204 protein-coding genes, 1 tRNA gene and 2 pseudogenes (1 of these 207 cut by a window edge) are annotated in these 230,686 nt (G+C 60.5%); 119 read left to right on the top strand and 88 right to left on the bottom strand.

Going from position 1 to position 230,686, the window contains the following annotated elements:
• Positions 1 to 461: 461 nt before the first annotated feature.
• Positions 462 to 3,014 carry a PepSY domain-containing protein gene (locus SLW75_RS09955; protein ID WP_410934678.1) on the top strand — a complete coding sequence of 851 codons (2,553 nt, stop codon included), beginning with the start codon at positions 462 to 464 and terminating at the stop codon, positions 3,012 to 3,014.
• Between the two features lie 114 nt (positions 3,015 to 3,128).
• On the opposite strand, the gene SLW75_RS09960 is transcribed toward SLW75_RS09955, so the two are convergent.
• The 11 genes from SLW75_RS09960 to SLW75_RS10010 form a co-directional block, all read right to left on the bottom strand.
• Complete coding sequence (locus SLW75_RS09960) at positions 3,129 to 4,103, bottom strand: peptide ABC transporter ATP-binding protein (protein WP_296314329.1); 975 nt, start codon at positions 4,101 to 4,103, stop codon at positions 3,129 to 3,131.
• Entirely contained in the window at positions 4,103 to 5,071 is a 969-nt protein-coding gene (locus SLW75_RS09965) for an ABC transporter ATP-binding protein (protein ID WP_065990186.1), read from the bottom strand. Before SLW75_RS09965 ends, SLW75_RS09960 begins: the two co-directional genes overlap by 1 nt.
• A 10-nt stretch (positions 5,072 to 5,081) precedes the next feature.
• Complete coding sequence (locus SLW75_RS09970; protein ID WP_065990185.1) at positions 5,082 to 5,993, bottom strand: ABC transporter permease subunit; 912 nt, start codon at positions 5,991 to 5,993, stop codon at positions 5,082 to 5,084.
• An 11-nt stretch (positions 5,994 to 6,004) separates the two neighbouring features.
• The gene (locus tag SLW75_RS09975) at positions 6,005 to 7,015 is read right to left on the bottom strand and encodes an ABC transporter permease subunit (RefSeq protein ID WP_065990182.1); all 1,011 of its coding nucleotides are present in this window, start codon (positions 7,013 to 7,015) and stop codon (positions 6,005 to 6,007) included.
• A 64-nt stretch (positions 7,016 to 7,079) separates the two neighbouring features.
• Complete coding sequence (locus SLW75_RS09980) at positions 7,080 to 8,687, bottom strand: ABC transporter substrate-binding protein (protein WP_065990181.1); 1,608 nt, start codon at positions 8,685 to 8,687, stop codon at positions 7,080 to 7,082.
• A gap of 95 nt (positions 8,688 to 8,782) precedes the next feature.
• A complete protein-coding gene (locus tag SLW75_RS09985; RefSeq protein WP_065990179.1) occupies positions 8,783 to 10,162 on the bottom strand; it encodes an OprD family porin in 1,380 nt (459 codons plus the stop codon).
• 158 nt (positions 10,163 to 10,320) lie between these two features.
• Complete coding sequence (locus SLW75_RS09990; protein ID WP_192132418.1) at positions 10,321 to 11,922, bottom strand: ABC transporter substrate-binding protein; 1,602 nt, start codon at positions 11,920 to 11,922, stop codon at positions 10,321 to 10,323.
• Positions 11,923 to 12,273: 351 nt separating this feature from the next.
• Positions 12,274 to 13,902, bottom strand: a complete 1,629-nt coding sequence (locus SLW75_RS09995; RefSeq protein WP_065990175.1) for an ABC transporter substrate-binding protein — start codon at positions 13,900 to 13,902, stop codon at positions 12,274 to 12,276.
• Positions 13,903 to 14,185: 283 nt separating this feature from the next.
• Positions 14,186 to 15,784: an ABC transporter substrate-binding protein gene (locus SLW75_RS10000; protein WP_192132416.1), complete on the bottom strand. Its 1,599-nt coding sequence runs from the start codon at positions 15,782 to 15,784 to the stop codon at positions 14,186 to 14,188.
• A gap of 112 nt (positions 15,785 to 15,896) precedes the next feature.
• Entirely contained in the window at positions 15,897 to 18,065 is a 2,169-nt protein-coding gene (locus SLW75_RS10005; RefSeq protein WP_410934391.1) for an HET-C-related protein, read from the bottom strand.
• A 250-nt stretch (positions 18,066 to 18,315) separates the two neighbouring features.
• Positions 18,316 to 19,032: an SIMPL domain-containing protein gene (locus SLW75_RS10010; RefSeq protein WP_192132412.1), complete on the bottom strand. Its 717-nt coding sequence runs from the start codon at positions 19,030 to 19,032 to the stop codon at positions 18,316 to 18,318.
• Between the two features lie 207 nt (positions 19,033 to 19,239).
• Between SLW75_RS10010 and SLW75_RS10015 the strand changes: the two genes are divergently transcribed.
• The 4 genes from SLW75_RS10015 (at position 19,240) to SLW75_RS10030 (ending at position 23,760) form a co-directional block, all read left to right on the top strand.
• Entirely contained in the window at positions 19,240 to 20,496 is a 1,257-nt protein-coding gene (locus SLW75_RS10015) for an ATP-binding protein (protein ID WP_065990166.1), read from the top strand.
• Complete coding sequence (locus SLW75_RS10020; RefSeq protein ID WP_065990162.1) at positions 20,493 to 21,053, top strand: response regulator transcription factor; 561 nt, start codon at positions 20,493 to 20,495, stop codon at positions 21,051 to 21,053. The genes SLW75_RS10015 and SLW75_RS10020 overlap by 4 nt, the downstream gene beginning before the upstream one ends.
• Before the next feature lie 100 nt (positions 21,054 to 21,153).
• Positions 21,154 to 22,890 carry an ABC transporter ATP-binding protein/permease gene (locus SLW75_RS10025; RefSeq protein WP_410934392.1) on the top strand — a complete coding sequence of 579 codons (1,737 nt, stop codon included), beginning with the start codon at positions 21,154 to 21,156 and terminating at the stop codon, positions 22,888 to 22,890.
• A 120-nt stretch (positions 22,891 to 23,010) separates the two neighbouring features.
• Positions 23,011 to 23,760, top strand: coding sequence for a FadR/GntR family transcriptional regulator (locus SLW75_RS10030; RefSeq protein ID WP_065990157.1), 750 nt, complete (start codon positions 23,011 to 23,013; stop codon positions 23,758 to 23,760).
• Between the two features lie 65 nt (positions 23,761 to 23,825).
• Here SLW75_RS10030 and SLW75_RS10035 read toward each other — a convergent pair whose 3' ends face one another.
• The 3 genes from SLW75_RS10035 to SLW75_RS10045 all read right to left on the bottom strand — a co-directional run bounded on the left by SLW75_RS10035 (position 23,826) and on the right by SLW75_RS10045 (position 25,633).
• A complete protein-coding gene (locus tag SLW75_RS10035) occupies positions 23,826 to 24,050 on the bottom strand; it encodes a hypothetical protein (RefSeq protein ID WP_410934393.1) in 225 nt (74 codons plus the stop codon).
• Positions 24,051 to 24,569: 519 nt separating this feature from the next.
• Positions 24,570 to 25,106 (bottom strand): DUF2778 domain-containing protein, encoded by a 537-nt coding sequence (locus SLW75_RS10040; RefSeq protein WP_410934394.1) that lies wholly within the window; start codon positions 25,104 to 25,106, stop codon positions 24,570 to 24,572.
• A 26-nt stretch (positions 25,107 to 25,132) separates the two neighbouring features.
• Positions 25,133 to 25,633, bottom strand: coding sequence for an Hcp family type VI secretion system effector (locus tag SLW75_RS10045; RefSeq protein WP_065990148.1), 501 nt, complete (start codon positions 25,631 to 25,633; stop codon positions 25,133 to 25,135).
• A 533-nt stretch (positions 25,634 to 26,166) separates the two neighbouring features.
• Here SLW75_RS10045 and kdgD point away from each other — a divergent pair.
• The 3 genes from kdgD to garD all read left to right on the top strand — a co-directional run bounded on the left by kdgD (position 26,167) and on the right by garD (position 30,189).
• Positions 26,167 to 27,078 carry a 5-dehydro-4-deoxyglucarate dehydratase gene (kdgD, locus tag SLW75_RS10050; RefSeq protein WP_065990147.1) on the top strand — a complete coding sequence of 304 codons (912 nt, stop codon included), beginning with the start codon at positions 26,167 to 26,169 and terminating at the stop codon, positions 27,076 to 27,078.
• Between the two features lie 174 nt (positions 27,079 to 27,252).
• The gene (locus SLW75_RS10055) at positions 27,253 to 28,623 is read left to right on the top strand and encodes an MFS transporter (RefSeq protein WP_065990145.1); all 1,371 of its coding nucleotides are present in this window, start codon (positions 27,253 to 27,255) and stop codon (positions 28,621 to 28,623) included.
• A 12-nt stretch (positions 28,624 to 28,635) separates the two neighbouring features.
• Positions 28,636 to 30,189 carry a galactarate dehydratase gene (garD, locus tag SLW75_RS10060; protein WP_410934395.1) on the top strand — a complete coding sequence of 518 codons (1,554 nt, stop codon included), beginning with the start codon at positions 28,636 to 28,638 and terminating at the stop codon, positions 30,187 to 30,189.
• A gap of 73 nt (positions 30,190 to 30,262) precedes the next feature.
• Here the strand turns inward: garD and SLW75_RS10065 are convergent, their stop codons facing one another.
• The 3 genes from SLW75_RS10065 to cra form a co-directional block, all read right to left on the bottom strand.
• The gene (locus tag SLW75_RS10065; RefSeq protein ID WP_065990139.1) at positions 30,263 to 30,712 is read right to left on the bottom strand and encodes a low affinity iron permease family protein; all 450 of its coding nucleotides are present in this window, start codon (positions 30,710 to 30,712) and stop codon (positions 30,263 to 30,265) included.
• Between the two features lie 93 nt (positions 30,713 to 30,805).
• A complete protein-coding gene (locus tag SLW75_RS10070) occupies positions 30,806 to 31,585 on the bottom strand; it encodes a TatD family hydrolase (RefSeq protein ID WP_410934396.1) in 780 nt (259 codons plus the stop codon).
• Between the two features lie 5 nt (positions 31,586 to 31,590).
• Positions 31,591 to 32,586 carry a catabolite repressor/activator gene (gene cra, locus SLW75_RS10075; RefSeq protein WP_065990136.1) on the bottom strand — a complete coding sequence of 332 codons (996 nt, stop codon included), beginning with the start codon at positions 32,584 to 32,586 and terminating at the stop codon, positions 31,591 to 31,593.
• Positions 32,587 to 32,938: 352 nt separating this feature from the next.
• Here cra and ptsP point away from each other — a divergent pair, with 352 nt between their 5' ends.
• The 5 genes from ptsP (at position 32,939) to SLW75_RS10100 (ending at position 41,632) form a co-directional block, all read left to right on the top strand.
• Positions 32,939 to 35,800 carry a phosphoenolpyruvate--protein phosphotransferase gene (gene ptsP / locus SLW75_RS10080; RefSeq protein ID WP_410934397.1) on the top strand — a complete coding sequence of 954 codons (2,862 nt, stop codon included), beginning with the start codon at positions 32,939 to 32,941 and terminating at the stop codon, positions 35,798 to 35,800.
• Positions 35,800 to 36,738 carry a 1-phosphofructokinase gene (pfkB, locus tag SLW75_RS10085; protein WP_410927823.1) on the top strand — a complete coding sequence of 313 codons (939 nt, stop codon included), beginning with the start codon at positions 35,800 to 35,802 and terminating at the stop codon, positions 36,736 to 36,738. Before ptsP ends, pfkB begins: the two co-directional genes overlap by 1 nt.
• A gap of 16 nt (positions 36,739 to 36,754) precedes the next feature.
• Positions 36,755 to 38,485 carry a PTS fructose-like transporter subunit IIB gene (locus SLW75_RS10090; protein ID WP_410934398.1) on the top strand — a complete coding sequence of 577 codons (1,731 nt, stop codon included), beginning with the start codon at positions 36,755 to 36,757 and terminating at the stop codon, positions 38,483 to 38,485.
• A gap of 517 nt (positions 38,486 to 39,002) precedes the next feature.
• Entirely contained in the window at positions 39,003 to 40,565 is a 1,563-nt protein-coding gene (locus SLW75_RS10095; protein ID WP_410934399.1) for an alkaline phosphatase D family protein, read from the top strand.
• 125 nt (positions 40,566 to 40,690) lie between these two features.
• On the top strand, positions 40,691 to 41,632 hold the full coding sequence (locus tag SLW75_RS10100) for an AEC family transporter (protein ID WP_065990124.1): 942 nt from the start codon (positions 40,691 to 40,693) through the stop codon (positions 41,630 to 41,632).
• Between the two features lie 21 nt (positions 41,633 to 41,653).
• Here SLW75_RS10100 and SLW75_RS10105 read toward each other — a convergent pair whose 3' ends face one another.
• From SLW75_RS10105 to gatC, 5 genes are all read right to left on the bottom strand, one after another.
• Positions 41,654 to 42,706, bottom strand: a complete 1,053-nt coding sequence (locus SLW75_RS10105; RefSeq protein WP_192132508.1) for a calcium/sodium antiporter — start codon at positions 42,704 to 42,706, stop codon at positions 41,654 to 41,656.
• A gap of 45 nt (positions 42,707 to 42,751) precedes the next feature.
• The gene (locus SLW75_RS10110; protein ID WP_065990120.1) at positions 42,752 to 43,126 is read right to left on the bottom strand and encodes a septal ring lytic transglycosylase RlpA family protein; all 375 of its coding nucleotides are present in this window, start codon (positions 43,124 to 43,126) and stop codon (positions 42,752 to 42,754) included.
• A 73-nt stretch (positions 43,127 to 43,199) separates the two neighbouring features.
• Complete coding sequence (gene gatB / locus SLW75_RS10115; protein ID WP_065990118.1) at positions 43,200 to 44,645, bottom strand: Asp-tRNA(Asn)/Glu-tRNA(Gln) amidotransferase subunit GatB; 1,446 nt, start codon at positions 44,643 to 44,645, stop codon at positions 43,200 to 43,202.
• A gap of 11 nt (positions 44,646 to 44,656) precedes the next feature.
• Positions 44,657 to 46,108 (bottom strand): Asp-tRNA(Asn)/Glu-tRNA(Gln) amidotransferase subunit GatA, encoded by a 1,452-nt coding sequence (gene gatA / locus SLW75_RS10120; protein ID WP_410934400.1) that lies wholly within the window; start codon positions 46,106 to 46,108, stop codon positions 44,657 to 44,659.
• 15 nt (positions 46,109 to 46,123) lie between these two features.
• Complete coding sequence (gene gatC, locus SLW75_RS10125) at positions 46,124 to 46,411, bottom strand: Asp-tRNA(Asn)/Glu-tRNA(Gln) amidotransferase subunit GatC (RefSeq protein WP_065990114.1); 288 nt, start codon at positions 46,409 to 46,411, stop codon at positions 46,124 to 46,126.
• 207 nt (positions 46,412 to 46,618) lie between these two features.
• Between gatC and mreB the strand changes: the two genes are divergently transcribed.
• From mreB to tldD, 8 genes are all read left to right on the top strand, one after another.
• Positions 46,619 to 47,656 carry a rod shape-determining protein MreB gene (gene mreB, locus SLW75_RS10130; protein ID WP_020292894.1) on the top strand — a complete coding sequence of 346 codons (1,038 nt, stop codon included), beginning with the start codon at positions 46,619 to 46,621 and terminating at the stop codon, positions 47,654 to 47,656.
• A 234-nt stretch (positions 47,657 to 47,890) separates the two neighbouring features.
• Complete coding sequence (mreC, locus tag SLW75_RS10135; protein ID WP_197985961.1) at positions 47,891 to 49,033, top strand: rod shape-determining protein MreC; 1,143 nt, start codon at positions 47,891 to 47,893, stop codon at positions 49,031 to 49,033.
• The gene (gene mreD / locus SLW75_RS10140; RefSeq protein WP_065990112.1) at positions 49,033 to 49,524 is read left to right on the top strand and encodes a rod shape-determining protein MreD; all 492 of its coding nucleotides are present in this window, start codon (positions 49,033 to 49,035) and stop codon (positions 49,522 to 49,524) included. Before mreC ends, mreD begins: the two co-directional genes overlap by 1 nt.
• 326 nt (positions 49,525 to 49,850) lie before the next feature.
• Positions 49,851 to 50,462 carry a Maf family protein gene (locus SLW75_RS10145; RefSeq protein WP_192132384.1) on the top strand — a complete coding sequence of 204 codons (612 nt, stop codon included), beginning with the start codon at positions 49,851 to 49,853 and terminating at the stop codon, positions 50,460 to 50,462.
• Positions 50,459 to 51,916, top strand: coding sequence for a ribonuclease G (gene rng / locus SLW75_RS10150; RefSeq protein WP_037012596.1), 1,458 nt, complete (start codon positions 50,459 to 50,461; stop codon positions 51,914 to 51,916). The genes SLW75_RS10145 and rng overlap by 4 nt, the downstream gene beginning before the upstream one ends.
• A gap of 190 nt (positions 51,917 to 52,106) precedes the next feature.
• The gene (locus tag SLW75_RS10155) at positions 52,107 to 55,922 is read left to right on the top strand and encodes a YhdP family protein (RefSeq protein ID WP_410934401.1); all 3,816 of its coding nucleotides are present in this window, start codon (positions 52,107 to 52,109) and stop codon (positions 55,920 to 55,922) included.
• A 299-nt stretch (positions 55,923 to 56,221) separates the two neighbouring features.
• Entirely contained in the window at positions 56,222 to 57,073 is an 852-nt protein-coding gene (locus SLW75_RS10160) for a carbon-nitrogen hydrolase family protein (protein WP_192132380.1), read from the top strand.
• A gap of 2 nt (positions 57,074 to 57,075) precedes the next feature.
• Positions 57,076 to 58,518 (top strand): metalloprotease TldD, encoded by a 1,443-nt coding sequence (gene tldD, locus SLW75_RS10165; RefSeq protein ID WP_410934402.1) that lies wholly within the window; start codon positions 57,076 to 57,078, stop codon positions 58,516 to 58,518.
• 48 nt (positions 58,519 to 58,566) lie between these two features.
• Here the strand turns inward: tldD and yjgA are convergent, their stop codons facing one another.
• The gene (gene yjgA, locus SLW75_RS10170; protein WP_065990105.1) at positions 58,567 to 59,088 is read right to left on the bottom strand and encodes a ribosome biogenesis factor YjgA; all 522 of its coding nucleotides are present in this window, start codon (positions 59,086 to 59,088) and stop codon (positions 58,567 to 58,569) included.
• A gap of 93 nt (positions 59,089 to 59,181) precedes the next feature.
• On the opposite strand from yjgA, the gene pmbA reads away from it, so the two are divergent.
• The 5 genes from pmbA to SLW75_RS10195 all read left to right on the top strand — a co-directional run bounded on the left by pmbA (position 59,182) and on the right by SLW75_RS10195 (position 63,128).
• Positions 59,182 to 60,528: a metalloprotease PmbA gene (gene pmbA / locus SLW75_RS10175; RefSeq protein WP_192132376.1), complete on the top strand. Its 1,347-nt coding sequence runs from the start codon at positions 59,182 to 59,184 to the stop codon at positions 60,526 to 60,528.
• Between the two features lie 166 nt (positions 60,529 to 60,694).
• The gene (locus tag SLW75_RS10180; protein ID WP_244160381.1) at positions 60,695 to 61,126 is read left to right on the top strand and encodes a FagA protein; all 432 of its coding nucleotides are present in this window, start codon (positions 60,695 to 60,697) and stop codon (positions 61,124 to 61,126) included.
• A gap of 11 nt (positions 61,127 to 61,137) precedes the next feature.
• Positions 61,138 to 61,599 (top strand): hypothetical protein, encoded by a 462-nt coding sequence (locus SLW75_RS10185; RefSeq protein WP_410934403.1) that lies wholly within the window; start codon positions 61,138 to 61,140, stop codon positions 61,597 to 61,599.
• Position 61,600: 1 nt separating this feature from the next.
• Positions 61,601 to 62,212, top strand: coding sequence for a superoxide dismutase (locus SLW75_RS10190; RefSeq protein WP_369318846.1), 612 nt, complete (start codon positions 61,601 to 61,603; stop codon positions 62,210 to 62,212).
• A gap of 28 nt (positions 62,213 to 62,240) precedes the next feature.
• Complete coding sequence (locus SLW75_RS10195; protein ID WP_410927832.1) at positions 62,241 to 63,128, top strand: ZIP family metal transporter; 888 nt, start codon at positions 62,241 to 62,243, stop codon at positions 63,126 to 63,128.
• 12 nt (positions 63,129 to 63,140) lie between these two features.
• Here SLW75_RS10195 and SLW75_RS10200 read toward each other — a convergent pair whose 3' ends face one another.
• A complete protein-coding gene (locus SLW75_RS10200; protein WP_065990098.1) occupies positions 63,141 to 63,575 on the bottom strand; it encodes a DUF1810 domain-containing protein in 435 nt (144 codons plus the stop codon).
• Positions 63,576 to 63,727: 152 nt separating this feature from the next.
• Here SLW75_RS10200 and SLW75_RS10205 point away from each other — a divergent pair, with 152 nt between their 5' ends.
• Positions 63,728 to 64,069, top strand: a complete 342-nt coding sequence (locus tag SLW75_RS10205) for a zinc ribbon domain-containing protein YjdM (protein ID WP_065990097.1) — start codon at positions 63,728 to 63,730, stop codon at positions 64,067 to 64,069.
• Positions 64,070 to 64,707: 638 nt separating this feature from the next.
• Here the strand turns inward: SLW75_RS10205 and SLW75_RS10210 are convergent.
• Genes SLW75_RS10210 through SLW75_RS10225 form a run of 4 tightly spaced genes read right to left on the bottom strand, consistent with a single transcriptional unit; the run spans position 64,708 to position 71,094 of the window.
• Positions 64,708 to 66,072 (bottom strand): heavy metal sensor histidine kinase, encoded by a 1,365-nt coding sequence (locus SLW75_RS10210; protein WP_410934404.1) that lies wholly within the window; start codon positions 66,070 to 66,072, stop codon positions 64,708 to 64,710.
• A complete protein-coding gene (locus SLW75_RS10215; RefSeq protein WP_065990091.1) occupies positions 66,062 to 66,739 on the bottom strand; it encodes a heavy metal response regulator transcription factor in 678 nt (225 codons plus the stop codon). The genes SLW75_RS10210 and SLW75_RS10215 overlap by 11 nt, the downstream gene beginning before the upstream one ends.
• Positions 66,740 to 66,793: 54 nt before the next feature.
• Positions 66,794 to 69,937: a multidrug efflux RND transporter permease subunit gene (locus tag SLW75_RS10220; RefSeq protein ID WP_410934405.1), complete on the bottom strand. Its 3,144-nt coding sequence runs from the start codon at positions 69,935 to 69,937 to the stop codon at positions 66,794 to 66,796.
• Positions 69,934 to 71,094, bottom strand: coding sequence for an efflux RND transporter periplasmic adaptor subunit (locus SLW75_RS10225; protein ID WP_296306268.1), 1,161 nt, complete (start codon positions 71,092 to 71,094; stop codon positions 69,934 to 69,936). Before SLW75_RS10225 ends, SLW75_RS10220 begins: the two co-directional genes overlap by 4 nt.
• A 301-nt stretch (positions 71,095 to 71,395) precedes the next feature.
• On the opposite strand from SLW75_RS10225, the gene SLW75_RS10230 reads away from it, so the two are divergent.
• The 7 genes from SLW75_RS10230 (at position 71,396) to SLW75_RS10260 (ending at position 78,294) form a co-directional block, all read left to right on the top strand.
• The gene (locus SLW75_RS10230) at positions 71,396 to 71,725 is read left to right on the top strand and encodes a hypothetical protein (protein WP_410934406.1); all 330 of its coding nucleotides are present in this window, start codon (positions 71,396 to 71,398) and stop codon (positions 71,723 to 71,725) included.
• A 338-nt stretch (positions 71,726 to 72,063) separates the two neighbouring features.
• On the top strand, positions 72,064 to 72,648 hold the full coding sequence (locus SLW75_RS10235) for a fimbrial protein (protein ID WP_065990085.1): 585 nt from the start codon (positions 72,064 to 72,066) through the stop codon (positions 72,646 to 72,648).
• 72 nt (positions 72,649 to 72,720) lie between these two features.
• Positions 72,721 to 73,464, top strand: a complete 744-nt coding sequence (locus SLW75_RS10240) for a molecular chaperone (RefSeq protein ID WP_410934407.1) — start codon at positions 72,721 to 72,723, stop codon at positions 73,462 to 73,464.
• Between the two features lie 260 nt (positions 73,465 to 73,724).
• Positions 73,725 to 76,178 (top strand): fimbria/pilus outer membrane usher protein, encoded by a 2,454-nt coding sequence (locus tag SLW75_RS10245; RefSeq protein WP_410934408.1) that lies wholly within the window; start codon positions 73,725 to 73,727, stop codon positions 76,176 to 76,178.
• A complete protein-coding gene (locus SLW75_RS10250; RefSeq protein WP_410934409.1) occupies positions 76,169 to 76,948 on the top strand; it encodes a molecular chaperone in 780 nt (259 codons plus the stop codon). The genes SLW75_RS10245 and SLW75_RS10250 overlap by 10 nt, the downstream gene beginning before the upstream one ends.
• 1 nt (position 76,949) lies before the next feature.
• Positions 76,950 to 77,942 carry a fimbrial protein gene (locus tag SLW75_RS10255; RefSeq protein WP_410934410.1) on the top strand — a complete coding sequence of 331 codons (993 nt, stop codon included), beginning with the start codon at positions 76,950 to 76,952 and terminating at the stop codon, positions 77,940 to 77,942.
• A gap of 109 nt (positions 77,943 to 78,051) precedes the next feature.
• Complete coding sequence (locus SLW75_RS10260; RefSeq protein ID WP_065990075.1) at positions 78,052 to 78,294, top strand: hypothetical protein; 243 nt, start codon at positions 78,052 to 78,054, stop codon at positions 78,292 to 78,294.
• 86 nt (positions 78,295 to 78,380) lie between these two features.
• Here SLW75_RS10260 and SLW75_RS10265 read toward each other — a convergent pair whose 3' ends face one another.
• The 3 genes from SLW75_RS10265 to SLW75_RS10275 are packed head-to-tail and all read right to left on the bottom strand — an operon-like array spanning position 78,381 to position 80,155.
• The gene (locus SLW75_RS10265; protein ID WP_296306282.1) at positions 78,381 to 78,707 is read right to left on the bottom strand and encodes a hypothetical protein; all 327 of its coding nucleotides are present in this window, start codon (positions 78,705 to 78,707) and stop codon (positions 78,381 to 78,383) included.
• Positions 78,708 to 78,755: 48 nt separating this feature from the next.
• Positions 78,756 to 79,217 (bottom strand): GNAT family N-acetyltransferase, encoded by a 462-nt coding sequence (locus SLW75_RS10270; RefSeq protein ID WP_410934411.1) that lies wholly within the window; start codon positions 79,215 to 79,217, stop codon positions 78,756 to 78,758.
• Between the two features lie 41 nt (positions 79,218 to 79,258).
• Positions 79,259 to 80,155 (bottom strand): chemotaxis protein, encoded by an 897-nt coding sequence (locus SLW75_RS10275; protein ID WP_065990071.1) that lies wholly within the window; start codon positions 80,153 to 80,155, stop codon positions 79,259 to 79,261.
• 287 nt (positions 80,156 to 80,442) lie between these two features.
• Here SLW75_RS10275 and hmpA point away from each other — a divergent pair, with 287 nt between their 5' ends.
• From hmpA to cyoE, 7 genes are all read left to right on the top strand, one after another.
• Positions 80,443 to 81,624, top strand: coding sequence for an NO-inducible flavohemoprotein (hmpA, locus tag SLW75_RS10280; RefSeq protein WP_410934412.1), 1,182 nt, complete (start codon positions 80,443 to 80,445; stop codon positions 81,622 to 81,624).
• A gap of 333 nt (positions 81,625 to 81,957) precedes the next feature.
• Complete coding sequence (locus SLW75_RS10285) at positions 81,958 to 82,467, top strand: disulfide bond formation protein B (protein ID WP_065990066.1); 510 nt, start codon at positions 81,958 to 81,960, stop codon at positions 82,465 to 82,467.
• Positions 82,468 to 82,937: 470 nt separating this feature from the next.
• Positions 82,938 to 83,873, top strand: a complete 936-nt coding sequence (gene cyoA / locus SLW75_RS10290) for a ubiquinol oxidase subunit II (protein WP_074886395.1) — start codon at positions 82,938 to 82,940, stop codon at positions 83,871 to 83,873.
• A gap of 3 nt (positions 83,874 to 83,876) precedes the next feature.
• A complete protein-coding gene (gene cyoB / locus SLW75_RS10295; protein ID WP_065990059.1) occupies positions 83,877 to 85,895 on the top strand; it encodes a cytochrome o ubiquinol oxidase subunit I in 2,019 nt (672 codons plus the stop codon).
• Between the two features lie 3 nt (positions 85,896 to 85,898).
• Positions 85,899 to 86,531, top strand: a complete 633-nt coding sequence (locus tag SLW75_RS10300; RefSeq protein WP_410934413.1) for a cytochrome o ubiquinol oxidase subunit III — start codon at positions 85,899 to 85,901, stop codon at positions 86,529 to 86,531.
• Positions 86,532 to 86,879, top strand: a complete 348-nt coding sequence (cyoD, locus tag SLW75_RS10305) for a cytochrome o ubiquinol oxidase subunit IV (protein WP_065990055.1) — start codon at positions 86,532 to 86,534, stop codon at positions 86,877 to 86,879.
• 10 nt (positions 86,880 to 86,889) lie between these two features.
• Positions 86,890 to 87,780 (top strand): heme o synthase, encoded by an 891-nt coding sequence (gene cyoE / locus SLW75_RS10310; RefSeq protein ID WP_192132344.1) that lies wholly within the window; start codon positions 86,890 to 86,892, stop codon positions 87,778 to 87,780.
• 77 nt (positions 87,781 to 87,857) lie between these two features.
• Here the strand turns inward: cyoE and SLW75_RS10315 are convergent, their stop codons facing one another.
• The 8 genes from SLW75_RS10315 to SLW75_RS10350 form a co-directional block, all read right to left on the bottom strand.
• Positions 87,858 to 88,844 (bottom strand): ATPase, encoded by a 987-nt coding sequence (locus SLW75_RS10315; protein ID WP_410934414.1) that lies wholly within the window; start codon positions 88,842 to 88,844, stop codon positions 87,858 to 87,860.
• 46 nt (positions 88,845 to 88,890) lie between these two features.
• Positions 88,891 to 89,676, bottom strand: a complete 786-nt coding sequence (locus SLW75_RS10320) for a transporter substrate-binding domain-containing protein (RefSeq protein ID WP_410934415.1) — start codon at positions 89,674 to 89,676, stop codon at positions 88,891 to 88,893.
• 67 nt (positions 89,677 to 89,743) lie between these two features.
• Positions 89,744 to 90,367 (bottom strand): DedA family protein, encoded by a 624-nt coding sequence (locus SLW75_RS10325; RefSeq protein WP_065990051.1) that lies wholly within the window; start codon positions 90,365 to 90,367, stop codon positions 89,744 to 89,746.
• Positions 90,368 to 90,621: 254 nt separating this feature from the next.
• Positions 90,622 to 91,050: a type VI secretion system amidase immunity protein Tai4 gene (locus SLW75_RS10330; RefSeq protein ID WP_410934416.1), complete on the bottom strand. Its 429-nt coding sequence runs from the start codon at positions 91,048 to 91,050 to the stop codon at positions 90,622 to 90,624.
• A 51-nt stretch (positions 91,051 to 91,101) separates the two neighbouring features.
• Positions 91,102 to 91,401, bottom strand: a complete 300-nt coding sequence (locus SLW75_RS10335; protein WP_410934417.1) for a chorismate mutase — start codon at positions 91,399 to 91,401, stop codon at positions 91,102 to 91,104.
• Positions 91,402 to 91,427: 26 nt separating this feature from the next.
• Positions 91,428 to 92,264 (bottom strand): hypothetical protein, encoded by an 837-nt coding sequence (locus SLW75_RS10340; protein WP_410934418.1) that lies wholly within the window; start codon positions 92,262 to 92,264, stop codon positions 91,428 to 91,430.
• Position 92,265: 1 nt separating this feature from the next.
• Positions 92,266 to 93,888 (bottom strand): hypothetical protein, encoded by a 1,623-nt coding sequence (locus tag SLW75_RS10345; RefSeq protein WP_296308323.1) that lies wholly within the window; start codon positions 93,886 to 93,888, stop codon positions 92,266 to 92,268.
• 24 nt (positions 93,889 to 93,912) lie between these two features.
• Positions 93,913 to 95,361, bottom strand: coding sequence for an OmpA family protein (locus tag SLW75_RS10350; RefSeq protein ID WP_410927845.1), 1,449 nt, complete (start codon positions 95,359 to 95,361; stop codon positions 93,913 to 93,915).
• A 601-nt stretch (positions 95,362 to 95,962) separates the two neighbouring features.
• Here SLW75_RS10350 and SLW75_RS10355 point away from each other — a divergent pair.
• Positions 95,963 to 98,248, top strand: coding sequence for an AAA family ATPase (locus SLW75_RS10355; RefSeq protein WP_410934419.1), 2,286 nt, complete (start codon positions 95,963 to 95,965; stop codon positions 98,246 to 98,248).
• A 216-nt stretch (positions 98,249 to 98,464) separates the two neighbouring features.
• On the opposite strand, the gene SLW75_RS10360 is transcribed toward SLW75_RS10355, so the two are convergent.
• From SLW75_RS10360 to SLW75_RS10445, 18 genes are all read right to left on the bottom strand, one after another.
• A complete protein-coding gene (locus tag SLW75_RS10360) occupies positions 98,465 to 99,064 on the bottom strand; it encodes a tail assembly protein (protein WP_410934420.1) in 600 nt (199 codons plus the stop codon).
• A gap of 2 nt (positions 99,065 to 99,066) precedes the next feature.
• A complete protein-coding gene (locus SLW75_RS10365) occupies positions 99,067 to 99,417 on the bottom strand; it encodes a hypothetical protein (RefSeq protein WP_410934421.1) in 351 nt (116 codons plus the stop codon).
• A 306-nt stretch (positions 99,418 to 99,723) separates the two neighbouring features.
• Complete coding sequence (locus tag SLW75_RS10370; RefSeq protein ID WP_410934422.1) at positions 99,724 to 99,936, bottom strand: hypothetical protein; 213 nt, start codon at positions 99,934 to 99,936, stop codon at positions 99,724 to 99,726.
• A 52-nt stretch (positions 99,937 to 99,988) separates the two neighbouring features.
• On the bottom strand, positions 99,989 to 101,227 hold the full coding sequence (locus SLW75_RS10375; protein ID WP_410934423.1) for a phage major capsid protein: 1,239 nt from the start codon (positions 101,225 to 101,227) through the stop codon (positions 99,989 to 99,991).
• Between the two features lie 140 nt (positions 101,228 to 101,367).
• Positions 101,368 to 101,604 carry a helix-turn-helix domain-containing protein gene (locus tag SLW75_RS10380; RefSeq protein WP_410934424.1) on the bottom strand — a complete coding sequence of 79 codons (237 nt, stop codon included), beginning with the start codon at positions 101,602 to 101,604 and terminating at the stop codon, positions 101,368 to 101,370.
• 96 nt (positions 101,605 to 101,700) lie between these two features.
• Entirely contained in the window at positions 101,701 to 102,096 is a 396-nt protein-coding gene (locus SLW75_RS10385) for an HNH endonuclease (RefSeq protein WP_410934425.1), read from the bottom strand.
• Positions 102,096 to 102,296 (bottom strand): hypothetical protein, encoded by a 201-nt coding sequence (locus SLW75_RS10390; RefSeq protein WP_410934426.1) that lies wholly within the window; start codon positions 102,294 to 102,296, stop codon positions 102,096 to 102,098. Before SLW75_RS10390 ends, SLW75_RS10385 begins: the two co-directional genes overlap by 1 nt.
• Before the next feature lie 91 nt (positions 102,297 to 102,387).
• Positions 102,388 to 103,587 carry a tyrosine-type recombinase/integrase gene (locus tag SLW75_RS10395; RefSeq protein WP_410934427.1) on the bottom strand — a complete coding sequence of 400 codons (1,200 nt, stop codon included), beginning with the start codon at positions 103,585 to 103,587 and terminating at the stop codon, positions 102,388 to 102,390.
• Positions 103,588 to 103,939: 352 nt separating this feature from the next.
• Positions 103,940 to 104,179, bottom strand: coding sequence for a hypothetical protein (locus tag SLW75_RS10400; RefSeq protein WP_336620228.1), 240 nt, complete (start codon positions 104,177 to 104,179; stop codon positions 103,940 to 103,942).
• A gap of 53 nt (positions 104,180 to 104,232) precedes the next feature.
• The gene (locus SLW75_RS10405) at positions 104,233 to 105,534 is read right to left on the bottom strand and encodes an AAA family ATPase (protein ID WP_410934428.1); all 1,302 of its coding nucleotides are present in this window, start codon (positions 105,532 to 105,534) and stop codon (positions 104,233 to 104,235) included.
• Positions 105,531 to 105,938, bottom strand: coding sequence for a virulence-associated protein E (locus tag SLW75_RS10410; RefSeq protein ID WP_282370354.1), 408 nt, complete (start codon positions 105,936 to 105,938; stop codon positions 105,531 to 105,533). The genes SLW75_RS10405 and SLW75_RS10410 overlap by 4 nt, the downstream gene beginning before the upstream one ends.
• 2 nt (positions 105,939 to 105,940) lie before the next feature.
• Complete coding sequence (locus SLW75_RS10415; RefSeq protein ID WP_410934429.1) at positions 105,941 to 106,240, bottom strand: hypothetical protein; 300 nt, start codon at positions 106,238 to 106,240, stop codon at positions 105,941 to 105,943.
• Entirely contained in the window at positions 106,237 to 106,524 is a 288-nt protein-coding gene (locus tag SLW75_RS10420) for a hypothetical protein (RefSeq protein ID WP_410934430.1), read from the bottom strand. The genes SLW75_RS10415 and SLW75_RS10420 overlap by 4 nt, the downstream gene beginning before the upstream one ends.
• Positions 106,521 to 106,679 carry a hypothetical protein gene (locus SLW75_RS10425; RefSeq protein ID WP_282370347.1) on the bottom strand — a complete coding sequence of 53 codons (159 nt, stop codon included), beginning with the start codon at positions 106,677 to 106,679 and terminating at the stop codon, positions 106,521 to 106,523. The genes SLW75_RS10420 and SLW75_RS10425 overlap by 4 nt, the downstream gene beginning before the upstream one ends.
• 515 nt (positions 106,680 to 107,194) lie before the next feature.
• Positions 107,195 to 107,419: a helix-turn-helix transcriptional regulator gene (locus SLW75_RS10430; RefSeq protein ID WP_410934431.1), complete on the bottom strand. Its 225-nt coding sequence runs from the start codon at positions 107,417 to 107,419 to the stop codon at positions 107,195 to 107,197.
• Positions 107,420 to 107,543: 124 nt separating this feature from the next.
• Positions 107,544 to 108,230 carry a hypothetical protein gene (locus SLW75_RS10435; protein WP_410934432.1) on the bottom strand — a complete coding sequence of 229 codons (687 nt, stop codon included), beginning with the start codon at positions 108,228 to 108,230 and terminating at the stop codon, positions 107,544 to 107,546.
• Positions 108,227 to 109,435 (bottom strand): tyrosine-type recombinase/integrase, encoded by a 1,209-nt coding sequence (locus SLW75_RS10440; RefSeq protein WP_410934433.1) that lies wholly within the window; start codon positions 109,433 to 109,435, stop codon positions 108,227 to 108,229. Before SLW75_RS10440 ends, SLW75_RS10435 begins: the two co-directional genes overlap by 4 nt.
• Positions 109,436 to 109,623: 188 nt before the next feature.
• Positions 109,624 to 109,708: transfer RNA gene (locus tag SLW75_RS10445), tRNA-Leu, on the bottom strand.
• A 108-nt stretch (positions 109,709 to 109,816) separates the two neighbouring features.
• Here SLW75_RS10445 and queA point away from each other — a divergent pair.
• The 6 genes from queA to SLW75_RS10475 all read left to right on the top strand — a co-directional run bounded on the left by queA (position 109,817) and on the right by SLW75_RS10475 (position 115,934).
• Positions 109,817 to 110,896, top strand: a complete 1,080-nt coding sequence (queA, locus tag SLW75_RS10450) for a tRNA preQ1(34) S-adenosylmethionine ribosyltransferase-isomerase QueA (RefSeq protein ID WP_410934434.1) — start codon at positions 109,817 to 109,819, stop codon at positions 110,894 to 110,896.
• 14 nt (positions 110,897 to 110,910) lie between these two features.
• Entirely contained in the window at positions 110,911 to 112,026 is a 1,116-nt protein-coding gene (gene tgt, locus SLW75_RS10455; RefSeq protein ID WP_167355804.1) for a tRNA guanosine(34) transglycosylase Tgt, read from the top strand.
• A gap of 53 nt (positions 112,027 to 112,079) precedes the next feature.
• Positions 112,080 to 112,418, top strand: a complete 339-nt coding sequence (yajC, locus tag SLW75_RS10460) for a preprotein translocase subunit YajC (RefSeq protein ID WP_037012510.1) — start codon at positions 112,080 to 112,082, stop codon at positions 112,416 to 112,418.
• A 62-nt stretch (positions 112,419 to 112,480) separates the two neighbouring features.
• Positions 112,481 to 114,349: a protein translocase subunit SecD gene (gene secD / locus SLW75_RS10465; RefSeq protein WP_065990037.1), complete on the top strand. Its 1,869-nt coding sequence runs from the start codon at positions 112,481 to 112,483 to the stop codon at positions 114,347 to 114,349.
• Between the two features lie 9 nt (positions 114,350 to 114,358).
• Positions 114,359 to 115,270, top strand: coding sequence for a protein translocase subunit SecF (gene secF, locus SLW75_RS10470; RefSeq protein WP_296308330.1), 912 nt, complete (start codon positions 114,359 to 114,361; stop codon positions 115,268 to 115,270).
• A 118-nt stretch (positions 115,271 to 115,388) separates the two neighbouring features.
• On the top strand, positions 115,389 to 115,934 hold the full coding sequence (locus SLW75_RS10475; RefSeq protein ID WP_065990034.1) for a glycine zipper 2TM domain-containing protein: 546 nt from the start codon (positions 115,389 to 115,391) through the stop codon (positions 115,932 to 115,934).
• A 118-nt stretch (positions 115,935 to 116,052) separates the two neighbouring features.
• On the opposite strand, the gene suhB is transcribed toward SLW75_RS10475, so the two are convergent.
• On the bottom strand, positions 116,053 to 116,868 hold the full coding sequence (gene suhB / locus SLW75_RS10480) for an inositol-phosphate phosphatase (RefSeq protein ID WP_065990032.1): 816 nt from the start codon (positions 116,866 to 116,868) through the stop codon (positions 116,053 to 116,055).
• Positions 116,869 to 117,103: 235 nt separating this feature from the next.
• On the opposite strand from suhB, the gene trmJ reads away from it, so the two are divergent.
• The 23 genes from trmJ (at position 117,104) to SLW75_RS10595 (ending at position 136,884) form a co-directional block, all read left to right on the top strand.
• Positions 117,104 to 117,877, top strand: a complete 774-nt coding sequence (trmJ, locus tag SLW75_RS10485) for a tRNA (cytosine(32)/uridine(32)-2'-O)-methyltransferase TrmJ (protein ID WP_065990030.1) — start codon at positions 117,104 to 117,106, stop codon at positions 117,875 to 117,877.
• Positions 117,877 to 118,659: a serine O-acetyltransferase gene (gene cysE, locus SLW75_RS10490; RefSeq protein WP_192132323.1), complete on the top strand. Its 783-nt coding sequence runs from the start codon at positions 117,877 to 117,879 to the stop codon at positions 118,657 to 118,659. Before trmJ ends, cysE begins: the two co-directional genes overlap by 1 nt.
• A gap of 166 nt (positions 118,660 to 118,825) precedes the next feature.
• A complete protein-coding gene (gene iscR, locus SLW75_RS10495; RefSeq protein WP_065990026.1) occupies positions 118,826 to 119,317 on the top strand; it encodes a Fe-S cluster assembly transcriptional regulator IscR in 492 nt (163 codons plus the stop codon).
• Between the two features lie 44 nt (positions 119,318 to 119,361).
• On the top strand, positions 119,362 to 120,576 hold the full coding sequence (locus SLW75_RS10500; RefSeq protein WP_065990024.1) for an IscS subfamily cysteine desulfurase: 1,215 nt from the start codon (positions 119,362 to 119,364) through the stop codon (positions 120,574 to 120,576).
• Positions 120,577 to 120,662: 86 nt separating this feature from the next.
• A complete protein-coding gene (gene iscU, locus SLW75_RS10505) occupies positions 120,663 to 121,049 on the top strand; it encodes a Fe-S cluster assembly scaffold IscU (protein ID WP_062383507.1) in 387 nt (128 codons plus the stop codon).
• Positions 121,050 to 121,100: 51 nt separating this feature from the next.
• Positions 121,101 to 121,424, top strand: a complete 324-nt coding sequence (gene iscA, locus SLW75_RS10510; protein ID WP_065990022.1) for an iron-sulfur cluster assembly protein IscA — start codon at positions 121,101 to 121,103, stop codon at positions 121,422 to 121,424.
• A gap of 8 nt (positions 121,425 to 121,432) precedes the next feature.
• Entirely contained in the window at positions 121,433 to 121,951 is a 519-nt protein-coding gene (hscB, locus tag SLW75_RS10515) for a co-chaperone HscB (RefSeq protein ID WP_065990020.1), read from the top strand.
• Positions 121,952 to 121,999: 48 nt separating this feature from the next.
• Positions 122,000 to 123,862 (top strand): Fe-S protein assembly chaperone HscA, encoded by a 1,863-nt coding sequence (hscA, locus tag SLW75_RS10520; protein ID WP_410934435.1) that lies wholly within the window; start codon positions 122,000 to 122,002, stop codon positions 123,860 to 123,862.
• 3 nt (positions 123,863 to 123,865) lie between these two features.
• A complete protein-coding gene (gene fdx / locus SLW75_RS10525) occupies positions 123,866 to 124,207 on the top strand; it encodes an ISC system 2Fe-2S type ferredoxin (RefSeq protein ID WP_065990018.1) in 342 nt (113 codons plus the stop codon).
• A gap of 13 nt (positions 124,208 to 124,220) precedes the next feature.
• Complete coding sequence (gene iscX, locus SLW75_RS10530) at positions 124,221 to 124,421, top strand: Fe-S cluster assembly protein IscX (RefSeq protein WP_192132319.1); 201 nt, start codon at positions 124,221 to 124,223, stop codon at positions 124,419 to 124,421.
• A 90-nt stretch (positions 124,422 to 124,511) separates the two neighbouring features.
• Positions 124,512 to 124,937 carry a nucleoside-diphosphate kinase gene (gene ndk / locus SLW75_RS10535; RefSeq protein WP_007916882.1) on the top strand — a complete coding sequence of 142 codons (426 nt, stop codon included), beginning with the start codon at positions 124,512 to 124,514 and terminating at the stop codon, positions 124,935 to 124,937.
• A 27-nt stretch (positions 124,938 to 124,964) separates the two neighbouring features.
• Positions 124,965 to 126,113 (top strand): 23S rRNA (adenine(2503)-C(2))-methyltransferase RlmN, encoded by a 1,149-nt coding sequence (gene rlmN, locus SLW75_RS10540; RefSeq protein ID WP_410927848.1) that lies wholly within the window; start codon positions 124,965 to 124,967, stop codon positions 126,111 to 126,113.
• Positions 126,114 to 126,139: 26 nt separating this feature from the next.
• The gene (gene pilW / locus SLW75_RS10545) at positions 126,140 to 126,898 is read left to right on the top strand and encodes a type IV pilus biogenesis/stability protein PilW (protein WP_074886331.1); all 759 of its coding nucleotides are present in this window, start codon (positions 126,140 to 126,142) and stop codon (positions 126,896 to 126,898) included.
• On the top strand, positions 126,898 to 127,935 hold the full coding sequence (locus tag SLW75_RS10550) for a RodZ domain-containing protein (protein WP_410934436.1): 1,038 nt from the start codon (positions 126,898 to 126,900) through the stop codon (positions 127,933 to 127,935). The genes pilW and SLW75_RS10550 overlap by 1 nt, the downstream gene beginning before the upstream one ends.
• Positions 127,936 to 127,938: 3 nt before the next feature.
• Entirely contained in the window at positions 127,939 to 129,048 is a 1,110-nt protein-coding gene (ispG, locus tag SLW75_RS10555; RefSeq protein ID WP_065990008.1) for a flavodoxin-dependent (E)-4-hydroxy-3-methylbut-2-enyl-diphosphate synthase, read from the top strand.
• 21 nt (positions 129,049 to 129,069) lie between these two features.
• Positions 129,070 to 130,359, top strand: a complete 1,290-nt coding sequence (hisS, locus tag SLW75_RS10560; protein WP_410934437.1) for a histidine--tRNA ligase — start codon at positions 129,070 to 129,072, stop codon at positions 130,357 to 130,359.
• A gap of 38 nt (positions 130,360 to 130,397) precedes the next feature.
• Complete coding sequence (locus tag SLW75_RS10565; protein ID WP_065990005.1) at positions 130,398 to 131,039, top strand: tetratricopeptide repeat protein; 642 nt, start codon at positions 130,398 to 130,400, stop codon at positions 131,037 to 131,039.
• Complete coding sequence (bamB, locus tag SLW75_RS10570) at positions 131,032 to 132,183, top strand: outer membrane protein assembly factor BamB (RefSeq protein ID WP_065990004.1); 1,152 nt, start codon at positions 131,032 to 131,034, stop codon at positions 132,181 to 132,183. Before SLW75_RS10565 ends, bamB begins: the two co-directional genes overlap by 8 nt.
• Positions 132,184 to 132,332: 149 nt before the next feature.
• Entirely contained in the window at positions 132,333 to 133,805 is a 1,473-nt protein-coding gene (gene der, locus SLW75_RS10575; protein WP_065990003.1) for a ribosome biogenesis GTPase Der, read from the top strand.
• A gap of 119 nt (positions 133,806 to 133,924) precedes the next feature.
• On the top strand, positions 133,925 to 135,073 hold the full coding sequence (locus SLW75_RS10580; protein ID WP_410934438.1) for a pyridoxal phosphate-dependent aminotransferase: 1,149 nt from the start codon (positions 133,925 to 133,927) through the stop codon (positions 135,071 to 135,073).
• Entirely contained in the window at positions 135,061 to 135,852 is a 792-nt protein-coding gene (locus SLW75_RS10585; RefSeq protein WP_410934439.1) for an amidohydrolase, read from the top strand. Before SLW75_RS10580 ends, SLW75_RS10585 begins: the two co-directional genes overlap by 13 nt.
• 58 nt (positions 135,853 to 135,910) lie before the next feature.
• Positions 135,911 to 136,351 (top strand): hypothetical protein, encoded by a 441-nt coding sequence (locus tag SLW75_RS10590; protein WP_296315429.1) that lies wholly within the window; start codon positions 135,911 to 135,913, stop codon positions 136,349 to 136,351.
• Between the two features lie 125 nt (positions 136,352 to 136,476).
• The gene (locus SLW75_RS10595; RefSeq protein ID WP_065989998.1) at positions 136,477 to 136,884 is read left to right on the top strand and encodes a hypothetical protein; all 408 of its coding nucleotides are present in this window, start codon (positions 136,477 to 136,479) and stop codon (positions 136,882 to 136,884) included.
• A 76-nt stretch (positions 136,885 to 136,960) separates the two neighbouring features.
• Here the strand turns inward: SLW75_RS10595 and leuA are convergent, their stop codons facing one another.
• The 3 genes from leuA to xseA form a co-directional block, all read right to left on the bottom strand.
• Complete coding sequence (gene leuA / locus SLW75_RS10600) at positions 136,961 to 138,643, bottom strand: 2-isopropylmalate synthase (RefSeq protein ID WP_192132305.1); 1,683 nt, start codon at positions 138,641 to 138,643, stop codon at positions 136,961 to 136,963.
• Positions 138,644 to 139,105: 462 nt separating this feature from the next.
• The gene (locus tag SLW75_RS10605; RefSeq protein WP_410934440.1) at positions 139,106 to 139,948 is read right to left on the bottom strand and encodes a peptidoglycan DD-metalloendopeptidase family protein; all 843 of its coding nucleotides are present in this window, start codon (positions 139,946 to 139,948) and stop codon (positions 139,106 to 139,108) included.
• Between the two features lie 3 nt (positions 139,949 to 139,951).
• Positions 139,952 to 141,331: an exodeoxyribonuclease VII large subunit gene (gene xseA / locus SLW75_RS10610; protein ID WP_065989994.1), complete on the bottom strand. Its 1,380-nt coding sequence runs from the start codon at positions 141,329 to 141,331 to the stop codon at positions 139,952 to 139,954.
• A gap of 135 nt (positions 141,332 to 141,466) precedes the next feature.
• Between xseA and SLW75_RS10615 the strand changes: the two genes are divergently transcribed.
• The 4 genes from SLW75_RS10615 (at position 141,467) to SLW75_RS10630 (ending at position 146,664) form a co-directional block, all read left to right on the top strand.
• A complete protein-coding gene (locus SLW75_RS10615; protein WP_410934441.1) occupies positions 141,467 to 142,015 on the top strand; it encodes a sugar ABC transporter ATPase in 549 nt (182 codons plus the stop codon).
• A gap of 126 nt (positions 142,016 to 142,141) precedes the next feature.
• Entirely contained in the window at positions 142,142 to 143,611 is a 1,470-nt protein-coding gene (guaB, locus tag SLW75_RS10620; protein WP_065989989.1) for an IMP dehydrogenase, read from the top strand.
• 98 nt (positions 143,612 to 143,709) lie between these two features.
• On the top strand, positions 143,710 to 145,287 hold the full coding sequence (gene guaA / locus SLW75_RS10625) for a glutamine-hydrolyzing GMP synthase (RefSeq protein WP_065989987.1): 1,578 nt from the start codon (positions 143,710 to 143,712) through the stop codon (positions 145,285 to 145,287).
• A gap of 240 nt (positions 145,288 to 145,527) precedes the next feature.
• On the top strand, positions 145,528 to 146,664 hold the full coding sequence (locus SLW75_RS10630) for an alpha/beta hydrolase family protein (protein ID WP_410934442.1): 1,137 nt from the start codon (positions 145,528 to 145,530) through the stop codon (positions 146,662 to 146,664).
• A 115-nt stretch (positions 146,665 to 146,779) separates the two neighbouring features.
• Here the strand turns inward: SLW75_RS10630 and SLW75_RS10635 are convergent, their stop codons facing one another.
• Positions 146,780 to 149,713, bottom strand: coding sequence for a dermonecrotic toxin domain-containing protein (locus tag SLW75_RS10635; protein ID WP_410934443.1), 2,934 nt, complete (start codon positions 149,711 to 149,713; stop codon positions 146,780 to 146,782).
• Between the two features lie 171 nt (positions 149,714 to 149,884).
• On the opposite strand from SLW75_RS10635, the gene SLW75_RS10640 reads away from it, so the two are divergent.
• The gene (locus SLW75_RS10640; protein ID WP_410927858.1) at positions 149,885 to 151,258 is read left to right on the top strand and encodes a multicopper oxidase family protein; all 1,374 of its coding nucleotides are present in this window, start codon (positions 149,885 to 149,887) and stop codon (positions 151,256 to 151,258) included.
• Positions 151,258 to 151,740 carry a tRNA adenosine(34) deaminase TadA gene (gene tadA / locus SLW75_RS10645; RefSeq protein ID WP_410934444.1) on the top strand — a complete coding sequence of 161 codons (483 nt, stop codon included), beginning with the start codon at positions 151,258 to 151,260 and terminating at the stop codon, positions 151,738 to 151,740. Before SLW75_RS10640 ends, tadA begins: the two co-directional genes overlap by 1 nt.
• Before the next feature lie 33 nt (positions 151,741 to 151,773).
• Here the strand turns inward: tadA and mltF are convergent, their stop codons facing one another.
• Positions 151,774 to 153,234, bottom strand: coding sequence for a membrane-bound lytic murein transglycosylase MltF (mltF, locus tag SLW75_RS10650; RefSeq protein WP_065989976.1), 1,461 nt, complete (start codon positions 153,232 to 153,234; stop codon positions 151,774 to 151,776).
• 213 nt (positions 153,235 to 153,447) lie between these two features.
• Here mltF and purL point away from each other — a divergent pair, with 213 nt between their 5' ends.
• A complete protein-coding gene (gene purL / locus SLW75_RS10655) occupies positions 153,448 to 157,347 on the top strand; it encodes a phosphoribosylformylglycinamidine synthase (RefSeq protein ID WP_410934445.1) in 3,900 nt (1,299 codons plus the stop codon).
• 6 nt (positions 157,348 to 157,353) lie between these two features.
• On the top strand, positions 157,354 to 157,665 hold the full coding sequence (locus SLW75_RS10660; RefSeq protein WP_296306139.1) for a YqfO family protein: 312 nt from the start codon (positions 157,354 to 157,356) through the stop codon (positions 157,663 to 157,665).
• Between the two features lie 53 nt (positions 157,666 to 157,718).
• On the opposite strand, the gene SLW75_RS10665 is transcribed toward SLW75_RS10660, so the two are convergent.
• Positions 157,719 to 158,282, bottom strand: coding sequence for a murein L,D-transpeptidase family protein (locus SLW75_RS10665; protein ID WP_192132287.1), 564 nt, complete (start codon positions 158,280 to 158,282; stop codon positions 157,719 to 157,721).
• A gap of 50 nt (positions 158,283 to 158,332) precedes the next feature.
• On the bottom strand, positions 158,333 to 158,884 hold the full coding sequence (locus SLW75_RS10670) for an NUDIX hydrolase (RefSeq protein ID WP_065989972.1): 552 nt from the start codon (positions 158,882 to 158,884) through the stop codon (positions 158,333 to 158,335).
• A gap of 153 nt (positions 158,885 to 159,037) precedes the next feature.
• On the opposite strand from SLW75_RS10670, the gene SLW75_RS10675 reads away from it, so the two are divergent.
• From SLW75_RS10675 to purT, 4 genes are all read left to right on the top strand, one after another.
• Positions 159,038 to 159,649: a CoA pyrophosphatase gene (locus tag SLW75_RS10675; RefSeq protein WP_410934446.1), complete on the top strand. Its 612-nt coding sequence runs from the start codon at positions 159,038 to 159,040 to the stop codon at positions 159,647 to 159,649.
• Positions 159,650 to 159,726: 77 nt separating this feature from the next.
• Positions 159,727 to 160,251, top strand: coding sequence for a gamma carbonic anhydrase family protein (locus SLW75_RS10680; RefSeq protein ID WP_065989968.1), 525 nt, complete (start codon positions 159,727 to 159,729; stop codon positions 160,249 to 160,251).
• A complete protein-coding gene (locus tag SLW75_RS10685) occupies positions 160,251 to 160,514 on the top strand; it encodes a DUF1289 domain-containing protein (protein WP_065989966.1) in 264 nt (87 codons plus the stop codon). The genes SLW75_RS10680 and SLW75_RS10685 overlap by 1 nt, the downstream gene beginning before the upstream one ends.
• Before the next feature lie 117 nt (positions 160,515 to 160,631).
• Complete coding sequence (purT, locus tag SLW75_RS10690) at positions 160,632 to 161,813, top strand: formate-dependent phosphoribosylglycinamide formyltransferase (RefSeq protein WP_296306137.1); 1,182 nt, start codon at positions 160,632 to 160,634, stop codon at positions 161,811 to 161,813.
• 80 nt (positions 161,814 to 161,893) lie between these two features.
• On the opposite strand, the pseudogene SLW75_RS10695 reads toward purT, so the two are convergent.
• The 3 genes and pseudogenes from SLW75_RS10695 to SLW75_RS10705 form a co-directional block, all read right to left on the bottom strand.
• Positions 161,894 to 163,215 (bottom strand): annotated as a pseudogene (locus SLW75_RS10695) (MFS transporter).
• Positions 163,216 to 163,517: 302 nt separating this feature from the next.
• Entirely contained in the window at positions 163,518 to 164,756 is a 1,239-nt protein-coding gene (locus SLW75_RS10700; protein ID WP_192132277.1) for a CNNM domain-containing protein, read from the bottom strand.
• 12 nt (positions 164,757 to 164,768) lie between these two features.
• Positions 164,769 to 165,581, bottom strand: coding sequence for an inner membrane protein YpjD (locus tag SLW75_RS10705; protein ID WP_065989961.1), 813 nt, complete (start codon positions 165,579 to 165,581; stop codon positions 164,769 to 164,771).
• Positions 165,582 to 165,872: 291 nt separating this feature from the next.
• Here SLW75_RS10705 and ffh point away from each other — a divergent pair, with 291 nt between their 5' ends.
• From ffh to SLW75_RS10760, 11 genes and pseudogenes are all read left to right on the top strand, one after another.
• A complete protein-coding gene (gene ffh, locus SLW75_RS10710; protein WP_065989960.1) occupies positions 165,873 to 167,249 on the top strand; it encodes a signal recognition particle protein in 1,377 nt (458 codons plus the stop codon).
• Between the two features lie 246 nt (positions 167,250 to 167,495).
• On the top strand, positions 167,496 to 167,747 hold the full coding sequence (gene rpsP, locus SLW75_RS10715; protein ID WP_037012442.1) for a 30S ribosomal protein S16: 252 nt from the start codon (positions 167,496 to 167,498) through the stop codon (positions 167,745 to 167,747).
• Between the two features lie 5 nt (positions 167,748 to 167,752).
• Complete coding sequence (gene rimM, locus SLW75_RS10720; RefSeq protein WP_037012440.1) at positions 167,753 to 168,289, top strand: ribosome maturation factor RimM; 537 nt, start codon at positions 167,753 to 167,755, stop codon at positions 168,287 to 168,289.
• Positions 168,290 to 168,292: 3 nt separating this feature from the next.
• Complete coding sequence (trmD, locus tag SLW75_RS10725) at positions 168,293 to 169,045, top strand: tRNA (guanosine(37)-N1)-methyltransferase TrmD (protein WP_065989956.1); 753 nt, start codon at positions 168,293 to 168,295, stop codon at positions 169,043 to 169,045.
• A gap of 43 nt (positions 169,046 to 169,088) precedes the next feature.
• Positions 169,089 to 169,439: a 50S ribosomal protein L19 gene (rplS, locus tag SLW75_RS10730; RefSeq protein WP_037012438.1), complete on the top strand. Its 351-nt coding sequence runs from the start codon at positions 169,089 to 169,091 to the stop codon at positions 169,437 to 169,439.
• 128 nt (positions 169,440 to 169,567) lie between these two features.
• Entirely contained in the window at positions 169,568 to 170,464 is an 897-nt protein-coding gene (gene xerD / locus SLW75_RS10735; protein WP_065989954.1) for a site-specific tyrosine recombinase XerD, read from the top strand.
• Positions 170,465 to 170,631: 167 nt separating this feature from the next.
• Entirely contained in the window at positions 170,632 to 171,372 is a 741-nt protein-coding gene (dsbC, locus tag SLW75_RS10740) for a bifunctional protein-disulfide isomerase/oxidoreductase DsbC (RefSeq protein ID WP_065989952.1), read from the top strand.
• Positions 171,373 to 171,504: 132 nt separating this feature from the next.
• Positions 171,505 to 172,809, top strand: coding sequence for a homoserine dehydrogenase (locus SLW75_RS10745; RefSeq protein ID WP_122623446.1), 1,305 nt, complete (start codon positions 171,505 to 171,507; stop codon positions 172,807 to 172,809).
• A 149-nt stretch (positions 172,810 to 172,958) separates the two neighbouring features.
• Positions 172,959 to 174,368 carry a threonine synthase gene (gene thrC / locus SLW75_RS10750; RefSeq protein WP_065989950.1) on the top strand — a complete coding sequence of 470 codons (1,410 nt, stop codon included), beginning with the start codon at positions 172,959 to 172,961 and terminating at the stop codon, positions 174,366 to 174,368.
• Between the two features lie 199 nt (positions 174,369 to 174,567).
• A pseudogene (locus tag SLW75_RS10755) lies at positions 174,568 to 176,616 on the top strand (transporter substrate-binding domain-containing protein); the annotation flags it as partial.
• A 213-nt stretch (positions 176,617 to 176,829) separates the two neighbouring features.
• The gene (locus SLW75_RS10760) at positions 176,830 to 177,126 is read left to right on the top strand and encodes a DUF3509 domain-containing protein (protein ID WP_410927863.1); all 297 of its coding nucleotides are present in this window, start codon (positions 176,830 to 176,832) and stop codon (positions 177,124 to 177,126) included.
• A gap of 194 nt (positions 177,127 to 177,320) precedes the next feature.
• Here SLW75_RS10760 and SLW75_RS10765 read toward each other — a convergent pair whose 3' ends face one another.
• A complete protein-coding gene (locus SLW75_RS10765; RefSeq protein ID WP_410928093.1) occupies positions 177,321 to 178,166 on the bottom strand; it encodes a TIGR02285 family protein in 846 nt (281 codons plus the stop codon).
• A gap of 250 nt (positions 178,167 to 178,416) precedes the next feature.
• Here SLW75_RS10765 and SLW75_RS10770 point away from each other — a divergent pair, with 250 nt between their 5' ends.
• From SLW75_RS10770 to SLW75_RS10780, 3 genes are all read left to right on the top strand, one after another.
• Positions 178,417 to 178,959, top strand: a complete 543-nt coding sequence (locus SLW75_RS10770; RefSeq protein ID WP_065989944.1) for a YaeQ family protein — start codon at positions 178,417 to 178,419, stop codon at positions 178,957 to 178,959.
• A gap of 101 nt (positions 178,960 to 179,060) precedes the next feature.
• A complete protein-coding gene (gene recJ, locus SLW75_RS10775) occupies positions 179,061 to 180,770 on the top strand; it encodes a single-stranded-DNA-specific exonuclease RecJ (RefSeq protein ID WP_410934447.1) in 1,710 nt (569 codons plus the stop codon).
• A gap of 265 nt (positions 180,771 to 181,035) precedes the next feature.
• Positions 181,036 to 182,142 carry an NADH:flavin oxidoreductase/NADH oxidase gene (locus SLW75_RS10780; RefSeq protein ID WP_410927865.1) on the top strand — a complete coding sequence of 369 codons (1,107 nt, stop codon included), beginning with the start codon at positions 181,036 to 181,038 and terminating at the stop codon, positions 182,140 to 182,142.
• A gap of 248 nt (positions 182,143 to 182,390) precedes the next feature.
• On the opposite strand, the gene SLW75_RS10785 is transcribed toward SLW75_RS10780, so the two are convergent.
• From SLW75_RS10785 to ydcS, 4 genes are all read right to left on the bottom strand, one after another.
• Positions 182,391 to 183,200 (bottom strand): ABC transporter permease, encoded by an 810-nt coding sequence (locus tag SLW75_RS10785; protein ID WP_410934448.1) that lies wholly within the window; start codon positions 183,198 to 183,200, stop codon positions 182,391 to 182,393.
• Complete coding sequence (locus SLW75_RS10790; RefSeq protein WP_410934449.1) at positions 183,190 to 184,146, bottom strand: ABC transporter permease; 957 nt, start codon at positions 184,144 to 184,146, stop codon at positions 183,190 to 183,192. The genes SLW75_RS10785 and SLW75_RS10790 overlap by 11 nt, the downstream gene beginning before the upstream one ends.
• A gap of 1 nt (position 184,147) precedes the next feature.
• Positions 184,148 to 185,185 carry an ABC transporter ATP-binding protein gene (locus tag SLW75_RS10795; RefSeq protein ID WP_410934450.1) on the bottom strand — a complete coding sequence of 346 codons (1,038 nt, stop codon included), beginning with the start codon at positions 185,183 to 185,185 and terminating at the stop codon, positions 184,148 to 184,150.
• 99 nt (positions 185,186 to 185,284) lie between these two features.
• Positions 185,285 to 186,436 carry a putative ABC transporter substrate-binding protein YdcS gene (gene ydcS / locus SLW75_RS10800; protein WP_410927868.1) on the bottom strand — a complete coding sequence of 384 codons (1,152 nt, stop codon included), beginning with the start codon at positions 186,434 to 186,436 and terminating at the stop codon, positions 185,285 to 185,287.
• Positions 186,437 to 186,692: 256 nt separating this feature from the next.
• Here ydcS and SLW75_RS10805 point away from each other — a divergent pair, with 256 nt between their 5' ends.
• From SLW75_RS10805 to SLW75_RS10870, 14 genes are all read left to right on the top strand, one after another.
• On the top strand, positions 186,693 to 187,451 hold the full coding sequence (locus SLW75_RS10805; protein WP_410934451.1) for a tellurite resistance TerB family protein: 759 nt from the start codon (positions 186,693 to 186,695) through the stop codon (positions 187,449 to 187,451).
• 405 nt (positions 187,452 to 187,856) lie between these two features.
• Positions 187,857 to 189,419, top strand: coding sequence for a methyl-accepting chemotaxis protein (locus tag SLW75_RS10810; RefSeq protein ID WP_244656966.1), 1,563 nt, complete (start codon positions 187,857 to 187,859; stop codon positions 189,417 to 189,419).
• 9 nt (positions 189,420 to 189,428) lie between these two features.
• Positions 189,429 to 189,965, top strand: a complete 537-nt coding sequence (locus SLW75_RS10815) for a chemotaxis protein CheW (RefSeq protein WP_410934452.1) — start codon at positions 189,429 to 189,431, stop codon at positions 189,963 to 189,965.
• Positions 189,962 to 191,317 (top strand): CheR family methyltransferase, encoded by a 1,356-nt coding sequence (locus tag SLW75_RS10820; protein WP_410934453.1) that lies wholly within the window; start codon positions 189,962 to 189,964, stop codon positions 191,315 to 191,317. The genes SLW75_RS10815 and SLW75_RS10820 overlap by 4 nt, the downstream gene beginning before the upstream one ends.
• Positions 191,314 to 191,997, top strand: a complete 684-nt coding sequence (locus tag SLW75_RS10825) for a chemotaxis protein CheW (protein ID WP_065989925.1) — start codon at positions 191,314 to 191,316, stop codon at positions 191,995 to 191,997. The genes SLW75_RS10820 and SLW75_RS10825 overlap by 4 nt, the downstream gene beginning before the upstream one ends.
• Positions 191,994 to 194,330: a hybrid sensor histidine kinase/response regulator gene (locus tag SLW75_RS10830; RefSeq protein WP_065989924.1), complete on the top strand. Its 2,337-nt coding sequence runs from the start codon at positions 191,994 to 191,996 to the stop codon at positions 194,328 to 194,330. The genes SLW75_RS10825 and SLW75_RS10830 overlap by 4 nt, the downstream gene beginning before the upstream one ends.
• Positions 194,327 to 195,337: a chemotaxis response regulator protein-glutamate methylesterase gene (locus SLW75_RS10835; RefSeq protein ID WP_410934454.1), complete on the top strand. Its 1,011-nt coding sequence runs from the start codon at positions 194,327 to 194,329 to the stop codon at positions 195,335 to 195,337. The genes SLW75_RS10830 and SLW75_RS10835 overlap by 4 nt, the downstream gene beginning before the upstream one ends.
• Before the next feature lie 45 nt (positions 195,338 to 195,382).
• Positions 195,383 to 196,387 carry a PleD family two-component system response regulator gene (locus SLW75_RS10840; protein WP_065989920.1) on the top strand — a complete coding sequence of 335 codons (1,005 nt, stop codon included), beginning with the start codon at positions 195,383 to 195,385 and terminating at the stop codon, positions 196,385 to 196,387.
• 159 nt (positions 196,388 to 196,546) lie between these two features.
• Positions 196,547 to 197,642, top strand: a protein-coding gene (gene prfB / locus SLW75_RS10845) for a peptide chain release factor 2 (RefSeq protein ID WP_108120905.1) whose coding sequence is annotated in 2 segments (ribosomal slippage) — positions 196,547 to 196,618 and positions 196,620 to 197,642 — 1,095 coding nt in all. Because the reading frame shifts where the segments join, the coding sequence is not laid out codon by codon here.
• Between the two features lie 114 nt (positions 197,643 to 197,756).
• The gene (gene lysS, locus SLW75_RS10850; protein WP_410934455.1) at positions 197,757 to 199,259 is read left to right on the top strand and encodes a lysine--tRNA ligase; all 1,503 of its coding nucleotides are present in this window, start codon (positions 197,757 to 197,759) and stop codon (positions 199,257 to 199,259) included.
• A gap of 110 nt (positions 199,260 to 199,369) precedes the next feature.
• Positions 199,370 to 200,101 carry a TetR/AcrR family transcriptional regulator gene (locus SLW75_RS10855; RefSeq protein WP_410934456.1) on the top strand — a complete coding sequence of 244 codons (732 nt, stop codon included), beginning with the start codon at positions 199,370 to 199,372 and terminating at the stop codon, positions 200,099 to 200,101.
• An 18-nt stretch (positions 200,102 to 200,119) separates the two neighbouring features.
• Positions 200,120 to 200,677, top strand: coding sequence for a hypothetical protein (locus SLW75_RS10860; RefSeq protein ID WP_410934457.1), 558 nt, complete (start codon positions 200,120 to 200,122; stop codon positions 200,675 to 200,677).
• Positions 200,678 to 200,704: 27 nt separating this feature from the next.
• On the top strand, positions 200,705 to 201,982 hold the full coding sequence (locus tag SLW75_RS10865) for a flavohemoglobin expression-modulating QEGLA motif protein (RefSeq protein ID WP_065989910.1): 1,278 nt from the start codon (positions 200,705 to 200,707) through the stop codon (positions 201,980 to 201,982).
• A 75-nt stretch (positions 201,983 to 202,057) separates the two neighbouring features.
• Positions 202,058 to 202,969 carry an alpha/beta hydrolase gene (locus tag SLW75_RS10870; RefSeq protein WP_410934458.1) on the top strand — a complete coding sequence of 304 codons (912 nt, stop codon included), beginning with the start codon at positions 202,058 to 202,060 and terminating at the stop codon, positions 202,967 to 202,969.
• A 528-nt stretch (positions 202,970 to 203,497) separates the two neighbouring features.
• Here the strand turns inward: SLW75_RS10870 and SLW75_RS10875 are convergent.
• The 6 genes from SLW75_RS10875 to SLW75_RS10900 all read right to left on the bottom strand — a co-directional run bounded on the left by SLW75_RS10875 (position 203,498) and on the right by SLW75_RS10900 (position 211,628).
• The gene (locus tag SLW75_RS10875; RefSeq protein WP_410934459.1) at positions 203,498 to 203,797 is read right to left on the bottom strand and encodes a hypothetical protein; all 300 of its coding nucleotides are present in this window, start codon (positions 203,795 to 203,797) and stop codon (positions 203,498 to 203,500) included.
• A 425-nt stretch (positions 203,798 to 204,222) separates the two neighbouring features.
• A complete protein-coding gene (locus SLW75_RS10880; protein ID WP_065989906.1) occupies positions 204,223 to 204,648 on the bottom strand; it encodes a hypothetical protein in 426 nt (141 codons plus the stop codon).
• The gene (locus SLW75_RS10885; protein WP_410934460.1) at positions 204,645 to 209,321 is read right to left on the bottom strand and encodes an RHS repeat-associated core domain-containing protein; all 4,677 of its coding nucleotides are present in this window, start codon (positions 209,319 to 209,321) and stop codon (positions 204,645 to 204,647) included. Before SLW75_RS10885 ends, SLW75_RS10880 begins: the two co-directional genes overlap by 4 nt.
• 427 nt (positions 209,322 to 209,748) lie before the next feature.
• Positions 209,749 to 210,531, bottom strand: a complete 783-nt coding sequence (locus tag SLW75_RS10890; RefSeq protein ID WP_192132222.1) for an OmpA family protein — start codon at positions 210,529 to 210,531, stop codon at positions 209,749 to 209,751.
• A gap of 48 nt (positions 210,532 to 210,579) precedes the next feature.
• Complete coding sequence (locus SLW75_RS10895; protein ID WP_192132220.1) at positions 210,580 to 211,005, bottom strand: DUF4398 domain-containing protein; 426 nt, start codon at positions 211,003 to 211,005, stop codon at positions 210,580 to 210,582.
• Between the two features lie 287 nt (positions 211,006 to 211,292).
• The gene (locus SLW75_RS10900) at positions 211,293 to 211,628 is read right to left on the bottom strand and encodes a pilin assembly protein (protein ID WP_065989900.1); all 336 of its coding nucleotides are present in this window, start codon (positions 211,626 to 211,628) and stop codon (positions 211,293 to 211,295) included.
• A 240-nt stretch (positions 211,629 to 211,868) separates the two neighbouring features.
• On the opposite strand from SLW75_RS10900, the gene ppc reads away from it, so the two are divergent.
• From ppc to SLW75_RS10930, 6 genes are all read left to right on the top strand, one after another.
• Positions 211,869 to 214,505, top strand: coding sequence for a phosphoenolpyruvate carboxylase (gene ppc / locus SLW75_RS10905; RefSeq protein ID WP_410934461.1), 2,637 nt, complete (start codon positions 211,869 to 211,871; stop codon positions 214,503 to 214,505).
• 283 nt (positions 214,506 to 214,788) lie between these two features.
• The gene (adk, locus tag SLW75_RS10910; protein ID WP_065989893.1) at positions 214,789 to 215,436 is read left to right on the top strand and encodes an adenylate kinase; all 648 of its coding nucleotides are present in this window, start codon (positions 214,789 to 214,791) and stop codon (positions 215,434 to 215,436) included.
• Positions 215,437 to 215,525: 89 nt separating this feature from the next.
• Positions 215,526 to 216,200: a tRNA (adenosine(37)-N6)-threonylcarbamoyltransferase complex dimerization subunit type 1 TsaB gene (tsaB, locus tag SLW75_RS10915; protein WP_065989891.1), complete on the top strand. Its 675-nt coding sequence runs from the start codon at positions 215,526 to 215,528 to the stop codon at positions 216,198 to 216,200.
• 217 nt (positions 216,201 to 216,417) lie between these two features.
• Complete coding sequence (locus SLW75_RS10920) at positions 216,418 to 216,708, top strand: hypothetical protein (RefSeq protein WP_065990261.1); 291 nt, start codon at positions 216,418 to 216,420, stop codon at positions 216,706 to 216,708.
• Positions 216,705 to 217,577, top strand: a complete 873-nt coding sequence (locus SLW75_RS10925; RefSeq protein ID WP_410934462.1) for a DUF72 domain-containing protein — start codon at positions 216,705 to 216,707, stop codon at positions 217,575 to 217,577. Before SLW75_RS10920 ends, SLW75_RS10925 begins: the two co-directional genes overlap by 4 nt.
• A gap of 49 nt (positions 217,578 to 217,626) precedes the next feature.
• On the top strand, positions 217,627 to 218,325 hold the full coding sequence (locus SLW75_RS10930; RefSeq protein WP_410934463.1) for an extensin family protein: 699 nt from the start codon (positions 217,627 to 217,629) through the stop codon (positions 218,323 to 218,325).
• 45 nt (positions 218,326 to 218,370) lie between these two features.
• Here SLW75_RS10930 and SLW75_RS10935 read toward each other — a convergent pair whose 3' ends face one another.
• Positions 218,371 to 219,000: an energy transducer TonB gene (locus SLW75_RS10935; RefSeq protein WP_192132208.1), complete on the bottom strand. Its 630-nt coding sequence runs from the start codon at positions 218,998 to 219,000 to the stop codon at positions 218,371 to 218,373.
• Positions 219,001 to 219,098: 98 nt separating this feature from the next.
• Here SLW75_RS10935 and SLW75_RS10940 point away from each other — a divergent pair, with 98 nt between their 5' ends.
• A complete protein-coding gene (locus SLW75_RS10940; protein ID WP_410934464.1) occupies positions 219,099 to 219,890 on the top strand; it encodes a class I SAM-dependent methyltransferase in 792 nt (263 codons plus the stop codon).
• Between the two features lie 130 nt (positions 219,891 to 220,020).
• Positions 220,021 to 221,109, top strand: a complete 1,089-nt coding sequence (locus tag SLW75_RS10945) for a catalase family protein (RefSeq protein WP_065989880.1) — start codon at positions 220,021 to 220,023, stop codon at positions 221,107 to 221,109.
• Between the two features lie 231 nt (positions 221,110 to 221,340).
• Here the strand turns inward: SLW75_RS10945 and SLW75_RS10950 are convergent, their stop codons facing one another.
• The 8 genes from SLW75_RS10950 to SLW75_RS10985 form a co-directional block, all read right to left on the bottom strand.
• Positions 221,341 to 221,970 (bottom strand): TetR/AcrR family transcriptional regulator, encoded by a 630-nt coding sequence (locus SLW75_RS10950; protein ID WP_410934465.1) that lies wholly within the window; start codon positions 221,968 to 221,970, stop codon positions 221,341 to 221,343.
• Positions 221,967 to 222,656, bottom strand: a complete 690-nt coding sequence (locus SLW75_RS10955; RefSeq protein WP_065989878.1) for a DUF4197 domain-containing protein — start codon at positions 222,654 to 222,656, stop codon at positions 221,967 to 221,969. Before SLW75_RS10955 ends, SLW75_RS10950 begins: the two co-directional genes overlap by 4 nt.
• Before the next feature lie 39 nt (positions 222,657 to 222,695).
• Positions 222,696 to 223,094, bottom strand: a complete 399-nt coding sequence (locus SLW75_RS10960; RefSeq protein WP_192132199.1) for a YbaY family lipoprotein — start codon at positions 223,092 to 223,094, stop codon at positions 222,696 to 222,698.
• 48 nt (positions 223,095 to 223,142) lie between these two features.
• Positions 223,143 to 225,635, bottom strand: coding sequence for a glycerol-3-phosphate 1-O-acyltransferase PlsB (gene plsB, locus SLW75_RS10965; protein WP_410934466.1), 2,493 nt, complete (start codon positions 225,633 to 225,635; stop codon positions 223,143 to 223,145).
• Positions 225,636 to 225,732: 97 nt separating this feature from the next.
• On the bottom strand, positions 225,733 to 226,110 hold the full coding sequence (locus tag SLW75_RS10970) for a hypothetical protein (RefSeq protein ID WP_065989871.1): 378 nt from the start codon (positions 226,108 to 226,110) through the stop codon (positions 225,733 to 225,735).
• 65 nt (positions 226,111 to 226,175) lie between these two features.
• Positions 226,176 to 226,985: a putative RNA methyltransferase gene (locus tag SLW75_RS10975; protein WP_410934467.1), complete on the bottom strand. Its 810-nt coding sequence runs from the start codon at positions 226,983 to 226,985 to the stop codon at positions 226,176 to 226,178.
• Positions 226,985 to 228,136 carry a succinyl-diaminopimelate desuccinylase gene (gene dapE, locus SLW75_RS10980; protein ID WP_410927882.1) on the bottom strand — a complete coding sequence of 384 codons (1,152 nt, stop codon included), beginning with the start codon at positions 228,134 to 228,136 and terminating at the stop codon, positions 226,985 to 226,987. The genes SLW75_RS10975 and dapE overlap by 1 nt, the downstream gene beginning before the upstream one ends.
• Before the next feature lie 103 nt (positions 228,137 to 228,239).
• Positions 228,240 to 230,686, bottom strand: the 3' portion of a protein-coding gene (locus tag SLW75_RS10985; protein WP_192132191.1) for a glycosyltransferase family 2 protein. It continues 142 nt past the right edge of the window; 2,447 of the gene's 2,589 nt are visible here — the last part of the coding sequence; its start codon lies off the right edge, out of view; it ends in the stop codon at positions 228,240 to 228,242.

Consider the following 230,686-nt stretch of genomic DNA (forward strand, 5'->3'; position numbering starts at 1 on the left):
GTGGCTGAATGTACCGGCCTCTTCGTGAGCAAGCTCACTCCCACAGGTCCGGTGAACCACCCGAAATATCGAGTCAGCCCACTATCCCGTGGGAGCGAGCTTGCTCGCGAAGACCTACTTTCAGTCCCCAGAGAAAGTGGCTGAATGTACCGGCCTCTTCGTGAGCAAGCTCACTCCCACAGGTCCGGTGAACCACCCGAAATATCGAGTCAGCCCACTATCCCGTGGGAGCGAGCTTGCTCGCGAATGCTTACTTTCAGTCTTCAGAGAAAGTGGCTGAATGTACCGGCCTCTTCGTGAGCAAGCTCACTCCCACAAGTTTTGCGTTGGCCAGGCGAGCGCGGGGTGTCAGGGCAAGACCGCTCCCACTGGTTCTGCATCAAGAATCAGCCACAGATGAGAATGTATGCCGTTTGTGCGCATAATGCGCGCCGTAGCGGGTGAGTGAGGGGTCGAGGGTGTTGAAGAAAGTCCTGTTTCAAGTGCACTGGTTCTTCGGGATCACGGCCGGTCTTGTGCTTGCCCTGATGGGGATCACGGGCGCGCTGTACTCCTTCGAGGACGAAATCGTCGACGCGCTCAACCCTGACGTGTTGTTCGTGCAGCCCCAGGGTCGCCAACTGTCACTGGCGGAAATGGTCAGCAAGGTTGAAGCCCAGGGCAAAGACAAGGTAGCGATGTTCCGCATCGATGTCGGCGGCGACAGGATCGCCCAGGTCTGGTTCACACCGCCGCCCGGCCAGCGCCGCGGCGAGATGCACAACTTCAACCCCTACACCGGCGCGTTCACCGAGGATGCCGTCGGTCAGGACTTCTTCGGGTTCATCCTCAACCTGCACCGATTCCTGGCTGCAGGGGAATACGGCAAGCAAGTCACCGCAGCCTGCACGTTGATCCTCATTTTCTTCTGCCTCTCCGGGCTCTATCTACGCTGGCCGCGCAAGCCGCTGAACTGGCGCGTCTGGCTGACCATGGACTGGGCGAAGAAGGGACGCAGTTTCAATTGGGACCTGCATTCGGTGTTCGGCACCTGGTGCCTGATCATCTATCTGCTGCTGGCGATCACCGGTCTGATGTGGTCCTACGACTGGTTCAGCAACGGCATGACCAAGCTGATTGGCGATCCTCCCGTGGCGGGCGAGCAGCGCCGTGGCGCAGGGCCGCGTCCAGTCCCTGCTGCGAAAGAGGCGCCCAAGGAAATCGCGGCCTCGGCGCCGGACTATGACGCCATCTGGCAGACCATCCAGAGCGCTGCCGGCCCGGATCTCAAGGCCTACAACCTGCGCATGCCCCAGGCACCGGGCCAGATGGCCACGGTGTTTTACCTCCTTAAAACCGCGCCGCATGCCCGTGCCTTGAACCAGATCAGCCTCGATCCGGCCGATGGCACGCTTAAGGCGGTGTCGCGCTATTCCGAGAAAGGCCTCGGTTCTCAGTTGTTGATCAGCAACTATGCGCTGCACACCGGCAGCTACTTCGGCCTGATCGGGCGCATCGTCGTCACCGTTGCCGCGCTATTGATGCCGCTGTTCTTCGTCACCGGCTGGTTGCTCTACCTGGACCGCCGACGCAAGAAGCGCGACATTCGCAACGCCCGCGGTGAAGTGTCGACGACGACGGGCGAGCAGGGCGCGGCCTGGTTGATCGGCTTTGCCAGCCAGAGCGGGTTCGCCGAGCAACTCGCCTGGCAGACGGCCGGCCAGCTGCAAACCGCAGGTGTGCCGGTCAAGGTGCAGCGTCTGGGCGACATCACCGAGCAGGACCTGCATCAGAGCCGCAACGCGCTGTTCGTCGTGAGCACCTTCGGCGACGGCGAGGCGCCCGACAGCGCCCGCGGATTTGAGCGCAAGGTGCTGGGCCGGCCGCTGGCGCTGGACAATCTCAACTACGCGGTGCTTGGGCTGGGCGATCGTCAGTATCAGCAGTTCTGCGGGTTCGCTCAGCGGCTGCATGGCTGGCTGGCGGAGCGCGGCGGACGCACGCTGTTCGCACCGGTGGAAGTGGACAGCGGCGACGGTGCGGCGCTGCAACACTGGCAACAGCAACTGGGCCAGTTGACCGGCTCGACGCCGACGACCGTCTGGCAAGCGCCGGAGTATCACAACTGGACGCTGGTGGCCCGGGAATGGCTGAACCCCGGAAGCGTGGGTTCGAAAGTGTTCTTGCTCGGCCTGACAGCCGATTCGACAACCCTCTGGGAGGCCGGCGATCTGGTGGAGGTGTTGCCACGCAACCCGGCCTCTGCGGTCGAGCAGTCCCTGTCCGGGTTGGGCATCGCTGCTGAAACGCAGGTCACTGTCGATGGCTTGAGCGAGACCCTCGGCCAAGCCCTATGCTCGCGGCAATTACCGGTGAATCGCAGCCATCTGGTGGGCTTGCACGCGCAGGCGTTGATCGACGCGCTGGTGCCGCTGGCGATGCGCGAGTATTCGATCGCCTCGATTCCCGAGGACGGTGTGTTGCAGCTGATCGTGCGTCAGGAACTGCACCCCGATGGCCGCCTCGGGCTGTGTTCGGGCTGGCTGACCGAGCATGCTGCGGTGGGCGGCGCGATCAGTCTGCGGGTGCGCCGCAACAGTGGTTTCCACCTGCCGGCCGAATCGGCACCCATGATCTTGATCGGTAACGGCACCGGACTGGCGGGCCTGCGCAGCTTGCTCAAGGCGCGCGTCGCGTCGGGTGAGCAGCGCAACTGGCTGCTGTTTGGCGAGCGCCACGCTGCCCACGATTTCCACTGCGCGGAGGAACTCAACGGCTGGCTGGCGAGTGGGGAAATGGCGCGTCTGGACCTGGCGTTTTCCCGGGATCAGGCTGAGAAGATCTACGTGCAGGATCGATTGCGGGAGGCCGCTGATGAGCTGCGTCGCTGGCTGGCCGAGGGCGCTGTGATCTACATCTGTGGCAGCCTCGAAGGTATGGCGGCGGGTGTCGATGCGGCGTTGAACGCGCTGCTGGGGGAAGACGCCGTTCGGGATTTGATCGAGCAGGGTCGGTATCGGCGTGATGTGTATTGATAGCGTTCTGGTTGCCAAAGACTGTCGAGTCATTCCCGGCTAAAGCCAGTCCTACGCCAGCCACAAAAAAAGGCCGTTGCGCTCACACGCAACGGCCTTTTTCTTACTCAACCATCACGCCACAAACTGTTCCGCGTAATGGCAGGCAACCTGACGGTTGTCGACCCAGCGCAGCTCCGGCACTTCGGCGGCGCAGCGCTCTGTCGCGTACGGGCAGCGCTTGTGAAACGCGCAGCCGGACGGCGGGTTCAGCGGGTTAGGCAATTCGCCGACGATTTTGATCTTCGGCTTCGACGGGTCCGGGTGGATCGTCGGGGTCGCCGACAGCAGCGCCTGGGTGTACGGGTGCAGAGGGCGGTTGTAGATCTCATCCTTGGGACCCATCTCGGCCGGGCGACCGAGGTACATCACCAGCACGGTGTCGGCGACGTGACGCACCACCGCCAGGTTGTGGGAGATGAACACGTAGCCGGTGTTGAACTCTTGTTGCAGGTCCATGAACAGGTTCAGCACCTGAGCCTGAATCGACACGTCGAGCGCGGAAGTCGGTTCGTCCGCCACCAGCACTTTAGGCTGCAGCATCATCGCCCGCGCCAGTGCGATACGTTGACGCTGACCGCCGGAGAACATGTGCGGGTAGCGCTGATAGTGCTCGGGACGCAGACCGACCTGAGCCATCATCGCCTGCACTTTCTCGCGACGTTCGGCGGCGGAAAGGCGGGTGTTGATCAGCAGGGGCTCGCCCAGTTGATCGCCGACCTTCTGCCGCGGATTGAGCGACGCATACGGGCTCTGAAACACCATCTGTACGTCTTTGCGCAGCTGTTTGCGTTGTGCCTTGGTCGCGCCGGTGACTTCCTGACCGGCGATTTTCAGCGATCCCGAAGAAGGCTCTTCGATCAGCGTCAGCGCGCGGGCCAGCGTCGACTTGCCGCAGCCGGACTCACCGACCACCGCCAGGGTCTTGCCAGCTTCGAGTTCGAACGACACGCCATTGAGCGCGCGCACGGTTGCATGGGGCTTGAACAGCCCACGGGACACATCGTAGTGACGAGTAAGGTCACGAGCGGTCAGTACGATTTCGCTCATCACGCCACCTCCTGATTCAGCGGAAAGAAGCAACGCGCCAGGCTATGGGCTTTCGGGTCGAGGCCCGGGCGTTGCTGGCGGCATTTGTCCTGGACGTAAGGGCAGCGCGGCGACAGCAGGCAACCACTTGGGCGGTCGTAGCGACCCGGAACGATGCCCGGCAGCGTCGACAGGCGCGCGGCGCCCATGCTGTGCTCGGGAATCGCCGCCAGCAGTGCTTCGCTGTACGGGTGCGCCGGGACGTCAAACAGCCCCGGCACCTGACCCACTTCCACGGCTTGGCCGGCATACATCACGCAGACCCGCTGAGCGGTTTCAGCCACCACGGCAAGGTCGTGGGTGATGAGCACCAGCGCCATGTCCTGCTCTTTTTGCAGGGCCAGCAGCAGGTCCATGATCTGCGCCTGGATGGTCACGTCCAATGCGGTGGTCGGCTCGTCGGCGATCAGCAGCTTCGGCTCGCCGGCGATGGCCATGGCGATCGCAACACGCTGGCTCATGCCGCCCGAGAGTTGATGCGGGTAGGCGTCCAGACGCTGTGCGGCGCCCGGAATCTCTACTTTCTGCAACAGCTCAAGCGCGCGCTGGTGGGCCGCGCGTCCGGACAGACCCAAGTGCTGCTTGAGCACTTCCTTGATCTGGAAGCCCACGGTGTAGCTCGGGTTCAGCGCGGTCATCGGGTCCTGAAAGACCATCGACATGTCTTTGCCGACGATCTTGCGACGCTGGCGCGCATTGAGCGTGAGCATGTCCTTGCCGTCGAAGACCAGGGCGTCGGCGGTGACGATGCCGGGGTGCTCGATCAGGCCCATGAGCGCCATCATGGTCACGGATTTACCCGAACCCGATTCGCCCACGATCGCCAGCACTTCGCCCTTGTCGACGGCCAGATCCAGGCCGTCGACGACCGGGGTGGCCGTGGCGTCGCCGAAGCGCACGTTGAGGTTCTTGATGTTTAAAAGAGACATTCGGACGTCCTCAGGCGGCGTTCTTGAGTTTCGGGTCCAGCGCATCGCGCAGACCGTCGCCCATCAGGTTGATTGCCAGCACGCTGAGCAAAATGGTCAGACCCGGGAGGCTCACCACCCACCAGGCGCGTTCGATGTAGTCGCGGGCCGAAGCGAGCATGGTGCCCCACTCAGGCGTCGGCGGTTGTACACCCAGACCCAGGAAGCCCAGCGCCGCAGCGTCGAGGATCGCCGAGGAGAAACTCAAGGTGGCCTGAACGATCAGCGGCGCCATGCAGTTGGGCAGCACGGTGATGAACATCAGGCGCGGCAGCGTTGCGCCGGCCAGACGCGCGGCGGTCACGTAGTCACGGTTCAGTTCGCCCATAACGGCTGCACGGGTCAGACGCACGTAGGACGGCAGGGAAACGATGGCGATGGCGATGACGGTGTTGATCAGGCCAGGGCCGAGGATCGCGACGATGGCCACCGCCAGCAGCAGCGACGGCAGCGCCAGCATGATATCCATCAGACGCATGATGGTCGGGCCGAGGATTTTCGGGAAGAAACCGGCCAGCAGGCCCATGAGGATGCCCGGAATCAGCGACATCACCACCGACGACAAACCGATCAGCAGCGACAGGCGCGAACCCTGAATCAGACGCGACAGCAGGTCGCGGCCCAGTTCATCGGTGCCCAGCAGAAACTGCCATTGGCCGCCTTCAAGCCAGACCGGCGGGGTCAGCAGGAAATCGCGGTATTGCTCGCTCGGGTCATGGGGGGCAACCCACGGCGCGAACAGGGCGCAGAACACGATCACCAGCATGAACGCCAGGCCCGCGACGGCGCCTTTGTTCTTGGAGAAGTGCTGCCAGAACTCTTTGTAGACGGACGGGTAGAGCAGGCTTTGATCGACTGCTGCTACGGGAGTAGGTGTGCTCATAAAAAGGGATCTCAGCGCTGATGACGAATGCGTGGGTTGGCAAAGCCGTAGAGGATGTCCACCACGAAGTTGACCAGAATCACCAGGCAGGCGATTAGCAGGATGCCGTTTTGCACGACAGGGTAGTCACGGGCGCCGATGGCTTCGATCAGCCACTTGCCGATACCCGGCCAGGAGAAGATCGTTTCGGTCAGAACCGCACCGGCCAGCAGCGTGCCCACCTGCAGACCAAACACCGTCAGCACCGGGATCAGCGCGTTGCGCAGGCCGTGAACGAACACCACGCGAGCCGGCGACAGGCCCTTGGCGCGGGCGGTGCGCACGTAGTCTTCACGCAGGACTTCGAGCATCGAGGAGCGCGTCATCCGGGCGATGACCGCCAACGGGATGGTACCCAGCACGATGGCCGGCAGAATCAGGTGACGCAGGGCGTCCATGAACGAACCTTCTTCATCGCTGAGCAGAGTGTCGATCAGCATGAAGCCGGTTTTGGGGGGAATGTCGTACAGCAGGTCGATACGTCCCGATACCGGGGTCCAGCCCAGGGATACCGAGAAGAACATGATCAGGATCAGGCCCCACCAGAAGATCGGCATCGAGTACCCCGCCAGGGAGATGCCCATGACCCCATGGTCGAACAGGGACCCTCGCTTCAATGCCGCAATCACACCGGCCAGCAGCCCGAGAATGCCTGCGAAGATCAGCGCCGCAATCGACAGTTCCAGGGTTGCCGGGAACAGCGAAGTGAATTCGGACCACACGCTTGTGCGCGTACGCAGCGATTCGCCCAGGTCGCCATGGGCGAGCTTGCCGACGTAATCGATGTATTGCGCATAAAGGGGTTTGTTCAGGCCAAGACGTTCCATGGCTTGGGCGTGCATTTCCGGATCGACCCGGCGTTCACCCATCATGACTTCGACAGGGTCGCCCGGAATCAGGCGAATCAGGGCGAAGGTCAGCAAGGTGATGCCGAAGAAGGTGGGTATGAGCAACCCCACTCGGCGAGCGATAAAACTAAACATCTTCTCGTGTACCTCATCAGGTACCGGCAGGTCTCTGGGTAGCAGAGCCCGCCGGATTCTTCTTCTACTTCACTTGGGTGGTAGCGAAGTTATTAGTGGTGAGAGGGCTGATGTGGTAACCCTCCACGTTGTTGCGCATTGCAGTGAACACCTTGGTGTGGGCCATGCTGATCCACGGCAGGTCCTGATTGAAGATCACTTGAGCCTGCTCGTAGAGCGAAGCGCGTTCGGCCGGGTCGGTCTTTTCCCGAGCCTGATCGATCAACGTCTGGAACTTCTGATTACACCAGCGCGCGTAGTTTTCGCCGTTTTTGGCGGCCTCGCAACTGAGCAGTGGGGTCAGGAAGTTATCAGGGTCGCCATTGTCACCTGACCAGCCGGCCGACACCATGTCGTGTTCGCCGTTTTTGGCACGTTTGAGCATTTCGCCCCATTCCATGACGCGTATATCTAACTTAATGCCGACTTTGGCCAGGTCGGACTGCATCATTTGTGCGCCCATGGCCGGATTAGGGTTGGTCGGACCGCCGCCGTTACGGGTGAACAGGGTCAGCACGGTGCCTTCCGGAACGCCGGCTTCCTTGAGCAGGGCGCGCGCCTTGTCCAGATCGTGGGCAGGGTTTTTCAGGTCTTTGTTGTAACCCAGCAGCGTGTCCGGATACGGGTTCACGGCGACGGTGGCATTGTCCTTGCCGAACAGCGCTTTGACGTAGGCTTCCTTATCAAACGCAATCTCGATTGCTTTACGCACGCGCACATCGCTCATGTATTTGTGCGTGGTGTTCATGGCGATGTACGCGGTGGTCATCGAGTTCAGCTCATCGACCTTGAGGTTCGGGTCTTTCTTGATGTTCGGAATGTCGTCCGGCTTCGGGTACAACGCAACCTGACACTCGTTGGCCCTGAGCTTCTGCAGGCGCACGTTGTTGTCGGTAGCGATGGCGAAGATCAGGGTGTCAGCCGGCGGCTTGCCACGGAAATATTCCGGGTTGGCCTTGAAGCGGACCTGAGCGTCCTTGGCATAGCGCTGGAAAATAAACGGACCGGTGCCGATGGGCTGGCTGTTGAGGTTGCCGGTCTTGTTCGCTTTGAGCAGTTGATCGGCGTATTCCGCCGAGTACACCGAGGCAAAGGCCATGGCGACGTCAGCCAGGAACGGCGCTTCGCGGCGTGTCAGGGTGAACTTGACGGTGCTGTCGTCCACTTTCTCGACGCTCTTCAGCAGCTCTTTGAAACCCATGCTCTCGAAGTACGGGTAACCGACCTCCGACTGTTTGTGCCAAGGGTGGTTGGGGTCCAGTTGACGCTGGAAGCTCCAGACCACGTCATCGGCGTTCATGTCGCGGGTCGGTTTGAAGTATTCGGTGGTGTGAAACTTGACGCCTTTGCGCAGATGGAACGTGTAGGTCAGGCCGTCATCGCTGATCTCCCACGTTTCCGCCAGTGCGGGAACGATCTCTGTGGTGCCCGGCTTGAAATCCACCAGACGGTTGTAAATGGTTTCCGCCGACGCATCGGCGGTCACGGCGGTGGTGTAGAGCGCCGTGTCGAAACCTTCCGGGCTGGCTTCGGTGCAGACCACCAGAGGCTTGGCCGATACGCCGACCGCGACGCTGAATACCGCCAGTGCGATCGCGCTGCGCAATGTTGCGAGTTTGAATGTCGATTTCAAGTAACGCACTCCGCAAGTGATGAAGCCATAAGTGAGTCGGTATCGGGCCACGAAGTTCGGTAAACCGCACCTTGAGGCCCGATCGATCGTGCTGATTACATAATGTTGAATGGAATGGTGGTCACCAGACGGAACTCGTTGATGTTGCCGTCGGCCTGGTTGGCGCTCGCGCGGTGCGTGGTGTAGGTCGCACGCATCGTGGAGGCCTTCAGCGGGCCGGACTGCAGGGTGTACGACGAGCCGACACCGTATTCGTAGTGATTTTCGCCGTCCATGCCGCGGACATCGTAAGCGGTGCCTTTGTAATGGGTGCCGTCGATGTCGAAACCGCGCGCTTGATAGATGTTGAATTTCAGACCCGGCACGCCGTAGTCAGCCATGTTCAGCAGGTAGCTCAGCTGCACCGACTTCTCGTTCGGGCCGTTGAAGTCCGACAGCAGGGAGTTGGCCAGGAAGATGGCGTTGGTGTCGTGGACGTAGTCGAAGTAGGTGTCGCCTTCGACTTCCTGGTACGCGACGCTGAAACTGTGCGCCTTGTGAGTGGCGGTCAACGACAGGCTGTACGTGTCGTTGTCGATCTCGCCCATCTTCTTCTGACCGGAATCCTTGGTCTTGTAGTAGTTCAGGTTGGTGCTCAGGCCCAGTACATCGGGGTCACCCAGTTCGTGGGTGAAAGCGAAGTAGTACTGATGCCAGAAGTCTTCGACGTTGGACGCGTAGAAGCTGGTGGTCAGGCTTTTGAAGGGTTTGTAATCAACGCCCGCCATGTCAACTCGATCGGCGGTGGCGGTGTTGTTGGTGTACTCGGAACGGAACTTGGTCAGGCTCTGTTCGGTACGTGGCGATACGCGGTCGAAGCTGCCGGCCTGGATCGAGATGTTGTTGAACTCTTCACTCAGCACGCTCACCCCTTCGAAGCTCGAAGGCAGCGCACGGTTGCCGATGTAAGCCAGCACCGGGGTGTTCATCGACTGACGGCCGGCGGTCAGGGTCGTGTTGGAGACGCGCGCCTTGATGTTGCCCAGGCCCAACTTGCTCCACTGTCCAACAGGGTCACCATTGTTTTCGGTCAGCGTACGGTTGGCGCCGCCCATCAGGTCGTCTTTGTCACGGTCCAGCGCGACGGCGTTGTAGACCGCCATTTGCGTGGCGAAGCCGACAGTGCCCTGGGTGAAGCCCGAGCTGTAATCAACGATGGTGCCCTGAACCCAGTTGATCCGGCGCGGGTCACTGTCGACCACAACGCCGTTCTCGCTGCGGCGGAACTCGCCGCCACGGCGCAGCAGTTCGTTGGCGTACCAGTTCTTGGTCGAACCGGTCAGTTTCGAGTCTTCCAGAAAGCCCTTTGCTTCGCCCTGGAGGTTGGTGGTGGCCAGTGTGGTCGGAACGAATTCCTGACTGGTCGGCTCTGCCTGGGCCGCGACGCTGATGGCGAGGACGGATAAGGCGAATACAGCGGTGCTGGCTTTTTTCACGTTCTGAAGCTCCCGATTGCTGCTTTTTTAGAGGCGGGCTTTTTATGGTGTAGCCCGCTCGGTGGTGCGGCCCCATGGGCCATTTTCTTGCCTATCCGGCGAAACGCGGATAAAGCAATGCCAAAGGGCGTGGTTGCGCCCCCAGGCATGTTTTTGAATCAGTCGGCGATGCTGACGCCCGAGAAGTTGTTGCGGTTGAACGGGCTCACCAGGAAACCTTGCACTTCCTTGCGCATCGGCTGAATCACCGTCGAGTGGGCAATCGGCGTAATGGGCACCTGTTCTTTCAGGTAATGCTGAGCTTGTTTGTACAGCGCGATCCGCTGGTCTTTGTTGGTGTTCGAGACGGCCGCCTTGACCAGGGCGTCGTATTTCTCGTCGCACCACATCGAGTAATTATTGCCGCCGATGGACGCGCAGCTGTACAGCGTGCCCATCCAGTTGTCCGGATCGCCGTTGTCGCCGGTCCAGCCGATCAGCGAAATGTCATGCTCGCCGTTCTTGCTGCGCTTGAGGTATTCGCCCCATTCGTAACTGACGATGGTCGCCTTGATGCCCACCTTGGCCCAGTCGGCCTGGAGCATCTGTGCCATCAGCTTGGCGTTGGGGTTGTAAGGGCGCTGGACCGGCATCGCCCAGAGGGTCAGTTCGGTGCCTTCCTTGACGCCGGCGGCGCGCAGCAACTCGCGGGCTTTTTCCGGGTTGTAGGGCGCGTCCTTGACCGTGTCGTCGTAGGACCACTGCGTCGGTGGCATGGCGTTCTGGGCCAGTTGCCCGGCGCCCTGGTAAACCGCCTCGATGATCGCCTTCTTATCCACCGCCATGTCCAGCGCCTGGCGAACCTGCAAGTTGTCCAGCGGGGCGTGGCGGACGTTGTAGGTAATGTATCCGAGGTTGAACCCAGGCTTTTCGATGACCCTCAGGTTCTTGTCCTCTTTGATCGATTCAACGTCCGCCGGGCGTGGATTCAAAGTGACCTGACACTCGTTCTTTTTGAGTTTTTGAACCCGCACCGACGCATCTGTATTGATCGCAAAGATCAACTGATCAATCTTGACCCGACTCGGGTCCCAGAACTGTTTGTTTTTCACGTAGCGAATTTGCGAATCTTTTTGATAGCGCTGAAACACAAACGGGCCGGTGCCAATGGGCGCCTGGTTAATGTCGCGTACATCACCCGAGGCCATCAGTTTGTCAGCGTATTCAGCAGACAGAATGGACGCAAAGTTCATCGAAACATTCTGGATAAATGCCGCATCAACGTTGTTGAGCGTGAACACCACGGTCATCGGGTCGGTCTTTTCCACTGACTTGATGTTTTTGTCCAGGCCCATGCTGGTGAAGAACGGGAACTCCGTCGGATACGCCACGCGGAATGGATGGTCCTTGTGCAGCATGCGATTGAAGGTGAACAGCACGTCGTCGGCATTGAAATCGCGCGTGGGCGTGAAGAGCTTGTTGCTGTGGAACTTGACCCCTTCGCGCAGATGGAACGTGTAGGTCAGGTTGTCAGGGGAGATGTCCCAGCTCGTTGCGAGAGCAGGCACGACGCTGGTCTCGCCGCGTGCGAACTCGGCGAGACGGTTGTAGATCGGTTCGGCGGCATCGTTGTCAGTACCGGAGGTGTACTGGCCAATATCAAACCCGGCCGGGCTGCCTTCCGAACAGAAGACCAGGCTTTTGCTGGCGGCCTGAACAACGGGCGTCATAGCCAGGAGGCCAGCGGCAATAAGTGACGGCATAACGATAGTTGGACGCATGATATTCCTTATCGTGAGAGGCGCATTAAAGGGCAATGCCTGCGCAATCCATGGCAATCGTTTGCGCAAATGGAGAGTCAACACCTGATACATCTCACTGTTCAAGATAGACAACGGACTGTATTTGCGGCTTGTCAGAAGGTATGTCTCTGGCGCCCCACAGTCCATAGTTACGCGTGCTTCAAAGTTTGTAGGAAAAGTGCTTATCGTAAGTAGGCAGGGGCTGTCGGACAGGCGCTAACCGCCAATCGCTACGCATCTAACGATAGTCAATTTCATTTAACGATCGAGCACATAACAACGCGATCGCGTCGCCCTGGGGCAACGCGACCGAGTGGTCATCTGGACGTATTACTTGCCGCTGACGCTGACGCCGTAGAACGAGTTCAGACCGAACGGGCTGATCTTGAAGTCCTGAACTTCCTTGCGCATTGGCTGATAAACAGTCGAGTGAGCAATGGGGGTCATAGGCACGGCATCTTTGAGCAGATGTTGAGCCTGCTTGTAAAGCTCGGTGCGTTTGGCCTGATCGGTGGTTTCCTTGGCCTGATGGATCAAGGTATCGAACGGCTTGTCACACCATTTGGCGAAGTTGTTGCCGTTGAGGGCGTCACAGCCAAACAGAGTACCCAGCCAGTTGTCCGGGTCACCGTTGTCGCCGCTCCAGCCAATCAGCATGGCGCCGTTTTCGCCCGCCTTGGCGCGCTTGATGTACTCGCCCCACTCGTAGGACACGATCTTGGCGTTGATGCCGATCTTCTTCCAGTCGTTCTGGAGCATCTCGGCCATCAGCTTGGCGTTCGGGTTGTAAGGACGCTGAACCGGCATCGCCCACAGGGTGATTTCGGTACCTTCTTTCACGCCCGCCTGCTTGAGCAGGTCCTTGGCTTTGGCGACATCAAACGGTGCATCTTTGATCGTGGTGTCGTAGGACCATTGGGTCGGCGGCATGGCGTTGGTGGCCAGTTGGCCTGCGCCCTGATACACCGCGTCAATGATCGCTTTCTTGTCGACGGCCATGTCCAGCGCCTGACGTACTTTCAGGTCAGCCAGCGGGTTCGGCTTGTCTTCGCCCTTGATCTTCGGCATCACGTTGTAGGCGATGTAGCCCAGGTTGAAGCCGGCCTGATCAGGCATCTTCAGCGCGGGGTCAGCCTTCAGCGGAGCGAGGTCAGCCGGACGTGGGTAGGCGGTGATCTGGCATTCGCCTTTCTTCAACTTCTGCGCACGAACCGAGGCGTCAGTGGTGATGGCGAAAATCAGGTTGTCGACTTTGACGTCTTCAGGCTTCCAGTAGTCCTTGTTCCCGGTGAAGCGGATGTTGGAGTCTTTCTGGTAGCTCTTGAACACGAACGGGCCAGTGCCGATCGGCTTTTGGTTGATGTCTTCCGGTTTGCCTTGTTTGAGCAACTGCGCTGCGTATTCAGCGGACTGAATGGAGGCGAAGCTCATCGCCAGGTTCTGGATGAACGCAGCATCGACGGTGCCGAGGGTCATTTTGACGGTGTGATCGTCGACCTTCTCGATCTTGGTGATGTTGGTGTCCATCGCCATGTCGGTGAAGTACGGGAATTCGGTGGGGTACGCCTTACGGAACGGGTCGTCCTTGTTGATCATGCGGTTGAACGTGAACAGCACGTCATCGGCATTGAAGGTACGCGTCGGTTTGAAGTAGGGCGTGGTGTGGAATTTCACACCTTCACGCAGGTGGAAGGTGTAGGTCAGGCCATCCGGGGCAACGTCCCAGCTGGTGGCGAGGCCTGGAATGACAGCGGTGCCGCCACGTTCGAACTGGCTCAAACGGTTGAAAACGGTCTCGGCCGAAGCATCGAAGTCGGTACCGGTGGTGTATTGACCTGGATCGAAACCAGCAGGGCTGCCTTCGGAGCAGAACACCAGACTCGATGCTGCATGGGCGAAGGGAGCGCTGGCGATCAAACCTGCGCCGAGAAGAAACGGAATGACCGCTTTTTTGAGCATGGTGGCCTCAGTTGTTGTCATTTTTTGATTGAGGGTACGGCCTTTTGAGCCTGTCCCACGGATACTTATGCAGGCGCCATACCCAAAGCAAGATGTTGGCGCCAGCGAGGTGACAAACAGTGGCACGAACGTACACGAATGTCGCATAAGTGTAATTTCTGACGCTGTTGAACGTTTGCGTGTCGCATATCGATATCTTTGCAGCACCAAAAGGGTGCATCGCAACGTGGCGATTGCACCCGCTTCGGTCATCAAGTGTTACTTCGCTGTTGGTTTGTCCTGATTATTTGGTCAGGCTGACGCCGTAGAAGGGGGTCAGGCCAAACGGGCTGAGTTTGAAATCCTGAACCTCTTTGCGCATCGGCTGAAACACTTTGGAATTGGCGATCGGGGTGATCGGCACGTCCTTTTTCAGGATGTTCTGCGCCTGTTGGTACAGCTTGATGCGCTCATCACGGTTGCTGGTCAGCTTGGCCTGGGTCACCAGTTTGTCGTAGCTGGGGTTGCACCATTTGGCGTAGTTGCTGCCCTTGACCGCGCCACAGCTGTACAGCACGCCGAGCCAGTTATCGGGATCGCCATTGTCACCGGTCCAGCCGTAGATCATCACGTCATGCTCGCCCGCCTTGGCGCGCTTGATGTACTCGCCCCATTCGTAGCTGACGATGTTGGCTTTGATGCCGATCTTCGCCCAGTCCGACTGAATCATCTGCGCCGACATGCGTGCGTTCGGGTTGGACGCGCGCTGCACGGTCATCGCCCACAGGTTGATCTGCGTGCCCGGTGCAACGCCCGCCTCCTTGAGCAGTTGCTTCGCTTTTGCCGGATCGTGGGGCGCGTCCTTGATGTTCGGATCAAAGCTCCACTGCGCCGGTGGCAGAGCGTTCTGTGCCAACTGCCCGGCACCCTGGTACACCGCCTTGATGATGGCCGGCTTGTCGATGGCCATGTCCAGCGCCTGACGCACCTTCAGTTGATCGAGCGGGGGATGAGTCACGTTGTACGCCAGAAAGCCCAGGTTGAAACCGGCCTGGCTCAGCACCTTGAGGTTCGGGTCCTTCTGCGCTTCTTCGATGTCCTGCGGGCGCGGATACCCGCTGATCTGGCATTCGCCGGTCTTGAGTTTCTGCAGGCGGGTGGCGGCGTCGGTATTGATCGAGAAGATCAGGTTGTCGAGCTTCACGTCCTCCGGCTTCCAGTATTCCGTGTTGCCGACGTAACGGATCTGCGCGTCTTTCTGATAGCGCTTGAACACGAACGGCCCTGTACCGATCGGCTTCAGGTTGATGTCGCCAGCCTTGCCCTGCTTGATCAGTTGCGCCGCGTATTCAGCCGATTGAATCGAGGCGAAGCTCATTGCCAGATTCTGGATGAACGCGGCATCGATGTTGTTCAGCTTGAAGCGGACGGTCTGATCGTCGACCTTTTCGACCTGCTTGATGGTGGTGTTCATGCCCATGTCAGTGAAGTACGGCGACTCGGACGGGTACGCCTTGCGGAACGGGTCATCCGGGTTCAGCAGGCGGTTGAAGGTGAACAGCACGTCATCGGCGTTGAAGTCGCGGGTCGGTTTGAAATAGTCCGTGGTGTGGAATTTCACGCCAGGCCGCAAGTGAAAGGTGTAGGTCAAGCCGTCGTCGGACACGTCCCATTGGGTTGCCAGGCCAGGTTCGACGTCAGTGCCGCCGCGCTTGAACTGGGTCAGGCGATTGAAAACGGTTTCTGCTGACGCATCGAACTCGGTGCCGCTGGTGTACTGGCTGGGATCGAAACCGGCAGGGCTGGCTTCCGAGCAATACACGAGGGTGCTGGCCGCCTGGACCGAAGGAACGCAAAGTGCCATAGCCGCTGCCAAGAGCAGGGGTTTGAAGGATGTGTCCATGTGAACCTCATTAAGTGCGGCACTCATGCCTGAATTCATCGACAGGATGATAGACAGCCAAGAATGCCGCACGGCTCACTCGGGCAACAAGCCTCGGAAATTCATAAGCTTATTACTTGATGATTTGCTGCAGGTCTTTCCACCACGTGGTTTCGGACGCCAGCTTCATGAACCCTTCCTCCAGATACCGCTGAAGGCGTGACGGCGCTGGCAGCTTGGTGTTTAGCACCTCATTCAGGTAGTTCTGACTGTCCTTGATGAGCGTGTTCTGAATGGCGCGGAGCTCGTCGATCGCCAACTGCTGGGTTCTGTCCAGCTCACTCTTTGATTCACTGCGCGCCACTTCCGCCGGATTGCTGGCGGCCCATGCGTTGACGATCGGGTATTGCCACTCGCTGTCGGCCGGGTGGCAAAAGAAGGCCGATGCCACAGCGACCGGGTCTGCGCCAGGTTTGCCCTCCCAGTAATCGACCATTGACCGGGCGACCCTGCGCACGGCTTCGGTGGCAAGCAGCGCCGCCAGATCGTGAAGCGGGTGTTCAGCGTGATCCTTGGAGAGTTGTGAGTGGGTGGGCTCGATGTCTGGATCTTCGTTTGGATCGCTGCCCAGCAGCGTTTGTGCATCGTCGACGCTGTTGCCGATCCAGGTCAGAACGCCTTGCGCCGCGCTGTTGTAAGCATTGATCAAAATGGCTGCCGGGGTGTTGAGCAGCCAGCGGTAGAGCCTGAGCGTATCCACACCGACCGCCTGAGCGAGCGTCACCATGCCGTCCCTGGCCGTGAGCAGCGCGTTGAATGCAGTTAAGTAAGCCTGTTCGGGATGCTCGCTCAGCAGTATCAGCATCACTTTGTCCCGGTCCGAGCGATAACCCGGCTGGGAGATTTCAAACTGCAGCTCTTCGGTGGAGAAGAGGATTTTGCCCAGGGGGCCTGCCAGACTGGCGACCACGTCGGTGGCCCCGAACGTGCCTGTGACCAGGGGCAGATTCCATTTGACGTGAACAGGCGTTGTCCACGGCAGAACCCTGACATGCCCGGCCTTGATCAGGCTCAGCTCCACGAAGTTCGAATGAGCGAACAAGTCTTCGACCACATGCAGTGCGGCGCCGAAGCTGCGCAGGCCGTCGAGGGAACGGCCGTGTTTCATGGCCAGCCGCAGCTCCTGTTCCATGTAGCCGACCGCATTACCGATGTAGCGCTTCATCGACGTGGCGAGCTCCGCACCCAGGGATGGGTCGCCGGGCAGCACCCAGGCTTCAAAGTCCGGATCACGCACTTTCGGGTCCGGGAACGGCGGATCGATGACCAACGGATTGTCGATGTGCTCCGTCGGCCTATAGACACCCAGCTTCTCCGGCGTGACCTTCATTTCGTTCGGGTAGCGCATCCGCAGGTCGATGAATTTTTTCGCCGCCAGCACGTCGACCAGACGGGTCCAGGCGTCGCGCGACAGCGTCGCCGGGAATTCGCCCGGCATGTCCGCCGCGCGGGTGATCTTGGGATCAACGACCTGAGAGTAATCCCGTAACCAGTTGCCGAAGTAAACGGCGTCGATTTCCATTCGGCTGAGCTTGAAGTCCTGCAGCACCCATTCGATCGTCTGGTGAGTGCTGCCTTTGGTGTCAGTGCCCGCTTCGAACGCCTCACGATCAGAATGGGCGTGCGATGGCTCGAAGCGCAGATCGGTCGAGGCCAGATAGTCGCGAATGGCTTCGCAGGCTTGCTTCCAGGAAATCGCGTATTGACGCTCGGTGGAGGCCTCTTCGGCATACGTGGCGAAGGTCATGTCGTCTCGCGACGGGGAGGCTGTTTCGGTCAACCACAAGGTAAACAGATGGCCCTCTTCGAACGGCGCATCGGTTGCCACTGGCGCGTGCTCATCGGTCAGTTCCCGGCGCAGGACGTTGTCGATGTGGTGACCGAATTCGTGGAGCAGTGCCGTCAACAACCACCAGTAGTGCTGCGGGTTGGCGGTCGTGCGAGCGAAGAAAGCCCAATCGACGCGGATGACCCGCTCGCGGTTGTCGTAGTCCGCTTCGAAGCCCAGATCCCGGGAGAGGAGGACCTCAGGGTGGTGTATTTCACCCGCCAGCAGCTTGTCCTGCAGATTCGTGTAGCGGTGAGGCGGGATGTCGTTGCCGAACACGTTGCTCATCTCCAGGGCGAAAGAATCTGGCGCGAGTTTTTCGGCCACTTGGGTCAGCAGGTCCAGCGCGAACGTGCTGCGTAACGTGCAGGTGGTCATGTCGACCGGAATGACGGGTTGAGCTTGAAAAGGCATGATCGGATTCTTCCTTGAATCATTAGCTGTGCACGGCCGTGCCCTGTGGATCAGGCGGCCTTAGGTGCGTGTTGAGGGTGAGTGTTGCCGGGGACAATTCTATGTATTCCGGCCAGCGTGGAAATCGGTCGAATCGCCCTGAGGCGTAGGAGACAGGGGGCGCGCTGATGGGGAAGGGGCCACGGGATGGCCGGAAAAAGTGGGAGCGTGCGAGGGAAAGAGCGGCAGCCACCGGCTGCCGCCGCGTGCATCAAGGGATAGCGACTTCGATGACACCGTCTGCTGCGACGCTGACCTGGCTGGTGCCGGCTTCGACATCCGGCGTTGGCGCGGCGTCGGCACGCGCGGCCTTCATCATCATGACCGGCGCGCGCAGGTACGGCTGCGGGAAACCGGAGGTGTTGAGGTTCAGGTTGACCAGCTTGTAGCCGGTGCCGCCCAGTGCGTCGGTCACCAGTTTTGCGCGGGCGCGGAAGGCGGTGACGGCGTCCTTGAGCAGCGCGTCCTCGCTGGTCTTGCGCGCGGGATTGGAGATCGAGAAGTCCATGCCGCCCATCTTCATGTCGCCGCCCAGCAAGTCGCCGGTCAACTTCGACAGGGCGGCAAAGTCGGCGCTTTCCAGGCGAATTTCCGCATGCTCACGCCAGCCGGTGATCTTCTGGCCTTTGTCGTCGTAGACCGGGTAGCTGTTGCGGCTGCCCTGACGAATGTTGATGTCCTTGACCTGACGCGCTTCGCCCAGGGCCTTGTTCAGGGTTTCAGTAACGCCGGCCGCCAGTTTGGCGGGATCGGTGTTCTGCGCTTCGGTGTACAGCGTGACGGTCATCAGGTCGCGCTGCACTTCCTGGCTGACCTCGGCACGGACCGAAACCTGGTTGTAGTGAACGTCGTCGGCGAGGGCAGGGGTGCTGGCCAGCGCGAGTGCGCCGAGGGTGAACAATGTGGCAGTGGGGCGAAGGCTGAACATAAAAACTCCTTGTTTGGCGAACCGTCCCGAGGCGTGTGGCAAGCCATTGGCGGACGGATGCCCATGAGACTGTGAACCCGTAGGCTTGTTCCTGCGCCGTCTGATAGGCGTCAAATGAATGTGGCGCTTTGACGCACTTTGACGGCAACTGTTGTCGCATTGGTTATACTCGCTCCGATTCGCCTGGAGCGCTCATCAGGAGAGCTCATGCTCGCCCCCTTGCAACTGCTTTCCGCTACCCGTCAGAACCTCTGGCGCCTGACCTTCATCCGTATTCTGGTGCTGGGTGCGCAGGCCGGCTCGGTGGGGTTCGCCTACCTGTTCGATCTGCTGCCGCTGCCCTGGCTGCAGCTGGACATCACCTTGGGTTTTTCGGCGATCGTCTGCCTGCTGACGGCCATCCGCCTGCGCACCTCGTGGCCGGTGACCGAGCTCGAATACGCCGTGCAACTGGCATTCGACCTGTTTATCCACAGCGCGCTGCTGTACTTCTCCGGCGGCTCGACCAACCCCTTCGTTTCTTACTATCTGGTGCCGCTGACCATCGCCGCGGTGACGTTGCCGTGGCGTTACTCGCTGATCCTGTCGGGTATCGCACTCGCGCTGTACACCCTGATGCTGGCCAAGTTTTTCCCGCTGGATGCCTTCGTGGCCCGCGAGAACATGCAGATCTACGGCATGTGGCTGAGCTTTGCGCTGGCGGCCGGGGTGATCACCTTCTTCGCCGCGCGCATGGCCGAAGAGCTGCGCCGTCAGGAACACATGCGTGCCTTGCGCCGGGAAGAAGGCGCGCGCGACCAGCAATTGCTGGCGGTGGCGACCGAAGCTGCCGGGGCTGCCCATGAACTCGGCACGCCGCTGGCGACCATGAGCGTGCTGCTCAAGGAAATGCAGCATCACCACAAGGACCCTGCGTTGCAGGAAGATCTTTCGGTGCTGCAGGACCAGGTCAAGCTGTGCAAAGAGACGCTGCAGCAGCTGGTGCGCGCTGCTGAGGCGAATCGCCGGCTGTCGGTTCAGGAGCAGACCGTCACGCACTGGCTCGATCAGGCGCTCAACCGCTGGCACCTGATGCGCCCGGAAGCCACCTACCGCTTCCAGCGCCTGGGGCAGGGCGATGTGCCGATGCTGGCGCCGCCGCCCGATCTGACCCAGGCGCTGCTGAACCTGCTTAACAATGCCGCCGATGCCTGCGCCGAAGGGCTCGAGGTGAATCTGGACTGGACCGCCACCGAGATTCGCATCAGCATCCGCGATCATGGCGCCGGCGTTCCTTTGGCCATCGCCGAGCAGATCGGCAAACCCTTTTTTACCACCAAGGGCAAAGGCTTCGGCCTTGGCCTGTTCTTGAGTAAGGCCAGCGTGACCCGCGCGGGCGGCTCGGTGAAACTCTATCCTCACGAGGAAGGCGGCACGCTGACCGAGCTGCGCCTGCCCCGTGACGCACGAGGAGATGAAGCATGACTGACGAAATCCAGGTTGAAGGCGAAGAACTGCCGCACCTGCTGCTGGTGGACGACGATGCCACCTTCACCCGCGTGATGGCGCGGGCCATGGCGCGCCGTGGCTTTCGCGTGAGCACCGCCGGTTCCGCCGACGAGGGCCTGGCCCTCGCGCAGCAGGACATTCCGGACTACGCCGCTGTCGATCTGAAAATGGAAGGTGACTCGGGACTGGTGCTGTTGCCCAAGCTGCTGGAACTGGACCCGGAAATGCGCGTGCTGATCCTGACCGGTTATTCGAGCATCGCCACGGCCGTTGAAGCGATCAAGCGCGGGGCCTGCAACTACCTGTGCAAACCCGCCGATGCCGATGACGTGCTGGCAGCGCTGCTCTCCGAACACGCCGATCTGGACACCCTGGTGCCGGAAAATCCGATGTCGGTGGACCGCTTGCAGTGGGAGCACATTCAGCGCGTGTTGACCGAGCACGAAGGCAATATCTCCGCCACCGCCCGTGCGCTGGGCATGCACCGACGCACCTTGCAGCGCAAGTTGCAGAAGCGCCCGGTCCGTCGTTAAGCACGGACAGCTTCTTAAACATTTATTCATGGAAGATCGTCTGTGGCGTCTGGCACATTGGCGCCAACGCCTATAACTGAACGCTGCCGAGCTTTTTGCCATGAATTTTGATGTAGACGAATCCAGGGTCAATGACGCTGTAAACGGGAGTTTCTTTTCCCGGGTCTGGAAGCTAGTCACGCCTTACTGGCGCAGTGAAGAAAAAGGCATGGCCTGGGTGCTGCTGATCGCAGTGATCGTGCTGTCGCTGTTCAGTGTCTTCATTTCGGTGCTGGTCAACAGCTGGTACCGCGACTTCTACAACGCGCTGCAGAACAAGGACCTGGGGGCCTTCACGCACCTGATTCTGTATTTCTGCGGCATTGCGGCCATCGCCATCCTCGGTGCCGTGTATCGCTTGTATTTGACCCAGATGCTGACCATCCGCTGGCGTCGCTGGCTGACCGAACAGCATTTCGCCAAGTGGCTCGCGCACAAGAATTACTACCGGCTGGAGCAGGGCGGTTACACCGATAACCCTGACCAGCGTCTGTCCGAAGACCTCAACAACTTTACGTCCGACACCCTCAGCCTGAGCCTGGGCCTGCTGCGCACCGTCGTCAGTCTGGTGTCGTTCTCGGTGATTCTGTGGGGCGTGTCCGGCAGCATCGAGCTGTTCGGCATCACCATTCCCGGCTACATGTTCTGGGCCGCACTTATTTATGCAGCGGTGGGCAGCTTGTTGACTCACCTGATCGGCAAACGCCTGATCGTGCTGAGCAACCAGCAACAGCGATACGAAGCCGACATGCGTTTCTCGCTGGTGCGCGTTCGCGAGAACGCCGAAAGCATCGCCCTGTCCGATGGCGAGGCCAACGAGAACCAGCGCCTGAGCGCGCGTTTCGGCATGGTCTGGAGCAACTTCTGGACGATTATGAAGGTGCAGAAGCGCCTGACGTTCTTCACCGCCGGTTACTCGCAGATCGCCATCGTTTTCGCCTTTGTCGTAGCCGCGCCGCGTTACTTTGCCGGCAAGATCGAACTGGGCGAGCTGATGCAGATCAACTCGGCGTTCGGCAATGTGCAGGAGAACTTCAGCTGGTTCATCGACGCGTACACCCAGCTCGCGTCGTGGCGCGCCACCTGCGATCGTCTGCTCAGCTTCCGTCAGGCCATGGACGAAAACGAAGCGCGCGTGCCGGCCATCAAGGTCAGTCACGAGAGCGATGCCTTGCAGCTCAAAGGCCTCGCGCTGTCCCTCGCCGGCGGTCACCGGTTGCTGAACAACGCAAACATCAGCATTGCCGCAGGCGAGAAGGTCATGCTCAGCGGCCGCTCCGGGAGCGGTAAAAGCACACTGCTGCGGGCGATGGGCGGGTTGTGGAAAGAAGGCCACGGTGCCGTGAAGTTACCGGCAAAACGTGCGTTCTTCCTGCCGCAAAAACCGTATCTGCCGATCGGCACGCTGCGGGAGGCGTTGAGTTATCCCCAGGCGCCCGAAGTCTATCCTGCCGAGCGCTTTGCTGAAGTGCTGGAAACCTGCCGCCTCGGTCATCTGATCTCTCGACTGGACGAGACCGAGCACTGGCAGCGCATGCTGTCGCCGGGCGAGCAACAACGTGTCGCGTTTGCCCGCGCCCTGTTGTTCGCGCCGGACTGGTTGTACCTGGACGAAGCCACCTCAGCGATGGACGAGGAGGATGAAGCTGCGTTGTATCAGGCGTTGCTGGACGAGTTGCCGGGCGTGACCTTGCTCAGTATCGGCCACCGCAGCAGCCTCAAGCGCTTCCATCGTCGGCACGTGCGCATCGACGGCGGTCAGTTGCATGAGCAGCCGCTCACCGAAACGGCATTTTGAGCGTAGAGTGCTGAAGCGATAAAGTGTCGTAAACAAGGCGCCTCACCGGGGTTGTTGTGTGATCACACAACCTGGTGAGCTATCATCAGCGTTCAGCGTATTTAGAGATGCATGTTGGATATGGAAAATCAGAGCGCTCCGCCTCGCGCCCGCCGAAAGCACCGCAGTCTCGCGCAGGAGTTGGTTACCGAACTCTCCGAGCGCATCCGTAGTGGCGGACTCAAGCGCGGCGATAAGTTGCCCACCGAGTCCGCCATCATGGAAGAGCAGGGGGTCAGCCGTACCGTCGTACGCGAAGCCATCTCGCGGCTGCAGGCGTCCGGGCTGGTGGAAACCCGGCACGGCATCGGCACGTTCGTCCTCGACACGCCAAGCCCGAGTGGTTTTCGTATCGATCCGGCGACCATCGTGACCTTGCGTGATGTCCTGGCGATTCTTGAGCTGCGCATCAGCCTTGAAGTCGAGTCGGCCGGCCTTGCCGCTCAACGCCGCTCCGCCGAACAACTGGCCGACATGCGCGCCGCCCTCGACGCACTCACCGAAAGCGCGGCCCATGCCAGCGATGCGGTCGGCGCCGATTTCCAGTTCCACATGGCAATCGCCCTGTCGACCGGCAACCGCTACTTCACCGACATCATGAATCACCTGGGCACGAGCATCATCCCCCGCACCCGCCTGAACTCCGCGCGCCTCGCCCACGACGACAACCAGCACTACATGAGCCGCCTGAGCCGCGAGCACGAGGAAATCTACGACGCCATTGCGCGCCAAGACTCCGACGCCGCCCGCGCCGCCATGCGACTGCACCTGACCAACAGCCGCGAACGCCTGCGCCATGCTCATGAAGAGGCTGAGTCGCAGCGGGCTTGATCTGGATTGATTGATAGGGGATCGCGTTGCTGCGGTGCCCTTGATCGAACAAGGTTATGGCTGGGTTATTCGACGTTTTGATTGATCGGTGCGCGTCTCCATTTTCGCAAGGCTTTGGTGAGGGCTAAGCATGTCAGCGTTGAAACCATGAGCGTCAAGCTGAGCGTCAAGAGAATGAGCATGTCTTCCCCGTCTTCGCAGCCGTTCAGGTTAAAAAGTCTTTGCAGCCATAGATAAGCGCCCATGCCCCAGTCGGTATGAAGGATCCGGGGAATCGGCCATAGGGTCATTGCCCACCTTGTAAGCAAGGTAGTCAGACCTAGAATGAATACGGCCTTAATTAAGTATGTTAAGGCCTTGCACGCCAAGCTGTGTCGCCTTTCATCGCACATTGTCTAACCTTTCATCGTTGTGTCTGGTGTACGTATGGATCGGCAAGGTGCGGCCCCGTGAGGTATGGGCACACACTTCTATTAGCCCTCGCTCACTCATGCCGATGGAGTTTTCTGCTAGCTATTGCCTTGTGCTCCGGCTCGTTAACGCATGTTTAATTTTTCGTAGCCCCTTAGTTAGCAGCGCGCAGACTACTGTCGAAGTGGCGAGGCCCATGCACAGGGATATGGCGATCAGCATTTCCTCGCCCTCTTCGATGCCCTCTAGGTCAAGCAAAGTGAGCAACCATGCGTAAGCGAGCAAGCCTTGATCAGTACGCAATATCACTGGAATGGGCCAGGTATTCATCGCGCACTTTGTCATTAGGATGGTAAGGGCGAGGGTAATAATGACTTTTATGAAAGTAGTCAGCACCGTCATTGGTTGTTCTTGCTTGGAGGCTTATCGAATACCTCCAATACGCCGTAATATTTTATATTCCTGTCGTCCAGTATCTCGCCTGGCCTGTTGCGTAAAATTGTTCTTAATTCGTCGAATGCCAGTTGTGATGTCAGAGTGACGCAGCCTTGGCTAATGCCCCTTGGCCCGACTGGGTGGATCCTGAATGCGCTTCTCTGAATGTGATTGATAGTCGTCATGTCATCAACAACCTCGTCATCACGATAAAGACTTAGCCACTCGCTTCTGTCAGTCTCCGCAAAATAATCATTCACGGGTTGTCTCAGCCACCCCAGCATGCCTCCTGACTCCCTGTCCAAGATGTAATACCTGCCAAGCGGCAAAGGACCCAGCTTCACCACGTCTTGGTAGCGTGAATTGTTCACATAACTTGATACGTCCCCTGAGAAAGCTTCATAAGTCATTCCCTCACACGTCAACTCGCTCAGCGGCTCGCCGTTAAGTACATAGGTGCAGTAAGCAATATTCGGGTTCCGCTCATTTTTACCAGCCATGCCAGTCATCCTCCTGCGAGTTTGCCTTACGCGTATACCTTGTTCGCAACACCATCCCAGCCCCCGACTATCTGGCCGCCGCCTGATCCATCGGAGCGCTTCTGCTGTATGTAGGTCATCTTGATCCGTGCGTAATTCAGGCGGACTGTTTCGGTGGGGAAACCGGTTTCTTTGCTGCCGTTGCCATTCAGCGAAACTGAAGAAACAATCACTTCCTCAAGCTTTATTTCCAGGTACTTGATCTTGTCGTTGCCCGCCCGATTTAACGCGATCGTCACTTCTTTGAAGTGCCTGCCACTGCAGCAGGCTTCGTGCAGCTTAGGTGTTGCTTTATCGACAGCTTTTCGGAAGTACAAATCACTCATTTTCGCGCGGCCACTGCTGGCCCCACCCGAGCTTGTCGTGGTTGCGGAGGCTGACTGGCTGGCGCCGACATCAAAGTCTTCCATCTCAATCCAGTCTTTGAACTGGGCATCCAGTGACTCACCCGGGATGTCAGCCATTTTTAAAAATGCATCAATTGCCATTTCGTTTCGTTCCTTGCGGTTCGCGGTGATTAAGAATTTGAATTTGAACCGCAATGACTTTAGCGACGTGCCGCGCCCCGCAGAAGGTTTTCCAGGCAGGTGCGCGAGCAGTTTCAGAGAAGGACTACAACGTTTGGATCACTGGACTACGGAATAATCCGAGAGGGCGGTGAAAGCGCTTGATTCTGGCCGGAGGCCGTAGGAGTGAGCTTGTGCGCAGCAGTCGTAAAGCTGAAGCTGCAGTTCGTTCCGACATGCCGCCTTCACAAGGATGCTGCCGCTTCGCGCCAGATCGCGAGCAAGCTCACTCCTACAAATAGCGCCATTTAGCGCAGCCCTTGGGGCGGCTGCGGCTTCTGATAATCAGGCACCGTTACCACTTGCGAGAGTAGCCAGGCACCACTCATCCTCACCCGGCATAAATATTTCAAAACGCTATTGAGTGATCACCCTCCCAGTTGTACGATGACTTACGACATCAGCGCAGGACTGGTGCTTCATCCACAAAAATAGCTCCCCAGGGTGTTCGAATAATGAATCCACAAGAACTGAAGTCCATCCTCTCTCACGGTCTGCTTTCCTTCCCGGTTACCGATTTCAATGCCCAAGGCGACTTCCACCGCGCTGGCTACATCAAGCGTCTGGAATGGCTCGCTCCTTACGGCGCCTCCGCGCTTTTCGCAGCGGGCGGCACAGGTGAGTTCTTCTCCCTGACCGGCGACGAATATTCCGAAATCATCAAGACTGCCGTCGACACCTGCGAAACCACAGTGCCGATTCTGGCTGGCGTCGGTGGTCCGACCCGCCAGGCGATTCAGATGGCTCAAGAAGCCGAACGTCTGGGTGCCAAAGGCCTGCTGCTTTTGCCTCACTACCTGACCGAAGCCAGCCAGGACGGCGTTGCCCTCCACGTTGAAGCGGTCTGCAAATCGGTCAAGATCGGCGTGGTCGTCTACAACCGTAACGTCTGCCGCCTGACGCCTGCCCTGCTGGAACAGCTGGCCGAGCGCTGCCCTAACCTGATCGGCTACAAAGACGGCCTGGGTGATATCGAGCTGATGGTTTCGATCCGCCGCCGTCTGGGCGACCGCTTCTCGTACCTGGGTGGCCTCCCCACTGCGGAAGTCTATGCCGCCGCCTACAAGGCGCTGGGCGTGCCGGTTTACTCGTCGGCGGTGTTCAACTTCCTGCCGAAAATGGCCATGGACTTCTACCGCGCCATCGCCAAAGACGATCACGAGACCGTCGGCAAGCTGATCGACGATTTCTTCCTGCCTTACCTCGACATCCGCAACCGCAAGCACGGCTATGCCGTAAGCATCGTCAAGGCGGGCGCCAAGCTTGCCGGTTACGACGCAGGCCCGGTCCGCGCGCCGCTGACTGACCTGACTTCCGAGGAAGTGGACTTGCTGGCTGCTCTGATGGACAAGCAGGGCAAGCAGTAACCGCCCGGATGCCGGAAAACCGCTGAGCGATCAGCGGTTTTTTGCCCTCGGGGCTTCGCTAACAAATACCTGGCACTACCGCTTCACATCGCATCTGTTTTAGGGGCAGGGGCGAGCAGCACACACATAAGATCGTTTACCCGCACAAAAAAATAATTAGTGGGAGTTTCGAACATGCTGAAAACCAAGCCGACGCACGTCCGCTATTTGATCTTGCTCATGCTGTTTCTGGTGACCACGATCAACTATGCCGACCGTGCAACCATCGCCATCGCGGGCTCCAGCCTGCAAAAAAGCCTCGGCATCGACGCCGTCACCCTCGGTTTCATCTTCTCCGCATTTGGTTGGGCCTACGTCGCCGGCCAGATCCCGGGCGGCTGGCTTCTGGACCGTTACGGCTCCAAGAAAGTCTACGCAATGAGCATCTTCACCTGGTCGCTGTTCACCGTGCTGCAAGGCTACGTGGGTGAATTCGGTCTCTCGACCGCCATCTTCCTGCTGTTCGCCCTGCGCTTCATGGTGGGCCTCGCCGAAGCACCTTCGTTCCCCGGCAACGCCCGTATCGTGGCGGCCTGGTTCCCGACGTCTGAACGCGGCACGGCCTCGGCCATCTTCAACTCGGCGCAATACTTCGCCACCGTGCTGTTCGCCCCGATCATGGGCTGGATCGTCTACACCTTCGGCTGGCAGCATGTGTTCATCGTGATGGGCAGCATCGGAATCCTGTTCTCGCTGATTTGGCTGAAAGTTATCCACAGTCCGCGCAACCACCCGAAAATCAACAAGGAAGAGTTCGATCACATCGCCAACAACGGCGGCATGGTCGACATGGATCAGGACAAGGGTAAAGGCTCCGCCAGCGGTCCCAAATGGGACTACGTGCGTCAGTTGCTGACCAACCGCATGATGCTGGGGATTTACCTGGCTCAATACTGCATCAACGGCATCACCTACTTCTTCCTGACCTGGTTCCCTGTGTACCTGGTTCAAGAACGGGGCATGACCATCCTCAAGGCGGGCTTCATTGCATCGCTGCCGGCCATCTGCGGGTTCATCGGCGGCGTACTGGGCGGGATCATCTCCGACTACCTACTACGCAAAGGCCATTCGCTGACCTTCGCACGCAAGGCGCCGATCATCGGTGGCCTGCTGCTGTCGACCTCGATCGTGACCTGCAACTACGTCGATGTCGAATGGGTCGTCGTGGGCTTCATGGCACTGGCCTTCTTCGGCAAGGGCGTGGGCGCACTGGGCTGGGCGGTCATGTCCGACGCGTCGCCGAAACAAATCGCCGGTTTGAGCGGCGGTCTGTTCAACATGTTCGGTAACATCGCCTCCATCACCACCCCGATCGTCATCGGCTACATCATCAGCACCACCGGTTCGTTCAAATGGGCCTTGGTGTTCGTCGGCGCCAACGCGCTGGTGGCAGTGATCAGCTACATCTTCATCGTCGGTGAAATCAAACGTGTAGAACTCAAGGAAACCCCAAAGAAGGGTGCCTTGCCGGCCAGTGAAGCCGAGCTTTCTCAAGCGAAACTCTGAGGAAAAACCGTGATGAACTTGATCCAACATGCCGACTCGCCGCGTTACATTCGCCTGCATGCGCTTGATAACGTCGTCGTCGTGGTCAATGACCAGGGCGTCCCGGCGGGGACTGAATTCGATAACGGTCTGGTGACCGTCGACAATGTGCCGCAGAGCCACAAGGTGAACACCGTGGACATCGCCGAAGGGGAGCCGATCATTCGTTACGGCCACACCATCGGCTATGCGCTGCAGCCGATCCCGAAGGGCAGTTGGGTCAGGGAAGATCAGCTGCGCATGCCGTCGGCGCCAGCGCTGGACAGCCTGCCGATGTCCGATGCCGTGCCGGTCCGCGGTGAGCCGCTGGAAGGCTTCACCTTCGACGGCTATCGCAACGCCGACGGCACCGTCGGCACGCGCAATATCCTGGGCATTACCACTACGGTGCAGTGCGTCACCGGCGTTCTGGATTTCGCCGTCAAGCGCATCCGCGAAGAACTGCTGCCCAAATACCCGAACGTCGATGACGTGGTGGCGCTGACCCACAGCTACGGCTGCGGCGTCGCCATCACCGCCAAGGACGCGTACATCCCGATCCGCACCGTGCGCAACCTGGCGCGTAACCCGAACCTGGGTGGCGAGGCGCTGGTGATCAGCCTGGGCTGCGAGAAGTTGCAGGCCGATCAGGTCATGCACAGCGACGACGCCTCGGTCGATCTGAGCGAGCCGTGGCTGTATCGCTTGCAAGACTCCAAGCACGGCTTCAACGAAATGATCGAGCAGATCATGGAATTGGCCGAGACCCGCTTGAAGAAGCTCGACCAGCGTCGTCGCGAAACCGTGCCGGCGTCGGAATTGATTCTGGGCATGCAGTGCGGCGGCAGCGACGCGTTCTCTGGCATCACCGCCAACCCCGCATTGGGTTATGCCTCGGACTTGCTGCTGCGCGCAGGCGCGACCGTAATGTTCTCGGAAGTGACCGAGGTGCGTGACGCGATCTACCTGCTGACCTCCCGTGCGGAAAACATGGAAGTCGCTGAAGGCCTGGTTCGCGAGATGGACTGGTACGACCGTTATCTGGCCAAGGGCGAAGCGGACCGCAGCGCCAATACCACGCCGGGTAACAAGAAGGGCGGGTTGTCGAACATCGTCGAGAAGTCGCTGGGGTCGATCGTCAAATCCGGCAGCAGCGCGATCAACGGGGTGCTTGGCCCTGGCGAACGGGTGACGCGCAAAGGCCTGATCTTCTGCGCAACGCCGGCGAGCGATTTTGTTTGCGGGACGTTGCAACTGGCGGCCGGGATGAACCTGCACGTGTTCACCACCGGGCGCGGCACGCCTTACGGTCTGGCGATGTCACCGGTGGTGAAAGTGTCGACCCGTACCGAGCTGGCCCAGCGCTGGCCGGACCTGATCGACATCGATGCCGGGCGCATTGCGACCGGGCGTGCAAGCATCGAGGATCTGGGTTGGGAGCTGTTTCACTTCTATCTGGACGTGGCCAGTGGCAAGAAGACGACCTGGACCGAGAAGTATCGTCTGCACAACGACATCACCCTGTTCAACCCGGCGCCGATTACCTGAGCCGGCATTCAGCCCTTTACCAGCCGGGCATCTGAGCCCGGCTGGATCACGGTTCATGTGGCAGTGAGCGTGCTCACGAAGAAGTCACTGCAGCCGCTGAAGATTTAGCGGATGTACCGGCCTCCTCACCCGCCTCAGGCTCCGGCTCCGGAAACGCCTCGGCGTGATCAAACTCAATGCCTTTGCCCATCGCCTTGTACTTCTTGCGCAGCGCGTGCAGTTCCTTCTGGTTGAGATTATCCAGGCTCAGCACGGCGTTCTGTGCATCTTTGGTCACGCGCAGCAGTTCGTCGATTTTGATATGCAACTCATCGGTATCGCGGTTCTGGGTGTTCTGGATCAGGAAAACCATCAGGAAGGTGATGATCGTCGTGGACGTGTTGATGATCAGTTGCCAGGTGTCGTTGTAGTGGAAGAGCGGCCCGGTCGCGGCCCACACGCAAATCAGCGCGATTGCCACCAGGAAGGTTCGTGGGCTGCCGGACCATCGCGACAAGGCCTGCGCGAACTTCGAGAATTTCATTAACGGGTTTCCTTTGTGAGCCTAGAGAGGTACCCAAGGGACCACGCTGCGTCTTTGAAATTTCTTCTTACAACATGAAATCGGCGACAGACTTCAGACCCAGCCGAACACTTCGCACGCGTTGGCGGTGCTCGCTGCGGCCAGCGTGTCGGCAGGGATTTTCATCAGCTCGGCGATGGCGGCGCAAATGTCGGGGAGATGCTCGGGGCTGTTGCGCATGCCCGGAAACATCGCCGGCGCCATGTCCGGCGAGTCGGTTTCCAGCACGACGCTGTCCAGCGGTAACTCGGCGATCACCCGATGCATGCGCAAGGCCTGCGGCCACGTCGCCGCACCGCCCAGCCCCAGTTTGTAACCCAGCTTGATGTATTCCCGCGCCTCTTCGCGGCTGCCGGCGAAGGCGTGAACGATACCGCAGCGCTTGAGCCTGAAACGCTTGAGCGCGGCGAGGGTGTCGGCATGGCTGCGGCGCACGTGGAGCAGGGCGGGGAGGTTGAAGTCCGCTGCCATCTGCAACTGCTGGTCGAACAAAGTCTGCTGGCGCGGGCGGTCTAGGGATTCGATGTAGTAATCCAGACCGATCTCGCCCACGGCGCACAGTTTGGGATGCCCGGCCAGACGCGTCAGCCAGTCGCGCAGTTGCTGCACATGCTCGGGCTGATGCTCTTTCAGGAACACCGGGTGCAAGCCCAGCGCGGCGTACACCGACGGCTCACTGAGCGCCAGATCCCACACTCGCTGCAGATTGCGCTGATACACGCCCAACACCACGAGGCGCTCCACACCCAGCTGCCGGCTGTTGGCGAGTACGTCGTTGCGGTCGGCATCGAAATCGTCGAAATCCAGGTGTGTATGGGTGTCGATCAGTCGCACGTTGCTTACGCCTCGTGAATCCGCTGCTTGAACGTCCGCACAATGGCATGCACGCCCGGTTCGTACTGGTCCTGCTCAATGGCCGACAGGGCCAGGGCCAGGGCTTTTTCGGCGATCAAGTGGTGCTGTTGGGCCATGGCATTGACCGGCAGCGGCAGGAAATCCAGCAGTTGCGTGTCACCGAACGTGCCCAGGTGAAGTTGGTCCGGGTTCAGGCGCCGCTGGTGCAGCAGGTCGAACACCCCTTGCAGCAGGACGTAGGACGTCGTGATCAGCGCGTCCGGGAAATAACCCAGCCGATCGAACATATCGCTGGCCAGTTGCAGGCCGCAGTCACGGCTGAACGCGTCGCCGTGCTCGCTGATCACCGAGCCTTCGAAACCCTCCAGCGCGTCTTCGAAGCCCTTGGCCCGCGCCTTACTGACGCTCAGCTCGGGCTGCGCGCCAAGCAAGGCGATGTGTCGGGGTTTTATCTCCAGCAGGCTGCGGGTCAGTTGCTGGCTGGCGTCGTGGTCGTCGCTGACCACCGAGCAGAAGTGTGCCGGGTCCATCTCCCGGTCGATGGCGATGACTGGCGTTCCTTGCTGCTGCAGCGCGCGATAGCTGTCATCGCTGGCCGGCAGGCAACTGGCGACGAACAGCGCATCGCAGCGTCTCGCACGAAACAGCTGCAACAACTGCAACTCGCTGATGGGATCGTCGTCTGAACTGGCGATCAGCAATTGGTAGCCGCGCGCGCGAGCGCCCTGTTCCAGTTGCTTGGCGATGCGTGCGTAGCTGGGGTTTTCCAGGTCCGGCAGGATGAAGCCCAGTGTGCGGGTATGCCGGCTGCGCAGCCCGGCCGCCTGCGGGTTGGGCCTGAAGCCATGGGCGTCGACCACCGCGCGCACGCGCTCGACCGTTGCACTGCTGATGCGTTGCTGTTCGGCCTTTCCGTTGATCACGTAGCTGGCCGTGGTCACAGAAACACCGGCCAGACGCGCAATATCACTGAGTTTCAAGCCGGGCATCCTTTCGTGATGAGAAGCAAAAGTGGGAGCTGAACTACCGTGGCAGGGATTTTCACCGATTAACAGCCATCATGACAGCAGACCGTCGCCTCGTAGGACGCTTGCGACCCGCACGGGATGTTTCCTACACGATTCGACCGGATGAGCTTCAAACCGCCGGAATTATCAAGTAACGTGCGCGGCACTTCAGATTAAACGATTCAGCAGGCCTGTTTATGGCACTTTTTGCCCAATCGGACCTCTGAATGCCGCATTCAATATTCGCAAACCGTCAGTCATCGGTGTGTACGACCGGTCCTACAACAAGAATCTGGCGCGACCCCGCGCAGCACAGGAGAACGCAATGCTCGAGCTGACCATAGAGCAAATTTCCATGGACCAGTCGGCGGTGGACAAGCCCGCCGCGTTGCAACTGCTGGCTGACTTGCTCGTTGCCGACGGCTTGGTGGCTGCCGGCTACCTTGCAGGCTTGCAGGCGCGTGAGCAACAGGGTTCGACCTTTTTGGGGCAGGGCATTGCCATTCCCCACGGCACGCCAGAGACCCGCGACCAAGTGTTCGCCACCGGCGTGCGCCTGATGCAATTCCCCGAAGGGGTGGACTGGGGCGACGGGCAAATGGTCTACCTGGCCATCGGCATCGCCGCCAAGTCCGACGAGCATCTGCGCTTGCTCCAGTTGCTGACCCGCGCACTCGGTGAAAACGACCTGGGCGAAGCGTTGCGTCAGGCGAAGGACCCCGAGTCGCTGCTCAAACTGCTGCAGGGTGCGCCACAAGAACTGGCCCTCGATGCGCAGATGATCAGCCTGGGCGTCATGGTCGATGATTTCGAAGAACTGGTCTGGCGCGGCGCGCGTTTGCTGCGCAAGGCCGAATGTGTCAACAACGGTTTCGCGGCGGTGCTGCAGCAGGTCGAGCCACTGCCGTTGGGCGAAGGCCTCTGGTGGCTGCACAGCGAACAGATGGTCAACAAGCCCGGCCTGGCGTTCGTCACCCCGGACAAACCCATGCGTCATCTGGGCCAGTCGCTGACCGGCCTGTTCTGCCTCGCGAGCTTGGGTGAGTCCCACCAGGCGTTGCTCGAACGTCTATGCGCGTTGCTGATCGAAGGTCGCGGCCACGTACTGGGCGAGGCGACCAGCAGCCGCGCCGTGCTTCAGGCATTGGGCGGCGAAGTGCCGCCGGACTGGCCGAGCGAGCGCGTGACCCTGGCCAATGCCCACGGTCTGCACGCGCGTCCGGCGAAAATCCTTGCGCAGTTGGCCAAGGGTTTTGAGGGCGACATCCGCGTGCGCATCGTCGATGGCACCGAGAATCCGGTGTCGGCCAAGAGCTTGAGCAAGCTGCTGAGCCTCGGCGTGCAGCGCGGTCAGTCCCTTGAGTTCATTGCCGAGCCGACCATTGCCGCCGATGCCTTGCCTGCGTTGATCGCCGCAGTGCTCGAAGGTCTGGGCGAAGAAATCGAACCGTTGCCGGCCCACAGTGAGCCCGCACCCGCCCCGACGATTGTTGAGAAAACCCTCAGCGCGCCGGCTGCGGGCACTCACATCCAGGCCGTTCCTGCGGCGCCCGGCATCGCCGTCGGCCCGGCCCACGTGCATGTTCTGCCAGTGTTCGATTACCCGGCCCAGGGCGAATCGCAAAGCGTTGAGCACGAACGTCTGCACAGCGCGCTGGCGCAGGTGCGCATCGACATCGAGCAATTGATTCAACGCAGCACGGCGAAGGCCATTCGCGAGATTTTCGTCACTCACCAGGAAATGCTCGCCGACCCCGAACTGGTCGACGAAGTGGCGCAGCGCTTGAAACAAGGTGAAAGCGCCGCGGCGGCATGGATGAATGTGATCGAGGCCGCCGCGCGTCAGCAGGAACAGCTGAAAGATGCGCTGCTGGCGGAACGTGCCGCTGACCTGCGGGATGTCGGTCGCCGCGTATTGGCGCAGATCCTTGGCGTCGAGGACTTGGTTGAGCCGGAAGAACCGTACATTTTGGTGATGGATGAAGTCGGCCCGTCCGACGTCGCCCGTCTTGACCCTGCCCGTGTCGCCGGCATTCTCACCGCGCGCGGCGGCGCTACGGCCCACAGCGCCATCGTTGCCCGGGCGTTGGGCATCCCCGCGCTGGTCGGTGCGGGCGATGCGGTATTGCTGATCAAGTCCGGCACGCAACTGTTGATCGACGGCCAGCGCGGGCGTCTCGACGTCGCGCCGGACGACGCGACCCTGAAGCGCGCCTTGCAGGACCGTGACACCCGCGAGCAACGGCTCAAGGCTGCCGCTGCCCTGCGCATGGAGCCTGCGATCACCCAGGACGGCCACGCCGTTGAGGTCTTCGCGAACATCGGTGACAGCGCCGGTACGCCGGCAGCGGTGGAGCAGGGCGCCGAAGGGATTGGCCTGCTGCGCACCGAGTTGCTGTTCATGGCCCACAGCTCCGCGCCGGATGAAGCGACCCAGGAAGCGGAATACCGTCGCGTGCTCAAAGACCTCGACGGTCGCCCGCTGGTGGTTCGCACCCTGGACGTCGGCGGCGACAAACCGCTGCCTTACTGGCCCATCGATAAAGAAGAAAACCCGTTTCTCGGCGTGCGCGGCATTCGCCTGACCTTGCAGCGCCCGGATATCATGGAAATCCAGCTGCGCGCATTGCTGCGTGCGGCAGACAATCGCCCGCTGCGCATCATGTTTCCGATGGTGGGCACCGTCGAAGAGTGGCGTCAGGCCCGCGACATGACCGAGCGTCTGCGTCTGGAGATCCCGGTGGCCGACCTGCAACTGGGCATCATGATTGAAGTGCCATCGGCGGCGTTGCTGGCGCCGGTGCTGGCGAAGGAAGTGGACTTCTTCAGCGTCGGCACCAACGACCTGACCCAGTACACAATGGCCATCGACCGCGGTCACCCGACCCTGTCTGCCCAGGCCGATGGCCTGCACCCGGCGGTGTTGCAACTGATCGACATCACCGTGCGCGCGGCCCATGCCAATGGCAAATGGGTGGGGGTCTGCGGCGAATTGGCCGCCGACCCGCTGGCCGTGCCGGTGCTGGTCGGTCTGGGTGTGGATGAATTGAGCGTCTCGGCGCGGAGCATCGGCGAAGTCAAAGCCTGCGTCCGTGAATTGAATCTGATCGAAGCCCGGAAACTTGCGCAGGCGGCCCTGGCCGTTGGCAGCGCGGCGGACGTGCGTGCCCTCGTGGAGGGGCTGTAATGGCGAAAATACTGACATTGACCATGAACCCGGCGCTGGACCTGACCGTGCAGTTGGGCCCCTTGCAGATCGGCCAGGTCAACCGCAGCGACGCCATGCTCAGCCACGCGGCGGGCAAGGGCATCAACGTCGCCCAGGTGCTGGCTGATCTGGGCCACGAGCTGACCGTTGCCGGTTTCCTCGGCGTGGACAACCAGCAACCGTTCGAAACCCTGTTCGCCAAGCGCGGCTTCGTCGACGAATTCGTGCGGGTGCCGGGCGAGACGCGCAGCAACATCAAGCTGGCGGAAAGCAGCGGGCGCATTACTGACCTCAACGGCCCGGGCCCGGAAGTCAGCCCGCAGGCGCAACAAGCGCTGGCCGCTCGGGTCGAGCAGATCGCGTCGGGTTTTGATGCGGTGGTCGTGGCCGGCAGTCTGCCCCGTGGCGTCAGCCCCCAGTGGTTGAAAACGTTGTTGCTGCGCCTCAACGAGATGGGCCTGAAAGTGGCGCTGGACACCAGCGGCGAAGCGTTGCGCGCTGGACTGGAAGCGTCGCCGTGGATGATCAAACCCAACACCGAAGAGCTGGCCGACGCCCTTGATGCGCCGATCATTTCCATCGCCGCGCAAGCAGAGGCCGCAGCCGACCTGCGCCAGCGCGGCATCGAGCACGTGGTGATTTCCCAGGGCTCGGAAGGCGTTCATTGGTTCAGTTCCAACGTGGCCTTGCAGGCATTGCCGCCCAAAGTCACCGTCGCCAGCACCGTCGGCGCGGGTGATTCGCTGCTGGCCGGGATGGTTCACGGCTTGCTGTCTGGGCACAAACCCGAGCAAACCTTGCGGACTGCCACGGCCATTGCGGCCATGGCCGTCACTCAGATCGGCTTCGGCATCAATGATCCGGCGCAATTGAAACGTCTGGAAAGCGGCGTCAACGTCCGCGTCCTGACGGCATAACAAGAGAGGAAGTGTGATGAAGTTAGCCATCGTTACGGCCTGTCCGAACGGCAAAATCAGCAGCGTCCTCAGTGCCCGTCTGCTGGATGCGGCGGCCCAACGCCAGGGTTGGAGCACCAGCGTCGAGATCCACGATCCGCGTCATCCGGAAAAGCAACTGTCGCCGGGCGACATCGAAGCGGCGGACTGGGTGTTGGTGGTCAACACCGGCGCGCTGGACTTGACGCGTTTTTCCGGCAAGCGCCTGTATCAGGCCACGCCCGCACAGGCGTTGCAGGATGCCGACGGCTTTCTGCGTTCAGCGTCGGCGCTGGCGACCGAGCACACCGCGACTTCCGCCCCGTCTGCTACGTCCAGCGCGCAGCCGCGTCTGGTGGCGGTGACGGCGTGCCCGACCGGCGTTGCCCACACTTTCATGGCCGCCGAGGCGATTCAGCAGGCGGCGAAAAAGCTCGGCTACGACCTGCAGGTGGAAACTCAGGGCTCGGTCGGTGCACGCAATCCGCTCAGCGCCCAGGCCATTGCCGACGCCGACGTGGTGCTGCTGGCGTGTGATATCGAAGTCGCTACCGAGCGTTTCGCCGGCAAGCGCATCTATCGCTGCGGCACCGGTATTGCGCTCAAGCAGGCCGACGCGACGCTGAAAAAAGCGCTGGCGGAGGCGGAGGTTGAGTCCACGGCTTCAACGTCCAAGGCGTCCTCCAAAAAAGAGAAGACCGGTGTCTACAAACACCTGCTCACCGGCGTGTCTTTCATGCTGCCGATGGTGGTGGCCGGCGGTTTGCTGATTGCTCTTTCGTTCGTGTTCGGCATTCACGCGGCCGAGGAACCGGGGACATTGGCGGCTGCGCTGAAACAGATCGGCGCGGGCGCGGCGTTCCAGTTGATGGTGCCGTTGCTGGCCGGGTACATCGCGTATTCCATTGCCGACCGTCCGGGCCTTGCGCCAGGGATGATCGGCGGGCTGCTGGCGAGCACCCTGGGCGCCGGCTTCATTGGCGGGATCATCGCGGGCTTCCTCGCGGGCTATAGCGCCTGGGCGGTGAATCGCTACGCGAAGCTGCCGGCCAGTGTCGAAGCCTTGAAGCCGATTCTGATCATTCCGCTGCTGGCGAGCCTGTTCACCGGGCTGGTAATGATTTACGTGGTGGGCAAGCCGGTCGCCGGCATGCTCGAAGGGTTGACCCACTTCCTCGACACCATGGGCACGGCCAACGCGGTGCTGCTCGGCGTGCTGCTGGGCGCGATGATGTGCGTGGATCTGGGTGGGCCGATCAACAAGGCGTCCTATGCGTTTTCGGTGGGCTTGCTGGCCTCGAGCAGCGGCGCGCCGATGGCGGCCACGATGGCGGCCGGCATGGTGCCGCCAATTGGTATGGGCATCGCGGCCTTGATCGCCCGGCGCAAGTTTGCCCAGAGCGAGCGTGAAGCGGGGAAAGCGGCCTTCGTGCTGGGGCTGTGCTTCATCTCCGAAGGCGCGATTCCGTTTGCCGCGAAAGACCCGCTTCGGGTGATTCCGGCGAGCATCGCGGGCGGCGCGCTGACCGGTGCGCTGTCGATGTTCTTCGGCTGCAAACTGATGGCGCCCCACGGTGGGTTGTTCGTGCTGCTCATTCCGAACGCAATCAACCATGCACTGCTGTACCTGCTGGCGATCGTGGCGGGCAGCGTCGTGACCGGCGTGCTGTACGCGCTGCTGAAACGACCTGAACCGGCAGAACTGGACGCGGTGCCCGCCGGCGCGTAACCGCTGGCGCTTCCCGGCTATAACCGGTTCCACGGGATGCGCGCGATGCTTTTAGTGGGACCGGCTTCAGCCGGGAAGAGGCCGGTGTGCCCGCCATCAGAACTTTGGTGTGACTACCGACGCCTTCCCGGCTAAAGCCAGTCCTACAAGTGTGCGGTCCGGCTTCCGGAGATGTGTCGGATGTTCGGGCCTCTTCGCGAGCAAGCTCGCTCCTACAGAAGGCTGAGTGCGCCCCGGATTTCCGCGGCGGAACACGATCAATTGTAGGAGTGAGCTTGCTCGCGAAAGCGATATCCCAGGCGCTGAATGTGTGTCGGATGTTCGGGCCTCTTCGCGAGCAAGCTCACTCCCACAGGGACCGGGCTTGGCACTGGATCTTGTGCCAGAACAGACAACACTCGGCACTGGATCTTGTGCCAGACACAGACAACACTCGGCCTGTTCACTGCCCTGTCATCTCCCGCAAACAATCCGCTGCTAGCTTCCTCCTTTTGGCATTCCCTTGAGGAGGATAAACATGTCCCGGTTCGACCTGACTCGCCGCCGTATCATCCAGGCCGCTGGCGCCGGATTGTTGTTGCCGGGGCTCGCGCCTGCGGTCATTGCGTCGGTCAAGGATCGCCCGAAAATGACCGACGGCGTGCAGTCCGGCGATGTGCTCGGCGACCGTGCCATGGTCTGGAGCCGCAGCGACCGGCCTGCGCGGATGGTGGTCGAATGGGACACCCGCAGCATGTTCAGCAACCCCCGCCGCACGGTCTCGCTGCTCGCCGACCCACGCACCGACTTCACCGCGCGCGTCGAACTGACCGGCCTGCCGGCGGATCAAGCCATCTTCTACCGCGTGTTCTTCGAGGACGCGCAAACCGGCGTCGCCAGCGAACCCTGGTTCGGCCACCTGCGCAGCGTGCCGGTCAATCGCCGCAACATCCGCTTCGTCTGGAGCGGCGACACCGTCGGCCAGGGCTTCGGCATCAACCCCGAGATCGGTGGCATGCGCATCTACGAAGCCATGCGTCTGCGCTTGCCGGACTTCTTCATCCACAGCGGCGACACCATTTACGCCGACGGCCCGGTGCCTGCCGAGGTGGTCACCGAGGGTGGGCGTGTCTGGCGCAACATCACCACGGAAGAGAAGAGCAAGGTCGCCGAAACCCTCGACGAATACCGCGGTGCCTACCGCTACAACCTGATGGACGAAAACCTGCGGCGCTTCAACGCCGAGGTCCCGCAGATCTGGCAGTGGGACGACCACGAAGTGACCAACAACTGGTCGCCGAGCAAGCAGCTCGACGACCGCTACAAGGTCAAGGACATCCAGCTGTTGGCGGCGCGCGGGCGACAGGCGTTCCTCGAATATGCGCCGATGCGCCTGCAGAGCGCCGACAACGGCGGGCGGGTCTATCGCAAGATTGCTTACGGCCCGATGCTGGACGTGTTCGTGCTCGACATGCGCAGCTATCGCGACGGCAACGACGCCAATCTGGCCGACAAGCTGGGGCCGACCACTGCCTTTCTGGGCCGCGAGCAACTGGATTGGCTCAAGCGCGAACTTCAAGCCTCTGGGGCTCAGTGGAAAGTCATTGCCGCTGACATGCCCATCGGCCTGGGCGTGCCCGACGGCGAGATCAGCCCCGGCGTGATGCGTTGGGAGGCCATCGCCAACGGCGACGACGGCGCGCCGAAAGGCCGCGAACAAGAAGTTGCCGAACTGCTGGGCTTCCTGCGCCAGCAGAAGGTCCGCGACACCGTCTGGTTGACGGCTGATGTGCATTACTGCGCGGCGCACCACTACCACCCCGATCAGGCGGTGTTTCAGGATTTCGACCCGTTCTGGGAGTTTGTCGCCGGGCCGCTCAATGCGGGCAGTTACGGGCCTAATACCCTGGACAAGACCTTCGGGCCCGAGTTGGTATTCCAGAAGGCTCCGCCAGCGCAGAACACTTCACCCTTCGCCGGCTTCCAGTTTTTTGGTGAGGTGAACATTGACGGCCAAAGCGGGGAAATGACCGTGACACTGCGGGATCTGGACGGGGTTTCGGTGTTTGAGAAGAGGCTGCAACCTGCCAGCCAGGCCTGACGCCCCGACAGGCAACGCGGTCCGGCTTATTGATCAGTCGTACGATAACCAGGTAATTGCCGGTAACACTTCCCGCGCCGCTGGCCTATCATTAGGCACCTAACGACGGCTCAGGGTTGGCGTGCATGCTGGCAATCTTTCTGGAAACCCTGAACATCACCGCGCCGGTCTTCGCGATGCTGTTTCTCGGCGTGTTGCTCAAGCGCGTGGGCTGGATCAACGACAGCTTTATCCACACCGCATCGTCGCTGGTGTTCAACTGCACCATGCCGGCGCTGCTGTTTCTGGGGATCATTCACGCTGACCTCCACGCGGCGTTTCAGCCGGGCGTGCTGATCTACTTCATCGTCGCCACGCTGGCGGGTTTCGCGTTGTCGTGGGGGTGGGCCATTTACCGCGTGCCGTTCGCCGAGCGTGGGACTTACACCCAAGGGGCGTTTCGCGGCAACAACGGCGTGATCGGCCTCGCCCTGGCCGCGAGCATGTATGGCGACTACGGCATTTCCCTCGGTGCGATCCTCGCGGCGCTGGTCATTCTTTTCTACAACACCCTGTCCACCGTCGTGCTGGCGGTCTACAGCCCGGTGATCAAGTCCGACCCGTGGAGCATCACAAAAAGCGTCATGGCCAATCCGCTGATCATCAGCATTGTCGTCGCGGCGCCGTTCGCCTACTTCCAGATCCCGCTCCCCAAATGGCTCGATACCTCCGGCAGCTACCTGGCGCAGATGACCCTGCCGCTGGCGCTGATGTGCATCGGTGGCACGCTGTCATTGAAGTCGTTGCGAGAGAGCGGCACCTTGGCGATCAGCGCGAGCCTGATGAAGATGGTCTGGCTGCCGCTGATCTGCACGCTGGGCGCGTGGCTGCTGGGTTTCCGTGACGCGGAGCTTGGGATTCTGTTTCTGTACTTCGGCGCCCCGACGGCATCGGCCAGTTTCGTCATGGTCCGCGCGGCCAATGGCAACCACGAGCTGGCCGCGTCGATCATCGTCATGACCACCCTGGCAGCAGCGGTCACGACCAACGTCGGGATATTCATTCTGCAGTGGGGCGGGTGGATTTAGTCTTAGTAGGCTTGTCGCCCATCAATGCTGACGCCGCCACGCCCGCACCGTTCCCACGACGATACACAGCGCAATCACCGGCAGCGCGTAGTGAATCATCAAACGCTCCAGCCGCTCGGCCAGGGGCATGCCCGTGGTAAACGACACGATGTGCAGCCCGTACACCGCGTAAAGCCCGAGCAACAACAGCCCCTCCAGCCGGGTGATCCGGTACCCCGAATAAAACAGCGGCACACACAGTGCCGCGACGCCCAGCATCACCGGCAGATCAAAATCCAGCGCATTGGGCGAGATCGACAACGGCCCGGTGGAGATCAACGCCGTGATGCCGAGCACGCCCAGCAGGTTGAACAGGTTGCTGCCGATGATGTTGCCCACCGCGATATCCCGCTCGCCGCGCAATGCCGCGACCAGCGAGGTCATCAACGCCGGCAGCGAGGTCGCAACCGCGATCACGGTCAGGCCGATCACCCGTTCCGACAGGCCCAGGTCCAGGGCTACCGAAACCGCCGCGCCGACGAGAAGGTGACTGCCGAACGTCAGCAGCGCCAGGCCGCAGGCCATCAGCGCCAGTCGGCCGAGTAATGGCCAGATCCGCCGGCGCGGCTCAAGGTCCGTTCTCGCCACATGCCGCGCGCCGTGAGCGAATTGCCGCACCACGACGAACAGATACGCCGCCATGCCCATCAACAGCACGACGCCATCCAGCGCGCTCAGCTCGCCATTCCACGCCAGCGCTGCGACCAGGGCGGTGGCCGCAATCATCAATGGCAAATCGACGCGCACCAGTTGCCGGGCCACGCGCAGCGGGATGATCAGTGCGGACAGCCCGAGCGTGACCAGCACGTTGAAAATATTGCTGCCAATGACGCTGCCGACCGCAATGTCGGTGCTGTCAGTGAACGCCGCTTGCAGCCCGACCGCGAGTTGCGGGGCACTGCTGCCCAGCGCCACGACGGTCAGGCCGAGGAACAGCGGGCGGGTTTTGAGCAGGGCGGCCAGGGCCACAGCGGCGCGCACCGACAGTTGTGCGCCGATGATCATCAACAGCAGGCCGCAGGCCAGCTCGATCAGCGTGGGCAGGGGCAGATTCGTTAGGGCAAGAATTCAGGGCACCAGTCAGTCGTCGAGGGCTTGCACCCGCACTTGGGCGGTTCCGCTGCGCAGCATACCCAATTGCGCGGCGGCTGCACGTGACACATCGATCAGCCGCCCCCGGGTGTGCGGGCCGCGGTCGTTGATGCGGACGATGACCCTGCGGTCGTTGTCCAGATTGGTGACTTGCACGCGCGTGCCGAACGGCAATTGCCGGTGCGCGGCGGTCAGTGAATTGGCGTCGAAGCGTTCACCGCTGGCGGTGCGCTGACCTTGATGTTGCGAGCCGTAATACGAGGCGCCGCCGGTGGCGTTGTAGCCGTGCGGGTCGATGATGCCGTCACTGGCGCAGCCGGCCAGCAGAGAGAGCAGGGCGCAAGCGCCGAGGATTCGCCGCATGGGGCAGGGTCTCTACAGAAAGTGTTGATCGTTCCCGCGCCAGGCGCGGGAACAACCGCTAGCGTGAACGCACTCAGCCTTCCAGCTTGCGCTTCAGCAGTTCGTTGACCTGGCCCGGGTTGGCCTTGCCTTTGGATGCCTTCATCGCTTGCCCGACGAAGAAGCCGAACATCTTGCCGCGTTTGGCCTCATCGGCCGCGCGGTATTGCTCGACCTGTTCGGCGTTGGCAGCCAGGACGTCGTCCAGCATCGACTCGATGGCGCCGCTGTCGGTGACTTGCTTCAGACCGCGCTGATCGATGATCTCGTCGGCGCTGCCTTCGCCATTAGCCATGCCTTCAAACACCATTTTGGCGATCTTGCCGGAAATGGTGTTGTCCTTGATGCGCAGCAGCATGCCGCCCAACTGTTCAGCGCTGACCGGCGACTCGTCGATCTCGACGCCTTGCTTGTTCAGCAACGAACCCAACTCGACCATCACCCAGTTGGCCGCAAGCTTCGCGTCACCGGAAATGCTCACCACCTTCTCGAAGAAGTCTGCCTGTTCGCGGCTCGAAGCCAACACGCTGGCGTCGTACAGCGACAAGCCGAACTGCGACTGGAAACGCTCGCGTTTCTGCGGCGGCAGTTCCGGCAGGGTCGCGCGGGTCTGCTCCAGGAACGCGTCTTCGATGATCACCGGCAACAGGTCGGGATCGGGGAAGTAACGGTAGTCGTTGGCTTCCTCTTTGCTGCGCATGGCGCGGGTTTCGTTGGTGTTCGGGTCGTACAGGCGGGTCTGCTGAATGACCTTGCCGCCGTCTTCGATCAGGTCGATCTGGCGCTGGATCTCGCTGTTGATCGCCTTCTCGATGAAGCGGAACGAGTTGACGTTCTTGATCTCGCAGCGCGTCCCGTACTCAACCTGGCCTTTCGGGCGAATCGACACGTTGCAGTCGCAGCGCAGCGAGCCTTCGGCCATGTTGCCGTCGCAGATGCCGAGGTAGCGAACCAGCGCGTGCATCGCCTTGACGTAGGCAACCGCTTCTTTGGCCGAACGCATGTCCGGCTCGGAAACGATCTCCAGCAACGGCGTACCGGCGCGGTTCAGGTCGATGCCGGTCATGCCGCTGTAGTCTTCGTGCAGGCTCTTGCCGGCATCTTCTTCAAGGTGGGCGCGGGTCACGCCGATGCGCTTGATGGTGCCGTCTTCCAGGGTGATATCCAGATGGCCTTTACCAACGATCGGCAATTCCATCTGGCTGATCTGATAGCCCTTCGGCAGGTCCGGGTAGAAGTAGTTCTTGCGGGCGAACACGTTGTGCTGACCGATCTCGGCGTCGATGGCCAGGCCGAACTTGACCGCCATCTGCACGGCTTCCTTGTTCAGCACCGGCAACGTGCCGGGCATGCCCAGGTCGACGAGGCTGGCCTGAGTGTTCGGCTCGGAGCCGAACGTGGTGGCGCTACCGGAGAAAATCTTCGATTGGGTGGTGAGCTGGGTGTGAATCTCCAGCCCGATGACGACTTCCCATTGCATGTGTTTTCTCCTTAGAAGCCAGCCGGCGAGCGGGTGTGCCAATCGGTTACTTGCTGATATTGATGGGCAACGTTCAGCAAGCGGCCTTCCTGGAAATACGGCGCCAGCAATTGCACGCCCACCGGCAGGTCGTCGGCGAAACCGGCAGGCATCGACAGGCCGGGCAGGCCCGCGAGGTTGGCGGTGATGGTGTAGAAGTCTTCCAGGTACTCAGCGATCGGGTCGGCATTCTTGGCGCCGATTTTCCAGGCCGGGTTCGGCGTGGTCGGGCCGAGGATCACGTCGACTTCGGCAAACGCGTTCATGAAGTCATTCTTGATCAGGCGGCGAATCTTCTGCGCCTGCAGGTAGTAAGCGTCGTAGTAACCGGCCGACAGCGCGTAGGCGCCGACCATGATCCGGCGCTGCACTTCAGGGCCGAAGCCTTCGCCACGGGAGCGCTTGTACAGATCGGTGAGGTCTTTAGGGTCTTCGCAGCGATAGCCAAAGCGCACGCCGTCGAAACGCGACAGGTTGGAAGAGGCCTCGGCCGGCGCGATTACGTAGTAAGCCGGAATCGCGTGTTGCAGGTTCGGCAGGCTGATTTCCTTGACTACGGCGCCGAGCTTTTTCAGCGCTTCGACGCTGGCCATGACCAGATCGGCGATGCGCGGGTCGAGACCTGCGCTGAAGTATTCCTTCGGCACGCCAATGCGCAGGCCCTGCAGCGAGGCGTTCAGGCCGGCGCTGTAATCCGGGACGGGCTCGTCGATGCTGGTGGAGTCGTTGACGTCGAAGCCGGCCATGCCTTGCAGCAGCAGCGCGCAGTCTTCAGCGGTGCGCGCCATCGGGCCGGCCTGATCGAGACTGGAAGCGTAGGCGATCATGCCCCAGCGCGACACGCGACCGTAAGTCGGCTTCAGGCCGGTCAGGTTGGTCAGTGCAGCAGGCTGGCGAATGGAGCCGCCGGTGTCGGTGCCGGTGGCGCCCGGCAGCAGACGTGCGGCAACTGCTGCTGCCGAACCGCCAGAGGAGCCGCCCGGGACGTGATCCAGATTCCACGGGTTTTTCACCGCGCCGTAGTGGCTGGATTCGTTGGCCGACCCCATGGCGAATTCGTCCATGTTGGTCTTGCCCAGGGTCACGGTGCCGGCGGCGGCGAGCCTGGCAACCACGGTGGCGTCGTAGGGCGCCTTGAAGTTGTCGAGCATCTTCGACGCGCAGCTGGTGCGAATGCCCTTGGTGCAGAAGAGGTCCTTGTGCGCCAGGGGAGCACCCAGCAGCGCGCCGGTTTCACCTGCGGCGCGACGGGCATCGGCAGCCTGCGCCTGGGTAATCGCCAGGTCTTCGGTGACGGTAATGAAGCTATTGAGCTGCGGATCCAGCTGGGCGATGCGCGCCAGCAGAGTGCGGGTCAATTCTTCGGAAGAAAACTTTTTATCGGCGAGTCCGCGAGCGATCTCTGCCAGAGTCATTTGATGCATTGCAGGCACATTCCCTTAGTCGAGGACTTTCGGAACCAGATAAAGGCCGTCTTGGACCGCTGGTGCGATGGCTTGATAGGTATCGCGATGATTGATCTCGGTAACGGCGTCTACACGCAGACGTTGCGAGGCTTCAAGGGGGTGCGCGAGGGGCTCGATGCCGGTGGTATCGACCGCCTGCATCTGATCAATCAGCCCGAGAATGCTGTTAAGTGCTTCAGTAGTACGCGGGATATCGGCGTCATTGAGGCCCAGTCGGGCCAGATGAGCGATTTTTTCCACGTCGGAGCGATCAAGCGCCATGGGGTTCTCCAGTGGAATGCGCACGGGGTGAGCCGTACGTCAGATTGCGGAACACTACGCCCTTTAAACGGTCATAAGGCCGCGATCTTCCAGGGTAGTGCTCGGAAAAACAGCCAATTTAACATATTGGCTCCTTGCCCAAAATCCCTGTCGTTGTTAGAGTTTGCCGCACTTTTTTACCCACGCGTTGCCTAGGGTCCTTTCCCCATGTTCAAGAAACTGCGTGGCATGTTTTCCAGCGATCTTTCCATCGACCTGGGCACTGCCAACACCCTTATTTACGTGCGTGAGCGCGGCATTGTGCTGAATGAACCATCAGTTGTGGCCATTCGGACCCACGGAAATCAGAAGAGCGTTGTTGCTGTCGGGATGGAAGCCAAGCGGATGCTGGGCCGTACCCCGGGCAACATTGCCGCCATTCGCCCGATGAAAGACGGCGTCATCGCCGACTTCAGCGTCTGCGAAAAAATGCTTCAGTACTTCATCAACAAGGTTCACGAGAACAGCTTCCTGCAGCCAAGCCCTCGTGTGCTGATCTGCGTTCCTTGCAAATCCACCCAGGTCGAGCGTCGCGCCATCCGCGAATCCGCTCTGGGCGCCGGTGCACGTGAAGTATTCCTGATCGAAGAGCCAATGGCGGCGGCCATCGGTGCCGGCCTGCCGGTCGAAGAGGCCCGCGGCTCGATGGTTGTCGACATCGGTGGCGGCACCACCGAAATTGCGCTGATCTCCCTGAACGGCGTGGTGTATGCCGAGTCCGTCCGTGTGGGTGGCGACCGTTTCGACGAAGCGATCATCACTTACGTGCGTCGCAACTACGGCAGCCTGATCGGCGAATCCACCGCCGAGCGCATCAAGCAGGAAATCGGCACGGCCTACCCGGGCGGCGAAGTGCGTGAAGTCGACGTACGCGGTCGCAACCTGGCTGAAGGCGTGCCACGTGCCTTCACCCTGAACTCCAACGAAGTGCTGGAAGCGTTGCAGGAATCCCTGGCAACCATCGTTCAGGCCGTGAAGAGCGCTCTGGAACAGTCTCCGCCAGAGCTGGCTTCGGACATCGCCGAGCGCGGTCTGGTGCTGACCGGTGGTGGCGCGTTGCTGCGTGACCTCGACAAGCTGCTGGCCCAGGAAACCGGTCTGCCGGTGATCGTGGCCGAAGACCCGCTGACCTGCGTTGCGCGTGGCGGTGGTCGTGCGCTGGAAATGATGGACAAGCACACCATGGACCTGCTCTCCAGCGAATAAGTCGCCGGTACGCAGCATGTTGCGCTTAACGGGCAGCACCTCACCGTGCTGCCTGTTCGTGTCCGACCTGTTGACGTCGCGCAGCGATGTTGCAAGTCTGACGCCCTGCATTTCCATCAATCCGCATCAGGCCGGTTTCATGTCGCATGAATAAGCACAGCAAAACTCACGCACCTCTGCGCGCATCTCTGGAAGGAGCGGCCCATTAAACCGCTTTTTTCCAAGGGTCCGTCTCTGGGCGTCCGTCTACTGGTGCTGGTCGTGCTGTCTGTGGCCATCATGGTCGTGGACGCGCGTTTCACCCTGCTCAAACCTGTCCGCAGTCAGATGTCACTGGTGCTGATGCAGTCTTACTGGATTGCCGATCTGCCCGAGCGTCTGTACCAGGGCGTTGCCAGCCAGTTTGGCAGCCGCACCGAGCTCGCCGCCGAAAACGAAAAACTCAAGACCGAGAACCTGCTGCTGCAGGGCCGCCTGCAAAAGCTGGCGGCGCTGACCGAGCAGAACGTGCGCTTGCGCGAGCTGCTGAATTCGTCGGCGCTGGTCAACGAGAAAGTCGAAGTCGCCGAGCTGATCGGCATGGACCCCAACCCGTTCACCCACCGGATCATCATCAACAAGGGTGAGCGCGACGGCGTAGTCCTCGGCCAGCCAGTGCTCGATGCGCGCGGCCTGATGGGGCAGGTGGTCGAGTTGATGCCCTACACGTCCCGTGTACTGCTGCTGACCGACACCACCCACAGCATCCCGGTGCAGGTGAACCGTAACGGCCTGCGCGCGATTGCCAGCGGCACCGGCAATCCTGAACGTCTTGAGCTGCGCCATGTGGCGGACACCGCCGACATCAAGGAAGGCGACCTGCTGGTGAGTTCCGGCCTCGGTCAGCGCTTCCCGGCGGGTTATCCGGTGGCGACGGTCAAGGAGGTGATCCACGACTCCGGCCAGCCTTTCGCCATCGTCCGGGCGGTGCCCACCGCCGCACTGAATCGCAGCCGTTATCTGTTGCTGGTGTTCTCGGACGGCCGTTCCCCTGAAGAGCGCGCTGCCGACGCCGCTCAGCAGCAGGAGTCCCTTGATCGCCAGACGGCCGACCCGGCGGCGGTGCCCTCGGCCACTGTGCCGGGTGCCGCCCCTGCTGCCACGCCGAACAAGGCGGTCGTTCCGGCCACCGTGCCCAAGCCTGCCGGACACAGTGCTTCGTCGACGCCGGCCAACGCCAACAGCGCGTCTGCTCCGGCGACCACTGCACCGGCGGCGACCACGCCTGCCAAGCCCGCGACCAGCAAGCCGCCCGCCAAACCTGCGGCGAAACCTGCCGCCACCCGACCGGCGACGCCTGCTGCGACCCCGGCCGCTCCACGCGAGAGGGAAGAATAATGGCGCGTCACGCTCCCGCACGAAACGGCTGGGTGGTCTGGCTGACCTTCGCCATCGGCCTGCTGCTCAGCGTTTCGCCGCTGCCGCAGTTCATGGAAATATTTCGCCCGCTGTGGCTGGCCTTGCTGCTGGCCTTCTGGGCATTGGCGTTGCCGCACAAGATCGGCATGGTTACGGCGTGGATGCTGGGGCTGGCCGAGGATGTGCTGTACGGCACGTTGCTGGGGCAGAACGCGTTGATCCTCACGTTGATTACCTTTCTCGTGCTGTCGCTGCAGCAGCGCTTGCGCATGTTCCCGATGTGGCAGCAGTGCCTGGTGATCCTGGTGATTTTCGGCCTCGCGCAGCTCGTGCAGCTGTGGCTGAGCGCCCTGACCGGCAACCGTCAACCGACCCTGGCGCTGGTGTTGCCGGCGTTGGTCAGCGCATTGCTCTGGCCATGGGTCAGCTATGGACTGCGGGGGTTACGCCTGCGTTTGAAGATCAACTAAGTAATTGGGAACGGCATCTGCCAGTTTTTGTAGGACCGGCTTCAGCCGGGAAGAGGCCAGTGTGAGCACCCCAATCCTGCGGCGTGACACCCGACGCTTTCCCGGCTAAAGCCGGTCCTACAGGATGAAGGAACGGAAAGGGGACTGATTTATTTACAGCGCTTCACCGTAAATTAATCTGTCCCCGGCAGCTGAATGTTGCGGCGTTACACCTGGCGCTTTCCCGGCTGAAGCCGGTCCTACAAGGGAAGAGGCCGGCGCGAGCACCCTCCCTTCAGCGGTGTGCACCAAGGCTACGCTTGTGATCAACGACACGGAGACGTCCCATGCCCCACCTTCTTCTTGCCTCCGGCTCCCCGCGCCGTCGTGAGCTGCTCACCCAGATCGGCGTGCCGTTCACGACCCTCAGCGCCGACATCGACGAAACCCCTCTGGCCAACGAAACCCCTGCCGCGTACGTCCTGCGGCTGGCCCGTGGCAAGGCGGACGCCGGACTGCTGCAGCTCGCCAACGATCCCGCCTACCCGACCGCCTGCGTACTGGGCGCCGACACCGCCGTGGTCCTCGACGGCCGCATCCTGGGCAAACCGGCGGACGAAGCCGAGGCGCTGGCGATGCTTGCCGCACTGTCGAACCGGGAACACGAAGTCCTGACCGCCATCGCCGTGGTGCACGAAGAACGCTGCGAAACCCGAACCGTTACCAGCCGTGTCCGCTTTCGGGCGATCCCGGAAGACGAGGCCCGCCGCTACTGGGCCAGCGGCGAGCCCTGCGACAAGGCCGGCGGCTACGGTATCCAGGGGCTGGGCGCGGTGTTTGTGGAAAACCTCAGTGGCAGTTATTCCGCCGTGGTCGGCCTGCCCTTGTGCGAAACCGCAGAAATCCTCCAGCGTTTCGGCATACCCTGTTGGCAACGCCCGGAAGGTGACAAGTCATGAGTGAAGAGATTCTGATCAACATCACGCCGATGGAATCGCGCGTGGCCGTCGTTGAGAACGGGGTGTTGCAAGAGGTGCACGTCGAACGCACCCAGCGTCGCGGGATCGTGGGCAATATCTACAAGGGCAAAGTGGTGCGCGTGCTGCCTGGCATGCAGGCGGCGTTCATCGACATCGGGCTTGACCGCGCGGCGTTCATTCACGCATCTGAAATCTCCATGCGCGAAGGCCCGGCCGTGGAGACCATCAGTTCGCTGGTCCACGACGGACAGAGCCTGGTGGTTCAGGTCACCAAGGACCCGATCGGCAGCAAAGGCGCGCGGTTGACGACGCAACTGTCGATCCCGTCGCGCTACCTCGTGTACATGCCGCGCACCGCCCACGTCGGCATTTCCCTGAAAATCGAGGACGAAGCCGAGCGCGAGCGCCTGAAACAAGTGGTCAGCGATTGCGTCGCCAAGGAAGGGATCAAGGAGAAGGGCGGTTTCATCCTGCGCACGGCGGCCGAAGGTGCGGGCGCCGACGAGATCATGATGGACATCCGCTATCTGCGCAGGCTGTGGGACCAGATTGGCGAGCAGATCAAAACCATCAGCCCGGCCAGCGTGATCTACGAAGACCTGGGCCTGGCGCTGCGCACGTTGCGCGACCTGGTCAGCCCGCGCACCGAGAAGATTCGCATCGACTCCCGCGAGACCTTCCAGAAGACCACCCAGTTTGTCGCCGAGCTGATGCCGGAAATCGCCGACCGCCTTGAGCATTACCCCGGCGAGCGGCCGATCTTCGACCTGTATGGCGTCGAGGATGAAATTCAGCGGGCGCTGGACCGCAAGGTGCCGCTCAAGTCCGGCGGCTATCTGGTCATCGATCCCGCCGAAGCCATGACCACCATCGACGTGAACACCGGTGCGTTTGTCGGTCATCGCAACCTCGAAGAGACCATCTTCAAGACCAATCTTGAAGCGGCGACCGCCATTGCCCGACAGCTGCGGCTGCGCAACATCGGCGGCATCATCATCATTGATTTCATCGACATGGAAGACGCCGAGCATCAGCGCCAGGTGCTGCGGACCCTGGAAAAACAGCTCGAGCGCGATCACGCCAAAACCAACATCATCGGCATCACCGAGCTGGGCCTGGTGCAGATGACACGCAAGCGCACCCGGGAAAGTCTGGAGCAAGTGCTGTGCGAGCCGTGCAGCAGTTGCCAGGGTCGTGGCAAGCTGAAGACCCCGGAAACCATCTGCTACGAGATATTCCGCGAGATTTTGCGCGAAGCCCGGGCTTATCAGGCGGTGGGCTACCGCGTGCTCGCCAATCAGAAAGTGGTCGACCGGCTGCTCGACGAAGAATCCGGCAACGTGGCCGAGCTGGAAGTGTTCATTGGCAGGACCATTCGCTTTCAGGTCGAGACCATGTACTCCCAGGAACAATATGACGTCGTGCTGCTCTGAGAGTGCGTGATGCGCCGCGCTGCCCAGTGGCGGCGCAGTTGAAAACAGAAAACAGTGCCCTTGAGGCAGACGGAACGGATGCCGTCCAAAGAGAACAACGCGTGGCGATTGAGCACAACCTGGACGTACCCGCACCTGCACGATTGGACCTGACACCATGTGCAGGCGGTTTTTGCGGAGGCGCAGCGACATGGAACGTCTGACGCGGTTTCTGGCTGTGCTGACCCGTTGGGGGCTGAGTCTGTGCGCCCTTTTCGTGGTGCTGGTCGCGCTGTACGTGAGCGTCGGCCGTCAGTTGGTGCCGATGGTGGCCGAATACCGCGCCGACGTGGAAGCCAGGGCGCAGACGGCGCTGGGCATGCCGGTGAGCATCGGTCGGCTGGAGGGCAGCTGGAGCGGCTTCGCCCCCATCTTTGTTGCGCGTGATGTGATGATCGGTGAGGGCGGCAACGCCGTTCGGCTCGATCACGTGCGCGCCATGCCCGACCTGCTCGCCAGCCTGCGTACCCGCGAAGTGCGTCTCGAACGCCTTGAGCTGGACGGCCTGCAGATTGGTCTGAAAGAAGACCAGAACGGCCACTGGGCACTGCAGGGCCTGCCCGTACAGCCCGATCAGGTGACCGATCCCGAGCAAATCCTCAATCAGATGCAGATGGTCTCGCACCTGTCGCTATTCGACAGCCAGATCACCTTGCAGCCCTATGATCATTCGCCCCTGACGCTGACCTATGTGAGCCTGACGCTGAAGACCGGCAGTCTGCATCAGCGCCTCGACGCGCGCCTGAACCTGCCCGACGGCCAGCCATTGTCGTTGAACGTGCGCTCCACGGTGCGCGCCCATGAATGGCGCGACGGCGAGGCCCAGGCCTACCTGAGCTTGCCGCAAAGCGAGTGGTCGCAGTGGTTGCCGAAGAGCCTGACCCGCGACTGGAAAATTCAGAAGCTCAAGGCCGGCGGCGAGTTGTGGCTGAACTGGGGCAAGGGCAATCTGCAAAGCGCCGTCGCCCGCTTGAATGCGCCGCAGTTCAAAGGCTCGTACGCCGACCGCAAGCCTGCACGCATTGACAATCTGGCCCTTAACGCCTGGTTTGTGCGCGACGAAAAAGGCTTCAGCGCGACGCTCGACTCGCTGGCGATGGACCTGAACAGCAAGCGCTGGGAAAGCCGCGTTGATCTGCAGCAGACTGCTGCGACGGCCGATGCCGAAGAGCTGTGGCACGTGCAGGCCGACCGGCTTGATCTGACGCCGATCACGCCGCTGCTCGACTCACTGGCGCCGTTGCCTGACAAGGTGATGGTGGCGGTCGACCGCCTGAAAGTCACCGGGGGCCTGCGCAACGTGCTGGTTGATTACCGACCGCAGGCCGAGCCGCCAAAACGAGTGAGCTTCGCCGCCAATCTTGACAAGGTCGGTTTCGACGCCTACCACGGCGCGCCGGCGGCGGGGAACGTCAGCGGCGCGATCAGCGGTGATCTGGGTCAGGGCGAACTGCGCCTCGACACGGATGATTTCATGCTGCACCTGGACCCGATCTTCCGTAACGAATGGAAGTACCGTCACGCCAATGCAAAGCTGACCTGGTCGCTGGACGATCAGGGCTTCACGCTGATTGCACCGTACATCAAGGTTCAGGGGGAGGAGGGCAATATTGCCAGCGACTTCCTGATTCGCCTGCACTTCGATCACAGCCAGGAAGACTACATGGACCTGCGCGTCGGGCTGGTCGACGGCGACGGGCGCTACACCTCCAAATACCTGCCTGCCGTGCTCAGCCCGTCCCTTGATCAGTGGTTGCGCACCGCAATTCTGGGTGGCAACGTCGATCAGGGTTTCTTCCAGTATCAGGGCTCGATCAGCAAAGATGCGCCTGACGTGGCGCGGGTTATCAGCCTGTTTTTCAAGGTGCGCAACGCGAGCCTGGCGTTCCAGCCGGGATGGCCGCAGCTGAACAATGTCGACGGTGACGTCTTCGTCGAAAACAGTGGCGTGCGCATTCGGGCCAACAAGGGGCAGTTGCTGAACACCCAGGTCAGCAATGTCGCGGTGGACATTCCCCATGTTCCGGCGGGCCAGTCCAGCCATTTGCTGGTGGACGGGGATCTGAAAGGCAGCCTCCAGGACGGCATGAAGATTCTCCAGGAAGCGCCAATCGGCACCGGGCAGACCTTCGCGGGCTGGCAGGCAGAAGGGCCGCTGCAGGGGCATATCAACCTGGATATACCGCTGGTGAAGGGCCAAGAGCCCAAAGTCGTCGTCGATTTCAGTACCGACAATTCGCGTCTCAAGCTCGCCGATCCGGTGCTGGAGCTGACGCAACTGCGCGGCGATTTCCGTTTCGATTACACCAAAGGCCTGAGCGGCAAGAACGTCAAGGCCGTCGCCTTTGACAAGCCGGTGAACGCCGAGATTTTCGCCGAAGGCAAACCGGGAGCACCGGTGACGCGTATTACCGCCAGCAGCCAGATCGCCAGCAAGCGCCTGACCGATTGGCTGGGCGTGATGCAGCCGTTGCCGATCTCAGGCGATCTGCCCTACCAGTTGCAACTGACATTGAGCGGCAACGCCAGTCAGCTGCAGATCAACTCGAATCTAAAAGGGTTGGCGGTCGATTTGCCGGCGCCCTTCGGCAAAACCGCAGATGATGCGCGCGACACCGATTTGCGCATGAACCTGCAAGGCCCGGAGCGGCGCATCGACGTCGGCTACGGCAATATCGCCAATCTCGCGTTTGCGTCGCCGCCGGGCAAATTCGGCGACGGCCGTGGCGAACTCTTCCTCGGCGAAGGCGGGGCGATCGTGCCGGACGCCAAGGGGTTGCGCGTTCGCGGTTCGTTGTCGGAACTGGACATCGCGCCCTGGCAAGCTATGGCTGAGCGGTATGCCGGCAATGACCCGGGGGGTAGCGCCAAGCAATTACTCAACAGCGTCGATTTGCAGATCGGCAAGCTGACCGCGATGGGCACGACGCTGGAGCAAGTGGGCGTTCAGCTCCAGCGCAGCAGTGCCGCATGGGCGCTGTCGCTGGATAGCTCGAAGGTGAAAGGCACCGCGACGTTGCCGGACAGCAAAACCGCGCCGATCGACATCAGTCTGCTGTATGTACGCTTGCCTGCACCGGACCCCAACGCGGCAGTCGTTGAAAACGCGCCGGACCCGTTGGCGGACGTGGACCCGCGCAATATTCCCGCGCTGAACATCAAGATCACTCAGCTGTTTCAGGGCGATCAATTGATGGGGGCGTGGTCGCTCAAGATCCGCCCGACGCCGAACGGTATCCAGATGTCCGACATGAATCTGGGCCTCAAAGGCATTGCGCTGCTGGGTAATGGCGGTTGGGAAGGTACACCGGGGACGACCAGCAGTTGGTTCAAGGGCCAGGTGAGCGGCAAGAATCTCGCGGATGTGCTCAAGGCCTGGGGTTTCGCGCCTACGGTCACCAGTCAGGAGTTCGAGCTGAACGCTGACGGTCGCTGGCCGGGCTCGCCCGCCTGGGTGGGGTTGAAGCGCTATTCCGGCAGCCTGGATGCGACGCTCAAGAACGGCCAGTTCGTTGAGGTCGAGGGGGGGGCGCAGGCGTTGCGGGTGTTCGGCCTGCTCAACTTCAACTCCATTGGCCGGCGTCTGCGTCTGGACTTCTCCGACCTGCTGGGCAAGGGCCTGAGTTACGACAAGGTCAAAGGGCTCCTGGTGGCGAGCGATGGCGTATACGTCACCCGCGACCCGATCACCATGACCGGCCCGTCCACCAATCTGGAGCTCGACGGCACGCTGGACATGGTCCGCGACCGCGTCAACGCCAAGCTGCTGGTGACCCTGCCGGTGACCAATAACTTGCCGATTGCCGCGTTGATCGTGGGCGCACCGGCGATTGGCGGCGCGTTATTCCTGGTCGACAAGCTGCTCGGCGATCGCGTATCGCGCTTCGCCAGCGTGCAGTACAAGGTCGAAGGTCCCTGGAAAGAGCCGAAGATCACCTTCGACAAGCCGTTCGAGAAACCGCAGTGATTACTGCCTCGGCATAATGCAGACCTGTGCAGCGTGACGCCCGACGCCTTCCCGGCTAAAGCCGGTCCTACTGGGTAAATGCGGTGTCAGTGAGGACCGAGGGGAGAGGGGACTGATTTATTTACAGCGCTTCACCGTAAATTAATCTGTCTCCGTTGGCCAAACTCTGCGGTGTAACACCCGACGCCTTCCCGGCTAAAGCCGGTCCGACTAAGGTTGGCTGTCGAATTGGGGCTTTCGAACGAGCCCAATCGTCGGCGCCTGGAGTAGAGTGCAGTTCTATCGATCGGGGAGCGTGTATGTCCTTCGCAGTCATTCAGATGGTCAGCCAGAGCGATGTGCTCGGCAATCTGGCTCAGGCGCGCCGGCTGCTGGAACAGGCCGCTGCGTCGGGCGCCAAACTGGCGGTGCTTCCGGAAAACTTCGCTGCCATGGGCCGTCGTGATATCGCTGCCATCGGCCGCGCCGAGGCCCTTGGCGAAGGTCCGATCCTGCCATGGTTGAAACTTGCCGCCCGCGACCTCACCTTATGGATAGTGGCCGGGACATTGCCGCTGCCGCCGGAAGGTCAGCCGGATGGCAAGGTCACGGCGTGTTCGTTGCTGATTGACGATCAGGGCCGGCAAGTCGCGCGTTACGACAAGCTGCACTTGTTCGATGTCGACGTTGCCGATGCCCGAGGGCGTTACCGGGAATCCGACGATTACGCCCATGGCAACAACGTGGTGGTGGCCGACACCCCGGTCGGGCGCCTGGGGCTTTCGGTGTGTTACGACCTGCGCTTTCCCGAGCTGTACACCGCGCTGCGGGAAGCCGGGGCTGAATTGATCACCGCGCCATCGGCCTTTACCGCCGTAACCGGCGCGGCGCACTGGGACATTCTGCTGCGCGCCCGGGCCATCGAAACCCAGTGCTATGTGCTGGCGGCGGCCCAAGGCGGCATTCATCCGGGGCCGAGAGAAACATTTGGGCATGCGGCGATCATAGATCCATGGGGCCGCGTGCTGGCCGAGCAGGCGCAGGGTGAAGCCGTGCTGCTGGCCGAACGAGACAGCGTCGAACAAGCGTCCATACGGGCGCGCATGCCGGTAGCGAATCACCGGCGATTTTTTTCGCAGGCCGCCGTGCGACCTGCCAATACCCCGGAGTGAATATGAGCCACTTGTCCTCTGTCAGCGAACACCTTCTGGCACCAGGCGGCCTGAGCTTAGACAACCTGCAATCGGTGCTCGGCGAGCTGGCCGGTCCAGGCATCGACGCCGCCGACCTGTATTTTCAAGGGCAGATTTCCGAGTCCTGGGCACTGGAAGACGGCATCGTCAAAGAAGGCAGCTTCAACCTGGACCAGGGCGTCGGCGTACGCGCGCAGTCAGGCGAGAAAACCGGCTTCGCCTACAGCAACGCCATTACTCGTGAAGCCCTGATCCAGGCGGCCCGGGCCGCTCGCTCGATTTCCCGCGCGGGCCAGAACGGCCGTGTTCAGGCGTTCACCACCCAGGACGTCGCCCAGCTGTACGCGCCGGACAACCCTCTGGAAGTCATGACCCGCGCCGAGAAGGTCGAACTGCTCAAGCGCGTCGACGCCGCCACCCGTGCGCTGGACCCGCGTATTCAGCAAGTCACCGTGAGCATGGCCGGTGTCTGGGAACGTATTCTTGTGGCGTCCACTGACGGCGGTCTTGCCGCCGACGTACGTCCGCTGGTGCGTTTCAACGTCAGCGTGATCGTCGAGCAGAACGGCCGTCGTGAGCGCGGCGGACACGGCGGCGGCGGACGCACCGATTACCGTTATTTCCTCAGCGACGACCGTGCGATGGGCTATGCCCGTGAAGCGTTGCGTCAGGCGCTGGTCAATCTGGAAGCCATTCCGGCGCCGGCTGGCACCTTGCCGGTCGTATTGGGCTCCGGCTGGTCCGGCGTATTGCTGCACGAAGCCGTCGGCCACGGCCTTGAGGGCGACTTCAACCGCAAGGGCAGCTCGGCCTACAGCGGCCGCATGGGCGAAATGGTTGCGTCGAAACTCTGCACCATCGTCGATGACGGCACCCTGGCCGATCGCCGTGGCTCCCTGACCGTCGATGACGAGGGCACCCCGACCGAGTGCACCACGCTGATCGAAAATGGCGTGCTCAAGGGCTACATGCAGGACAAGCTCAACGCACGGTTGATGGGCGTCGCGCGCACCGGCAACGGCCGTCGCGAGTCCTACGCACACCTGCCGATGCCGCGCATGACCAACACCTACATGCTGGGCGGCCAGAGCGATCCGGCGGAAATCATCGCCTCGGTCAAGCGCGGCATCTACTGCGCCAACCTCGGCGGCGGGCAGGTGGACATCACCAGCGGCAAGTTCGTGTTCTCCACCAGCGAGGCCTATCTGATCGAAGACGGCAAAATCACCGCGCCGGTCAAAGGCGCGACGCTGATTGGCAACGGCCCGGAATGCATGAGCCGTGTGTCGATGGTCGGCAACGATCTGTCCCTGGACAGCGGCGTCGGCACCTGCGGCAAGGACGGTCAATCGGTTCCGGTAGGCGTCGGTCAGCCGACGCTGAAGATCGATGCGATCACCGTTGGCGGCACAGGCGGGGCTTGATAATCGAGGGGCTTGCGCCGGTTGAGTGATTCAAACGGCGCAGCAGTTCTAGCGCAGTCCGCGTTTGCTTTCGTCTAGCTCGCGGATGTATTTGAAAATTTTGCGGGTCGCGGTAGGGGCCTTGTTCTGCGCAGCTTCATGCTGAGCCTGACGGATCAGCGAGCGCAGTTGCTGACGGTCGGCGTCCGGGTACTCACTGACGAACTGCTCAAGCACGTCGTCGGTACCGGTCACCAGGCGATCACGCCAGCGTTCCAGATTGTGAAAGCGCTCGTTGTACTGGCGCGTAGAGGCGTCAAGCTGATCGAGCAGCACCAGGATTTCATCCAGATCCTGATCGCGCATCAGCTTGCCGATGAATTGAATGTGGCGTTTGCGCGCAATGTGCGCGGTGTGCTTGGGCGCATCGGCCAGTGCCCGACGCAGAGGGTCGGTCAGAGGCAGCTTGGCCAGCACATCGGGCTTGAATGTCGTCAAGCGTTCGCCCAGCTCCACCAGAGCGTGAAGCTCTCGTTTGACCTGGGTTTTGCTTTTCTCTCCGTCGAAGGAGTCGTCGTAAGAATCAACCATGGGGGCCGTCCGCAAATAAACGCCGCCATGATAACCAGTCAGGGCCCGGTTGTCCGGCCCGGCTGCTGAAATCAGAATTTGATGGAGAACGTCATGAGTGCATCAGAAAGCGTCGGCCCGCAGGCTTTGCCGGCATTGCAACAGCAGGTCGAGCAGATCGTCGCTGAAGCCAAACGTCAGGGCGCGACCGCGTGCGAAGTCGCCGTGTCGCTGGAGCAGGGCCTGTCCACCACGGTTCGCCAGCGCGAAGTCGAGACAGTCGAATTCAACCGCGATCAAGGTTTCGGCATCACCTTGTACGTAGGCCACCGCAAGGGTTCAGCCAGCACTTCCGCGAGCGGCCCCGACGCCATTCGCGAGACCGTTGCCGCCGCGCTGGCCATCGCCAAGCACACGTCGGAAGACGAGGCCTCGGGGCTCGCCGACGCTGCGTTGATGGCCAAAGACCAGCCGAATTTCGACCTTTATCACCCGTGGGACATCACCCCCGAGCAGGCCATCGAACGCGCGCTGGTCTGTGAAGCGGCCGCCTTCGACGCCGACAGCCGGATCAAGAACGCCGACGGCACCACGCTGAACGTGCATCAGGGCTGCCGCGTTTATGGCAACAGCCACGGTTTCATCGGCGGCTACGCGTCGACCCGCCACAGCCTGAGCTGCGTGATGATCGCCGAAGGCGAAGGGCAGATGCAGCGCGACTACTGGTATGACGTCAATCGCCGTGGCGAGCTGTTGATGGACGCCCGGCTGATCGGCCAGAAAGCCGCCGAGCGTGCCGCAAGCCGGCTGGGCGCGCGGCCGGTGCCGACCTGCGAAGTGCCTGTGCTGTTCTCCGCCGAGCTGGCGGGCGGTCTGTTCGGCAGTTTGCTGGGCGCGATCTCTGGCGGCAACCTGTACCGCAAGTCTTCGTTCCTCGAAGGCGCGATCGGCCAGCGCCTGTTCCCCGAGTGGATGACCATCGACGAGCGTCCGCATCTGGTTGGCGCCATGGGCAGTTCCGCGTTCGACGGCGACGGCCTGGCGACCTACGCCAAGCCGTTCGTCGAAAATGGCGATCTGGTTTCCTACATCCTCAGCACCTATTCGGGCCGCAAACTGGGCCTGCCGAGCACCGCGAACGCGGGTGGCGTGCATAACCTGTTCGTCAGCCACGGCACTGAAGACCAGGCGGCGCTGATCCGCCGCATGGGGCGCGGGCTGCTGGTCACCGAGTTGATGGGCAGCGGCCTGAACATGGTCACCGGCGATTATTCCCGTGGTGCTGCGGGTTTCTGGGTCGAGAATGGCGAGATCCAGTTCCCGGTTCAGGAAGTGACCATCGCCGGCAACATGCGCGACATGTTCAAGCAAATCGTTGCCGTGGGCAGTGATCTGGAGCTGCGCAGCAACATCCGCACCGGTTCTGTGCTGATCGAGAAGATGATGGTGGCGGGTAGCTGATTCCGCTCTGCGTTAGCGCGTCACCCCCAAGGCCTGCCCCGATTTCGGTGCGGGCCTTTTTTATGGGCGCTTTCAGACACTGCAGCAGACTCAATACATCGCCGGGGTTGTGTTGATTCTTAAACTCATTTAATAATGAATCTCATTCGTTAAGTGGGCCTCGGTCATGGGCACTGTTCTGCACGAGTCGCCGTACCTGGAACACTGGCGCGCATTGAGTCTGCGGATTCGCTGCGCGCTGGATCCGGACGAGCCGCGGCTCATCGAACACTACCTTGCGGAAGGCCGCTATCTGGCGCGCTTCACCGCCACGCCCAAATCCCTCATCTGTGAAAGCACCTTTCGCCTGCTGGTCGACACCGCCAGCGACACCGCGCTGCCCTGGCATTGGCGTTGTCTGTGCCTGGACCAGGCATGGCGTCCGCTGCGTGACATGCAGGCGCTCGCCAAATCCGCTGCGCAACAGCAACGGGTTCAGGCCTTCGCTCAGCGTCTGGCGACCTGCGCACTGCTGCCGTCGATTCCTCTGACCGACCCCGCGCCATCGAATCCGCAAAACGCCCTGCCGACGGCTTTTGATCGCCGGCGCCACTCGTGAGGACCTGCGCCATGGAGCAATGGAAACGTACCATCCTGAGCGGTAACAGTTGCTTTAACCGAGGCGACTTGATCGATGCGCGCGAGCTGTACCTGCAAGCCCTCGCGCTGGCGCAGGTGCTCTTCGACCGTTGGAGCGTCGCCGATGAGGCCATTGCGGCGTTCGTGATTTCTCATCACAACCTGGCGGATCTGCACCTGAGTCTGGGTCAGCCCGAGGAGAGCGCCGAATACCTCTGCGCCGTGCATCAGTGGCTGCTGAATGTGATTCAGGACCCGCAAATGACGCCCGCCCTGCGACAGGCAGCGCTGCGGCACAGTAATAAAACCTACAGCGAACTCTTGGGTTTCGTCGGCCAATACGGCGAGTACCCACGCACCCAACGCCTGCTCAACAGCCGCGGCGAACATTCCCGCTCGGCGCTTCAGCACCACGCCGCTCGCGCCGGCACCCTCTCGTATGGAGTCCACTGACATGCCCTTTACCTTGCCTGCCTTGCCCTACGCCTACGATGCGCTCGAACCCCACATCGACGCGCAGACCATGGAAATTCACTACAGCAAGCACCACCAGACCTACATCAACAACCTCAACGCAGCCGTCGAGGGCACCGAATACGCGGAGTGGCCGATCGAGAAGCTGGTTGCCAGCGTGGCCGAGCTTCCGGAAAAACTGCGCCCGGCGGTGATCAATCAGGGCGGCGGGCATGCCAACCATTCGCTATTCTGGGAGGTGATGAGCCCCCAAGGTGGCGGCGTGCCAAGCGGTGCGCTGGCGAAGGCGATTGACGAGCAAGTGGGCGGATTCGAGGCGTTCAAGGACGCTTTCACCAAAGCAGCGTTGACGCGCTTCGGCAGCGGCTGGGCCTGGCTGAGCGTCACGCCGGACAAAAAACTCATCGTGGAAAGCAGCGGCAATCAGGACAGCCCGCTCATGAACGGCAACACGCCGATCCTCGGGCTGGACGTCTGGGAGCACGCTTATTACCTGCGCTACCAGAACCGTCGTCCGGAATACATCGCTGCGTTCTACAACGTCGTCAACTGGGATGAAGTTGCCCGGCGCTACGCAGCGGCGCTCGGCTGATCCCTACCAGACCCCGATAAGGCGATTTATGCGTTCGGACATACTGGCTCTCGGCAGCGTGCGGTTATTGCGGCTGGCATTGGGCTCGATTCTGGTCCTCGTGGGCACCGCTCTGCTGGTGGCCCAGGGACTCTCATGGGTTGCACTTGAGCCGAGAATGTTGCGAGCGCTGGAAGGCGGCGCCATCTGCGCGTTGGGCACTGCCTTGGGCGCCGTGCCGGTGCTGGTGATCCGCGGCATGCCGGTGGCAGTGTCCGACGGCCTGCTGGGTTTCGGCGCCGGCATCATGCTGGCGGCGACAGCGTTTTCGTTGATTGTGCCGGGCCTGGGCGCGGCCCATGATCTGGGCTTTACCCCGTGGGGCGCGGGAGCGTTGATCAGCTTCGGGATACTGCTCGGCGCGGCCGGTTTGTTTCTGGTCGACACGCTGGTTTCCAGAGGGTCACCGTTATCGGAGGTGGCCGGGAAACCGACGATCCCCTCGAACATCTGGCTGTTTGTCATCGCCATCATTGCCCACAACATTCCCGAAGGGATGGCGGTGGGCGTGTCGGCGGGGGGTGGTTTGGCTCACGCCGACAGCCTGGCAATGGGTATTGCCATTCAGGACGTGCCTGAAGGGCTGGTCATCGCGCTGGTGCTGGCGTCTGCCGGCATGTCGCGGCTCAAGGCGTTTTTGATCGGCGCGGCGTCTGGGTTGGTCGAGCCGGTGTTCGCCGTGCTTTGCGCCTGGCTGGTGGAAGTGGCTGCGTTGCTGTTGCCGGTAGGACTGGCGTTGGCGGCGGGGGCGATGCTGTTGGTGGTGACCCACGAAGTCATCCCCGAATCCCGCCGCAACGGTCACGACAAAATCGCCAGCTTCGGATTGCTGGTCGGATTCTGCTTGATGATGGTGATGGACACGGCGCTGGCCTGAGGGGGCGGGCGGCTACAGCCTGCCTCCGCCCAGCTTCGACAGCGTGACGGCATCCGGCTTGCCGTCGAAAAACGCCTCAAGCACCTGCTGGAAAACCGGCGTATCCGGCGCCACCGCTGCGAACAGCGTCATGCTCGATCGCAGCTTCATGTCATCCGGCGAGCCCATGATCTGCATTGCGCTGCGGTTTTTCCATTCAAGCAACGCCTCGCAGCAGCGCGCCAACCGTTCGCCCAATACCGGATGCTGCAAATAGGCAATCGCCTCGTCACGCCCACTGATCGCGTACCGCCGAGCCATGTCGCTGTGGCCCAGACCGGCCAGTTGCGGGAACACGAACCACATCCAGTGCGACTGCTTGCGCCCGGACTTCAGTTCCGCCAGTGCGCGTTCGTGCATCGACGCTTGCGCTTCGACAAATCGTTGCAGGTCAAATGAATCGTTCATTGCTGACGCCTCGCCCTGATCGCGGCACCTCGCCGCGCTTGCGATTGAGACTACAGCAGCGAGTGATGTTTCCAGCACTTTCAGGCGCCTGCTCCTCAACCGCGTAAAAACCCTTATAATCCTGCGCCTATTCCTCTGATGCGAGATCCGCCGTGAGCTTACCGCCGTGCCCAAAATGCAGTTCCGAGTACACCTACGAAGATGGCAGCCAGCTCGTGTGCCCGGAATGCGCCCACGAGTGGTCGGCTGACGGCGCCAGCGCCGAAGCGGGCGATGACACCAAGGTGATCAAGGACGCTGTGGGCAACACCCTGCAGGACGGCGACACCGTCACAGTCATCAAAGACCTGAAGGTCAAAGGCTCGTCGCTGGTGGTCAAGGTCGGCACCAAAGTCAAAAACATCCGCCTGGTGGACGGCGATCACGACATCGACTGCAAAATCGACGGCATCGGCGCGATGAAGCTGAAGTCGGAGTTTGTGAAGAAGGGTTGATCGCCGTCCGGCCTGATCGGCAGATTGATCGTTCCTCACGGTTTACCTGCTGATCGTTCCTTACGCTCCGTGTGGGAACGATCAGCAAGTCGCTACTCCTGGCCGAGCCAACTTTAGATTTTTGAGGCATGTAGTGTGAAAGACTCAGTCTTGCTACTGACAGTCGCGGTGATCGTCGCCTTTGCCGCTTGGGTGTTTTGGCACTACGCCGGGCTGAGCGGTTTTGAGCTACTGAGCACTTTGATAGTTGTGTCGCTTGCCGTGGACAACACGCGCTTGAGGCGCGAGTTGAAAAAGCGCAGAGCTTAGTCGGTAGGCGCGATTCATGCGGCCTCGCTATCGTGCGCTGTGATCGTTCCTTACGCTCCGCGTGGGAATGCCGCTCATGATGCTCCGCGTTATTCAAACGCGGAGCATCCCCGGCGGCGTTACCAAGCAGAGCGTGGGAACGATCATCAAGGGGGTGAACTCGGTAGCTCGGTGACGCTGCTGGACCTGTGGGAGTGAGCTTGCTCGCGAAGACGGCATTTCAGCCGCTAGATAATTCGCGGATGCACCCACCGCTTCGTGAGCAAGCTCACTCCCACAATGGATTGTGTGCGGCATGGTTTTTCCGCACGCCAACCCAGATGCCCACCTCAACTCGGCAAATTAATCCCGAACGTATTCACTCCATCCTCGCTGCGCACGAACACGGTGCCGCCGTGCATCAGGGCGATGGCTTTGACGATCGCCAGGCCAAGCCCGTGGTTGGCGCCGCTGTTGCTGCGCGAGGCATCGACGCGATAGAAGCGCTCGAACAGTTTGGGCAGATGTTCCCCGGCGATCGGCGCGCCGGGATTGGTCACGCCGATGCTGACGTGATCGCCTTCATCACGAATGTCCACCTGAATCAACTGCCCCGGCGAGGTGTGCTGCACCGCGTTGTGCAGCAGGTTGATCAGCGCCCGGCGCAAGTGCGCGGTTTCGATGGGCGCGTTGGCATCCCCGCGCACCTCAACCTGCACCTGCGCGTCTTCCAGAATGAAATCCAGATAGTCCAAGGTCTTTGCCACCTCCACGGCGAGCGAGGCCTGGGTCAGTTGAGTGGCTTTGCTGCCTTGATCGGCGCTGGCCAGAAACAGCATGTCATTGATGATCGAGCGCAGCCGTTCGAGCTCTTCGAGGTTGGATTGCAGCACCTCGAAGTAATGCTCGGCCGAGCGCCCGCGGGTCAGCGCCACCTGGGTCTGACCGATGAGGTTGGTCAGGGGAGAGCGCAGTTCATGGGCAACGTCGGCGTTGAATGACTCCAGCCGTGAATAGGCCTGCTCGACCCTATCCAGCGTCGAGTTGAACGAGGTCACGAACTGATCCAGTTCAGGCGGCAGATGCGACAATTTCAGGCGCCCGCTCAGTCGTGGCGGCGTCAGTTTGCGCGCCTCCAGAGACAACTCCGTCAGCGGCTTCAAGCCGATGCGCGCCACCCAGTAACCCAGAGCAGACGCGAGCAGGATGCCGACGGCGGCCAGACTGATCAGCGCGATGAGCAGGGAATGTTGGGTCTGCCAGAAGGTTTCGGTGTCCACCGCTGTCAGAAAACGCAGCGGCGGACGTTGATCTTTCGCCGGGAACTGACTGACCAGCACCTTGAACGGGTAGTCATGGCCGCTCAGGTTCAAGTCGCGCATGCCCAGCGGGCCCTTGGCGAAAGCGCGGATCTCGGTGTCCGGGTTGCCGAATTCAAAGGTCGGATTGTCGCTGACCACCCAAAAGCGCAGGCGTTTGTCTTCCTCACTGAGCAGCCTGAGCTTGGCGTTGATCTTGGCCCAGTGCTCGGGCGTTCCGTAACGCTGGACGGCCGATTCGAGCACGCTGTAACGGGCGTCGACTTCGGCTTCCGGCAACAGCCCGAGGCCCTTGTCCACTTGCAAGTAAAGCGCCCAGCCGATCAACAGAAACACCAGCAGTGCCACGAGGGCGAACATGCCGCTCAAGCGCAGGGCGATGGAATTAGTCGACACGACGGCTCTCCAGCACGTAACCCATGCCGCGAATGGTGTGCAGCAGCTTTTGCTCGAACGGCCCGTCGAGCTTGGCACGCAGACGTTTGATCGCGACTTCGACGACGTTGGCATCGCTGTCGAAATTCACGTCCCAGACCATCTCGGCAATCGACGTCTTCGACAGGATTTCCCCCTGACGCCGAGCCAGTACGCTCAGCAGCGAAAACTCCTTTGCCGTCAGATCCAGACGTGCGCCGGCCCGGGTGGCCTTGCGGCTGATCAGGTCGATCCACAAATCAGCGACGCTGATCTGCACCGGCTCGTGGCCGCCACTGCGCCGGGTCAAAGCCTGCAGGCGAGCCACCAACTCCAGAAACGAAAACGGCTTGCCCAAATAATCGTCAGCCCCTTCGCGCAGGCCGCGAATGCGATCGTCGACGTTCTCGCGGGCGGTGAGCATTATCACCGGCGTCTGCTTGCGCGCACGCAGGGCTCGCAGCACGCCATAGCCATCGAGGCCGGGCAGCATGACGTCGAGAATGATCACCGCGTAGTCGCTTTCCAGCGCCATGTGCAGGCCTTCGATGCCTTCGCGCGCGACGTCGGTGGTGTAACCCTGCTCGGTCAGGCCCCGGTGCAGGTAATCGGCGGTTTTCTCTTCGTCTTCGATAATCAGGACACGCATCGGTCCACGCTCACTTTTTCACTGCTTGCTTATTAGGTACTTGGCTTCAACGGCTTACTTTTCAGTGGCCAGTTCCGCAACCGCCGGCTTACCGGATGCTGTCGCGCCCGGCGCTGTCGAAGCAGGCGTCTGACGCGGGCGGCGGAACAGTCGCTCCAGTTGCAGGTAGATCACGGGCGTGGTGAACAGCGTCAGCGCCTGGCTCACCAGCAACCCTCCGACAACGGCAATGCCCAATGGCTGACGCAGCTCCGCACCGACACCATAACCGAGCATCAACGGCAGCGCGCCGAGCAATGCCGCCAGCGTGGTCATGATGATGGGCCGAAAGCGCGTCAGACAGGCTTCATAAATGGCGTCACGTGGGGACATGCCGCGATTGCGCTGGGCGTCCAGCGCGAAGTCCACCAGCAGGATGCCGTTCTTCTTGACGATGCCGATCAGCAGCACGATCCCGATCAGGCCCATGATCGAAAAGTCCTGACCCATTAGCCACAGCAGCAACAGCGCACCGATACCGGCGGAGGGCAGGGTGGAAATGATCGTCAGCGGATGGACGAAGCTTTCATACAGCACGCCCAGAATGATGTACACCGCCACCAGCGCCGCGAGAATCAGCCACGGCTGGTTGGCCAGCGAACTCTGGAACGCCTGGGCCGCGCCCTGGAAGTTGCCGATGATCGAGGCGGGCATGCCGATCTCGTTCTTCGCCTGATCGAGCAGCACCACTGCATCACCCAAGGCAACGCCCGCCGACAGGTTGAACGACAGGTTCGCGGCCGGGAACATGCCGTCATGGCTGATCGACAACGGTCCCATCTTCGGCGCGCCGACCTTGGCAAGCGCCGACAGCGGCACCATTTCATTGGTCAGCGGCGAGCGCAGGTAGAAGTAATTGAGGCTTTCGGCCTTGCCGCGCTGCTGCGGCTCCAGCTCCAGGATGACTTTGTACTGGTTGATGTCGGTCTGGTATTCGTTGATCTGGCGCTGACCAAAGGCGTCGTACAGCGCCTGATCGACGTCCGCCGTGGTGAGGCCGAAACGCGCGGCGGCGCTGCGGTCGATGTCGAGGTGCGTGACGCTGCCGCCCAGTTGCAGGTCGTTGGAGAGGTCGCGGAAGGCCGGCAGGGTCTTCAGTTTATCGGTCAGCTTTTGCGTCCAGACATTCAGCAGCGCGCCGTCGTTGCTCTTGAGCACGTATTGGTACTGCGCGCGGCTCGGACCGGAACTCAGGTTGATGTCCTGCCCCGCGCGCAGGTACAGGACGATGCCGGGGATCTGCGCGAGTTTCGGCCGGATCCGGTCGATGAACTGGCTGGCGGAAACGTCACGGTCTGCACGGTCCTTGAGGGCGATCCACACCCGGCCGTTGGCGATCGTCTGGTTACTGCCGCTGACACCGACCGAATGGGAAAACGCCTTGACCGCCGGATCCGCGGCGATGATTTTCGCCAGCTGTTTGTGTTTCTCGATCATGTCCGGGAAGGAAATATCCGCCGCCGCTTCACTGGTGCCCAGCACCATACCGGTGTCCTGAACCGGGAAAAATCCCTTGGGGATCAGCACATAGCCGACCACCGCAAGCGCCAACGTCAGGCCGAAAATACCCAGCATCAATCGCTGGTGCGCAAGGGCAAAGCGCACGCCGCGGGCATACCGCGCGAGCAGTCGCTCGCCGAAGCCGGGCTTGGCGTGGGGATCGTGTTTCGGTGCGCGCATGAACAGTGCCGCGAGGGTAGGCGCCAGGGTCAGCGAGACCACCACCGAAATCAGAATGGTCGATGTCGCGGTCAGCGCGAACTCCTTGAACAGCCTGCCGACCACGCCGCCCATGAACAGCAGCGGAATGAATGCCGCGACCAGCGAAAAGCTGATCGACACCACGGTGAAGCCGATTTCGCTGGACCCTTTGATCGCCGCGTCGCGCTTGCTTTCGCCGGCTTCCAGGTGTCGGTGGATGTTCTCCACCACGACAATCGCATCGTCGACGACAAACCCCACCGCCACCACGATGGCCACCAGCGTCAGGTTGTTCAGGCTGAAGCCGAGCACGTACATCAGCGCGAAACTGGCAACGAGGGACACGCCCAGCACGGCGGTCACGATCAGCGTCGCAGAGAGCTGGCGCAGGAACAGCGCCATGACCGCGATCACCAGCGCGATGGCAATCAGCAGCGTCATCTCCACTTCATGCAACGATGCACGAATGGTTTTGGTGCGGTCGCTGAGCACCGAGACGTCCACCGACGCCGGGAGCATTTCCTGCAACTTGGGCAACTGGCCGAGCACGCGATCGACCGTCTCGACGATGTTCGCGCCGGGCTGGCGGAACACCACGATGTTCACGCCCTGCTGATCCCCGGACCAGGCCCGCACATAGGCGTTTTCAGAACCGTTGATAACTTTCGCCACGTCACGCAGATGAACCGGTGCGCCATCTTTGTAGGAAACGATCAGTTGTTCGTAGTCCTTTGCCTGAAACAGTTGGTCGTTGGAGGCGAGGGTGGAAATGCTGTCTTTGCCGTACAGCGCGCCCTTGGCCAGGTTCAGGCTGGTCTGCTGCAGGGATTCCCGCAGATCGGCGAGGGTCAGCCCGATGGACGCAAGTTTTTCAGGCGCCGCCTGCACGCGAATTGCCGGACGTTGCTGACCGGTGATGTTGACCTGTCCGACGCCATCGATCTGACTCAACTGACGCGCCAGCAGGGATTCGGTGACGTCGCTGAGTTCGGTGGCGGGCATCAGGTTCGAGCTGACGCTGAGGATCAGCACCGGGCTGTCCGCCGGGTTGACCTTGCGCCAGGTCGGCAGGGTCGGCAGGTCTGCGGGCAAGCGGCCGGCCGCGGTGTTGATGGCCGCCTGCACTTCCTGCGCGGCGGTGTCGATGCTTTTGTTGAGGGTGAACTGCAGCGTCAGGTTGGTGGAGCCCAGCGCGCTGCTCGACGTCATCTGGGTCATGCCGGGGATGGCGCTGAACTGCACTTCGAGCGGCGTCGCCACCGACGATGCCATGGTTTCCGGGCTGGCGCCGGGCAACTGCGCCGCCACTTGAATCGTCGGAAACTCGGCTTCCGGCAGCGGCGCCACCGGCAGGCGAGGGAAGGCGATGCACCCCAGCAGCACCAGCGCGAAGGTCAGCAGAACCGTGGCGATCGGGTGGTTGACGCACCACGCGGAAATGGACCCGCGGCTGTTCATTTCGCCGCCCCGGTGGAGTCGGCCAGGGTGTCCACAGGATCACCCTTGACCACCTCGATGTGCGAACCGTTTTTCAGACGCGACTGACCGTCGCTGACCAGCACGTCATTGGCCTCCACCCCGCTGATCAGCATCAGGTCGCTGTCCTGATACAGCACCTTGACCGGCACCACCTCGGCCGTGTCGCCCTTGACCCGATACACGTAATGCTGGTCGATGCCGCGCTGCACCACCTGTGGCGGAACCTTCAAGGCATTGCGATCGATGGCGGTCTGAATGCGCACGGTCACCAACTGCCCTGGCCACAGCTTCTCGTCCGCATTGTCGAATATCGCCTTGGCGCGGATGGTGCCCGTGCTGGCCGCCACCTGATTGTCGATCAACAGCAACTTCCCCTGACCCAGCAGCGTGCCAGTCGCGCCTTCGCCGAGATAGGCATTGACCGGTGCGGGCGTGTTGGAGGCAATCAGATCGTGCAGCGTGGGCAGCATCTGCTGCGGCAGGGAAAACTCCACCGACACCGGGTCGATCTGCGTCACCGAGAAGAGCCCGGTCGCATCGCTGACGCGCAGGAAGTTGCCTTCATCGACGTTGCGGATGCCGACCCGACCTGTCACCGGCGAGCGTATTTGCGTGTAGGACAGCTGCACTTGCGAGGCATTGATCGACGCCTGATTGCCCAGCGCCGTGGCCTTGAGTTGGTCGACCAGCGCTTGCTGCTGATCGTACTGCTGTTTCGAGATGCTGTTGTCGACGGTCAGCAGCTTGTAGCGCTTGAGGTCGACATTGGCCACGTTCAGCTGCGCCTGGCTCTGGGTCAACAGCGCTTTGGCCTGATCGAGTGCGGCGCGGATCGAGCGATCATCGATGGTCGCCAGCAGATCACCCGCCTTGACCTGCTGCCCTTCCTTCACCAGCACCCTGGTCAAAATCCCGTCCACCTGAGGACGAATCACCACGCTTTGCAGCGACAGCACCGAGCCGATGCCGGTGACGTAACGCGGCACGTCTTCCTGCATGACGTTGATCACGCGCACCGGCACGGCAACCGGGGTGCTGACCTTCTTTGCCGCGGGACGTGTCACTGCCCAGACGCCTATCACCACGAGCACGACCAACAGGGTCGCAAGCATCACAACGTTGTTCTTCTTCTGCATACAGGGACAGGGCCAACCAGTGAATGAGGGGCGGGTAACCGAGAGCGTTCTTTATAACCCTTTGACCCGGTCAGCAAAATGACTGCTGCCTGTCAATATTGTCAGGTGAATAAGGGCAGACGATGAACGTGGGTAAAGAAACAACGCCGCAGGGCGATACCCAGATAGAAGCCACGAGTTTCGATGAACGAGTTCTACTGTGACGGGGAAAATTCCTACATAAACTTCGTGAGTTCTGAATGCTGGTTCACCAGGGGCTGGACTGATTTCGCTCAGCAGGTCCCTACTCCGGAGTAGTGCGATGAAAAGCCAAAAGGCTGTTTCGCTGTTTTTCTCGATCGCGGTCATCGGTGCGTGTGCCATGACGGCGCCTGCCGCCTGGGCTGCCCAAGGCGCGCTAATGTTTCACGGTAGCGTGGTCAATGCGACGTGCGACGCGCAGGTTTATAGCGCTCCGTCTTCAACCGGCTCCTTTAATACCTTGCCAGCCGACACTCATCTCACCTTGAGCGCAAGCCGTGGTGATGACGCGTGCGCTCAGCGAGTCGGGCCCGTACAGGTGACCTACAACGCGCTGTCCGCAGCCGGGTCTGAGGCTCACGCGGGCATCGTCACGCTGACTTATCCATAAGCGCTTTCGCGCTCACCCGAAGCTATCTGCTGACGAACCCGGCTCAATCGAGCCGGGTTTTTTGTGGGTGAACGCTTTGAAGGGGCTCGTCTGCGACCAGGCCTTTCGGGGCACCGTGCAAACGTTCGCCTCAGGTTTTCTGAGGACGTAATGCCGCAAGCCGCGGCCTGCCTGGGGTCTGACACAGATGCGTCACCTCCTACTGAAAGGTCCCACACGCGCAACTGTATTTTCAATCCAAAAGAGGTAGATCGCCTGACAGCCGACCTTGAAGACGCTGCTTATAGTTCGTGTCGTCCTTTTGGGCACACACGAATCGACACAAGGAACGTCGTTATATGAAAAAGCTTTCTCTTACCCTGGCTATCGTGGCCGCAATGGGGCTTGGCATTTCCGGGACCGCGAATGCTGCGAACAACGGCAAACTTGTTTTCACCGGTACCCTGACCAATATCACGTGTGACATCGGCGCCGGAACGGGCGCCACCCCTGGCAACAACCCCGGCGAGATCAACGTAGACCTGGGCAACGTCTCGTTTTCCGACATCGGTCTCTTCGCCGACAACAAACTTGAAACCGCATCGCCCATCCAGCTGTTGGTCAATTGCACCGGCGGCGCCTCTCAATACAACACTGTGAACATGCGCTTCGTTGCTCGCCAGGGCAGCGGTCTGGATAACCTCGATCAGAAACTGCTGCGGGCCACCGGCGCGGCGGACGGTGTGGGCATCGGTCTGCTCAATGCATCCAATCAGTTGATGGACCTGAGCGGCAACGAAACCATCGACACGCCACTGGTCAAGGACGGTGCCGATGGCGCGACCGCCGAGATCAACTTCGGCGCGGTGTACGTCCTCAACGGCGCGGCCACCAACCCGGGTAATGCCGACGGCTTCCTGCCGTTCGTGATGGATTACCAGTGATGTAGCGGGCGAGCGGGCGTTGCTCGCTCGCCTTCCTGGCGTGTCCACCCCACAGCCCAAGACGGTCTCACCATGTTTCCTGATTTCATTCGCGGCTCGGCCCTATGGCTGGGCCTGCTCCTGGCTGCCCCGGCGCAGGCGGGTATCGTGCTCAACACCACGCGTGTCATCTACCAGGCCACGGACAAGGAAGTCAGTTTCGTTGTGAACAACAGCGGGACGGCTGACATCCTCGCCCAGTCATGGCTCGAAGCGCAGAGCGACACCGAGAATCTGCCTTTTGTCGTCACTCCGCCGCTGGCGCGAATGGCGGGCAGTGCCCGGCAAATGATTCGGGTGATCTACGCCGGCGAAGGTTTGCCTCAGGATCGCGAGTCGGTGTTCTGGCTCAACGTCCAGGAGATCCCTCAATCGGCGAAGGATAATCAGCTGCAGATTGCGATTCGTCAGCGCATCAAACTCTTCTACCGGCCCGCCGGTTTGAGTGACGATCCGCTCGACGCTGCCAAAAACCTCAAATGGCGCATGCATGACGGCCAGCTGGAAGTCAGCAATCCGACGTCGTATCACGTTTCGATGATTCAGATCGACGCCCGCCAGCAGGGCAAGACGCTGTTCAAGGCGGACAGCAGGATGCTGGCGCCAAAGCAGACCGTTCAATTGCCGCTCACTCAAACGGCCAGTGGTCACGCGGTGGACCTGCGGTTCATCAGCATCAACGATTTCGGCGCGCAGGAGCCGTACACCGCAAAGGTGTCCGGTGGCCAGACGACTCAAGCCATCAAGGCCGCCAACGTCATTACCCGGGCCGAGTAGCCACTCAGTCGCGGGCCGGATTTTACCCAGGTCTTTCTTCGGTCGCAGTCATGCGGCTCCAGCGCCTTGCGCCTGCCAAACATGATTTGCCAGCGCGTCGGAATCGAGAACACGAGTGAAACCAGCCAATGGAACCCCGAGATCACACCCAGGGAGATGCACGGATCGCAGCATGCTCGTCCCGCATCGACCGCAGACATCTGGCACACCTGCCTGTCCGGATCAGCCCCCTGGCGAGGATTATTCTTGCCTCGGCAGGCATGGCACTGGCCTCATCCGCGACTGCAATGACTGATCAAAGCAGCGCCGCGACCGATGTGAAATTCAACACCTCGTTCATCCAGGGCACCGATCAGCCTGCTGATCTCGCGACCTTTTTGCACGGTAACAGCGTGGTCCCCGGGACCTATCGGGTGGATGTCTACGTCAATCGTGTGCTGAGCGGGCGGCGTGACATCAGCTTCATCGCCAACCCTGCAAAAGGCACCGTCGAGGCCTGCCTCACCCTGGACATGCTTCGCCAGTTCGGCATGAATCCGGAGGCTGTGCACGCCGGCGATGCCTCGTCGACGGAATGTTTCGATCTCCCGGCGCGGGTCGAATTCGCCCGCGTCGACTACCAGCCGGCGAGCCTGCGTCTGAACATCAGCATTCCCCAGGCCATGATGTTGCGCAGCGCTCGCGGCTACGTGCCGCCGGAGTTATGGGACGAGGGCGAGACGGTCGGTTTCGTCAATTACAACTTCAGCGGCGCGCGCCGTACCCGCAGTGGCCAGGGTCGCTCTCACGCCCAGGATCAGTATTACCTGAGCCTGCGCAACGGCGTGAACCTCGGTGCCTGGCGACTGCGCAACGAGTCCTCGCTGACCTATGGCAATGATCAGCCGTACCGCTTTCGCAGCAACCGGACCTTCGTGCAGCGCGACCTCACGGCAATGAAAGGCCAGCTGACCCTGGGCGAAACCTTTACCGATTCGCAAGTCTTCGACAGCGTTCGATTCCTCGGCGCCATGGTGATGTCCGACGAAGGCATGCTGCCCGACAGCGAGCGAATTTTCGCGCCGGTCATTCGTGGCATCGCCGACACCAACGCGTTGGTGGAAGTGCGTCAGAACGGTTTCATGCTGTACAGCGGCAACGTCTCGCCGGGCCCGTTCGAAATCACCGACATCTATCCCAGCGGGTCGAACGGCGATCTGGAAGTGACAGTGGTCGAAGCCGACGGCAGCAAGCGCGTGTTCGTCCAGGCCTACGCATCGCTGCCCATCATGGTGCCCAAAGGCGCGTTGCGTTACAGCCTCGCCGCCGGCCAATACGACAGCAACACCGAGGACGGTCTCTCTCCCGGCTTCGCCTCCGGCACCGTGGTGTACGGCCTGACCGAGCGGGTAACGGCAGCGGGCGGCGTGCAAATCGCCGAGGATTACCAGGCTGGCAACATTGGGGCGGGTGTTAACACCGGGCTCGGCGCGGTGTCGCTGGACGTGACCCAGTCCCTCAGCCGCCAGCGTGAGCAACGCTACAGCGGCCAGAGCCTGCGGGTGCGCTACGCCAACACGCTGGACCTGACCCAAACCACCCTCGCCGTGGCCGGCTATCGCTATTCAACGAATCAATACCTGACGTTCGACGACCATGTGGATGCGTTGCAGGCGCGTGACGGATCCGCCAGCGCGCGGGCCAAGGATCGCCTCGAAATCAGCCTGACCCAATCGCTGCCGGCGCAGGGCGCGTCGCTAAGCTTTACCGGATCCGAGCAACGTTACTGGGACCGGGGCAGCAAGACGCGCCAGTTTTTTCTGTCGTGGAACTCGGCGTGGCGCAGCCTGAGCTACAGCCTGTCGGTCGAGCGTAACCAGACCTTCGAGCGCAGCGGAGACAATCGATCGGACAACCGTGTCGCGCTGACATTGAGCCTGCCGCTGGGGAGCGAATCCGGTTCGTCGCGGGTGTTCGGGAATGCCGTTCGCGACAGCTCCGGCGCGTCCAGCGTGCAGTCGGGAGTCAACGGGCAACTCTTCGACGACCGCAACAGCTTCTACTCGGTACAGGCGGGTCACGACAGTGAGTCGGGGTCGTCAGGGTTCGGCAAGCTCAGCACCACCACGGCCTACGGGCGTTTCGATGCGGGCTACGGACAGGGCAGGGACTATCAGGCGTTGAGCCTGGGCGCTTCGGGTTCGGTGGTTGCTCACGGCGGCGGGGTCAATTTCGGCCAGCCCCTGGGCGAGACCTTCGCGCTGGTGCAGGTACAAGACGTCAGCGGTGCGCGGCTGAGCAATTTCAGCAACGTCGAAACCGCCGATAACGGCTATGCGATCCTGCCTTACGCCCAGCCCTATCGAACCAATTGGGTCAACCTCGATACTCGCCAGTTGGGCGCCGATGTTGAGCTGGAAAATGCCGTGGACCAAGTCGTGCCCCGACGCGGCGCGGCTCCCCTGATCAGCTTTCGCACGGCAATCGGCCGGCGTGTGCAATTCGAACTGGTGCGGGCCGATGGCAGCCGCTTGCCCATGGGCGCAGCGGTGGAAGACGAGCAGGGCAAGCCGCTGGCAACCGTCGACCCCAGCGGGCGTGCGCTGGTGCTGAGCGAGCGGGACAGCGGCGAACTCATTGTCAAATGGACCGATCAGCAGTGCCGTGCATCGTTCCTGCTGCCGCCCAAGGAAGCCCATCGCAGCTACGATCGCCTGAAGGTGCAATGCCTATGAAACGCGCCTGTCTGTCAGGGTTATTTCTGGCCGTGATCAGCGGCATGGCCCAAGGCGCGGTCTCGCTGTCAGGTACCCGGTTGATCTTCGACGGTCGCGATAACGAGGCGACGATCGAGGTCAGCAATCGCAGTGATGCCGAGGCCTTGATTCAGGCCTGGCTCGATGCGCCCCGCGGCGACGATCAGCCAGGCGATGGGCGTGCGGCCGACCTGCCGTTCGCGTTGACCCCGCATCTGGTGCGCCTGCCAGCCAAGGGCAAGCAGACCCTGCGCCTGCTGTATGAAGGCATCGGCATGCCCCAGGACCGGGAATCGATGCTGCACCTGTTCGTGCTGGAAATCCCTCGGCGCAGCCCGGCGGTTCAGCAGTTGAGCATTGCAATCCGCCAGCGCATCAACGTGTTCTATCGGCCAGCGGGGATGACCGGCGACCCGGCGGATGCGGCACAAACGCTCCTCTGGCAACGCGAGGCATCGGCGAGCGACAGGCTTTCGGTGCGCAACCCGACGCCGTATCACGTTTCGCTGCTGGACCTGCGCCTCAATGGAATCGAGGTCGCAGACCACCGGTTGCTGGCGCCTTTTTCGGACGCATCGCTGCCCCTCCCTGTCCTCGGCACAAAAGTCCCGGTGCCCTTCATCCTGAGTTTCAAGGCCATGACTGATTACGGGGGACAGCGCGATTACTGTGCGCCGCTTCAGGGAGGGCAGCCGTTCACGGTGCCGCTGCGCACGCCGGATTCACACTCACCCATAGGGAAATGCTGACATGAAAAGAACCATCATCCGAGGGTGGTTGACGTTGCTGACGACGCCGCTGCTGATGCTGTTGATGCCCGGCTGCGCACTGGCGCTGACCTGCAAGACCCAGGGCGCCGGCGAGACGGTGGTGCGCGCGGACCTCGGCAGCACCGTCGCCATCCCGGCGAATCTGCCCGATGGCAGCGCGGTCTGGCGTTCGGAGCGACTGAACCTTGCCGTCGAATGTGCGAGGGACGAACCGGGTGGTCCCGAGGATGTGTTGATTTATCTGAACCCTGACAACCTGCAGATCGGACAAGGCATTCGCGCCGGACTCACATTGAGCGGCGTCGACTTCGTGCAAACCAGCGGGCGTATTCCCACGCGTCAGCAAGCCCCGGCCTGCACGGAGGCACGCTCGGCCTGCCCGAGCGTCGCGTTCAACCTGGCGTTTTCGGTGTTCATCCAGAAGTACGGTCCGACCCCGCCCTCCGGCGTCGCCAGTGATCTGCACGACTATCGATTGTTCCAGCTCGACGCTGGCAGCGGGCAGAGTCCGGGGGGAGACCGCACGCTCAGCTACGTCATCAACAACCTTGAAGGGCTGCGCTTCGTCGCCTGCGATGCTGAGTTGCGGGTCATGCCCGAGACCGTGGATTTCGGCGACGTGGCCATCCGCAACGTGCGGGTGGGAGAAGTCGCCACCTTTCAGCGCTTCGCCCTGGCGACCAGCCGCACCTGCGAATCGCCGTTCAGCCTCAATGCGCACATCACGCCGGTGTCTGGAACACTCAAGGGCGACGTGCTGGTGCCCATCAACAACGACAGCATCGGCGTTCGCATCACCCATGCCCGGGACAGCTCGCCCGTGCCGTTCCTCGAACCCTTCCACCTGACCGATCTGCTGGAGGGCAATTACTCGGAGACCGCTGACTTCAACGCCGAGCTGCTCTGGCAAACCAGTAAGCCGACCGCAGGCCCGTTTTCGGCGGAAGTGATGGTGGATCTGTTCTACAAATAGGCGCGCGCAGCCGGTCTGTTGGCAGAAGCGATCCGCTGGCGATTCAGGTATGCTGCGCGGCCCTCGGGCGCCGCCCGTATTCTCGAACGTCTGCCATTCCGGAGCTTTCATGACCACCCCCGAACACACGCCCGCTCCTGATGCTCGTGATTCGCACGCTTCGGTCGACGCCAACGCTGCGGCGGCGGACACAAAACCTGCGATCCCGGCCTTCAGCTTCCCGTTCAAACCGGGCGAGCTGTTGCAGGCCAAGAAGGACCAGCAGCACTACAAAGGATCGGGCAAATCGAACCACGACAAGCGTCCGGGCGTCGCGCCATCAGGCACCCGTCGGTCGATGGGCAAGCGCTGATCACACCTTCGCTGGCGCGCACGGCAGGGTCATCCGACCCCCGCCGTGGTCATGCTTCGTTACGAAAACTGTCCTGATACTGAGCCTTACTTCTCCGGCAACGTTGTGACGTTATCCCATTCGGTGATCACCGCTTTCTTGTTCTTGCGGTCGTAGAGGCACAGCTCGGTGCCCGTCTTGTTCTTCATGAACGCCTGTTTGTACTGGCCTTTGATCAACAGCGCGTTGAAGCCGACGCTGTCATCGAAGGCCGCATCGGCGCCGGCAGGTTTGGCATTCTTCAGGGAGCTGGCGCTGACACAACTGTCGACCAGGGTTTTGTTGAAGCCGGCCCAGGCGTCCGGGCTGGAGGCATTGGCCTGGCCGGCGGCGCAGGCGGTGAGAACGAGTAACAGCGCGGCGTGCATCTTCATGGGTAGGGCTCTCCATGGCATGAGGGGGGAACGCGTCTCGGCGCAGATTCAGCGCGGTTCGAGTTCGTGGCGCTGAATATATTGCATACCGGCGCGCTCATACAGTCGGCGTGCGCCCAGGTTGCTTTCCATCACCTTGAGATCGACGTGGCCTTCGCCCCGCTGGCGGAAGGCCGAGAACGCCTGATTCAGCAACGCCAGACCCAGGCCTTGACGGTGCGCGCGCGGGTGAACCACCAGATTGCGGATGAACGCGCTGGTCCAGCATTGCGCCACGGCCACCACGCCTTGAGCATCCTCCACAACGAAACACAGCGCCTGGTCAAACTCGGGATCAGTCTCGAAGGCGTCCAGCCAGGTGGCATAGTCGGGCACCCGGCCGCCGCCGTATTCGCGTCCCAGCATCAGCAATTGATGAACCGCCGGGGCGTTCTGCGCACTGAGCTCAACGAGGCGCACACCAGCGGGCCAGACCGCATCGTCAGGGGCTGGGACAAGGTGGCGGCGCATCAGCCAGTAGTGCGCGGTGGAGGCATCGCCTGCGGCCGGACTCAGATTCCCTGAGCTTCGACCGTGCGGGCGGCTTCGATCAAGCATCGTGTCAGCTCGGGCGAGGAGAACTTGGTCAGAACAGCGTTGGCGCCGGCGGCATTGGCCTTCTCGGCGTTCATCGCGCTGTCCAGTGAAGTGTGCAGCAGGACGTACAGCTCCTGGAAGTCCGGGGTCTCCCGAAGCGTGCGGGTGAGCGCGTAGCCGTCCATCTCCGACATCTCGATGTCGGACACCAGGACGTTGATCTGCTTCGCCGTGCCTTGCAGTTCAAGTAACTGATCAATGGCTTCCCGCGCGCTGCGGGCGGTGTGGCATTCGATGCCCAGGTTGCGCAGGGTGATCACCGATTGTTGCAGCGCCACCTGACTGTCATCGACCACCAGAATGCGCGCCTTGGCCAGCACGGCAGCGTCTTCGGTACTCAGCTCGGCACGTTCGGCGACGATCCGCGCCGGCGCGATGCCGTGAATGACCTTCTCGATGTCCAGCACCTGAACCAGCGTCCCGTCCACCTGCGTCACGCCGGTGATGAACGACTTGTTGCCGGAGCCGAAGGGCGGCGGGCGAATGTCAGTGGTCAGGCAGTGAACGATCTTGCTGACGGCCTGTACATGCAACCCCTGCTTGGAGCGGCTGACATCGGTGACGATCAGGCAGCCGCCATCCGGGTCCACCAACGGACGCTCGCCAATGGCGCGACTCAAGTCAATCACCGACAGCGGGTTGCCGCGCAGGGTCGCGACGCCTTTGACGTGCGGGTGGGATTCGGGCAAGCGCGTGAGGGGAGGGCAGGGGATGATTTCACTGACCTTGAGCAGGTTGATCGCCATCAGCTTTCCGCTGCGTAACGTGAACAGCAGAAGCGAGAGTGAATCTGCGCGGACGTTCTTGGACATATAAACCTTCTGTGATGCGTTGCCTGGCCGCGTGGAATCGGCCAAAAGCTTTCGATGACGGTTTATCGACCTGCGCAAGTCAGGCTTTAACCCTTTCGACCTGAAGGCTCATTTCGGTGCACATCCTGCACAGTCAAATTGACCTATTCAGGGTCATTTTGACACGCAATGCGAGGAGTCAAATTGACTCAATCTCTACGCCGAGGCCGGTTTCAGGGGGTCGAACAGCTGGCACGGTTCATGAACTGCCGAGGTATTGCCAGCTCATTCTATCTCAGGAGTTTTCTATGTTGTCTGCATCGGATCGTGCCATCGTCAAGTCGACAGTGCCACTGCTGGAAAGCGGGGGCGAAGCGCTGATCACCCATTTCTACAAAATGCTGCTCGATCGATACCCGCAGGTGCGTCCTCTGTTCAATCAGGCCCACCAAGTGAGCGGCGATCAGCCACGCGCGCTGGCGAACGGCGTATTGATGTATGCGCGGCACATCGATCAGCTTGATCAGCTGGGCGATCTGGTCGCCAAGATCATCAACAAGCACGTGGCACTGCAGATCCTTCCCGAGCACTACCCTCTCGTCGGGAAATGCCTGCTTGAGTCCATTCGCGAAGTGTTGGGTGCCGAGATCGCCACTGACGAGGTAATTACGGCATGGGGCAACGCCTACGGCCAGCTCGCCGACATTTTGATCGGCGCAGAAAAAGCCATCTACGACGAGAAGGCCCAGGCAGTGGGCGGCTGGCGCGGCGCACGGGAATTCAAGGTCGTAGCCAAGACACCGGAGAGCGCAGAAATCACCTCGTTCTACTTCGCCCCCGCAGACGGCCAGCCGATTCTGCAATTCACTGCCGGCCAGTACATCGGCCTGCAACTGCAGGTGGGGGGCGAAGAAATCCGCCGGAACTACTCGCTGTCAGCGCTTGCGGGGAACAATCAGTACCGCATCAGCGTCAAGCGCGAGCCTGGCGGCGTTGCCTCCAATTACCTTCACGATCACCTGCAGCTGGGGGACAGCATCAATCTGTTTCCGCCGTCAGGGGAGTTCATCCTGACCCACAGCGACAAACCGCTGGTGTTGATCAGCGGCGGCGTCGGCATCACGCCGACCCTGGCGATGCTGGAAGCCGCGCTGCATACCCAGCGTCCGATCTACTTCATCCACTGCGCTCGCAATGGTTCGGTGCACGCGTTTCGCGACTGGATCGAAAACCTCGCCACCCGGCATCCCCAACTCAAGCGTTTCTACTGCTACGCGCAAGATGATGGCGTAAGCCCCGCACCCCATGGGACAGGGCTTCTTGATCAGACGCGGCTGGAACAGTGGCTTCCGGAGAACCGGGATGTTGACGCCTACTTTCTGGGGCCCAAAGGCTTCATGTCTGCGATCAAGCGTGAATTGAAAACGGCGGGCGTACCCGATGCGCAGACGCATTACGAATTCTTCGGTCCTGCCTCGGCGCTGGAATGATCGCTGCGACAATTAGACGCATCCTACATATATATAGAAGGAGTTCGCGCGGCGATGCGCGTCTGCGACAAAAAGCCGCACTCTTCTATATATAAGCAAGGTGTCAGGCCGGGTGGGGGCTGTGTATGGGGATGTTAACGCTCAGGTAATGCGCAAGTGTCCACCATTGCGCCGGTTGCGGTGCCGGGCGTTGGCCTGCTGCTGTTGTGCTGCGGCGGGCGTTCTGTGAACGGACGGGCACGACGGTGGTAGAATCGCCGGCTTTCCGGGGCGTCCGGGCCGCAACACAACGCATCCGTCGATCCGGATGACTCCAATTCAAAGGATATGTGAATGACTGACGAGATGGTGTACCTGCGGCGTGAAAAGCAGCTTCTGGTGGTGCTCGGGATCATCTGCCTGGCCCTGATCGGCGGCGCCCTGTACATGCAGGTGGTGCTGGGCGAAGCGCCTTGCCCGCTGTGCATTCTGCAACGGTATGCGCTGTTGTTCATCGCGGTGTTTGCGTTCATCGGCGCAGCGATGCCCGGGCGTCTGAGCCTGACGATCTGTGAAGCGCTGGTCACCTTGAGCGCAGTAGGCGGCCTCGTTGCAGCGGGGCGTCATGTGTATATCCAGACCCATCCGACAGAGAGCTGCGGCATCGACGTGCTTCAGCCGATCGTCGACGGTCTGCCTCTGGCGTCGCTATTTCCGCTAGGCTTTCAGGTAGGTGGTTTCTGCGAGACGCCATATCCGCCAGTTCTCGGTTTGTCTCTGGCGCAGTGGGCATTGGTAGCGTTTGTTCTGACTGTCGTGCTGGTTCCGGCAGGAATCATTCGTAACAGGATGAAAGCACGCTGATTACAAAGTGTTGCGTAACAAAGCCCCTGTGCTTCTCCACGGGAACCGGGGCTTTCCGCCTTTTCAGGGTGCGACATAACACCGCATTTTTACCGATTCCGAAATTAACTGTTGCGCAGAAACTTATAGTCAATAAAACTTTACGTATCTACAATCGCCCCCAATTCACGCCCCCCCTCATTTGCGGGACGGTGTAAATCGAGGTTATTGAGCGTCTTTTCGCTCTAGTAGACGCGGTTCGAATGGCCTCCTGAGTCACGTTCTGAATGTCTGCGCCAAAGGATCTGGTCCGCATTAGCGGGTGCCACCATTCGAATAAGAAACCAAAGCTCAACCCGGATTTGTTGTGAGGCCCACATGCTTCCTGACAGGCCCCTTTTCAATCCAAGCATTTGCCAGCACCTGGCAGGGTGAAGTGTTGGCGGTCGAAACCCAACTGCGATGCGAAAGCTGCTTTTAGAGGTCGTGAGATGAGTAAAAAAAGGTACCCCAGGTTTTTTGGCTTCTTGGCCCTTTTCAGCATGCTCCTGCTCAGCGGGTGCGATTACACCCTGCTGGATCCCAAAGGGCATGTCGGCGTTCAAGAGCGTGACCTGATCATCACTGCTACCTTACTGATGCTTTTGGTAGTGGTGCCGGTCATTTTCATGACCATCATCTTCGCCTGGAAGTATCGCGCTACGAACAAGAGCGCGACGTACACGCCTGACTGGGCGCATTCGACCCGCATTGAACTGGTGGTCTGGCTGGTTCCATTGGCCATCATCATCGTGCTCGGCTATGTGACCTACAAGTCGACCCACGCGCTGGATCCTTACCGCCCACTCGAGTCGGACGTCAAGCCGCTGACCATTGAAGTGGTCGCACTGGACTGGAAGTGGCTGTTCATCTATCCGGAACAGGGCATCGCCACCGTCAACAAGATCGTGTTCCCGGCCAACACGCCGATCAATTTCCGCATCACGTCCGATTCGGTCATGAACTCGTTCTTCATCCCTGCACTGGGCGGCCAGATCTACGCGATGGCCGGCATGCAGACCAAGCTGCACTTGATCGCCAATGAAAACGGCGAGTTCGATGGCATCTCCGCCAACTACAGTGGCGCAGGTTTCACCGGCATGAAGTTCAAGGCGACAGCCACCTCACAGGCTGATTTCGACACCTGGGTTGCCGACGTCAAGAATTCACCTAAAACACTGGCAACGGCCGAATACGCCGCGCTGGCCAAGCCTAGCGAACGTAACCCCGTTGAACTCTACTCCTCGGTCACTCCGAACCTGTTCCAGATCATCATCGACAAGTATGAAGGTATGAAGCCGGGCAAGATTGTCCATGAGAAGAAAGAAGTAGCAGGTACGGAAGGGATGGACATGGGTAAGCAGTCAGCTGCGCAGGCAGAGGAGTAAGCAATGTTTGGTAAATTAAGTCTGGACGCGATTCCGTTCCACGAGCCGATAGTCATGATCACGGTCGCCATGATCGCGATCGGTGGCGCGGCGTTGTTGGGCCTGATCACGTACTTCAAGAAATGGACTTACCTCTACACCGAGTGGCTGACGTCCGTCGACCACAAGAAAATCGGTGTCATGTACATCATCATTGCAATGGTCATGCTGCTGCGCGGCTTTGCCGACGCCGTACTGATGCGTTCGCAATTGGCCATGGCCACTGAAGGCTCGCCCGGCTACCTGCCGCCTGAGCACTATGACCAGATCTTCACCGCTCACGGTGTGATCATGATCATCTTCATGGCGATGCCTTTCTTCACCGGCCTGATGAACATCGTCGTGCCTCTGCAGATCGGCGCTCGCGACGTTGCCTTCCCGTTCCTGAACTCCTTGAGCCTCTATCTGCTGATCTCCGGCGTGATTCTGGTGAACGTGTCTCTGGGCGTCGGCGAGTTCGCACGCACTGGCTGGGTTGCCTATCCACCGCTTTCCGAACTCGGCTATAGCCCGGGTGTGGGTGTGGATTACTACATCTGGGCACTGCAGCTCTCAGGACTGGGGACGACGTTAACCGGGGTTAACTTCCTGGTCACCGTTCTGAAGATGCGCACCCCTGGCATGAAACTGATGGACATGCCGATCTTCACCTGGACCTGCACCTGGGCCAACGTCCTGATCGTGGCTTCGTTCCCGATCCTGACCGGCACCCTGGCGTTCCTGACCCTCGACCGTTACCTGGACTTCCACATCTTCACGAACGAGTTGGGTGGTAACCCGATGATGTACGTGAACCTGTTCTGGGCGTGGGGTCACCCTGAGGTCTACATCCTGATTCTGCCGGCGTTCGGGGTCTTCTCCGAAGTCATCTCGACCTTCACCGGCAAGCGTCTGTTCGGCCACCACTCGATGATCTACGCCTCCGGTGCGATCTCGATTCTGGGCTTCATGGTCTGGCTGCACCACTTCTTCACCATGGGTTCGGGTGCAAGCGTCAACGCCTTCTTCGGTCTGGCGACGATGCTGATTTCCATCCCGACGGGTGTGAAGCTGTTCAACTGGCTGTTTACGATTTACCAGGGCCGTCTGCGCTTCACCGCGCCAGTCATGTGGACCCTGGGCTTCATGGTGACCTTCTCCATCGGTGGTATGACCGGCGTACTGCTGGCTATCCCGGGTGCCGACTTCGTTCTGCACAACAGCCTGTTCGTGATCGCGCACTTCCATAACGTGATCATCGGTGGTGCTGTGTTCGGTTACATCGCCGGCTTCGCGTTCTGGTTCCCTAAAGCGTTCGGCTTCAAGCTGAACGAGAAGTGGGGCAAGGCAGCGTTCTGGTTCTGGATCTCTGGTTTCTACGTCGCCTTCATGCCGCTGTACGCACTGGGCTTCATGGGCATGACCCGTCGTCTGAACACCACTGACAACCCGGACTGGACGCCGTACCTGCACGTCGCGTTCGTGGGCGCTGCACTGATTGCCGTCGGTATCGCCTGCCAGCTGATCCAGATCTACGTGTCTATCCGTGATCGCGAGCAGAACCGCGACCTGACCGGTGACCCATGGAATGGCCACACCCTGGAATGGTCCACTTCGTCGCCACCGCCTTTCTACAACTTTGCAGAAATGCCGAAAGCCAACGAGATCGATCCGTTCTACGCCGCCAAGCGTGATGGCGAGGCGTACAAGGTTCCGGCCAAGTACTCCGACATCCACATGCCGAACAACACGGCGACGGGCATGGTGATGGGCCTCCTGCTGACCGTCTTCGGTTTCGCGATGATCTGGCACATCTTCTGGCTGGCTGCCGTCAGCTTGATCGGTACCATCGTGTACTTCGTGATTCACGCTGCACGTGACGATCAGGGCTACATGGTTCCTGCATCCGAAGTGGCACGCATCGAAGGCGAACAGCATGCGATCCTGGCGCGGGTCCGCAACGGTCAGACAAACACTCCTGTCAACAAGCTGGAGCAGGCATAAACAATGTCGAACTTAGTATTAGATGGTGCTCGTGGTCACGACCACGGTCATGACCACGAGCACGACCATGGTCACCATGACGCCGGCGAGATGAAGATCTACGGTTTCTGGATCTACCTGATGACCGACTGCATTCTGTTTGCGTCGATCTTCGCCATTTACGCGGTACTGGTTAACAACGTAGCGGGTGGCCCTGCGGGCCACGATATCTTCGAGCTGCCATACGTGCTCGGCGAAACCGCCTGCCTGTTGCTCAGCTCGATCACCTACGGCTTCGCCATGCTGGCGATGCACAAGGGCAACAAGTCGGGCGTTCTGGGCTGGTTGTTCGTGACCTTCCTGTTCGGCCTGGGCTTCATCGGCATGGAGATCAACGAGTTCCACCTGCTGATCTCCGAAGGCTACGGTCCTAACCGCAGCGGTTTCCTGTCGGCGTTCTTCACGCTGGTCGGCACCCACGGTCTGCACGTGACCAGCGGCCTGATCTGGATGGCGATCATGATGTATCAGGTCTCCAAGCACGGTCTGACCGGGACCAACCAGACTCGCCTGAGCATGCTCAGCCTGTTCTGGCACTTCCTGGACGTTGTCTGGATCTGCGTGTTCACCGTTGTCTATCTGATGGGGACCATTTAAATGGCGAATTCACATCACTCAAATGACGCTGCCAGCCATGAACCTGCCGCCCACGGCAGCTTCAAGTCGTACATGGTCGGTTTCGTACTGTCGATCATCCTGACCGCGATCCCTTTCGGTCTGGTGATGTTCCCGACGATTTCGAAAGTGGCCACGCTGTGGGTCGTTCTGATCTTCGCAGTCGTGCAGGTTATCGTTCACCTGGTGTACTTCCTGCACCTTGACCGCTCCGCAGCACAGCGCAACAACGTCATCGCGTTTGCCTTCGCTGGCCTTGTGATCGTGCTGCTCGTTGGCTTGAGCACCTGGATCATGTTCAGCATTCACACCGCCATGATGGCGAAGTGAGGAAAACCTGATGTCACTGAAGCACTTTATCCAAATCACCAAACCGGGGATCATTTTCGGTAACGTGCTTTCGGTGGCAGGTGGCTTTTTTCTGGCGTCCAAGGGACATGTCGACATCGGCCTGTTCCTGGCAGCGGTGATCGGGACTTCACTGGTGGTGGCTTCTGGCTGCGTGTTCAACAACTGCATCGATCGCGATATCGATGTGAAGATGGAGCGCACCAAGAATCGGGTGCTGGTGCAAGGGTTGGTGTCAGTGCAACTGGCACTGATCTACGCCACCGTACTCGGCGTCGTCGGCGTCGGCCTGCTGTACACCAAGGCCAACGCACTGGCGGCGCTGTTTGCCGTGATCGGCTTCGTGATCTACGTCGGCTTCTACAGCCTGTACCTGAAGCGCAGGTCGGTTCATGGCACGTTGGTAGGTAGCCTGTCGGGTGCGATGCCGCCGGTGATCGGTTACGTCGCGGTCAGCAACACCTTCGACCTCGCGGCGTTGACCTTGCTGGTGATGTTCAGCTTGTGGCAGATGCCTCACTCGTACGCCATCGCGATTTTCCGCTTCAATGACTATCGGGCTGCCTCGATTCCGGTCCTGCCGGTCAAGCGTGGTATCCGGGTCGCCAAGCGGCATATCCTGATCTACATCCTGGCTTTCCTGCTGGCGACCTTGATGCTGACCTTCGGCGGTTACGCCGGGCTCAATTATCTGGCCGTTGCAGCGGCCATGGGCATGTACTGGTTGTACATGGCCTGGACCGGCTACAAAGCCAAAGACGACACGGTTTGGGCACGTAAGCTGTTCGTGTTCTCCATCTTCACGATCACAGCCTTGAGCGTGGCCATGTCGCTGGATTTTCAGGTAACTAAGGAACTGTTGGTGACATACGCAGCGCCTTAGTTGCTTGAATGAAACAAAAAAACCCGGTTTCTCGTGAGAGTGACCGGGTTTTTTCTGGGCTGAAGAAACTCAGGGTCTTAGCTGGCCGGGCCTTTTACAGGTGCTTCATCAGCGTCCTTTGCCGGCCCAAGCACGATGGCCAGATGGCGCAAGTCTTCGATCTCCACACTGACGCTTTTCCCGGAAGGGCTGGCGACCAGTGTGCCCAAGGCAAAGACCGTGAAGAAGCGCACCTCATCGGCGTGGCTCAGCAGCTCGCTGAGGTAGCGGCTTGAGCGGTAAGCCAGCATCTGCGCGGGTGACACGTACAAAGTCACCAGCTTGCCTTGCAGGCGATCGAAGAACTTGAATTTGAAGCCTGTCCCGTAGCGCTCGACCAGCCCGCCGCCATACAGCACTCGACGCTCGTCATTCAGCTGGGCGAATTTGATATGGCGGAAATAGGCGCGCAATGACACTTCACCCTGACCCGGAATGCGCAGGGTCAGCAGTGCAAGCTCTTCCTTGGTCAACGAGGCCTGGGCCTGACGAAAGCTGTCGACCAAACGCTCCAGATTGCTGGTGCGGTTCTGCTTGTCCTGTCTGGCCTTGAGCGCGTCGGCGGGAGGCGTGGCGTCTTCGGGCCTCTCGAGCGGATCGGCGTCAGGCTTATCTGTCGGCGGTGTGGGTTTTGCGCGTTCCTTCGGGGTCGGATCGAAGACATCTATGTAGTCATCCAGCTTGCGCTTGACCTTGCGCAGCTCGCTTTCGGCCTCAGTTTCGGCTTCCTGCACAACCGGCGTTTCGACGGCTTCATCCACCCATTCGCAATCGGCATGATGTTCGTAGTTCGGGTTGGCCCGGTAGTGCGCGGCGACGAAGGTCGGGTGCTCCTGGGGCTTCACGTCATAGCGAACCCCGGTGATTTTGACACCCAGGGCACGGCACGGCTCGGACGAGCACAAAAAGCTGAAGCGCGCCCGAGGCGGCTCTTGAGAAAAGTACTCACGTCGCGCCGCTACGACGGAAAGCTCTTGCTGCAGCTCGACGCAAAACGCGCGGGTAATGGTTCTGTTGGTTTTCATGGATACGGCGGGGTCCTGTGCCGAAGTCTTTCTGGCATGCGCACGGTCACTCGTTGGGCATCGCCAGCCATTCGCCGACCACTTTCTTGTAAGCGCCGGTGGCTTTTGAAAGATGCAGCCATTGATCGACATAGGCCTTCCAGGCCACATCATCCCGCGGCAGCAGGTAGGCCTTTTCGCCGTATTGCATGTAGTGCGACGGATTGACCGTGCACAAGCCGGGCATGCGTTTCTGTTGGTACAGCGCTTCGGACGCGTCGGTGATCATCACGTCGGCCTGCTTGTCGAGCAACTGCTGGAAAATGGTTTTGTTGTCGTGGAAGGCCAGACTGGCGTTGGGCAGGTAGGCGTGGGCAAACGCTTCGTTGGTGCCGCCCTGAGGTTCGATCAAGCGAACGCCGGGCTGATTGATCTGCTCGAGGGTCTGGTACTTCGACTCGTCTTCGCAGCGCACCAGCGGGACCTTGCCGTCGATGTCCAGCGTGCTGCTGAACGCCGCCTTCTTCTGTCGCTCCAGGGTGACCGAGATGCCACCGACGGCGATGTCGCATTTGCCGGCCGTGAAGTCGGGCATCAGGGTTTTCCAAGTGGTCGGGACCCACTCGATCTTGACGCCCAGGCTCTGGGCCAGCGACTGAGCCAGCTCGATGTCGATGCCTTCGTACTGGCCGTCAGGCTTGAGAAAGGTGTACGGCTTGTAATCCCCAGTCGTGCAAACGGCCAGTTGACCCTTCTGCATGACGGTGTCCAGGCGCGACGGCGTCTCAGCGGCCTGAGCCTGTGCGATGCTGACCATGCTCAACAGCAAACCGGCGGTGATGCGTGTGTTCATCGAGTCGATCCCTCTGCGTCTAATGCCTGTCTGCCGTTATAGAGGCGGTCGCCGCAGATGGGAAGCGTTATCCAGCGGAGGAGGGCGGGACGTCTTTCGCCTGCTTGGCTGCTTGCCGCGCAGGCCGCGTTTTCGCGCGACGATGGCGATACAGCGCTACGGCCGCGCCCACCACGACCACGCCCAGGAAGATCGGCATTTTATAAGGTTTCAGGTTGCCGAGCATGTTCTCCAGGAAGCCGCCCGCCCAGTAACCCGCAGCCAGGAACAGACTCGCCCAGACCGCCGCGCCGATCAGGTTGATGATCGCGAAGCGGATGGGCGACAAGCGACTCGCGCCGATCACCAGAGGCCCGATCAGGCGCATGCCGTAGAGAAAACGGACCGAGAAAATGGACGCCGTGGGGTAGCGCTTGATCAGGTCCGACACGCGATCGATGGTCGCCTGCTGACGGTGCAAGCGAGGCAGCAGGCGTGGCCCGAAGTAGCGCCCGGTCCAGAACAGTATCTGATCGCCGAGCATCCCGCCCAATGTGGCGTAGATGAGCACTTGCTGCCATTGCAGGACATGCTGGTGTGCCGCCAGCCCGCCGAGGATCAGGATGGTTTCCCCCTCCAGCAGGCAGCCGATGAACACGGCCCAGTACCCGTAGTTTGAAAGCAGATAGTTGAAGTCGATGTGTTCGAACATGGAAGGCCGGTGGTTTTCGGTGAATGAGTGCCTGCTAAAACGTCCAGCAGCGTGCACGCCTCGGGGGGTATTGCACGGCGTTCGACCGAAGCGGGTCGTCATCGGTTCGCTTGCTTTGAGTCGAATCTTCCGGCGCCGCGTCTCGAAATCTGGATCCTGGCTCTTCGATTGTTCTGAGACCCAAATCGCGCCCACAAAAAAACGGCTCAAAGATAGCCGGTTTTTTGTGCTTCAAGCCATGATCAATCCAAGAATTAAGGGTTATCTTGCTTGTAGGTGTGATTGGGATTGATCACTATTTTCTTTGCGAGGGAGTCTAGTTCTTTACTGTGATACAGATCCAGGCATTTCAAAAAGTCGAACCTGACACCTTTAACCTCAGCCTCAACTAATGGGTTTTTATAACTCCTGCCCAGATAACTGTTTACCAAGGCTTTGACTTCATCTGGACTTTTTTCCAAGTCGTAATACGTCCAGTCGCGCAACGCGCTCGCACTACTGCCGGCATCTTTCGCTGCGTTCTCGTCACCTTTGTATGCGTTCGCCACACACGTTGCGAGCACCATATCCTTGTAGTTTCGTCCGTAGCTTTGCTCGATGCTTTGTGGAGACGAGGAACGATCAGTTGCGGAGGCCAGAGGCGCTGTGAGTATAAAAGCTAAAATAACCAGGAAATGTCTCATCAACTTAACCTTCAAAAGTTTGCCTGTTTTGCATGGTAATTAACACCTGGCTCATGGTGAAGTTCGGCGTGGTGCAGCATGAGCCGACAACTCTTCTTCGATGAACGCTGCAATCATCGCTCGGTATACCTTCTCCACCACCTCTGCTGAGGCTCCGCACTCCTCAGCGACCGCGCGCACTTTCGCAATTACGTCCTCAACCCGCGAGGGCGCCTTGACCTCTGCAGTCGTCTTTTTAAACGCTGCGGCTTGGTTAACCAGATTCCCACGACGGGCGAGCAATGACACAAGGTCGCGGTCAATGTGGTCGATGTGCCGCCGGACTTCTTCAAGCGATGTGCAGGTGATCATAGACAGTTAATGCTAGAGCCTGCTCCCTACTGCAAATCAACTGTCAGCGACGGCGCCCCAAAGCTCACCAGTCGAGCATTGGACTGGCTCAAATACCCGCTCCAGAAGGTCTCCAGCTTCTGCACCGTATTGCCCGACCGATAGCCATTCTTGGCGGTCCCAGGTACCAGACCTGCGCCCAGTACATAGACTTTGGCGCCGCCCAGGTCCGCAAACAGTTTCTTCTGCTCGACCTTTTTCAACTCTGCAGCCGGGTCAATGGCGCGGATTTGGTTGCTGGCGTAAAAGCTGCCGAAGTCGCTGTTTTCCAGCATGTCGGAGACCAGCAGCACCACCTTCTCCTGTGCAGGCCGCGGGGCGATGTCTTCGCCTATCTGCTTGAGGCTGAAAAAGATCTCGCTCTTTGCGATGTCCTCGCCCGGCTTCGCGAAACTTTCTACCAGTTTTTGGCCCAATGTTTTGCGAAAGAAATCGACCTGTTTGGCCAAGCAGTTGTCCAGCTGACGCAGGCTGTTCATGCCGATGTCGTCGCGTTTCTTATCATCCAGCTTGTCTTCAAGTTGCCCGGTATACATCAGCTTCATGTAATTACCCGGCAAGTAAGCGGAAAACTGGTACAGCCGGACGCTGTCGCCCGGTTTGACGTACCGCAGCGCGTGACTGTAAGTCGACTCCTTCAGGTCCTTTGGCAACTGAACCGTCTGGTCGACGATGATAATCAGCTCGCGCCCGGAGGAGGCAGGTCGGTATTCGGACAGCTTTGCGAAGTCATAGCAACTGGGCAGGTCATTACGCTCAGCCGCGTGCAGTAACGGCGTGCCCAGTAACAGGAGAGTGCTTGCCAGCAAGGCGCGCCGTTTCATATCACTGCTCCTGACGTGTTTGAGTGGCTTTTGCAGCCATGCGTTGCAGCTTCTGGACTTTCTTCAACTGTTCGACAGTGACTTCGTACTTGCCGGCAAGAAATGCCAGTTCGTCATCGTCGAAGTCATTCAGGTCGTCGAAGTTGTCCGGGTCGAGTGCGACTGTAGGCTTGAGCGCAATCGGGGTCGCTTCTGGAGCGGCAGCAGGCGTAGCCATTGCCAACTCGGCCGCCGCCGGTTGAGTGACAGCCGATTTTGCCCTCGCACGCTCGTGAGCCTGGTCTGCACTCCGTTGCTCCCGGCTGAGACGGTCTTGCTCCAGGCGGCTGTCATCGCTCTTGCGGAAACCTTCGTGGCGCTTGGTGACATATGTATCGAAGTTACGGTGACCAAATCCTTTGAGCAAATGCTCTCGCTCATGGCCTGAGGTGGTAATGCGGTTGGCCAGTCGACTTTGTAAGGCTGTCAGTTTGGCCTGCGCATCACGGGCGACATGTTCGCGAAGATTCTGATAGTGAGCAGCAAACTCTTCGGCGTTATTGAACCCACGCGTGTATTGCCACGCTTGCCCCGATTGTTTCCCCGCGAAGGAGAATCGATTGGACAGCACGATGCCCACGCCCTGAATGCCCAGGAATATGACCGAAAGAATAATGTAAGTCGTCAGCGACGCAGCGCGGATGGCCTCCATTTTGTCGTGCGCCGAGGTCTGATCGGCAGTCTGGTTTTCCTGCGCGCTTTCAGCCGGCAACTCGAATGGCGAATCCGGCAGTTTGGTGTTGCCCGACTGAGTCTGGCTGAAGGCATCCGGGTTGCTGACCAAATCAACTTCCATCGATTTGAGGCTGTAGTTACGGATGACAAAGGCACCAATCGCAATCGCCAGCACATAAATCAGGCAGACCGTGGTCCACGTGTATTTAGGCGTGACCCGTGCGTTGTGGTCAGTGCGGTTAAGCACTTTAAGGTAATTGGGTTCGTCGTCGTCGCGGTAGGTATTGTCGATATCGACTTTGGTGTCCGCCTCCAGATCTCTCGGCGTGCGCGACTGTTCATACCAAGTGCGAATCTTGGTAATCAGGCTGCTGTGGTGCATCTCACGGCCTGCCATCTCGGTGAAGAATACCGCGGCGACAGAGAGCAGAAAGGCAGTGAACCATGCCAGCATGCCAGCGACATTGGCGGATATGTTCTGCACCATGAACGGCGCAAGGACGTAGGCAAAACCAACGGCTTCGAAGAAGATCAGGCCGATGATCAGCATCCACATGAAGAAGCCTTTCTCCCGTCGACCGGTCTCGTGAACCTTGTTCAGGTAATCACGGCACTTGTCATAATAGTCCGGGCTTTTGTTGAAACCTCGGTAGTACGAGTAATAGTCGGCACACAGGCGTGATTCGCTGTCCATCCAACCATCTGCTTCAGTGATAGGCGGCTTTCTGCTCAAGCTGCTGATTCGACCCACGAGCGGCAGGGCGTACGCCACGTTCATATAGAAGTAGCTGACTTTCGACCACCAGATCCTGATGGCGACCAGAAGCACCAACGTGCTCAGGATCAAACCCACTGCCACGCGGTGCATTACAAGAAAAGCGGTCAGGGCGTCCATTGAAAACTGTTCCATGTTGTTCCTCGAGCGTTACGGACTTCAGGTGCGAATAGGGACGAATTTAGCGACGTAGCTCTCGCCGGTTTTGTCATAGAACAACTTGCCGTCCACTGCCTTGCCGCCGTTCTTGTCCAGAACAATGTCCATGCAGTTCACCGGCGCCTGAGCGTCGTCGATGAACACGCGATAGAGCACGGTGTCCTGGCCTTCGAAAGTGTTGGCAACAGCAGCGAGGGTGGTCGCTTTGCCTTTCTTGTTCTGTTCGTAGCCTTTAACCAGTTGGATACGAGGCTGCTTGGCAATCTCTGCGTTGTTGCGCAGCACGGCGATTGGCGTGATGGTCACCAGATTGCCGTTGACGTTGTTGGCCCAGACTCTGCCGTTGTAACCCGGCAGGTAATCGGTGGTCTCGTGCTCGGCCAGTTCTTGTCCGCTCGCAAGATTTTTCACCGCGCCGGCAACCCGTGGGCGATCGGCTTCACAGCTCGCGACCGGCACGCTTGCGTTGGCTTTGCTGATCAGCGTGAAGCCCGTGGACTCCATGGGTTTGACCAGGCGGGCCAGTTGATTGACATCCGAGCTGGCGGGGCTTCCGCCGAAATCGATGAAGTTTGGGGCCAGCGCGGCAACCGGCTGCTCGGCAGATTTTTTCGGCGCCTCAGCCTGGGGTGCAGACGCAGCGACTTTGGCTTTGGGCGGGGATTGATTGCGAGTGCCATGGGCCAGGTAGCGCGGGTTGCTGCGCTCCTGTTTAACGCGTTGTTCCAGCAGCGCCGTGGACTCCAGTTGGACGATTTCGACACGGCGATTCTGGGCGCGCCCTTCGGTGGTGGTGTTATCGGCCAAGGGACGGGCTGCGCCTACACCCTGGAAGTACAGACTCTGAGCGGAAATACCGGCCTCCGCCAGGACTTTGCCGACACTGCGCGCACGACGCTCGGACAGTTGCTGATTGAAGTCTGCGGAGCCGGTCGCGTCGGTATGCCCCACCACCAAAACCGCTTGCGGCTGAGCGTTGGACTGGCCTTGCGCCGGCTTGAACGCGTTGGCGAGCTTGCGCACCTGACGCAGACCATCGGCTGTCAGTTGGTCGCTGCCCGTGGGAAACATGCCCTGATCTTCGACCTGGGCAACAATGCCCGCGTCCGCCATCACGGCAGGTTTGCCATTCTGCGCGGGGGCCTGTGCCTGCAGCGTGTCGATCTGCATTTTCAGGTGTTCTTCCTGCGCGATGCGCTGCAGTTCCTGCTGACGGTTCTGCCAGACATGGCCCACTGCGCAACCCGCTGCACCGCCGACCACACCGCCTGCGACGGCTTTGCCAGCATTACCCGTGGCGGCGTAGATCAAACCCGCGCCGAGCAATGCCCCACCTGCGCACCCTATCGCCGTGCCGTAATCACGGCCGGCCTGATCGAACGTGGCGCAACTGCTCAGCGTCACTGCCAGTGCCAGCACCGTCAGCTTGCCGGGATGAAAAGACTTCAATGCGTACGCTCCTTGTGAGACTGCGAAAGGCGCACGGACGTGATGACCGGGCGCAATCGCCTGTCTTCGTCCGTGATGAAAAGCCTTCAATGGATCCGATTTCTCAGGCGGTGGATTTCACCACAGCGGGGCAGGGGATTCAATGTCAAAGGGCCATTCCCGTTTGGTTTTGGGAATTTTTGCTGAGGGGATCAGCTTAGGCTGGCGATGTGCTGAGGACGGGGGTGATTGATGCTGATGCTTAACCGTTTAGTAAATGCCGCCCACAAAAAAACCGGCTCAAATCTGGCCGGTTTTTCTGTGCTTCAAGTCACGTAACCACTTGAAGGTGTTGCTGTTTGGTGCCCCGAGGGAGAATCAAACACAGGCAGTTAAAGGCCCGTAGATTAACGATTCTTCCTGGCGTGGTGGCAAGGCTACTCACATAGCTACTCACAAATTCATGAGCAGGCATTTGCTTGTTTTGGTTACTCCCCCTGCTCAAACCTAGCAGCGTGCTATGGTCATACGACAAGAATGCGCGCTGGTTAGACACGGTCAGATGTCAGTCAGTCGCTCGCCAAGATCCCGATTGTGACCCCCAGTTGAAAGGACGCGGAAAGTGCTCGAAAGAATCGAACGAATTCAAGGCATAGGATTGCTTCACGACGTAGACGGGAGGGCGCTCAAATTATCTAGCACTCAGCTCATCTATGCAGATAACGGAAGGGGGAAATCAACGCTGGCTAGCGTCTTGAGGTCTGTATCAACGGGGGATGTGTCTGCGATCACAGAACGCAAGACCGTGGACCGTAATACTCCCCCGGAAGCCACATTGAGTTTTGGGAGCGGTCACAAGGTCACATTCAAAAATGGGGCTTGGTCAGAGCTGCGCCCAGAGCTGCTTGTCTTCGACGCAGAATTCATCGAGAAGAACGTTCATTCTGGAGGCGTAGTCACTCCCGGCCAGCGTAAAAACTTGTTGCAGTTTGCACTCGGCGCTTCCGCTGTAAAAGCGCAAGCGGCCGAGGACCAGGCCACGAAGTCATCTGCAGCGGCCAACGCGGTGCTTTCACAAGTTGCCGCCCAGTTGGCGGGCTATCATCAAGGCATGCTTCTTTCGGCTTTTCTACGGCTCAAACCAGTTGGCGAGCTTGAAACACAACCACTGGTGGCGGACCTCCGCAAGCGTATACAGATCGCTCAGAATATTTCGGCAGTGCTAGCCCGACCATTGCCGACAGAAATACCAGAACCGACGTTTGACATTGAATCTCTTTTTACAATATTAAACACGTCGTTGCAGGACGTGGAGGAAGATGCAGAGAAAATCGTAACCCAGCATTTCAAAAGACCGGGTTACGAGAATATTGAAAAGTGGGTAAGTGACGGCTTACATTTTGATGACGGCTTAACCTGTCCATATTGTTCCCAAGAAACCAGCGGCGTATCCTTGGTCAAAGCATACAGGACTCATTTTAATAAAAAATATGAAGAGCTAAAGTCCAAAGTTGCCTTGCTCGAAAGGGGGGTGCTTACCAGGACCTCCGAATCGATTGTAGATTCGATAGAATTAGCGGTCGCCAAATGTAATGCAACTATCTCGGTATGGTCAGTCGATCACAACCTACCCAGCGTCACGTTTGATCGAGATAAGGCGAAGGAGGATATAGCGACGCTGAGGACTTACCTTTTGTTGCTAGTGGAGGCAAAATTAAATAAACCTCTAGAGCCGTTTGGTGACGATGGAGAGAAACTTCTGGCCACCACCCAGTGGCTAAATGTCCTGTCACATATAAAGCATACTAATGCGCAGCTAAGGGAAGCCCGGAAGGATATTGAAAATTATCGAATGGGTCTGCAGTCTGAAAACGTAGGGGGCATGAGTCAGAGCATAATTAACCACGAATTGGCCGTGGCTCGCGGAACTGCCCAGGTGACGGCTTTGATTGCGTCACTCAATACTGCAAAGAAGGACGCAGCCGACGCTGACACGTTGAAAAAAAGTGCCAGAGCTACACTGGTTTCTCAGATGAGCCAAACGCTAGCCATCTTTCAGAAATCAATTAATGGAATACTGCAGAAATTTGGCGCCTCGTTTTCTATCGAAAAGATGGATGCTAATTTCAGAAGTGGGGCCCGTAGCGAGTACGGCTTGTCTCTTCGAGGTATGTCCATTACTTTGGATGGCACCCCCCGGTTCGCAACTGCACTGAGCGAAGGCGACAAGCGTACGTTGGCTTTTGCTTTCTTCGTTGCGACAGTAACGTCAGATCCTGAATTAAAAAATAAGGTTGTCGTTATAGACGATCCGATGTGTAGCTTGGATGTTAACCGTAAAACCCAGACGATCGCGATATTAAAGTCGATCGCAAGCAAAGCAGAACAGATTATTATCCTTGCCCATGACCCGTTCTTTATCAGAGATTTGAAGGATGCTCTCTCCATAAAGGGTGCGCCTGCACTGCATGTTCTACAGTTGCGGCACGCTGTCGATGGCTACAGTGATCTCGATAAGTTTGACCCCGACCAAGAATGCGAGTCACCGTTTTATAGGCATCACCGAATCATAATGGAGCTTTGCGCGGGCGTTCCTCACGACAATCGAACGATTGCCAAAGCGATTCGACCATTTCTTGAAGGCTATCTCCACAGAAGATTTCCAAGCTTGATTCCAAAAGACCTAATGTTTGGACAAATAGTCGGACACATCGCTGCTGCTCAGCCGAACGAGCCCTTGTACTTCGCACACACTTTGCTTGATGAACTTCAAGAGCTCAACGGATATGCGATGCAGTTTCATCACGACACCAATCCCGGCTTGTGCGAAACGATACCGGTAGTGACATCAGAATTGATTTCCTACGGGCAGCGAGCGCTCACTCTGGTATATCGAGGTGCCGCTTAAAGCTGAGTACCAGGAAGCGATTGGCGGGGTAAAGCAGCGCCTAAAATTGCGCTGCTTTCTTCATGATGGAGCCGTGCGGCTTCGAGAGGTAACACAACTCTGTGCTGATACTAGTGCGCCGGGAGTGGTTACATAAGGCCCAGCGGCTAACACCGAATCCGACAGTATCTCGCCCTAACAAAAGTGAATTCGTTCAGCACTTGGATCGTCTTTCACCTAAACCTTGTCCTCTGCGTAGATGGAGGCCGAGATAATCGCACCGCCCCAGCGCCGATGGCCGATGCAGATCGGCACCGGGTTACCGCTGGCCGTGGTGTTCTTCGCGCTGCCAAACGCATAGCTCGGCAAGTTATCCGGGGAACCGCTCTGCCGCAGGCCCGACGCCTGCGGGCTCAGCATTTGAATGACTCCGCCGGCGGTCGTACCGACACCTGCTGCCAGAATCGCCGCTTGTGACCCAGGTGCCACGAAGAAAGAGGCGATGATCAGCACAACCCCGAGCACGGTCTGAAGCACGCCAGCACGCTTGGCACCCGCGATGACCGGCACGATCCGAATCTCCCGCGCGCCGTTCATCCCGAAGCCGTCCTCGCCGACGTTCTTCCGGTTTCGAAAGATGGCGAATCGCATCCCCAGGCGGGCCAGCCTGGCCACTTCTGCAGCGAAGCCGTCGACCGTGTTTTTCAGCGCCTTGAACCCCTCATTCGCACAACCGCTGTCGAGCTGGTAGTCCTTGTAGCGAAAGAACTTGCGCGCCAGCGATCCGGACAAGTAGATGCGGGTCCTCGGTGTGTGATGTGCTGCTGTGGCTGCCATAGTCATAACCTCGATGCGTGTGGCTTTGGGATTTGGGCGCCGATCAGTTCGGCCAGGATCATGCGTGCGGCGACGGCGTCCTTTCGAATGGCTATCTCGCGAGCTGGATCGGGGTTCCAGGCCGCGCAGTGAATCGATGCCTCAGCACGGGCGCAGCGCCGATCTGACGTCACGGCCCACAGTTCGGCGGCGATTGATGCCTCAGCCTCAGTGAAGTACGGGCCGTCGAATTGCACGCGACCTCCCTTCACAATGTCGCTCACGCCCCAGACCTTGTACCCGCCGATCGTTTGAGGATGAGCCTCGAAATCAGTCGCCTTGCAGGCCTCGGCAAATTGTTCTTGATGGGTCATCTTTGAGCCTCGCCGGCTTAACATACGAGTTAACAAAAAGTGAATTTGTTAACACCCTCGCGTTAACACAAAAACACCCTATACCCAGTAAATACGGGCATCCTGCGTTGAAGCCCGCGGCTGAAATTTGTTAACTCGGCTTTAACAAAAAAATGTGAGAGGGGAAAAAATCCCTGCGTGCGGTCGGGCGCGGTGTCCGAGGCCAAAGGCCCCAAAGTTTGGACCCGCCCCATCCACGAATGAGAAACCCTCTCATTCGATGCCGAAATCGTGGTTTTTGCACGGAATCGGCGTGGTGGTCAGCCATCAGGCCGAGTAGTCGGGGTCCAGAGTCGGAGGGCTGGCCCGCAGCGCCTCGATCGCGTCCTTGTGGCTCATGCCACTCGCCAGCAGGTTGTCGATCTCCTTGCGGATCTGGTCGCGGCAGGCGGCCTGATAGAGCAGGGCCCGGCTGTGCGCAATCTGGTTCAGCGCTTGCTGAATGGGTTTGGGTAACGTTTCGGGTTTGGTGAAGCTCATGTGTGCAGTCCTCGCGGACCGGGCCGACGCATCGACCCGATCCAGCCAGTGGTTAAGGGGCGGTTTGGGTCAGGGACACCAGCCGCATCGAGGATGGGGCGTACACGGCGAGGCCGGCGCGAAGCTCGGCGAGGATCGTGACCAGGTTGCGGCGGAAGTTATCACCGTCCATTCGGCTGGCTTCCACCGTCACCTCTTGCCGGTCGAGCAGCGCAGTGGTGCTCGTGTCCAGGATCAGCGCACCGAGCTCCGGCATCCCCATCGTGACCACCACGGGCGTGCCCCACAGGCTAGGCGGCGCAGGATCGCGCGGGGTGCCGATCACGTACTGGCCGTCACCGTCATTGGCGCGCTCGCTCTCGATGGCGAACCAGTCGCGGGGGTTCATCACGATCACGTTAGGATTCCACCCGGCTGCCTTCAGGTCAGTAAGCGCCAGGCCGATGCGGTCGACAGGCTTCCCAGTGGTGATGCCGGCAGCCGGCGCCTGCGCAATGAAGCCGAGAATCTCGCCCGGGCCACCATCACCGATCAGCAGTTCTGCCTCGAGCTTCTGACGGACACCCACGCTCATGAGCAGGCCGATCTGATCCTGAAGCTGGGTGTTGTCGTTCAGCACCTGGAGACTGGCCGGAATCCACGTCGCGATGGTGGCAATCTCGGCACGGTCCATTTTGGTGGGGAGCTGGCCCTCGGCCTTTTCGTCGCCTTCTTTGACCTGGTACGCGGCGCCACTCAGATAGCCGTCGAGCCGGACATACTCATATGTCGAGCCTTCGACTGGAACGATGGGCAGAACGTCCAGCAGGCTGAGGCGCGGTTGTGGAATACCTTGAATACCCGGGGCGCGTACCGGGGCGGTCGGGTAACTGGTTGATCCGGTAGTGCCCTTGTTGGGATTGGTCACCGCTGCGCGCAGGCCCGTGCCAACGCGCATTTTGCCGGTGGATTTCTGGCCCGCTCGAATCACCGAAATACCATCGGCTTCAATCACCGCGGCGCTGACGACATTGCTATCCGGCTCGCTGCTTTGGGTTTTATTGGCACCGCCAGCCACAGCGCGTTGCTCCAGCTCCAACAGGCGGGACTGCAGCTCAATCTGTTTTTGGCCTTGGTTCTCGATGGTTTCCTTGTGCGCTTTCAACGCGGTGAAGGCTTGGCCGAGGTCTTGATCCATTTCGCTCATCTCTTGAGTGATGGTGGCGAGATGTTCATTTCCGCCAGCCGAATTTTGGTGCGCGGCGAGAGCTGCTTTCAGCTTCTGCCAGCGTTGGTTATGAGGGGTAGTCATGGGGTAATCCCATTTAGGTGTTATGGGAGCCGCCCCAGCGCAAGGCGTGAGGCGGTGGGCAATCCCCCAGCGCACGGCGTGAGTTCATGCCGACTACCTTATGCGCGCACACAAGCCCTAGTCTTCGGCGAAGTCCGGCGTTATGCGGCGGTATTGGTCGCGAAGCGCACGATGTCGGCGACTTTGTAGAACCTGCGGTTGCCCCGGCGCACGAAGGGGATCGGAGCGTGCCCCTCGGCAGCGAGCCGGCGCAGGTAGCTCGGCGCGTAGCCGAGCAGTTCAGCCGTGGCCGGCTCCGGCACCAGCCCTCCGATCAGGGGTGTTACACCGGCTGCCGCCAGGCGCGCGGCTATCTCTTCTTCAACACTGCTCGTCATGCGTTGGCTCCTGAGCTGCCCGGTCACAGCTCGTTTGATATTTCGCGGGTTTCAACTTTTAATTTCGCGGGTGTAAAAAAACGACTGAGCGGACGGTCATCTAGCCGAAGGCCCCAGACTTTGAGGCCTCCCCCGGCCCGCGCGGCTTTCGGTCGCGGTCTTGGCCTTGTGGCACGCCTCGCAAAGCGATTGCAGGTTCTCGTCCGCATCACTGCCGCCCGATGCCTTGTTGGCGATGTGATCGACCTCACAGGCCTCGGTAACGCGCCCGTGGTGTGCGCAGATTCTGCAAAGGTAGTGGTCACGTTTAAGCACGCGATCGCGCTTCACTCGCCAAGCATGACCGTAGCCTCGCTCGGTGGTGTTGCCGGCGCTTGGCCCGCGACGGCTCCAACCTGTGCGCAAGTGCGCGTGCTCATCGCAGTACCGAGGGTTGCGGGTCAGCGTAATGCAGCCCTGGGCGTTGCAGGGCTTCTGCGGCCTCTGTGGCATTACTTCAACTCCATCTCACGGGCGATCTGTTCAACATCGGTACCGCGATCAAGCGCACGTTGCGCGTCGCGGACCATCTGGGTGACGGCCTGGTCTTCAAGCCGCTGCGCCATGACCGAGGCTTTGCGAGCGATCATCTCGGCGAGCGTCACGGGGAATGGTTGGCGGGCCGGGCGGCTGTAATCTGTCCTGCTCTTCACTTCTACGTACTCCCTTGGGATGGATTGGTGTTCGCTCTGCGGCCCTTGTGCTTCGTGGAGTGCAGCCTTTTAGCGATGCAAAAGGTCCCGGCTATGTCCCACCGTGAAGCTCTCGGAAACCCTGGCTGTCGAGGTGGTCATGCCAGGTCTCCAGCGCCTTGCGCTTCATGCCCTCGGCGGTGGTGTGGATGTAGGTCGCGTCCAGGTCTTTCATGGCGTGGTTGAGCAGCATCTCGCCCACCATGTAGTCGACGCCCAGATCCGCCCAACCTGTGCGGGCCACCTTGCGCAGGTCGTGGCTTGACCATTCACCCTTGGCCAACTCTGCGAACAACGTGCTGGCCTTGCTGGCACTCACCGGGGCGCCAGGACGACCGGGAAACACATGAGGGCCGGTGTAGCCATTGGCGTGCTGCTGATCGCGGTAGCGCTTGAGCAACGCGGAGGCCTGGGCAGTCAGGGGCAACGTGTGCTCGGCTTTGGTCTTGGTGTCTTCTTCGGGGATGAACCACAGCCCGGTGGTGAGGTTGATGTTCTTCCAGCGCGCCAGCCGCGTTTCGCCCAGTCGCGTGCCGTGACACAGCATCATCAGCGCCAGCATCGAGGCAGTGGGGGCGAGCTCATACTTCTCTGCCAGTTGAACCATGAGCGCGGGCAGATCGTCGCCACGCACTCGCGCTGGCTTGGGTCGGATGCGGGTCGCAATGAAGTCGGTGAACTTGAGCGTGGCCATCGGGTTGACCGGCAGCATCTTCAGGCGCAACGCCTGGCTGAATGCCACGGCCAGCACGCCATAGACCAGGCGCACGAACGAGGCCTTGTATCGCTCCTGCATCGGCCACATCAGCAGGCGATCCAGCGTCGGGCCGTTGAACGTGGACAGCTCGACCTCTTGCAGCCGAGGCACCAGGTGACAGCGCAGCGCAGATTCCGCACCCGCTTTGCGCTTGGCCGACAACGCCCGATCGCGCTTCATGCGCTCGGTGTACCAGGTCAGTACGTCGCCCACCGTGCGCCAACTGCTGGTGGTGGACACGGCGTCCGGATTGACGGCGCGTCGGGCGAGGATGGCCGGAAGCGTGGACTGCATCAGCTTGGCGTTGATGCCGGGGTAATCACCGGCTTTTCCCCACTTTCCGCGCACTACGACGTGCCAGGCGCCTTTTGCGCGATTGGTGGTGGAGTAGCGAAAGCGCAGCTCCGGAAAGCGCGGGTCGCGCAACTGGCGCACGGTGCCCGCCGCCTGCTTGCGGATCTCGGCGTCTGTGATGTTCAGGTGTAGCGTGGTCATTTGCCCGGTCCTTATGTCGAGATGCGCGCAAATTTGCTCACATCCCATTGGCCCCAGATCTGGGGGAAGTCTGATGCGTCCAAGACTGGACGCATCGCCCATCGGTCAACCTCAGCCAGTAGTGGAAGGGATGCGCTCAAAACTGAGCGCACTCACTGGCCCCGGCTTTGGGGTCAGCTCCTGTTCAGCCCCCAGTGGGGGATGTATCCAAACTTGGATGTATCGGGTCCTACACCAACGGTGGATCACGGTGCTCTAACGGGTTGTTAACGTTAAAGGCGCCTCGACCACCAGTGGTGGCCGGATCCCGAATCCGGCGACACCCGCTAACGGTTGGGTAACGGTGGCCGCGTTACTTGCCCAGCTCGGCATCCGGCCACCGGCCCCGAACATTGGCCAACGCTTCTTCTCGCGTGACCGGCTCGGAAATCATCGTGAAAGGGAGGTAGCCAGGCACCAGCACTGTCCAGCCCGCGCGACGCTCCAGGCCATCGCCAGCGGTGAGCTCGGCCAGCAGCGTCAGGCGATGTCGGCGCACGTAGCGGGTGATTTCATCGGTGATACGGTCGCGAGGGCCGATGCGTACACGCATCCCGTTCCGGCGTGCCGTGATACCCCGATCTGTGAGGAAGTCGAGGGCGGCCATCACACGTCGACCCCGTCGTCATCGAGCGTCGGCAAGCACGTTCCGTCGGGCAGTGGGGAGGTGAGCAATTTGTTCCAGTCGTGCCCTTTTTCTTCCCAGTCGTGCCCTTTTTGTGCAGTCGTGCCCATGTCTAAGGGTGGGCACGACTGTGGGCACGACTGCGGGCCAGAGGGAAACATCGCGTGGTCGCCGCCAGGCTGGGGCATTGACCAAGTTACGACAGTGTCACCACCGAACCCGGTGCGGGCGGTGGTGATTGATAGCCGCTCGCGCGCCTTGCGGATTTGTTTTTGGGTGTAGCCATTACCCATCATCAAACTCTTGGCTTCTTTCCCGGGGAGCGGCCCCTTCGCAAGAATTCGCTGCAACGCCTCAGCGGGATCGTCGGAGTCGTCCAGACGGGTCTCGTCTTCGTTGCCTTCTACATCGCCCAGGATCTCGCGAGCAGAGCCCTCGATCAGATCGCCCCAAGCGACCCGCGTGGCTTCGATGCCGTCATCGATGGTGCACGGTTCGATGACGTAGGAGACGCCGCCTTCGTCCGTGCCAATGTTCGACTTGGCCCGAGCCAGCACACGGGCGTCTGAATCGTGCTGCTTGGCGGCCACCAATACTGTGCGAGCGAGCGCCGAGAACGCCTGCGAGCCAATGACCCGATCCGCCGGCGACGTACCTGCACCACCTTTGGCGAAGTGAGAAATGCCCACCACGGCACACAGGTGTTGCTCGGCGAAGTCCACAACGCCCTGCAGACCCCGGCGTACATCGTTGGCCTTGTGCATATCGCCCTTCACCGCGCTAACCACTGGGTCAAGCATCAGGAGCGAAATACCCCCCATCTCCTGGGCCGTTATGTGGAGCAGGCCGATGTCGTTTGATGGGTCGAACGGTTCTGCATCACCCCGAGCGTTGACCCGACCCTGGAGGATGGCAACGCGGTTCAGGTCGGCGCCGGCCGCAATCAGTCGTGGCACCAGCGTGTCCGATGGATCGTCCTCTGCAGACCAGATCACTACATTGCCCGCCTCGCGGCAGAGTTCGCCATCCGGCCAGCGGCCGGCGGTCGTGATGGTTGCAATCAGGCCAATGAGCAAAGTGGTTTTTCCGGTACCGCCGGCGCCGGCAAGGATGTGGAGCTTCCCGCGGGCCAGCCAGCCAGGCCACAGCCAGCGAATGGGCACAGGTTTGATGTTGATGGCGCGGACAGCATTAGCACGCCATACGGTTGGCAGATTGGCGCGCGTTATGGCGCTCTTGGGCTCTTCCCACTGAGCGCCGAACGGGTCTTTGTTGATAGTCATACGACCCCCAAACGTTGCTTGGCCAGGTTGAAGCGTTCCAGGTCTTCGCCGGTCAGCTCCCCCTTTTGCAGTTGCGAGGCGCCAATCTGGAAAATCGTGCGCTCATGATTGATTGCGGCAGTGCTAGGGCCGGTACGCTCGCGATGCACGCCGGGGAACAAGTGGCGCAGTTCCAGTCCAATCGCTTCGACGATGTTTTTCGCGGAGCACCCCGCCCAACACTTCACCAGGACAGTGCCATCCGATGTTTCTGAAATAGTGAGGCTGGGCGACTTGTCCGTATGGGCTGGGCAGCACGCTTTCCACTTCTGCGCGCCAGCTGGTCTAACTTTGTCGAGCCGCGAAAGTATGTTCTCAAGGCAAGCCGAACCCGCCGGCGCAAGTGCGCCGTTTTTATTATTCATGGTTACTTCCCTTGCTTAAGTTCTTTCAGACGAAGCTCGGTTGCATTGCCGGTATCTGACAAATTGCTGATCAGATGCCCCAAACTTTCAAGCATCCAGCCGATATCCGTTACCGCAGTCACACTAAGTCCAGTTTCGCTATTCGAAGCAGTGCAGGCCAGCAAGTTACCAATTCCCGAAACACCATGGCCTATAACTGAGAGGTAATTGCTAGACGCATAGGAAATGTCTTTAAGTTTCTCGGGTGACATTTTCTGGATCGCTTCATGCGAAGGGAGCATATCCCCCCAATGGGCAGTCATTGCACACCTCCGGCACTCACAGCTGCATAGGCAGCACCGGCGTGACGATGCGACCAAAGGAAGTTATCGCTTCTTAAGATTATTGACTCAAGGCGGCACTCGATCTCGGTAGCAATCGGCTTATCGAATCCACCGAGCGCCGGGATAACTTGACCCATGAGGATCGCGCGAAGCTCTTTGAACGTAGCGCGAGCTTCATTCATTCGGGCCATGTCTTCGGGGCTAACGACCACTTCGCGCAGTACTTCGCCTTCTAGCAGGAACAGAGCTGGGAGGTTGTTCATTGCGCACCGCCCTGCGCTTCCAGGGCGCGAGCCTGATCCATGTGGGCGTTGTAGCGTTTCAAACGGACAGATAGGGAGGAATTTGCGCGGAGGGCACTCAGTGCCATACGACGGTGAGCAATTGCGCGGATTTTGGACGGAATGAGGGTGGTCATGGGTGTAGCTCCGTTTACTTCACTGGAGCCACCGCGTTCTGCCGCCAAGCAGAGAAGGGTGGCGAGCTGCATAGGATTGGCGGACCGGGGTAAACGGAGCCCGGCGCACACGAAGGTGCTCCCACACAGCCCGCCATAACACATTGATGCGGGCACAAAAAAAGCGCCTGCAATCGTAATGGGGGCGCTGTTGCGCCGCTTACTGATCGACCCGCCAAGGTCGGCCGCTGAATTGGCAGCGACGGCCGAACCATACCGAGGACGATGATTGCCTGCAACCAAATCTATCGACCGTTCGTCGCGGGTCTTGAGGGAGCGTTTTGCATTCGTGCTCAGTCGTGCCCCAGTGGTGCCCAGCCTTGGGCATGGGCACGACTGCACAAAAGGGGCACGACTGGAGTGAAAAAGGGCACGACTGAAGGTAGGTTCGCCAAGGTGCTCACGAATGTGCTCAGTCTTTTTGGTGAGCGCCTTGAGCACCTTCGGGGTTTTCGTGAGCGTCTTCGGTGAAGACATTACGCCACCTCGCCACGGCATTCAGCGATGCGATCAGCGACCCACGAATTCACCTCGGACTGAACCCAGACAGAGTGGCCAGGTGCAAGCTTAATCTGGGTGGGAAAGGTGCCGGCTTTGATGCGGCGATAAAGCTCCGATTGGCTGAGGGATGTGATTGCCAGGACTTCTTTGATACGGATGAAGCGGCGTGGCTGATCGGTCACGCTGGTAACGTTTGCCATCGTCTGCGCCTCCTAGGGCGGGCTGGGTAATCGACGATGGCAATGCTGGTGGCTGGGATGGGTTTATAAAATTCGAGGCACGCTACGGAAAACCTATTATCCGTTACGGAAATACCAATATCCGTTACGCAAGACGCTTTTTCGGCCGCCCCTTTGCCTTGGCGTAATCAGGCGCCACGCTCCTGATCCACACTTTCACGCGATCCGCACTATCCGGTAGGCGGTCGGAAAAGCCTTCATCTATAAGTTTGCTCCACACTTTATCTGCCATTTCGCTTGTTTTGATTTCGTTGGCCGTATCATCCGTCCACATCGCCGAGGCTAATTCTTTTGCTCTAGTCGAAACTTGTAGTTTGGCCTTGTTGCCTTCAATCAGCGGCTTGAGGCGAGATTTTTCGGTTTCGATCAGGCTTGTGGCTGATGAGCTTGATGATTCAAGTATCGCTAAAAACAGAGGCACTAGACCTCTCCTTACGGCATCTGAAATATCATCTTCGCCTTCTGTAGCTTCTTCAAGGTATTGGAACGCCATACCAATGAAATCTTTTATTGGCGTGTCTTGTTCATGTGTAATTAGTGTTCTTGCCAAGGTTTCCAGCTCGCCGAAAGATGGCGCATTGCCCGAGGTGAGCGCTTTTGAGATCGCCTCAACAGCTGAGTTGAATTTCGGTGTGAACTTCTTCCAGGTGGGTGTTAATTTATCGAAGTCTAAATCATCAGCACTTTTATACTCTTGCTCTGATAGTTTTTTTGCTGAAGCTTGGAGCGGGTGGCGTTTGCTGGCATCCGTAGTCGGGTACTTGATAGTCATTGTGCTTTCCGAATCGAAACGACGTTAGATCCCATACACAGGGCTTCAACAGAGTCAGCCCATTCCTGCATCATCTTTCTTCGCTGAGGTAGGTAATGGGCATGATTGTATGTATCGCGGATCTCGTCCTGATCGCCGTGGGCCAACTGGCGCTCGATCCAATCCCGGTTATAGCCTCGGCTGTTCAACTCAGTGCTCAGTAGATGGCGAAAACCATGGCCCGTCTGACGACCTTCGTAGCCGATCTGGCGCAGCGCTTTATTTACAGTGTTCTCCGACTGAGGCCGCTCACGGTTGTTACGGCCAGGGAACAGGATCGGATACGTGCCGGTGATTTGCTCCAACTGCGCCAGCAGCGTCAGTGCCTGCTGCGGGAGCGGAACAATGTGCGATCGCCTGGCTTTCATGCGCTCTGCGGGAATTGTCCAGGTGGCCGACGTCAGATCGAACTCTGCCCATGGCGCGTGCCTTAGTTCACCTGGGCGAACGCCTGTGAGCAGTAGCAACCGGATTGCCAAGCGCGTCGTAGGATCGCACTTGCCGGCGTCCAATTTGCGTAGCAACTCAGGCAGCTCAGTAAGTGGAACGTGCGGGTGGTGCTGCGTCCGAGGTGCGACAGCCGCGACTACATCGAGGTCAGTTGCCGGGTTAGTTTCCACAGCACCCTTGGCCAGGCCATAACGGAATATCTGGCTGAGCCACTGACGGATCTTGGTGGCCACGTTGAAAGCGCCGCGCTTCTCAACCTTGCGAACAAGCGCCACCAGATCGGGCCGTTTGATCTCATCCAACGGGCGTTGCCCAAGGATAGGCAGGATGTCGGACTCCAGATACAGCATTGCCTTTGAGGCGGTAGACGCAGCCCATCGAGGGCTGTTGTAGGCGTGCCACTCGCGCGCAAGGTCTTCAAATCGATGGACGTGGGCGGCTTGGGCGCGTTTCTCGGCCTGTTTGTGCGCGGCGGGGTCAACGCCGTTGGCGAGCTGGCGGCGGGCATCCTCGCGGCGCTCGCGTGCTTTAGCCAAGGTGATAGTAGGGTAGGGGCCCAGACCTATCATTTTGGCCTTGCCGCCGAACCTATAGCGCAGACGCCACAGCTTTGAGCCGCTTGGCGTTATCTCCAGGCAAAGGCCGGCTGTATCAGCCAGGCGGTAAAGCTTGTCGCGGGGCTTGGCGGTGCGAGCGGCGGTGTCTGTGAGAGCCACGGCGGGTGCCTCAAATGCGGTCAGAATGTGAGTAGATTTCTAGACCGAACTCGGCCTACTCACGAATCTACTCACATATCTTTGGGCTTACAAGGGATTCGCCGGGAACGCTGGGCACAAAAAAACCGGCGCGGTGGCCGGTTTTCTTGAGTTTCAGGGTCTGGTAGGGACCACTGGGTATCGCTGTTTGGTGCCCCGAGGGAGAATCGAACTCCCACTTCTTTCGAAAACGGATTTTGAATCCGCCGCGTCTACCAATTCCGCCATCAGGGCTCAATGGCGGCGAAGTATAGAGACGAGCCTACGGTTGGTCAATCATGTTTCATGGTCAATTTTCACTTATTCCGCTAAACTTCCCGGCCCTGCTAGACGAACCCCATCATGCGTGTCGCTGACTTTACCTTCGAGCTCCCGGATTCATTGATCGCTCGCCATCCTCTGGCGGAGCGACGCAGCAGCCGTTTGCTGACCCTCGACGGGCCAAGCGGCGCGCTGGCACACCGCCAATTCACTGATTTGCTGGAGCATTTGCGCCCTGGCGATCTGGTGGTCTTCAACAATACCCGGGTGATTCCGGCGCGGCTGTTCGGGCAAAAAGCCTCGGGCGGCAAGCTGGAAATCCTCGTTGAGCGCGTTCTCGATCAGCACCGTGTGCTGGCCCATGTGCGCTCCAGCAAGTCGCCCAAGCCGGGTTCGACGATTCTCATTGATGGCGGTGGCGAGGCCGAAATGGTCGCGCGCCATGATGCGTTGTTCGAGCTGCGCTTCGCCGAGCCGGTGCTGCCTCTGCTCGAGCGCGTCGGGCACATGCCGTTGCCTCCTTATATAGACCGCCCGGACGACGATGCCGACCGCGAGCGCTATCAGACCGTGTACGCCCAGCGCGCCGGTGCTGTGGCGGCGCCGACGGCAGGTCTGCATTTCGATCAGACCATGATGGCGGCGATTGCCGAGAAGGGCGTCGAGACCGCATTCGTGACGCTGCACGTCGGCGCCGGGACATTCCAGCCGGTGCGCGTTGAGCGCATTGAAGATCACCACATGCATAACGAGTGGCTTGAAGTCACTCAGGACGTGGTCGACGCCGTGGCCGCTTGCCGCGCACGCGGTGGTCGGGTGATCGCCGTGGGCACGACCAGCGTGCGTTCGCTGGAAAGTGCCGCGCGCGATGGCGTGCTCAAGCCCTTTAGCGGCGACACCGATATCTTTATCTACCCGGGCCGACCGTTCCATGTGGTCGATGCGCTGGTTACCAACTTCCATTTGCCGGAATCGACGCTGTTGATGCTGGTCTCGGCATTCGCCGGTTATCCCGAAACCATGGCGGCCTACGCGGCTGCGGTGGAGCACGGTTACCGCTTCTTCAGTTACGGGGATGCCATGTTCATCACCCGCAATCCCGCGCCGACCGCTCCCGGGGAATCAACCCCGACGGACTCGGCCCCAGAGGATCACGCATGAGTCGCACCTGTCGTATGTCTTTTGAGCTGCTGGCCACCGATGGCAAAGCGCGTCGCGGTCGCCTGACCTTTCCTCGCGGCGTTGTCGAAACGCCTGCGTTCATGCCGGTCGGCACCTACGGCACGGTCAAGGGGATGCTGCCTCGAGACATCGAGGCCACCGGCGCTCAGATGATCCTCGGCAACACCTTCCACCTGTGGCTGCGTCCGGGTACTGAAGTCATCAAGGGCCACGGCGACCTTCACGATTTCATGCAGTGGAAAGGACCGATTCTGACCGACTCCGGCGGTTTTCAGGTGTTCAGCCTGGGCGCGATGCGTAAGATCAAGGAGGAGGGCGTGACCTTCGCCTCTCCAGTTGACGGCGCAAAAGTGTTCATGGGGCCTGAAGAATCGATGCAGGTTCAGCGCGACCTCGGTTCCGACGTCGTGATGATCTTTGACGAATGCACGCCGTATCCTGCGGACGAAGAAGTTGCGCGCACCTCCATGGAGCTGTCGCTGCGCTGGGCCAAGCGCTCCAAGATCGCCCACGGCGAAAACACCGCGGCGCTGTTCGGCATCGTTCAGGGCGGCATGCACGAGAACCTGCGCATGCGCTCGCTCGAAGGCTTGAGTGAGCTCGACTTTGACGGCCTGGCGATTGGCGGCCTGTCGGTCGGCGAGCCCAAGGACGAGATGATCAAGGTCTTGGACTACCTGCCGGGCCGCATGCCGGCTGACAAACCTCGTTACCTTATGGGTGTAGGCAAGCCCGAGGACCTGGTTGAAGGTGTCCGCCGCGGCGTCGACATGTTCGACTGCGTGATGCCTACGCGCAATGCGCGCAACGGTCATCTGTTCATCGACACCGGTGTTCTGAAAATCCGTAATGCGTTTCATCGTTACGATGAGTCGCCGCTGGATCCGACCTGCGATTGCTACACCTGCAAAAACTTCTCCCGCGCCTATCTGCACCACCTGGACAAGTGCGGCGAAATGCTGGGTAGCATGCTCAATACGATCCATAATTTGCGCCATTACCAGCTGCTTATGGCTGGTTTGCGCGAGGCTATTCAACAAGGTACATTGGCCGCCTTTGTCGACACGTTCTATGCCAAACGCGGGCTTGTGACGCCGTTACTGGACTGAGCGACATCCGGTCTTTCGCTTCCTATTATTAAAATATGCAACTGGAGTGTTAAATGAGCTTTTTCATCTCTTCCGCTTTCGCGGATGCGGCTGCCCCTGCCGCTGCAGGCCCTATGGGCGGCGGTTTCGAGTGGATTTTCCTGGTCGGCTTTCTGGTCATCTTCTATCTGATGATCTGGCGTCCACAGGCCAAGCGCGCCAAAGAGCAAAAGAACTTGCTGGGCAACTTGCAGAAGGGTGATGAAGTCGTCACTACCGGCGGTATCGCAGGCAAGATCAACAAAGTGACTGATGACTTCGTTGTTATCGAAGTGTCCGACACCGTAGAGCTGAAGATCCAGAAGGGCGCAATCGCTGCCACCCTGCCCAAGGGCACTCTGAAAGCCATCTGATTCCAGTCTTTTACCAATCGACGGGGCGCGCAAGGCGCCCCGCGTTATAAGCAGGCGGCGTGATGTTGAACAAATACCCTCTGTGGAAATACATCCTGATCCTGGCAGTGCTGGTGATCGGTTTTATTTATTCCGCACCCAATCTCTACCCTGATGACCCGGCTATCCAAGTCACGGGCGCAAGCACTGCGCTGCAGGTCAATCAGGCTGATCTGGATCGCGTAAGCAAGGCGCTTACCGATGCTGGCATCGCGGTCAAGGGCGCTTCTCTGGCCGAGAATGGCAAGGGCGGTTTGTTGCGTCTGACCAAACAGGAAGACCAGCTGCCAGCCAAAGATGTCGCACGCAAGGCGCTGGGCGACGATTACGTTGTCGCGCTCAACCTGGCTCAGACCACGCCAAAATGGCTGCGCAGCATTGGCGCTACGCCGATGAAGCTGGGTCTCGACCTGTCCGGTGGCGTGCACTTCCTGCTTGAAGTCGACATGGACAAAGCGCTTAGTGCGCGTCTGAATGTCTACGAAGGCGAAGTGAAGAGCCTGCTGCGCAAGGAAAAAGTGCGTTATCGCAGCCTGCCGCAGGACAACGGCGCCATCCAGCTGGGCTTCAGCGATGCTGATACCCGCGAACAGGCCCGTGCGCTGATCCGCAAGGACTACACCGATTTCGATATCACCACGAGCGATCGCGGCGAGATGCCGATCCTGCGTCTGGCCATGACGCCAGCCAAGATCGCTGAAATCCGCGAATACTCGATCAAGCAAAACCTGACCACCGTGCGTAACCGGGTCAACGAGCTGGGCGTCGCCGAGCCGCTGGTTCAGCGTCAGGGCGCCAACCGCATCGTGGTCGAGCTGCCAGGTGTTCAGGACACCGCCGAAGCCAAGCGTATCCTCGGCAAGACGGCCAACCTTGAGTTCCGTCTGGGCGCAGGCCCCGACGACAGCAAAGCCACCACCGAGATGTTCGAATTCCGCGAAGGCGGTCGTCCTGCGGCGCCGGTCGAGCGTGGTCTGATCATCACCGGTGACCAGGTAACCGACGCCAAGGCTGGCTTTGACGAGCACGGCCGTCCTCAGGTGAACATCAAGCTGGACGGCCATGGTGGCGATCTGATGAGTCGCGCAACCCGCGCGAACGTTGGTCGCAGCATGGCGGTGATCTTCATCGAGCAGAAGCCGACCACCACCTACACCAAGCAAATGGTCAACGGCGTCGAAAAAGACGTGCCGGTCCAGACGTTCAAGGAAGAGAAGAAGATCATCAGTCTGGCGACCATTCAGTCGCCGCTGGGTGCTCAATTCCGCATCACCGGCCTGAACGGCGCAGGTGAGTCGTCCGAGCTGGCGCTGCTGCTGCGTGCCGGTGGTCTGGCTGCACCCATGTACTTCGCAGAAGAGCGCACCATCGGCCCGAGCCTGGGTGCCGACAACATCACCAAGGGTATCGATGCATCCCTCTGGGGCATGCTGTTCGTCTCGCTGTTCATCCTCGCCATCTACCGTTTCTTCGGTCTGATCGCGACCGTGGCACTGGCCTTCAACATGGTCATGCTGCTGGCGCTGATGTCGCTGCTAGGTGCAACGCTGACCCTGCCAGGCATCGCCGGTATCGTCTTGACGATGGGTATGGCGGTCGATGCCAACGTGCTGATCTTCTCGCGGATTCGTGAAGAGATCGCCAATGGCATGACGGTTCAGCGTGCAATCAACGAGGGCTTCGACCGCGCGTATACCGCGATCCTCGACGCCAACCTGACGACGCTGCTGGTCGGCGGCATTCTCTTCGCGATGGGCACCGGCCCGGTGAAGGGTTTTGCGGTCACCATGTCCCTCGGGATCTTTACCTCGATGTTCACAGCCATCATGGTGACCCGCGCAATGGTCAACCTGATCTTTGGCGGTCGTGACTTCAAGAAGTTGTGGATTTAAGGGGCTGCCATGAAACGTACGATCAACTTCATGGGCGTTCGCAACATTGCGTTCGCCATTACCATGCTCCTTACCGTTCTGGCGTTGTTCAGCTGGTTCTATAAAGGGCTGAACTTCGGTCTGGATTTCACCGGCGGTACGCTGATCGAGCTGACCTACGAGCGCCCTGCCGATCTGCACAAAGTGCGCGAAGAGCTGGTTACGTCGGGTTATACCGAAGCGGTCGTGCAAAGCTTCGGTGCGACCACCGATCTGCTCGTTCGTATGCCGGGTGAAGATCCGCAGCTGGGCACTCAGGTTGCTGAAGCGCTGCGCAAGACAGGCGCCGATAACCCGGTGACCGTCAAACGCGTCGAGTTCGTCGGTCCGCAGGTGGGTGAAGAGCTACGCGACCAGGGTGGCCTCGGCATGCTGCTGGCACTGGGCGGCGTTCTCGTCTACCTGGCTTTCCGTTTCCAGTGGAAGTTCGCGGTGGGGGCGATCATCTCGCTGATACACGACGTGGTGGTGACGATGGGCATTCTGTCGTTCTTCCAGGTGACCTTCGACCTGACCGTTCTGGCCGCTGTATTGGCGATCATTGGTTACTCGCTCAACGACACCATTGTGGTATTCGACCGGGTTCGCGAGAACTTCCGTCTGCTGCGCAAGGCTTCGCTGATCGAGAATATCAACATCTCCACCACGCAGACCTTGCTGCGGACCATGGCCACCTCGATCTCCACATTGCTGGCGATCGTCGCGCTGTGGATCTTTGGCGGCGATAGCCTGCACGGGTTCTCGGTGGCACTGTTCATCGGTGTTCTGGCAGGTACGTACTCGTCGATCTACATCGCCAACGTGGTGCTGATCTGGCTGAACCTGCGCAGCGAAGACTTGCTGCCACCGGTCACGGTCGACAAGGTGGATGACCGTCCGTAACCAGTAATGGTAACCGGCCATCACCTGAAAAGGCGCGAGTGTGAACTCGCGCCTTTTTTTGTGCTCCAAGGCTGGGAGTAGCGCGAGGAATCGCGCTGAATATCGTCAGGAGGTTCAAGTGAACAAGTCGTTGCTTATTGGTGCAGTATTGGGTGCCGTCGGTGTTACCGCCGGTGGTGCTTTGGCCACCTATAGCCTCGTAAAACAAAGCGGCCCAGAGTACGCAGACGTACTTGCCGTCGAGCCTGTTAAAGAACAAATCAAAACCCCGCGTCAAGTCTGCAAAGACGTTGCAGTCACTCACCGAGCGCCGGTGAAGGACGAGCATCAGATCGTGGGGAGTGTCATCGGTGCCGTAGCGGGTGGCCTGCTCGGCAACCAGGTGGGTGGCGGTAATGGCAAGAAGATTGCCACGGTCGCCGGTGCGGTCGGCGGGGGTTACGCCGGTAACAAGGTTCAGGAAGGCATGCAGAACCGTGACACTTACACCACCACCGAGTCGCGCTGCAATACCGTCAATGACATCAGCGATAAAGTCGTCGGCTACAACGTGAAGTACAAGCTCAACGACAAAGTCGGGCAGGTGCGTATGGATCGCGATCCGGGCAGTCAGATCCCTGTCAACAAGGAAGGTCAGCTGGAGTTGAGCCAAGCGGGCCAGTGATAGCACTAACCGTTCCTCAAAAAAGCACCTTCGGGTGCTTTTTTGTTGCAGGTGTCATGGAACTCAAGGGTACAAAAAAACCGGCACATGGCCGGTTCTCTTGTACAGCGTGCTGGGCTTAACGCTTCAGCGAAGTCGGCACAAATGGAGCGATCGACGTCAGCACTGCTTTGAAGCATTTGGTGTTGCCAGCAACGATGTGACCTTTTTCAAGGAAGTCGTGACCGCCGTTGAAATCGCTGACCAGTCCGCCTGCTTCCTGAATGAGCAGGGCGCCTGCGGCCATGTCCCATTCCGACAGGCCCGATTCCCAGAACGCGTCGAAACGGCCCGCAGCCACGTAAGCCAGGTCCAGGCTTGCGGCGCCGGCGCGACGGATACCGGCCGTCTGGCCCACCAGCGAACGGAACATGTTCATGTAGTTATCGAGGTTATCGAGCTGATTCTCGCGGAATGGGAAACCTGTGCCGAGCAGCGCGCCCTCAAGGCTCTTGCGCGGGCTAACGCGCAGACGGCGGCCGTTCAGGGCAGCGCCACGACCACGGCTGGCGGTGAATTCTTCCTGACGGACCGGGTCCAGAACAACGGCGTGTTCCAGGCGACCGCGGTATTTGCACGCGATGCTGACGGCGAAGTGGGGAACGCCGCGCACGAAGTTGGTGGTGCCGTCGAGTGGATCGATGATCCAGAGGTAGTCGGTACCTTCGCCGCTGCCTTCATGCAGGCCGCTTTCTTCGCCAAGGATGCCGTGGGTTGGATACGCCTTGCGCAGTGCGGTAATGATGCTCTGCTCGGCAGCGCGATCGATTTCGGTCACGTAATCTTTCGCGTCTTTTTCGTCGACCTTGATGGTATCCAGGCGCTCGATGGAGCGGAAAATCAATTCGCTGGCGCTGCGGGCGGCGCGCAGCGCGATATTCAGCATGGGCTGCATGGATGGATCACCTAGGTCGTTAAAGAGAGCCGGCCATTCTATTGGTTCTCTTGGATGATTTCCAGCGCGAGTGCAGACTTTGCCGCGCGGCCGGTCGGCTTGGCGCGACGAGGTCGGGGGTGCCCTGTCTCCTTTTAGTGGCGTATCCGGCGCGTGAGGCGCAAGGTTCGTGGCGTTGCAGCAAGTGCTTCTGTAACATTCGTCCCCCTTTTCACCTGCTAGCGAGACTTCACCAGTGCTGCAAAAAATTCGTGTCGTCCTGGTCGGTACCAGCCATCCCGGAAATATCGGTGGCGCCGCACGTGCCATGAAAAACATGGGTCTTTCACGTCTGGTGCTGGTTGATCCCGCCATGTTTCCCCATCATGAGGCCGATGCACGGGCGTCTGGCGCGGGCGATATTCTGGAAGGCGCGCAGGTCGTGGCGACGCTGGAAGATGCGCTGGTAGGCTGCAACCTGGTGTTGGGCACCAGCGCCCGGGACCGCCGCATTCCCTGGCCGCTGCTCGACCCTCGTGAAGCGGGCGTCAAAACCGTTGAGCACGCCGCGCTGGGCGAGGAGATCGCACTGGTGTTCGGTCGTGAATACGCCGGCCTCACCAATGAAGAGTTGCAGCGCTGCCATTACCACGTACACATCCCATCGGACCCGGAATTCAGCTCGTTGAATCTGGCCGCCGCTGTGCAGGTGTTGAGTTACGAAACCCGCATGGCCTGGCTCGCGGCCGACGGTCAAGCGAGCAAGGTGGAGAAGTTCGAAGTCAATTCGGTGCGCAGTACCGAGCTGGCGACCATGGATGAGATGGAAAAATTCTATGAGCATCTCCAGTCCACGCTGGTCGCCATTGGCTTTCTTGATCCCGAGAAGCCTCGTCACCTGATGGCGCGGTTACGTCGTCTGTACGGCCGCTCTGCGGTCAATCGATCCGAGATGAGCATCTTGCGCGGCATTCTCACCGAGACCCAGAAAGCGGCCACCGGTGAACCCTATAAGCGGAAGGATCAGTAATGTTCGAGCGTTTGCGGGAAGACATTCAAAGCGTGTTTCATCGTGACCCGGCGGCTCGAAATGCCTTTGAAGTGCTGACCTGCTACCCCGGCATGCACGCGATCTGGCTGCATCGGCTGTCTGGCTGGTTGTGGCGCAACGAACTGAAATGGCCGGCGCGCATGGTCTCCAACTTCGGTCGCTGGCTCACCGGGATAGAGATTCACCCGGGTGCGAAAGTCGGTCGGCGCTTTTTCATCGATCACGGCATGGGCATTGTGATCGGCGAGACCGCCGAGATTGGCGATGACGTGACGCTCTATCAGGGCGTGACCCTGGGCGGCACCAGCTGGAACAAGGGCAAGCGCCATCCTACTTTGGAGTCCGGCGTGGTTGTCGGCGCGGGCGCCAAGGTGCTCGGACCGTTCACCGTGGGCGCCGGGGCAAAGGTCGGCTCCAACGCGGTGGTGACCAAGCCTGTGCCGGCGGGTGCAACGGTGGTGGGCATTCCGGGGCGGATCATCGTCAAGTCTGACGACGAGGCCGAAGCGAAGCGCAAGGCGATCGCCGAAAAGCTCGGCTTCGATGCGTATGGCGTTGGTGAGGACATGCCTGATCCGGTGGCACGCGCGATCGGCCAGTTGCTCGATCACCTGCAAGCGATGGACGTGCGCGTGGAGGACATGGGCAAGGCATTGAAAAGCCTGGGCGGCGAGTATCGCGAAAAAGAGCTGCCCGAGCTGCGTCAGGAAGTCTTCGACTGCATGAAAGAGCGTTGCGAAGTTAATGCGCCCCGGGAATAAGTCAGCGCGCGCCCTCAGGTCGAGCATGTGCCAATCCCGGCGTGTTTTGCTATGATGCCGCCGCGCTTTTGCGGGTAATCCCGACTGTTCCGCTAGGTCTTATAGTTGACTTAAATACTCGGGAATAGCATACTCGCCCTCATTCCGAACCTCCGCGGTACACGTCATGCGACTGACTACAAAAGGCCGATACGCTGTCACTGCCATGCTCGACCTGGCATTGCATGCGCAGCATGGGCCAGTGTCCCTGGCCGATATCTCCGAGCGGCAAGGGATTTCCCTTTCCTACCTCGAGCAACTGTTCGCCAAGCTGCGCCGCGGCAATCTGGTCTCCAGCGTGCGTGGGCCCGGCGGCGGTTATCAGCTGGCCCGTCAAATGCAGGGCATTCAGGTGGCGCAGGTGATCGACGCGGTCAACGAATCGGTTGACGCGACGCGCTGCCAGGGGCTCGGTGATTGCCATGCCGGTGACACCTGTCTGACCCACCACTTGTGGTGTGACCTCAGTCAGCAAATTCACGAGTTTCTAAGCGGTATCAGCCTGGCCGACCTCGTCACTCGCCGTGAAGTGCAAGAAGTCGCCCAACGTCAGGATCTGCGCCGTTGCGGTAGCAAGACGCAGCCACTGGACAAGATTGAAACATCCGCCGTTGAGTGAACGCAGATGAACGCGCGGCGCGCCTGCCCGATAGGAGATATTCAATGAAATTGCCAATTTACCTCGATTATTCCGCGACGACCCCGGTCGACCCGCGTGTTGCGCAGAAAATGAGCGACTGCCTTCTGGTTGATGGCAACTTCGGTAACCCGGCGTCGCGCTCCCACGTGTTTGGCTGGAAGGCCGAAGAAGCGGTCGAGAACGCCCGCCGTCAGGTTGCCGATCTGGTCAATGCCGACCCACGCGAAATCGTCTGGACTTCCGGTGCTACCGAGTCCAACAACCTCGCGATTAAAGGCGCTGCGCATTTCTATGCCTCCAAAGGCAAGCACCTGATTACCAGCAAAATCGAACACAAAGCCGTGCTCGACACCATGCGCCAGCTTGAGCGTGAAGGCTTTGAAGTCACCTATCTCGAACCGACCGAAGATGGCCTGATCACGCCGGCCATGATCGAAGCAGTGATGCGCGACGACACCGTTCTGGTCTCGATCATGCACGTCAACAACGAAATTGGTACGGTCAACGATATCGCTGCCATCGGCGAGATGACCCGTTCCCGCGGTGTGCTCTTCCACGTCGATGCAGCACAGGCTACTGGCAAAGTTGAAATCAACCTGGCCAACCTCAAAGTTGACCTGATGTCGTTCTCGGCCCACAAGACTTACGGTCCGAAGGGTATTGGTGCATTGTGGGTCAGCCGCAAGCCACGTGTTCGCATCGAAGCCGAAATGCACGGTGGCGGTCACGAGCGTGGCATGCGTTCCGGTACGCTGGCGACGCACCAGATCGTCGGTATGGGTGAAGCCTTCCGTGTGGCCAAAGAAGACATGGCTGCCGAGAACGTTCGCATCAAAGCCTTGAGCGATCGCTTCTATCAGCAGGTTGCGCACTTGGAAGAGTTGTACATCAACGGCAGCATGACTGCCCGTGTGCCGCACAACCTCAACCTGAGCTTCAACTATGTAGAGGGCGAGTCGCTGATCATGGCGCTCAAGGACCTGGCGGTTTCGTCCGGCTCCGCGTGCACCTCGGCTTCCCTGGAGCCTTCCTACGTGCTGCGCGCCCTGGGCCGTAACGACGAGCTGGCACACAGCTCGATCCGTTTCACCTTCGGTCGCTTCACCACTGAGGAAGAGATCGACTACGCCGCGCAGAAAGTCTGCGAGGCAGTGACCAAGCTGCGCGCCTTGTCGCCGCTGTGGGACATGTTCAAAGACGGCGTCGACATCTCCAAGATCGAGTGGGCGGCGCATTAATTCAAAGTCGCCACACCTGCGGCACTTTGAAAACAGCTTCCGAGTGCCGCGAGAGCGACATGTTGTAACTGATGAGGAATTGCACCATGGCTTACAGCGAAAAGGTCATTGACCACTACGAGAATCCCCGCAACGTCGGCAAGATGAACGCGGAAGACCCTGATGTCGGCACCGGCATGGTCGGCGCGCCGGCTTGCGGCGATGTTATGCGTCTGCAGATCAAGGTGAACGAGCAGGGCATCATTGAAGACGCCAAGTTCAAAACCTACGGCTGCGGCTCTGCCATCGCGTCGAGCTCCCTGGCCACCGAGTGGATGAAGGGCAAGACTCTGGATGAAGCAGAGACCATCAAAAACACTCAGCTGGCTGAAGAACTGGCCCTGCCGCCAGTGAAAATCCACTGCTCCGTGCTCGCTGAAGACGCCATCAAGGCGGCCGTTCGCGACTACAAGCAGAAGAAAGGCCTGCTCTGAGCAGAGTCTGTTCCGCTGCGTTAAGTAACTTGCGTGAGGTAAGGAGTTCCGATGGCTATCAGCATGACCGAAGCGGCCGCCAACCATGTACGCCGCTCCCTCGATGGGCGCGGCAAGGGTGACGGCATTCGTCTGGGCGTTCGCACGACCGGTTGTTCCGGGCTTGCCTACGTGCTCGAGTTCGTCGATGAGCCGGAAAGCGAAGACACGGTGTTCGAGTATCACGGCGTCAAGGTGATCATCGATCCCAAGAGCCTGGTCTACCTTGACGGCACCGAGCTCGATTTCGTCAAGGAAGGGTTGAACGAAGGCTTCAAGTTCAACAATCCCAACTCGCGCGGTGAATGTGGCTGCGGCGAAAGCTTCAACGTCTGAGGCATATTGTGGGTACTCCTTGTCACTTTGCTTTATTCGACCTGCAGCCGGGCTTCAATCTGGACCTCGACCTGTTGGCGACGCGTTACCGTGAGCTTGCCCGGAGCGTGCACCCCGACCGTTTTGCCGATGCCCCTGAGGCTGAGCAACGGGTTGCGCTGGAGCGCTCCGCCAGTCTGAACGACGCCTACCAAACGCTCAAGAATGCGCCAAAACGGGCGCGTTACCTGTTGGCGCTGAAGGGCGAAGTTCCGCTGGAAGTCACTGTGCAGGATCCCGAGTTTCTGATGCAGCAGATGCAATGGCGCGAAGAACTCGAAGATTTGCAGGACGACGCGGATCTGGCGGGTGTTGCGGTATTTAAACGCCGGCTGAAGGTTGCCCAGGAAGAACTGAACGAAAGCTTCGCGGCCTGTTGGGACGATGCTGCACAGCGTGATCAGGCTGAACGGCTGATGCGCCGCATGCAGTTCCTCGACAAGCTCTCCTACGAAGTGCGCCAGCTCGAAGAGCGCCTCGACGATTAACCCCGCGCCGTCCTTCTGGGGCGGCTCGCCAGTGATATCAGAAAAGCAATGGCTCTACTGCAGATCGCCGAACCCGGCCAAGCTCCAAAACCTCATCAGCGTCGCCTGGCTGTCGGGATTGACCTCGGCACCACCAACTCGCTGGTGGCTGCCCTGCGCAGCGGCATCAGTGAGCCGCTCCCCGACGCCAACGGTCAGGTCATCCTGCCGTCCGCCGTTCGCTATCACGCCGATCGTGTCGAAGTAGGCCAGTCGGCCAAGGGTGCGGCTGCGACAGATCCTCTGAATACCATTATTTCCGTCAAGCGCCTCATGGGGCGCGGGATCTCCGACGTGAAGCATTTGGGTGGGCAGTTGCCTTACCGCTTCACCGGTGGGGAATCCCACATGCCGTTCATTGAAACCGTGCAGGGCCCTAAGAGCCCGGTCGAAGTGTCGGCCGACATTCTTAAGGTGCTGCGTCAGCGCGCCGAAGAAACACTGGGTGGCGAACTGGTCGGCGCGGTCATCACCGTTCCCGCCTATTTCGATGACGCTCAGCGTCAGGCCACCAAAGACGCCGCGAAGCTGGCGGGCCTCACCGTCCTGCGCCTGCTCAACGAGCCCACTGCGGCTGCCGTGGCGTACGGGCTGGACCAGAACGCAGAGGGCGTGGTCGCCATTTACGATCTGGGCGGCGGCACCTTCGACATCTCGATCCTGCGCCTCACCGGCGGCGTGTTTGAAGTCATGGCCACCGGTGGCGACAGCGCGCTGGGAGGTGATGATTTCGATCACGCCATCGCAACCTGGATCATTGCTGAAGCCGGTCTGTCCGACGACCTCGATCCTGCTGCCCAGCGCCGCTTGATGCAGGCGGCATGTGCGGCGAAGGAATCCCTGACTGACGCCGATTCGGTGGAAGTCGTCCATGGCGAATGGCAGGGCGTTCTGACCCGCGCCGCATTCGATGCCCTCATTGAGCCGATGATCGCCCGCAGTCTCAAAGCTTGCCGTCGTGCCGTTCGTGATTGCGGCATTGAGCTGGATGAAGTCGAAGCCGTGGTCATGGTGGGTGGTTCCACCCGCGTCCCGCGAGTGCGCGAAGCGGTGGCCGAACTGTTTGGCCGCCAGCCGCTGACCGAGATCGACCCCGATCAGGTAGTCGCCATCGGCGCTGCGATTCAGGCCGATACCCTGGCAGGCAACAAGCGCGATGGCGGCGAGCTGTTGCTGCTCGACGTGATCCCGTTGTCCCTGGGGCTGGAGACCATGGGCGGACTGATGGAGAAGGTCATTCCGCGCAACACCACGATCCCGGTGGCCCGCGCCCAGGAATTCACCACTTACAAAGACGGCCAGTCGGCCATGATGATCCACGTGCTGCAAGGCGAGCGTGAGCTGATCAGCGACTGCCGTTCTCTGGCGCGTTTCGACCTGCGCGGCATTCCCGCGATGGTCGCCGGCGCTGCGAAAATCCGAGTGACCTTCCAGGTCGACGCCGACGGCCTGCTCAGCGTGTCCGCCCGCGAGCTGGCGTCGGGCGTTGAGTCGAGCATTCAGGTCAAGCCTTCTTATGGCCTGACTGACGGTGAAATCACCCGCATGCTGAAGGATTCGTTCCAGTACGCCAGTGACGACATGGTGGCTCGCGCGCTGCGAGAGCAGCAGGTCGACGCGCAGCGTTTGCTCGAAGCGGTCGAAGGTGCGTTGCAGGCCGATGGCGAACGCTTGCTCGATGCCGAAGAGCGCATGGTGATCGACATGCAGATGGAAGAACTTCGTGAATTGATGAAGGGCGATGACGGTCCGGCCATCGAGCAGCAGACCAAGCGTCTGTCGCAGGTGACCGATGCGTTCGCCGCCCGCCGCCTGGACTCGACGGTGAAAGCCGCGCTGTCAGGGCGCAACCTGAATGAGATTGAGGAATAACTGATGCCGCAGGTTACATTTCTGCCACACGCCGAGCATTGCCCGGACGGGATGGTTGTCGAGGCCGAAGTCGGCAAGTCGATTCTGGAACTCGCCCACGACCACCACATCGAGATCGAAAGCGCATGCGGCGGCGTCTGCGCCTGCACCACCTGCCACTGCATCATTCGTGCGGGCTTCAACTCCCTCGAAGAAGCGGACGAGCTGGAAGAGGACTATCTTGACCGTGCGTGGGGGCTGGAAGCGCAGTCCCGTCTGGCCTGTCAGGCCAAGGTCGGCACCGAAGACCTCACCGTCGAGATCCCGAAATATTCGCTTAACCACGCTGCCGAAGCGCCGCACTGATCGAGAAGCTGTCATGAGTTACGGTTGGAATGACGTACAACGCATCGCTGAAGAACTCGCCGAGACTCACCCCGGCGTTGACCCTTATTCGGTAGGGTTCACCAAGCTGCAACTGATGATCAAGCAGCTCCCGGATTTCGACGACACCTCTGGCCGCGTCGGCGAGAAAGTGCTGGAGGCGGTCCAGACGCTCTGGGCCGGCGAAATCGACTGATCAGATTTGCACGTTAGGCAATAACATCAAACCCGCGTATAATTCGCGGGTTTAATTTTTCGCAATAATCACTGCTTCTGGAGTTACACCATGGCTGTTCAACGTACTTTCTCGATCATCAAGCCTGATGCTGTTGCCAAAAACGTCATCGGCGAAATCACCACCCGTTTCGAAAAAGCCGGTCTGCGCGTTGTCGCTTCGAAACTGAAGCAACTGTCCAAGGCCGAAGCAGAAGGTTTCTACGCTGAGCACAGCGCCCGTGGTTTCTTCGGTGATCTGGTTGCATTCATGATCTCCGGCCCGGTTGTCGTGCAGGTTCTGGAAGGCGAAAACGCTATCGCTCTGAACCGCGAGCTGATGGGCGCTACCAACCCTAAAGAAGCTGCTGCCGGCACCATCCGCGCTGACTTCGCTGATTCCATCGACGCCAACGCTGTTCACGGCTCCGACTCCGAAGCCGCTGCTGCTCGTGAAATCTCGTACTTCTTCGCTGCTACCGAGGTAACCACTCGCTAAGCTATTGCTGCGAGTGAGGGTGAATCCATGACTGAATCAACTGGCAAAATCAACCTGTTGGGTCTGACCCGGCTGGAAATGGAAAAATTCTTCGAGTCTATCGGGGAGAAACGCTTCCGTGCCGGTCAGGTCATGAAGTGGATTCACCACTTTGGCGTCGATAACTTCGACGCCATGACGAATGTCGGCAAGGCCCTGCGCGAAAAGCTGCAGAGCCGTGCCGAAATTCGCGGTCCAGAAGTCGTCAGCGAGGACATCTCCACCGACGGCACCCGTAAATGGGTCGTCCGTGTCGAGTCCGGCAGCTGCGTCGAGACCGTCTATATTCCGCAAGGCAAACGCGGCACGCTGTGTGTCTCGTCCCAGGCGGGCTGTGCGCTGGACTGCAGCTTCTGCTCCACCGGCAAACAAGGCTTCAACAGCAACCTCACCGCCGCCGAAGTCATTGGCCAGGTGTGGATTGCCAACAAATCTTTTGGCAGTGTCCCGGCTACCATCGACCGTGCCATCACCAACGTGGTGATGATGGGGATGGGCGAGCCATTGCTGAACTTCGACAATGTCATTGCCGCCATGCATCTGATGATGGATGACCTGGGGTATGGCATTTCCAAGCGCCGCGTGACGCTGTCCACCTCCGGCGTGGTGCCAATGATCGATGAGCTGTCCAAGCACATCGACGTTTCGCTGGCCCTTTCGTTGCACGCGCCCAATGACGCGCTGCGAAACCAGCTGGTGCCGATCAATAAAAAATACCCTCTGAAGATGCTCCTCGAGTCCTGCCGCAACTACATGGCTGCGCTGGGCGAAAAGCGCGTGCTGACCATCGAGTACACGCTGCTCAAGGACATCAACGACAGGCCTGAGCACGCGATCGAGATGATCGAGCTGCTCAAGGACACGCCGTGCAAGGTCAACCTGATCCCGTTCAACCCGTTTCCGCATTCCGGCTACGAACGCCCCAGCAACAACGCAATCCGTCGTTTCCAGGATCTGCTGCATCAAGCCGGCTTCAACGTCACCGTGCGTACCACGCGCGGTGAGGACATCGATGCTGCCTGCGGCCAGTTGGTCGGGCAGGTCATGGACCGCACCCGTCGCAGCGAGCGCTATATCGCTGTGCGAGAGCTCAGTGCCGATGCCGACGTGGTGCAGGTCGCTTCCGCTCGCAATTGAATGCGAATTTGACTGAGAGGATCTCTATGTCCCTGCGCGTTGCGCTGCTGCTCTGTTTTGCCACGCTGCTGGTCGGTTGTGTGTCTACCGGCAACGTCGATCCGCTGAGTACCAGCAAGGGGCGTGAGGAAGCTCGTCAGGCTTACGTGCAATTGGGTTTGGGCTATCTTCAGCAGGGCCAGATGGAGCGTGCGAAGGCGCCTCTGAAAAAAGCGCTTGAGCTGAACGGCTCCGATGCGGACGCCAATGCTGCGCTGGCGCTGGTGTTCCAGGCCGAGATGGAACCGGAACTGGCGAACCAGTATTACGAAAAAGCGTTGTCGGCACGTTCCAAAGACGCGCGAATTCTCAACAATTACGGCAGCTTTCTTTACCAGCAGAAGCGTTACAAGGAAGCCTACGAGCGCTTCGAGCAGGCCGCCGAGGATAATCTCTACGCCGAGCGCGCCCGAGTGTTCGAAAACCTCGGCATGACGGCTGTGATGCTTGGGAATCGCGACACCGCCCGTGAGCATTTCGACAAAGCCCTGCGCCTCGATCGTCAGCAGCCACGCGCGTTGCTGGAAATGGCTGAGTTGTCGTACGAAGACAGGCATTATGTGCCGGCGCGCGATTACTACGAGCGTTTCAGCCAGTTGAGCGAGCAGAATGCGCGGAGCCTGTTGCTCGGCACGCGGCTGGCGAAGGTGTTTGATGATCGCAACAAGGCAGCCAGCTATGGGCTGCTTCTAAAAAGACTCTATCCCGGTACGCCGGAATATCAGCAATACCTGTCGGAGCAATGATGAAAGCGGCGCATCCCGAAGTTGTAGCAGCCACTCGCACGAACCCAGGCGAAACATTGCGACAGGCCCGCGAGAGCAAGAACTGGTCGCTGCCAGATGTGGCGTTGAGGCTCAACCTCACCGTGACTTCCCTGACTCATCTGGAAGCTGGCGATTTCGACAAGCTCCCCGGCCATACCTTTGCCCGCGGCTATGTCCGCGCGTACGCCAAGCTGCTTGACCTTGATCAAGCTGCATTGGTCAATGCGTTCGATCAGTACACGGGCACCGACGGCAAGGGCAGCAGCGTTCATGCGCTGGGCCGAATCGAAGAGCCAGTACGGCTGTCTCACAATATCCTGCGCATCGTCAGCCTCTTGCTGCTCATTGCCTTGATCGGGGGCGGCTTCGTGTGGTGGCAGGATCAAGCCACCCTGCGTGGCAAGGAGCCGACCAATCTGGGCATGGAGCACGTCGAAGTCGAAAGCGCCGACGGCACCACCCAGATCCATCCGCTCGACGAGCTGGAAGATCAAGCTGTCGCTCAAGGCCAGACCGCGCTGCCGTTGAACAACGCCGAGCCTGCGTCCGCGCCTGATGCACCTGCTTCCTCCAGCACCGCACCCGCCAGCACCGGCACCGCCGTTGCAGGCGCTGTAGTTCCTCACAGCACATCAACCACCGCCCCGGTAACACCTGCGCATGCAGCGTCGACGCCGACCGCGCCTGTCACCACCGTGGCGCCAACGCCTGCGACCACCGCGCCAGTCAACACCGCGCCGAGCGCAACGGCCGACCCCGCGCCCGTACCGGCAGGTGCCGGTCGCGTGCAGGTTCAGTTCGTAAATGATTGCTGGACCCAGGTCACCGATGGCAACGGCAAAGTGCTGATGAGCGGACTCAAGAAAAAAGGCGACAGCCTCGACGTCAATGGCAAGCCGCCGCTGACCCTGCGCCTGGGCTTTGCTCGCGGCGCGCAAGTGAGCTACAACGGTCAGCCGGTTGATGTGGCACCTTTCACCAGTGGCGAAACTGCTCGCCTGAAGCTAGGGCAATAAGTCATGCACGGCGAATCTCCGATCAAACGTCGCGAATCTCGTAAAATCTGGGTCGGCTCGGTGCCGGTCGGTGGCGATGCCCCGATCGCAGTGCAGAGCATGACCAACAGTGACACCAATGACGTCGCGGCTACCGTGGCACAGATCAACCGTCTGGAAGCCGCCGGCGTGGACATCGTTCGCGTCTCGGTGCCCGACATGGACGCTGCCGAGGCCTTCGGCCGTATCAAGCAGTTGGTCAAGGTCCCGCTGGTCGCTGACATCCATTTCGATTATCGAATCGCCCTGCGCGTTGCCGAGCTGGGCGTCGATTGCCTGCGGATCAACCCGGGCAACATCGGCCGCGAAGACCGCGTCCGCGCGGTGGTCGAGGCGGCCCGCGATCGCGGCATTCCGATCCGTATCGGCGTCAACGCCGGTTCGCTGGAAAAAGACCTGCAGAAGAAGTACGGCGAGCCAACGCCGGCGGCCCTCGTCGAGTCCGCGCTGCGTCACGTTGAGCATCTGGACCGTCTGGATTTCCAGGACTTCAAGGTCAGCGTCAAGGCCTCCGATGTGTTCATGGCGGTCGAGGCTTATCGGCTTCTTGCCAAGCAAATCATCCAGCCGCTGCACTTGGGCATTACTGAAGCGGGCGGTTTGCGCTCAGGCACAGTGAAATCAGCCGTCGGCCTAGGTATGCTGCTCGCCGAAGGGATCGGCGATACCATTCGGATTTCGCTGGCAGCCGATCCGGTTGAAGAAGTGAAGGTCGGTTACGACATCCTCAAGTCGCTGCGCCTGCGTTCCCGTGGCATCAACTTCATCGCCTGCCCGAGCTGCTCGCGGCAGAACTTCGATGTGGTCAAGACCATGAACGAGCTGGAAGGGCGCCTTGAAGATTTGCTGGTGCCGCTGGATGTTGCGGTGATCGGTTGCGTGGTGAACGGTCCCGGCGAGGCGAAAGAAGCCCATGTCGGTCTGACCGGAGGCACGCCGAACCTGATCTACATCGATGGCAAGCCGGCGCAAAAGCTGACAAATGACAATCTGGTGGAACAGCTTGAACGCTTGATCCGTCAGAGAGCGGCCGAAAAGGTCGAGGCCGACGCAGCGCTGATCGCGCGCGGCTAACCCAGTTTCCAAGGAATATTTGTGAGTAAGTCTCTGCAAGCCATTCGTGGCATGAACGACATCCTGCCGGATCAGACGCCGCTGTGGCGCTACTTCGAGGGCACGGTCTCGCGTTTGCTGGATAACTACGGTTATCGCCAGATCCGCATGCCGATCGTCGAGTTCACCGACCTGTTCAAACGCTCCATCGGCGAAGTCACGGACATCGTCGAGAAAGAGATGTACACCTTCGCTGACCGCAATGGCGATTCGCTGACCCTGCGCCCTGAAGGCACGGCGGCCTGCGTACGCGCGGTTCTCGAGCACGGCATCACCGGTGGCGGTCAGGTGCAGAAACTCTGGTACATCGGCCCGATGTTTCGCCACGAGCGTCCGCAAAAAGGCCGTTATCGTCAGTTTCACCAGATCGGTGTCGAGGTGTTCAACCTTGATGGTCCGGACATCGACGCCGAGCTGATCGTTCTGACCTGGCGTCTGTGGGGCCTGCTGGGTATTCGCAATGCCGTCAAACTGGAACTCAACAGCCTGGGCACCAGTGAAGCCCGCGGCCGTTATCGTGAAGCGCTGGTCGAGTATCTCTCGGCGCGTCACGAGCAACTGGACGAAGACAGCCAGCGCCGTCTGAAGACCAACCCGCTGCGTGTGCTCGATACCAAACACCCTGAAACCCAGGCTGTGCTGATTGATGCCCCCAGGTTGGCAGATTATCTGGATGACGAATCTCGGATTCACTTCGAAGGCCTGAAGGCGCGTCTCGACGCAGCGGGGATTCCGTACGTGATCAACCCGAAGCTGGTTCGCGGCCTGGATTACTACAGCAAAACCGTATTCGAGTGGGTCACTGACCAGCTTGGCGCTCAGGGCACTGTCTGCGCGGGCGGCCGTTACGACGGTCTGGTCGAGCAGATGGGGGGCAAACCGACCTCGGGCGTGGGCTTTGCCATGGGCATCGAACGTCTGGTGCTGTTGCTGGAAACCCTTGAGCAGATTCCCGAAGAAATCGCCCGTACGGTCGACGTTTACGTCTGCGCGTTTGGCGAGGCCGGCGAGCTGGCAGCGCTGACCCTGTCCGAGCGCTTGCGCGATCAGGCGCCAAATCTGCGTCTGCAAGTCAATGCCGGGGCTGGCAGCTTCAAGAGCCAGTTCAAGAAGGCCGACAAGAGCGGTGCGCTGTACGCGCTGATCCTTGGCGACGAAGAGCTGGCGCGCAAGGAAGTGGGCGTCAAGCCGCTGCGTGGTCAGGGCGAGCAACAAAATATTGCCTGGGATGCTCTGTCCGAGCACCTGGCCACCTGCATTTCGCAGGGTTGAAGCAGATAAAAGCCGATTGAGCGAATAGGAGTATTGGGGTGTCGAGTACCGATGATGATGAGCTGGTTGCCGTAAAGGACTGGTGGCAGCGTAACGGCAAGCCTCTGCTGACCGGCGGCCTGCTCGCGGTGATCGTGGTGTTGGGCTGGCAAGGCTGGCAGCGCTATCAGAACAACCAGGCGCAGGGTGGTTCGGCGCTGTACCAGCAATTGCTGGAAACCGCACTGACGCCAAGCGGCCAGGCTGATGCAGGCCGTGTGGCCGAGATCGCCGGCAAGCTGAAGAGCGAATTCGGTGGCACCGCGTACGCCCAGTACGGCAGCTTGTTCGTGGCCAAAGTGGCTGTGGACACCGGCAAGCTGGATGACGCTGCGAACGAACTGAAATCCGTGACCGACAAGCCGGCCAACGCGACCCTGGGTGAAATCGCCCGTCAGCGTCTGGCTCGTGTCCTCGCTGCACAGAACAAGGCCGAAGACGCGCTGAAGCTGCTCGACGGTCAGGCCGACCAGTCTTTCGCGGCCAGCCGTGAAGAGCTGCGTGGCGACCTGCTGGTTCAGCTGGGTCGCACCGATGACGCTTATGCTGCATACAAAAAGGCCAAGGCGGCGCTTTCCGAAGAAGCGGCTGTTGGCGGTCTGCAAATGAAGCTCGACGATCTGGCGAAAGGGGATGCGTGACGTGATTCGTTGGAAACATGCAGCATTGCTGGCTCTGGCCATTCTGGCCGCGGGTTGCAGCAGCAACAGCAAAAAAGAGCTGCCACCGGCAGAACTCGTCGACTTCAAGCAAGAAGTGACCCTGCAGAAGTTGTGGAGCCGTTCCGTCGGTGACGGTCAGGGCGACATCTACAACATGCTGGTTCCGGCCATCGACGGCGAGAACATCTACGCTGCCGATGCGAACGGCCTGGTCATGGCGATCAACCGCAGCAACGGCGACGTGGTCTGGAAAAAAGAGCTTGAGCAACCGGTATCCGGCGCCGTCGGCGTAGGTTTCGGTCTGGTCATGCTGGGCACGTTGCGCGGCGAAGTCATCGTCCTCGACGAAGCCACTGGCGAGCAGAAGTGGAAAGCCAAGGCGACCAGCGAAGTGCTGTCCGCTCCGGCCACCAACGGCAGTGTCGTGGTTGCCCAGACTCAGGATGACCGGGTTATCGGTTATGACGCCATCACTGGTGATCAGCGCTGGATCTACGAGAGCAGTCCTGCGGTTCTGACATTGCGGGGCACCGGCGCACCGATTGCCACCAGTTCGTTGGCCATCGCTGGGCTGTCGACCGGCAAGGTTGTGGCGCTGGACATCAACAACGGCGTCCCGGCCTGGGAGCAGCGCGTTGCCGTTCCGACAGGTCGTTCCGAGCTGGATCGCGTGGTCGACATCGACGGCGGTTTGCTGCTTTCCGGCAACACGCTGTATGTCGCGACCTATCAGGGCCGCGTAGCCGGCCTGGAACTGCAGAGCGGTCGTGTGCTGTGGCAGCGTGATGCCTCGAGTTATTCGGGTGTGGCGCAGGGCTTCGGCAGCGTTTACGTTTCGCTTGCCAACGGCACCGTGGAAGGCATCGATGAGCGCTCTTCCACCGGTCTGTGGAGCAACGACTCGCTGGCCCGTCGCCAACTCGGCGCGCCGGAAGTGTTCTCCAGCTACGTCGCGGTCGGTGACATGGAAGGCTATCTGCACCTGCTGAGCCAGGTCGATGGCCATTTCGTCGCCCGTGAAAAGATCGACAGCGATGGCCTGCGTGCTCGCCCGCTGGTCTCCGGCAGCACCATTTACGTCTTCGGCAACAGCGGCAAGCTGGAAGCGCTGACGATCAAGTAGTGGCTGTCTATGCTTGAGGCGGTCGAGTATCGGCTTCTTCAGGCGGCCCCGCTTCCATGGGGCCTGCGGCGCTTCGGCGTCGCTCCGAACTCCGGCCGCTGCCTTGCAGCGGCTTTTGTATTTTCTGAAATAACGAAGTGGAGAGCCGCATGGTTCCCGTAATCGCCCTGGTGGGTCGACCGAACGTCGGCAAGTCCACCTTGTTCAACCGCCTGACCAGGACTCGTGACGCCATCGTCGGCGACTTGTCCGGTCTGACCCGTGATCGCCAATACGGTGAGGCCAAGTGGCAAGGGCGCTCCTACATCCTGATCGACACCGGCGGTATCTCCGGTGACGAACACGGCATGGACGAAAAAATGGCCGAGCAGTCGCTGCTGGCCATCGAAGAGGCCGATGTCGTGTTGTTCCTCGTTGACGCCAAAGCAGGCTTCACGGCCGCCGACCAGATGATTGGCGAGCACCTGCGCAAGCGCAACAAGACGTCCTACGTCGTCGCCAACAAGGTCGACAACATCGACCCTGACATGGCCCGCGCCGAGTTCGCACCGCTGGGCATGGGTGACGCGATTCCGGTCGCCGGCGCTCACGGTCGAGGCATCACGCAGATGCTCGAGATCGCCCTGCGCGATTTCCCGAAAGACGCTGACGAAGTCGAAGAAGGCGAAGAAGAGGAAGTCGTCGCCGAAGGTCAGGAAGCCAAGCGCATTCCCGGCCCGAGTGAGAAGGACGGCATCAAGATCGCGATCATCGGCCGCCCTAACGTCGGCAAGTCGACGCTGGTCAACCGGATGCTCGGTGAAGACCGGGTCATCGTCTACGACGAGCCGGGCACTACCCGCGACAGCATTTACATCCCGTTCGAACGCAACGAAGAAAAGTACACGCTGATCGACACCGCCGGTGTCCGCAAGCGCGGCAAGATCCACGAAGAAGTCGAAAAGTTCTCCGTGGTGAAAACCCTGCAGGCAATCAAAGACGCCAACGTGGTGATCTTCGTTATGGACGCCCGCGAAGGCGTCGTCGACCACGACCTCAACCTGCTGGGCTTTGCCCTTGAATCCGGTCGGGCCCTGGTCATCGCGCTGAACAAGTGGGATGGCATGGTGCCGAGCGAGCGCGACTACGTGAAGGTTGAGCTGGAGCGCCGGTTGTTCTTCGTCGACTTCGCCGACATCCACTTCATCTCGGCGCTGCACGGCACCGGCGTAGGTAACCTGTATCAGTCGGTGCAGAACTCGTTCAAATCCGCTGTGACCCGTTGGCCGACCAGCCGTTTGACCCAGATCCTTGAAGATGCGGTCAGCGAGCACGCTCCGCCGATGGTGGGCAGCCGCCGCATCAAGCTGCGTTACGCTCACTTGGGTGGCGCGAACCCGCCGTTGATCGTGATCCACGGTAACCAGGTCGAGAAAGTGCCGAAGTCGTACGTCCGGTATCTCGAGAACACCTATCGCCGCGTGCTCAAGCTGGTCGGTACGCCGATCCGCATCGAGTTCAAGGGCGGCGAGAACCCGTATGAAGGCAACAAGAACACGCTGACCGACCGCCAGGTCAACAAGAAGCGTCGGATGATGTCGCACCACAAGAAGGCCGACAAGAAGCGCCGCGACAAGCGCTGATCGTGTAGAGGTCTTTCTCGGAAAAGGCGCCAGTGGCGCCTTTTTTTGTGCGCGACATCTGGGCTATCCTGCGGGTCCCCGAGCCCTTCAGGTGTCGGGAGTGGAGCAGGAAAACCCCCATGATCACCAGCAAACTGCCGAACGTTGGCACCACCATTTTTACTGTGATGTCTCAGCTTGCCGCCGAAACCGGGGCGATCAATCTGTCTCAGGGTTTTCCCGATTTCGATGGGCCCGACGCATTGCGTGAAGCCCTTTGCCGCCGCGTCATGGACGGCAACAATCAATACGCGCCGATGGCCGGCCTGCCGGCGCTGCGCGAGCAAGTCGCCGCCAAGATTGCGCGGTGCTACGGCCGTCAGGTCGGCGTCGACAGCGAAATCACCATCACCCCCGGCGCCACCCACGCCATTTTCTGCGCCATCCAAACTGTTGTGAGCGCCGGCGATGAAGTCATCGTCTTCGACCCGTGCTACGACAGTTATGCCCCTTCGGTAGAACTGGCCGGCGGGCGCACGGTGCATGTGCAGCTCAAGGATGGCGACTTCGCCATCGACTGGGAAAAGCTCAGCGCAGCGCTGAGCCCTCGCACTCGTATGATCGTCATCAACACGCCGCACAACCCGAGCGGCGCGTTGATCACCCGCGACGAACTGGACTGCCTGGCGGCGTTGATTCGGGATCGGGACATTTACGTGCTCAGCGACGAGGTCTATGAGCACCTGGTGTTCGACGGCCTGCAGCACGCCAGCGTGCTGGCCCACGATGAACTCTATCAGCGCGCGTTTGTGGTCAGTTCGTTCGGCAAGACCTACCACGTCACTGGCTGGAAAACCGGCTACCTCGTTGCGCCGCCGGCACTGACCGCCGAAGCGCGGAAGATCCATCAGTTCGTCGCGTTCTGCGGGGTTACACCGCTGCAATGGGCGCTGGCCGATTTCATGGCGGCGCACCCTGAACATGTCGAGGAACTGCCGGCGTTCTATCAGGCCAAACGCGACTATTTCTGCGATCGCCTGGAAGCCTCGCGCTTCACGTTCACGCGCGCCAGCGGCACCTACTTTCAGCTCGTTGATTATTCGCAGATCCGCCCGGACCTCAATGACGTCGACATGTCGCTGTGGATGACCCGCGAGCACGGTGTCGCGAGCATTCCCATTTCGGTTTTCTATCAGAATCCGCCCGAAGGCCAACGCCTGATCCGGCTGTGCTTCCCCAAGCGTGAGGAGACGCTGCGTCTGGCGGCGGAGAAGCTATGCGCGATCTGAGTACGCTGCCCAATCTGAATATCGCGTTGGTTCAGACCACGTTGGTCTGGCACGACGCCCCGGCGAACCACGCCCACTTCGAAGAGCTGCTGGCCCAGGCCAAGGGTGCGGATCTGGTGATCCTGCCGGAGATGTTCACCACTGGCTTTACCATGGCGTCCGAAACTCAGGCCGAACCTGAAGACGGCCCGACTGCCCAGTGGATACTGGCGCAGGCCAGGCAACTGGATGCCGTGGTGACCGGAAGCGTGATCATTCGCGCCGCTGACGACAGCCATCGCAATCGCTTGCTGTGGGCGCGGCCGGACGGCGAGCTGCTGCATTACGACAAGCGCCATCTGTTCCGGATGGCCGGCGAGCACGAGCATTACAGTCCGGGCGAGCGCCAGGTGCAGTTCGAGCTCAAGGGCTGGCGGATTCGTCCGCTGATCTGCTACGACCTGCGTTTTCCGGTGTGGAGCCGTGACGCCCACAACACCGATCTGCTGCTCTATACCGCCAACTGGCCGGGTGCTCGCCGTCTGCACTGGAACCGCTTGCTGCCGGCGCGCGCCATCGAGAACCTGTGTTACGTCGCTGCGGTGAATCGTGTGGGGATTGATGGCAAGGGCTTCGCCTACACGGGCGACAGCCAGGTTCTGGATTTTCAAGGCGAGAGCCTGCTTAACATCGGCGAGGCGGACGGGGTGTTTCAGGTCAGCCTGTCAGCGCAGAGCCTGGCGGCCTACCGCGAGAAATTCCCGGCCTGTCTCGACGCTGATACATTCGAGATACAGTAACGTCATAGAGTTAGTGGGCGAGTGGTCGATAGCGGTTGTACCCAGACAGGAGATCGGTATGACCACCATCAGCACATCCTCATTGAGTTCGTATTCCACCAGCTTCACCGTGGCGGTCAAGAAAGACGCCACGACGACGGCGGCAGACAGCGACACCTCCACCACGACAGATGCCACTTCGGTGTCTGCATCGACGACAACGACTGCAGCGGGTGGCGCTGGCGGTGCCGGTGGGGCAGGCGGCGCGTCTGATTCTTCCAGCACCAGCGAGCAGGCCATCGAGAAGCTGGAAGAGCAGATCAAGGAAACCCAGAAGCGCCTGCAGGAGCAGCAACAGCAACTCGCTGCCGCTCAGGCAAGTTCGGGTTCCGATGAGGAGAAATCGGCAAGGGTGATGGCCATTCAGGGACAGATCTCGTCGACGACCGCCAGCCTGTCCACGGAGCAGGCGGCGCTTCTACAACTGCAGAAGTCCGGCAGCATCAACACCACCGCCTGATTCACTGATTCAAACATAACCCGCTCCATGACCTCGGTCGTGGGGCGTATTTGCGTCTGCAATAAATCCGACTTCAGATGTTTGTACGCTGGCCGATACAAAGTGCACCTCATAAGGAGTTCATCATGACCACCATCAACACCAGTTCGTTGGGCGCTTACTCCAGCGTGTTCACGGCTGCCGTCAAAACTGACGACTCCACCAAGAGCGATGCCAAGACCGCCAGCGTCGAGCTGCGTGGCAATGTGTATGGCGACTCCAAGGCGGCCGGCGCCAGTGAGTCAGGCGACGCGCCGAGCATGAAGGAGGAGATGATCAAGCAGTTGCAGGAGCAGATTCAGCAAACCCAGAAAATGCTCCAGCAGCAGCAGGCTCAGTTGGCCGCGATCCAGGGCAGCAAGACGCCCGATGAATTGAAGGCCACGCAGGTCATGGCGATCCAGCAGCAGATTTCCGGGACCATGGCGCAGCTGGGCGCATTGCAGGCGTCCCTGTTGAACTTGATGAAAGTCAAAGTCGACACCACGGCCTGATAATCCGGCGCTCAAACAAAAGGCCCTGAAGCTTGCACTTCAGGGCCTTTTTTATCGTAGGAATGATTGCCGGCAGTTATGCCGCCTTTGTCGCGTCAGCCTGCAGCAAGCCACGATTGAGAGCGCTAAACAGCGCCTTGAAGCTGGCCGTGGTGATGTTTTCGTCGATGCCGACGCCATGCACCGCCCGGTCACCGTTCACACGCAACTCGATGTAAGCGGCGGCCTTGGCCGTGGTGCCTGCGCCGATGGCGTGTTCATTGTAGTCCATGATCTCGGCTGACACCGGGAGACCAGCGACCAGCGCTTCCAGGGCGCCGTTGCCGGTGCCTTTCCAGCGCAGATTGCTTTCGCTGTCGCTCATTCCGGTCACGACCACTTCGACTGCGCTGTTGCCGTTTTCTTCTTGCAGACGATGGCTGACCAGCGCGTACGGCTTGTTGGCCTGCAGGTATTCACGCTTGAACAGCGAGTAGATCTGCTGAGCGGTCATCTCCAGGCCCAGTCGATCGGTCTCGCCCTGAACCACTTGGCTGAACTCGATCTGCATGCGACGCGGCAGGGAAATACCGTATTCCTGTTCCAGCAGGTAAGTGATCCCGCCCTTGCCCGACTGGCTGTTGACGCGGATCACCGCCTCGTAGCTGCGGCCAATGTCGGCCGGGTCGATTGGCAAGTACGGCACTTCCCACATCGTGCCTTCTTTCTGCTGGGTGAGGCCCTTGCGGATCGCATCCTGGTGGGAGCCGGAGAACGCGGTATGCACCAGGTCGCCGACATACGGGTGACGCGGGTGCACCGGAATCTGGTTGCACTCCTCGACGACCTTGCGCACGCCGTCGATGTCGGAAAAGTCCAACTGTGGATTCAGGCCCTGGGTGTACATGTTCAGCGCGACCGTCACCAGGTCGACGTTGCCGGTGCGCTCGCCGTTGCCGAACAGGCAGCCTTCAACGCGATCCGCGCCGGCCATCAGGCCCAGCTCGGTCGCCGCCACGCCGGTGCCTCGGTCGTTGTGGGTATGCAGGCTGATGATCACGCTGTCACGGCGTGAAATGTTGCGGCAGAACCATTCGATCTGGTCGGCGTAGATGTTCGGGGTGGCGACTTCGACGGTTGCCGGCAGATTGAGGATCACCTTGTTCTGCGGCGTCGCGTTCCACACTTCGATCACGGCGTCGCAGACTTCCTTGGCGAACTCCAGCTCGGTGGCGCTGAAGGTTTCAGGCGAGTACTCGAACTGCCATTGGGTTTCTGGCTGCAGGGCGGCGTATTTGACGAACAGCTGAGCGGCATTCACGGCGATGGCTTTAACGCCGGCTTTGTCTTGGTTGAAGACGATGCGGCGGAAAGACGGGCAGGTGGCGTTGTACAGGTGGACGATGGCTTTTTTGGCGCCGCGCAGGGATTCGAACGTCCGTGCGATGAGGTCTTCGCGGGCCTGGGTCAGCACCTGAATCGTGGTGTCGTCGGGGATGTGGCCGTCTTCGATGAGCGTGCGCACAAAGTCGAAATCGGTTTGCGACGCGGAAGGGAAGGAGGCTTCGATTTCCTTCACGCCGACTTGAACGAGGGTCTTCCAGAAACGCAGCTTTTTGACCGCATCCATGGGCTCGATCAGCGACTGGTTACCGTCACGCAAGTCGGAACTGCACCAGATCGGCGCCGCAGTGATGGTCTTGGAAGGCCAGGTGCGGTCAGGCAGGTCGATGACAGGAAAGGCGCGGTACTTGGTCGAGGGATCTTTGAGCATGGTCATGTGAATAATCCTTGTTGTACTCAGGGCCGAAAGAAGGCGGCCAGCCGGTTGATGCGAGAGTAGCACTGCGGGTGAGCGTCGAGGCACCGCGTTCAGCTTTGCAGTCGTGCACTGACGAGGCAGAGGCAGCGATGTTGACGCATCAGAATGAGGGTGTGAGAGGTTTTCATGTCGCCAAACGTAACCAATGGGGTGAAAGCTGGCAAGCGGTTGGGAAAAATTGAGAGAAGTAACCGGTAAAAACTTCAGGTTGAGATTCTATTGCCAGATTTTGATGCTGTGCGCGATTTAATTGCTGGTGCGATTCGGTCTGAACGTACCGGCCGTTCCAATGGTAGGACCGGCTTCAGCCGGGAAGGGGCCAGATCGCATGCCATCAGATTTGCAGTGCAGCGCCTGACGCCTTCCCGGCTAAAGCGGGTCCTACAGGGGTCCTACAGAGCTACTCATCCCTCTAAATCGTTACGGCTGAAACGCATTGATGAAAATGGCCGGATCCACCCGCGCGTCATTCAGGCTGACGTTCCAGTGCATGTGCGGTCCCGTCGCGCGACCGGTCGAACCCACACGCCCGACCACGCCACCACGCGGCACGGCATCGCCGACTTTTACGTCGATCTTCGACATATGGCAGAACATGCTGATAAAGCCCTGCCCATGATCGACGAACACCGTATTGCCGTTGAAGAAGTAGTTACCGATCAAAATCACCTTGCCCGCCGCCGGCGACTTGATAGGCGTACCGGCCGGAACCGCGAAGTCCAGTCCGGCGTGAGGATTACGCTCCTCGCCGTTGAAGAAACGTCGCACGCCGAATTTGCTCGAGAGCGGCCCGTCCACCGGTTTGTCCAGCAGAAGGTTGCTCGGGGTCACGGGACTGAACGTACGGTAGGCGCGGACCTGCACATCGAGTTCCTGCTCAATGCGCTTTAGGTCGTCCGGGTTGGGATTGACCTGGCGCTGGTTTTTCAGGGTAATCCGCTGCTCCGGGTACTTCTTGTTGCCCACCACGAAAGGCAGGTTACGGCCGCCGCTGCTGACCTGCTGCGACGTGCCTGGCTTGACGCTCAGCGGAATGCCGACAATGGCCAGCCAGCGGGCGTCCTGATCCTTGACCACCAGCACCGGCTTGCCCTGCCACGTGGCCTTGGGTGCTTGCGCGGCGGGGCCAAGATCGACCACCGCCACGCCGCCCGGCACCGGCTTGTTGAGCAAACGGGAAATGTAGCTGTCAGCGTAGGCGGGCAGGGCAGCGCAAAAGACCAAGGCGGCAGTGGCCAACGAGCGGGATAGAAGAGGGAGCATTGATCAATCCAGAAGTGAAAGGGTGACAGGCGTCAGATGGTTGTCTTCAACGCGCACTTGCAGCTCGCCATCCGCCAGCTTTGCCGTCAGGCGCTGACCCTGTTGCGTCTGCTCGGCAGCGCGGATGGCCCTGCCGCGTTCATCCAGCAAAATACTGTAACCACGGCCCAGGGTCGCCAGCGGGCTGACCACGTTGAGCGTCTGCACCTGACTTTGTAGCTGCAGGCGACGGCTCTTGAGGTTTTCCTTGATCGCACGGGGCAGGCGCTCGGCCAGTACTGCCAGGCGCTGACGCAGAAACATCAGCGTGCGTCCCGGATGTTGCGCGGCCAGGCGGCTTTCCAGATGGCTCATGCGCACTTGGCGCTTGTGCATCTGCTGCTCAAAGGCACGACGCATGCGCATGTCCAGATCGTCGAGGCGCTGGGCGCGCTGGCGCAGGCGCTCGCCGGGGTGACGTAGGCGGCGGGAAATACCGTCGAGACGCAACTGCTCGCGCATCAGCCGGTCCTGCATGCGGCTGATCAGTCGGCGTTCCAGGCTGTCGACTCGGCGTTGCAGATCGCTGGAGTCCGGCGCCAGCAGTTCTGCGGCGGCGGAGGGCGTCGGGGCGCGCACGTCGGCCACGAAGTCACTGATCGAGACGTCGGTTTCGTGACCGACCGCGCTGACAATCGGCGTCACGCATGCGTCGATGGCCCGGGCCACGGCCTCTTCGTTGAAGCACCAGAGGTCCTCCAGCGAGCCGCCGCCCCGGGCGAGGATCAACGCATCGAAGCCGCGATCGTCAGCAAGTTTCAGGGCGCGCACGATCTGGCCGATGGCCTCGCGGCCCTGCACAGCGGTGGGGATCAGGGTGAGTTCTACCTGGGGGGCGCGACGGCGAAACACGCTGATGATGTCGCGAATCACCGCGCCGGTCGGGGAGCTGATGATGCCGATGCGCTTGGGGTGCAGGGGCAGGGCGACCTTGCGCTCGGCGCTGAACATCCCTTCGGCGCTGAGCTTCTCTTTCAGCGCATCGAAAGCCAGACGCAGCGCGCCATCGCCAGCAGGCTCTACGGTGTCGAGAATCAGCTGATAGTCGCCGCGGCCTTCAAACAGCGAAACCTTGCCGCGCACCTTGACCGCCAGGCCGTCCTTCAACGCCTGACGCACCCGCGCCGCGTTGCTGCGAAACAACGCGCAACGCACCTGGGCGCCGGAGTCCTTCAGCGTGAAGTAAACGTGCCCGGAGGCCGGACGCGAGAGGTTGGAAATCTCGCCCTCGACCCAGATGCTGGAAAACACATCTTCCAGCAGCACGCGTGCGCGGCCGTTGAGCTGGCTGACAGTGAGGACGTCCCGGTCAAGGCCGAGTCTTGCGAAGGGGTCTTTGATCATGGCGGCATCATAAAGGCATTGGGGCACGGGTCACCAGATGAGATCGCTGACGGCGCGCGCCCCGACGGCCATACTTGACGTCACCGACAGCGCGATTAAGCTGCCGCCCCCGATTACTCGCCAGACAGGCTCGTCATGGACACCCAAAGCATCATCGTCCCGCAAATCTCCAGCTTTCCTGCGCACGAAGCGAAGGCGCGGGCGATCCTGCGCTGGCTGGTGAAGCTGAACGTCGTCGAAGAATCGCTGACCACCTGTGGGCGCAGCTTCAACCGCATGGCCTACGCGATTGCCCCGGGCGCGCGACGCTTCGTCGAAAACCCGGACGCCTTGCCATTCGGTCAACCGGTCAACGGTCTGGAAATCGTCCTCAAGCGCTGCATCTATACGCCGCAGCAGGGCTTCAAGGAGGAGGCCGGTTGCCCGGAATGCCGGCGCGAGATCGGCGAAGCCCTGTTCGACAGCCTGGAAGACTGGATGCCGGGCCACACCGACAACTTCATGTGCCCCGAATGCCGCCACGAAGACGACATCAACGGGTTTCTGTTTCTTGAGCCGTGCGGGTTCTCGAATCTGGGGTTCATCTTCAACAACTGGCTGGATGCCGGCTTCAAAAGCAGTTTTGTCGAGGCGTTTGCCGAGCGAATGGACCGGCCGGTGTCCCATGTCAACGTCAGGATGTAGATCTGCGCGGCTGTCATTGGGCGCCGTAATCCGGCTCATGCGTAAATAGCCTGATCTTTACATTGAGATAGTGCAGGTGTCTGGGTACAATGGCGCGCTTCCATTTTCCCGCTCGGGAGCCCAGCGATGCTGCGTATCAGCCAAGAAGCCCTTACATTCGACGACATTCTCCTTGTGCCCGGTTATTCCGAGGTGCTTCCCAACGAAGTCAGTCTTAAAACACGCCTGACCCGTGGCATCGAACTCAACATCCCCCTCGTTTCCGCCGCTATGGACACCGTCACTGAAGCCCGTCTGGCAATCGCCATGGCTCAGGAAGGCGGCATCGGCATCATCCACAAGAACATGACCGTCGAGCAGCAAGCTGCCGAAGTGCGCAAGGTCAAGAAGTTCGAAGCGGGTGTGGTCAAGGATCCGATCACCATCGAGGCTGACGCCACCGTTCGCGATCTGTTCGAACTGACCCGTCAACACAACATCTCCGGCGTTCCGGTCCTGCATGACGGCGAGCTCGTCGGCATTGTGACCTCCCGCGACGTCCGTTTTGAAACCCGCCTTGATGTGCCTGTTCGCGAAGTGATGACGCCGAAAGAGCGTCTGGTCACCGTCCGCGAAGGCGCCGACAAGTACGAAGTGCGCGATCTGCTGCACAAGCACCGTCTGGAAAAAGTCCTGATCGTCGACGACAAGTTCGCGCTCAAGGGCATGATGACCGTCAAGGACATCGAGAAATCCAAAGCCTGGCCGCTGGCGAGCAAAGACGACCAGGGTCGCCTGCGTGTCGGCGCTGCGGTCGGCACCGGTAAAGACACCGGCGAACGTGTCAGCGCACTGGTTGCTGCGGGCGTGGACGTCATCGTTGTCGACACCGCCCACGGCCATTCCAAAGGCGTGATCGACCGCGTTCGCTGGGTCAAACAGAACTTCCCTGACGTGCAGGTCATCGGCGGCAACATCGCCACCGGCGCCGCTGCACTCGCACTGGTCGAAGCGGGCGCTGACGGCGTCAAGGTCGGCATCGGTCCTGGCTCCATCTGCACCACCCGTATCGTGGCTGGCGTGGGCGTCCCGCAAATCAGCGCCATCGCCAACGTGGCTTCGGCACTGGAAGGCACCGACGTTCCGCTGATCGCCGACGGCGGCATCCGTTTCTCGGGTGACCTGTCCAAGGCCATCGTTGCCGGTGCCTACTGCGTGATGATGGGTTCGATGTTTGCCGGTACTGAAGAAGCACCGGGCGAGATCGAGCTGTTCCAGGGCCGTTCGTACAAGGCCTATCGCGGCATGGGTTCGCTGGGCGCAATGTCCCAGGCTCAAGGCTCGTCGGACCGTTACTTCCAGGACTCGTCCGACGGCGCGGAAAAACTCGTACCGGAAGGTATCGAAGGCCGCGTTGCGTACAAGGGTTCGCTGACTGCCATCGTTCACCAGTTGATGGGCGGCTTGCGCTCCTCGATGGGTTACACCGGCAGCGCCGACATCCACGAAATGCGCACCAAGCCTGAATTCGTGCGCATCACCGGTGCCGGCATGGCTGAGTCCCACGTTCACGACGTGCAGATCACCAAGGAAGCGCCGAACTACCGCGTAGGTTGATCGGAACGCGCCTGATGACTCAGGCGCGTTTCACGAATTGTGTACCGGGGCTGTTCATGACAGCCCCGTCTTGTTTCTGATTTTCGACGAGAATGACTATGGCCCTCGACATTCACGCCCACCGCATCCTGATCCTGGACTTCGGTTCCCAGTACACCCAGCTGATCGCCCGTCGCGTTCGCGAAATCGGCGTGTACTGCGAACTGCACCCGTTCGACATGTCGGACGAAGCGATCCGCGAATTCGCCCCGAAAGGCATCATCCTCGCCGGCGGCCCCGAGTCCGTCCACGTCGCTGACAGCCCGCGCGCGCCGCAGGCCGTGTTCGACCTGAATGTGCCGATCTTCGGTATCTGCTACGGCATGCAGACCATGGCCGAGCAGCTCGGTGGCCGCGTGGCCGGCTCCGAAATGCGTGAGTTCGGTTACGCCCGCGTCGATATCGTTGGCAAGAGCCGCGTGCTGGATGGCATCGAAGACCACGTCGACGCCGATGGCGTTTTCGGCCTCGACGTGTGGATGAGCCACGGCGACAAGGTTACCGAGATCCCGGAAGGCTTCCACGTACTGGCCAGCACCCCAAGCTGTCCGATCGCCGGCATGGCCGACGACACCCGCGGCTACTACGGCGTGCAGTTCCACCCGGAAGTGACCCACACCAAGCAGGGCGGTCGCATCCTGTCGCGCTTCATCCTCGACATCTGCGGCTGCGAAGCATTGTGGACCCCGTCGAAGATCGCTGAAGACGCCATCGCCCAGGTTCGCGCCCAAGTCGGTACCGACAACGTGCTGCTGGGCCTGTCCGGCGGTGTTGACTCCTCAGTGGTCGCAGCGCTGCTGCACAAAGCCATCGGCGACCAACTGACCTGCGTCTTCGTCGACAACGGCCTGCTGCGTCTGCACGAAGGTGAGCAAGTCATGGCCATGTTCGCCGAGAACATGGGCGTCAAGGTGATCCGCGCCAACGCCGAAGATCAGTTCCTCAACAACCTGGCCGGCGAAAGCGATCCGGAGAAGAAGCGCAAGATTATCGGGCGCACCTTCATCGACGTCTTCGACGCCGAGTCGACCAAGCTCGACAACATCAAGTTCCTGGCCCAGGGCACCATCTACCCTGACGTGATCGAGTCCGCTGGCGCCAAAAGCGGCAAGGCGCACGTCATCAAGTCGCACCACAACGTGGGCGGCCTGCCGGAAGAGATGAACCTGAAACTGGTCGAGCCGCTGCGCGAACTGTTCAAAGACGAAGTCCGTCGTCTGGGTCTCGAACTCGGCCTGCCGTACGACATGGTCTACCGCCACCCATTCCCGGGCCCGGGCCTGGGCGTGCGTATCCTCGGTGAAGTGAAGAAGGAATACGCCGACCTGCTGCGTCGCGCCGACCACATCTTCATCGAAGAACTGCGCAAAGCCGACTGGTACCACAAAGTCAGCCAGGCCTTCGTCGTGTTCCAGCCGGTGAAATCGGTCGGCGTGGTCGGCGACGGCCGTCGTTACGCCTGGGTCGTCGCCCTGCGTGCCGTGGAAACCATCGACTTCATGACCGCACGTTGGGCACACCTGCCTTACGAACTGCTGGAAACGGTCAGTGGCCGAATCATCAATGAGATCGAAGGCATTTCGCGCGTGACGTACGACGTGTCGAGCAAGCCGCCTGCGACGATTGAGTGGGAATGATGGGGTGGCCGGGATTGTCCGGCACCCGATAGCAAGAAATGTCCTGAAGCCCGCGTAAACGCGGGCTTTTTGCTTTTAGAAGGCCGGGCAAAATTTGACAGGGGAATTTATCGCCAAGCGCCGTGGTGATGTGGCACGTTACCCACCTCGGCTGAGGGATCACCTGATCACGCGAATCAGCAATTCGCAAAAACGACAGGGTTTGTCTTCGTCAGGCATGCCTAAAGCGGGTGTTCTACGATGCAATCAGTTCGACGTTTGATGATTTTGATGTTTGTGCTGTTTCTCTGTGCTGGTCAGGCGTCTGCCGATACGGCGGTGCGCGAAGAGCAGTTGATGTTGCCGATCAAAGTCGGCTCCCATGTCGAAAAGATCGATGCCTTGATCGTCCGTCCTGCGCACGCTGGCAAGTTTCCCATCGCATTGATAGTCAACGGCTCTGCAGGAGCCTCTCCCTCGTCAGTTCGTGCCGATTGGCTTTCCCACATCGCACACGATTTTGCACACCGAGGCTGGCTTGCCGCTTCAGTAGTGTGGCCGGGCTATGGGCGTTCTACGGGGCATTTCATCGAAGGCGGGGGAGATTGCGCCCACCCTACAGTCGCCAGGTTTCTCGATGCCCATGGCAATGAGCTTGGCGCTGCACTGACCGCTCTTCGCAAGCGTCCGGACGTGGACCCGTCCATGGCGGTGGGGGTCGGTGTTTCGATAGGGGGCGCTGCGATGATGGACCTGGCGGCTCAACCGGGGCGACCATTGACGGCGGTGATCAGTCTCTCTGGCGGCGTCTATCACTATACCCAGGTAGGGTCCCCCGATGAGTGCCCGTTGTTTCAAGCGGACCTCGTACGAAATTTCACCCGATTCGGTAAAGACAATCCGACGCCGACGCTCTGGATGTACGCGGCAAACGATCCCTATTTTGGCCCGGACCTTGTCGCGCAGATGTTCGCGGGTTATCGCTCCCAGGGCGGCAACGCTGATTATGTGGCGCTGCCTCCCGTCGGAACCAACGGGCACACCCTTTACCTGAAAGCCGCCAACATTTTGCTGAAGCCTCATATCGAAGACTTTCTGAAACGCAACCATCTTCCCGCCATGGACGACAGCGCGTGGATGCCGCTCCTGTCAAAGCTTGGGCCGAAAGACCGTGCGAATGCCGAGGCCTACGTTGAAAGTGTCACCGAGAAAGCCATGGCCGTCTCCAAAACCGGCACCGGCCTTTTCTGGCGGTTCGGGACGCGTTCGCTCAAGAAGGCGGAACAGCTGGCGCTCGGCACGTGCCGCGAAACGACGGGTCAGACCTGTCACCTCATTGCGGAAAATACGACGTTGTTAAAAGGCTGGCAGGACAACCTGCCGCTGACGCGGCAATGACATGCTGTTTACAACCGCGCTTGGGTGTCGCGTCGTGAGCATTGTCGACACCGCGCTCTTCCCAAAAAGCTGAGTGAAGCCGCCAAGGCCTCACTCGGTTTTTACACATGAAGCCTCAACGCACCCACGTCATCCCAATCAGCTCCAGCGCCGTCGTCAAATCCGCCAACGTCTCAAACCGACGTCCGCTCACCCGCTGCCATTTAGGCCGATCGATATAGACGCGCTTGCCCTCTCGTTTGATCTCGGTACGAACCGCAATGCCTTCGTTGCTGCGGTGGACGATTGCGAGGTGACCACCACTGTCATCGAGGGTGAACATGCCCGCTCGTAGCAGTTTGTTCTCCAGGCTGAGCTCAATCCGGGGCGGGGCGACGAGCACTTGCAGACGCAGATCACTCTGTACGCGTCCCGCACGACGGCCCACCGTATCGGTCATTTCAACGCCGGGGTCTGGCGTTATTCCGGCCGATTCAGCCACACGAACGTCTTCAATGCGCAGCCCTACCGCGCCTTCCAGTTCCGCGAGACCGGGGACGCCCTGATACGTATTGGCGTGGGAATTACCCACCAGTGCTACCCAGTGGCCGCCGCTTCTCGCCCCTTGGTCTGCGTCGATCACGCCCTTGGCGTAGTAATTCATCACCTTCTGCCGCAGCCCTTGCTCCGCGCCGTCCATGCCGTCGACGCGGTAACTCGCCATGCAGTCGATGGCGCGGATGCGCACGCGGTTTTCTTGCGCGGCTTTGAAAACGGCCATGAAGGTGTATTTGCCGTTTGGATCAGTTCGATGGCCTTTGTCCAGCGCCTTGATGTAGTCCTCAAGCTGAGGCGACAGAGTGCCCGTTCTCGAAAACGTATCGAGATCCACCTGATGGAAGTCGGTGAGCACGTGCTCCATGTACAGGGTTTTCACCTTGAGCTTGGTGAGCAGCGGCATCTGTTCGATCAGAAACTGTTTGCTGCCGATCCCCGCATGGCTCTCGCCGATGACCAGGCCCGATGAACGTTTGAATACGATCTTGAGCGCACGTTTGAGCGGCGCGTTGGCACTCAGCTCTGGCATGTCTGGACGCTTTGGCAGTTCGAGCGTGTTGAAGAAGGCGTTGGCGTCATCGCGCAGATTGCGACGGATGCGCTTGAAGTCGTCATAGGGATCAGGTTTGTCAAAATCGGGGCTGTGATAGCGATCGTCGACAAAGCGGCCGCCATATTGCGCGCCCTCCATGACTTCAGTCCTCAGCGCCGCTGGCACTTCGTATGGGCTGGGGAGGGTGGTCGTCTGGGGAGAAACGCCGACCCCACGACCGGGCCCCAACTTGCCGAGCACCTTCCCGCCGCCTGACAGGTTCAAGGGAGTGACGGGCTCCCAGGTGCCAGCAGCGTTAAGGCGCACAGGCATGTTTCGGTAAAACGAGTAGGGGTTTGCAGGGTCGATGACGGCCCAGCATTTCAGCTCGTTGATGTAGCGAACGGCGTAGGCGAAGCCATCGATCTCGATGAAGGTTTCGCCCTGATCGGTCAGGTAGATGCCCTTCATGCGACCTTCTTCACGCACGGGTTCGAAGGCATCCAGCAGCATGTTGGTCTCGAAGTAGGCCAAGGCATCGTCGCGCTCAAAGGGGTAAACGGATTCTGGTTCCACGCCCGGCGTCTGAACTAACTCATCGGTGGGCTCATCGACTTCCGGTGCCAGCTCTCCCTCGGGTTCAGGCTGCAGCAACTCGCCTTCCGGCATCGCCTCCCCGCCGATAAGAAAGGTGCTGTTGAACAAGACGTCGATGCTGGCCGTCACAGCCCCGATGACCCCTGCCTTGCGCTGCGCCGTGCTCGCACCGTTCACGGCCTGATCAATGTTGAGGCCCATGTCGGCGATGCCGGCACCCACGGCTGCCAGCGCAATCGGCCAGTCAATCGCCGCCAGCGCACCCGAAAGTTGGGAGAACGACCGCAGATAGCCGATCCACATCTGTTTGCGCAGGTCGCCGTTGGAATGCAGCGCCAGGTCTGCGTCGGCAAACATCCGAGCTCGGATCGCGTCGCGCAAATGGCTGAACGGGTCTCCCGACACGGGCCGACTGTGTTGATTGATCAGACCGGGATGAGCGGATCCCCATGAGGTGTAGAGCACATCCAGGCCATGGAACAGCCCGATGTTGTTGTCAGCCGCTCCGTGTGCCGACAACGGGAAATGGCCCATGAAACGCGCGCGGCGTTCTGGGCGGTTGTTCTGCGACAGCAGCCACCCATGCAGCTCTTCGGGCGTGGCGAAGGCATGAAAGGCCTGCACTTCGCCGGGGGTGTAGAGAATTTGCCGGCCTTCTGCGGTCACGATGCGCAAGACGTCGCTGGCTTCGTAGCCGATCACGTCGAAGGTCCAGACTTTCGCGTCAGCGCTGGCCGGCGCACTAGCCTGCAGGGTTTGCAGGCTCGGCGACTCGGACGGTTCAACGTTAGCCGCACGCAAGACGCTTTGCAGATCTTCTTCACTGAGCCAGCCGGCCTGTTGGTCTTCGAAGGCGCTGGCAATGAAGTTGGCTTTGGCCATGGTGCGAAAATTGTCGGCGAAGTCGCGCCAGAACGCCTTCAGCTTTTCCTGATAGCGCGATTTGAAGTCCACGGACCAAAACTCAGTCATGACCTGGGCGGGCAACACCCTGACCTCGTTTCGTTCATCGAACGCTTCTGCATCGGGGCCTGCGGTGTAGAACCCGCTAAGCATCTGCAGGGTGTCGGCGTTGTCCTGATCGTGGGGGTTGAAGCGGTGCATGACCAGTTGCGGGAGGGTCATCGATTGATAGGGTGCGTCGCGGTGCTCCCAGCCATTGAATGACCGCGGACTGCTGACTGCCGTGTGGAAGCGGTGCCAGTAAACGGTATCAGGCTCGATGTCGTGACCGGTCTGGCGCAGGAGGACTTCTCGGGCGATGCTGCGGGCCATTTCGCGCATGTCCGGGCAGGCCTCGACCATGCGCTCACTCATGTTGATGAGGGCGTTTCGGTCCTGGCTCAGGGATGCAGCGGGCGGGTGAGCGGGTGCAACGGTCATATTCGTCTTCCTTGATGAATGGGAAGACAAGCTTGGCGTGATTGCTGATTCATTTGGCACTAAATATGTATTGCGTACGCCGTCGCCTTAAATTTCTGTAAGGGCAGGTGTATCGTGTCTGCCCCTCGCATCGTTCACGGATGCGACCCGTCGTTTGAGGTTTTTTCGTACATGTCTTTTACCCGTCGACAGATACTCGGAGGTCTGGCCGGTCTTGCGGTTGTCGGGCTTGGCGCGGGCGGCGCCTCAAGGTATTGGCTGGGCAAACGCGGGCCGGGAGAAGGGCACGATTATGAATTGATCGCCGCGCCGCTGGACGTTGAACTGGTGGCCGGGCACCAGACGCCCGCGTGGGCATTCGGCGGGTCGGCTCCGGGCACTGAATTGCGCGTCAGGCAGGGCGAGTGGCTACGGGTGCGCTTCATCAATCATCTGCCCGTGGAAACCACGATTCACTGGCACGGCATTCGGCTCCCGCTGGAGATGGACGGCGTGCCTTACGTCTCGCAATTGCCGGTCAAGCCGGGCGAGTACTTCGACTATAAATTCCGAGTGCCGGACGCCGGCAGCTATTGGTATCACCCCCATGTTAGCAGCAGTGAGGAGCTGGGCCGCGGGCTGGTGGGGCCGCTGATCGTCGAGGAGCGCGAGCCGACCGGATTTGCCCACGAACGCGTCGTCAGCCTCAAGAGCTGGCACGTGGACGAAGAGGGCGCTTTCACTGATTTCAGCGTCATTCGCGAGGCTGCCCGCGAGGGCACGGCCGGGCGATTGTCGACGATCAATGGCGTGCCACAGGGCGTCGTCGAGCTGCCTGCCGGGCAAATCACCCGGGTGCGCATTCTCAATCTCGACAACACGGTGACCTATCGCCTGAATCTGCCAGGCGCCGAGGCGATGATTTACGCCCTGGACGGCAACCCGGTCAAACCGCGCCCCCTGGGCAAGGATTACTGGCTGGGGCCGGGCATGCGCATCTGTCTGGCGATCAAAGCGCCAGCGGTCGGTGAAGAGATTTCCCTGCGCAACGGCCCGGTGCGGCTGGGCACCTTCCGTTCGGTCGCCAGCACCGATACGCCGGGCGAGTGGCCCCCTGAGCTGCCGGCGAATCCGGTCGCCGAGCCCGATCTGGCCAACGCCGAGAAGCTCAATTTCAACTTCGAGTGGGTCGGGTCGGTGTCGGTGAATGTCGACAACGGTAAACCGCCGAGCTTGTGGCAGATCAATGGCCAGGCGTGGGACATCACCGACAAGACCTGCGCGGACCGGCCGATCGCCAAGCTCGAACAAGGCAAGAGTTACATCTTCGAGCTGAAGAACATGACGCAGTATCAGCATCCCATTCACTTGCACGGCATGAGCTTCAAGGTCATCGCTTCCAATCGCAAGAAGGTGGTTCCGTATTTTACGGACACCTATCTGCTGGGGCGCAACGAGCGCGCGCGCGTCGCGTTGGTGGCGGATAATCCCGGCGTCTGGATGTTTCACTGCCATGTGATCGATCACATGGAAACCGGTCTCATGGCCGCTATCGAGGTCTCCTGATGCGTCAGCCGCCCATCATCGATCGCAGTCGCGATCAGCATTTCATGCGCGAAGCCCTGGCGCTGGCGGCGGAGGGCGCGTTGCTGGGCGAGGTGCCGGTTGGCGCGGTGGTGGTGCAGAACGGCGAAATCGTTGGCCGCGGGTTCAACTGCCCCATCAGCGGCAGCGATCCCAGTGCCCACGCCGAGATGGTCGCCATTCGCGCGGCGGCGCAGTCACTCAGCAATTATCGCCTGCCCGGCAACACGCTGTACGTGACGCTGGAACCCTGCAGCATGTGCGCGGGGTTGATCGTTCATTCGCGCATCAGCCGCGTGGTGTATGGCGCGACCGAGCCCAAAGCGGGGGTGGTGCAGAGTCAGGGGCAGTTCTTCATGCAGCCGTTTCTCAATCATCGCGTGCTGTTCGAAGGCGGGGTGCTGGGGGAGGAATGCGGGACGATGCTGAGCGAGTTTTTCAGGATGAGGCGGGCGAAGGGTTAGTTCAGTGCGACGGCGAGCGGATTCTGGCGCTGACTAAAGCGGCGCTTTCTCTTCCGACGGCTTGGTCTTGTCGACCCCAGGCACATGCAACGAGCCTTCCGCCACCTGGCCGCCTTCCATCTGCGGCTGCGTCACCCACGTCAGGATGTCGTAGTAACGGCGGATGTTGGCGACGAAACTGACCGGTTCGCCGCCACGGGCGTAGCCGTAGCGGGTCTTGCTGTACCACTTCTTCTGCGACAGACGCGGCAGCATCTTCTTCACGTCCAGCCACTTGTTCGGATTAAGCCCTTCGCTTTCGGCCAGCTTGCGCGCGTCATCCAGGTGGCCGCTGCCGATGTTGTAGGACGCAAGCGCCAGCCAGGTGCGATCCGGCTCCTGAATCGAGTCGTCGAGCTGTTCTTTGACGTAGGCGAAATACTTGGCGCCGCCCTGAATACTCTGTTTGGCGTCGAGCCGATTGGACACACCCATGGCCTGGGCCGTGCTCTGGGTGAGCATCATCAAGCCGCGCACGCCGGTCTTCGACGTCACGCCCGGCTGCCACAACGATTCCTGATAACCGATCGCCGCGAGCAGGCGCCAGTCCACCTGTTCTGCTTTGGCGGCGGTCTGGAAGTGCTTCTCGTACTTGGGCAGGCGCTCCTGCAAATGCTGGGCGAAGGTGTAGGCGCCGACATAACCGAGGACGTCGACATGCCCGTAGTAGCGGTCTTTGAGTCGCTGCAGCATGCCGTTCTTCTGCATCTTGTCGAGATAGGCGTTGATCTCGTTGAGCAGGCTGTTGTCATCCCCCAGCGCCACGGCCCAACGCTGATCGCGGCCATCGCCGAGGTCGAAGCCGACGCGAACGTTGGGGAAATACACCTGATTCATCGCCAGTTCGTTGGAATCCACCAGGGTCAGGTCGATCTGACCTTCATCCACCATGCGCAGCAGGTCGACGACTTCGACCTGATCGGACTCTTCGTAGTTGATGCCGGGGTACTTGACCTTCAGCGCTGCCAGTTGCTCGGCGTGGCTGCTGCCTTTGAGGACGAGGATGCGTTTGCCGACCAGATCGCCCGGATCGGTGGGGCGCGACTGGCCGTTGCGGTAAACGACCTGCGGGGTGACTTCAAGATAGGAGTGGGAAAACCGTACCTGCTTCGCGCGGTTTTCGCTGCTCACCAGGCCCGCTGCCGCCAGCACCGGCCCGCCGGGCTTGCCCATCTGATCGAACAGGTCGTCGAGATTGTCGGCGGCTTCGATTTTCAGTTCAACGCCCAAATCGTCGGCGAAACGCTTCACCAGCTCGTACTCGAAACCGGTTTCACCGTTGCGGTCCTGAAAATAGGTCGCCGGGCTGTTGCGGGTGACGACGCGCAGAACGCCATCCTCCTTGACTCGTTCCAGCGTGTTGGGTTTCTCCACACACGCGCCGAGCAGCAGGAAGATTCCGGTTGCGATGAGCCACTTGGCACAGCGTGGGCGGAAATCTGATAGGGAAAACATCGGTGCAGTATACGCAAAGGAGCCATACCGCCATATCTCGACAGCGCGGGTCCCGTCTGATAGAGCCGAGGAATTTTTACCTTCCGGCGCAGGCAAGCGCCCGGAGCCGACATTCGGGTGCATCCCATGCCGTGGTTTCGGGTGCCGACGCAGACTGATTAGGCTAGAATGCACGGCCTCAAAGCACACCCCCTTCCCGAGGCTGTCCCGACGATGTTGATCCTGCGTGGTGCTCCCGCCCTTTCCGCCTTCCGCCACAAGAAATTACTTGCGCAGCTGAACGATAAAGTTCCGGCTGTCAGTGGCCTGTACGCTGAATTCGCCCACTTCGCTGAGGTCAATGGCGTCCTGACCGAAGACGAGCAGCAAGTCCTTGCCCGCCTGCTGAAATACGGTCCGAGCGTGCCGGTTCAGGAGCCGGCGGGCCGCTTGTTCTTGGTACTCCCGCGTTTCGGCACCATTTCGCCATGGTCGAGCAAGGCCACCGACATCGCGCGCAATTGCAGCCTGACCAAGATCCATCGCCTTGAGCGCGGCATCGCGTTTTATGTAGAAGGCCAGTTCAGCGACGCTGATGCGCAACTGATCGCCGACACGCTGCATGACCGCATGACCCAGATCGTACTGGGCGCGCTGGAAGAGGCCGCCAGCCTGTTCAGCCACGCCGAGCCCAAGCCGCTGATCGCCATCGACGTGCTGGGCGGCGGCCGCGCGGCGCTGGAAAAAGCCAACGTCGAACTGGGTCTGGCCCTGGCCGAAGACGAAATCGACTACCTGGTGAACGCGTTCACCGGCCTCAAGCGCAACCCACACGACATCGAACTGATGATGTTCGCGCAGGCCAACTCCGAGCATTGCCGTCACAAGATCTTCAACGCCAGTTGGGACATCGACGGCCAGAGCCAGGACAAAAGCCTGTTCGGCATGATCAAGAACACCTATCAGATGCACAACGAAGGCGTGCTGTCCGCTTACAAGGACAATGCCTCGGTGATCGTCGGCAGCGTGGCCGGCCGCTTCTTCCCGAATCCTGAAAGCCGCGAGTACGGTGCGGTTCAGGAGCCGGTGCACATTTTGATGAAGGTCGAAACCCACAACCACCCGACGGCAATTGCCCCGTTCCCTGGCGCAGCCACCGGTTCCGGCGGCGAGATTCGTGACGAGGGCGCGACCGGACGTGGCGCCAAGCCGAAAGCCGGCCTGACCGGTTTCACGGTGTCCAACCTGAACATTCCGGGTTTCGAGCAGCCCTGGGAAAAGCCGTACGGCAAACCCGAGCGCATCGTGACACCACTGGACATCATGATCGAAGGCCCGCTGGGTGGCGCGGCGTTCAACAATGAGTTCGGTCGCCCGGCGCTGACCGGTTATTTCCGTACCTTCGAGCAGTCGATCAGCACGCCACATGGCGACGAAGTTCGCGGCTACCACAAGCCGATCATGCTCGCAGGCGGCATGGGCAACATCCGCGAAGAGCACGTGCAGAAAGCCGAAATCACCGTTGGCGCCAAGCTGATCGTGCTCGGCGGCCCCGCGATGTTGATTGGTCTGGGTGGCGGCGCGGCTTCCTCCATGGCCACCGGCACCAGCTCGGCTGACCTGGATTTCGCCTCGGTGCAGCGTGAAAACCCGGAAATGGAACGCCGTTGCCAGGAGGTCATCGACCGCTGCTGGCAGCTGGGTGAAGCCAATCCGATCGCGTTCATCCATGACGTCGGCGCGGGTGGTCTGTCCAACGCCTTCCCTGAACTGGTCAACGACGGCGGTCGCGGCGGCCGCTTCGAACTGCGCAACGTGCCAAACGACGAGCCAGGCATGGCCCCGCTGGAAATCTGGAGCAACGAGTCCCAGGAGCGTTATGTTCTGGCGGTCAGCGCTCCTGATTTCGAACGCTTCAAAGCCATCTGCGAACGTGAGCGTTGCCCGTTCGCGGTGGTCGGTGAGGCCACTGAAGAGCCGCAACTGACCGTCACTGACAGCCATTTCGGCAACAACCCTGTCGACATGCCGCTGGAAGTGCTGCTGGGCAAAGCCCCGCGCATGCACCGTTCGGCCGAGCGTGAGACAGAGCTGGGTGACGACTTCGACCCGAGCGCGCTCGACATCGAAGAAAGCGTGCAGCGCGTGCTGCATCACCCGGCCGTGGCAAGCAAGAGCTTCCTTATTACCATTGGCGACCGCAGCATCACCGGTATGGTCAATCGCGACCAGATGGTCGGCCCGTGGCAAGTGCCGGTGGCGGACGTCGCCGTCACCGCAACCAGCTTTGACGTGTACACCGGCGAAGCCATGGCGATGGGCGAGCGCACGCCGCTGGCCTTGCTGGATGCCCCGGCTTCCGGCCGCATGGCGATTGGCGAGACCCTGACCAACATCGCTGCTTCGAGCATCGGCAAGCTTTCCGACATCAAGCTGTCCGCCAACTGGATGTCCGCTGCCGGTCACCCGGGTGAAGACGCGCGTCTGTACGACACCGTGAAAGCCGTCGGCATGGAGCTGTGCCCCGAGCTGGGCATTACCATCCCAGTGGGCAAGGACTCGATGTCCATGAAGACCCGCTGGAGCGAAGAGGGCACCGAAAAAACCGTGACCTCGCCGCTGTCGCTGATCGTCACCGGTTTCGCCCCGGTCACCGACATCCGCAAGACCTTGACCCCGCAATTGCGCATGGACAAGGGCCTGACCGATCTGATCCTGATCGACCTCGGTCGTGGTCAGAACCGCATGGGCGCATCGATCCTCGCCCAGACCCACGGCAAGCTCGGCAGCGTTGCGCCGGACGTCGATGACGCTGAAGACCTGAAAGCCTTCTTTGCCGTCATCCAGGGCCTCAACGCCGACGACCACCTGCTGGCCTATCACGACCGTTCCGACGGTGGCTTGATGGCGACCGTGCTGGAAATGGCGTTCGCTGGGCACTGTGGTCTGAACCTCGAACTCGACACGCTGACCGGCACCCGCGAAAAAGTCGCGGCCATTCTGTTCAACGAAGAGCTGGGTGCAGTGATCCAGGTTCGCCAGGACGCCACGCCGCTGGTGCTCGCGCAGTTCAGCGCTGCCGGCCTGGGCGAGGATTGCGTCGCCGTGATCGGTAAGCCGATCAACAACAGCGATGTGATCATCAGCCTGAGCGGCGACACCGTGTTCAAAGGCGATCGCCGCCTGCTGCAGCGTCAGTGGAGCGAGACCAGCTATCAGATCCAGCGCCTGCGCGATAATGCCGATTGCGCCGATCAGGAATTCGATGCGCTGCTGGAAGAAGACAATCCAGGCCTGAGCGTGAAGCTGGGCTATGACGTCAACGACGACATCGCTGCGCCTTACATCAAGAAGGGCGTTCGCCCACAAGTGGCAGTGCTGCGTGAGCAGGGCGTCAACGGTCAGGTTGAAATGGCGGCTGCGTTCGATCGCGCCGGTTTCGCCTCGGTTGACGTGCACATGAGCGACATCCTCGCCGGTCGCGTCGACCTCAACGACTTCAAAGGTCTGGTGGCGTGCGGTGGTTTCTCCTACGGCGACGTGTTGGGTGCCGGCGAAGGCTGGGCCAAGTCCGCGCTGTTCAACAGCCGTGCACGGGATGCGTTCCAGGGCTTCTTCGCCCGCACCGACAGCTTCGCGCTGGGCGTTTGCAACGGTTGCCAGATGATGTCCAACCTCAGCGAGCTGATCCCGGGCAGCGAATTCTGGCCGCACTTCGTGCGCAACCGCTCGGAGCAGTTCGAAGCGCGCGTGGCGATGGTCGAAATCCAGAAGTCGGCGTCGATCTTCCTTCAAGGCATGGCCGGCTCTCACATGCCGATCGCCATCGCCCACGGTGAAGGTCACGCCGAGTTCAAGACCCCTGAGTCGCTGATCGAAACCGATCTGTCCGGCACCGTTGCCGTGCGTTTCGTCGACAATCACGGCAAGGTCACTGAAACCTATCCAGCCAACCCGAACGGTTCGCCCCGCGGTATCGCGGGTCTCACCACCCTCGACGGTCGCGTCACCATCATGATGCCGCACCCTGAGCGGGTGTTCCGCGCCGTGACCAACTCGTGGCGACCGGATGAATGGGCTGAAGACGGCGCGTGGATGCGCATGTTCCGCAACGCCCGCGTCTGGGTTGACTGATCGCTGATGTACAAGCTGGCCTTCTTTGTGCCGCAGAGCCATGTGGAACAGGTCAAAAACGCGTTGTTCGCCGCCGGTGCGGGGCGAATCGGCGCGTATGACCGCTGCTCATGGCAAGTGCTTGGCCACGGCCAGTTTCGCCCGCTGGATGGCAGTCAGCCATTCATCGGGCAAGCCGGCGAGGTCGAGCAGGTTCAGGAATGGAAGGTCGAGCTTGTCGTGTCAGATGAGCTGATCAGGCAGGCGGTTGCTGCGCTGAAGGACAGCCATCCCTACGAAGTACCGGCTTATGACGTGTGGAAGCTGGAAGATATCTAGCTTCCCTGCAGCATGGCTCGAGATTGAAGCAATCCGCATCACCCCGCAGAATCTTACGGCCGAATTTCTATCATCGTGCCGTCTTTCACCAGATCCCACACCTCACGAATATCGCTGTTGCGCATGGCGATGCAGCCGTTCGTCCAGTCCAGCGTGTGGAAATACCACTCCGGGTAATCGTCGTTGATCGGCGTGCCGTGAATCATGATCATGCTGCCGGGTTTAACGCCTTCGCGGCGGGCGCGTGCGGCATCGGAAATGTTGGGGTAGGAAATGTGCATCGACAGGTTGTAGGCGTCGCTGGTCTTGCGCCAGTCGAGCCAGTAGAAACCCTCCGGCGTGCGCTGGTCTCCCTCTTGCAGTTTCGGTCCGGTGGGCGCTTTGCCCAGTGAGATCCGGTACGTCTTCAGCGCCTCGCCACGGCTGATCAGCTGCAATTGATGCGCGGATTTGAGCACCAGCACTTTATCGACAGTCCGGTCCGCGATGTTCTGAGTGTCGACGACCTTTCCGCCAACGAACTTCTGTTCGCTGCCTTTGGGCACGATGGTCTGGGTGAACGCAGCCTGGGACAGCGGCACAACCGACAGGCATAAAACGGCAAGCAACCAACGCATGAAAAGGGTATCCCTGAAGCCTGCGCGGCAATCGCGCATCATCGTTTCGATCAAGTGGTCTTGAGCGGCGGTGTGACAGACAGACAATCGGTGCGTACCTGGAAATCTTGATGCCGCCGGTCGCGGAAAAAACACTCCAGGGTACGCCTGACCGTATTGAACGCCAGCTCTGACCACGGAATATCCGCTTCGTCGAAGAGCTTCACTTCAAGGCTTTCGATACCGGCCGCGAACTCCGGTTTGACCAGATTCGAGCGGTAGAAGATATGCACCTGATTGATGTGCGGCACATCGATCATCGAGTACAACTGCAGGTCCTCGACCTCCGCGCAGGCTTCTTCCAGCGTTTCGCGGCGGGCCGCCTGCTCGACGCTTTCGCCGTTTTCCATGAACCCGGCGGGCAGCGTCCAGTAGCCCAGTCGCGGCTCGATGGCCCGACGGCACAGCAAGACCTTGTCGCCCCACACCGGCACGACGCCGGCCACGATGTTGGGGTTCTGGTAGTGAATGGTGTCGCAATGTTCACACACGTAACGCGGGCGGCTGTCGCCCTCGGGAATACGCTGGATGACCTGTTCGCCGCAGTTGCTGCAGAATTTCATGATCGAATCGGGTTCCTGTTGGCAGCGGCTATCTTGAGCCGTAGCGCGGGTGGACGGCAAGAGGCGTCTTGCACGCGCGGGTTGTCCTACAAGACTTGGGCGCATCGTCGCTTTGGTGCATGATGCCGGGCAGGCAACCGATCGAGAATTCCCATGCTGGATGAGCTACTTCACCGTATGAGCAGCCACACGCCGGTGATGCTGGAAACGGACGCGCGCTTTCCCGAGGCCGCCGTGCTTCTCCCCATTACCCGCAATGCAGAGCCCGAACTGGTGCTGACCCTGCGCGCCAGCGGCCTGTCGACCCACGGCGGCGAAGTGGCCTTCCCGGGCGGACGGCGTGACCCGGAGGATCCGGACCTGATCTTCACCGCACTGCGCGAAGCCAAAGAGGAGATCGGTTTGCCACCGGGTCTCGTCGAGGTGATCGGCCCGCTGAGCCCGTTGATCTCCAAACACGGCATAAGAGTGACGCCCTACGTCGGCATCATTCCGGATTTCGTCGAGTACACACCCAATGATGGCGAAATCGCAGCCGTCTTCAGCGTGCCGCTGGACTTCTTCCGTCAGGATGCCCGCGAACACACCCACCGCATCGACTATCAAGGGCGCAGCTGGTACGTGCCGAGTTACCGCTTCGGCGAGTACAAGATCTGGGGCCTGACCGCGATCATGATCGTCGAGTTGATGAACCTGTTGTTCGACAGCGGCATCGACCTCAACGAGCCGCCAAAGCGATCCATCATCCACACGCTGAAATCCTGACTCGCGGCCGCCGCGCCTTGCATCAGGAATGAGCCATGAGGGCCGAGCCGTGAGGAATACGTCATGAGGAATACGCCATGAAATACCGCTTGGGCGATGCCCGCGTCGATGCGCACGCCAGCAGCTGGATCGCGCCGACAGCCACCGTCATCGGCAACGTGCGTTTGCAGGCCAACGCCAGCGTCTGGTTCGGCGCGGTGTTGCGTGGCGACAACGAGCTCATCGACATCGGCGAGAACAGCAATGTGCAGGACGGCACCGTGATGCACACCGACATGGGCTCGCCGCTGACCATCGGACGGAACGTGACCATCGGCCACAACGCGATGCTGCACGGTTGCAGCGTGGGTGACAGCACGCTGATCGGCATCAACGCGGTCATTCTCAATGGCGCGAAGATTGGCAAGCATTGCATCATCGGCGCGAACTCGTTGATCGGCGAAGGTAAAGTCATTCCTGACGGTTCGCTGGTCATGGGCTCGCCCGGCAAGATCGTCCGCGAGCTGACTGACGCACAGAAGCAGATGCTCGACGCCAGCGCCGCCCATTACGTCCACAACGCTCACCGCTACGCGCGTGACCTGGCCCCGCAGGAAGATTGATGTCCAGCGCCATACCCCCGATCCATGAAGCAACCGTTCATGACAAGCCGATTCATGAAAAGCCCGTCCGCTCGCCCTGCGTGAGCATTTGTGCCCTGGACGACGCCGACATCTGCACCGGTTGCCAGCGCACCGTGGCCGAGATCACCGGCTGGAGCCGCATGGACAACCAGGCACGTCGCGCGGTGTTGATCGCCTGCGAGGAGCGGGCGAGAGCCAGCGGGATGATGTTTCTACTGGGTGGCAACAACCCTCAAGGTTGAATCAACCCTGCGCCGCTGCATCCCATTCCCCGGCCTTCATGTTAAATTGCGCGCCTTTCTACCTGCGGTTGCTTGCACACGGCGAGCGACCTTCGACCTGCTCCATGAGGACCTGAGATGACTCAAATCGGAACTCCACTGTCGCCGACCGCGACCCGCGTTTTGCTCTGCGGTTGCGGCGAGCTTGGCAAGGAAGTAGTGATCGAGCTGCAACGCCTGGGCGTTGAAGTGATCGCCGTCGACCGTTACGCCAATGCACCGGCGATGCAGGTCGCGCACCGCAGCCACGTGATCAATATGCTCGATGGCGCCGCCTTGCGTGCGGTGATCGAGTCCGAGAAACCGCATTACATCGTCCCGGAAATCGAAGCCATCGCCACCGCGACCCTGGTGGAGCTGGAGTCCGAAGGCTTCACGGTCATTCCGACGGCCCGCGCTGCGCAGCTGACCATGAACCGCGAAGGTATTCGTCGTCTGGCCGCTGAAGAGCTGGACCTCCCCACCTCGCCATATCACTTTGCCGACACCTTCGAAGACTACAAAAAAGCCGTCGAAGACCTGGGCTTCCCGTGTGTGGTCAAGCCGGTGATGAGCTCGTCGGGCAAGGGTCAAAGCTTGCTGAAAACCGACGCGGACATCCAGAAGGCCTGGGACTATGCGCAAGAAGGCGGTCGTGCCGGCAAAGGCCGTGTGATCATCGAAGGCTTCATCGATTTCGATTACGAAATTACCTTGCTGACCGTGCGTCACGTCGGCGGCACGACCTTCTGTTCGCCGGTCGGTCATCGTCAGGAGAAGGGCGACTATCAGGAATCGTGGCAGCCCCAGGCCATGAGCCCGGTGGCATTGGCCGAGTCCGAGCGCGTCGCCAAAGCGGTAACCGAGGCGCTGGGTGGCCGTGGTCTGTTTGGCGTCGAGTTGTTCATCAAGGGCGATCAGGTCTGGTTCAGCGAAGTCTCGCCGCGCCCCCACGACACAGGTCTGGTCACGCTGATCTCCCAGGACCTTTCGCAGTTCGCGCTTCACGCGCGGGCCATTCTCGGTCTGCCGATCCCGTTGATTCGCCAGTTCGGCCCATCAGCATCGGCTGTGATTCTGGTTGAAGGCCAGTCGACCCAGACGGCGTTCGCCAACCTGGAGCAAGCCTTGAGCGAACCGGACACCGCGCTGCGCCTGTTCGGCAAGCCTGAGGTCAATGGTCAGCGCCGGATGGGCGTGGCACTGGCGCGCGACGAGTCGATCGAAGCGGCCCGTCGCAAAGCCACCCGCGCGTCGATGGCGGTGAAGGTTCAGCTGTAAGCATCACGCTGAATGAAAAACGGCGCCCTCAGGGGCGCCGTTTTTGTTTGGCGATCACGCACCGTCGGTACCCGGTTTGCTCAGGCAATCGTATCCAGGTCCGCGTGCCGGGTTTCTTTCAGGCACAGCACAGCGATCACGCTGATCAACGCCGCCGTCGAGACATAGCCACCGACCCAGCTCAAACCGCCCATCTCCACCAGCTTCTGCGCGAAGAAAGGCGCCACCGAGGCACCAACAATGCCGCCGATGTTGTAGGCCGCCGACGCGCCGGTATATCGCACCCGCGTAGGAAACAGCTCCGGCAACATCGCCCCCATCGGCGCGAACGTAACGCCCATCAGAAACAGCTCGATCGACAGGAACAGCGTCACCGCCCAAGTCGTGCCGTGGGTCAGCAAGGGCTCCATCAGAAACCCCGACAGGATCGCCAGCACGCCGCCGATGACCAGCACCGGCTTGCGACCAAATCGATCGCTCGCCAACGCGGAAAGCGGTGTCGCCATGGCCATGAACAGCACCGCAAAGCAAGCATCGCGAGGAACGATTCGCGGCTGTAACCCAGGGTCTTCACGCCATAGCTCAGCGAGAAGACGGTGGAGATATAGAACAGCGCGTAGCACACCACCATCGACGCGGCCCCTAGCAGCATTGGCTTCCAGTACTGACCGAACAGCTCGGCAATCGGCAGTTTCACACGCTCATGGCGGGCGATGGCTTTGGCGAAAACGGGCGTTTCCTCAAGCTTGAGGCGCACATACAGCCCGATGATGACCAGCACGGCACTGAGCAGAAACGGCACGCGCCAGCCCCAGGAGCGGAATTGCTCGTCATCCAGCGTCACCGCCAGCGTCAGAAACAGCCCGTTTGCCGCGAGGAAGCCGATGGATGGGCCCAACTGCGGAAACATGCCAAACCACGCACGCTTGCCCTTGGGCGCATTTTCGGTCGCCAGCAACGCCGCGCCGCCCCATTCGCCGCCCAATCCGAGGCCTTGGCCGAAGCGCAGCACGCAGAGCAGGACCGGCGCCCATGATCCGATGGCGTCGTAACCCGGCAACACGCCGATGAGCGTGGTGCAGACCCCCATGAGCAGCAGCGAGGCCACCAGTGTCGATTTGCGGCCGACGCGATCACCGAAGTGACCGAACAGCGCCGAGCCCAGCGGACGTGCGAGAAAGGCGATCCCGAACGTCAGAAACGCCGACAGCATCTGTGCGGTGCTGGAGGTTTGCGGAAAGAACACCGGCCCGATCACCAGCGCGGCGGCGGTGGCGTACACGTAGAAATCGTAGAACTCGATGGCGGTGCCGATGAAGCTGGCGGTGGCGACGCGGGCCGCGGAATTGGCGGGGCGGGCCTCGCTCTCGTCGCTGCTCGGAAAGGCAGAAGTCGTGGTCATGGGGAATCCCTGGCAGTCGTATCGCCTGTCAGCGGGTGACGAAAATTCGTACGCGCGCTGCGGCAATCGTTAATTGTTTTTTTGGTCCAGCGCTGAACAGACTAGCCCGGATGCGGGCAAAGATGCGTGGCGTGCTCGGGATGGGAGCGAAGGCCAGGGTATCGCGTGAGCGGTCAGGCTGTGTGACTGGCCAGATCGCGCATCGTGCGGGTAGCACGCGGATCGGCGGGGCTGGGTAAGCGGATCGATTATAGGAAGGGGATCGGCGCGGAAACAAGTGTCTCAGGGCGCCGCCCGACTTTTCAGATCACGTCTTTGGTGCGGGTGTTCAACCACATCAGCACGCGGCTGACGCGGTTGTCTTCGGTCTCGAGGATTTCCAGGCGGTAAGGGCCGATCTTCAGGCAGACCGCGCTGTTGGGAATGGTCTCCAGCGCTTCGGTGATCAGACCGTTGAGGGTTTTGGGCCCGTCGGAAGGGAGGTGCCAGCCGAGGCTTTTATTCAAATCGCGAATCGACGCCGCGCCGTCAATCACCAGGCGCCCGTCAGGCTGCGGCTGAATATGCGGATTGTCGAGGGCTTGCTCGCTTTCGAATTCGCCGACGATCTCTTCCAGAATGTCCTCGAGGCTGACGATGCCCAGCACCTCGCCGTATTCATCGACCACCACGCCCATGCGCCGCTGCTGTTTGTGGAAGTTGAGCAGTTGCATCTGCAGCGGCGTGCTTTCCGGCACGAAGTAGGGTTCGTAGCAGGCGGCCCGCAGCGCCTCTTTGGTCAGCTCGTTGCGCGGCAGCAGGTGGCTGATCATCCGCGTGTTGAGCACGCCTTCCACCTGATTGATGTCGTTGTAGTAGACCGGCAGGCGGGTGTGGCGAGAGATGATCAGCTTGTCGATGATCTCCTCGATGGTGTCGTCGAGGTTGATGCCGTCGACTTCGCTGCGCGGCACCAGAATGTCATTCACGGTCATGCGGTCCAGCGCGTAAATCCCGGAGATGACGTGGGCACGGCCATATTGGCTTTCGTTGTCCTGATAGACCGTCGGGCGCGTGTCGTCTTCGTCATCAATGGTGTCTGGCCGGCGCTTCGACAGAAAAGGGCGCAACAGCGTTTTGGCGATGTTCTTGTAGAGCCAGGTCAGCGGCTGCAGCAGCCGAACCGGGATGCGCAGCACGTTGTTGCCCAGCAGCAGGATTGACTCGGGACGACGCGCCGCCAGCTTTCGCGGAATGAACTCGGTCACCACCACCAGCACGCTGGCGACACCTAGCCAGGCAATCAGCGGGCCGTGGAAATACCAGTGCCCGATGGCCAGCAACGTGGCGAGCACGGTGATCAGCGCCTTGAGCAGCGTGTTGCCGAGGATAAGGCTGTTGAGGTTGAACGCCAAAACCGGCTTCGGTGGCTCGTTGGAACGGTGGTTGACCGGCATCGCCCGCAGATTATGGTGCGCCGCCTCGACCGCGCTGAACAGCCCGGACCACAAGGTGAGCAGGGCTAGCAGCGTGAGCATTGTGCCGACCGGCAGATTATCCATGATCAACGCCCGTCAGATGTGCAGGATGTATTCACGAACGAGCTTGCTGCCGAAGTAGGCCAGCATGAGGAGCAGGAATCCGCCCAGCGTCCAGCGGATCGCCTTGTGGCCGCGCCAGCCCAGATGGTGGCGTCCCCACAGCAGCACACTGAAGACGATCCACGCGAGGATCGACAGCAGGGTTTTGTGTACCAGATGCTGGGCAAACAGGTTTTCGACGAACAGCCAGCCGGAGATCAGCGACATCGACAGCAAGACCCACCCGGCCCAGAGGAAGCCGAAGAGCAGGCTTTCCATGGTCTGCAACGGGGGGAAGCTTCTGATCAGGCCAAGGCGGTGCTTGTTCTTCAGCTGGTGGTCCTGCAGCAGCAGGAGCAGGGACTGGAACACCGCGATGGTGAACATGCCGTAGGCGAGGATCGACAGCAGGATATGGCTGATGATGCCGTGTTCTTCGATGATCGGTTGCTGGGTACCGGAAGGCGCGAACTGCGCCATCAGGCTCGTCAGCAGCCCCAGCGGGAACAGGAGGATCAGCAGGATTTCGACCGGGAGGCGAATGCACGCGAGCATGGTCACGATGATGACGGCAACAGCAATCAGGCTGGCGGCACTGAAAAAGTCCAGACCCAGGCCGATAGGGCGCACCAGTTGGCCGAACAGCGCACTGGCCTGGCAAGCGACGGCAAGGGTGCCGATCAGGCACAGCAGCCATTTGTCGGCCTTTTGGCCCTGACGCAGGCGCATACCCTGGTAGACAGTCGCAGCGGCATAAAACACGGCGGCGGCGAGGCTGAAGAGCAAACTCGGTGACAAGGGGGACATAGATCCTGTTGGGCGTGCTCGAAAGCCGGTGAGTTTGGCATAAAACGCGCATTTCACGAAAGACTACAGAAGGAGACGCCGTGGTGTCCGTGCGCTGGAGTCTTCGCTATAATCCGCGACCTGCTCAAGCCACAGGCTAGCCGATCGCTGTTTCAGCCGCCTTTATAGCGTCCCTATTTCAATAGCGACTCTCTGAAGAGCAGGCGTCGCGATCTCGCCAGCCGACTGAAAAAGGCCGCTACGGGCCTGGCCGCATCAATCGGGGTTCAGCACGAACCCAAAGGATCACGCATGTTTGAAAATCTGACAGATCGTCTCTCGCAGACGCTGCGCCAGGTCACTGGTAAAGCCAAGCTGACCGAGGACAACATCAAGGACACACTGCGTGAAGTGCGTATGGCGCTGCTTGAAGCCGACGTCGCCTTGCCGGTTGTCAAAGACTTCGTCAATCGCATCAAGGAGCGCGCCGTCGGCACCGAGGTGTCGCGCAGCCTGACGCCGGGCCAGGCGTTCGTGAAGATTGTCCAGGCCGAGCTGGAAGAGATGATGGGGGCGGCCAACGAAGAGCTGACCCTCAACGTCACGCCGCCGGCGGTCATCCTGATGGCGGGTCTGCAAGGTGCGGGCAAGACCACCACTGCCGGCAAGCTCGCCCGATTCCTGAAAGAACGCAAAAAGAAAACCGTGATGCTGGTGTCGGCGGACGTCTATCGTCCGGCCGCGATCAAGCAGCTGGAAACCCTGGCCAACGACATCGGCGTGACGTTCTTCCCGTCCGACATCAGCCAGAAGCCGGTCGACATTGCCGAAGCGGCTATTAAAGAAGCCAAACTCAAGTTCATTGATGTCGTGATCCTCGACACCGCCGGTCGTCTGCACATCGACGCCGAGATGATGGGCGAGATCCAGGCGCTGCACGCGGCGGTCAAGCCGGCCGAGACGCTGTTCGTCGTCGACGCGATGACCGGCCAGGATGCTGCGAACACCGCCAAGGCGTTTGGTGATGCGCTGCCGCTGACCGGTGTGATCCTGACCAAGGTCGACGGCGATGCCCGTGGAGGTGCTGCACTGTCGGTGCGCGCCATTACGGGCAAGCCGATCAAGTTCATCGGCATGGGCGAGAAGAGCGAGGCGCTGGAGCCTTTCCATCCGGACCGTATCGCATCGCGCATCCTCGGTATGGGTGATGTGCTCAGCCTGATCGAGCAGGCCGAACAGACCCTCGACAAGGACAAGGCCGACAAGCTGGCCAAGAAGCTGAAGAAGGGCAAGGGCTTCGACCTCGAAGACTTCCGCGATCAGCTGCAACAAATGAAGAACATGGGCGGCCTGGGCGGGCTCATGGACAAGCTGCCAAGCATCGGTGGCGTGAACCTGTCGCAGATGGGTAACGCACAAGGCGCCGCCGAAAAGCAGTTCAAGCAAATGGAAGCCATCATCAATTCGATGACCCCGGCCGAGCGTCGCGACCCTGAGCTGATCAGCGGTTCACGCAAGCGCCGTATCGCCATGGGTTCGGGCACCCAAGTGCAGGACATCGGTCGTCTGATCAAGCAGCACAAACAGATGCAGAAGATGATGAAAAAGTTTTCGACCAAGGGCGGCATGGCGAAAATGATGCGCGGCATGGGCGGAATGTTGCCCGGCGGCGGTATGCCCAAAATGTAAATTGCATCGCGCGGGAGTGATTCCCGCGCGTCATTCATGGGGGCAACCGTCCCGATGGCCTGCTCAGGCAGGCGCTCACCGCCGTCCTCGCTGACGGCTCCACGGCAGATCTAAGTGGCCTGACGGCGTACGCCGGAAAAAGTCATTTGCAAAAATCCGGATATTCCTTAGAATATGCGGCCTTTCGGGCACCCATGCCCGCTGTGCATCTTAGATTTGCAGCACCGACTACAGGAAAATTGTTCAATGCTAACAATCCGTCTTGCCCTTGGCGGCTCTAAAAAGCGCCCGTTCTACCACCTGACTGTCACTGACAGCCGCAACCCACGTGACGGTTCCCACAAGGAACAAATCGGTTTCTTCAACCCGGTTGCCCGTGGTCAGGAAATCCGTCTGTCCGTGAACCAAGAGCGTCTGGCCTACTGGCTGAGCGTTGGTGCACAACCTTCTGAGCGTGTTGCTTCGCTGTTGAAGGAATCTGCCAAGGCTGCGGCCTGAGCAATATGAACGCGACGCCAGCTTCCGCCGACGATCTGATCGTCATCGGCAAGATTTACTCGGTACACGGCGTTCGCGGCGAAGTGAAGGTGTATTCCTTTACTGATCCGACTGAAAACCTGTTGCAGTACAAAACCTGGACGCTCAAGCGCGAAGGCAATGTGAAACAGGTCGAGCTGGTCAGTGGACGCGGGAACGACAAGTTCCTGGTCGCCAAGCTCAAGGGTCTTGATGATCGTGAAGAAGCTCGTCTTCTGGCCGGTTATGAGATCTGCGTGCCGCGCAACCTGTTCCCTGAATTGACCGACGGCGAGTACTACTGGTACCAGCTTGAAGGTCTGAAGGTCATTGACGGTCTTGGGCAATTGCTCGGGAAGGTCGATCATCTTCTGGAAACCGGCGCAAACGATGTAATGGTGGTCAAACCCTGCGCAGGCAGTCTGGATGATCGCGAACGCCTTTTGCCCTATACGGAGCAATGCGTGTTGGCAGTTGATCTGGTTGCAGGCGAGATGAAGGTGGAATGGGACGCGGATTTCTAAGCAATGGCCAGCCTGCGCATAGAAGTCATCACGCTGTTTCCCGAGATGTTTTCCGCCATCAGCGAATACGGCATTACCAGCCGTGCGGTGAAACAGGAGCTGTTGCAGCTGACCTGTTGGAATCCGCGGGATTACACCACTGATCGACATCACACTGTGGACGATCGCCCGTTTGGCGGTGGCCCTGGCATGGTGATGAAGATCAAGCCTCTCGAAGATGCTCTGGCTCAGGCCAGGCAGGCGGCGGGGGATGCGGCGAAGGTGATTTACCTGTCGCCACAAGGCCGCAAGCTGGATCAGTCTGCGGTACGCGAACTGGCGCAGGAAGAAGCACTTATCCTGATTGCCGGTCGTTATGAAGGCGTCGACGAGCGTTTCATTGAAGCTCATGTCGATGAAGAGTGGTCGATTGGCGACTATGTGTTATCTGGCGGTGAGCTGCCGGCCATGGTCCTGATAGATGCGGTTACGCGACTGCTGCCTGGAGCTTTAGGGCATGTAGATTCCGCGGAGGAAGATTCCTTCACGGATGGTCTGCTGGATTGCCCGCACTACACCCGACCGGAGGTGTATGCGGATCAGCGTGTTCCCGACGTATTGCTTAGTGGCAATCACGCACACATCCGGCGTTGGCGTTTACAGCAGTCCCTTGGGCGGACCTATGAACGACGCGCCGATCTTCTGGAAAGCCGCTCGCTTTCTGGAGAAGAGAAGAAGCTGCTGGCGGAATACCTCCGCGAGCGGGACGATAGTTAACGTATCGATGGTAGATCGAACCGATTTACCTTAGGAGCACAGCATGACTAACAAAATCATCCTTGCACTCGAAGCAGAGCAGATGACCAAAGAGATCCCTCCCTTTGCCCCGGGCGACACCATTGTCGTTCAGGTGAAAGTGAAGGAAGGCGACCGCGCTCGTCTGCAGGCGTTCGAAGGCGTTGTTATCGCCAAGCGTAACCGTGGTGTGAACAGTGCTTTCACTGTTCGTAAAATCTCCAACGGTGTTGGCGTTGAACGTACTTTCCAGACCTACAGCCCGCAAATCGACAGCATGGCTGTGAAACGTCGCGGCGACGTTCGCAAGGCCAAGCTGTACTACCTGCGTGACCTGTCCGGTAAAGCAGCTCGCATCAAGGAAAAACTGGTTTAATCCCAGTCTTCCCATGCGAATGAAAAAGCAGCCTACGGGCTGCTTTTTTGCTTTCTGGCATTCGATTTTGTCCCGCCTTCGCAAGTATGAAAAACTGCCACCGCTTTCCACCCCCCAAGTCAGAACCCATGCCCGCCATTGACCATCCCATGATCGACCGCTTCCTTGACGCTCTGTGGCTGGAGAAAGGGCTGTCGGACAACACGCGCCATGCCTATCGCAGTGACCTCGCACTGTTCAACGGCTGGTTGCAGGAGCAGGGCGTGGACCTGATGAGTGTCAGTCGGGAGGCGATTCTCGATCACCTCGGATGGCGGGTCGACAACGGCTACAAGCCTCGCTCGACAGCGCGACTGCTTTCCGGCGTGCGTGGCTTCTATCGCTACCTGCTCAGAGAAAAGCTGATCGCGGTCGACCCTACGTTGCAGGTCGACATGCCACAGTTGGGTAAGCCACTTCCCAAATCCTTGTCCGAAGCCGACGTCGAAGCGTTGCTGGCTGCGCCCGACCTGAGCGACGCCATCGGCCAGCGTGACCGGGCGATGCTTGAAGTGCTCTACGCCTGCGGACTGCGGGTGACTGAGCTGATCAGCCTGACGCTTGAACAGGTCAACTTGCGCCAGGGCGTGCTGCGCATCATGGGCAAGGGCAGCAAAGAGCGGCTGGTGCCGATGGGGGAGGAAGCCATCGTCTGGGTCGAGCGCTACATGCGCGACGCCCGCCACGAATTGCTCAACGGCCGCCCCAGCGACGTGCTGTTTCCCAGCCAGCGCGGCGAGCAGATGACCCGCCAGACCTTCTGGCACCGCATCAAGCACCAGGCCAAAGTCGCCGGCATCGGCAAGTCCCTCTCGCCACACACCCTGCGTCACGCCTTTGCCACGCACTTGCTCAACCACGGCGCCGATCTTCGCGTCGTGCAGATGCTCCTCGGTCACAGTGATCTGTCGACGACGCAAATCTACACCCACGTCGCCCGCGCGCGGTTGCAGGAAATGCATGCGAAGCACCACCCGAGGGGGTAGATGACTTCAGTAATTTGCGACCTGTCTTACATCGGCGGGCGTCGGCCTTGCGAGCCTTATGTGATAGGCTTTGCCGGTTTCGCAGATCAAGGCCCTGAAAACATCCTGGTGCGGTTTCGCCACCCGTTTTCAGCCCGGCCCGTCTGCTCACCGCTCGAGGAGTTTTCATGCGCGTCACTCGTTTTCTCGGTGCTGCCGTTGTAGCGCTGGCCAGCTCTTTCAGCCTGTTTGCCCACGCCGATGAGGCGTCCGACAAAGCCATTCGCAAGACCCTGGAATCGCTCAATCTGGAAATTCCCATCGAGAGCATTTCCAGCAGCCCGTTGAACGGCCTCTATGAGGTCAATCTGAAAGGCGGTCGCGTGCTGTACGCCAGTGCGGACGGCCAGTTCGTGATGCAGGGCAACCTGTATCAGATGCAGGCCGGCAAGCCGGTCAACCTGACCGAGAAAGTCGAGCGTCAGGCGATTTCCAAGACCATCAACGGCATCCCTGCCGCTGAGATGGTCGTCTACCCAGCCGTGGGCGAGACCAAATCCCACATCACGGTGTTCACCGACACCACCTGCCCGTACTGCCACAAGCTGCACGCCGAAGTGCCGGAGCTGAACAAGCGCGGCATCGAAGTGCGCTATGTAGCGTTCCCGCGTCAGGGCCTCGGTTCGCCGGGTGACGAGCAACTCCAGGCAGTGTGGTGCTCCAAGGACCGCCGCGGTGCAATGGACCGCATGGTCGACGGCAAGAATATTCAGGCGCCCAAGTGCGATAACCCGGTCACCAAACAGTTCGAGATCGGCCAGTCCATCGGCGTGAACGGCACACCGGCCATCGTGTTGGCCGACGGTCAGCTGATTCCGGGCTACCAGCCGGCGCCGCAAGTGGCCAAACTGGCGCTGGGCGCCAAGTAATTTCGTTTATCGCAGCCTCCTGCGGTAAACATTGAAGCGGCCTGTGTGCAGCGCTTCATCAATAGCGAGCCGTGTTGAATGCGGCTGATTCCACGGCCGGCCTCGCGTCGGCCGTTTTATGGGGAGTTCATAGTGAAACCGGTCAAAGTAGGCATCTGTGGGCTGGGTACTGTCGGTGGCGGTACCTTCAATGTGCTAAAGCGTAACGCCGAGGAAATTGCCCGCCGTGCCGGGCGTGGAATCGAAGTGGCGCAGATTGCCATGCGTACACCAAACCCCAATTGCCAGATTACCGGTACCCCGACCACGACCGACGTGTTCGACGTGGCGAGCAACCCTGAAATCGACATCGTCATCGAGCTGATCGGTGGCTACACCATCGCCCGTGAACTGGTGCTCAAGGCCATCGAAAACGGCAAGCACGTGGTCACCGCCAACAAGGCGCTGATCGCCGTGCACGGCAACGAAATTTTCGCCAAGGCCCGGGAGAAGGGCGTCATCGTCGCCTTCGAAGCGGCAGTGGCGGGCGGCATTCCGGTGATCAAGGCCATTCGTGAAGGCCTGTCGGCCAACCGCATCAACTGGGTGGCCGGCATCATCAACGGCACCGGCAACTTCATCCTCACCGAGATGCGCGAGAAAGGCCGTACCTTCCCGGACGTCCTCGCTGAAGCGCAGGCGCTTGGTTACGCAGAAGCCGATCCGACCTTCGACGTCGAAGGCATCGACGCGGCGCACAAGCTGACCATTCTGGCGTCCATCGCTTTTGGCATCCCGCTGCAATTCGACAAGGCCTACACCGAGGGCATCACCAAGCTGACCACCGCCGACGTCAATTACGCCGAAGCGCTGGGCTACCGGATCAAGCACCTGGGCGTCGCCCGCAGCACGCCGAGCGGTATCGAGCTGCGCGTCCACCCGACCCTGATCCCGGCCGATCGCCTGATCGCCAACGTCAACGGTGTGATGAACGCCGTGATGGTCAACGGCGATGCAGCCGGATCGACTCTGTTCTACGGCGCAGGTGCCGGCATGGAGCCGACCGCTTCGTCCGTCGTCGCAGATCTGGTCGACGTGGTCCGTGCCCTGACCACCGATCCGGAAAACCGTGTCCCGCATCTGGCCTTTCAGCCCGACTCGCTGTCGGCCCACCCGATCCTGCCGATCGACGCGTGCGAAAGTGCCTACTACCTGCGCATCCAGGCCAAGGATCATCCCGGCGTGCTGGCGCAGGTGGCGAGCATCCTGTCCGAGCGCGGCATCAACATCGAATCGATCATGCAGAAAGAAGTCGAAGAACATGACGGCCTGGTGCCGATGATTCTGCTGACCCACCGCGTGGTCGAGAAACGCATGAACGATGCGATCAAAGCGCTGGAAGCGCTGGAAGATGTCGCCGGGCCGGTTGTCCGCATCCGCGTTGAGCATTTGAACTGAGATCAGCCGCAAGCGTTAAGCGGCAAGCTGCAAGTAACAGCAAAATCATATCGCGGTGAGCTTTGGGTCCCGGGCTGGAGTTGAAGGTCAAGCACTTCGACTTGCAGCCCGCCACTCGAAGCTTGCCGCCCAAACCGAAGGTTTGAACAATGCGCTATATCAGTACCCGCGGCCAGGCACCGGCCCTGAATTTCGAAGACGTGCTGCTGACCGGTCTGGCGAGCGATGGCGGTCTGTACGTTCCGGAAAACCTGCCGCGTTTCACCCAGGAAGAAATCGCGTCTTGGGCCGGCCTGCCTTACCACGAGTTGGCTTTTCGTGTGATGCGTCCGTTTGTGACGGGCAGCATCCCGGACGCGGATTTCAAGAAGATCCTCGAAGAAACCTACGGCGTGTTCTCCCACGCTGCGGTTGCGCCCCTGCGTCAGCTCAACGGCAACGAGTGGGTGCTGGAGCTTTTCCATGGCCCGACCCTGGCGTTCAAGGATTTCGCCCTGCAACTGCTGGGTCGTCTGCTGGACTACGTGCTCGAGAAGCGCGGCGAACGCGTGGTCATCATCGGCGCCACTTCCGGTGACACTGGCTCGGCCGCCATCGAAGGCTGCCGTCGTTGCGACAACGTCGATATCTTCATCCTTCACCCGAACAATCGCGTGTCCGATGTTCAGCGCCGCCAGATGACCACCATCTTCGGCGAGAACATCCATAACATCGCGATCGAAGGCAACTTCGACGACTGCCAGGAAATGGTCAAGAACAGCTTCGCCGACCAGAGCTTCCTCAAAGGCACGCGTCTGGTGGCGGTGAACTCGATCAACTGGGCGCGGATCATGGCCCAGATCGTCTACTACTTTCACGCGTCGCTGCAGTTGGGCGGCCCGGCACGTTCGGTGGCGTTCTCCGTGCCGACCGGCAATTTCGGTGACATCTTCGCCGGTTACCTGGCCCGCAACATGGGCCTGCCGATCAGCCAACTGGTGGTCGCGACCAACCGCAACGACATCCTGCACCGCTTCATGAGCGGCAATCAGTACGTCAAGGAAACCCTGCACGCGACGTTGACCCCTTCGATGGACATCATGGTGTCGTCCAACTTCGAGCGTCTGCTGTTCGACATGCACGGTCGCAACGGCGGCGCGATTGCCAAGCTGATGGACACCTTCAGGCAAGGCGGCGGTTTCAGCGTGGATGAAGAACGCTGGACCGAAACCCGCAAGCTGTTTGATTCGCTGGCGGTCAGTGACGAAGACACCTGCAAAACCATCGCCGAAGTATTCGCCAGCACTGGCGAGCTGCTCGATCCGCACACCGCGATCGGCGTGAAAGCCGCACGGGACTGCCGCCGCAGCCTCGATACGCCGATGGTGATTCTGGGAACGGCGCATCCGGTCAAGTTCCCGGATGCCGTGCTGAAGGCCGGTGTAGGAAAAGCGCTCGAGCTGCCTGCACATTTGTCTGATTTGTTTGAGCGAGACGAACGCTGCACCGTCCTGCCAAATGACCTCAAGGCCGTACAGGCCTTTGTCAGCCAGCATGGCAATCGTGGCAAACCTCTCTGACCGTATCGCCGTGTAACAACTAAGGCCCGCCTCGCAGCGGGCCTTGTTTTTTCTGCGTGCCACACTTCCGAAGAATCTTAATTTCTCGGATAAGCCTGTGGTTGTTAAACATTTTTACTCAACGGCATTCAATGGCCGTCACCTTGATCTCCGACCGGCGCTATGGGCATTGCTGCTGCTCGTCTGCCTCTACAGTCCCATGGGTCACTCCAGTGAAAACCTGCCGTTCGCCCTGGGTGCGCCTTTCCTTGCGCAACAGCCCATCGCCCTCAATGACGCGGACCGTCAGTGGCTGGACGCACGAAAAACGCTCCGGGTTGGCATTTCCGTCGCCGATCACGAGCCCGTCGACATCACCACTGACCGCAATCGCTATCAGGGCATCAGCGCGGATTACCTCAGCGTGGTCAGCGCCCGGTTGGCAATTCCCGTTCAAGTGCGAGGGTTCGCTAAACGAGAGAAGGCGGTGGAGGCACTCTTGGCCGGTGACATCGACGTGCTGACCAGCGCCAGCGGATTTGAGCGAAACAAAGCCGGACTGTCGATGACGCGCGACTACCTGGCGGACCGCGCGGTGGTGTTCGGCCGGGCCAACGACACCAGCCTCAAGCCTACGCTGGAAGGCAAACGCGTGGTGCTGCTGGACGGCTATGCCGACGCTGCGGTTGTGCAGCGCATCTACCCCGAAAGCAACATCGTGCTTGCGCCCACGCTCTACAGCGCCATGGAGGCGTTGGCCCACGACGACGCCGACGCGCTGATTGCCAACGAGCTCGTGGTGCAGTCCTACAGCCTTTTGCGCCCGTACCTGGGGCTGCACAGCAAGTTCGACAGCTTGTTGCCCCCCATGGGTTTTTCGTTCGCCCTTCGCGATAAAGACGCAAGACTTCACGCACTGTTCGACCGCGTGCTGGCAGACATGGACGAGTCTTTGCGCCGGGAAATCCTGAGCCGATGGACCGTCGGGCTTGGCGCTGACCCTGCGCGTCGGCAAGTCAGTATCAACCCCGTTGAACAGTTGTGGATCCGCAAACATCCGCGGGTGGTGGTGGCGTCAACTCAGCACCCTCCCTACATCTACAAAGACGCTCGTGGTCAATGGGTGGGGCTGAATGTCGACGTGCTGGCGCGCATTTCGCGCCTGACCGGGTTGCAGTTTGTCTATCAGGAAGCGCCTTCCACCCATTCTCTGCTTGAGACCCTGGCAGACGGCGGCGCGCACATGAATACCACCCTGGCCGAGAACCCCGAGCGCAAGAAAATGCTGTATTTCACGTATGCATTTGGAGGCAACAGCTGGGTATTTCTGGAACGCGCCGACAGCAATGTCTCCCTTCAGCTGGCGAACATGACCGGCAAGGTGCTCGCACTCCCCGCGCGACATGCGTTGCTGGAGTTTATTCAGACACGCTACCCGCAGATCCGCCTGCTGCTCGTGCCCACCTACGCCGAAGCCCGCCAGCTCGTCGAGGAGGGGGAGGCGGACGCCACTATTCAGAACGAGGCGGGCGCCTGGCTGTATCCGCCCGGCGGGCTGAAAGTGGGCCGCAGCGTCGAAGGGTTGTGGTCTCCGGACCGGTTTTCCGTGGTCAAGGCCCATCCCGAATTGCTCGGCATTCTGAACAAGGCCCTTGAGGAATTTTCCGTGACGGAAATGCGCGCTATTCGCCTCAAATGGCTCGGCGCGGCAGCCGCTGCGCCTTCGGTGTGGAACCGCATCCCCAACTGGATCTACGGGGTTACGGGCGCCTCACTGTTGCTGGGTCTGGTGTCGCTGGTCTGGAGTAGCCGCCTGAGGTATCAGATCCATCAACGGCAGCGCGCCGAAGCACAGTTGGGTGATCAGCTCGCCTTCAAACGCACATTGCTCGATGCGTTCCCCAACCCTGTTTATGTGCGTGATCTGCAAGGCCGGCTCGTCGCCTGCAACCGCAGTTATGAGGAGAGCTTCGGGATCGGTTACGAACAGATGCAAGGCCGACGCCTGACCGATGTCGATCTCGTTGACCGCGATATGGCCGAGCAACTGCACGCCGATTACATGAAGCTGCTGGAGACGCAGGAGCCGGTGTTTGCCGAGCGCGTCCTTACGCTGGCCGGGCGACGGGTCTACGCCTGGCAATGGGCGGTGCCCTATCATCGCGCCGACGGTCAAATGCAGGGATTGCTCGGCGGCTGGATGGACATCAGCGAGCGTAAGCGCCTGGAGAGCGAGTTGCGCGAAGCACGTCAGGCCGCGGAGCGGGCGGCAGGGCAGTTGAAGGCGCTGCTCGACGAATTGGGGCGGGCGAAGGCATCAGGGGGGTAAATTTTGCCTGTCACATTCGGCAGGCATGCTCCGGAGTCAAGCTGTTGCAGTCAGTGCGCATGTGTCAAAGCGCCACACTGCTCAGAACTTTCCGCTGCTGCCAATGGTCATTGGTTAGCACCTTTGCATTCAAACTGTTGAGTGGTGATCCGGATGGAAAATATCAGCTTGCTACTGAGCGAAGCGCTGTCTCCTTATCAGGCGATTATCGGCCCGGCCGGTATTCTGGGCGAGCGCCTGGTGACGCTGAAAAATCCAGCGGGTGCGATGGTGATTGAACGGGTTTTTTCTGCATCGCAGTTGGGCGACAAGCGTCAGCTGACTGACGTGGTAGATGGTCTTCACCGTGACCTGATGGTGGCAGAAGGGCGCATCGAGCCTTGTGTCATCGCTGCCATGCGCAATGTGTCCCAGTCTGCCGCCTATGCTGCCTCCCGACCTTTCGTCTGAGTCGCAGGGAACCTTCTCCATTCGGTAGGCTCCTATCAGTTACGGCAGGCGCAGGCATTGTGCTCCGATGTTCATGCTGCCTGCCGTACGGGTCCAAGATGGACCACGGTGACCCCGAGTAGTCTCCCCGCTGCTCGGGGTTTCTTTTGTCTGACATTCAGGGCTTCAACGCCAGGCGCGGATTTCACCCGGCGTCAATTCGTTTCCTCATCGAAAAATGTCTGGGCGTCGCGCAGGTATTCCTCCTTCTTCATCATCCACTCCGCGTAAAACCCGATCAGTCGCGTCACGCGCAGCACACGCATTTCCCGGTTGATGATCTCCATCGCCGCACGGCCTTTCTCGGTCTTCGAACAGGCAATGTGAGCGAACTGGTATTTGGGCACGTCTTTGACCGGCAAGAACTCCAGCTCTGCTAGCGGAATGCCCTGTTCCTGCGCGTGAAAGCGCGCTTCCGGCCAGTAACTGATGATCGCCTGGAAGCGATCCAGCCGTTCCATTTCCAGCATGCTGCCCACCGCTGTATTGCCGTAGTGCAGGATCAGACGTTCGGGGTGCGGGGTCTCGCGCAACACTTTATCGATGACGGGGCCGTAGCTGCGTTCGCCGACGATGCCGACATCGACGCTGTCGCTGGCCAGTAAGGCGGCAAGGTCGAGGCGGCCGTCGGCGTTGATGAACGGTGCGAACAGTGCGTGGCGTCTGCGCTCGATCGTGACGCCGTTACTGGGCGTGGCGTAGGACGGGATGGAAAACAGAATGGTTTTGTCGCGCTCGGGCGTCCACAGCAGGGTCGGGTCGCAGGCGAACACGTCGGGGTCATTGAGCATCTGGGTTCCGCGCGCGCGGTTGACGTGCATGACCTGGTGATCGTACTCCGGCATCCGGGCAGTCAGCTCGGGCATCAGCTTGTCGATGGCACCCTGGCCCGCCAATGGTCCGGAAAATATGGTCAGGGGCGGGAAGTCGCGCAGCAGCCAGATCAGCGTTTCACGTGCCGACGCCGTACCGGGCAGGCAGGCGAACAGGCCTGCGATCAGCAAGGCGCGCATTCGGGAACCGGTGACATGCATGGAAGCGTTGACCCTCATCGACAGCGTCTCGCAGCAAGGAATCGGTGATGTGCCTCATTTATTTAACACATGTCATGGGGGCATGAGTAACGCCTCGCGAACGTTGTGCCCCGTCTCCCATTTGAGAGACGAGCCGCATCGCTCATCGAGTTCGGTCGTTCAACGGGGCTGCATCGGGTAGACTTGCCGCCTTTCCCGTCTCTCTAGAAGCCCGTTCATGGCCCAGCCGTCCACGACCTACAAGTTCGAACTCAACCTCACCGACCTTGATCGCGGGGTCTATGAAACCGTCAAGCAGACCATCGCCCGTCATCCTTCGGAAACCGAAGAGCGCATGACCGTGCGCCTGCTGGCCTACGCCTTCTGGTACAACGAGCACCTGTCGTTTGGCCGGGGTCTGTCAGACGTCGATGAACCGGCGCTGTGGGAAAAGAGTCTGGACGATCGCGTCCTGCACTGGATCGAAGTCGGACAGCCCGACGCCGACCGTTTGACCTGGTGCTCGCGCCGTACCGAACGCACCAGCCTGCTGGCCTACGGCAGTCTGCGGGTGTGGGAAGGCAAGGTCATACCGGCGATCAAGACGCTGAAGAACGTCAACATCGCTTCGGTACCCCAAGAAGCGCTCGAAGTCTTGTCCAAGGACATGCCACGGGTGATCAAGTGGGACGTAATGATCAGCGAAGGCACGATCTTCGTCACAGATGATCGCGGCCAGCACGAAGTGCAATTGCAGTGGCTGGCAGGCGAGCGGGGCTGATTCACGCCTGCACCGCGACGGCCTCGCGATGCTGTTGCCAAGCCATCGCGACGGCATCGCTGCCTCCTGCCAGTCCCAACGAGAATCCCAGCGGAACCTGAATGCGCATCGAACCACGCGAGTTACCTGACACCCTGCCTTTTCTTGGCGACCTGCCACCCTTGCTCACCCGGCTGTACGCGGCCCGCGGTGTCGCCTCGGAGGCAGAACTCGACAAGGGCCTTGCCCGATTGATTCCGTATCAACAGCTCAAGGGCATCGACGCCGCCGTCGAGCTGCTGGTGACGGCGTTGCAGCAGCGCCATCGCATTCTCATCGTGGGCGACTTCGATGCCGACGGCGCGACGGCCAGCACCGTCGGCGTGATGGGCCTGCGCTTGCTCGGTGCCGCGCACGTGGACTACCTGGTGCCGAATCGTTTCGAATTCGGTTACGGCCTGACACCTGAAATCGTCCAGGTCGCCCTTGAACGTCAGCCCGATTTGCTGATGACCGTGGACAACGGCATTTCCAGCGTCGAAGGCGTTGCGGCAGCGAAAACGGCGGGCTTGCAGGTGTTGGTCACCGATCACCACCTGCCCGGCCACGAATTGCCGGCGGCTGATGCCATCGTTAACCCGAACCAGCCCGGCTGCACCTTCCCGAGCAAGTCGCTGGCCGGCGTCGGCGTGATCTTTTATGTATTGATGGCCTTGCGCGCGCGACTGCGGGACATCGGCTGGTTCGAGGGCCGCGCTCAACCCAACCTGGGCGAGTTGCTGGATCTGGTGGCCTTGGGCAGCGTCGCTGACGTGGTGCCGCTGGATGCCAACAACCGGATTCTGGTGCACCAGGGGCTGATGCGCATCCGCGCCGGGCGTGCACGTCCGGGTTTGCGCGCCATTCTGGAGGTCGCCCGTCGCGAGGCGTCGCGCATCACCTCCACCGATCTGGGGTTCATCATCGGCCCGCGCCTGAATGCGGCCGGGCGTCTGGATGACATGAGCCTGGGCATCGAATGCCTGCTGTGTGATGACGAGACCGAGGCGCGGGAAATGGCGGTGCGTCTGGACGAGCTCAATCAGGACCGCAAATCCATCGAGCAGGGCATGCAGCGCGAGGCGCTTGCCCAGCTCAAGGACCTGCCGCTGGAGTCGATGCCGTTTGGGCTGTGCCTGTTCGAACCCGAGTGGCACCAGGGCGTGATCGGCATTCTGGCTTCGCGCCTGAAAGAGCGTTATCACCGCCCGACCATTGCGTTCGCCAGCGCCGGCGAGGGTGTGCTGAAGGGGTCGGCGCGTTCGGTACCGGGCTTTCACATCCGCGACGCACTGGATGCCGTGGCGGCGAAACATCCCGAGCTGATCAGCAAGTTCGGCGGCCACGCAATGGCGGCCGGGCTGTCGCTGCCGGAAGGCAACTTCCCGGCATTCGCCGAGGCCTTCGACACCGAGGTTCGCCGCCAGCTCAAGGAAGAAGACCTGACCGGCCGGCTGTTGTCCGACGGCACCTTGGCGGTGGAAGAATTTCATTTGGAACTGGCCCGTGCCCTGCGCAATGCCGGCCCGTGGGGGCAGCACTTTCCCGAACCGTTGTTCCATGGCGTGTTCCAGCTGGTGGAGCAGCGGGTGGTCGGCGAGCGCCATCTGAAGATGGTACTCAAGACCGAGTGCGGCAGCGTGAAGCTTGACGGCATCGCCTTCAGCGTCGACCGCGACGTATGGCCCAACCCGACTGTGCGCTGGGTCGAGCTGGCCTACAAGCTGGACCTGAACGAATTTCGCGGCAACGAAACCGTGCAACTGATGGTGGTTCACCTTTCACCGCGTTGATTCATTGGGTTCGGCTAAAGCCAACCTACGGGTGTACGCGCTGGTAGGACCGGCTTTAGCCGGGAAGCGGCCTGCGTGGGCACCCTCAATCTCGCGGTGTGACATCCGAGGCCTTCCCGGCTAAAGCCAGTCCTACGGACGTACGCGGTGTCTCGGTAGGACCGGCTTCAGCCGGGAAATGACTGAACCCTCACTTCGCTCGGGTTGTCGACTAGGCTCAAGGTTCGCACGTAAGGAACCTGCCACACGATCTGAGAGGTCCCCCATGAGCCTGCTGCTTGAACCCTATACCCTTCGCCAACTGACACTGCGCAATCGCATCGTGGTTTCGCCAATGTGTCAGTACTGCTGCGCCGACGGCCTGGCCAATGACTGGCATTTGGTCCATCTGGGCAGCCGCGCGGTCGGCGGCGCAGGGCTGATTTTCACTGAAGCGGCGGCGGTGACCCAGGATGGGCGCATTACCCCGGAAGACCTCGGCATCTGGAACGACGAGCACATTGAGCCGCTGCAACGCATCACTCGATTCATCAAAGCACAGGGCGTGGTTGCCGGCATTCAGCTGTCCCATGCCGGGCGCAAGGCCAGCACATGGCGGCCGTGGGTGAGCCAGAGTGGCGCCATCCCTGCCGACCAAGGTGGCTGGGCGACCTGGGGGCCCTCGAAGATCCCATTCGATCCGACCTACACCGTGCCCACCCCGCTGGATGAAGCCCAGATTCAGGACGTGATCAAGGCGTTCGTCGACGCCGCCAAACGTGCCTTGACCGCAGGTTTCGAAGTCGTCGAAATTCACGCTGCCCACGGTTATCTGCTGCATCAGTTCCTGTCGCCGCTGAGCAACCAGCGTCAGGATCAATACGGTGGCTCGTTCGAAAACCGCATTCGTCTGACCCTCGAAATCACCAAAGCCGTGCGCGACGTCTGGCCTGCAGGCCTGCCTTTGTTCGTGCGCGTCTCGGCCACCGACTGGGTGGAAGGCGGCTGGACTGCGGACGAAACCGTTGAGCTGGCCAAGCGCTTGAAAGAGTTGGACGTTGATCTTGTTGACGTGTCCTCCGGCGGCACTGCGGCGAAAGCCGAGATCCCCGTGGGCCCGGGCTATCAAACCGAGTTCGCCGCTCGCGTGCGCAACGAGTCCGGCATTGCCACCGGCACCGTCGGCATGATCACCGAACCCACCCAGGCCGACACCATTCTGCGTACCGGCCAGGCAGACCTGATTTTCCTCGCCCGCGAACTGCTGCGCGATCCGTACTGGCCGCTGCAAGCCGACGAGGCGCTCGGTGGACGCCAGGCCACATGGCCTGCGCAATACCAGCGAGCAACGCACCGCGATCAGCCGATTCACGAGTCGGATTTGCGGGATTGATCACACCGCTGAATAGCTGATCTGCACTGCTCCAGCATCTCTGGCTCTGTGATGCTGGCTCTATTGGAGAAGATTCATGTGGGAGTGAGCTTGCTCGCGAAGACGGTATTCCAGCCGCTGAAGATTTGGCGAATGTACCGACCTCTTCGCGAGCAAGCTCGCTGCCACATTGGGGCCGGGACTGACTCACCGTCTCGTTGGCTGGATTACCCTCGCCATTCCTAATCGGTCCCGCGGACCCAACCCCTTCACTTCCCCCCACTCCCCGCCACGCTTTCCCCGCCCCGAGTCAGGTAGTACGCGCCGAGGATCGGCAGCAGGGTCACCATCATCACGAGCATCGCCACGACGTTGGTCACCGGCACGTCGCGCGGGCGGCTGAGTTGGTTGAGCAGCCAGATGGGCAGAGTGCGTTCGTGCCCGGCGGCGAAGGTGGTGACGATGATTTCATCGAACGACAGGGCAAACGCCAGCATGCCGCCAGCTAATAGCGCCGAGCCAAGGTTAGGCATGATGATGTAGCGGAAGGTCTGCCAGCCGTCGGCACCGAGGTCCATCGACGCTTCGATCAGGCTGTGGGAGGTGCGGCGCAGGCGGGCGATGACGTTGTTGTAGACGATCACCACGCAGAAGGTCGCGTGGCCGACAATGATGGTGAACATCCCTGGCTCGATCCCCAGGGTCTTGAACGCTGACAACAAGGCCAGCCCGGTGATGATGCCGGGCAGGGCGATGGGCAGAATCAGCATCAGTGAAATCCCGTCCTTGCCGATGAAGTCCCGCCTGTACAGCGCCGCCGAGGCCAGCGTCCCGAGCACGAGGGCGATCAGCGTGGCGACGCAGGCGATTTGCAGCGACAGCTTGATCGACTCCAGGACGTCGGGCCGCGCGAACGCGAAGCCGATCCACTTCAGGGTGAAACCCTTCGGCGGGAAGCTGAAGGCGGCGTCTTCGGTGTTGAAGGCGTAGACGAGGATGATCAGGATCGGAAAGTGCAGGAATACCAGCCCGCCCCAGGCGGCGATCTTCAGGCCCCACGACGCTCTTTCAGAGTGCATCGAAAGCCCCCAGTCGTTTGACAATAGCCAGATAAACCGCGATCAGCACGATTGGCACCAGCGTGAACGCCGCGGCCATGGGCATGTTGCCGATGGCGCCTTGCTGCGCGTAGACCATGCTGCCAATGAAGTAGCCCGGCGGGCCGATCAGTTGCGGCACGATGAAATCCCCCAGCGTCAGCGAAAACGTGAAGATCGAGCCCGCCGCAATCCCTGGCACCAACAGCGGCAGAATCACCTGCATGAACGTTTGCCGGGGCGTGGCACCGAGGTCGGCGGAGGCGTGCAACAAAGAGGGCGGCAGGCGTTCGAGGGAGGCCTGAATCGGCAGGATCATGATCATGAACGGCAGCCAGATGTAGACGAACACCATAAAACGCCCAAGGTGCGAGGTCGACAATGTGCTGCCACCAATGCCGGGCACGCTCAACAGCCACTCCAACACCGGCGCCAGCCCCAGATGCTGCACGAACCATTGCGCCACGCCGCCCTTGGCCAGCAACAGCGTCCACGCGTAGGCCTTGACGATGTAGCTGGCCCACATGGGCATCATCACCGCAATGTAGAAGAACGCCTTGGTTTTGCCGGTGGTGTAGCGCGCCATGTAATAGGCGATGGGGAAGGCGACGATGGCGCTGGCGATGGACACTGCAACCGCCATGACCAGGGTGCGCCGGATGACGTCGAAATTGGCCGGGTTGAACAGCGCGCCGAAGTTCGCCAGGGTCAGGTCCGGCGTCACAGTCATGCTGAAGTCGTCGAAGGTATAGAAGCCCTGCCACAACAGGAACAGCAGCGAGCCGAGGTAAATCGCGCCGAACCACAGCAGCGGCGGGATCAGCAGCAGCGACAGGTACAGATTCGGGCGTCGATACAGCAAGTTGGAAAAGCGCCGGAGTGGCGATGGCCGTTGCGTCAGTGCCGGGCCTGTGAAGGTCTGACCCATCTCACTGCGCCTCAACCGGCGTGTCATGCAACGTAATCATCGCTTCCCGCGCCCAGCGAACGGTGACGGGTTGCCCCGGTCGATGATGCGCGCCGGTGTCCAGCCACTGATCGTTGGCCTGGCTGACCATGAGCGTCTGGCCGTTGTCCAGTCTGACCTCGTAGCGGGTGGCACTGCCCTGGTATTGAATGTCGTGCAGCACGCCGCTGAGCTGAATGTCGTGCGTCACAGTGCCGCCCTCGGCAAAACGGATGTGCTCCGGTCGAATCGAAAACGCGCCCGGATTGCCGCTCAACATCTGCGCCAGTTCACCATGCACGACGTTGGAGGTGCCCACGAACTCTGCCACGAAGGTCGTGGCCGGTTTCATGTACAGATTGCGTGGCGTATCGACCTGCTCGATGCGGCCCTTGTTGAACACCGCGACCCGGTCCGACATCGACAGCGCTTCAGTCTGGTCGTGGGTGACGAAGATGAACGTGATGCCCAGTTGGCGCTGCAGTTTCTTCAGTTCGCTTTGCATCTGTTCGCGCAGCTTCAGGTCGAGGGCGCCGAGGGGTTCGTCGAGCAGTAACACCCGCGGGCGATTGACCAGTGCCCGCGCCAGGGCTACACGCTGGCGCTGGCCGCCGGACAGTTGCGCGGGTTTGCGTGCGCCGTAGCCATCAAGGGCGACCATGTTCAGTGCCTCGTCGGCCCGCTTGATCCGTTCGGCCTTGCCGACGCCTTTGACTTTCAGGCCGTAGGCGACGTTGTCCTGCACGTTCATGTGCGGGAACAGCGCGTAGTCCTGAAACACTGTGTTGACGTCGCGCTGGTAGGGCGGCAGGCCGGCGGCTTCCTGACCATGAATGCGGATCGAGCCGGCGCTGGGTTGCTCGAAGCCTGCGATCAGGCGCAGGCAGGTGGTTTTGCCGGAACCCGAAGGGCCCAGCATGGAAAAGAACTCGCCTTCCTGGATGTCGATGGACACCCGGTCCACGGCTTTCACCTCGCCGAACAGCCGCGAGACCTGGGTGAACTGGACGGCGTGGGTCATGGCGTTTGATTCCGGAAATCAGGTCGATTGACAGCCCCTGCCGTCACAGCAACGGGGCTGGATGCATTTGAATGAACCCGGAGCGGGCGATACAGGCGTCTAACGCCCACCCATGATCGCAATGTAATCCTGCGTCCAGCGGCTGTACGGCACGTACTTGCCGCCCTCAGCCTGTGGGGTTTTCCAGAAGGCGATTTTCTCGAACAGGTCAAATCCGTTGGTTTCGCAGCCCTCGGCGCCGAGCAGTGCGTTGCCCTTGCAGGCGTCCGGCACCACCGGCAGGGAGCCGAACCAGGCGGCAACGTCACCCTGAACTTTCGGTTGCAGCGACCAGTTCATCCATTTGTAGGCGCAGTTCGGGTGTTTGGCTTCGGCGTGCAACATCGTCGTGTCGGCCCAGCCGGTGGCGCCTTCCTGGGGGATGGTCGAGGCCACGGGCTGTTTCTCGGCAACCAGCCCGTTGACCATGTAGCCCCACGAACTGGACGCCGCCACGCCTTCGTTTTTCACGTCGCTCATCTGCACCGTCGCGTCATGCCAGTAGCGATGAACCAGCGGCTGCTGGGCGCGTAGCAGATCGAGCACGGCCTTGTACTGGGTCTCGGTGAGCTGATAGGGATCGACGATGTTCAGTTCCGGCTTGGCCGTTTTCAAATACAGCGCGGCGTCGGCGATGTAGATCGGCCCGTCATAGGCCTGGACCCGGCCCTTGTTCGGTTTGCCGTCGGGCAAATCCTGCGGCTCGAACACCACGCTCCAGCTCACCGGCGGCGTCTTGAACACGTTGGTGCTGTACATCAGCACGTTCGGGCCCCACTGGTACGGCGTGCCGTACGTTTTGTTTTCAACCGTGTACCACGGACCATCTTTCAGGCGCGGGTCGAGGGTTTTCCAGTTCGGGATCAGCGTGGGGTCGATGGGCTGCACGCGCTTGCCGGCGATCAGCCGCAACGACGCGTCGCCCGACGCAGTGACCAGGTCATAGCCGCCCTTGGTCATCAGGCTGACCATCTCGTCGGAGGTTGCAGCGGTCTTGACGTTGACCTTGCAGCCGGTCTCCTGCTCGAAGCCGGTCACCCAGTCGTAGGCCTTGTCGCTTTCGCCTCGCTCGATGTAACCCGGCCACGCCACGATATCCAGCTGCCCCTCGCCATCGCCCACCGCCGTGAGTGCTTCAGCGGCCTGCACCGCGCCGCTGGTGAATAGTGCGGTAATCACGGCGCTCAGAATCGCGGTCTTGTGCACGGACATGGTGGGTTTGCCTCATGGTGGTGGTTTGGGCAGAGATCGGTGGTGCAGAGCGTAGTGCCCCGTTCGATCCCCGACAAACTTCACGCAGCAAATACCGAGCCCATTCCTGCAGGCGGATGCGATTGAGTGAAAACCCGTCCTGACTCTGGACGCTCAGTCGCCGCAACATTCAGAAGCAAACCCGCCCGACGTGCGTCGGTGCCTTCGCCTTAACCTGCGGGTCGAATCGTCTGTCCCCATTTCTGAAGGTGAAGTCATGAACACGCGCGGTTTACTTGATCAATTGTTGAAATCCGGTCAGGACCTGCTGCAAAACAAGGCCGGCGCTCACGACAAGAGCGGCAAAAGCGGGCAAAACGGGCAGGGCGGGCTTGGCGATCTGCTTGGCAAGGTCGGCGGCAGCGGTCTGGGAGGCAAGCTGGGCGGCAGCCTTGGCGGGCTGCTCTCCGGTGCTGGCGGCGGTGCGTTGGCGGCGGGCGCGATGGGCTTGCTGATGGGCAACAAAGGCGCACGCAAAATGGGCGGCAAAGCGCTGACCTACGGCGGGCTCGCAGCGTTGGGCGTGCTGGCGTACAAGGCCTATGGCAACTGGCAGGCGAGTCAGGGGGCGGCGCAACCGGTTGAGCCGCAAACCGTTGACCGCGTGCCACCGGCCCAGGTTGAACAGCACAGCGAGGCCATCCTGCGGGCGCTGGTGGCCGCGGCCAAGGCTGACGGCCACGTCGACGACCGTGAACGCGAACTCATCGAAGGCGAGTTCACCCGCATCACCGGCGACAACGAACTGCAGCAGTGGCTCCACGCCGAGCTGAACAAACCACTGGACCCTGTCGATGTCGCCCGTGCGGCGCAAACCCCGGAAATCGCCGCGGAGATGTACCTGGCCAGCGTGATGATGGTCGACGAAGAGCACTTCATGGAGCGCGCTTACCTGGACGAACTCGCCAAGCAACTGAAACTCGATCCGGCGTTGAAGATCGAGCTTGAGCAGCAGGTGCGTCAGGCCCAGCCGTAAACCGTCAGTCCGCCCTGCGATCCGGCACGGATACGACGGCCAATAGCCGCAAACCTGTTGGGTCAGGCCCCACAATCACTAGGGCCTGACCCGCATTCTTATTCCTCGCTACGAAAGTCCCACCCAGACATCCGCCCGCGGCGCATTCGTACCATCAAGCAACGCCACATCAAGCCGATAGCGTGTAAGACATTTCCGATATGGCTGTGTGTTATGGCGTTTTCCTCGTCAGAAACACCCCAAGTGTCGGTAAGGCACTAGGCTATACTCCCGCTCGCTTTGGACCGTCTGTCGGTCCGCTTCTTGAACCCGGTCATGCCGGCGTTGAACCCTTGAGGGCTGACTGTGAAGAACTGGACGTTGCGTCAACGGATTTTGGCGAGCTTCGCTGTCATCATCGCCATCATGCTGTTGATGGTGGTTGCGGCATTCAATCGCTTGTTGGTGATCGAGAGCAGTGGCGATGCCGTACGGCTGGACGCGCTGCCCGGCGTTTTTTACAGCAGCACCGTGCGCGGCGCCTGGGTTGAAAGCTACGTAGCCACTCAGCATTTACTCAGTGAGGGCGCCGGACGCGACCTCACCAGCGCTGAAGAAGACCAGTACAAAGACTTCGAAGACCGCCTGCAGGCGCAGATCGTCAATTACCAGAAAAGCATCTTCGACGAATCCGATCGCAATGACTTCGCCCAGTTTCTGCAGTTGCGCGAGCGCTATCAGCTAGTGCTCAACGGTGTGCTAGCGGCCTATCAGGGCGACAACTATGCGCTGTCCCAACGGATGTTTGCCGAGCAACTCACGCCCGCGTGGTTTGAGGGTCGCAAGGAACTCAATGCACTCGGCGCCAAGAACAAGGTGGTCGCCGACAAGGCGTCCGACGCCATCCAGGCCGCGGTTTCCAGCGCCAAGATCACCCTCGGCATCTCGCTGATCATCGCTCTGCTGGCAGCAGCTGCGTGCGGCCTGTTGCTGATGCGCGCAATTCTGGCGCCGATGAACCGCATCGTGCAGATCCTCGACATCATGCGCACTGGCGACCTGAGCACGCGGCTGGCACTGGACCGCAACGATGAGTTCGGATCGGTGCAAACCGGCTTTAACGACATGGTCGCCGAGCTCGCCGCACTGGTGTCCCAGGCCCAGCGTTCGTCGATTCAGGTGACCACCTCGGTCACCGAGATCGCCGCGACCTCCAAGCAGCAACAAGCCACGGCCACCGAGACCGCTGCGACCACCACGGAAATCGGCGCGACGTCGCGGGAAATTGCCGCAACGTCCCGGGATCTGGTGCGCACAATGACCGAAGTCACTTCGGCGGCGGACCAGGCTTCGATCCTGGCGGGCTCCGGCCAGCAGGGCCTGGCGCGCATGGAAGAAACCATGCACTCGGTCATGGGCGCGGCCGATCTGGTCAACTCCAAGCTGGCGATCCTCAATGAGAAGGCCGGCAACATCAATCAGGTGGTGGTGACCATCGTCAAAGTCGCCGACCAGACCAACCTGCTGTCGCTCAACGCCGCCATCGAAGCCGAAAAAGCCGGCGAATATGGCCGTGGTTTCGCCGTGGTGGCGACCGAGGTCCGGCGCCTGGCCGACCAGACCGCCGTGGCCACCTACGACATCGAGCAGATGGTTCGGGAGATCCAGTCGGCGGTGTCGGCAGGCGTCATGGGCATGGACAAATTCTCCGAAGAAGTGCGTCGCGGCATGTACGAAGTGACCCAGGTCGGCGAGCAGCTTTCGCAGATCATTCATCAGGTGCAGGCCCTCGCGCCGCGTGTCTTGATGGTCAACGAAGGCATGCAGGCCCAGGCCACCGGCGCCGAACAGATCAACCAGGCGCTGGTGCAGTTGGGTGACGCCAGCAGCCAGACCGTTGAATCCCTGCGTCAGGCCAGCTTTGCCATTGATGAGCTGAGCCAGGTGGCGGTGGGGCTGCGTAGCGGCGTTTCGCGTTTCAAGGTCTGAGTCAGGCCCATGATCGAGCATTCAGCCAAGCGCAGCGCTGCGGTATTGCCGAAGAGCAAGCTGTTTCTGCTGTTCCGTATCGGTGCGGAACGTTATGCGCTGCAAGCGACAGAAGTCGCCGAAGTGCTGCCACGGCTGGTGCTCAAGCCCATCGCGCAAGCGCCGCACTGGGTCGCCGGTGTATTCGCCCACCGGGGTGCAATCGTCCCTGTCATCGACCTCAGCGCGCTGACCTTCGGCCATCCTTCCCAGCTGCGCACCAGCACACGGCTGGTGCTGGTGCACTATCGCCTGGGCGGTGATCGTCCCCCGCGTGAGCTGGGGTTGATCCTCGAACAGGCAACCGACACGCTGCGCTGCTCGCCCCATGAATTCAAAGCCTACGGCCTGGACAACGCCCAGGCGCCGTATCTGGGTCCGGTGCGCGAAGACGAACACGGCCTGCTGCAGTGGATACGCGTGGAAGACTTGCTCAGCGACGCTGTGCGCGAACTGTTGTTTCCCGAACAGCCCATTAGCCTGGATGCCTTCGAGGCCACGCCATGAGCAGCGATGCGCGTTTCTTCGCTTTCCTAAAGGACCGCATCGGGCTGGACGTCGCGTCGGTGGGCGAGGCGATCATCGAGCGCGCCGTGCGTCAGCGCTGCACGCTGTCCAAGGCGCGGGACCACGACGATTACTGGCAGACGCTGCTGGTTTCGGCGGACGAGCAACAGGCGCTGATCGAAGCGGTGATCGTCCCCGAAACGTGGTTTTTCCGTTACCCGGAATCCTTCGTCACCCTCGGCAAGCTGGCCAATGCCCGACTGGCGCAGCTCAATGGCGTGCGTCCGCTGCGGATTCTCAGCCTGCCGTGCTCCACCGGCGAGGAGCCTTATTCCATCGTCATGGCGCTGTTCGACGCCGGTTTGCGAGGCCCGCAGTTCAGCGTCGAGGCGGTGGACATCAGCCCGCTTTCGATCCAGCGCGCGCGCCAGGGCGTGTATGGCAAGAACTCCTTTCGTGGGGATCAACTGGGTTTTCGGGAGCGTTTCTTCAACGCGGCCGAAGAGGGCTATCGTCTGGAGATGCGCGTACGTGATCAGGTCCGCTTTCAGTCCGGCAACCTGCTCGATCCCGCCATGCCGGTGGCGCAGTCGGCCTACGATTTCGTGTTCTGCCGCAACCTGCTGATCTACTTCGACGTCGAGACTCAGCGTCAGGGCTTCGAGGCGCTCAAACGCATGACCCGCGACGACGGCGTGCTGTTTATCGGCCCCGCCGAGGGCAGCCTGCTCGGGCGCATGGGCATGGTGTCGATCGGCATTCCCCAATCCTTTGCCTTTCGTCGGCGTGACGAGGCCGTTTCCGAACCCCACGGCGGGCTGACTGCCCCAGCCATGCCGCCGTCGCGAAACGATGCTTTGCCTGCTTACTCAACGTCTGCTCGCTCAGCCTCGGCCCCGTCGCGCGGCACCCTTAAACCCCAGGCCTTTGCGCCGAGGTTGTTGGGTGATCCTGCGCTGGCTGAAGAACGCAGGGCTGCGCTCAGACCCGACATCAAGGCGGTGGTAGCGCCGGGTGCTGGCAATGGCGAAGCAGCCGAGTTGCTGCGCAGCATCGCCGTCCTTGCCAACGAAGGCCGCAGTGGCGAGGCGAAGGTGGCGTGCGAGCAGTACCTCAAGCGCTTCGACCCCGTGGCGCCGGTGTTTTACTGGCTGGGCCTGCTCAGCGAAGTGGCGGGGGAGACGAGCGCGGCACAAGGGTTTTATCGCAAGGCGTTGTATCTGCAACCACAGCATCCGGAAACCCTGGCGCAACTGGCCGCGCTCCTCGCCGCCCAGGGCGACAGCGCAGGGGCCCGGCGGCTGCAGGAGCGCGCGGCACGGGGTGTCACTAAAGAAGGACACAGTGGATGAGTCGCGTACACACAGAGCTGGTCAGCGACGACGCCGAGGCGATCGACGACTGCTGGAACCGCATTGGCATCCATGGCGACCGCTCCTGTCCGCTGCTTGCCGATCATATTCATTGCCGTAACTGCTCCGTCTACTCGGCCGCAGCCACGCGCTTGCTCGACCGCTATTCGCTGGCGCAGGAGCAGCGCGTGTCGATGCACACCGATGCGCTGGCCGTCGACGTCGAAACCCGCTCGACCGTGGTGTTTCGTCTGGGCGAAGAGTGGCTCGGTCTGCCGACCCGGTGTCTGGTGGAAGTGTCGCCGGTGCAAGCCATTCATTCCCTTCCGCACCAGCGTTCCCGCGCCTTGCTGGGGGTTGCCAATGTGCGCGGCGCCCTGGTGGCGTGCCTGTCGTTCGTCGAACTGCTCGGGCTGGACCCTTCAGTCGCGCCGGTGGGTGACGCCCGAACATTGCCGCGCATGCTGATCGTTTCGGCAGACGGCGGTCCGGTGGTGGTGCCGGTGGACGAAGTCGACGGCATTCATGCCATTGAGGCGCGTCTGCTGGACAGTGCCTCGGCGTCGACGCAGAACAGCAACGCGCGCTTCACCCGAGGGGTCGTGCAATGGAAAAACCGCAGCTTGCGCCTGCTCGATGAAGACCACCTGTTGTCGGCTGTGAACCGGAGCCTGACATGACGCCCGATCAAATGCGCGATGCGTCGCTGTTCGAACTCTTCACCCTGGAGGCGGAAGCGCAGACCCACGTGTTGAGCGCAGGCCTTTTGGCCCTTGAGCGCAATCCGACCCAGGCCGATCAACTGGAAGCGTGCATGCGCGCGGCCCATTCGCTGAAAGGCGCGGCGCGTATTGTCGGGGTCAACGCCGGCGTCAGCGTTTCCCACGTCATGGAAGATTGCCTGGTCAGTGCCCAGGAAGGGCGATTGCACCTACTGCCCGAGCACATCGACGCTCTGCTGATGGGCACCGATTTGCTGATGCGCATCGCCACGCCTGGCGCCACCGTGCCTCAGGCAGATGTCGACGGCTATGTGGCGCTGATGAACAACATGGTCAGCGACGATCCGGCGATGAAAGCCATGCTGGTGCCGACCGCGCTGCCTTCCCTCGAAGACATCCTGCTGGCCAACGCGCAGTCGCTGGTCACCTCGCTTCAGTCGGCGCAGGATTCGGCGGCTGAAGAGCTGGCAGCTTCCACTGTCGAACCCGTTCCGGACCCTGCGCTCAAAACGGAGGGTCCCGGTGAACGACGTGTGGTCGAGACCGGCGAACGGGTCCTGCGCGTCACCGCCGAACGCTTGAACAACCTGCTGGACCTGTCGAGCAAGTCGCTGGTCGAGACCCAACGGCTGAAGCCGTATCTGGCCGCGATGCAACGGGTCAAACGCACCCAGACCGGTGCGACCCGAGCGCTGGACAGTCTCGAAGCCTTGCTCGGCGCCAACACCGATCCCGACGCGCAGAAGGCGCTGGACGAAGCGCGGCGTCTGCTCGGCGAAGCGCAGCATTTGCTGATTCAACAAACGGCGGACCTCGACGAGTTCGGCTGGCAGGCCTCGCAACGCGCGCAACTGCTCTACGACACGGCGCTGGCCTGCCGCATGCGACCGTTTGCCGACGTGCTGGCGGGGCAGGCGCGCATGGTCCGTGATCTGGGCCGCTCGCTGGGCAAGCAGGTGCGGCTTGAGATCGACGGCGAAAAGACTCAGGTCGATCGCGACGTGCTGGAAAAACTTGAAGCGCCATTGACCCACTTGCTGCGCAACGCCGTCGACCATGGCATCGAGCTGCCCGAGCAGCGCGTCGCCATCGGTAAGCCAGCCGAGGGGCTGATTAAGCTGAAGGCCTCTCACCAGGCCGGTTTGCTGGTGGTCGAGCTGATCGACGACGGCGCCGGGGTGGATCTTGAGCGTCTGCGCCAAAGCATCATCGATCGCAAACTCTCGCCCGCCGAAACCGCTGCGCAGTTGAGCGAGGAGGAACTGCTGAGCTTCCTGTTCCTGCCCGGGTTCAGCATGCGCGACAAGGTCACTGAAGTGTCCGGTCGAGGCGTCGGTCTGGATGCGGTTCAGCACATGGTCCGGCAGCTGCGTGGCGGCGTCGAACTGGACCAGCGCGCGGGGAAGGGCAGCCGTTTCCATCTCGAAGTGCCGCTGACCTTGTCGGTGGTGCGCAGTCTGGTGGTAGACGTCGGCGGCGAAGCGTATGCCTTTCCGCTGGCGCACATCGAGCGCATGCGTGACGTGCGCGCCGACGAAATCGTACAGCTGGAAGGGCGTCAGCATTTCTGGCATGAAGAGCGCCACGTCGGGCTGGTAGCCGCCACTCAGCTGCTCAACCGTCCGGCCAGCCAGCACAGTGAAGACGTGCTCAAAGTGGTGGTGATTCGCGAGCGCGATGCGGTGTATGGGGTTGCCGTGGAGCGTTTCATCGGCGAACGCACCCTGGTGGTGTTGCCGCTGGATCCGCGCCTGGGCAAGGTTCAGGACATCTCCGCCGGCGCGTTGCTCGACGACGGCTCGGCGGTGCTGATCATCGACGTTGAAGACATGCTGCGTTCGGTGGAGAAACTGCTCAATACCGGACGCCTGGAACGCATCGACCGGCGCAGTCGTCAGGCTGACGCACGGGTGCGCAAGCGCGTGCTGGTGGTCGATGACTCCCTGACCGTGCGCGAACTGGAACGCAAACTGTTGCTCAGTCGTGGCTATGAAGTGGCGGTGGCCGTGGACGGCATGGACGGCTGGAACGCCCTGCGCGGTGAGGATTTCGACCTCCTCATCACCGACATTGACATGCCGCGTATGGACGGCATCGAGCTGGTGACGCTGGTGCGTCGCGACAGCCGCCTGCAATCGCTGCCGGTGATGGTGGTGTCGTACAAGGACCGTGAAGAAGATCGTCGTCGCGGCCTGGACGCCGGCGCCGATTACTATCTGGCCAAGGCCAGTTTCCACGACGACGCGTTGCTCGATGCGGTCGTTGAGTTGATAGGAGATGCGCAGGGATGAAGATCGCCATCGTCAACGACATGCCCATGGCGGTGGAGGCGCTGCGTCGCGCGCTGGCTTTCGAGCCGGCGCACCAGATTGTCTGGGTGGCCAGTAACGGCGCCGAGGCTGTCGAGCGTTGCGTCCAGCAAAAGCCCGATCTGATACTGATGGACCTGATCATGCCGGTGATGGACGGCGTGGAGGCGACTCGACGTATTATGGCGGCGACGCCGTGTGCCATCGTCATCGTCACCGTGGATCGCGAGCAGAATGTGCATCGGGTGTTCGAAGCCATGGGCCATGGCGCGCTGGACGTGGTCGACACGCCTGCGCTGGGGGCCGGCAACCCCAGGGATGCCGCCGCGCCTTTGTTGCGCAAGATACTTAATATAGGCTGGCTCATTGGCGAGCGGGACACGCGGGTGCGCCCCGTGCCGCCCCCGCTGCGCGAGTCGGCACAGTGTCAGCGGTTGATTGCCATCGGCTCATCGGCCGGCGGGCCTGCCGCGCTGGAAATACTGCTCAAGGCGCTGCCGAATGACTTTCCGGCCGCCATCGTGCTGGTGCAGCACGTGGATCAGGTATTCGCCGAAGGGATGGCGCAATGGCTGAGCGGCTCTTCGGGGCTTGAGGTCAGGCTGGCGCGCGATGGCGAGCCGCCGCAAGTGGGCACGGTGCTGCTGGCAGGCACCAACCACCATATTCGTCTGCTCAGGAACGGCACGCTGGCGTATACCGCAGAGCCGGTTAACGAAATTTACAGGCCCTCCATCGACGTGTTTTTCGAAAGTGTGGCCAGCTATTGGAATGGTGACGCAGTGGGTGTTTTGTTGACCGGCATGGGCCGTGATGGTGCGCAGGGACTCAAGCTGATGCGTCAGCGGGGCTTTCTCACCATCGCCCAGAATCAGGAAAGCTGTGCGGTGTACGGCATGCCTAAAGCGGCTGCGGCGATCGACGCCGCCATGGAAATTCGCTCACTGGACTCGATCGCACCTCGCTTGAAGGAGGTATTCACCCAATGAATTTCCAGGTGATTTCACAGCCCGCCTGTGACCAGGAGACCCCGCATGCATGATTTGCAACTGGACGATCTGAACGCCACGGATGAAAACGCTGCGATGGTGCTGCTGGTCGACGATCAGGCCATGATCGGCGAGGCTGTCCGCCGCGGGCTGGCGCACGAAGACAACATCGACTTCCATTTCTGCGCAGACCCGCATCAGGCGATTGCCCAAGCGATCCTCATCAAGCCGACCGTGATTCTTCAGGACCTGGTCATGCCCGGCCTGGACGGCCTGACACTGGTGCGTGAGTACCGCGCCAATCCGAAGACCCGTGACATTCCGATCATTGTGCTCTCGACCAAGGAAGACCCGCTGATCAAAAGCGCCGCCTTTGCCGCTGGCGCCAACGATTATCTCGTCAAACTGCCGGACAACATCGAACTGGTGGCGCGCATTCGCTACCACTCGCGCTCCTACATGACGCTGCTGCAGCGCGACGAAGCCTATCGTGCGTTGCGGGTCAGTCAGCAACAGCTGCTCGACACCAACCTGGTGCTGCAACGGCTGATGAACTCCGACGGTTTGACCGGCCTGTCCAATCGCCGCCACTTCGACGAGTACCTGGAACTGGAATGGCGCCGTTCCACCCGGGAGCAGACCCAGATCTCGCTGTTGATGATCGACGTCGATTACTTCAAGGCTTACAACGACGCCTTCGGCCATCTCGAAGGTGACGAGGCATTGCGTCAGGTCGCCAAAGCCATCCGCGCCAACTCCAGCCGTCCTTCCGACCTGCCGGCGCGTTACGGTGGCGAAGAATTTGCGCTGGTACTGCCCAGCACCTCCCCTGGCGGCGCGCGTTTGCTGGCTGAAAAACTGCGTCAGACCATCGCCGGCATGAACATCCCCCACGTCGCCCCGACCCAGGGCTCCAGCCTGACGGTCAGCATTGGTCTGGCCACTGTCGTCCCGCAAGTGGGCAGCCACAGTCGCCAGTTGATTCAAAGTGCGGATCAGGGGCTGTATGCGGCAAAGCACAATGGTCGCAATCAGGTGGCGGTGGGGTAGGGCGAGGATTCGCATTCCTGCGCGCTCTGGCCGTAACCGGGTCGGGTCCTTGGCAACAACAACGAACGCGGCGCACCCCTGCCCAACGGACTGCCATCCCGGGTTTGCCTGCGTTATACTCGCCGGCTTTGTGAAAATCGCCTGCGAGTGCTGCCTACCATGGAAATCAACCCGATCCTAAACAGCATCAAGGACCTGTCCGAGCGCTCCGAAACCATTCGGGGGTATCTTTGACTACGATCACAAACATGATCGTCTGACCGAAGTTAACCGCGAGCTCGAAGATCCAAACGTCTGGAACAACCCGTCGTACGCCCAGGAACTGGGCCGCGAGCGTTCGCTGCTGGCGCAGATCGTCGACACCCTCGACGAAATGAGCACCGGCCTGGTGGACGCCAAGGACCTGTTGCTGATGTCCGCCGAAGAAGAAGACCAGGCCGCCGTCGACGACGTTGCCGCTGAAGTCGAGCGCCTGCGCGAGGCCCTGGAAAAACTGGAATTCCGTCGCATGTTCAGCGGCGAGATGGACCAGAACAACGCCTACCTGGACATCCAGGCCGGTTCCGGCGGCACCGAAGCCCAGGACTGGGCGAACATCCTGTTGCGCATGTACCTGCGCTGGGCCGACAAGCGCGGCTTCGACGCGACCATCATGGAGCTGTCGGCCGGTGAAGTCGCCGGTATCAAAGGCGCCACGGTGCACATCAAGGGCGAGTACGCATTCGGCTGGCTGCGCACCGAAATCGGCGTCCACCGTCTGGTCCGCAAAAGCCCGTTCGATTCCGGCAACCGCCGTCACACCTCGTTCTCGGCCGTGTTCGTGTCGCCGGAAATCGATGACAACATCGAAATCGACATCAACCCGTCTGACCTGCGTATCGACACCTACCGCTCCTCGGGCGCCGGTGGTCAGCACGTCAACACCACCGACTCGGCGGTCCGGATTACCCACGTGCCGACCAACACCGTGGTCAGTTGCCAGAACGAACGTTCCCAGCACGCCAACAAAGACACCGCGATGAAGATGCTGCGGGCGCGCTTGTACGAGCAGGAAGTGCAGAAGCGCAATGCGGCCTCGCAAGCGCTGGAAGACACCAAGTCGGATATCGGCTGGGGTCACCAGATCCGTTCGTACGTACTCGATGCCTCGCGCATCAAAGACCTGCGCACCAGCGTCGAACGCAGCGATTGCGACAAGGTGCTCGATGGCGACATCGACGAATACCTGATCGCGAGCCTCAAACAGGGCCTGTAATCGCCACACCACTGTTGCGGGTCGGGCGCGTCATCATGACGTCGCCGCCCGCGATCCTTCGTCGCGCTTCCCGGCCAGACGAAGGGCCACGAACCTGTGATGGATAATCAAGACATGAGCGACCAACAACTCGACCCGCAAGCCCAGCAACAGGAAGAAAACAGCCTGATCGCCCTGCGCAAGGAAAAACTTGCGGCCGAGCGCACCAAGGGCAATGCCTTCCCGAACGACTTCCGTCGCGAAAACTACTGCAACGACCTGCAGAAACAGTACGCGGACAAGACCAAGGAAGAGCTGGCTGAAGCGGCGATTCCGGTCAAGGTTGCCGGGCGCATCATGCTCAACCGTGGCTCGTTCATGGTGATTCAGGACATGACCGGTCGCATCCAGGTCTATGTCAACCGCAAGACCCTGCCGGAAGAAACCCTGGCCTCGGTGAAAACCTGGGACATGGGCGACATCATCGCAGCCGAAGGCACCCTGGCCCGTTCCGGCAAGGGCGACCTGTATGTCGAAATGACCAACGTGCGCCTGCTGACCAAATCCTTGCGCCCGCTGCCCGACAAGCACCATGGCCTGGTCGATACCGAGCAGCGTTATCGCCAGCGTTACGTCGACCTGATCGTCAACGATGACGTGCGTGAAACCTTCCGCGTTCGCTCGAAAGTCATCGCCCACATCCGTAGCTTCCTGATGCAGCGCGACTTCCTCGAAGTCGAAACGCCGATGCTGCAGACCATTCCGGGCGGCGCAGCGGCCAAGCCGTTCGAGACGCATCACAACGCGCTGGACCTGGAAATGTTCCTGCGTATCGCGCCTGAGCTGTACCTCAAGCGTCTGGTGGTTGGCGGGTTCGAGAAGGTGTTTGAGATCAATCGCAACTTCCGTAACGAAGGCGTCTCGACCCGTCACAATCCCGAGTTCACGATGCTTGAGTTCTATCAGGCGTACGCGGACTACGAAGACAACATGGACCTGACCGAGGAGCTGTTCCGCGAGCTGGCCCAACTGGTGCTCGGTAGCACCGACGTGCCGTACGGCGACAAAGTGTTCCACTTCGGCGAGCCGTTTGCGCGTCTGTCGGTGTTCGACTCGATCCTCAAGTACAACCCCGAGCTGACCGCCGATGACCTGAACGACATCGACAAGGCCCGCGCCATCGCCAAGAAAGCCGGCGCCAAGGTGCTGGGTTTCGAAGGTCTGGGCAAGCTGCAGGTGATGATTTTCGAAGAGCTGGTCGAGCACAAGCTGGAGCAGCCGCACTTCATCACCCAGTACCCGTTCGAAGTGTCGCCTCTGGCCCGTCGCAACGATGACAACCCCAACGTCACCGACCGCTTCGAGCTGTTCATTGGCGGCCGTGAAATCGCCAACGCCTATTCCGAGTTGAACGACGCGGAAGACCAGGCCGAGCGCTTCATGGCGCAGGTGGCGGACAAGGACGCGGGCGATGATGAAGCCATGCACTACGACGCAGACTTCGTCCGGGCGCTGGAATACGGCATGCCGCCGACCGCGGGCGAGGGCATCGGCATTGACCGTCTGGTCATGCTGCTGACCAACTCGCCGTCCATACGAGACGTCATCCTGTTCCCGCACATGCGGCCGCAAGCCTAAGCGTCAAAACAAGCCGCCTGCGCAGGGCGGCTTTTTTTTGTCTGTAAAGTCACGCAGGCCACGCTCCTGCAGACACCGCGCATGCTACTCAATGAAAAGGAAATCCAGTTGTGAACCGCACGATCGCTCAAAAGGGAGCCGCTGGCCTGGCCACGGCAGTCGCACAGAGTGTTCAGTACCAGGGCCGCAAGGCGAGTCGACAGGGAAGTGAACAGCGTAGGCAACAGATCCTCGATGCGGCCATGCGCGTCCTCATTCGTGACGGCGTTCGGGCCGTGCGTCATCGCGCAATCGCTGCCGAAGCGCAAGTGCCGCTCTCCGCCACCACCTACTACTTCAAGGACATCGATGACCTGCTCACCGATGCCTTCGCGCAATACGTCGAACGCAGCGCGGCGTACATGGCCAAGCTGTGGACCAACACCGAGGCGCTGCTCCGCGAGATGGTTGCCCGTAACGACGGCAGCGCCGAAGCCCACGCCCGGCTGGCCGATGAGATCGCGCGGATGACCATGGAGTACGTACGCCATCAACTGCTGACCCGTCGTGACCAGCTCATTGCCGAGCACGCCTTTCATCTCGAAGCGCTGATCAACCCGCGACTGGCGCCACTGGTGAGCGCCCACCAGCAGATCCTGTTGCAGGGCAGCGCCCAGTTTCTCGAAGTCATGGGCTCGGTTCAGCCGCAACTGGATGCCCAAGTGTTGACGGGGCTCATCTGCCGGATGGAATATCAGGGGCTGCTCAACGGGCCCCGCCCCGGCGCAGACGAAGAAATGCTCGCTATTCTTACTCGCCAGATGCATCTGGTACTGGGCACTGCCAAGCCGATGGCTGGCTGATACCTCAAGGAGAACCTGATGAAAGTCTGGCGCGTATTGCTCGCCCTGTCGTTCGCGCTGTTGAGCGGATGCCTGGTGACGTTCAAGGACCCGATTCCGGTCAGCAACACCGCCCCGCCCAGATTGCTCGGCACCTGGAGCAGCAAAAATGCCTGGGGCGAGCCGCTCGAACTGGAAATCAGCCGCGCCGGCCCCGACCGTTACAAAGCGGTCAGCTACCGCAAAGGCGATCGTAAGAACCGTGACGAGTACGCCTTCACCGTGTCGCGGCACGGCAGTCGCTGGTACGTATCCGCCGCGCTGCCTGACAAATACGGCGGCAATTACGTCATCGCCGGTTTCGACTTGATGGATAACGAGAACGGCGCCGACGAACTGGTGGTCTATGACCTGGACCTGGAGCGGTTTCAGCAGTTGGTCGAGCAGAAGCTTATCGACGGGGAGCGGGTCGATACGGTCAAGGGCGACGGCATGTTGATCTCAAGTTCCATGGACAAGGTCTTTGCCTACCTCGACGACCCGGCCAATTCCGACGTCTTTCTCAAGGCAGCTCAATATCAGCGCATGACCAAATAGCGCAAACGGTTCAATAAGGGGTACCGGGTGGACGAATACCAGCAGACTATTCGCACGTTGTCCGATCGTATCGTGGTGGCGCAGACGCCGATCCGCGTCCTTGATGCCGTGAAGTGGGATGACAACATCCGCAAGACCTTCCTCGACGGCAAAGGCAAAAACCTGCCGGAGGTGGATCGCGCCTACTACGAGAATCGCCCGCTGGGCTTTGATTCCGGCGCGGTGAAGCTGGAGTTCCAGAACATCGAGCGTGACATCACCCGGCAGCTGGGCCAGTTCAACCCGGTCGGGCAGATCATGCGCCGCATGTGCAAGGAGTACCGGATGGTCATCCGCATGCTCGAAGCACGCGGCACCCCCGACTTCGGCCTGATCTCTCAGGAGCTGTACGGCGCGGCGTCCGATGCGTTCCACGCCGGCGACCCGACCCTGTCCGACCTCGGCATGATGCTCTCCGATTACCTGAACAACATTGCCGGCCGCGGCGATCTCAAGGACGAGCCGAAAATCCTGACGGCCAAAGACGCCGTCGCCATGCTGCAAACCCGGCTCAATCGCACGTTCGGTGAGGCTGAAGAGACGATCCGGGTGTTCGAATCCGACGGCATCGTGGCGGACGCGGCAGCCGGGGCCGATTACATCAAGATCCGCAGCGACGCGATGTTCAACGAACGCGACGTGCGCGCGCTGGAAGTCCATGAAGGCCTGGTGCACGTCGGCACCACGCTCAATGGGCAGAATCAGCCGATCTGCACCTTCCTGTCCAAAGGCCCGCCCTCGTCGACAGTGACCCAGGAAGGCCTGGCGATTCTGATGGAGATCATCGGCTTCGCGTCCTACCCGAGCCGCCTGCGCAAGCTGACCAATCGCACCCGTGCCATTCACATGGCCGAGGAGGGCGCCGACTTTTTGCAGGTGTTCGAGTTCTATCGCGAGCAAGGCTTCGGCATGTCGGAAAGCTACGGCAACGCCAGTCGGGTATTCCGGGGCTCGGTGCCGAATGGCCTGCCATTCACCAAGGATCTGTCCTACCTCAAGGGCTTCATCATGGTCTACAACTACATCCAGTTGGCCGTGAGAAAGGGCAAGCTGGAGCAGGTGCCGCTGCTGTTCTGCGGCAAGACCACGCTGGAAGACATGCGCACGCTGCGCCAGTTGGTGGACGAAGGCTTGGTGGTGCCGCCCAAATACCTGCCCGATCAGTTCCGTGACATGAATGCGCTGTCGGCGTGGATGTGTTTCTCCAACTTCCTCAATCACTTGAGCCTGGACCGGATCGAAGCGGACTATTCGAATATTCTGTGAGTCTGTGGGCGCCGATACATCGGCGCCTTTGTCAGGTTTCCCGTCGTCCGCCCATCCAGAATTGAAGGACATCGCTTGAAGCTTCTTCTTACCTTGCTCCTGGTCATTTCCCTCAGTGGCTGCAGCGAATTGCTGTTCTACCCGGAACGCGGTTTGCCGCTGACGCCGGACAAGGCCCACCTCGCCTGGCGCGATGTCACCCTTACAGCGGCCGACGGCACCAAACTCAACGCGTGGTTTCTGCCGGTAAAACCCGGCGTACCCGTCAAGGGCACCGTGCTGCACATGCATGGCAACGGCGGCAACATGGCCTGGCATCTCGCGGGGAGCTGGTGGTTGCCGGAGCAGGGCTATCAAGTGCTGCTGGTGGACTATCGCGGTTATGGTCGGTCGGAAGGTGAGCCGAGTCTGCCGGCCATTTATCAGGACATCGACGCGGCGTTTGACTGGCTGAACGCGGCGCCTGAAGTGCAGGGCAAACCGCTGGTGGTGCTCGGCCAAAGCATCGGCGGGGCACTGGCGGTGCATTACCTGTCCGAACATCCGCAGCAGCGCGCGCGGGTCAAGGCGCTGGTCCTCGATGGGGTGCCGGCGAGCTATCGTGAGGTCGCCCGCTATACCCTCAGCACGTCGTGGCTGACGTGGCCCATCAAACGGCCGCTGTCGTGGGTGATCCCCGACGGCGACAGCGCCATCAACGGCATGCCGCAGCTCAAGGGCACGCCCATGCTGCTGTTCCAGAGTCTGGACGACACGCAAGTGCCGCTGTACAACGGCATCAGCCTGTATCAGGCCGCGCCGCCGCCGCGCGTTCTGCAACTCACGCGCGGGCCGCACGTGCAGACCTTTAACGACCCCACTTGGCGTGAAGTCATGGTTCGCTATCTGGACGATCCGCAGCACTTCAACGGGCTGCGCAGGATGGGAGAAATTCCGAATTATCCTGATCCTCAAACGGGCAAGGCGGCACCGGCTCCTCAACCGTGAGCGGAGCAGCGCCACGAGTGACAATCCGCGCGATCAGTACATGTGGAAGTGAGCTTGATCACGAAGGGACAATCACGTCGGCTAAATCTCCAGCGGCTGGTATGCAGTCTTCGTGCATAAGGGGACTGATTTATTTACAACGCTTCACCGTAAATTAATCTGTCCCCGGCGGTTGAACTAGCGGTTTAAAAGGCCGGGCCTTTTTCACTCCTACTCAGACCAAAGATTAAAGAGCTAGCCGCCAAAAATCTTTAATGCATAAGGGGGCTGATTTATTTACGAGTGCATAAGGGTGCATAAGGGTGCATAAGGGTGCTGATTTATTTACAACGCTTGACCGTAAATTAATCTGTCCCCGGTAGTTGAGCTAGCTGTTCAAAAGGCAGTGCCTTCCTACTTGTCCTCACGCTAGTTCGAGGGGGCCGTCCCAATAAGCTACTGTAGGCTGTCCGCCTTAACGCGAAAGAACTCAAAAGGCATTACTCCCTAATTCTATTCTTATTTTTATTTTTATTTTTATTTTTATTTTTATTTTTCTTCAAGATTGTATTCTGCCGCGCGAGCAACATGCTTGTTTTGATCATTAAGTAGTCTTTCCAATATTGTAATTGGTGCTTCTTTGTTGGCGGCCACTGCTATGCGTACAACATAACTCTCATCCCAAGATAGAATTTCGAAGAGCGCCGGTGACATCTTTCTTTTTGCTGCAATGAACTGCCGGACGGTGCTATCAAACTGGCATAGTTCTTCTAAGATCTCTAATGGGACACTTTTATTATGCGAATCCCATCGCCTGGAGTTCGGGTGTTTTTTATTACATCGCGCCATACCGAAATCGGGGCCTCCTCAGTTGCAGCTCTATCGTATTCACTTTTGATGGAGCTACTCCGTAGCGCTACAAACTCCTCAGCAGATGTAAACATTTTTAACCTTGCACTTAAAAATCTGAATTTATATTCTTTCTGACTCCGCTTTTATGCTCACTCTTACGGCCTCCGTAAATATCAGTATTCACGAGCCACGCGCTAGATTCATCGTAGACTTTCAAGCGTTTTCCCCGTGGCCTGTTTTATTTACTGTCCACTATTTTTACTTTTTTTGGGTCAAGATTGTATTTCGCATAATCCACCCCCGGAACTAAAGGGGTCCGTCCCCACTAGTCCGTCCCCACTAGTCCTGGGTTTTGTAGTTCCTTGTGTGGTCGCCATAGATATGAGCATCGGCCAGCCATGCACTATTAGGCTTATACGATATTAAACGAGACCGTTCCCTATAGTCTTTATTTTTCTCTCATCAAGATTAAGCCTAGCTACGCTTGCGACATCTTCGTCCTTATCTGTTAGCAATCGCTCTAAGATAGCGATTGGTGTCTTTCTATTCGCGGCTATCGCCACCCTCACAACATCGCTAACGTCTTTAGATAGCATTTCAAACATCGCTAGGGATAATTTCCGTTTTCTCGCGACAGACTGCCTGATAGTGCTGTCAAAAATACAAAGTTCTTCAAGTATTTCCAGAGGTACGGTTTTGTTGTGCGAAACCCATCGCCTATAGTTTGGGTACTTGATGATGATCTCGCGCCAGACAGATATTGGAGCTTCTTCCATCGCAGCTCGATCATACTCGTTTTTTAAATCGCTACTTCGTAATGCGATAAATTCTTCAGCAGAATTAATCATTTATTATCCTTGCATTTCAAAGACCTGAAATCGATGTTCTTTCCGATGCCACTTTTGTGCTTGCTCATATGGTCACCATAGATGTCCGCGTCAGCGACCCACGTACCAGTTTTATCGTAAACTTTCCAAGCGCTTTCTCCATGACCTGTTTTATCGATCGACCACCATTGGCTCCATCTCGGATCATAAAAGTATTTCGCATAACCCACGCCACTGACATTACCCTCGCAAACCCGGTCATACCGATTGACCTCCCATTTTTTTCTGCACGCGCGTTTACAGTTTTGATTTGGCTTATCGGACTTAGGCTTCCGCCCCGGCCCGACGGTCGAACTTGCCAGGCCTAACGGATCGACCCAACTGATTGAGTTGGGCCCGTATTGGTAGATGTTCAGTCCACCCAGATACCCAATCGGGTCTTCGCTGATGAAGCGCCCGACCCTTGGATCATAGTATCGATGCCGGTTGTAGTGCAGGCCGGTTTCGTGGTCGTGGTATTGGCCTTGGAAGCGGATCGGGTTGGTCAGGCCGACTTGTTGGGCGAACTCCGAACGGTTTTCCTGTGCTTCGCCCCACGCTTTGTATTGCGCGCTCCAAGCGGTGTGGCCGTTCTGGTCGGTGATTTCCTGAGGGGTGCCGAGATGGTCGCATTGGTACCAGACCAACGCATCAATCGGCAGCGCCACCGGTTTGTAGTTCCACAGCGGGTCTTCTTTGAAGTTGTAGCGACCTTCGTATGCCGGCTGGCTGACGAGACGAATGGTTTCGTGTCGGATCGCTTGGGCCACGGGAACGAAGGTGCCGGGTTCGTGGATGTAATGAACCGTGCGGCCGAGTGCGCCGGCGTACGGCGGAGGGCTGCTCTCCCAAGCCAGATTGTCGCCATCCCAGCCGTACAGCGTGAAGCCGCAGCCCAGTTCGCGTTCTTTGCGGGCGTGTTCGTTTTCGTTCCAGCCGGTGCCGGCTTCGGGACGAGGTCGGTAGTGGGCTTTTGAGAGTTTGTAGAGGCGACGTCCCAATGGGTCGTAGCCGAAGTCGACGGTGAGGCGCGGATCTCGGAAGTGCACCAGACGATCGAAGAGGTCCCAGTGCAGCTCGCTTCGCAATCCATTGGTCCAGCGCTTTGTCTGGTTGCCGCGTTCGTCGTATTCGTAGTGGTTGCCGGCGTAGTCGCGCAGCAGGTTGTCGACGAGTTTGTGGCGGACAGGTTCGGGGTCGAGTGGACGGCGGACGGGTGCTGCGCTGTCGTCGAGCAGGTTACTCGCGGGATCGAAGGCGAAGTGCTCCGTGCCGAGGCGACTCGTGGCGGCGAGCAGGCGGCTGACGGGATCGTATTTATAAGCAAGAGAACCGCGACGGCTGTCGTTGATGTCGGTGAGCTGCCCGGCAGCGTCGTAGGTATACGCGCGTTTAATGAGTGTGGCTTTGTCGTCTGCTAGGCCCAGCAGTTGTTCTTGGAGGCGTCCTGCTGGGTCCCAGTTTTGGGTTTGCAGGAGTTGGTTGCCCTGATAACGGGCGACTTCGCGGTGAAGATCATCGCGCTCGTAGCTCAGCAGCTCGTGCTCGTCGAGCTTCAGACCGAGCAGATGACCGCTGCCGTAGGTCAGCCAACTGACGCGGTGGCCGTCCGGGCGAATGGTGGCAACGCGGTTGTTGAGGGCGTCGTACTCGTGCTGCCAGACCGCAACCAGGGGTTTATCCAGATTCGAGTAATGCTGATGTTCGCGCAGCAGATTGCCGGCCGGGTCATGAAACCATTGCAGCTTGCTGACGGCGTTGGTCGCCATGACCAGATGGCCATTGCCGTCGTAGGCAAAGGTTTCGCTCTGGAACTGTTCGCCGAGGGTGGCGCGGCGCTCGGTCAAGCGGCCCATCGGGTCGAAGGTCAGTGCGATAGTGCGTTGGCCGTTAACCGTTTGAGCAAGCCGTCCTGTTTCCGAATCGTACTGATAGCGAGTCGAGCGGTTGTCGAAGCCGCGTTCTTCCAACAGCCTGCCGACCGGGTCGTAGTGAAAATGCGCGCTGCGTTCGTTTTCGTTTTCCAGCGCGATTAACCGGCCGAGCTTGTCCCAGCGGTAGCGCAGGCTTTGCTCTGCGGCGTCGACGCGTTCAGCGATAAAGCCGGCAGCGTTATAGCGCCAGGTGGTGCAGCGTTCGAGACCATCAGAATGAGCCAGCAAACGACCTTCGGCATCGCGGCTAAAACGTTCTTCGGTTTTGTCCGGATGCTTGATCAGCACTAACTGACCTAACTTGTACTCGTAGGTCGTGCTGTGCCCGGCCGGATCGGTAAAGCGGATCATCTGGCCGCGATCGTCGTACTCCCAATTGCTGGTTTTCCCCGAGCAATCGACGTATTTCAACAACTGGCCGGCGGCGTTGTACTCAAGTTTCTTGGTATTCCCGTTAGCGTCCTTGATCGCCGTAGGAAGACCGAACTTGTTGTAGGCGTATTCGGTGATGTTCTCTAAAGGATCGATCGCCTCAACCAGATTTCCACGAAGGTCATAGTCCCGCTTCCAAAGACCACCCTCGCCATCGCTGATCTTGATCAGATGGCTTTTGTCGTCGTAGGCGTAATTCATCACGCTGTGATCAGCGCGAGTGTGCTCGGTGAGATTGCTTAGCTTGTCGTAGCGATAGCGATCCGTGCTGCCGTCGGTGTGGACGTGGCGGATGATGTTCTTCGCCGCGTCGCGGAAGAACCATTCCGAGCGCCCGTCGGCGTGGCAGATGCGATAGGTGTAACCGAGGCCGTCGTAGTAATGCCGGGTTTCATGACCCAAAGCGTCAGTGACGTAGGTCAGGCGGATGTTTTCATCCCATGCCAGTCGCGTGTCGAAACTGCCATCGTCGGCCCATTCGCGCACGGCCTTAGCGTTGGGGCCGGAGCCTTGCCATTGCAGGTTCAAACCACGATTGGTGCGGTCGGTGTAGCGAGTGATCAGGTGATTTTGATACTGATAACGCCAGGCCGAGCCGTTCTCGTCCTGGGCCAGAACAAGGTCACCAAAATCATCGTACTGATACGCACACAGTTGGCGTTTGACGTCGCCATCACGAACTTCCCAAAGTCCCGTCAGCCGCCCCTGATCGTCGATCAAGGTGCCCAGGCGCAGATGGACTTTGTTTAGATCTTTCTCCGAGTAAGTCACCAATTCGGAGAGCACCAACTGCCCATCATACCGATGCTCGTGATGCAGCATGACCCCGGCGCCGTTGGGCAAAACCTTGTTGATCAGAACAAAACGGTCACCCCGCCGAACATAGGTTTCCCTGTGCTCAAGCCCGCGCATCAGCAACAGCCGATCCTTGCTGAGGCGAATGACGGTCAGATTTTCAATGGCGTCGAAGTGAAAAAGTTTGACCTTTGGAAGAGGGAATTCATGACTGCGCCCATCGGCGTCATGAAACACCAAGCCCTCATCAACGCGGTCAAACCGAGTGGTAAACGGCGTTATCCAACGCGCGCCGATGATGTCCTGATCGTAAGCATCCAGACTCGAGCAATAAGTCCGCGTCCACTCAATCGGAAACGGCCCCGGCAGGCTGAAATCGGTATGACTGAACGACTCCGAGCCCACCGCAAAACTGATGCTGTTGCCCGTAGCAGCACAGGCACAGTTTTTCTGCTCATTGGGCAGGGCCTTGGCAGGTTTCTCGAACTGAACAGCCTCCAGCTTGCCTTCACCCGCTTGGCGTTTAGCCTGATTAACCACCCCTGGCTTGATGTTGAACGACTGGCCATGCCCATTGCGCGAGCGCCATGCGACTACCGCACCTGCCAATGTCTGCAGTAACGACCCAATCGAGTTCTGAAGGCCAGGATCCGCCAGACGACTAATCTGATCCCGAAGCTCCGGGCCCATTGCGCGCAACGAACCTGCATGTCGGAGCACCTGCTCTTTCAGCGCTTCGGGCACGAAATATTCGGCAGCACCGTTAACAGCGCCCTTGCCCGCAGCCATGCAAACATCCGCAGCGGCCGCAAAAATGTTGCCGATGGCCGCCTGATGATCGTAGGCCCAAAGATCCCCAGCGGCCTGAACCAACTGCTCCGCTTCCAGCAAATCAGCGTTGGCGTCCAGCTTCGGGTCGACCAGCTTCTCCAGGCCGGTAGCGAGCTGAAGAAGCACCTCTTCACCGAGCTTCCCCGCATCGTCAAGAATCCCGGGGAGCCTGGCCTGCGCCTGTGGCACAAAGTCATCAAGGGTCCCGACAATGGTGGCGTTGAGGTGCCCGATCAAAATCTCGATCAGCACGTCACTCACCACCAATTTCCCGGTCCGACGTATCTCCTGGCGCACCAGAAAGAGCATTGGCCGCAGGCTCATCCGTGCGGCTGCCATTTTCGGCGGGCGTGGCAGCACTCCGATCAGGTTGATGCCCAAACTGACCCAGTCCAGCGGATCGCGCTCCGAGCTTGTAGAAAGCCGGACGATGTCATTCAGCGCATCGACGAGCGCCATGATGTTGCCCACCACCGGCAGTCCGCCCGCCTCGGCCTTGATTCGCTCGAGCGTGACGACCCCGCCGCTGATCTCCTGCAGCCAGGCATCGACATTGGCCGCGCCGGCCCCGACGTCCTCAAGCTGGATCTGATCAAGCGGCACAACCGCCACTTCAGGTCCGCGTTTCTCGCCACCAACGGGCGGATTTAGGGGGGTCGCCAAGGATGCTCTCCGTGCTCAAATAACCATCCGAAAAGGCGTGAATGCCGAACCGGGGGGACGGAGATATCAAGGGCTGTGCCAGCTATAAACTAAGTAAGCAAATTCAATAGCTTAAGAGGACAAACAGCAGGTTTGAGCGAACGCCAAACCCGATAACAAAGAAAAAGTGCGCAAGAAGTTGCGCACCCCCTGCGCAATGTCTTGCGCACTCGCCTACACGCCACAAACCACGTGGCCTCCAGCCGGTCAACCACCCCGTTTCCAACAAACGAGTGCGCAACTTCTTGCGCAGTCCCCAAAAACGGGGCTCAACCAGTTCTCCCTAAAAGCACCTCATCCCAACCCCATCCGGAGAAAAACGCCGGCCACAAAAAAGCCCCGCCTGTCTCGCAACAGGCGGGGCTCTTCATGTACCGCTACAACCGCATCACTTCATCGAAGAGCGCGGTGCAACTGGCTGGTTGTCGTTGGAAATGGTCACTTCCACGCGACGGTTCATGGCACGGCCCGAGGCGCTGGCGTTGTCAGCCACCGGGTATTCCTTGCCGTAGCCCTGAGCCACGATACGCTCCGGACCTACACCCATTTTGACCAGGGCCATGCGCACGGAGTTGGCGCGACGCTCGGACAGCGAGTCGTTGTAGGCAGCGGAGCCGGTGCTGTCGGTGTAGCCCTCAACGATGACCTTGCGATCAGGGTTTTCGGACAGGAACTGGGCCAGCTTGTTGACGTTGACCAGACCGGACGACTTCAGCTCAGCCTTGTTCAGGTCAAACAGCACGTCGCCGAACGTTACCAGCGTACCGCGCTCGGTCTGCTTGGCGTTCAGGCTGTTCTGCAAGGCCTTGATCTGAGCATCACGAGCATCCAGACGCGCTTGTGCACGTTGGGCTGCAGCGCCTTTCAGATCGTTTTCAGCGGTCTTCAGGTTGATGGTCTGCTTGGCCAGCTCGACGCGCTGGTTGGTCAGATAGGCGAGCTGATCGACCTTCTTCTGGTCATCGTTGTTGCGGTACGCGGCGTCTGCCTTGTCCAGCCACTCGCTGGCGTCTTTGGTTTCCAGCGCAGCCAGTTCAGTGGCTTTAGGGTTGCTTTGCAGCGCGGAGTAGTTGGTGCGGGCTTGTTCGAGATTCACGTTCGGCTGCGACGAGCACGCCGCCAGACCAACGCTCAGAGCCAGCAGGGCAGGAATAAGTACTTGTTTACGCATAATATTTTCGTCCTTTAACTCAATGGCCAATGCTTGAACTGCGAAGCGTTACTGTGTGACAGGCTGAACCTGACGCATGCCTTCTTCACGCAGCTCATTGACGCCCTGACGAGCATCCTGCACCGCTTTCTGTGCCTTCGCGGCCTGAGCCTTACGCTCGGCTACACGGGCATCCCACTCGGCCTGCTCGGCGTATTTACGAGCTTCGTCGTATTTCTTGTCCTGCATGGCCAGTTCGGCTTGCTTGAACTTGTCCTGAGCGGACTTCATTTCAACGGCAGCATACTCGGTAGCGCCGGCGGTGACGGCGGCGTTGACGGCCGACTGGGTCACGGCGTACTGCTCGCTTGGAGGATTGCCCGCGCAACCAGCCAGAAGAACGCTGGTGCCCAGCGCCAGTGCAGCCATCTTCAGCCCGCGCAGGCGATTGAACGTTGGTTTGGCAGTGCTGGTGTTCATGGTGGTCAACTCCATTTCTTAACTCCTGAAAACTGGTTGTTCCATTTCAGCAGCAGCCCACGCGGATGGATGGTGTTACGTCGCTTCCGCTGTCATCTGACGGCTTTACTGGAATGGCTAACTGCTCCGACCGCTGCGTTTTTTGAATAGTTCAGACATTTTTTTAAACTTGCGGTCAGCTTTTGTTACGTGTTGTAAAATTGACGCTCGAAAAATGGCGGGGTTTTGTCCGCCGGATTACTGGCCCGGTGCGGCCTGTACAGAATTTTGCCGGGCCACAAAAGACGTCATAGTTGCAATCGTCACAGGTCTTCCCGATCGGAGATTTCCTGGAGATGGTGTCTCGAAAGCTCGAGAAACCTTGGCGTCGGGCCAACGTCTTCGTAAAGCGGATTGCCTTCCTCGTCGGTGGCGACGACCTGCTGACCGCGCACGTACGGAAAACTCGCCTCCAGTTCTTCCAGCGCGGCGCCGATCAGCTCGCCCAGCAACTCCTCAGGCGTGCGCTTGGGGTACATCTCGGCGATCGCCGCAAGCCGCGCGGCAGCCTCCACGTCCAAATGAATAGCGTAGGCGGTCTCGGTCAGACGGCCTTTGGCGTTCTGTTCCCACTGTTCGGCGAGTTCTCGGATTTTCATACATACCTCATCGGTTCCCGCGCGAGGGCGGGCATTGGACGTGGAGAGCCACGGTGAAGCGTGACTGAGACGGGCTTCCCCGGCGGTGAAAGTGCGTCGAGGGTTGCGTAGGGACATCAATTTGTCGCTCTATACACACCAATAGAAACGAAACCCCGCAGGGCGTTCCGTTCGGCAGCAGCGAATGGACCCCCGCAAGGACTCGCCGGTAAAAACAACAAGGCTTAAGGAGAGGGCTGGATGGCTGATATCGATGCACGATTGCGCGAGAATGTTCACCTGCTGGGTGAGCTGTTGGGCAACACCATTCGTGATCAGCACGGCGGTGATTTTCTCGAGAAGATCGAGCGCATCCGCAAAAGCGCAAAGGCTGATCGCCATGCGTCGACACAAGGCACCGAGCAGCTTAGCTCCAGTCTTGAAGGCCTGGGTGAGGATGAATTGCTGCCGGTGGCACGTGCGTTCAACCAGTTTCTCAACCTGGCGAACATCGCCGAGCAATATCAGCTGATCCATCGTCGCGATGACGGCAAGCCGCAGCCGTTTGAGTCCCGCGTGTTGCCCGAGCTGCTGGAACGCCTGAAGCAGGCCGGGCAGACACCCGAAGCGCTGGCGCAGCAATTGACCACGCTGGAAATCGAACTGGTGCTGACCGCCCACCCGACCGAAGTCGCGCGGCGCACGCTGATCCAGAAGTACGACGCTATCGCTGCGCAACTGGCCGCGCTCGATCATCGCGACTTGAATCGCCACGAGCGGGAGCAGATCACCGAGCGTCTGCAGCGACTGATTGCCGAAGCGTGGCACACCGAAGAAATCCGCCGCGTCCGTCCCACGCCTGTCGACGAGGCGAAGTGGGGGTTTGCGGTCATCGAAAATTCCCTGTGGCAAGCAATCCCCAACTACCTGCGCAAGGCCGATCAGGCGCTGCACGCCGCGACCGGTCTGCACCTGCCGCTGGAGTCGGCGCCGATTCGCTTCGCTTCCTGGATGGGCGGTGACCGCGACGGCAACCCCAACGTGACAGCTGCCGTCACCCGCGAGGTGCTGCTCCTGGCGCGCTGGATGGCCGCCGACTTGTACCTGCGTGATGTCGATCAACTGGCCGCCGAACTGTCGATGCAGCAGGCCAGCCCGGCGCTGATGGAAGCAGCGGGTGACAGCGCCGAGCCTTACCGCAGTGTGCTCAAGCAACTGCGTGAGCGGCTTCGGGCCACGCGCAATTGGGCTCACGCCTCACTGAGTGTCACCCAGGTCGCACCGGTAGACGTGCTGCACGAAAACCGCGAGCTCGTTGAGCCGCTGAAGCTGTGTTTCGACTCGCTGCACCAATGCGGCATGGGCGTCATCGCCGATGGCCCCTTGCTCGATTGTTTGCGTCGCGCGGTGACCTTCGGGCTATTCCTGGTGAAGCTCGACGTGCGTCAGGATTCCACGCGGCACAGCTCGGCCATGAGCGAGATCACCGAATACCTGGGGCTCGGCCGCTACGACGAGTGGGATGAGCCGACGCGCGTCGACTTCCTGCTGCGAGAACTGGACAACAAACGGCCGCTGCTGCCTGCGCATTTCAGCCCTGAAGCGGACACCGCCGAAGTGTTGGCGACCTGCCGTGAAGTCGCGGCTGCGCCGGCGGCTTCGCTGGGTTCCTACGTGATCTCCATGGCCGGCGCGGCCTCCGATGTGCTCACCGTTCAACTGTTATTGAAGGAAGCCGGGCTGCAACGATCCATGCGCGTGGTGCCGTTGTTCGAAACCCTCGCCGACCTGGACAACGCCGGGCCGGTCATCGAGCAGCTCTTGAGCATTCCTGCCTATCGCCGAAGCCTGGAAGGTCCGCAGGAAGTCATGATCGGCTACTCGGATTCGGCCAAAGACGCCGGCACCACGGCTGCGGCCTGGGCGCAGTACCGGGCGCAGGAAAAACTGGTTGAGATCTGCCGCGCCCAAGAGGTCGAGCTGCTGCTGTTCCACGGTCGCGGCGGTACGGTTGGTCGTGGCGGCGGCCCCGCACATGCGGCGATTCTGTCGCAGCCACCGGGCTCGGTGGCGGGGCGTTTCCGCACCACCGAGCAGGGTGAGATGATCCGCTTCAAGTTCGGCCTGCCGGACATCGCCGAGCAGAACCTCAACCTTTATCTCGCTGCAGTGCTGGAAGCCACGTTGCAACCGCCACCGATGCCGCAACCGACGTGGCGTCAGGTGATGGATGAACTGGCGGCAGATGGCGTGAAAGCCTACCGCGCCGTGGTTCGGGAAGACCCGGAGTTCGTCGAGTACTTCCGTCAGGCCACGCCGGAACAGGAGCTGGGCCGCTTGCCACTGGGCAGCCGTCCGGCCAAGCGCCGCGAAGGCGGGGTGGAAAGCCTGCGCGCGATTCCGTGGATTTTCGCCTGGACCCAGACGCGCCTCATGCTGCCCGCCTGGCTGGGCTGGGAAAACGCGTTGAGCAAGGCGCTGGAACGCGGTCAGGGTGATCTGCTCGCCGAGATGCGTGAGCAATGGCCGTTCTTCCGCACCCGCATCGACATGCTGGAAATGGTGCTGGCCAAGGCCGACAGCGACATCGCCCAGCTCTACGACGAGCGCCTGGTGGAGCCGAAACTGCTGCATTTGGGGACGCATTTGCGCGGCCTATTGTCGCAGGCGTGTGACGTCGTGCTGGGCCTGACAGGTCAGTCCCGACTATTGGCCCACAGCCCCGAAACGCTGAAGTTCATCAGCCTGCGCAATACCTACCTCGATCCTCTTCATTTATTGCAGGCAGAGTTGCTGGCGCGTTCGCGTCAGCAGGAGGCGAGTCTGGACAGTCCGCTGGTGCAGGCGCTGCTGGTGTCTGTCGCAGGCATCGCCGCCGGGTTGCGCAACACCGGCTGACGGGCAGGCAGGCCGGCCGAATGAACACGACCCCTTTCATTCGGCCGGACCTGTGGCGTCGTGGCCGCTGCGGCGTCACCCCGTTGCACGAGGTCTCACCCTTGCGCAGATCGATGCCAAGCTACTGGTTTTTCGCGGGTTACTGCGACTTTCGGCGTCTTGTGCGCCATGAATCGGCTGTGTATCTTGATCAGCCTTTGGCCGTTGGGTCAGTAAAATTTTGCGATTGGCCCCATTTAGGCGAATCCGACGATATCTCTATAAAAATTTGAGGAGCACAACAATGCGCGTGATTCTGCTGGGAGCTCCCGGGGCCGGCAAAGGTACTCAGGCAAAGTTCATCACTGAGAAATTTAACATTCCGCAGATTTCCACCGGCGACATGCTGCGCGCTGCGGTCAAGGCCGGTACTGAACTGGGCCTGCAAGCCAAAAGCGTCATGGACAGCGGCGGCCTGGTCTCCGATGACCTGATCATCGGCCTGATCAAGGATCGCCTGTCCGAGCCTGATTGCGCTGGCGGTTGCCTGTTCGACGGCTTCCCGCGCACCATTCCTCAGGCTGAAGCCCTGAAGAAAGCCGGCCTGGCCATCGATCACGTCATCGAGATCAAGGTCGACGACGAAGAGATCGTCAAGCGCATCTCCGGTCGCCGCGTTCACGAAGGCTCCGGTCGCGTTTACCACACCTTGTACAACCCGCCTAAGGTTGAAGGCGTGGATGATGTCACTGGCGAACCACTGGTTCAGCGCAAGGACGACGTCGAAGCCACCGTTCGCCATCGCCTGTCGGTCTACCATTCGCAGACCAAGCCGCTGGTGGAGTTCTACACCAAGCTGCAGGCTCAGGACGGGACGCCGAAGTGCAGTCACATCGAAGGCGTGGGCTCGGTCGAACAGATCACCGCCAAGGTGCTTGAAGCCCTGAGCTGATTCGAACTCAAGGCATTGAACAACGGCCCGCTTGCGGGCCGTTGTTGTTTATAATGCGGCACTTTTTTCGCACAACGATGGAAACCCCGATGACCACCTTGCTGGCCCTGGACACCGCCACTGAAGCCTGCTCAGTCGCTTTGCTGCATGACGGCAAAGTGCTGACTCACTACGAGGTGATCCCGCGCCTGCACGCGCAAAAGCTCCTGCCGATGATCAAGGACCTGCTGGCCGAGGCGGGCATCGGCTTGTCGGCGCTGGACGCCATCGCTTTTGGGCGTGGGCCGGGTGCGTTCACCGGCGTGCGCATTGCCATCGGTGTGGTTCAGGGGCTGGCCTTTGGTCTGGATCGTCCAGTGCTGCCGGTCTCCAACCTCGCGGCGTTAGCGCAGCGGGCCTTTCGCGAGCGGGGCGCCACTCAGGTCGCGGCCGCCATCGACGCGCGGATGGACGAAGTCTATTGGGGCTGCTACCGCGAAGTGGCAGGGGAGATGAGGCTGACCGGTGAAGAGGCCGTCATGCCACCCGAAATGGCCACTTTGCCGAGCGGTGCGACGGGCGACTGGTTCGGGGCGGGCACCGGCTGGGGTTATGCCGAGCGCATTGCCGCCGGTGTCAGTGCCCATGACGCCACGCTGTTGCCCCACGCGCAGGACCTGCTCACCCTCGGCACCTTCGCCTGGCACCGGGGCGAAGCCATTGTTGCCGACGACGCCCAGCCGGTTTACCTTCGGGATAAAGTCGCCACACCCAAGGCGCGGTGAGGGCGATACCCTGTCTCACAGGCAGTCGTGAATAAGTCGCACCACGCCCGATCTGCGACCCAGGTCACACTGTTCATGACCGTTCAGCGATAAAACCGCATAAAATTCAGGCTGCTTTAAACAATTCGCAATAAGTGTGGTCTAGTTATCGTTCGCATGTTTGCTTAATAGCCAGCTGCGAGATTAAATTGCCACTATCAAACGCCGAGTAAGCATGATGCGAATCACCGGTCCTTCACCACGTACCTACCCGATCAAGCGCAAGCTTCGCAAGGATTCTGCGGCGCTGGAAGGCTCGTTCGAGGAAGTGAACGAGGAGATCGAGGTGAACCCGCAAGTGGCCCGTCGCCAGACCGGGACCACAGCCAACGTGCCCGCGCGTCAGCAAGACATTATCTTCCCCCGTGCCATGAGCACCCGCGTCGCCCACGCGCTGAGCAGCTATCTGATGACCTCGACCTTCGTCGACTGGGACCTCGAAGTTGCCGGGCTCGATCTTCACGTTTGAACCTCGCTCATCCGCCTTACTACATTGGTTGTCCGTCCTGGAGCGAAAAAGCCTGGCGTGAATCGCTGTATCCGCCGGATGCCCTTGACCTGGAATTACTCGGGTTGTATGCGCAGGTCTTCAACGCCGTCGAGGGCAACACCACGTTCTACGCACGCCCCAAGCCTGAAATCGTTCAGCGCTGGGCGGACGCTTTGCCTGAGCATTTCCGCTTCTCTGCAAAAATCCCCCGCGACATCAGCCATGCTGGCGACCTGCGTGAGCACCTGGTCGCGGTAGAGGATTTCCTGCAACTGCTTGCGCCGCTGGGATCGAGGCTTGAACCGCTGTGGCTGCAGCTGTCGGCCAGTTTCGGTCCCCATCGGCTGAATGAGCTAGGCGCTTTCATTGATGCACTGGAAGGCCGGCCATTGGCGGTGGAAGTGCGCAACATGGCGTTTTTCACCAAAGGCGAGGACGAACGTCAGCTCAACCGCCTGTTGCTCGACCGCGGCGTCGAGCGTATCTGCCTGGATTCCCGGCCGCTGTTCAGCTGCGTTTCCAGTGAGCCTGCCGTTCTTCATGCACAGTCGAAAAAGCCCAAGGTGCCACCGCGTCCGGCGGCGCTGACGTCCTTCCCCCAGGTGCGCTTCATTGGCGGGCCGGATGAGGCGATCAACGAAGGCTTCATTGTGCAGTGGGCGGAAAAGGTGGCCGGCTGGATCGAGGAGGGGCGCACGCCTTCGGTGTTCCTGCACACGCCTGACAACATCGCCTCGCCCCAACTGGCCCGTCGTTTTCACCATCAGCTCATGACCCTGCTGCCGGGGCTGCCCGACCTGCCGGAGCTGGATCGCGGTCGACAAGTGGAGCAACTCGGGCTGCTCTGAGGTCGAGATAGGGTGGACTCATCCCTCCGTCAGACGAGAACCTTCCGGCATGCGCGGCTCGACCCTCTTTCTTCTACTGATTTTGATGAGCGCAGCGGTTGCGGTGTCGATCTGGCGTGGCTGGTTGCCTGTCGCCGACCGCTGGAACCCGTGGGCCCCGCTGAATGTGCGGGACGAGCCCAACCTCCTTACACCTTTCAAACTCTGGCGATTGCAGGAGGATCCGGCGTTGTGCGACCCCGCGCTGCAAACGTCGACCCTGCGCTACACGCACCAGGCCGACAGCGCCGCCGACGCCAAATGCCCGCTCACCAACACCCTGCGTATCCAGGGCGGCGACATCGCGCTGAGCAGCAGCTTTCTGTCCAGTTGTCGTCTGGCAGTGGCGTATGCGCTGTTCGATATTCATCAATTGCAGCCAGCGGCCCAGGCGGTATTCGGGCAAAAGGTCGCCCGGATCGATCACCTTGGCAGCTTCGCCTGCCGCAACATCTACAACCGCAGTGAAGGCCGACTGAGCCAGCACGCTACCGCCAACGCGCTGGACATCGCCGGGTTTCGACTGGCAGACGGGCGCAGGATTTCGGTGCTCAAGGACTGGAAAGACGAGGGCGAGGAGGGGCGTTTTCTGCGATTGGTGAGGGATGGCGCCTGCCAGCAGTTCAATACGGTGCTGAGCCCGGAGTACAACGCTGCGCACCGAAACCACTTTCACCTGGACATGGGACGCTGGCGGGTGTGTCGCTAGGGGAGGCGAGCGAGGTTGTGTGCTGCGCTGGGTTGCGGCCTGGCGTCAGGCAGCGATACGAAGGTTTTGAAGCACAATCGGCCGCGCCCAGCCGTTATCGAAGGCCAGATGACGCTGCTGCTCGGTCATCTCTTCAGCGCTGAAGGGTGTGGCGGGCTTGTCGGCCAAGTCCCATTCAAACTCGGCAATCGGCAGGAACAGTGGGCGAGGCTGAGGGCCCGGGCCGGGTTCAACGCTGTCATCGTAGGGGTTGAGCACGGTTGGGCGGACCCAGGTGTCATCGAATTCGAGGTTGCGCTGCTGCTCGATCATTTCCATCGCGGTGAACGGCTTGGCCGGCTTGTCGGCAAGATCCCATTCGAACTCGGCGATCGGCAGGAACAAAGGCTCCGGCGGCGCGATTTCCTTGTCCTGAACCGGGCATTCACGCTGCTCGACGATCTTGTCCAGTGCGGTGGCGCCGGCCACCGGCTCGCCGGTCAGACTGTCATTCGTGGCAACGGCGCTGTATTCGGGCGCTGTGCCGGCGTTGTCATCGACCTGTTGAGCCATCGCACGGGCAAACGCATCCTGCCAGAGCTGCGTAACGCCGCTCAGGGTTTGGGTATTGCGTACGCTGTAGTCGCCTGCGTACGTCAAATAGCCTATCGAGGAGGTTTGCTGAATGTCTGACATAAGCGCTCAGTACAGCCCGTGGGTCTGGCAAAATGCCGGATACTTTTGTTATCGGCAGATGTTGCCAATCATTAAGAATATTTGAGCGCGTAGAGACAATGACTGAGCAGCACGCGGGCAGCCGCATTCGGGTCGACAGCCTGACCCCCGACGGGCAGGACACCGCCGCGCAGTGGGCGCAGCGACTGGGTTTGCCGCTGGACGACGCCAACGCGGATTTCGCCCTGCAAGTGGCCGAAGATGGCCTGCAATTGCAGCAACTGGGTGACGACGCACCGGGCCCGGTCCGAGTGGATTTCCTCGAAGGCAAGGCGGCCCATCGGCGTCTGTTTGGCGGCGGCAGCGGGCAGATGATCGCCAAGGCCGTGGGTATTCAGCCGGGCGTACGGCCTCGGGTGCTGGATGCCACGGCAGGGCTGGGCAAGGATGCGTTCGTGCTGGCGAGTCTGGGCTGTGAAGTGAGCCTGATCGAGCGGCAGCCGATTATCGCCGCGCTGCTCGAAGACGGCCTGGCGCGCGGTGCGAGGGATCTGGACGTGGGCGGGATCATCGCGCAGATGCGCCTGTTGACCGGCAACTCGATCGACCTGATTCGGCAATGGGAAGGCGAGCCGCCCCAAGTCATCTACCTTGATCCGATGTTTCCCCACCGGGAAAAGACCGCATTGGTGAAGAAGGAAATGCGCCTGTTCCGGCCTTTGGTGGGCGACGACATGGACGCCCCGGCACTGTTGGCTGCGGCGCTGGCGCTGGCCAGCCACCGCGTTGTCGTCAAACGCCCGCGCAAGGCACCGTGCATCGAAGGGGCCAAGCCGTCTTACGCGCTGGACGGCAAATCCAGCCGCTACGACATTTACCCGATAAAGGCGCTGAAGAACGCGCGGCCGTGAAATTCATGCGATTCGATGAACCCGGCAATCATCGGCGCAGTCATCTGCTGTGCCGATGCCAGAAAAGCCACCCTATGAGTGTGCGCTCATCGGAGCCAAACCTGACCTGATCCGTAGCCGGAGATAACCGATGAGCGCTTCCACGTTGTCCGTGACCCCCTTGCCGTTCGAGCCGCAGTTCGAGCAGATACCCGATGACGAGGCTCAGACGAGCAAAGAGCTGGCTGAGGCCATGCACAGTATTCTGGAAACCACCTACGAAGATGGCGGCCATGCCATACGCAGCGTGCATGCCAAAGCCCACGGCTTGCTGCATGGGCAAATCCGCATTCTGGATAATCTGCCGCCCGAGCTGGCCCAGGGTGTCTTTGCGCATCCCGGCACGCTGGACGTGAAGATGCGCTTTTCCACCAATCCAGGTGATCTGCTCGACGACAAGGTGTCGACGCCACGCGGTCTGGCCATCAAGCTGGTCGGTGTGCAGGGCGCACGCTTGCCGGGCAGTGAAGGCCAGGTCACCCAGGACTTCGTGATGCAGAACGCCAAGGCGTTCACGGCCGCCACGCCCAAGGATTTTCTCAAGACGCTGAAGCTGTTGGCCAAGACCACCGACAAAGTGCCCAACATGAAGAAAGCGCTGTCGGCCTTCTTCCGCGGTCTGGAGTCGGTGGTTGAAGCTGTGGGCGGGGAGAGTGGAACGCTCAGGTCACTGGGCGGGCACCCGATGACCCACCTGCTCGGGGAGACCTATAACAGCATCGTGCCGTTTCTCTATGGCCGCTACTACGCCAAGCTGAGCGTGGTGCCTGTGTCCCCTGAACTCACCGCGTTGACCGACCAGAAGGTGGACCTGAATGGCCATCCGGACGGCTTGCGGGAAGCGGTGCGCAGTCACTTTGCGAGCAAGGGAGGGGTCTGGGACGTGCGTATCCAACTCGCCACCGACCTTGAAAAAATGCCGATTGAAGATGCTTCGGTGGAATGGTCCGAAGAGCTGAGCCCGTTCGTGACGGTTGCCCGTATCGAGGTGCCGCTTCAGGACAGCTGGTCAGACGAACGCCAGCAGGAAATCGACGAGGGTATGGCCTTCAGCCCTTGGCACGGCGTGGTTGAACATCGTCCACTGGGCGGCGTCATGCGGGTGCGCAAGCCGTCCTACGAGCTTTCCTCAGGCTTCCGCGCCAGCCACAACGGCTGCCCGATGCACGAGCCTCGCTGATAGATCCGAAGTCGGTCCCACTGCGCGCGAGGTGTTGTAGGACCGGCTTCAGCCGGGAAGAGGCCGGTGTGATCACCATCAGATTTGTGGTGTGACGCCTGACGCATTCCCGGCTAAAGCCGGTCCCACAATATTGGCCGGGCGCCAGTATCCGCGGATGCACGCTCTGCGTTCAGTGGGACCGGCTTCAGCCGGGAATAGGCCGGTGCGCGCGCCATCGAATCTACAGCCTTAAACCCGATACGCTTTCAAGAACAGCGCCACCACGTCCCTGGCGTGGTGGTCGGCAGCTCGCTCGTCCGGTATTTCCCCGGTGCCGATGAGAAGCCTGAAATGATGCACGCCTTTGATCAAACTCAAAAAATGCCCCGCCGCATCAAGCGGCGATTCGAAATGCAGGCCGTTTTTCCCGCTCAGCTTGCGAAGGAACCGCTCAAGCTCGTGCAGGACTCGCTGCGGTCCTGCTTCGAAGAACACCTGTGTCAGCGATGATGCCTGAGGCCCCAACGCGATGATCAAACGGTTCAGGTCGATGGACTCCGGGCTGTTGATCAGCGTTTGAAACCCTCTGGCAATACCCAGCAATACTGTTTCAACGGGCTCATCAACCGGCACATCCACGAACAACCCCGGCACCTGTTCCTCGCAGCGAGCAACCACGGCGCAGGAGAACAAAGTCTCCTTGTCGGTGAAGTGGCTGTAGACCGTGAGCTTGGAGACCCCGGCCTCAGCGGCGACGGCGTCCATGCTGGTGTTGGCGTAACCGTTGCGGATGAACAGGTTTTTGGCGGCTTCGAGAATGGCCTGGCGCTTGGCCAGATCCTTGGGGCGGCCGGGTCCGGCGGGGGCGCTTGCCTTCACAGCGCGCCGAACACTTTCTTCGCCAGACCGGTCGCCGCCGCTGCCGGGTTGGCGCGAATGCTTTCTTCCTGTTTGGCGATCATTTCGAACAGGCCGTTCAACGCCTTCTCGGTGACGTAGCCTTCGATGTTCGAGCTCTTCGCGTCCAGCACGCCCAGCGTCGCGGCCTGACCGGCGAAGGCGTTGTATTTCTGCGCCAGCCCGACTTTGTCAGTGGCCTGCTTGACGATGGGCAGAAATTTGGCGCGGATCTGTTCGCGGCTGGAAGTGCTCAGGTACTGGGTGGCCGAGTCCTTGCCGCCGCTGAGGATGGCTTTGGCGTCGGACACACTCATTTTCTTCACGGCATCGACCAGCAACGTCTGCGCCTGGGGCATCGCCGCTTCCGCCGCCTGATTCATGCTGGTTTCCAGCTGGTCGACCTGCGCGCCCATGCCGAACTGTTTCATCTTCTTGGCGACCTTGCCCAGGCTGCCCGGCAGCTCGATGCGCACATCCTTGTTATTGGAAAATCCGCCGGGCACGCCCAGTTGCTTGACGGCGACCTGGGTGCTCTGGGTGAGGGCGTCCTTCAACCCGCCGGTGGCGTCCGATTGCGACAGATCATTGAGCGACAACGCGAAGGCACTGGCCGACAACAGCAGGCCGGCGCACACGCCAGTGAACGAGAGGGAGCGACGCAACATGGGTAATGTCCTTTTCAACGGTCTGTGATCCACGCCCGATTAACGGGCCGGGCTCAAACGAATTTTGACGGGCGGTTTTTCGTCCAGCGTCAGGTCCACCGTGTAGCGCTCGGTGCTGATCATCAGCAACTTGCCGTCCACTTCGATGCGCGCGCTGACCGAGTAAGTGTGACCCGGCTGGACCTGCTTCTGATCGTAGGTCAGCTGAAACGGCAGCGGCACCTGGCCTTTGATCGGGCCGTTCTGGCTGGCGAGGATCTGCGCGGGCGCGTCTGCCAGCGTCACGTCCTGCAGCGAGACCTTCAGCGTAGCGGTTGGCGGAAGCGCCATGCGCTGCAGGTAAAACACTTCGCCGTCCACCGAGCCCGGCAGGTTGTCCGGCGTATGGGCGCAAGCGGCCAGCACAGTGGTCATGAGGGTGAGCAGGATGTGTTTCATGTGATGTTCCTTGTCAGGTGAAACAGGTGAGAGGGCGTGCGTCGTCGCTCAGGCGATCGGCGCGTCCCCAATGACTTCATCGCTGCGATGCAACGCCACCTGGCGGATCGACAGCCTGATTTCCGCTGGCAATACGCGCTTGGCGGCGCCTTCGGCCAGATCTCCCAACATATCGTGATAGCTCAACTTGCCTGCCGCGTCGGTGCGCAGAACGCCCTGATCCAGCAGCGTCTGAATGAAATGCCGGAACAGGCTCTTGTCGAAAAACTCCGGCGCATTCAGGCCGTGCAGGATCGACAGCCGCTGGGCCATCGTCGTGCACAACTCCTCGAGCCCTTCGGCGGTGAGCGTGTGCTGACCGCTGTTGAGCAGCAGGGAAATCGCCATGTAGAAACGCTGCAAAGTCTGGGCAATCGCCCGCGACAGCACCGTCAGCATCACAAAAGCGCGGGAGCTCGGCGCCGGGCGCAGGTACACGCCGTTCTCGAATCGCAGCAGGCCCTGTTCGACAAATGCCGCCAGCCACTGATCGATGACCTCGTCCAGATCGTCCAGCGACCAGCGGATGAACAGCTCCGATTGCAGGTACGGGTACAGCGCATGCGTATACCGCAGAATCTGTTCGCGGCTCATGCGTGACGAGCTCTGGAAGAAGCAGGCCAGCAACGAGGGCAGCGCAAAGATGTGCAGCACGTTGTTGCGGTAGTACGTCATCAGGACGGCATTCTGCTCGTCCAGATACAGAATCTTGCCCAGCGCATCGCTGAGTTCCGAGAGCAGGTTCATGCCTTTGACGTGCGCGATGAGCGCCCGTCCATCGCCGTCCGGCAGCGTGGTATGGGGCGAGTAGGGCACGGTGCGTAACAGCGTCAGGTACAGATCCAGCACCCGCGCCAGGGCTTGATCGTCCAGTGCGTGTTTGGCTGTCGACAGCAACGCCAGCGCCACCAGATTCACCGGATTGATCGCCGCCGCTTCGTTCAGATGGCGTGCCACGCGTTCGCCCAGACGGTGGGTGGTCTCGTTGAGCCAGGCCGGTTTGAACACCGGGCCCAGTTCCTGGGTGCGCCAGTCCGGCTGCTCATGGTCGAGAAACTCGGTCAGCTTGATCGGCTCACCGAAGTTGACCGAGACCTGGCCGAAGCGCTGCTTCAGCGCGCCAATGACTTTGAAAATGTCGAAGATCGACTCTTTCTTCTTCGCCGCACCGCGCAGTTCGCCCAGGTAGGTCCGGCCTTCCAGCACGCGTTCGTAACCGATGTACACCGGCACGAACACGATGGGCATGCGCGAGTTGCGCAGGAAACTGCGCAGGGTGATCGCCAGCATCCCGGTCTTCGGCTGCAACATGCGCCCGGTGCGCGAACGTCCGCCTTCGACGAAGTACTCCACCGGGAAACCTTTGGTGAACAGGGTGTGCAGGTACTCGTTGAACACCGCGGTGTACAGCGGATTGCCCTTGAACGTGCGGCGCATGAAAAACGCGCCGCCGCGACGCAACAGGCCGCCGATCACCGGCATGTTGAGGTTGATCCCGGCGGCAATGTGCGGCGGGGTCAGACCATTCCGAAACAGCAGGTACGACAGCAGCAGGTAGTCGATGTGGCTGCGGTGGCACGGCACATAAATGATCTCGTTGCCCTGGGCGACGTTCTGCACGCCCTCCAGGTGACTGACCTTGATGCCGTCGTAGATCTTGTTCCAGAACCAGCTCAGCACCACTTCCAGAAAACGGATGGCGGTGTAGGTGTAGTCCGAAGCGATCTCGTTGCCGTAGTGCAGGGCTTTTTCACGGGCCTTGGCTTCGGTGATTTTCTCCCGGGCGGCCTCGTCGAGAATGGCCTGCCTGACCAGCGGATCCGCCACCAGCCCTTTAACCAGATGACGACGGTGAGAAAGGTCCGGGCCGATCACGGAGGTCTTCAGGTTGCGGAAATGCACGCGCAGCAGGCGTTGCGCCATGCGCACCGTGCGCTCGTAACCCTTGTTCTGATCGACCAGCTCGCGCAGATGAACCGGCGCCGAGAACTGCACGCGGGTTTTGCGGCCCAGGATCAGAATGGTCACGAAGCGACGCAGACGCCCGGTCACCTTCCAGCTATCGGCAAACAGCAGTTTCCACGGGCTGTCTTCCTTGTCCGGGGACTGGCCCCAGAACACGCTGACCGGAATGATTTGCGCATCTTCCGTGGCATTTTGCGTGACTGCGCCGACCAGACGTTCAAGGGTCGGTGGCGCGCCGCGTTTGTCGTGGCGGCCCAGCCAGTCGGGCTCGGGCGTCAGGTAGAAAAACGCAGCTGGCTCGGTCAGATTGCCAACCGCCACGGACAGCACCGGGCGCGGCAGGCCGGCCTTGCGGCATTCGGTGTCGAGGACGGCAAGGTCGCTCATCGAAGGGTTTTGCAGCGCGTAGAAAACCGGGCGGCTGCGGTCGAGATTGAGGGTGAAAGACGACTGGTTGATCGTCTCCGAGCGCACCCAGAGGTAAAGCAGGCGGCGCACGGTGCCGAATACAAGACGGCGAAACGGAGAACGGGTCATAGAGTTCTGCTGAGAGGGGCGACGCCCGCGAGGCCGCCAGTTTGCCGTATCTGGTGGGGATGGGCAAAGCGGCGCGGGTGCCCGGCGGGATGACGTATCAGGACGTATGCCAGGTGATTTCTTCTTCACCATCAACGCTGATGCGAATCCATTGATCGGCTTCGGCGTCACTCTCTTCCTCGACCCAGGTCCCCGGCGCGCAACGCACTTCGACTTTCAACGTGGCGAAGGCGGCGCGGGCGCAGGCGATATCGTCGTCCCACGGGGTTTTGTCGCTGTCCAGGCACAGGCTGTTCCACTTGCCGACGGCCTTGGGAATCCAGGTCACGGGCACGTCGCCCGCTTGGCATTTCCAGGTCTGGCCTTTCTGTGTCCAGTCGGTGCAAGGGCCGATGTCTGCGGTGAGCCAGGCGGTGATTGCCTTGTGGTCGACGTCAGCGTCTTTCAGGTAAATCTCGATATCGGGTTGGCGCATGGATGCCTCTTGGTTGTGCTGGAAAATCCACTCGCGGATTCAGTCTGTTCGGGTGCTTCAAGCCGTCAATTCAGGACGAAATAATCGTAGCGCATGGACACCGTAACCTCGAACGGCTCGGCCTGATCGACAACGTTCGCGCGGCGTTCGGCACTGGCGCGCCAGCCGTGGGGCGTCATGGCGAGCAGATTGGCGCGGGCCTGGCCGTCCACCAGTGTCAGGGTGAAGCGCAGGGTTTCGCTGTGCTGTAGGCTCATGCCTTCCGGCACCAGCGCCAGGTGCTTGTCATCGCTGTAATCGCGGACTTCGTCGTACAGGCGCTGGCGCAATTCCATCAGGTGATCATTGGTCGGTCCTACACGCATCAGGCCGCCGCCCGGGGACAGCAGACGCTTGGCCTCGGCCCAGTCGAGCGGGCTGAACACGCTGGCGATGAACTGCATGCTCGCATCCGGCAGCGGCACGCGGGCCATGCTGGCAATCAACCAAGTGATCTTCGGGTCACGTTTGCAGGCGCGCTTCACCGCTTCGCGAGAGATGTCCAGCGCATAGCCGTCAGCGTCGGGCAGGCCCTGGGCGATCTGCGCGGTGTAATAACCCTCGCCGCAACCGATGTCGAGCCAATGCGCGGGGGCGCGCTCGGCAGCCAGTTCTGCCAGCCGTTTGGCCACCGGTGCGTAATGCCCCGCGTTGAGAAAGTCGCGGCGCGCCTCGACCATCGCCTGATTGTCGCCAGGGTCGCGGCTGTTCTTGTGCTGCACGGGCAGCAGGTTCAGGTACCCCTGACGGGCGCGGTCGAAGCGGTGCCCGGCCGGGCACACGACGCCGTTATCCGCTGAATCGAGCGGGGCGGAGCAGATCGGGCAAGTCAGCATCAGGCGAGCAACTTGACCAGGGTCTGGTAGTAGATCTCGGTCAGCACGTCGAGATCGCTGGCGAGGATGCGTTCGTTGACCTGATGGATCGTCGCATTGACCGGCCCCAGTTCAACCACTTGGGTGCCGAGGGTGGCGATGAAGCGACCGTCCGACGTGCCGCCGCTGGTCGACGCACGGGTGTCGCGGCCGGTGACGTGTTTGATGCTCGCCGACACTGCGTCCAGCAGCGCGCCCGGTTCGGTGAGGAACGGCAGGCCGGACAGCGCCCATTCCACGTGCCAGTCCAGGTCATGCTTGTCGAGAATAGCGGCCACGCGCTGCTTGAGGCCTTCGACGGTGGATTCGGTGGAGAAGCGGAAATTGAACACCGCCACCAGATCCCCCGGGATCACGTTGGTCGCGCCGGTGCCGGAATTCAGGTTGGAGATCTGGAAGCTGGTGGGCGGGAAGAAATCATTGCCGTTGTCCCAGTGCTCGGCGGCCAGCTCGGCCAGCGCAGGTGCTGCCAGATGAATAGGGTTCTTCGCCAGATGCGGGTAGGCGACGTGGCCCTGAATGCCTTTGACGGTGAGGGTTGCGCCCAGTGAGCCGCGACGGCCGTTCTTGACCACATCGCCCACCAGCGTCGTGCTCGACGGTTCGCCGACGATGCACCAGTCGAGACGCTCCTTGCGCGCCGCCAGACGCTCGACCACCGCTTTGGTGCCGTGGTGGGCCGGGCCTTCTTCGTCGCTGGTGATCAGGTAGGCAATCTTGCCCTTATGGTTCGGGTGGTCGGCAACGAAACGCTCGGTGGCGACAATCATCGACGCCAGGCTGCCTTTCATGTCCGCCGCGCCACGGCCGCAGAGCATGCCGTCTTCGTCGATCAGCGCGCTGAACGGGTCATTCTGCCAGGCCTGAACCGGGCCGGTCGGCACGACGTCGGTGTGGCCGGCAAAACACAGCACCGGACCGTCCTGGCTGCCGTGGGTGGCCCAGAAGTTATCCACATCCTGAATACGCATAGGCTCCAGGGCAAAACCGGCATCGCTCAGGCGTTTCATCATCACGGCCTGGCAGTCGGCGTCCAGTGGCGTGACGGATGGGCGACGGATCAGGTCGCAGGCGAGTTGCAGCGTGGGCGAGAGGTCGGCTGGGGCTGTCATGAAAAGTCCGAGATATTGAGTGAAGGCAAGGCGATAAACCGGCGAATAGCTTAAAGCAAAACGGCGACCCGAAGGCCGCCGTTTAGTACAGCGCCCCATTGTTTCAGGCGGTAGCGGGTTCGTCTGCCGGTTTTGGTTTTGGCAGTGAAGACAGAAACGCCATGATCAGCGCCGCGAGGTACGGCAGCGACTGCACGAGCAGCATGATGACCCAGAAGCGCATGTCGTTGCTCGGCAGGCCCTGCACCAGACAGATGCCCAGCGCGGCGCCCCACAGCATCAGCATGATGAACAGCTCTTCGCGGGCCTCGGAAATCGCCACCAGCAAGCCATGGCTTTCGGCGTTTTTCGGGGTGCGGAAGAACGGGATGCTGGTGGTGAAGAACCCGTACAGCACGGCTTTGGCGATGGTGTGAGACAGCGCCAGCCCCGCGAGGGCCGCATAGAACGCGTCCGTGAGGTTCACGCCCACGGCGCGACGGTAAAGGAAGATGATCTTGCCGACCTTGAAGAAGAACAGCGCCAGCGGCGGGATCGCGAAAATCAGCAGCGGCGGGTCAACCCGGTTGGGCACGATGATCATCGCCGACGACCAGAGCAATGCGCCAACCGTGAAGAAGATGTTCATGCCATCGGCCACCCACGGCAGCCACCCCGCGAGGAAGTGATAACGCTGGCCACGGGTCAGTTCGGTGTCTTTGCCGCGCAGCAGGCTGGCGGCGTGACGCTTGATGATCTGAATCGCGCCATACGCCCAGCGGAATCGCTGCTTCTTGAAGTCGATGAAGGTGTCGGGCATCAGGCCCTTGCCGAAGCTGTTGTGGGCGTACGCCGCCGAATAGCCTTTTTCGAACACGCGCAGGCCCAGCTCGGCGTCTTCGCAGATGCACCAGTCCGCCCAGCCCAGTTCTTCCAGAACCGAGCGACGGGTCATGGTCATGGTGCCGTGCTGAATGATCGCGTCGCGGTCGTTGCGGGTGACCATGCCGATGTAGAAGAAGCCTTTGTATTCGGAGTAGCAGAGCTTCTTGAACGCGCTTTCGTGCTGGTCGCGATAGTCCTGGGGCGACTGCACTACAGCGATTTTCGGATCGGCGAAGTGCGGGACCATGTGCTTGAGCCAGTTGCGATCAACGCAGTAGTCCGAGTCGATCACGGCAATCACTTCGGCGTCCGGCGCGGTGTGCGGGATCAGGTAGTTCAGGGCGCCGCCCTTGAACCCGGCCAGGGGAGCGACGTGGAAAAACTTGAAGCGCGGGCCGAGCATTTCGCAATGGGCCTTGACCGGCTCCCACACGGCGGGGTCCTTGGTGTTGTTGTCGATCAGCAACACTTCGAAATCCGGGTAATCCAGTGCGGCCAGTGCGTTGAGGGTCTGTTTGACCATCTCCGGCGGCTCGTTGTAGCAGGGCACGTGGATAGAGACTTTCGGTCTGTAGGCCGAATCCCCTTCAACGGGCAGGAATTCGCGGCGGCGCTTGTGCGTCCACACCGCTTCGGCCAGTTCGTGCGCCTCGGTCAGCAGCACGATGAAAACACCGAACGCGCCCAGTGCCAGTAAAAATCCTACGAGCAGGCTGAACCAGGTGCTGTATTGCTGACTGTAGTCGTAGCCGATCCACACCAGAACCGAGCCGCACAGGAAGGCGATGAAGGTCAGGAATGTCCGGCCACGCTGACGCAGCGCCGAGCCATCAATCAGCAGCAAGGCGAGGGCCAGCATCGCCAATACCGCCGAGCCGATCGCGAGCACGCGCCACTGCGGGATCGCCACGACCGGGCCTTCGAAATTGAATTTCTGCTGGCGGGCAGCGTTGTAAACGCCCCAATACGCCCCGACAGAGCCTTCGTCGCTGGCTTTCCACGGCTGGTCGAAGGCCTCGATCACGAAGTAGTTGAAGCCCTGACGGTTGAGCTTGTTGACCAGCGTGCGCAGGTAAACCGCTTGATCCGCCTGGGTGGCGTCCGCACCGCCACGCATGTGGCCGTTGCTTGGCCAGCCGACTTCAGAGAGCAGCAGCGGTTTTTTCGGGAACATGCGTTTCAATTCGCGGGCGCGGTCGAGCACGTACTGCCCGGCCTTATCCATCGGGATGTATTCCCAGTACGGCAGGATGTGCGCGGCGACCAGGTCAACGTGCTTGGCCAGTTCCGGGTACTTCTCCCAGATATGCCACTGCTCGGACGTGGTCACCGGGACTTTGACGGCGGCGCGCACGCGGTCGAGGGCGGCCATCAGGTCCTTGGGTTTGATCTCTTCGCGGTACAGCGCTTCGTTGCCGACCACCACGCGAACGACGCTGCGCGAGGTGTTCGCCAGTTCGATCGCCGTGGTGATTTCGCGCTCGTTTCGCTCCAGGTCCGGACTGATCCAGATGCCGAGGGTCACCCGCAGGCCGAACTCCTCGGCCAGCTTGGGGATGTCCTTGAGCGTGCCGTCCACCGAGTAGATACGGATGTTGTCCGTCTGCTTGCTCATCAGCTCCAGGTCCTGACGCATTTCTTCGTCGGACGGGTAGAGATCCTTCTGCGGATTCTGTCCCAGCCGGA

It is taken from the genome of Pseudomonas sp. W5-01, from assembly GCF_046540435.1.
Classification (GTDB): Bacteria; Pseudomonadota; Gammaproteobacteria; order Pseudomonadales; family Pseudomonadaceae; genus Aquipseudomonas; species Aquipseudomonas graminis_B.

Bases quoted from the DNA above. Each gene is read 5' to 3' on its own strand.
- ispG (WP_065990008.1), top strand. From the start codon at position 127,939: ATGCACGGCGAATCTCCGATCAAACGTCGCGAATCTCGTAAAATCTGG.
- SLW75_RS10790 (WP_410934449.1), bottom strand. From the start codon at position 184,146: ATGGGTCAGACCTTCACAGGCCCGGCACTGACGCAACGGCCATCGCCA.
- SLW75_RS10825 (WP_065989925.1), top strand. From the start codon at position 191,314: ATGAGTCGCGTACACACAGAGCTGGTCAGCGACGACGCCGAGGCGATC.
- suhB (WP_065990032.1), bottom strand. From the start codon at position 116,868: ATGCAGCCCATGCTGAATATCGCGCTGCGCGCCGCCCGCAGCGCCAGC.
- der (WP_065990003.1), top strand. From the start codon at position 132,333: ATGGTTCCCGTAATCGCCCTGGTGGGTCGACCGAACGTCGGCAAGTCC.
- SLW75_RS10930 (WP_410934463.1), top strand. From the start codon at position 217,627: ATGCGCGGCTCGACCCTCTTTCTTCTACTGATTTTGATGAGCGCAGCG.
- dapE (WP_410927882.1), bottom strand. From the start codon at position 228,136: ATGACAGCCCCAGCCGACCTCTCGCCCACGCTGCAACTCGCCTGCGAC.
- SLW75_RS10340 (WP_410934418.1), bottom strand. From the start codon at position 92,264: ATGAAACGGCGCGCCTTGCTGGCAAGCACTCTCCTGTTACTGGGCACG.
- rpsP (WP_037012442.1), top strand. From the start codon at position 167,496: ATGCTAACAATCCGTCTTGCCCTTGGCGGCTCTAAAAAGCGCCCGTTC.
- xerD (WP_065989954.1), top strand. From the start codon at position 169,568: ATGCCCGCCATTGACCATCCCATGATCGACCGCTTCCTTGACGCTCTG.
- purL (WP_410934445.1), top strand. From the start codon at position 153,448: ATGTTGATCCTGCGTGGTGCTCCCGCCCTTTCCGCCTTCCGCCACAAG.
- SLW75_RS10840 (WP_065989920.1), top strand. From the start codon at position 195,383: ATGCATGATTTGCAACTGGACGATCTGAACGCCACGGATGAAAACGCT.
- SLW75_RS10595 (WP_065989998.1), top strand. From the start codon at position 136,477: ATGACCACCATCAACACCAGTTCGTTGGGCGCTTACTCCAGCGTGTTC.
- SLW75_RS10880 (WP_065989906.1), bottom strand. From the start codon at position 204,648: ATGATTAATTCTGCTGAAGAATTTATCGCATTACGAAGTAGCGATTTA.
- SLW75_RS10225 (WP_296306268.1), bottom strand. From the start codon at position 71,094: ATGCAGAAGAAGAACAACGTTGTGATGCTTGCGACCCTGTTGGTCGTG.
- SLW75_RS10895 (WP_192132220.1), bottom strand. From the start codon at position 211,005: ATGGAGTTGACCACCATGAACACCAGCACTGCCAAACCAACGTTCAAT.
- SLW75_RS10015 (WP_065990166.1), top strand. From the start codon at position 19,240: ATGCTCGCCCCCTTGCAACTGCTTTCCGCTACCCGTCAGAACCTCTGG.
- hmpA (WP_410934412.1), top strand. From the start codon at position 80,443: ATGTTGTCTGCATCGGATCGTGCCATCGTCAAGTCGACAGTGCCACTG.
- gatC (WP_065990114.1), bottom strand. From the start codon at position 46,411: ATGGCGCTTGATCGCTCCGACGTGGAAAAAATCGCTCATCTGGCCCGA.
- lysS (WP_410934455.1), top strand. From the start codon at position 197,757: ATGAGCGACCAACAACTCGACCCGCAAGCCCAGCAACAGGAAGAAAAC.
- SLW75_RS10780 (WP_410927865.1), top strand. From the start codon at position 181,036: ATGAGCCTGCTGCTTGAACCCTATACCCTTCGCCAACTGACACTGCGC.
- leuA (WP_192132305.1), bottom strand. From the start codon at position 138,643: ATGACCATGCTCAAAGATCCCTCGACCAAGTACCGCGCCTTTCCTGTC.
- yjgA (WP_065990105.1), bottom strand. From the start codon at position 59,088: ATGGTTGATTCTTACGACGACTCCTTCGACGGAGAGAAAAGCAAAACC.
- SLW75_RS09970 (WP_065990185.1), bottom strand. From the start codon at position 5,993: ATGAGCACACCTACTCCCGTAGCAGCAGTCGATCAAAGCCTGCTCTAC.
- SLW75_RS10035 (WP_410934393.1), bottom strand. From the start codon at position 24,050: ATGACCCTATGGCCGATTCCCCGGATCCTTCATACCGACTGGGGCATG.
- ffh (WP_065989960.1), top strand. From the start codon at position 165,873: ATGTTTGAAAATCTGACAGATCGTCTCTCGCAGACGCTGCGCCAGGTC.
- SLW75_RS09990 (WP_192132418.1), bottom strand. From the start codon at position 11,922: ATGCGTCCAACTATCGTTATGCCGTCACTTATTGCCGCTGGCCTCCTG.
- recJ (WP_410934447.1), top strand. From the start codon at position 179,061: ATGCGCATCGAACCACGCGAGTTACCTGACACCCTGCCTTTTCTTGGC.
- SLW75_RS10375 (WP_410934423.1), bottom strand. From the start codon at position 101,227: ATGACTACCCCTCATAACCAACGCTGGCAGAAGCTGAAAGCAGCTCTC.
- SLW75_RS10820 (WP_410934453.1), top strand. From the start codon at position 189,962: ATGAGCAGCGATGCGCGTTTCTTCGCTTTCCTAAAGGACCGCATCGGG.
- SLW75_RS10065 (WP_065990139.1), bottom strand. From the start codon at position 30,712: ATGAAATTCTCGAAGTTCGCGCAGGCCTTGTCGCGATGGTCCGGCAGC.
- SLW75_RS10270 (WP_410934411.1), bottom strand. From the start codon at position 79,217: ATGCGCCGCCACCTTGTCCCAGCCCCTGACGATGCGGTCTGGCCCGCT.
- ndk (WP_007916882.1), top strand. From the start codon at position 124,512: ATGGCTGTTCAACGTACTTTCTCGATCATCAAGCCTGATGCTGTTGCC.
- SLW75_RS10300 (WP_410934413.1), top strand. From the start codon at position 85,899: ATGTCGAACTTAGTATTAGATGGTGCTCGTGGTCACGACCACGGTCAT.
- SLW75_RS10040 (WP_410934394.1), bottom strand. From the start codon at position 25,106: ATGGCTGGTAAAAATGAGCGGAACCCGAATATTGCTTACTGCACCTAT.
- SLW75_RS10275 (WP_065990071.1), bottom strand. From the start codon at position 80,155: ATGTCCAAGAACGTCCGCGCAGATTCACTCTCGCTTCTGCTGTTCACG.
- guaB (WP_065989989.1), top strand. From the start codon at position 142,142: ATGCTGCGTATCAGCCAAGAAGCCCTTACATTCGACGACATTCTCCTT.
- SLW75_RS10325 (WP_065990051.1), bottom strand. From the start codon at position 90,367: ATGTTCGAACACATCGACTTCAACTATCTGCTTTCAAACTACGGGTAC.
- guaA (WP_065989987.1), top strand. From the start codon at position 143,710: ATGGCCCTCGACATTCACGCCCACCGCATCCTGATCCTGGACTTCGGT.
- SLW75_RS10940 (WP_410934464.1), top strand. From the start codon at position 219,099: ATGACTGAGCAGCACGCGGGCAGCCGCATTCGGGTCGACAGCCTGACC.
- SLW75_RS10345 (WP_296308323.1), bottom strand. From the start codon at position 93,888: ATGGAACAGTTTTCAATGGACGCCCTGACCGCTTTTCTTGTAATGCAC.
- hscA (WP_410934435.1), top strand. From the start codon at position 122,000: ATGGCTCTACTGCAGATCGCCGAACCCGGCCAAGCTCCAAAACCTCAT.
- SLW75_RS10835 (WP_410934454.1), top strand. From the start codon at position 194,327: ATGAAGATCGCCATCGTCAACGACATGCCCATGGCGGTGGAGGCGCTG.
- SLW75_RS10585 (WP_410934439.1), top strand. From the start codon at position 135,061: ATGCGCGATCTGAGTACGCTGCCCAATCTGAATATCGCGTTGGTTCAG.
- SLW75_RS10425 (WP_282370347.1), bottom strand. From the start codon at position 106,679: ATGACCACCCTCATTCCGTCCAAAATCCGCGCAATTGCTCACCGTCGT.
- SLW75_RS10020 (WP_065990162.1), top strand. From the start codon at position 20,493: ATGACTGACGAAATCCAGGTTGAAGGCGAAGAACTGCCGCACCTGCTG.
- SLW75_RS10315 (WP_410934414.1), bottom strand. From the start codon at position 88,844: ATGAAAACCAACAGAACCATTACCCGCGCGTTTTGCGTCGAGCTGCAG.
- SLW75_RS10675 (WP_410934446.1), top strand. From the start codon at position 159,038: ATGCTGGATGAGCTACTTCACCGTATGAGCAGCCACACGCCGGTGATG.
- SLW75_RS10435 (WP_410934432.1), bottom strand. From the start codon at position 108,230: ATGACTATCAAGTACCCGACTACGGATGCCAGCAAACGCCACCCGCTC.
- queA (WP_410934434.1), top strand. From the start codon at position 109,817: ATGCGTGTCGCTGACTTTACCTTCGAGCTCCCGGATTCATTGATCGCT.
- SLW75_RS10200 (WP_065990098.1), bottom strand. From the start codon at position 63,575: ATGAACGATTCATTTGACCTGCAACGATTTGTCGAAGCGCAAGCGTCG.
- SLW75_RS10245 (WP_410934408.1), top strand. From the start codon at position 73,725: ATGGCACTGGCCTCATCCGCGACTGCAATGACTGATCAAAGCAGCGCC.
- SLW75_RS10330 (WP_410934416.1), bottom strand. From the start codon at position 91,050: ATGAGACATTTCCTGGTTATTTTAGCTTTTATACTCACAGCGCCTCTG.
- SLW75_RS10605 (WP_410934440.1), bottom strand. From the start codon at position 139,948: ATGCTCCCTCTTCTATCCCGCTCGTTGGCCACTGCCGCCTTGGTCTTT.
- pilW (WP_074886331.1), top strand. From the start codon at position 126,140: ATGTCCCTGCGCGTTGCGCTGCTGCTCTGTTTTGCCACGCTGCTGGTC.
- SLW75_RS10385 (WP_410934425.1), bottom strand. From the start codon at position 102,096: ATGCCACAGAGGCCGCAGAAGCCCTGCAACGCCCAGGGCTGCATTACG.
- SLW75_RS09995 (WP_065990175.1), bottom strand. From the start codon at position 13,902: ATGCTCAAAAAAGCGGTCATTCCGTTTCTTCTCGGCGCAGGTTTGATC.
- pfkB (WP_410927823.1), top strand. From the start codon at position 35,800: ATGGCGAAAATACTGACATTGACCATGAACCCGGCGCTGGACCTGACC.
- SLW75_RS10160 (WP_192132380.1), top strand. From the start codon at position 56,222: ATGTCCTTCGCAGTCATTCAGATGGTCAGCCAGAGCGATGTGCTCGGC.
- SLW75_RS10890 (WP_192132222.1), bottom strand. From the start codon at position 210,531: ATGCGTAAACAAGTACTTATTCCTGCCCTGCTGGCTCTGAGCGTTGGT.
- cysE (WP_192132323.1), top strand. From the start codon at position 117,877: ATGTTCGAGCGTTTGCGGGAAGACATTCAAAGCGTGTTTCATCGTGAC.
- SLW75_RS10030 (WP_065990157.1), top strand. From the start codon at position 23,011: ATGGAAAATCAGAGCGCTCCGCCTCGCGCCCGCCGAAAGCACCGCAGT.
- iscR (WP_065990026.1), top strand. From the start codon at position 118,826: ATGCGACTGACTACAAAAGGCCGATACGCTGTCACTGCCATGCTCGAC.
- SLW75_RS10100 (WP_065990124.1), top strand. From the start codon at position 40,691: ATGCTGGCAATCTTTCTGGAAACCCTGAACATCACCGCGCCGGTCTTC.
- SLW75_RS10700 (WP_192132277.1), bottom strand. From the start codon at position 164,756: ATGGATAATCTGCCGGTCGGCACAATGCTCACGCTGCTAGCCCTGCTC.
- SLW75_RS10670 (WP_065989972.1), bottom strand. From the start codon at position 158,884: ATGAAATTCTGCAGCAACTGCGGCGAACAGGTCATCCAGCGTATTCCC.
- trmD (WP_065989956.1), top strand. From the start codon at position 168,293: ATGGCCAGCCTGCGCATAGAAGTCATCACGCTGTTTCCCGAGATGTTT.
- SLW75_RS10760 (WP_410927863.1), top strand. From the start codon at position 176,830: ATGGAAAATATCAGCTTGCTACTGAGCGAAGCGCTGTCTCCTTATCAG.
- SLW75_RS10025 (WP_410934392.1), top strand. From the start codon at position 21,154: ATGAATTTTGATGTAGACGAATCCAGGGTCAATGACGCTGTAAACGGG.
- kdgD (WP_065990147.1), top strand. From the start codon at position 26,167: ATGAATCCACAAGAACTGAAGTCCATCCTCTCTCACGGTCTGCTTTCC.
- SLW75_RS10235 (WP_065990085.1), top strand. From the start codon at position 72,064: ATGAAAAAGCTTTCTCTTACCCTGGCTATCGTGGCCGCAATGGGGCTT.
- SLW75_RS10830 (WP_065989924.1), top strand. From the start codon at position 191,994: ATGACGCCCGATCAAATGCGCGATGCGTCGCTGTTCGAACTCTTCACC.
- SLW75_RS10335 (WP_410934417.1), bottom strand. From the start codon at position 91,401: ATGATCACCTGCACATCGCTTGAAGAAGTCCGGCGGCACATCGACCAC.
- SLW75_RS10055 (WP_065990145.1), top strand. From the start codon at position 27,253: ATGCTGAAAACCAAGCCGACGCACGTCCGCTATTTGATCTTGCTCATG.
- SLW75_RS10580 (WP_410934438.1), top strand. From the start codon at position 133,925: ATGATCACCAGCAAACTGCCGAACGTTGGCACCACCATTTTTACTGTG.
- xseA (WP_065989994.1), bottom strand. From the start codon at position 141,331: ATGATCAAAGACCCCTTCGCAAGACTCGGCCTTGACCGGGACGTCCTC.
- tadA (WP_410934444.1), top strand. From the start codon at position 151,258: ATGCGTCAGCCGCCCATCATCGATCGCAGTCGCGATCAGCATTTCATG.
- SLW75_RS10680 (WP_065989968.1), top strand. From the start codon at position 159,727: ATGAAATACCGCTTGGGCGATGCCCGCGTCGATGCGCACGCCAGCAGC.
- SLW75_RS10975 (WP_410934467.1), bottom strand. From the start codon at position 226,985: ATGCTGACTTGCCCGATCTGCTCCGCCCCGCTCGATTCAGCGGATAAC.
- SLW75_RS10430 (WP_410934431.1), bottom strand. From the start codon at position 107,419: ATGGCAAACGTTACCAGCGTGACCGATCAGCCACGCCGCTTCATCCGT.
- SLW75_RS10045 (WP_065990148.1), bottom strand. From the start codon at position 25,633: ATGGCAATTGATGCATTTTTAAAAATGGCTGACATCCCGGGTGAGTCA.
- SLW75_RS10500 (WP_065990024.1), top strand. From the start codon at position 119,362: ATGAAATTGCCAATTTACCTCGATTATTCCGCGACGACCCCGGTCGAC.
- SLW75_RS10635 (WP_410934443.1), bottom strand. From the start codon at position 149,713: ATGACCGTTGCACCCGCTCACCCGCCCGCTGCATCCCTGAGCCAGGAC.
- SLW75_RS10250 (WP_410934409.1), top strand. From the start codon at position 76,169: ATGCCTATGAAACGCGCCTGTCTGTCAGGGTTATTTCTGGCCGTGATC.
- cyoD (WP_065990055.1), top strand. From the start codon at position 86,532: ATGGCGAATTCACATCACTCAAATGACGCTGCCAGCCATGAACCTGCC.
- SLW75_RS10190 (WP_369318846.1), top strand. From the start codon at position 61,601: ATGCCCTTTACCTTGCCTGCCTTGCCCTACGCCTACGATGCGCTCGAA.
- SLW75_RS09975 (WP_065990182.1), bottom strand. From the start codon at position 7,015: ATGTTTAGTTTTATCGCTCGCCGAGTGGGGTTGCTCATACCCACCTTC.
- SLW75_RS10770 (WP_065989944.1), top strand. From the start codon at position 178,417: ATGGCCCAGCCGTCCACGACCTACAAGTTCGAACTCAACCTCACCGAC.
- SLW75_RS10260 (WP_065990075.1), top strand. From the start codon at position 78,052: ATGACCACCCCCGAACACACGCCCGCTCCTGATGCTCGTGATTCGCAC.
- SLW75_RS10935 (WP_192132208.1), bottom strand. From the start codon at position 219,000: ATGTCAGACATTCAGCAAACCTCCTCGATAGGCTATTTGACGTACGCA.
- SLW75_RS10810 (WP_244656966.1), top strand. From the start codon at position 187,857: ATGCTGTTGATGGTGGTTGCGGCATTCAATCGCTTGTTGGTGATCGAG.
- SLW75_RS10255 (WP_410934410.1), top strand. From the start codon at position 76,950: ATGAAAAGAACCATCATCCGAGGGTGGTTGACGTTGCTGACGACGCCG.
- purT (WP_296306137.1), top strand. From the start codon at position 160,632: ATGACTCAAATCGGAACTCCACTGTCGCCGACCGCGACCCGCGTTTTG.
- yajC (WP_037012510.1), top strand. From the start codon at position 112,080: ATGAGCTTTTTCATCTCTTCCGCTTTCGCGGATGCGGCTGCCCCTGCC.
- SLW75_RS10900 (WP_065989900.1), bottom strand. From the start codon at position 211,628: ATGAAAATCCGAGAACTCGCCGAACAGTGGGAACAGAACGCCAAAGGC.
- SLW75_RS10640 (WP_410927858.1), top strand. From the start codon at position 149,885: ATGTCTTTTACCCGTCGACAGATACTCGGAGGTCTGGCCGGTCTTGCG.
- SLW75_RS10420 (WP_410934430.1), bottom strand. From the start codon at position 106,524: ATGAACAACCTCCCAGCTCTGTTCCTGCTAGAAGGCGAAGTACTGCGC.
- adk (WP_065989893.1), top strand. From the start codon at position 214,789: ATGCGCGTGATTCTGCTGGGAGCTCCCGGGGCCGGCAAAGGTACTCAG.
- SLW75_RS10185 (WP_410934403.1), top strand. From the start codon at position 61,138: ATGGAGCAATGGAAACGTACCATCCTGAGCGGTAACAGTTGCTTTAAC.
- SLW75_RS10795 (WP_410934450.1), bottom strand. From the start codon at position 185,185: ATGACCCACGCCGTCCAGTTCACCCAGGTCTCGCGGCTGTTCGGCGAG.
- SLW75_RS10320 (WP_410934415.1), bottom strand. From the start codon at position 89,676: ATGAACACACGCATCACCGCCGGTTTGCTGTTGAGCATGGTCAGCATC.
- secF (WP_296308330.1), top strand. From the start codon at position 114,359: ATGAAACGTACGATCAACTTCATGGGCGTTCGCAACATTGCGTTCGCC.
- SLW75_RS10145 (WP_192132384.1), top strand. From the start codon at position 49,851: ATGCCCCACCTTCTTCTTGCCTCCGGCTCCCCGCGCCGTCGTGAGCTG.
- SLW75_RS10230 (WP_410934406.1), top strand. From the start codon at position 71,396: ATGAAAAGCCAAAAGGCTGTTTCGCTGTTTTTCTCGATCGCGGTCATC.
- cyoE (WP_192132344.1), top strand. From the start codon at position 86,890: ATGTCACTGAAGCACTTTATCCAAATCACCAAACCGGGGATCATTTTC.
- SLW75_RS10000 (WP_192132416.1), bottom strand. From the start codon at position 15,784: ATGGACACATCCTTCAAACCCCTGCTCTTGGCAGCGGCTATGGCACTT.
- rng (WP_037012596.1), top strand. From the start codon at position 50,459: ATGAGTGAAGAGATTCTGATCAACATCACGCCGATGGAATCGCGCGTG.
- SLW75_RS10960 (WP_192132199.1), bottom strand. From the start codon at position 223,094: ATGAAACACATCCTGCTCACCCTCATGACCACTGTGCTGGCCGCTTGC.
- SLW75_RS10660 (WP_296306139.1), top strand. From the start codon at position 157,354: ATGTACAAGCTGGCCTTCTTTGTGCCGCAGAGCCATGTGGAACAGGTC.
- mreD (WP_065990112.1), top strand. From the start codon at position 49,033: ATGGCGCGTCACGCTCCCGCACGAAACGGCTGGGTGGTCTGGCTGACC.
- SLW75_RS10220 (WP_410934405.1), bottom strand. From the start codon at position 69,937: ATGAACAGCCGCGGGTCCATTTCCGCGTGGTGCGTCAACCACCCGATC.
- secD (WP_065990037.1), top strand. From the start codon at position 112,481: ATGTTGAACAAATACCCTCTGTGGAAATACATCCTGATCCTGGCAGTG.
- SLW75_RS10110 (WP_065990120.1), bottom strand. From the start codon at position 43,126: ATGCGGCGAATCCTCGGCGCTTGCGCCCTGCTCTCTCTGCTGGCCGGC.
- ydcS (WP_410927868.1), bottom strand. From the start codon at position 186,436: ATGTCCGTGCACAAGACCGCGATTCTGAGCGCCGTGATTACCGCACTA.
- SLW75_RS10090 (WP_410934398.1), top strand. From the start codon at position 36,755: ATGAAGTTAGCCATCGTTACGGCCTGTCCGAACGGCAAAATCAGCAGC.
- iscX (WP_192132319.1), top strand. From the start codon at position 124,221: ATGAGTTACGGTTGGAATGACGTACAACGCATCGCTGAAGAACTCGCC.
- SLW75_RS10155 (WP_410934401.1), top strand. From the start codon at position 52,107: ATGGAACGTCTGACGCGGTTTCTGGCTGTGCTGACCCGTTGGGGGCTG.
- plsB (WP_410934466.1), bottom strand. From the start codon at position 225,635: ATGACCCGTTCTCCGTTTCGCCGTCTTGTATTCGGCACCGTGCGCCGC.
- SLW75_RS10365 (WP_410934421.1), bottom strand. From the start codon at position 99,417: ATGACCCATCAAGAACAATTTGCCGAGGCCTGCAAGGCGACTGATTTC.
- SLW75_RS10665 (WP_192132287.1), bottom strand. From the start codon at position 158,282: ATGCGTTGGTTGCTTGCCGTTTTATGCCTGTCGGTTGTGCCGCTGTCC.
- SLW75_RS10410 (WP_282370354.1), bottom strand. From the start codon at position 105,938: ATGAATAATAAAAACGGCGCACTTGCGCCGGCGGGTTCGGCTTGCCTT.
- SLW75_RS10945 (WP_065989880.1), top strand. From the start codon at position 220,021: ATGAGCGCTTCCACGTTGTCCGTGACCCCCTTGCCGTTCGAGCCGCAG.
- cyoB (WP_065990059.1), top strand. From the start codon at position 83,877: ATGTTTGGTAAATTAAGTCTGGACGCGATTCCGTTCCACGAGCCGATA.
- SLW75_RS10550 (WP_410934436.1), top strand. From the start codon at position 126,898: ATGAAAGCGGCGCATCCCGAAGTTGTAGCAGCCACTCGCACGAACCCA.
- tldD (WP_410934402.1), top strand. From the start codon at position 57,076: ATGAGCCACTTGTCCTCTGTCAGCGAACACCTTCTGGCACCAGGCGGC.
- SLW75_RS10005 (WP_410934391.1), bottom strand. From the start codon at position 18,065: ATGCCTTTTCAAGCTCAACCCGTCATTCCGGTCGACATGACCACCTGC.
- pmbA (WP_192132376.1), top strand. From the start codon at position 59,182: ATGAGTGCATCAGAAAGCGTCGGCCCGCAGGCTTTGCCGGCATTGCAA.
- SLW75_RS10785 (WP_410934448.1), bottom strand. From the start codon at position 183,200: ATGCACTCTGAAAGAGCGTCGTGGGGCCTGAAGATCGCCGCCTGGGGC.
- rimM (WP_037012440.1), top strand. From the start codon at position 167,753: ATGAACGCGACGCCAGCTTCCGCCGACGATCTGATCGTCATCGGCAAG.
- SLW75_RS10370 (WP_410934422.1), bottom strand. From the start codon at position 99,936: ATGAGCTTCACCAAACCCGAAACGTTACCCAAACCCATTCAGCAAGCG.
- iscU (WP_062383507.1), top strand. From the start codon at position 120,663: ATGGCTTACAGCGAAAAGGTCATTGACCACTACGAGAATCCCCGCAAC.
- thrC (WP_065989950.1), top strand. From the start codon at position 172,959: ATGCGCTATATCAGTACCCGCGGCCAGGCACCGGCCCTGAATTTCGAA.
- SLW75_RS10805 (WP_410934451.1), top strand. From the start codon at position 186,693: ATGAACACGCGCGGTTTACTTGATCAATTGTTGAAATCCGGTCAGGAC.
- SLW75_RS10380 (WP_410934424.1), bottom strand. From the start codon at position 101,604: ATGACGAGCAGTGTTGAAGAAGAGATAGCCGCGCGCCTGGCGGCAGCC.
- SLW75_RS10265 (WP_296306282.1), bottom strand. From the start codon at position 78,707: ATGAAGATGCACGCCGCGCTGTTACTCGTTCTCACCGCCTGCGCCGCC.
- gatA (WP_410934400.1), bottom strand. From the start codon at position 46,108: ATGCATCAAATGACTCTGGCAGAGATCGCTCGCGGACTCGCCGATAAA.
- SLW75_RS10215 (WP_065990091.1), bottom strand. From the start codon at position 66,739: ATGCGTGTCCTGATTATCGAAGACGAAGAGAAAACCGCCGATTACCTG.
- SLW75_RS09960 (WP_296314329.1), bottom strand. From the start codon at position 4,103: ATGAGCGAAATCGTACTGACCGCTCGTGACCTTACTCGTCACTACGAT.
- SLW75_RS10630 (WP_410934442.1), top strand. From the start codon at position 145,528: ATGCAATCAGTTCGACGTTTGATGATTTTGATGTTTGTGCTGTTTCTC.
- SLW75_RS10095 (WP_410934399.1), top strand. From the start codon at position 39,003: ATGTCCCGGTTCGACCTGACTCGCCGCCGTATCATCCAGGCCGCTGGC.
- SLW75_RS10815 (WP_410934452.1), top strand. From the start codon at position 189,429: ATGATCGAGCATTCAGCCAAGCGCAGCGCTGCGGTATTGCCGAAGAGC.
- gatB (WP_065990118.1), bottom strand. From the start codon at position 44,645: ATGCAATGGGAAGTCGTCATCGGGCTGGAGATTCACACCCAGCTCACC.
- mltF (WP_065989976.1), bottom strand. From the start codon at position 153,234: ATGTTTTCCCTATCAGATTTCCGCCCACGCTGTGCCAAGTGGCTCATC.
- SLW75_RS10400 (WP_336620228.1), bottom strand. From the start codon at position 104,179: ATGCGTGTACGCATCGGCCCTCGCGACCGTATCACCGATGAAATCACC.
- SLW75_RS10860 (WP_410934457.1), top strand. From the start codon at position 200,120: ATGAAAGTCTGGCGCGTATTGCTCGCCCTGTCGTTCGCGCTGTTGAGC.
- SLW75_RS10615 (WP_410934441.1), top strand. From the start codon at position 141,467: ATGGACACCCAAAGCATCATCGTCCCGCAAATCTCCAGCTTTCCTGCG.
- rlmN (WP_410927848.1), top strand. From the start codon at position 124,965: ATGACTGAATCAACTGGCAAAATCAACCTGTTGGGTCTGACCCGGCTG.
- SLW75_RS10240 (WP_410934407.1), top strand. From the start codon at position 72,721: ATGTTTCCTGATTTCATTCGCGGCTCGGCCCTATGGCTGGGCCTGCTC.
- SLW75_RS10285 (WP_065990066.1), top strand. From the start codon at position 81,958: ATGACTGACGAGATGGTGTACCTGCGGCGTGAAAAGCAGCTTCTGGTG.
- SLW75_RS10180 (WP_244160381.1), top strand. From the start codon at position 60,695: ATGGGCACTGTTCTGCACGAGTCGCCGTACCTGGAACACTGGCGCGCA.
- ppc (WP_410934461.1), top strand. From the start codon at position 211,869: ATGGCTGATATCGATGCACGATTGCGCGAGAATGTTCACCTGCTGGGT.
- SLW75_RS10875 (WP_410934459.1), bottom strand. From the start codon at position 203,797: ATGGCGCGATGTAATAAAAAACACCCGAACTCCAGGCGATGGGATTCG.
- SLW75_RS10920 (WP_065990261.1), top strand. From the start codon at position 216,418: ATGCGAATCACCGGTCCTTCACCACGTACCTACCCGATCAAGCGCAAG.
- mreB (WP_020292894.1), top strand. From the start codon at position 46,619: ATGTTCAAGAAACTGCGTGGCATGTTTTCCAGCGATCTTTCCATCGAC.
- fdx (WP_065990018.1), top strand. From the start codon at position 123,866: ATGCCGCAGGTTACATTTCTGCCACACGCCGAGCATTGCCCGGACGGG.
- SLW75_RS10685 (WP_065989966.1), top strand. From the start codon at position 160,251: ATGTCCAGCGCCATACCCCCGATCCATGAAGCAACCGTTCATGACAAG.
- SLW75_RS10010 (WP_192132412.1), bottom strand. From the start codon at position 19,032: ATGTTCAGCCTTCGCCCCACTGCCACATTGTTCACCCTCGGCGCACTC.
- SLW75_RS10395 (WP_410934427.1), bottom strand. From the start codon at position 103,587: ATGACCACGCTACACCTGAACATCACAGACGCCGAGATCCGCAAGCAG.
- SLW75_RS10415 (WP_410934429.1), bottom strand. From the start codon at position 106,240: ATGACTGCCCATTGGGGGGATATGCTCCCTTCGCATGAAGCGATCCAG.
- SLW75_RS10195 (WP_410927832.1), top strand. From the start codon at position 62,241: ATGCGTTCGGACATACTGGCTCTCGGCAGCGTGCGGTTATTGCGGCTG.
- bamB (WP_065990004.1), top strand. From the start codon at position 131,032: ATGCGTGACGTGATTCGTTGGAAACATGCAGCATTGCTGGCTCTGGCC.
- SLW75_RS10590 (WP_296315429.1), top strand. From the start codon at position 135,911: ATGACCACCATCAGCACATCCTCATTGAGTTCGTATTCCACCAGCTTC.
- dsbC (WP_065989952.1), top strand. From the start codon at position 170,632: ATGCGCGTCACTCGTTTTCTCGGTGCTGCCGTTGTAGCGCTGGCCAGC.
- iscA (WP_065990022.1), top strand. From the start codon at position 121,101: ATGGCTATCAGCATGACCGAAGCGGCCGCCAACCATGTACGCCGCTCC.
- SLW75_RS10360 (WP_410934420.1), bottom strand. From the start codon at position 99,064: ATGGCAGCCACAGCAGCACATCACACACCGAGGACCCGCATCTACTTG.
- SLW75_RS10970 (WP_065989871.1), bottom strand. From the start codon at position 226,110: ATGCGCCAACCCGATATCGAGATTTACCTGAAAGACGCTGACGTCGAC.
- rplS (WP_037012438.1), top strand. From the start codon at position 169,089: ATGACTAACAAAATCATCCTTGCACTCGAAGCAGAGCAGATGACCAAA.
- SLW75_RS10955 (WP_065989878.1), bottom strand. From the start codon at position 222,656: ATGTTGCGTCGCTCCCTCTCGTTCACTGGCGTGTGCGCCGGCCTGCTG.
- cyoA (WP_074886395.1), top strand. From the start codon at position 82,938: ATGAGTAAAAAAAGGTACCCCAGGTTTTTTGGCTTCTTGGCCCTTTTC.
- SLW75_RS10405 (WP_410934428.1), bottom strand. From the start codon at position 105,534: ATGACTATCAACAAAGACCCGTTCGGCGCTCAGTGGGAAGAGCCCAAG.
- SLW75_RS10705 (WP_065989961.1), bottom strand. From the start codon at position 165,581: ATGTCCCCCTTGTCACCGAGTTTGCTCTTCAGCCTCGCCGCCGCCGTG.
- garD (WP_410934395.1), top strand. From the start codon at position 28,636: ATGAACTTGATCCAACATGCCGACTCGCCGCGTTACATTCGCCTGCAT.
- tgt (WP_167355804.1), top strand. From the start codon at position 110,911: ATGTCTTTTGAGCTGCTGGCCACCGATGGCAAAGCGCGTCGCGGTCGC.
- ptsP (WP_410934397.1), top strand. From the start codon at position 32,939: ATGCTCGAGCTGACCATAGAGCAAATTTCCATGGACCAGTCGGCGGTG.
- SLW75_RS09965 (WP_065990186.1), bottom strand. From the start codon at position 5,071: ATGTCTCTTTTAAACATCAAGAACCTCAACGTGCGCTTCGGCGACGCC.
- tsaB (WP_065989891.1), top strand. From the start codon at position 215,526: ATGACCACCTTGCTGGCCCTGGACACCGCCACTGAAGCCTGCTCAGTC.